The organism is Streptomyces sp. NPDC042201 (assembly GCF_055582185.1).
The window spans coordinates 554,915-782,604 of record NZ_JBVJDS010000002.1; the positions used below are offsets into that span (position 1 = coordinate 554,915).

At 70.4% G+C, this 227,690-nt stretch carries 199 protein-coding genes, 5 tRNA genes and 2 pseudogenes (1 of these 206 cut by a window edge); 138 read left to right on the forward strand and 68 right to left on the reverse strand.

The window, feature by feature from the left end; translation table 11 throughout:
* Together mnmA and ACZ6MZ_RS06400 are read left to right on the forward strand one after the other, a co-directional pair.
* A protein-coding gene (mnmA, locus tag ACZ6MZ_RS06395) for a tRNA 2-thiouridine(34) synthase MnmA (protein WP_469350162.1) crosses the window boundary here: on the forward strand, positions 1–647 show its 3' portion. It extends 481 nt beyond the left edge of the window; 647 of the gene's 1,128 nt are visible here — the last part of the coding sequence; its start codon lies off the left edge, out of view; the stop codon is at positions 645–647.
* 104 nt (positions 648–751) lie between these two features.
* Positions 752–1,675, forward strand: coding sequence for an acetamidase/formamidase family protein (locus tag ACZ6MZ_RS06400; RefSeq protein WP_389783645.1), 924 nt, complete (start codon positions 752–754; stop codon positions 1,673–1,675).
* 112 nt (positions 1,676–1,787) lie between these two features.
* Here the strand turns inward: ACZ6MZ_RS06400 and ACZ6MZ_RS06405 are convergent, their stop codons facing one another.
* On the reverse strand, positions 1,788–3,365 hold the full coding sequence (locus ACZ6MZ_RS06405) for a peptidoglycan recognition protein family protein (protein WP_469350164.1): 1,578 nt from the start codon (positions 3,363–3,365) through the stop codon (positions 1,788–1,790).
* A 364-nt stretch (positions 3,366–3,729) separates the two neighbouring features.
* Positions 3,730–4,065 (reverse strand): DUF427 domain-containing protein, encoded by a 336-nt coding sequence (locus tag ACZ6MZ_RS06410; protein ID WP_384189427.1) that lies wholly within the window; start codon positions 4,063–4,065, stop codon positions 3,730–3,732.
* Positions 4,066–4,155: 90 nt separating this feature from the next.
* Here ACZ6MZ_RS06410 and ACZ6MZ_RS06415 point away from each other — a divergent pair, with 90 nt between their 5' ends.
* The 11 genes from ACZ6MZ_RS06415 to ACZ6MZ_RS06465 all read left to right on the forward strand — a co-directional run bounded on the left by ACZ6MZ_RS06415 (position 4,156) and on the right by ACZ6MZ_RS06465 (position 16,582).
* Entirely contained in the window at positions 4,156–4,695 is a 540-nt protein-coding gene (locus tag ACZ6MZ_RS06415) for an LOG family protein (protein WP_384189350.1), read from the forward strand.
* Between the two features lie 29 nt (positions 4,696–4,724).
* Positions 4,725–5,414, forward strand: a complete 690-nt coding sequence (locus tag ACZ6MZ_RS06420) for an SDR family oxidoreductase (RefSeq protein WP_384189348.1) — start codon at positions 4,725–4,727, stop codon at positions 5,412–5,414.
* Positions 5,411–6,406 (forward strand): methionine synthase, encoded by a 996-nt coding sequence (locus tag ACZ6MZ_RS06425; protein WP_469350167.1) that lies wholly within the window; start codon positions 5,411–5,413, stop codon positions 6,404–6,406. The genes ACZ6MZ_RS06420 and ACZ6MZ_RS06425 overlap by 4 nt, the downstream gene beginning before the upstream one ends.
* 42 nt (positions 6,407–6,448) lie before the next feature.
* The gene (gene ligA, locus ACZ6MZ_RS06430) at positions 6,449–8,632 is read left to right on the forward strand and encodes an NAD-dependent DNA ligase LigA (RefSeq protein WP_469350168.1); all 2,184 of its coding nucleotides are present in this window, start codon (positions 6,449–6,451) and stop codon (positions 8,630–8,632) included.
* A gap of 236 nt (positions 8,633–8,868) precedes the next feature.
* The gene (locus ACZ6MZ_RS06435; RefSeq protein ID WP_389783633.1) at positions 8,869–10,977 is read left to right on the forward strand and encodes a putative bifunctional diguanylate cyclase/phosphodiesterase; all 2,109 of its coding nucleotides are present in this window, start codon (positions 8,869–8,871) and stop codon (positions 10,975–10,977) included.
* Between the two features lie 125 nt (positions 10,978–11,102).
* Complete coding sequence (gene gatC, locus ACZ6MZ_RS06440) at positions 11,103–11,399, forward strand: Asp-tRNA(Asn)/Glu-tRNA(Gln) amidotransferase subunit GatC (protein WP_010984178.1); 297 nt, start codon at positions 11,103–11,105, stop codon at positions 11,397–11,399.
* A 5-nt stretch (positions 11,400–11,404) separates the two neighbouring features.
* Complete coding sequence (gene gatA, locus ACZ6MZ_RS06445; RefSeq protein WP_384189340.1) at positions 11,405–12,898, forward strand: Asp-tRNA(Asn)/Glu-tRNA(Gln) amidotransferase subunit GatA; 1,494 nt, start codon at positions 11,405–11,407, stop codon at positions 12,896–12,898.
* Entirely contained in the window at positions 12,895–13,137 is a 243-nt protein-coding gene (locus tag ACZ6MZ_RS06450) for a hypothetical protein (protein WP_384189338.1), read from the forward strand. The genes gatA and ACZ6MZ_RS06450 overlap by 4 nt, the downstream gene beginning before the upstream one ends.
* A complete protein-coding gene (gatB, locus tag ACZ6MZ_RS06455) occupies positions 13,115–14,662 on the forward strand; it encodes an Asp-tRNA(Asn)/Glu-tRNA(Gln) amidotransferase subunit GatB (protein WP_469350172.1) in 1,548 nt (515 codons plus the stop codon). The genes ACZ6MZ_RS06450 and gatB overlap by 23 nt, the downstream gene beginning before the upstream one ends.
* Positions 14,663–14,791: 129 nt before the next feature.
* The gene (locus tag ACZ6MZ_RS06460) at positions 14,792–16,042 is read left to right on the forward strand and encodes an SLC13 family permease (protein WP_469350174.1); all 1,251 of its coding nucleotides are present in this window, start codon (positions 14,792–14,794) and stop codon (positions 16,040–16,042) included.
* Between the two features lie 69 nt (positions 16,043–16,111).
* Positions 16,112–16,582: a universal stress protein gene (locus tag ACZ6MZ_RS06465; RefSeq protein WP_469350175.1), complete on the forward strand. Its 471-nt coding sequence runs from the start codon at positions 16,112–16,114 to the stop codon at positions 16,580–16,582.
* Here ACZ6MZ_RS06465 and ACZ6MZ_RS06470 read toward each other — a convergent pair.
* Complete coding sequence (locus ACZ6MZ_RS06470; RefSeq protein ID WP_469350178.1) at positions 16,573–17,193, reverse strand: NAD(P)-dependent oxidoreductase; 621 nt, start codon at positions 17,191–17,193, stop codon at positions 16,573–16,575. The genes ACZ6MZ_RS06465 and ACZ6MZ_RS06470 overlap by 10 nt on opposite strands.
* On the reverse strand, positions 17,190–18,077 hold the full coding sequence (locus tag ACZ6MZ_RS06475) for an oxidoreductase (protein ID WP_469350180.1): 888 nt from the start codon (positions 18,075–18,077) through the stop codon (positions 17,190–17,192). The genes ACZ6MZ_RS06470 and ACZ6MZ_RS06475 overlap by 4 nt, the downstream gene beginning before the upstream one ends.
* 161 nt (positions 18,078–18,238) lie before the next feature.
* Between ACZ6MZ_RS06475 and ACZ6MZ_RS06480 the strand changes: the two genes are divergently transcribed.
* On the forward strand, positions 18,239–18,811 hold the full coding sequence (locus ACZ6MZ_RS06480) for a TetR/AcrR family transcriptional regulator (protein ID WP_384189327.1): 573 nt from the start codon (positions 18,239–18,241) through the stop codon (positions 18,809–18,811).
* Here ACZ6MZ_RS06480 and ACZ6MZ_RS06485 read toward each other — a convergent pair.
* Positions 18,800–19,645, reverse strand: coding sequence for a helix-turn-helix domain-containing protein (locus ACZ6MZ_RS06485; protein ID WP_389789620.1), 846 nt, complete (start codon positions 19,643–19,645; stop codon positions 18,800–18,802). The genes ACZ6MZ_RS06480 and ACZ6MZ_RS06485 overlap by 12 nt on opposite strands.
* A gap of 186 nt (positions 19,646–19,831) precedes the next feature.
* Here ACZ6MZ_RS06485 and ACZ6MZ_RS06490 point away from each other — a divergent pair, with 186 nt between their 5' ends.
* From ACZ6MZ_RS06490 to ACZ6MZ_RS06510, 5 genes are all read left to right on the forward strand, one after another.
* Positions 19,832–21,997, forward strand: a complete 2,166-nt coding sequence (locus tag ACZ6MZ_RS06490; RefSeq protein ID WP_469350182.1) for a phosphocholine-specific phospholipase C — start codon at positions 19,832–19,834, stop codon at positions 21,995–21,997.
* Between the two features lie 138 nt (positions 21,998–22,135).
* The gene (locus ACZ6MZ_RS06495) at positions 22,136–22,693 is read left to right on the forward strand and encodes a GNAT family N-acetyltransferase (protein WP_389789615.1); all 558 of its coding nucleotides are present in this window, start codon (positions 22,136–22,138) and stop codon (positions 22,691–22,693) included.
* A 99-nt stretch (positions 22,694–22,792) separates the two neighbouring features.
* A complete protein-coding gene (locus ACZ6MZ_RS06500; protein WP_469350184.1) occupies positions 22,793–23,401 on the forward strand; it encodes a hypothetical protein in 609 nt (202 codons plus the stop codon).
* A gap of 204 nt (positions 23,402–23,605) precedes the next feature.
* Positions 23,606–23,788 carry a hypothetical protein gene (locus tag ACZ6MZ_RS06505; protein ID WP_469350186.1) on the forward strand — a complete coding sequence of 61 codons (183 nt, stop codon included), beginning with the start codon at positions 23,606–23,608 and terminating at the stop codon, positions 23,786–23,788.
* A 52-nt stretch (positions 23,789–23,840) separates the two neighbouring features.
* Positions 23,841–26,903: a helix-turn-helix transcriptional regulator gene (locus ACZ6MZ_RS06510; RefSeq protein WP_469350400.1), complete on the forward strand. Its 3,063-nt coding sequence runs from the start codon at positions 23,841–23,843 to the stop codon at positions 26,901–26,903.
* Between the two features lie 44 nt (positions 26,904–26,947).
* Here ACZ6MZ_RS06510 and ACZ6MZ_RS06515 read toward each other — a convergent pair whose 3' ends face one another.
* Both ACZ6MZ_RS06515 and ACZ6MZ_RS06520 read right to left on the reverse strand, forming a co-directional pair.
* Positions 26,948–28,090, reverse strand: a complete 1,143-nt coding sequence (locus ACZ6MZ_RS06515) for a PQQ-dependent sugar dehydrogenase (protein WP_469350401.1) — start codon at positions 28,088–28,090, stop codon at positions 26,948–26,950.
* 119 nt (positions 28,091–28,209) lie between these two features.
* The gene (locus tag ACZ6MZ_RS06520) at positions 28,210–29,205 is read right to left on the reverse strand and encodes an aldo/keto reductase (protein ID WP_469350187.1); all 996 of its coding nucleotides are present in this window, start codon (positions 29,203–29,205) and stop codon (positions 28,210–28,212) included.
* 73 nt (positions 29,206–29,278) lie between these two features.
* On the opposite strand from ACZ6MZ_RS06520, the gene ACZ6MZ_RS06525 reads away from it, so the two are divergent.
* The 6 genes from ACZ6MZ_RS06525 to serA all read left to right on the forward strand — a co-directional run bounded on the left by ACZ6MZ_RS06525 (position 29,279) and on the right by serA (position 39,180).
* Positions 29,279–30,241, forward strand: a complete 963-nt coding sequence (locus ACZ6MZ_RS06525; RefSeq protein WP_469350188.1) for a 2-hydroxyacid dehydrogenase — start codon at positions 29,279–29,281, stop codon at positions 30,239–30,241.
* 316 nt (positions 30,242–30,557) lie between these two features.
* Positions 30,558–33,410 carry a putative bifunctional diguanylate cyclase/phosphodiesterase gene (locus ACZ6MZ_RS06530; protein ID WP_469350402.1) on the forward strand — a complete coding sequence of 951 codons (2,853 nt, stop codon included), beginning with the start codon at positions 30,558–30,560 and terminating at the stop codon, positions 33,408–33,410.
* Between the two features lie 204 nt (positions 33,411–33,614).
* Positions 33,615–35,471 carry an acetolactate synthase large subunit gene (locus ACZ6MZ_RS06535; RefSeq protein ID WP_389789600.1) on the forward strand — a complete coding sequence of 619 codons (1,857 nt, stop codon included), beginning with the start codon at positions 33,615–33,617 and terminating at the stop codon, positions 35,469–35,471.
* 47 nt (positions 35,472–35,518) lie between these two features.
* Positions 35,519–36,043, forward strand: a complete 525-nt coding sequence (ilvN, locus tag ACZ6MZ_RS06540; RefSeq protein WP_384193720.1) for an acetolactate synthase small subunit — start codon at positions 35,519–35,521, stop codon at positions 36,041–36,043.
* Positions 36,044–36,182: 139 nt separating this feature from the next.
* Positions 36,183–37,184 (forward strand): ketol-acid reductoisomerase, encoded by a 1,002-nt coding sequence (gene ilvC / locus ACZ6MZ_RS06545; RefSeq protein WP_386878257.1) that lies wholly within the window; start codon positions 36,183–36,185, stop codon positions 37,182–37,184.
* Positions 37,185–37,587: 403 nt separating this feature from the next.
* Positions 37,588–39,180 (forward strand): phosphoglycerate dehydrogenase, encoded by a 1,593-nt coding sequence (gene serA, locus ACZ6MZ_RS06550; RefSeq protein WP_384191607.1) that lies wholly within the window; start codon positions 37,588–37,590, stop codon positions 39,178–39,180.
* A gap of 104 nt (positions 39,181–39,284) precedes the next feature.
* On the opposite strand, the gene ACZ6MZ_RS06555 is transcribed toward serA, so the two are convergent.
* The 8 genes from ACZ6MZ_RS06555 to ACZ6MZ_RS06590 all read right to left on the reverse strand — a co-directional run bounded on the left by ACZ6MZ_RS06555 (position 39,285) and on the right by ACZ6MZ_RS06590 (position 47,429).
* Positions 39,285–39,947, reverse strand: a complete 663-nt coding sequence (locus ACZ6MZ_RS06555; RefSeq protein ID WP_469350193.1) for a GOLPH3/VPS74 family protein — start codon at positions 39,945–39,947, stop codon at positions 39,285–39,287.
* A 40-nt stretch (positions 39,948–39,987) separates the two neighbouring features.
* Positions 39,988–41,481 carry a phytoene desaturase family protein gene (locus ACZ6MZ_RS06560; RefSeq protein ID WP_469350195.1) on the reverse strand — a complete coding sequence of 498 codons (1,494 nt, stop codon included), beginning with the start codon at positions 41,479–41,481 and terminating at the stop codon, positions 39,988–39,990.
* Positions 41,478–43,250: an ABC transporter ATP-binding protein gene (locus ACZ6MZ_RS06565; protein ID WP_469350197.1), complete on the reverse strand. Its 1,773-nt coding sequence runs from the start codon at positions 43,248–43,250 to the stop codon at positions 41,478–41,480. Before ACZ6MZ_RS06565 ends, ACZ6MZ_RS06560 begins: the two co-directional genes overlap by 4 nt.
* The gene (locus ACZ6MZ_RS06570; RefSeq protein WP_384191596.1) at positions 43,247–44,008 is read right to left on the reverse strand and encodes a class I SAM-dependent methyltransferase; all 762 of its coding nucleotides are present in this window, start codon (positions 44,006–44,008) and stop codon (positions 43,247–43,249) included. The genes ACZ6MZ_RS06565 and ACZ6MZ_RS06570 overlap by 4 nt, the downstream gene beginning before the upstream one ends.
* A 111-nt stretch (positions 44,009–44,119) precedes the next feature.
* Complete coding sequence (locus tag ACZ6MZ_RS06575) at positions 44,120–44,749, reverse strand: hypothetical protein (RefSeq protein ID WP_384191594.1); 630 nt, start codon at positions 44,747–44,749, stop codon at positions 44,120–44,122.
* The gene (locus ACZ6MZ_RS06580) at positions 44,746–46,629 is read right to left on the reverse strand and encodes an alpha/beta fold hydrolase (protein WP_469350199.1); all 1,884 of its coding nucleotides are present in this window, start codon (positions 46,627–46,629) and stop codon (positions 44,746–44,748) included. The genes ACZ6MZ_RS06575 and ACZ6MZ_RS06580 overlap by 4 nt, the downstream gene beginning before the upstream one ends.
* Before the next feature lie 165 nt (positions 46,630–46,794).
* On the reverse strand, positions 46,795–46,974 hold the full coding sequence (locus ACZ6MZ_RS06585) for a hypothetical protein (protein WP_384191589.1): 180 nt from the start codon (positions 46,972–46,974) through the stop codon (positions 46,795–46,797).
* A gap of 281 nt (positions 46,975–47,255) precedes the next feature.
* Positions 47,256–47,429, reverse strand: a complete 174-nt coding sequence (locus ACZ6MZ_RS06590) for a hypothetical protein (RefSeq protein ID WP_384191586.1) — start codon at positions 47,427–47,429, stop codon at positions 47,256–47,258.
* Positions 47,430–48,011: 582 nt separating this feature from the next.
* On the opposite strand from ACZ6MZ_RS06590, the gene ACZ6MZ_RS06595 reads away from it, so the two are divergent.
* Together ACZ6MZ_RS06595 and ACZ6MZ_RS06600 are read left to right on the forward strand one after the other, a co-directional pair.
* A complete protein-coding gene (locus tag ACZ6MZ_RS06595; protein ID WP_469350202.1) occupies positions 48,012–49,175 on the forward strand; it encodes a sensor histidine kinase in 1,164 nt (387 codons plus the stop codon).
* The gene (locus ACZ6MZ_RS06600) at positions 49,172–49,777 is read left to right on the forward strand and encodes a response regulator transcription factor (RefSeq protein WP_384191583.1); all 606 of its coding nucleotides are present in this window, start codon (positions 49,172–49,174) and stop codon (positions 49,775–49,777) included. Before ACZ6MZ_RS06595 ends, ACZ6MZ_RS06600 begins: the two co-directional genes overlap by 4 nt.
* Before the next feature lie 56 nt (positions 49,778–49,833).
* Here the strand turns inward: ACZ6MZ_RS06600 and ACZ6MZ_RS06605 are convergent, their stop codons facing one another.
* On the reverse strand, positions 49,834–50,817 hold the full coding sequence (locus ACZ6MZ_RS06605; RefSeq protein WP_469350204.1) for an aldo/keto reductase: 984 nt from the start codon (positions 50,815–50,817) through the stop codon (positions 49,834–49,836).
* 35 nt (positions 50,818–50,852) lie between these two features.
* Entirely contained in the window at positions 50,853–51,776 is a 924-nt protein-coding gene (locus ACZ6MZ_RS06610) for an SMP-30/gluconolactonase/LRE family protein (protein WP_469350205.1), read from the reverse strand.
* 123 nt (positions 51,777–51,899) lie between these two features.
* On the opposite strand from ACZ6MZ_RS06610, the gene ACZ6MZ_RS06615 reads away from it, so the two are divergent.
* Positions 51,900–52,346 carry an Lrp/AsnC family transcriptional regulator gene (locus tag ACZ6MZ_RS06615; protein ID WP_469350207.1) on the forward strand — a complete coding sequence of 149 codons (447 nt, stop codon included), beginning with the start codon at positions 51,900–51,902 and terminating at the stop codon, positions 52,344–52,346.
* A gap of 41 nt (positions 52,347–52,387) precedes the next feature.
* On the opposite strand, the gene ACZ6MZ_RS06620 is transcribed toward ACZ6MZ_RS06615, so the two are convergent.
* Positions 52,388–53,557 (reverse strand): PucR family transcriptional regulator, encoded by a 1,170-nt coding sequence (locus tag ACZ6MZ_RS06620; RefSeq protein ID WP_469350209.1) that lies wholly within the window; start codon positions 53,555–53,557, stop codon positions 52,388–52,390.
* A 186-nt stretch (positions 53,558–53,743) separates the two neighbouring features.
* Between ACZ6MZ_RS06620 and ACZ6MZ_RS06625 the strand changes: the two genes are divergently transcribed.
* Positions 53,744–54,670: a proline dehydrogenase family protein gene (locus ACZ6MZ_RS06625; protein WP_389789567.1), complete on the forward strand. Its 927-nt coding sequence runs from the start codon at positions 53,744–53,746 to the stop codon at positions 54,668–54,670.
* Positions 54,671–54,725: 55 nt separating this feature from the next.
* Positions 54,726–56,357, forward strand: coding sequence for an L-glutamate gamma-semialdehyde dehydrogenase (gene pruA / locus ACZ6MZ_RS06630; protein ID WP_469350211.1), 1,632 nt, complete (start codon positions 54,726–54,728; stop codon positions 56,355–56,357).
* A 115-nt stretch (positions 56,358–56,472) separates the two neighbouring features.
* Here the strand turns inward: pruA and ACZ6MZ_RS06635 are convergent, their stop codons facing one another.
* Positions 56,473–57,312: a DUF1206 domain-containing protein gene (locus ACZ6MZ_RS06635; RefSeq protein WP_469350213.1), complete on the reverse strand. Its 840-nt coding sequence runs from the start codon at positions 57,310–57,312 to the stop codon at positions 56,473–56,475.
* Between the two features lie 126 nt (positions 57,313–57,438).
* On the opposite strand from ACZ6MZ_RS06635, the gene ACZ6MZ_RS06640 reads away from it, so the two are divergent.
* Together ACZ6MZ_RS06640 and ACZ6MZ_RS06645 are read left to right on the forward strand one after the other, a co-directional pair.
* The gene (locus tag ACZ6MZ_RS06640) at positions 57,439–57,984 is read left to right on the forward strand and encodes a GNAT family N-acetyltransferase (protein ID WP_469350214.1); all 546 of its coding nucleotides are present in this window, start codon (positions 57,439–57,441) and stop codon (positions 57,982–57,984) included.
* 295 nt (positions 57,985–58,279) lie between these two features.
* Positions 58,280–58,408 (forward strand): hypothetical protein, encoded by a 129-nt coding sequence (locus ACZ6MZ_RS06645; protein WP_093602575.1) that lies wholly within the window; start codon positions 58,280–58,282, stop codon positions 58,406–58,408.
* A 70-nt stretch (positions 58,409–58,478) separates the two neighbouring features.
* Here ACZ6MZ_RS06645 and ACZ6MZ_RS06650 read toward each other — a convergent pair whose 3' ends face one another.
* Positions 58,479–60,047 carry a purple acid phosphatase family protein gene (locus ACZ6MZ_RS06650; RefSeq protein WP_469350216.1) on the reverse strand — a complete coding sequence of 523 codons (1,569 nt, stop codon included), beginning with the start codon at positions 60,045–60,047 and terminating at the stop codon, positions 58,479–58,481.
* A 128-nt stretch (positions 60,048–60,175) separates the two neighbouring features.
* Here ACZ6MZ_RS06650 and ACZ6MZ_RS06655 point away from each other — a divergent pair, with 128 nt between their 5' ends.
* The 3 genes from ACZ6MZ_RS06655 (at position 60,176) to cimA (ending at position 64,559) form a co-directional block, all read left to right on the forward strand.
* A complete protein-coding gene (locus ACZ6MZ_RS06655; protein ID WP_469350217.1) occupies positions 60,176–61,225 on the forward strand; it encodes a 3-isopropylmalate dehydrogenase in 1,050 nt (349 codons plus the stop codon).
* Between the two features lie 226 nt (positions 61,226–61,451).
* Positions 61,452–62,540 carry a branched-chain amino acid aminotransferase gene (locus ACZ6MZ_RS06660; RefSeq protein WP_384191553.1) on the forward strand — a complete coding sequence of 363 codons (1,089 nt, stop codon included), beginning with the start codon at positions 61,452–61,454 and terminating at the stop codon, positions 62,538–62,540.
* Positions 62,541–62,951: 411 nt separating this feature from the next.
* Positions 62,952–64,559, forward strand: a complete 1,608-nt coding sequence (gene cimA, locus ACZ6MZ_RS06665) for a citramalate synthase (RefSeq protein WP_389789553.1) — start codon at positions 62,952–62,954, stop codon at positions 64,557–64,559.
* Positions 64,560–64,572: 13 nt separating this feature from the next.
* Here the strand turns inward: cimA and ACZ6MZ_RS06670 are convergent, their stop codons facing one another.
* Complete coding sequence (locus ACZ6MZ_RS06670; RefSeq protein ID WP_469350220.1) at positions 64,573–65,148, reverse strand: hypothetical protein; 576 nt, start codon at positions 65,146–65,148, stop codon at positions 64,573–64,575.
* Positions 65,149–65,226: 78 nt separating this feature from the next.
* Positions 65,227–67,110 (reverse strand): ricin-type beta-trefoil lectin domain protein, encoded by a 1,884-nt coding sequence (locus tag ACZ6MZ_RS06675; protein ID WP_469350223.1) that lies wholly within the window; start codon positions 67,108–67,110, stop codon positions 65,227–65,229.
* Between the two features lie 295 nt (positions 67,111–67,405).
* Here ACZ6MZ_RS06675 and ACZ6MZ_RS06680 point away from each other — a divergent pair, with 295 nt between their 5' ends.
* From ACZ6MZ_RS06680 to ACZ6MZ_RS06725, 10 genes are all read left to right on the forward strand, one after another.
* The gene (locus tag ACZ6MZ_RS06680) at positions 67,406–68,383 is read left to right on the forward strand and encodes a LacI family DNA-binding transcriptional regulator (RefSeq protein ID WP_384191542.1); all 978 of its coding nucleotides are present in this window, start codon (positions 67,406–67,408) and stop codon (positions 68,381–68,383) included.
* Positions 68,384–68,460: 77 nt separating this feature from the next.
* Positions 68,461–70,131, forward strand: a complete 1,671-nt coding sequence (locus tag ACZ6MZ_RS06685; protein WP_389789548.1) for an ABC transporter substrate-binding protein — start codon at positions 68,461–68,463, stop codon at positions 70,129–70,131.
* A gap of 14 nt (positions 70,132–70,145) precedes the next feature.
* On the forward strand, positions 70,146–71,243 hold the full coding sequence (locus ACZ6MZ_RS06690) for an ABC transporter ATP-binding protein (protein WP_469350225.1): 1,098 nt from the start codon (positions 70,146–70,148) through the stop codon (positions 71,241–71,243).
* Positions 71,240–72,220, forward strand: a complete 981-nt coding sequence (locus ACZ6MZ_RS06695) for an ABC transporter permease (protein ID WP_384191534.1) — start codon at positions 71,240–71,242, stop codon at positions 72,218–72,220. Before ACZ6MZ_RS06690 ends, ACZ6MZ_RS06695 begins: the two co-directional genes overlap by 4 nt.
* A gap of 3 nt (positions 72,221–72,223) precedes the next feature.
* Positions 72,224–73,243 (forward strand): ABC transporter permease, encoded by a 1,020-nt coding sequence (locus tag ACZ6MZ_RS06700; protein WP_469350227.1) that lies wholly within the window; start codon positions 72,224–72,226, stop codon positions 73,241–73,243.
* The gene (locus tag ACZ6MZ_RS06705; RefSeq protein ID WP_469350229.1) at positions 73,240–74,304 is read left to right on the forward strand and encodes an ABC transporter ATP-binding protein; all 1,065 of its coding nucleotides are present in this window, start codon (positions 73,240–73,242) and stop codon (positions 74,302–74,304) included. The genes ACZ6MZ_RS06700 and ACZ6MZ_RS06705 overlap by 4 nt, the downstream gene beginning before the upstream one ends.
* A gap of 55 nt (positions 74,305–74,359) precedes the next feature.
* Positions 74,360–75,772, forward strand: coding sequence for a GH1 family beta-glucosidase (locus ACZ6MZ_RS06710; RefSeq protein ID WP_469350231.1), 1,413 nt, complete (start codon positions 74,360–74,362; stop codon positions 75,770–75,772).
* Positions 75,773–75,827: 55 nt separating this feature from the next.
* Positions 75,828–77,708: a discoidin domain-containing protein gene (locus tag ACZ6MZ_RS06715; protein WP_384336750.1), complete on the forward strand. Its 1,881-nt coding sequence runs from the start codon at positions 75,828–75,830 to the stop codon at positions 77,706–77,708.
* A gap of 47 nt (positions 77,709–77,755) precedes the next feature.
* Positions 77,756–80,839: a glycoside hydrolase family 3 N-terminal domain-containing protein gene (locus tag ACZ6MZ_RS06720; protein WP_469350233.1), complete on the forward strand. Its 3,084-nt coding sequence runs from the start codon at positions 77,756–77,758 to the stop codon at positions 80,837–80,839.
* Positions 80,840–80,955: 116 nt separating this feature from the next.
* Positions 80,956–82,302, forward strand: a complete 1,347-nt coding sequence (locus ACZ6MZ_RS06725) for a hypothetical protein (protein ID WP_469350235.1) — start codon at positions 80,956–80,958, stop codon at positions 82,300–82,302.
* A 71-nt stretch (positions 82,303–82,373) separates the two neighbouring features.
* Here the strand turns inward: ACZ6MZ_RS06725 and ACZ6MZ_RS06730 are convergent, their stop codons facing one another.
* Positions 82,374–82,994, reverse strand: coding sequence for a YceI family protein (locus tag ACZ6MZ_RS06730; RefSeq protein ID WP_389787945.1), 621 nt, complete (start codon positions 82,992–82,994; stop codon positions 82,374–82,376).
* A gap of 199 nt (positions 82,995–83,193) precedes the next feature.
* On the opposite strand from ACZ6MZ_RS06730, the gene ACZ6MZ_RS06735 reads away from it, so the two are divergent.
* Positions 83,194–83,703 carry a hypothetical protein gene (locus ACZ6MZ_RS06735; RefSeq protein WP_384336742.1) on the forward strand — a complete coding sequence of 170 codons (510 nt, stop codon included), beginning with the start codon at positions 83,194–83,196 and terminating at the stop codon, positions 83,701–83,703.
* Positions 83,704–83,792: 89 nt separating this feature from the next.
* Here ACZ6MZ_RS06735 and ACZ6MZ_RS06740 read toward each other — a convergent pair whose 3' ends face one another.
* Complete coding sequence (locus ACZ6MZ_RS06740; protein ID WP_389787947.1) at positions 83,793–84,998, reverse strand: glycoside hydrolase family 64 protein; 1,206 nt, start codon at positions 84,996–84,998, stop codon at positions 83,793–83,795.
* Positions 84,999–85,420: 422 nt separating this feature from the next.
* On the opposite strand from ACZ6MZ_RS06740, the gene ACZ6MZ_RS06745 reads away from it, so the two are divergent.
* A complete protein-coding gene (locus ACZ6MZ_RS06745; RefSeq protein ID WP_469350238.1) occupies positions 85,421–87,004 on the forward strand; it encodes an acyl-CoA carboxylase subunit beta in 1,584 nt (527 codons plus the stop codon).
* A 47-nt stretch (positions 87,005–87,051) separates the two neighbouring features.
* A complete protein-coding gene (locus ACZ6MZ_RS06750; protein ID WP_384192701.1) occupies positions 87,052–87,255 on the forward strand; it encodes an acyl-CoA carboxylase subunit epsilon in 204 nt (67 codons plus the stop codon).
* 101 nt (positions 87,256–87,356) lie between these two features.
* Here ACZ6MZ_RS06750 and ACZ6MZ_RS06755 read toward each other — a convergent pair whose 3' ends face one another.
* The 8 genes from ACZ6MZ_RS06755 to ACZ6MZ_RS06790 form a co-directional block, all read right to left on the reverse strand.
* On the reverse strand, positions 87,357–87,938 hold the full coding sequence (locus tag ACZ6MZ_RS06755; RefSeq protein ID WP_031229389.1) for a GTP-binding protein: 582 nt from the start codon (positions 87,936–87,938) through the stop codon (positions 87,357–87,359).
* Complete coding sequence (locus ACZ6MZ_RS06760; protein WP_469350240.1) at positions 87,919–88,557, reverse strand: DUF742 domain-containing protein; 639 nt, start codon at positions 88,555–88,557, stop codon at positions 87,919–87,921. Before ACZ6MZ_RS06760 ends, ACZ6MZ_RS06755 begins: the two co-directional genes overlap by 20 nt.
* A 91-nt stretch (positions 88,558–88,648) precedes the next feature.
* On the reverse strand, positions 88,649–89,062 hold the full coding sequence (locus ACZ6MZ_RS06765) for a roadblock/LC7 domain-containing protein (RefSeq protein WP_010984131.1): 414 nt from the start codon (positions 89,060–89,062) through the stop codon (positions 88,649–88,651).
* 10 nt (positions 89,063–89,072) lie between these two features.
* The gene (locus tag ACZ6MZ_RS06770) at positions 89,073–92,279 is read right to left on the reverse strand and encodes a sensor histidine kinase (RefSeq protein ID WP_469350241.1); all 3,207 of its coding nucleotides are present in this window, start codon (positions 92,277–92,279) and stop codon (positions 89,073–89,075) included.
* A 338-nt stretch (positions 92,280–92,617) separates the two neighbouring features.
* A complete protein-coding gene (locus ACZ6MZ_RS06775) occupies positions 92,618–93,199 on the reverse strand; it encodes a GTP-binding protein (protein ID WP_189282429.1) in 582 nt (193 codons plus the stop codon).
* Complete coding sequence (locus ACZ6MZ_RS06780) at positions 93,180–93,587, reverse strand: DUF742 domain-containing protein (protein ID WP_030351795.1); 408 nt, start codon at positions 93,585–93,587, stop codon at positions 93,180–93,182. The genes ACZ6MZ_RS06775 and ACZ6MZ_RS06780 overlap by 20 nt, the downstream gene beginning before the upstream one ends.
* 110 nt (positions 93,588–93,697) lie before the next feature.
* Positions 93,698–94,111, reverse strand: coding sequence for a roadblock/LC7 domain-containing protein (locus ACZ6MZ_RS06785; protein WP_030351794.1), 414 nt, complete (start codon positions 94,109–94,111; stop codon positions 93,698–93,700).
* A gap of 9 nt (positions 94,112–94,120) precedes the next feature.
* Positions 94,121–97,858: a sensor histidine kinase gene (locus tag ACZ6MZ_RS06790; protein WP_469350244.1), complete on the reverse strand. Its 3,738-nt coding sequence runs from the start codon at positions 97,856–97,858 to the stop codon at positions 94,121–94,123.
* Positions 97,859–98,432: 574 nt separating this feature from the next.
* On the opposite strand from ACZ6MZ_RS06790, the gene ACZ6MZ_RS06795 reads away from it, so the two are divergent.
* The 8 genes from ACZ6MZ_RS06795 to ACZ6MZ_RS06830 all read left to right on the forward strand — a co-directional run bounded on the left by ACZ6MZ_RS06795 (position 98,433) and on the right by ACZ6MZ_RS06830 (position 101,690).
* A complete protein-coding gene (locus ACZ6MZ_RS06795; protein ID WP_389787958.1) occupies positions 98,433–98,609 on the forward strand; it encodes a hypothetical protein in 177 nt (58 codons plus the stop codon).
* A gap of 135 nt (positions 98,610–98,744) precedes the next feature.
* Entirely contained in the window at positions 98,745–99,530 is a 786-nt protein-coding gene (locus ACZ6MZ_RS06800; RefSeq protein ID WP_469350248.1) for a fumarylacetoacetate hydrolase family protein, read from the forward strand.
* Positions 99,523–101,013 (forward strand): glutamate--tRNA ligase, encoded by a 1,491-nt coding sequence (gltX, locus tag ACZ6MZ_RS06805; protein ID WP_469350249.1) that lies wholly within the window; start codon positions 99,523–99,525, stop codon positions 101,011–101,013. The genes ACZ6MZ_RS06800 and gltX overlap by 8 nt, the downstream gene beginning before the upstream one ends.
* Positions 101,014–101,214: 201 nt before the next feature.
* A tRNA-Gln gene (locus ACZ6MZ_RS06810) sits at positions 101,215–101,286 on the forward strand.
* A gap of 20 nt (positions 101,287–101,306) precedes the next feature.
* Positions 101,307–101,379 (forward strand) — tRNA-Glu (locus tag ACZ6MZ_RS06815).
* Between the two features lie 61 nt (positions 101,380–101,440).
* Positions 101,441–101,513, forward strand: a tRNA-Glu gene (locus ACZ6MZ_RS06820).
* Positions 101,514–101,529: 16 nt separating this feature from the next.
* Positions 101,530–101,601, forward strand: a tRNA-Gln gene (locus tag ACZ6MZ_RS06825).
* Between the two features lie 16 nt (positions 101,602–101,617).
* Positions 101,618–101,690 (forward strand) — tRNA-Glu (locus ACZ6MZ_RS06830).
* A 189-nt stretch (positions 101,691–101,879) separates the two neighbouring features.
* On the opposite strand, the gene ndgR is transcribed toward ACZ6MZ_RS06830, so the two are convergent.
* Positions 101,880–102,596, reverse strand: coding sequence for an IclR family transcriptional regulator NdgR (gene ndgR, locus ACZ6MZ_RS06835; protein WP_266495357.1), 717 nt, complete (start codon positions 102,594–102,596; stop codon positions 101,880–101,882).
* A 182-nt stretch (positions 102,597–102,778) separates the two neighbouring features.
* Between ndgR and leuC the strand changes: the two genes are divergently transcribed.
* The 4 genes from leuC to ACZ6MZ_RS06855 all read left to right on the forward strand — a co-directional run bounded on the left by leuC (position 102,779) and on the right by ACZ6MZ_RS06855 (position 105,952).
* Positions 102,779–104,215: a 3-isopropylmalate dehydratase large subunit gene (gene leuC / locus ACZ6MZ_RS06840; protein WP_469350251.1), complete on the forward strand. Its 1,437-nt coding sequence runs from the start codon at positions 102,779–102,781 to the stop codon at positions 104,213–104,215.
* A 2-nt stretch (positions 104,216–104,217) separates the two neighbouring features.
* A complete protein-coding gene (gene leuD, locus ACZ6MZ_RS06845; RefSeq protein WP_469350253.1) occupies positions 104,218–104,826 on the forward strand; it encodes a 3-isopropylmalate dehydratase small subunit in 609 nt (202 codons plus the stop codon).
* A gap of 104 nt (positions 104,827–104,930) precedes the next feature.
* Complete coding sequence (locus ACZ6MZ_RS06850) at positions 104,931–105,158, forward strand: SCO5555 family protein (RefSeq protein ID WP_389787966.1); 228 nt, start codon at positions 104,931–104,933, stop codon at positions 105,156–105,158.
* A 143-nt stretch (positions 105,159–105,301) separates the two neighbouring features.
* Positions 105,302–105,952, forward strand: coding sequence for an HU family DNA-binding protein (locus tag ACZ6MZ_RS06855; RefSeq protein ID WP_389787968.1), 651 nt, complete (start codon positions 105,302–105,304; stop codon positions 105,950–105,952).
* 158 nt (positions 105,953–106,110) lie between these two features.
* On the opposite strand, the gene ACZ6MZ_RS06860 is transcribed toward ACZ6MZ_RS06855, so the two are convergent.
* Positions 106,111–106,314, reverse strand: coding sequence for a hypothetical protein (locus ACZ6MZ_RS06860; RefSeq protein ID WP_384184550.1), 204 nt, complete (start codon positions 106,312–106,314; stop codon positions 106,111–106,113).
* Between the two features lie 30 nt (positions 106,315–106,344).
* Positions 106,345–107,034, reverse strand: a complete 690-nt coding sequence (cofC, locus tag ACZ6MZ_RS06865; protein ID WP_469350255.1) for a 2-phospho-L-lactate guanylyltransferase — start codon at positions 107,032–107,034, stop codon at positions 106,345–106,347.
* A 157-nt stretch (positions 107,035–107,191) separates the two neighbouring features.
* Between cofC and ACZ6MZ_RS06870 the strand changes: the two genes are divergently transcribed.
* The 3 genes from ACZ6MZ_RS06870 to ACZ6MZ_RS06880 are packed head-to-tail and all read left to right on the forward strand — an operon-like array spanning position 107,192 to position 110,149.
* Positions 107,192–107,944, forward strand: coding sequence for a lysophospholipid acyltransferase family protein (locus ACZ6MZ_RS06870; RefSeq protein ID WP_389787971.1), 753 nt, complete (start codon positions 107,192–107,194; stop codon positions 107,942–107,944).
* Entirely contained in the window at positions 107,941–108,942 is a 1,002-nt protein-coding gene (locus ACZ6MZ_RS06875; RefSeq protein WP_389787972.1) for an NAD(P)H-dependent glycerol-3-phosphate dehydrogenase, read from the forward strand. Before ACZ6MZ_RS06870 ends, ACZ6MZ_RS06875 begins: the two co-directional genes overlap by 4 nt.
* Before the next feature lie 34 nt (positions 108,943–108,976).
* On the forward strand, positions 108,977–110,149 hold the full coding sequence (locus tag ACZ6MZ_RS06880) for a D-alanine--D-alanine ligase family protein (RefSeq protein WP_384335489.1): 1,173 nt from the start codon (positions 108,977–108,979) through the stop codon (positions 110,147–110,149).
* Between the two features lie 42 nt (positions 110,150–110,191).
* On the opposite strand, the gene ACZ6MZ_RS06885 is transcribed toward ACZ6MZ_RS06880, so the two are convergent.
* Together ACZ6MZ_RS06885 and ACZ6MZ_RS06890 are read right to left on the reverse strand one after the other, a co-directional pair.
* Entirely contained in the window at positions 110,192–110,692 is a 501-nt protein-coding gene (locus ACZ6MZ_RS06885) for a DUF3515 domain-containing protein (protein ID WP_469350258.1), read from the reverse strand.
* 181 nt (positions 110,693–110,873) lie between these two features.
* Entirely contained in the window at positions 110,874–111,107 is a 234-nt protein-coding gene (locus ACZ6MZ_RS06890) for an Lrp/AsnC family transcriptional regulator (protein WP_384184566.1), read from the reverse strand.
* Between the two features lie 206 nt (positions 111,108–111,313).
* On the opposite strand from ACZ6MZ_RS06890, the gene ACZ6MZ_RS06895 reads away from it, so the two are divergent.
* A complete protein-coding gene (locus tag ACZ6MZ_RS06895; protein WP_384184569.1) occupies positions 111,314–112,282 on the forward strand; it encodes a thiamine-phosphate kinase in 969 nt (322 codons plus the stop codon).
* A 10-nt stretch (positions 112,283–112,292) separates the two neighbouring features.
* Positions 112,293–113,093 carry a bifunctional hydroxymethylpyrimidine kinase/phosphomethylpyrimidine kinase gene (thiD, locus tag ACZ6MZ_RS06900; protein WP_469350260.1) on the forward strand — a complete coding sequence of 267 codons (801 nt, stop codon included), beginning with the start codon at positions 112,293–112,295 and terminating at the stop codon, positions 113,091–113,093.
* 131 nt (positions 113,094–113,224) lie between these two features.
* On the opposite strand, the gene rpmB is transcribed toward thiD, so the two are convergent.
* Positions 113,225–113,410: a 50S ribosomal protein L28 gene (rpmB, locus tag ACZ6MZ_RS06905; protein ID WP_078877327.1), complete on the reverse strand. Its 186-nt coding sequence runs from the start codon at positions 113,408–113,410 to the stop codon at positions 113,225–113,227.
* A gap of 149 nt (positions 113,411–113,559) precedes the next feature.
* On the opposite strand from rpmB, the gene ACZ6MZ_RS06910 reads away from it, so the two are divergent.
* The 9 genes from ACZ6MZ_RS06910 (at position 113,560) to mutM (ending at position 122,837) form a co-directional block, all read left to right on the forward strand.
* Entirely contained in the window at positions 113,560–115,305 is a 1,746-nt protein-coding gene (locus ACZ6MZ_RS06910) for a DAK2 domain-containing protein (protein WP_469350262.1), read from the forward strand.
* Between the two features lie 83 nt (positions 115,306–115,388).
* On the forward strand, positions 115,389–117,575 hold the full coding sequence (recG, locus tag ACZ6MZ_RS06915; RefSeq protein WP_469350264.1) for an ATP-dependent DNA helicase RecG: 2,187 nt from the start codon (positions 115,389–115,391) through the stop codon (positions 117,573–117,575).
* Between the two features lie 93 nt (positions 117,576–117,668).
* Complete coding sequence (gene rsmD, locus ACZ6MZ_RS06920; protein WP_384184580.1) at positions 117,669–118,253, forward strand: 16S rRNA (guanine(966)-N(2))-methyltransferase RsmD; 585 nt, start codon at positions 117,669–117,671, stop codon at positions 118,251–118,253.
* Between the two features lie 26 nt (positions 118,254–118,279).
* On the forward strand, positions 118,280–118,759 hold the full coding sequence (gene coaD / locus ACZ6MZ_RS06925) for a pantetheine-phosphate adenylyltransferase (protein WP_384184797.1): 480 nt from the start codon (positions 118,280–118,282) through the stop codon (positions 118,757–118,759).
* Positions 118,760–118,857: 98 nt separating this feature from the next.
* Entirely contained in the window at positions 118,858–120,042 is a 1,185-nt protein-coding gene (locus ACZ6MZ_RS06930; RefSeq protein ID WP_469350266.1) for a cell division initiation protein, read from the forward strand.
* 157 nt (positions 120,043–120,199) lie between these two features.
* Positions 120,200–120,835: a YceD family protein gene (locus ACZ6MZ_RS06935; protein WP_384184799.1), complete on the forward strand. Its 636-nt coding sequence runs from the start codon at positions 120,200–120,202 to the stop codon at positions 120,833–120,835.
* 2 nt (positions 120,836–120,837) lie between these two features.
* Positions 120,838–121,011, forward strand: a complete 174-nt coding sequence (rpmF, locus tag ACZ6MZ_RS06940) for a 50S ribosomal protein L32 (RefSeq protein WP_030753522.1) — start codon at positions 120,838–120,840, stop codon at positions 121,009–121,011.
* Between the two features lie 19 nt (positions 121,012–121,030).
* Positions 121,031–121,876, forward strand: coding sequence for a ribonuclease III (gene rnc, locus ACZ6MZ_RS06945; protein WP_384184586.1), 846 nt, complete (start codon positions 121,031–121,033; stop codon positions 121,874–121,876).
* A gap of 94 nt (positions 121,877–121,970) precedes the next feature.
* Positions 121,971–122,837 (forward strand): bifunctional DNA-formamidopyrimidine glycosylase/DNA-(apurinic or apyrimidinic site) lyase, encoded by an 867-nt coding sequence (mutM, locus tag ACZ6MZ_RS06950; protein WP_469350269.1) that lies wholly within the window; start codon positions 121,971–121,973, stop codon positions 122,835–122,837.
* A gap of 40 nt (positions 122,838–122,877) precedes the next feature.
* Here the strand turns inward: mutM and ACZ6MZ_RS06955 are convergent, their stop codons facing one another.
* Positions 122,878–123,759, reverse strand: a complete 882-nt coding sequence (locus ACZ6MZ_RS06955) for a CAP domain-containing protein (protein WP_384184802.1) — start codon at positions 123,757–123,759, stop codon at positions 122,878–122,880.
* Positions 123,760–123,890: 131 nt separating this feature from the next.
* Between ACZ6MZ_RS06955 and ACZ6MZ_RS06960 the strand changes: the two genes are divergently transcribed.
* The 5 genes from ACZ6MZ_RS06960 (at position 123,891) to ftsY (ending at position 131,576) form a co-directional block, all read left to right on the forward strand.
* On the forward strand, positions 123,891–124,172 hold the full coding sequence (locus ACZ6MZ_RS06960) for an acylphosphatase (protein WP_384184592.1): 282 nt from the start codon (positions 123,891–123,893) through the stop codon (positions 124,170–124,172).
* Between the two features lie 382 nt (positions 124,173–124,554).
* Positions 124,555–124,776 (forward strand): hypothetical protein, encoded by a 222-nt coding sequence (locus ACZ6MZ_RS06965; protein WP_384184594.1) that lies wholly within the window; start codon positions 124,555–124,557, stop codon positions 124,774–124,776.
* A 199-nt stretch (positions 124,777–124,975) separates the two neighbouring features.
* Positions 124,976–128,695 (forward strand): chromosome segregation SMC family protein, encoded by a 3,720-nt coding sequence (locus ACZ6MZ_RS06970; protein WP_469350271.1) that lies wholly within the window; start codon positions 124,976–124,978, stop codon positions 128,693–128,695.
* Between the two features lie 113 nt (positions 128,696–128,808).
* A complete protein-coding gene (locus ACZ6MZ_RS06975) occupies positions 128,809–130,227 on the forward strand; it encodes a sugar porter family MFS transporter (RefSeq protein ID WP_469350273.1) in 1,419 nt (472 codons plus the stop codon).
* A 131-nt stretch (positions 130,228–130,358) separates the two neighbouring features.
* Entirely contained in the window at positions 130,359–131,576 is a 1,218-nt protein-coding gene (gene ftsY, locus ACZ6MZ_RS06980; RefSeq protein WP_389946719.1) for a signal recognition particle-docking protein FtsY, read from the forward strand.
* Between the two features lie 100 nt (positions 131,577–131,676).
* On the opposite strand, the gene ACZ6MZ_RS06985 is transcribed toward ftsY, so the two are convergent.
* Entirely contained in the window at positions 131,677–132,330 is a 654-nt protein-coding gene (locus tag ACZ6MZ_RS06985; protein ID WP_469350276.1) for a bifunctional DNA primase/polymerase, read from the reverse strand.
* 427 nt (positions 132,331–132,757) lie between these two features.
* Here ACZ6MZ_RS06985 and nsdA point away from each other — a divergent pair, with 427 nt between their 5' ends.
* The 5 genes from nsdA (at position 132,758) to ffh (ending at position 140,335) form a co-directional block, all read left to right on the forward strand.
* Positions 132,758–134,236 carry a transcriptional repressor NsdA gene (gene nsdA / locus ACZ6MZ_RS06990; protein ID WP_469350278.1) on the forward strand — a complete coding sequence of 493 codons (1,479 nt, stop codon included), beginning with the start codon at positions 132,758–132,760 and terminating at the stop codon, positions 134,234–134,236.
* A 305-nt stretch (positions 134,237–134,541) separates the two neighbouring features.
* Positions 134,542–135,822: an ammonium transporter gene (locus ACZ6MZ_RS06995; RefSeq protein WP_389787998.1), complete on the forward strand. Its 1,281-nt coding sequence runs from the start codon at positions 134,542–134,544 to the stop codon at positions 135,820–135,822.
* Complete coding sequence (locus ACZ6MZ_RS07000) at positions 135,819–136,157, forward strand: P-II family nitrogen regulator (RefSeq protein WP_384184609.1); 339 nt, start codon at positions 135,819–135,821, stop codon at positions 136,155–136,157. Before ACZ6MZ_RS06995 ends, ACZ6MZ_RS07000 begins: the two co-directional genes overlap by 4 nt.
* A 16-nt stretch (positions 136,158–136,173) precedes the next feature.
* Positions 136,174–138,621: a [protein-PII] uridylyltransferase gene (locus ACZ6MZ_RS07005; RefSeq protein ID WP_384335459.1), complete on the forward strand. Its 2,448-nt coding sequence runs from the start codon at positions 136,174–136,176 to the stop codon at positions 138,619–138,621.
* Positions 138,622–138,787: 166 nt separating this feature from the next.
* Positions 138,788–140,335 (forward strand): signal recognition particle protein, encoded by a 1,548-nt coding sequence (gene ffh, locus ACZ6MZ_RS07010; RefSeq protein ID WP_389788004.1) that lies wholly within the window; start codon positions 138,788–138,790, stop codon positions 140,333–140,335.
* 74 nt (positions 140,336–140,409) lie between these two features.
* Here the strand turns inward: ffh and ACZ6MZ_RS07015 are convergent, their stop codons facing one another.
* The 9 genes from ACZ6MZ_RS07015 to ACZ6MZ_RS07055 all read right to left on the reverse strand — a co-directional run bounded on the left by ACZ6MZ_RS07015 (position 140,410) and on the right by ACZ6MZ_RS07055 (position 149,181).
* Positions 140,410–141,621 (reverse strand): phosphopentomutase, encoded by a 1,212-nt coding sequence (locus ACZ6MZ_RS07015; protein ID WP_389788006.1) that lies wholly within the window; start codon positions 141,619–141,621, stop codon positions 140,410–140,412.
* Positions 141,622–141,633: 12 nt separating this feature from the next.
* Positions 141,634–142,794: an alanine racemase gene (locus tag ACZ6MZ_RS07020; protein ID WP_386878276.1), complete on the reverse strand. Its 1,161-nt coding sequence runs from the start codon at positions 142,792–142,794 to the stop codon at positions 141,634–141,636.
* 2 nt (positions 142,795–142,796) lie between these two features.
* Positions 142,797–143,900, reverse strand: coding sequence for an aminotransferase class V-fold PLP-dependent enzyme (locus ACZ6MZ_RS07025; RefSeq protein WP_469350282.1), 1,104 nt, complete (start codon positions 143,898–143,900; stop codon positions 142,797–142,799).
* A 1-nt stretch (position 143,901) separates the two neighbouring features.
* Positions 143,902–144,909, reverse strand: a complete 1,008-nt coding sequence (locus ACZ6MZ_RS07030; protein WP_469350284.1) for a phosphotriesterase family protein — start codon at positions 144,907–144,909, stop codon at positions 143,902–143,904.
* Positions 144,910–144,955: 46 nt separating this feature from the next.
* On the reverse strand, positions 144,956–146,320 hold the full coding sequence (locus ACZ6MZ_RS07035; protein ID WP_469350286.1) for a YhfT family protein: 1,365 nt from the start codon (positions 146,318–146,320) through the stop codon (positions 144,956–144,958).
* Between the two features lie 39 nt (positions 146,321–146,359).
* The gene (locus tag ACZ6MZ_RS07040) at positions 146,360–146,716 is read right to left on the reverse strand and encodes a DUF2620 domain-containing protein (protein WP_389788015.1); all 357 of its coding nucleotides are present in this window, start codon (positions 146,714–146,716) and stop codon (positions 146,360–146,362) included.
* A gap of 45 nt (positions 146,717–146,761) precedes the next feature.
* Positions 146,762–147,136 (reverse strand): transcriptional antiterminator, encoded by a 375-nt coding sequence (locus tag ACZ6MZ_RS07045; RefSeq protein ID WP_384184634.1) that lies wholly within the window; start codon positions 147,134–147,136, stop codon positions 146,762–146,764.
* Between the two features lie 123 nt (positions 147,137–147,259).
* Positions 147,260–148,198 carry a GntR family transcriptional regulator YhfZ gene (gene yhfZ / locus ACZ6MZ_RS07050; protein ID WP_389788016.1) on the reverse strand — a complete coding sequence of 313 codons (939 nt, stop codon included), beginning with the start codon at positions 148,196–148,198 and terminating at the stop codon, positions 147,260–147,262.
* A 101-nt stretch (positions 148,199–148,299) separates the two neighbouring features.
* The gene (locus tag ACZ6MZ_RS07055; protein ID WP_469350287.1) at positions 148,300–149,181 is read right to left on the reverse strand and encodes a class I SAM-dependent methyltransferase; all 882 of its coding nucleotides are present in this window, start codon (positions 149,179–149,181) and stop codon (positions 148,300–148,302) included.
* 211 nt (positions 149,182–149,392) lie between these two features.
* Here ACZ6MZ_RS07055 and proS point away from each other — a divergent pair, with 211 nt between their 5' ends.
* The 18 genes and pseudogenes from proS (at position 149,393) to ACZ6MZ_RS07145 (ending at position 164,014) form a co-directional block, all read left to right on the forward strand.
* On the forward strand, positions 149,393–150,808 hold the full coding sequence (gene proS, locus ACZ6MZ_RS07060; protein WP_469350288.1) for a proline--tRNA ligase: 1,416 nt from the start codon (positions 149,393–149,395) through the stop codon (positions 150,806–150,808).
* 228 nt (positions 150,809–151,036) lie between these two features.
* Complete coding sequence (locus ACZ6MZ_RS07065) at positions 151,037–151,630, forward strand: hypothetical protein (protein ID WP_384184645.1); 594 nt, start codon at positions 151,037–151,039, stop codon at positions 151,628–151,630.
* Between the two features lie 264 nt (positions 151,631–151,894).
* Complete coding sequence (gene rpsP / locus ACZ6MZ_RS07070) at positions 151,895–152,341, forward strand: 30S ribosomal protein S16 (RefSeq protein WP_384184647.1); 447 nt, start codon at positions 151,895–151,897, stop codon at positions 152,339–152,341.
* 2 nt (positions 152,342–152,343) lie between these two features.
* A complete protein-coding gene (locus ACZ6MZ_RS07075; RefSeq protein ID WP_020868149.1) occupies positions 152,344–152,583 on the forward strand; it encodes an RNA-binding protein in 240 nt (79 codons plus the stop codon).
* Between the two features lie 157 nt (positions 152,584–152,740).
* Positions 152,741–153,310 (forward strand): ribosome maturation factor RimM, encoded by a 570-nt coding sequence (gene rimM / locus ACZ6MZ_RS07080; protein WP_389788021.1) that lies wholly within the window; start codon positions 152,741–152,743, stop codon positions 153,308–153,310.
* Positions 153,310–154,131, forward strand: a complete 822-nt coding sequence (trmD, locus tag ACZ6MZ_RS07085) for a tRNA (guanosine(37)-N1)-methyltransferase TrmD (RefSeq protein WP_384184653.1) — start codon at positions 153,310–153,312, stop codon at positions 154,129–154,131. The genes rimM and trmD overlap by 1 nt, the downstream gene beginning before the upstream one ends.
* 131 nt (positions 154,132–154,262) lie before the next feature.
* Positions 154,263–154,613: a 50S ribosomal protein L19 gene (gene rplS, locus ACZ6MZ_RS07090; RefSeq protein WP_384184807.1), complete on the forward strand. Its 351-nt coding sequence runs from the start codon at positions 154,263–154,265 to the stop codon at positions 154,611–154,613.
* Positions 154,614–154,685: 72 nt separating this feature from the next.
* Positions 154,686–155,465 carry a signal peptidase I gene (gene lepB, locus ACZ6MZ_RS07095; RefSeq protein WP_469350290.1) on the forward strand — a complete coding sequence of 260 codons (780 nt, stop codon included), beginning with the start codon at positions 154,686–154,688 and terminating at the stop codon, positions 155,463–155,465.
* Positions 155,458–156,469, forward strand: a pseudogene (gene lepB / locus ACZ6MZ_RS07100) (signal peptidase I); the annotation flags it as partial. The gene lepB (ACZ6MZ_RS07095) and the pseudogene lepB (ACZ6MZ_RS07100), both read left to right, overlap by 8 nt.
* Before the next feature lie 49 nt (positions 156,470–156,518).
* The gene (lepB, locus tag ACZ6MZ_RS07105) at positions 156,519–157,352 is read left to right on the forward strand and encodes a signal peptidase I (RefSeq protein ID WP_469350405.1); all 834 of its coding nucleotides are present in this window, start codon (positions 156,519–156,521) and stop codon (positions 157,350–157,352) included.
* A 59-nt stretch (positions 157,353–157,411) separates the two neighbouring features.
* The gene (gene lepB, locus ACZ6MZ_RS07110; RefSeq protein WP_389788027.1) at positions 157,412–158,173 is read left to right on the forward strand and encodes a signal peptidase I; all 762 of its coding nucleotides are present in this window, start codon (positions 157,412–157,414) and stop codon (positions 158,171–158,173) included.
* Positions 158,163–158,657, forward strand: a complete 495-nt coding sequence (locus ACZ6MZ_RS07115; protein WP_384335429.1) for an NUDIX hydrolase — start codon at positions 158,163–158,165, stop codon at positions 158,655–158,657. Before lepB (ACZ6MZ_RS07110) ends, ACZ6MZ_RS07115 begins: the two co-directional genes overlap by 11 nt.
* A 56-nt stretch (positions 158,658–158,713) precedes the next feature.
* Positions 158,714–159,022, forward strand: a complete 309-nt coding sequence (locus ACZ6MZ_RS07120) for a DUF2469 domain-containing protein (protein WP_014675276.1) — start codon at positions 158,714–158,716, stop codon at positions 159,020–159,022.
* Positions 159,023–159,135: 113 nt separating this feature from the next.
* Entirely contained in the window at positions 159,136–159,513 is a 378-nt protein-coding gene (locus ACZ6MZ_RS07125) for a YraN family protein (RefSeq protein WP_384184664.1), read from the forward strand.
* Positions 159,513–161,153 (forward strand): YifB family Mg chelatase-like AAA ATPase, encoded by a 1,641-nt coding sequence (locus tag ACZ6MZ_RS07130; RefSeq protein ID WP_469350292.1) that lies wholly within the window; start codon positions 159,513–159,515, stop codon positions 161,151–161,153. The genes ACZ6MZ_RS07125 and ACZ6MZ_RS07130 overlap by 1 nt, the downstream gene beginning before the upstream one ends.
* Complete coding sequence (dprA, locus tag ACZ6MZ_RS07135; protein ID WP_469350294.1) at positions 161,150–162,316, forward strand: DNA-processing protein DprA; 1,167 nt, start codon at positions 161,150–161,152, stop codon at positions 162,314–162,316. The genes ACZ6MZ_RS07130 and dprA overlap by 4 nt, the downstream gene beginning before the upstream one ends.
* A gap of 242 nt (positions 162,317–162,558) precedes the next feature.
* On the forward strand, positions 162,559–163,395 hold the full coding sequence (whiG, locus tag ACZ6MZ_RS07140; RefSeq protein WP_384184673.1) for an RNA polymerase sigma factor WhiG: 837 nt from the start codon (positions 162,559–162,561) through the stop codon (positions 163,393–163,395).
* 61 nt (positions 163,396–163,456) lie between these two features.
* Complete coding sequence (locus ACZ6MZ_RS07145; protein ID WP_389791339.1) at positions 163,457–164,014, forward strand: TetR/AcrR family transcriptional regulator; 558 nt, start codon at positions 163,457–163,459, stop codon at positions 164,012–164,014.
* A 17-nt stretch (positions 164,015–164,031) separates the two neighbouring features.
* On the opposite strand, the pseudogene ACZ6MZ_RS07150 reads toward ACZ6MZ_RS07145, so the two are convergent.
* Positions 164,032–164,526, reverse strand: a pseudogene (locus ACZ6MZ_RS07150) (murein hydrolase activator EnvC family protein); the annotation flags it as partial.
* 359 nt (positions 164,527–164,885) lie between these two features.
* Between ACZ6MZ_RS07150 and rpsB the strand changes: the two are divergent.
* From rpsB to ACZ6MZ_RS07195, 9 genes are all read left to right on the forward strand, one after another.
* The gene (rpsB, locus tag ACZ6MZ_RS07155; RefSeq protein WP_389791331.1) at positions 164,886–165,851 is read left to right on the forward strand and encodes a 30S ribosomal protein S2; all 966 of its coding nucleotides are present in this window, start codon (positions 164,886–164,888) and stop codon (positions 165,849–165,851) included.
* Between the two features lie 94 nt (positions 165,852–165,945).
* Positions 165,946–166,782: a translation elongation factor Ts gene (tsf, locus tag ACZ6MZ_RS07160; protein ID WP_384184678.1), complete on the forward strand. Its 837-nt coding sequence runs from the start codon at positions 165,946–165,948 to the stop codon at positions 166,780–166,782.
* A gap of 156 nt (positions 166,783–166,938) precedes the next feature.
* Positions 166,939–167,706: a UMP kinase gene (gene pyrH / locus ACZ6MZ_RS07165; RefSeq protein WP_384184681.1), complete on the forward strand. Its 768-nt coding sequence runs from the start codon at positions 166,939–166,941 to the stop codon at positions 167,704–167,706.
* Between the two features lie 125 nt (positions 167,707–167,831).
* Positions 167,832–168,389 (forward strand): ribosome recycling factor, encoded by a 558-nt coding sequence (frr, locus tag ACZ6MZ_RS07170; protein WP_384184683.1) that lies wholly within the window; start codon positions 167,832–167,834, stop codon positions 168,387–168,389.
* Positions 168,389–169,459 (forward strand): phosphatidate cytidylyltransferase, encoded by a 1,071-nt coding sequence (locus tag ACZ6MZ_RS07175; protein ID WP_469350297.1) that lies wholly within the window; start codon positions 168,389–168,391, stop codon positions 169,457–169,459. The genes frr and ACZ6MZ_RS07175 overlap by 1 nt, the downstream gene beginning before the upstream one ends.
* 96 nt (positions 169,460–169,555) lie before the next feature.
* Positions 169,556–170,662: a dual-specificity RNA methyltransferase RlmN gene (rlmN, locus tag ACZ6MZ_RS07180; protein ID WP_469350299.1), complete on the forward strand. Its 1,107-nt coding sequence runs from the start codon at positions 169,556–169,558 to the stop codon at positions 170,660–170,662.
* A gap of 299 nt (positions 170,663–170,961) precedes the next feature.
* Complete coding sequence (locus tag ACZ6MZ_RS07185) at positions 170,962–172,071, forward strand: thiamine ABC transporter substrate-binding protein (protein ID WP_469350301.1); 1,110 nt, start codon at positions 170,962–170,964, stop codon at positions 172,069–172,071.
* A 50-nt stretch (positions 172,072–172,121) separates the two neighbouring features.
* Positions 172,122–173,735 carry an ABC transporter permease gene (locus tag ACZ6MZ_RS07190; RefSeq protein WP_389791337.1) on the forward strand — a complete coding sequence of 538 codons (1,614 nt, stop codon included), beginning with the start codon at positions 172,122–172,124 and terminating at the stop codon, positions 173,733–173,735.
* The gene (locus ACZ6MZ_RS07195; RefSeq protein ID WP_469350303.1) at positions 173,735–174,766 is read left to right on the forward strand and encodes an ABC transporter ATP-binding protein; all 1,032 of its coding nucleotides are present in this window, start codon (positions 173,735–173,737) and stop codon (positions 174,764–174,766) included. Before ACZ6MZ_RS07190 ends, ACZ6MZ_RS07195 begins: the two co-directional genes overlap by 1 nt.
* 118 nt (positions 174,767–174,884) lie before the next feature.
* On the opposite strand, the gene ACZ6MZ_RS07200 is transcribed toward ACZ6MZ_RS07195, so the two are convergent.
* The 4 genes from ACZ6MZ_RS07200 to ACZ6MZ_RS07215 all read right to left on the reverse strand — a co-directional run bounded on the left by ACZ6MZ_RS07200 (position 174,885) and on the right by ACZ6MZ_RS07215 (position 178,854).
* On the reverse strand, positions 174,885–176,033 hold the full coding sequence (locus tag ACZ6MZ_RS07200) for a hypothetical protein (RefSeq protein WP_389791320.1): 1,149 nt from the start codon (positions 176,031–176,033) through the stop codon (positions 174,885–174,887).
* Complete coding sequence (locus ACZ6MZ_RS07205; RefSeq protein ID WP_389791318.1) at positions 176,015–176,743, reverse strand: ABC transporter ATP-binding protein; 729 nt, start codon at positions 176,741–176,743, stop codon at positions 176,015–176,017. The genes ACZ6MZ_RS07200 and ACZ6MZ_RS07205 overlap by 19 nt, the downstream gene beginning before the upstream one ends.
* 255 nt (positions 176,744–176,998) lie before the next feature.
* A complete protein-coding gene (locus tag ACZ6MZ_RS07210) occupies positions 176,999–178,378 on the reverse strand; it encodes an aspartate aminotransferase family protein (RefSeq protein ID WP_384184751.1) in 1,380 nt (459 codons plus the stop codon).
* Positions 178,363–178,854 carry an Lrp/AsnC family transcriptional regulator gene (locus ACZ6MZ_RS07215; RefSeq protein WP_384184753.1) on the reverse strand — a complete coding sequence of 164 codons (492 nt, stop codon included), beginning with the start codon at positions 178,852–178,854 and terminating at the stop codon, positions 178,363–178,365. Before ACZ6MZ_RS07215 ends, ACZ6MZ_RS07210 begins: the two co-directional genes overlap by 16 nt.
* 178 nt (positions 178,855–179,032) lie before the next feature.
* Here ACZ6MZ_RS07215 and ACZ6MZ_RS07220 point away from each other — a divergent pair, with 178 nt between their 5' ends.
* On the forward strand, positions 179,033–180,472 hold the full coding sequence (locus ACZ6MZ_RS07220) for a gamma-aminobutyraldehyde dehydrogenase (protein ID WP_469350305.1): 1,440 nt from the start codon (positions 179,033–179,035) through the stop codon (positions 180,470–180,472).
* A gap of 110 nt (positions 180,473–180,582) precedes the next feature.
* On the opposite strand, the gene ACZ6MZ_RS07225 is transcribed toward ACZ6MZ_RS07220, so the two are convergent.
* Both ACZ6MZ_RS07225 and ACZ6MZ_RS07230 read right to left on the reverse strand, forming a co-directional pair.
* Positions 180,583–180,870: a hypothetical protein gene (locus ACZ6MZ_RS07225; RefSeq protein WP_469350307.1), complete on the reverse strand. Its 288-nt coding sequence runs from the start codon at positions 180,868–180,870 to the stop codon at positions 180,583–180,585.
* A complete protein-coding gene (locus ACZ6MZ_RS07230; protein WP_469350309.1) occupies positions 180,863–181,297 on the reverse strand; it encodes an ATP-binding protein in 435 nt (144 codons plus the stop codon). The genes ACZ6MZ_RS07225 and ACZ6MZ_RS07230 overlap by 8 nt, the downstream gene beginning before the upstream one ends.
* Before the next feature lie 460 nt (positions 181,298–181,757).
* Here ACZ6MZ_RS07230 and ACZ6MZ_RS07235 point away from each other — a divergent pair, with 460 nt between their 5' ends.
* Positions 181,758–183,002, forward strand: a complete 1,245-nt coding sequence (locus tag ACZ6MZ_RS07235) for an XRE family transcriptional regulator (RefSeq protein WP_469350311.1) — start codon at positions 181,758–181,760, stop codon at positions 183,000–183,002.
* 4 nt (positions 183,003–183,006) lie between these two features.
* On the opposite strand, the gene cutA is transcribed toward ACZ6MZ_RS07235, so the two are convergent.
* Genes cutA through ACZ6MZ_RS07255 form a run of 4 tightly spaced genes read right to left on the reverse strand, consistent with a single transcriptional unit; the run spans position 183,007 to position 185,549 of the window.
* Positions 183,007–183,339 carry a divalent-cation tolerance protein CutA gene (cutA, locus tag ACZ6MZ_RS07240; RefSeq protein WP_469350312.1) on the reverse strand — a complete coding sequence of 111 codons (333 nt, stop codon included), beginning with the start codon at positions 183,337–183,339 and terminating at the stop codon, positions 183,007–183,009.
* Between the two features lie 38 nt (positions 183,340–183,377).
* Positions 183,378–183,767, reverse strand: a complete 390-nt coding sequence (locus ACZ6MZ_RS07245) for a cupin domain-containing protein (RefSeq protein ID WP_469350313.1) — start codon at positions 183,765–183,767, stop codon at positions 183,378–183,380.
* Positions 183,768–183,798: 31 nt separating this feature from the next.
* On the reverse strand, positions 183,799–184,500 hold the full coding sequence (locus ACZ6MZ_RS07250; RefSeq protein ID WP_469350314.1) for a glycerophosphodiester phosphodiesterase: 702 nt from the start codon (positions 184,498–184,500) through the stop codon (positions 183,799–183,801).
* 23 nt (positions 184,501–184,523) lie between these two features.
* Positions 184,524–185,549, reverse strand: coding sequence for an adenosine deaminase (locus tag ACZ6MZ_RS07255; RefSeq protein WP_389678728.1), 1,026 nt, complete (start codon positions 185,547–185,549; stop codon positions 184,524–184,526).
* A gap of 163 nt (positions 185,550–185,712) precedes the next feature.
* Here ACZ6MZ_RS07255 and ACZ6MZ_RS07260 point away from each other — a divergent pair, with 163 nt between their 5' ends.
* Entirely contained in the window at positions 185,713–186,456 is a 744-nt protein-coding gene (locus ACZ6MZ_RS07260) for a DUF4190 domain-containing protein (RefSeq protein ID WP_469350316.1), read from the forward strand.
* Positions 186,457–186,476: 20 nt separating this feature from the next.
* Here the strand turns inward: ACZ6MZ_RS07260 and ACZ6MZ_RS07265 are convergent, their stop codons facing one another.
* Positions 186,477–187,070, reverse strand: coding sequence for an NADAR family protein (locus ACZ6MZ_RS07265; protein ID WP_469350408.1), 594 nt, complete (start codon positions 187,068–187,070; stop codon positions 186,477–186,479).
* Positions 187,071–187,333: 263 nt separating this feature from the next.
* Between ACZ6MZ_RS07265 and ACZ6MZ_RS07270 the strand changes: the two genes are divergently transcribed.
* The 7 genes from ACZ6MZ_RS07270 (at position 187,334) to ACZ6MZ_RS07300 (ending at position 196,551) form a co-directional block, all read left to right on the forward strand.
* Positions 187,334–188,851, forward strand: coding sequence for a gamma-aminobutyraldehyde dehydrogenase (locus ACZ6MZ_RS07270; RefSeq protein WP_469350318.1), 1,518 nt, complete (start codon positions 187,334–187,336; stop codon positions 188,849–188,851).
* A 43-nt stretch (positions 188,852–188,894) separates the two neighbouring features.
* A complete protein-coding gene (locus ACZ6MZ_RS07275; protein WP_386878302.1) occupies positions 188,895–190,142 on the forward strand; it encodes an ABC transporter substrate-binding protein in 1,248 nt (415 codons plus the stop codon).
* A gap of 62 nt (positions 190,143–190,204) precedes the next feature.
* Positions 190,205–191,371 carry an ABC transporter ATP-binding protein gene (locus tag ACZ6MZ_RS07280; protein WP_384184769.1) on the forward strand — a complete coding sequence of 389 codons (1,167 nt, stop codon included), beginning with the start codon at positions 190,205–190,207 and terminating at the stop codon, positions 191,369–191,371.
* Positions 191,368–192,309 carry an ABC transporter permease gene (locus ACZ6MZ_RS07285; protein WP_389791305.1) on the forward strand — a complete coding sequence of 314 codons (942 nt, stop codon included), beginning with the start codon at positions 191,368–191,370 and terminating at the stop codon, positions 192,307–192,309. The genes ACZ6MZ_RS07280 and ACZ6MZ_RS07285 overlap by 4 nt, the downstream gene beginning before the upstream one ends.
* Positions 192,309–193,115: an ABC transporter permease gene (locus ACZ6MZ_RS07290; protein WP_389791303.1), complete on the forward strand. Its 807-nt coding sequence runs from the start codon at positions 192,309–192,311 to the stop codon at positions 193,113–193,115. Before ACZ6MZ_RS07285 ends, ACZ6MZ_RS07290 begins: the two co-directional genes overlap by 1 nt.
* A gap of 25 nt (positions 193,116–193,140) precedes the next feature.
* Entirely contained in the window at positions 193,141–194,559 is a 1,419-nt protein-coding gene (locus ACZ6MZ_RS07295) for an NAD(P)/FAD-dependent oxidoreductase (protein ID WP_469350320.1), read from the forward strand.
* 165 nt (positions 194,560–194,724) lie between these two features.
* Complete coding sequence (locus tag ACZ6MZ_RS07300) at positions 194,725–196,551, forward strand: chitinase (protein ID WP_469350322.1); 1,827 nt, start codon at positions 194,725–194,727, stop codon at positions 196,549–196,551.
* A gap of 30 nt (positions 196,552–196,581) precedes the next feature.
* Here ACZ6MZ_RS07300 and ACZ6MZ_RS07305 read toward each other — a convergent pair whose 3' ends face one another.
* Positions 196,582–197,415: a phosphatase PAP2 family protein gene (locus ACZ6MZ_RS07305; RefSeq protein ID WP_469350324.1), complete on the reverse strand. Its 834-nt coding sequence runs from the start codon at positions 197,413–197,415 to the stop codon at positions 196,582–196,584.
* A 159-nt stretch (positions 197,416–197,574) separates the two neighbouring features.
* Entirely contained in the window at positions 197,575–198,909 is a 1,335-nt protein-coding gene (gene gabT / locus ACZ6MZ_RS07310; RefSeq protein WP_384184784.1) for a 4-aminobutyrate--2-oxoglutarate transaminase, read from the reverse strand.
* 273 nt (positions 198,910–199,182) lie between these two features.
* On the opposite strand from gabT, the gene ACZ6MZ_RS07315 reads away from it, so the two are divergent.
* The 4 genes from ACZ6MZ_RS07315 (at position 199,183) to ACZ6MZ_RS07330 (ending at position 207,961) form a co-directional block, all read left to right on the forward strand.
* Positions 199,183–201,327, forward strand: coding sequence for a type IV secretory system conjugative DNA transfer family protein (locus ACZ6MZ_RS07315; protein ID WP_469350327.1), 2,145 nt, complete (start codon positions 199,183–199,185; stop codon positions 201,325–201,327).
* A 209-nt stretch (positions 201,328–201,536) separates the two neighbouring features.
* Positions 201,537–203,102: a PucR family transcriptional regulator gene (locus ACZ6MZ_RS07320; RefSeq protein ID WP_469350329.1), complete on the forward strand. Its 1,566-nt coding sequence runs from the start codon at positions 201,537–201,539 to the stop codon at positions 203,100–203,102.
* Positions 203,103–204,308: 1,206 nt separating this feature from the next.
* Complete coding sequence (locus ACZ6MZ_RS07325) at positions 204,309–205,754, forward strand: aldehyde dehydrogenase family protein (protein ID WP_384184792.1); 1,446 nt, start codon at positions 204,309–204,311, stop codon at positions 205,752–205,754.
* Between the two features lie 233 nt (positions 205,755–205,987).
* The gene (locus ACZ6MZ_RS07330; RefSeq protein ID WP_389791290.1) at positions 205,988–207,961 is read left to right on the forward strand and encodes an acyl-CoA dehydrogenase family protein; all 1,974 of its coding nucleotides are present in this window, start codon (positions 205,988–205,990) and stop codon (positions 207,959–207,961) included.
* A 130-nt stretch (positions 207,962–208,091) separates the two neighbouring features.
* On the opposite strand, the gene ACZ6MZ_RS07335 is transcribed toward ACZ6MZ_RS07330, so the two are convergent.
* Entirely contained in the window at positions 208,092–209,297 is a 1,206-nt protein-coding gene (locus tag ACZ6MZ_RS07335) for a glycoside hydrolase family 64 protein (RefSeq protein WP_469350331.1), read from the reverse strand.
* A 214-nt stretch (positions 209,298–209,511) separates the two neighbouring features.
* Between ACZ6MZ_RS07335 and ACZ6MZ_RS07340 the strand changes: the two genes are divergently transcribed.
* Positions 209,512–209,979 (forward strand): DUF4429 domain-containing protein, encoded by a 468-nt coding sequence (locus ACZ6MZ_RS07340; RefSeq protein ID WP_469350333.1) that lies wholly within the window; start codon positions 209,512–209,514, stop codon positions 209,977–209,979.
* Between the two features lie 105 nt (positions 209,980–210,084).
* Here ACZ6MZ_RS07340 and ACZ6MZ_RS07345 read toward each other — a convergent pair whose 3' ends face one another.
* A complete protein-coding gene (locus tag ACZ6MZ_RS07345; RefSeq protein WP_469350335.1) occupies positions 210,085–210,558 on the reverse strand; it encodes a YxiG-like protein in 474 nt (157 codons plus the stop codon).
* On the opposite strand from ACZ6MZ_RS07345, the gene ACZ6MZ_RS07350 reads away from it, so the two are divergent.
* The 8 genes from ACZ6MZ_RS07350 (at position 210,496) to ACZ6MZ_RS07385 (ending at position 220,226) form a co-directional block, all read left to right on the forward strand.
* A complete protein-coding gene (locus ACZ6MZ_RS07350; RefSeq protein WP_469350337.1) occupies positions 210,496–211,857 on the forward strand; it encodes an MFS transporter in 1,362 nt (453 codons plus the stop codon). The genes ACZ6MZ_RS07345 and ACZ6MZ_RS07350 overlap by 63 nt on opposite strands.
* A 63-nt stretch (positions 211,858–211,920) precedes the next feature.
* Positions 211,921–212,817 (forward strand): hypothetical protein, encoded by an 897-nt coding sequence (locus tag ACZ6MZ_RS07355; protein ID WP_469350339.1) that lies wholly within the window; start codon positions 211,921–211,923, stop codon positions 212,815–212,817.
* A gap of 83 nt (positions 212,818–212,900) precedes the next feature.
* Entirely contained in the window at positions 212,901–214,175 is a 1,275-nt protein-coding gene (dxr, locus tag ACZ6MZ_RS07360) for a 1-deoxy-D-xylulose-5-phosphate reductoisomerase (protein WP_389792601.1), read from the forward strand.
* Positions 214,172–215,473, forward strand: coding sequence for a M50 family metallopeptidase (locus tag ACZ6MZ_RS07365; protein WP_469350340.1), 1,302 nt, complete (start codon positions 214,172–214,174; stop codon positions 215,471–215,473). Before dxr ends, ACZ6MZ_RS07365 begins: the two co-directional genes overlap by 4 nt.
* Positions 215,474–215,684: 211 nt before the next feature.
* Positions 215,685–216,839 carry a flavodoxin-dependent (E)-4-hydroxy-3-methylbut-2-enyl-diphosphate synthase gene (ispG, locus tag ACZ6MZ_RS07370; RefSeq protein WP_384192876.1) on the forward strand — a complete coding sequence of 385 codons (1,155 nt, stop codon included), beginning with the start codon at positions 215,685–215,687 and terminating at the stop codon, positions 216,837–216,839.
* A gap of 171 nt (positions 216,840–217,010) precedes the next feature.
* Entirely contained in the window at positions 217,011–217,856 is an 846-nt protein-coding gene (locus tag ACZ6MZ_RS07375) for a GNAT family N-acetyltransferase (protein WP_469350341.1), read from the forward strand.
* 16 nt (positions 217,857–217,872) lie between these two features.
* Positions 217,873–218,454: a GNAT family N-acetyltransferase gene (locus ACZ6MZ_RS07380; RefSeq protein WP_469350343.1), complete on the forward strand. Its 582-nt coding sequence runs from the start codon at positions 217,873–217,875 to the stop codon at positions 218,452–218,454.
* An 80-nt stretch (positions 218,455–218,534) separates the two neighbouring features.
* Positions 218,535–220,226, forward strand: a complete 1,692-nt coding sequence (locus ACZ6MZ_RS07385; protein ID WP_386878314.1) for a proline--tRNA ligase — start codon at positions 218,535–218,537, stop codon at positions 220,224–220,226.
* 88 nt (positions 220,227–220,314) lie between these two features.
* Here ACZ6MZ_RS07385 and ACZ6MZ_RS07390 read toward each other — a convergent pair whose 3' ends face one another.
* From ACZ6MZ_RS07390 to ACZ6MZ_RS07400, 3 genes are read right to left on the reverse strand one after another with little or no spacing between them, the layout of a single operon-like run.
* The gene (locus tag ACZ6MZ_RS07390; RefSeq protein ID WP_469350344.1) at positions 220,315–221,211 is read right to left on the reverse strand and encodes an aminoglycoside phosphotransferase family protein; all 897 of its coding nucleotides are present in this window, start codon (positions 221,209–221,211) and stop codon (positions 220,315–220,317) included.
* A 34-nt stretch (positions 221,212–221,245) separates the two neighbouring features.
* Entirely contained in the window at positions 221,246–221,668 is a 423-nt protein-coding gene (locus ACZ6MZ_RS07395; protein ID WP_389792615.1) for a DUF4439 domain-containing protein, read from the reverse strand.
* A complete protein-coding gene (locus ACZ6MZ_RS07400; RefSeq protein ID WP_389792617.1) occupies positions 221,665–222,159 on the reverse strand; it encodes a hypothetical protein in 495 nt (164 codons plus the stop codon). Before ACZ6MZ_RS07400 ends, ACZ6MZ_RS07395 begins: the two co-directional genes overlap by 4 nt.
* Before the next feature lie 187 nt (positions 222,160–222,346).
* Between ACZ6MZ_RS07400 and rimP the strand changes: the two genes are divergently transcribed.
* From rimP to infB, 4 genes are all read left to right on the forward strand, one after another.
* Positions 222,347–222,844 carry a ribosome maturation factor RimP gene (gene rimP, locus ACZ6MZ_RS07405; RefSeq protein ID WP_384192893.1) on the forward strand — a complete coding sequence of 166 codons (498 nt, stop codon included), beginning with the start codon at positions 222,347–222,349 and terminating at the stop codon, positions 222,842–222,844.
* Between the two features lie 2 nt (positions 222,845–222,846).
* Positions 222,847–223,923 carry a transcription termination factor NusA gene (nusA, locus tag ACZ6MZ_RS07410; RefSeq protein ID WP_469350346.1) on the forward strand — a complete coding sequence of 359 codons (1,077 nt, stop codon included), beginning with the start codon at positions 222,847–222,849 and terminating at the stop codon, positions 223,921–223,923.
* A gap of 141 nt (positions 223,924–224,064) precedes the next feature.
* Complete coding sequence (locus tag ACZ6MZ_RS07415) at positions 224,065–224,355, forward strand: YlxR family protein (protein WP_389792627.1); 291 nt, start codon at positions 224,065–224,067, stop codon at positions 224,353–224,355.
* Positions 224,356–224,504: 149 nt separating this feature from the next.
* On the forward strand, positions 224,505–227,663 hold the full coding sequence (gene infB / locus ACZ6MZ_RS07420) for a translation initiation factor IF-2 (RefSeq protein ID WP_469350347.1): 3,159 nt from the start codon (positions 224,505–224,507) through the stop codon (positions 227,661–227,663).
* Positions 227,664–227,690: the final 27 nt, after the last annotated feature.

A 227,690-nucleotide genomic window follows, 5' to 3' on the forward strand; every position in this document is an offset into this window, starting at 1 on the left:
TCCTTGGGGTCCTCGACGAGCGCCAGCTCGCGCACGCGATGTTCCCGCTCGGCGACACCCTCACCACCAAGGACGAGATCCGCGCGGAGGCCGAGCGCCGGGGCCTGGCCGTGGCGAAGAAGCCCGACAGCCACGACATCTGCTTCATCGCGGACGGCGACACCCAGGGCTTCCTGGCGAACCGTCTGGGCCGGTCCGAGGGCGACATCGTCGACGAGTCCGGTACGAAGGTCGGCAGCCATGACGGCGCGTTCGGCTTCACCATCGGCCAGCGCAAGGGCCTGCGCATCGGTCACCCGGCCGCCGACGGCAAGCCGCGCTACGTGCTGGACATCTCGCCCGTCGACAACACCGTGACGGTCGGCCCGGCCGCCGGTCTTGACGTCATGGCGCTGACCGCCATCAAGCCCCGCTGGTGCGGCACCGCGCCCACGGGGCCCGGCGGCTATACGGCGCAGCTGCGCGCCCACGGCGGCGAGACGGCCGTGACGGCGGAGCTGACCGACGGCACTCTGCACGTCAGCTTCGAGGAGCCGGTGCGCGGCGTGGCACCGGGCCAGGCGATCGTGCTGTACGACGGCACGCGCGTGGTCGGCTCGGCGACGATCGCGACGACGGAGCGGCGCACCCAGGCCCTGACCGGCTGACTCCGCTGTTCCCTGACTCCGCTGTTTCCCGGCCGGGGCGGCCGAGCCGGGCGTGAGGCCGGCCGGGTCCTCCGGTCGCCCCCGATGGAAGGAAAGCTGCCGCCTTGGCCGAATACCGACTGGATGCCGTGCCCGAAGCGGTGACCAATGTCTTCTCGCGCGAGCTGCCCGCCGTGCTGACCGTCGACCCGGGAGACACCGTCGTCGTCCACTCGCTGGACGCGTCCGGCCACCTGGAACGGCAGCGGACCCCCGGTGAGGTCCGGCCACGGATGTTCGGCGGCCGGCCGGGCCACTGCCTGGCGGGGCCGATAGCCGTCCGTGGCGCCGAACCCGGCATGGCGCTCGCGGTGCACCTGGAGTCCCTGCGTCCCGACGACTGGGGCTGGACCGTGGCAGCCGCCGCGGACACCCCGCTCAGCCGACGGCTGGGGCTCGCGGACGCCGATCCCTCCTGGCTGCTGTGGGAACTCGACGCCGACGCGGGCACCGGGACCAACCAGTACGGGCACACCGTGTCCCTCGCGCCCTTCCTCGGCGTCATCGGCATGCCGCCGGCCGAACCGGGAGAGCATTCGACGATCCCGCCCCGCGCCTTCGGCGGCGGCAACATCGACTGCCGCGAACTGGTGGCCGGCTCCACCCTCTTCCTCCCGGTCACCGTCCCGGACGCGCTGCTCTGCGTCGGCGACGGCCACGCGGCCCAGGGCGACGGCGAGGTCTCCGGCACCGCCGTCGAATGCGGCATGACCACCCGGCTGACGCTGGACCTGCGGACGGCTCCGCCGGTCCCGACGGCGCACGCGGTGACCCCGGCGGGCCGGATCACCTTCGGCTTCGACGAGGACCTCAACGAGGCGTCGGCGGAGGCGCTGTACGCCATGCTGACGTGGATGATGTCGCTCTACGGCCTGGACCGGGCCGCCGCGCTGGCACTGGCCAGCGCGGTGGTCGACCTCCGGGTGACGCAGGTGGCCAACCGCGTATGGGGCGTCCACGCGCTGCTGCCGGACGGCGCCGTGCGCTGAACCGAACGGCCCGCGCGGAACCGAACGGCCCGTTGCAGCTCCGGTGACGCCCACCGCCCCGGCCTCCCGTTGCGGGGCCGGGGCGGTGACCTCTGCGGGGGTGGCGGGAGTGTTACCGGCCGGCCTGCAGCGCGGACCAGGTCGCGCTGCCGACGATGCCGTCCGCGCCCAGGCCGCGGCCGCTCTGGTAGTCACGGACCGCCTGGGCCGTGCCGGAACCGAACTGGCCGTCGATGGACACCGTCCGGCCGAGGGCGGCCGTCAGCGCGCGCTGGAGACGTTCCACCACGGCGCCGCTGCTTCCCTCACGCACCACGGTGGTGGCCCCGGCGGAGAGCAGGGCCGTCCAGGTACGGGCGCCGACGGCGCCGTCGGCGGTCAGGCCGCGGCTCTGCTGGAAGGACTTGACCGCGTTCGCCGTCCCGGTGCCGAAGATGCCGTCAGCGGTGCCGGCGTTGTGGCCCTGCTGGGTCAGCAGCGTCTGCGCGGCCTTCACCTGGGCGCCGGTGGAGCCGTTGCTCAGGGTCGGGTACGAGGCGAAGTTCAGCTGCACGCTGCCACCGCCGCCGCCGGTGCTGCCGCCCACCAGCTGCATGTAGTAGGTCCAGTTCCAGTTCGGCCCCGGGTCGGTGTGGTCGTTGCCCGGTGCCTCGGAGTGGCCGATGACGTGCGCCCGGTCCTTGGGGATGCCGTACCGGTCGCACAGGTACTTGGTCAGGGCCGCCGAGGAGCGGTACATCGCGTCGGTGAACCAGCTCGGGTTGTCGATGAAGCCCTCGTGCTCGATGCCCAGGCTGGAGGCGTTGGCCGAGCGCGCGTGGTAGGCGGTGTCGCTGTCGCGGACCATCTGGGTGACCGCGCCGTCGGAGGAGCGGACCACGTAGTGGGAGCTCACCTGCGAGGACGCGTTCTGGAACCAGCTGATGGTCCCGGCGTACGAGCCCTGGGTGACATGCACGATCACACTGCTGATCGACGCGGTCCGGCCGGCGCTGTAGTTGGCGGCGTTGGCGGGAACCCACGCGGCGGGCGGGTAGTCGGGGCTGAGGGCGCCCCGCTCCGAGCCCGCCGCCGCGTAGCGGCCGCGCTCGGGCTCGACGGTGCGGGGCTTGACGGTGACCGTCTCGCCGCCCGCGACGTCCGCGCTGATGCCCTGCGAGAGGAACGTGTAGACGGCGTCGGCGTACAGCCGCGCCGTGCCGATGTCGGTCGCCCCGCCGTAGCGGGCGACCACCGGGTACCACTCGTCGACGCTGCGACGCTCCGCGGTGTCCAGCCCCAGACCGTCGGCGTAGGCGCGCAGCACGGCCGCGCCGCCGCGGATGTTCGCCGCCGTGTCCTCGCGGAGCTCGGTGCGACCCTCGCCGGTCAGCTCGGCGGCCTTCTCCAGGGTGTGGCTCTTCGGATTGCTCACCAGATGCATCACCCCGTAGCCGTTCGCCTGGCTGGGCTCGCCGCGGTGTCCGTCGAGGTGCGTCTCGCCGTACCCGACCGCCACCAGGACGTCCCGGGGGACGCCGAACTCCGCCGCGGCGCTGCTGAAGGCCCGGCTCATCGCGTCACGGTCCGCCGGAGCGGCGGGAACGGACGCGGCGCCGGCGGGCTGGGCCGTGGCGACGAGCACCGTGGTGATCAGGCCACCGAGCGCGGACAGCGCGGTTCTCTTCCACGGAGTCGATCGTCGGTACATGCTTCCTCCTGGTCGGCTTCGCGGTCTCCGCCTGAGCGGAACGATTGGGTCTACGCCCGTTGAATGGACCACTCCTACCGGCGAGTCATGTACATGTCAAGGATAGGCAAGTACCGCTGACCGCAACGAGGTTGGCTGATTGTCACACGTGGCGCGTCGCGAGCGAAGCTCAAGCGACTGTCCGCACCGGACCACTTCACCGATCCGTGCCTCGCGCCATGAGCCCATAAAAACAGGGCGCTTGGCGGAGCGTCAGATCTGAGGAGGCGTCAATTGACCTGCTGACGTGCCGCGTAGCGACGTGCGGCAGCGCCGGGCCGGGCAGAACCCGGCCCGGCGCACCGCTCGGCGGTGCGGATTCCCCTCAGTCGCCGACGACCTCCGTGTCGTAGAAGCAGAAGTGATCCTTGACCTGTGCGACCTCCGCCTTGGGCGTGGGATATCCCCAGACCAGATCCGGAGCGTCAGGCAGCGACCAGTACGAGGCGTCGCCCTTGAACGGGCAGTGCGTGCTGGTCTCCGAGGGGGTCAGCAACTCCGTCCGTACGTCCTCCGGCGGGAGGTAGTAGCGGACGGGACAGCCCGTCTCGCGCAGCAGCAGCGGACTGCGGCTCTCCGCCAGGACCTGTCCGTCGCGTACGACACGTACATGCTCGGTGCCCTGCTCGATGGTGATGCGGTGTCCGGTGGCCATGGTGATGTGTCCCTTCGGGGGTGCCTGTTCCCTGCGTACCTCATACCGTTCAGCACCGATCCGCGGCGCGCTCTTCCCGGCCCGTACCGTGAGCCCATGAATATCTGCGTCTTCCTCTCCGCCGCCGATCTCGACGAGCGCTACACGGGCCCCGCCCGTGACTTCGCCGAGCTGATCGGCAAGGGCCGCCACACGCTCGTGTGGGGCGGTTCCGACAGCGGGCTGATGAAAGTCGTCGCCGACGGGGTGCAGCGGGCGGGCGGCCGGCTGGTCGGCGTCTCGGTGGACTTCCTGGAGGCCGTGGCCCGGCCGGACGCGGACGAGATGGTGGTGGCCAAGGACCTCGCGGAGCGCAAGGCGCTGCTGCTCGCCAAGTCCGACGCGATCGTGATCATGGTCGGCGGTACGGGCACCCTGGACGAGGCCACCGAGATCCTGGAGCTCAAGAAGCACGCCCTGCACGCCAAGCCGGTGGTGCTGCTCAACACGGCCGGTTTCTACGACGGGCTGAAGCAGCAGTTCCGGCGGATGGACGAGGAGGGCTTCCTGCCCGTCCCCCTCACCGACCTGGTCTTCTTCGCCGAGGACGGGGTGGGAGCCCTCGCCTACCTGGAGGAGGCCGTGGGCGTGCGGTGAGCCGTGCCCGGTGATGCGACCATGACCGCATGGCTACCCATCTGATCACCGGTGCGGGCTCGGGCATCGGCGCCGCTGTCGCGCGCCGGCTGCACGAGCGCGGCGACGACCTGCTGCTGTTCGCCCGCGACGCGGGCCGCGGCAAGGAACTCACCTCCCGCTTCCCCGGCTCCCGCGCGCTCGTCGGCGACCTCGCCAACCCCGACCGGCTCTCCTGGGCGCTGGCCCACCAGTCCCTGCCCGACCGGCTCGACTCGCTCCTGCACATCGCGGGCGTCGTCGACCTCGGTCCGATCGGGGAACTGACCCCCAAGGCCTGGCACAGCCAGCTCAACGTCAACCTGATCGCCCCGGCCGAGCTGACCCGCCTCGTCCTGCCCCAACTGCGGGTCTCCCACGGCCAGGTGATCTTCATCAATTCGGGCGCCGGGCTCAGCGCCGGCGCCCAGTGGGGCGCGTACGCCGCCTCCAAGCACGGCCTGAAGGCACTCGCCGACGCGCTGCGCCAGGAGGAGAAGCCGAACGGTGTGCGGGTGACCTCCGTCTATCCGGGCCGTACGGCGAGCCCCATGCAGGTCAAGGTCCATCAGCAGGAGGGCAAGGAGTACGACGCGTCCCGCTGGATCGATCCGGAGTCGGTGGCGACGACCATCCTGGCGGCGCTCGACCTGCCGCGTGACGCACAGATCGACGATCTGACCGTACGGCCGGGCCGATGAGCGGGATCACCTGGGGAACCGCCACGGGCATCGGCTCGATGCCCGGCGGTGACGCGCGGGAGGCCGCCAGGGCGGTCACCGGCACCTTCGAGGACTTCCCGTACCTGCCGGAACTGCCCGCCCGGGGCCCCGGCGCCGACATGATCGGCCGGACGGCCGGGCTGCTCGTCGAGGTCTACGCGCGCGTGGAGCCCAGCGGCTGGCGGATCGGCGACCGGCCGGGCCGCGACACCAAGCGGGCCTGGTCCTGGCTGGGGGAGGACCTCGACGCGCTGGAGGAGTTCACCCAGGGGTACGAGGGCCCGCTCAAGATCCAGGCCGTCGGGCCGTGGACGCTCGCCGCCTCGCTGGAGCTGCGCAACGGCGAGTCGGCGCTCAGCGACCCCGGCGCCTGCCGGGATCTGACCGGGTCGCTGGTGGAGGGGCTGACCGCGCATCTCGCGGAGGTACGGCGCCGGGTGCCGGGGGCGATGCCGGTGCTCCAGCTCGACGAGCCGTCCCTCACCGCCGTACTGCGCGGACACGTCAGGACGGCCAGCGGCTACCGCACCCATCGCGCCGTGGACCGCCAGGTCGTCGAGAGCGCGCTGCGCGAGGTCACCGCGGTGAGCGAGGGGACCGCGGTCGTGCACTCCTGCGCGCCCGACGTGCCGTTCGCACTGCTGAGGCGGGCGGGCGCGGCAGCGGTCTCGTTCGATTTCGATCTACTCACCGAGCGTGACGAGGAGACCATCGGCGAGGCGGTGGAGGGCGGTACGAAACTCTTCGCCGGAATCGTGCCGGGCACTGACGGCCCATTGTCAGACCCTGCCGGTAGCGTCATGGGTATCAGGACGCTGTGGCGCAGGCTGGGGCTGAATCCGGGGACTCTCGCCGAGTCCGTGGTGCTCACCCCGTCGTGCGGGCTCGCGGGCGCTTCACCCGCGTACGCGCACGCTGCGCTCGCGCACTGTGTCAGGGCCGCGAGATCCCTCGCGGACAACCCTGAGTGACGATCCCGGGTGACGGGTCATGGTGAACGGGAGGACGAAACGGTGGCTGGCGAACAGCGGAGCACAGTGCCCTCGGAGGCGCGGGAGCAGCATGCCCAACTCGCCGAGCAGATCGAGGAGCACCGCTTCCGGTACTACGTGAAGGACCAGCCGGTCGTCAGCGACGTTGAGTTCGACACGCTGCTGCGGTCGCTGGAGGAGCTGGAGGAGCGCTATCCGGAGCTGCGCACGCCCGACTCGCCGACCCAGAAGGTCGCCGGGGCGTACGCGACGGAATTCACCGCGGTCCAGCACCGCGAGCGGATGCTGTCCCTGGACAACGCCTTCGACGACGAGGAGCTGGCCTCCTGGGCCGACCGCGTCGCCAAGGACGTCGGCACCCCCGACCACCACTTCCTGTGCGAGCTGAAGGTGGACGGCCTCGCGGTCAATCTCACCTATGAGCACGGCCGGCTGACCCGCGCGGCCACCCGCGGCGACGGCCGTACGGGCGAGGACATCACGCCCAACGTCCGTACGATCGCGGAGATCCCGCACCGCCTGGAGGGCGAGCGCATCCCCGCGCTCGTCGAGATCCGCGGCGAGGTCTACTTCCCGATGGAGGCGTTCCAGGAGCTGAACGCGCGTCTGGTGGAGGCCGGCGACAAGCCGTTCGCCAACCCGCGCAACGCGGCGGCGGGTTCACTGCGCCAGAAGGATCCCAAGATCACCGCCACCCGCCCGCTGCACATGGTGGTGCACGGCATCGGCGCACGCGAGGGCTTCGACATCGATTGCCTCTCCCACGCCTACGACCTGCTGCGCGAGTGGGGCCTGCCCACCGCCCAGCACAACAAGGTGGTCCAGGGCCTCGACGCCGTGCGGGAGTTCATCGCGTACTTCGGCGAGAACCGCCACTCGGTGGAACACGAGATCGACGGCGTCGTGGTCAAGATCGACGAGATCCCGCTCCAGGGCCGGCTCGGCTCGACCTCGCGCGCCCCGCGCTGGGCCATCGCGTGGAAGTACGCGCCGGAGGAGGTCAACACCAAGCTGGTGGACATCCGGGTCGGGGTCGGCCGCACCGGCCGCGTGACGCCGTACGCGGTGGTCGAGCCGGTCACGGTCGCCGGCTCCGAGGTCGAGTTCGCCACGCTGCACAACCAGGACGTGGTGAAGGCCAAGGGCGTGTTCATCGGGGACACCGTCGTGCTGCGCAAGGCGGGCGACGTCATCCCGGAGATCCTGGGCCCGGTGGTCGATCTGCGGGACGGCAGCGAGCGGGAGTTCGTGATGCCGTCCGCGTGCCCCGAGTGCGGTACGGCGCTGCGCCCCATGAAGGAGGGCGACATCGACCTCCGCTGCCCCAACGCACGCTCCTGCCCCGCCCAGTTGCGCGAGCGGCTGTTCTATCTCGCCGGCCGCAAATGCCTGGACATCGAGAACTTCGGCTATGTGGCCGCCGCCGCCCTGACGAAGCCGCTGGAGCCGGAGACGCCGCCGCTGCTCGACGAGGGGGATCTCTTCGACCTGACCGTCGATCAGCTGCTGCCCATCAAGGCGTATGTCCTCGACCAGGACAGCGGTCTGCCCAAGCGGGATCCGAAGACCGGCGAGGAGAAGATCGCCACGGTCTTCGCCAACCAGGAGGGCGAGCCGAAGAAGAACGCCCTGGCGATGCTGGAGCACATCGCGGCGGCGAAGCAGCGTCCGCTGGCCCGGATCATCGCCGGGCTCTCCATCCGTCACGTGGGTCCGGTCGCGGCCGAGGCACTGGCCAGGGAGTTCCGCTCGATCGACCGGATCGAGCAGGCCACGGAAGAGGAGCTGGCGGCCGTCGAGGGGGTCGGGCCGACCATCGCCGCCTCCCTCACGCAGTGGTTCGAGGTCGACTGGCACCGCGAGATCCTGCGCAAGTGGCGTGCGGCCGGGGTCCGTACGGAGGAAGAGGGCTCGGGTGAGGACGAGGGCCCGCGGCCGCTGGAGGGTCTTACGGTCGTCGTCACCGGCACCTTGGAGCGGTACACCCGGGATGGCGCGAAAGAGGCGCTCCAGAGCCGTGGCGCGAAGGTGACGGGCTCGGTATCGAAGAAGACCGCCTTCGTCGTGGTCGGTGAGAACCCCGGTTCCAAGTACGACAAGGCCATGCAGCTGAAGGTGCCGGTGCTGGACGAACAGGGCTTCACCATCCTGCTCGAACAGGGCCCTGACGCGGCCAGAGAGGCCGCGGTCACCCCCGAGGAGTAGTGCTTCGCACCGTCGGAATCGGGCCGCGAACCGCACCCGTTCGGCGCATATCAGATGGATAAGGAAGGGCAGGTCGCATTCGGGCAACAGCTGTAGAGCGCTGCCCGTTGGGGCGTTCCGCGGCCTACTGTTGGGATGTGCGCCTGTCGTGCACGGCTGCGTGGTGCGATTCCAGCCGTGGGGGCATGACGTGCCATCGCGTGGCATCGGCTCCGCCGGCTGTGAGAGGGACGGGAATGAAACCGACCGAGAGCGCCGCCCCGGTCTCACCCCCGCGCGGATTCGCGGGAATAGCGGGAATCGCGGCCAGGACGCCCGCCGTTGTGGTGGGACTCGCCACGATCGTGCTGGTGACCGGGCTCATACGGGCCGTACGGGACGGCCGTGCACTCTTCCCCGGCGGCACGACGGGCTGGGCCATGGCCGTGCTGACCGGCATCATCGTCGGCCATCTGGTCGCGCTCGGCCGCGACCGCTGGTGGGGCGGCACCGGCTCGGGCGCGGCCCTCACCCTGGCCGTCCTGCTGCTGTACGGCTGGGTGCCGGCCGTCCTGGTCAGCCTGGCCGTCGTGGTCCTGGTCGGGGTGGCCCGCAGGCACCGCTGGCGGCAGGGCTTCCTGCACGGCGCGGCGGACATGCTGGGCATCGGCGCCGCCGCGCTCGTCCTCATGGCGTTCGGCGAGTTCCCGAGCGTCGAACAGCCCTGGCAGCCGCTCCACTGGGGGATCGGCGACGGCCCGGAAATAGTGCTGGCCGCCGGGGTCCATCTCGTCGTCACCCGGCTGCTGCTGTGGTTCGCGGCGGCCCCGCACGCCGGCGGGCTGCCGACCGTCGCCCGTTCGGCCGTATACCGCCAAGCTCTGGTCGCGGTCGCCCTGCTCGGCATCGCCCCGCTGATCTGTGTCGTCGCGATGTCCCTGCCGGTGCTGCTGCCGCTCTTCGCCATCCCGCTGATCGCCCTGGACTCCACGCTGTGGATCGCCAGGGCACGCGCCGAGGAGCAGCTGCGCGACCCGCTGACCGGACTGCCCAACCGCCAGTGGCTGTTGGAGCGGGCCTGGACTGCGCTGGAGGACGCGGAGGGGATGAACGCCCGGTCCGCGCTCGTCCTGATCGACCTCGACCGCTTCCGTTCGGTCAACGACACGCTCGGCCATCTCGCGGGCGACCGGCTGCTGTTGCAGATCGCCGACCGGCTCCGGCTGGCCCTGCCGCGCGGGGCCGAGGCCGCGCGGCTCGGCGGCGACGAGTTCGCCGTGCTGCTCCCGACCTGCGACTCCACGACCAGCGCCCAGCGGGTCGCCCGCCATCTGGTGGCCGAGCTGTCCTCGCCGCTGGACCTCGACGGTCTCACGCTCGTCCTGGAGGCGAGCGCCGGTGTCGCCGTCTACCCCGAGCACGCGATGGACGCGGAGGGCCTGCTGCGCCGCGCCGATGTCGCGATGTACCAGGCGAAGCGTGACCGTACGGGCGTCGAGGTCTACGAATCCAAGCGGGACTCCAACACCCCGGACCGCCTCGGCCTGCTGGGAGACCTGCGGCGCGCGCTGGACGCCGGCGACGTGGAGCTGCACTACCAGCCCAAGGTCCGCTTCGACGGGCAGGTCGCGGGACTGGAGGCGCTGGTGCGCTGGGACCACCCGGACCGCGGCCGGGTTCCCCCGGACGAGTTCATCGCCATCGCCGAGTCCTCCGGCCTGATGCCGCATCTCACCGAGTACGTACTGGAAACGGCCCTCGCCCAGGTCGCCCGCTGGCGGTCCCAGGGCCTGATGGTGCCGGTCGCCGTCAACGTCTCGCCGCGTGACGTCCACACCCCCGGCTTCGCGGGCGCGGTCGCGGCGCGGCTGGCCCGCCACGGCGTCCCGGCCGGATCCCTTCAGCTGGAGATCACGGAGCATGTCCTGCTGGAGGACCCCCAGCGGGCCGCAGACACCCTCGCCGGCCTGACCGGGCACGGCGTGAAGATGTCCCTCGACGACTTCGGTACGGGGTACTCCTCGCTGGTGCACCTGCGGCGGCTGCCGGTGAGCGAGCTGAAGATCGACCGCTCCTTCGTGGCCCGCCTCGCCGTCGACAACGAGGACGCGGAGATCGTCCGCTGCACCGTCGACCTGGCGCACTCGCTGGGCCTGCTGGTCGTCGCCGAGGGCGTCGAGGACGACGAGACCTGGGAGCGGCTGCGGGACCTGGGCTGCGACGCCGTCCAGGGCTGGCTGGTGGCCGCCGCGATGCCGCCCCACGAGGCCACGGCCTGGCTGCTGGCCAGGGGCGAGCGGGGCTGGCAGCGGCCGGCGGAGCTGGAGGCCGCGCGGCGCGCGCAGTCGGGCCAGGCCGTCACCTGACCCGGGGCGGGAGCGGCGCCCGGCCGTCCCCGGGACCGGGCGAAGCCGAACCGTTTCGTGGGTAGGGGCCCCGGCCCCATAGGATTGGGCCAAAACCAATCACACTCACCCCTGAGGATCGCTGCATGCCTGGCATCACGCGCGAGGAGGTCGCCCACCTCGCCCGGCTGGCACGTCTGGAGCTGAAGGCCGAAGAGCTCGATCACTTCGCCGGACAGCTCGACGACATCATCGGCGCGGTCGCCCGCGTATCCGAGGTAGCCGACCAAGACGTACCGCCGACCTCCCACCCGCTGCCGCTGACGAATGTCATGCGCGCGGACGAGGTCCGTCCGTCGCTCACCCCCGAGCAGGCGCTCTCCGGCGCCCCTGCCCAGGAGCAGCAGCGTTTCAAGGTGCCGCAGATCCTGGGGGAGGACTAACAGTCATGACGGACATCATCAGGCTCACCGCCGCCGAGATCGCCGCGAAGGTCGCCTCCGGCGAACTCACGGCCGTCGAGGTCACCGAGGCCCATCTCGCCAGGATCGAGGCCGTCGACGAGAAGGTCCACGCCTTCCTGCACGTCGACCGCGACGGCGCACTGGCCCAGGCCCGCGCCGTGGACGAGAAGCGTGCGGCGGGCGAGAAGCTCGGACCGCTGGCCGGCGTCCCGCTCGCGCTCAAGGACATCTTCACCACCGAGGGCATCCCGACCACCGTCGGCTCCAAGATCCTCGAAGGCTGGATCCCGCCCTACGACGCGACCGTCACCAAGCGGCTCAAGGCCGCCGGCGTCATCATCCTCGGCAAGACCAACATGGACGAGTTCGCCATGGGGTCCTCCACGGAGAACAGCGCCTACGGCCACACCGGCAACCCGTGGGACCTGACCAGGATCCCCGGCGGCTCCGGCGGCGGCTCGTCCGCCTCCCTCGCCTCGTACCAGGCGCCCCTCGCCATCGGCACGGACACCGGCGGTTCCATCCGCCAGCCCGCGTCCGTCACCGGCACGGTCGGCGTGAAGCCGACGTATGGCGCGGTCTCCCGGTACGGCATGGTCGCCTTCTCCTCCTCTCTCGACCAGGGCGGCCCCTGCGCCCGTACGGTCCTGGACGCGGCCCTGCTGCACGAGGTGATCGCCGGGCACGACCCGCTCGACTCGACGTCCATCGACGCCCCCGTCCCGCCGGTCGTCGAGGCCGCGCGCAACGGCTCGGTCGACGGCATGCGCGTCGGCGTCGTCAAGCAGTTCCGCGGCGAGGGCTACCAGGCCGGGGTCGTCCAGCGCTTCGACGAGTCGGTGGAGCTGCTCAAGGAGCTCGGCGCCGAGATCGTCGAGCTGGACTGCCCGTCCTTCGACCTCGCCCTTGCCGCGTACTACCTGATCGCGCCGTCCGAGTGCTCCTCGAACCTCGCCCGTTTCGACGCCATGCGCTACGGCCTGCGGGTCGGCGACGACGGCACCAGGTCCGCCGAGGACGTCACCGCCCTGACCCGCGAGGCGGGCTTCGGCGACGAGGTCAAGCGCCGCATCATGCTCGGCACGTACGCGCTCAGCTCCGGCTACTACGACGCGTACTACGGCTCGGCGCAGAAGGTCCGCACCCTCATCACCCGGGACTTCGACAAGGCCTTCGAGCAGGTCGACGTGATCGTCTCCCCGACGACCCCGACCACCGCCTTCCCGATCGGCGAGCGCGCCGACGACCCGATGGCGATGTACCTCGCCGACCTGTGCACCATCCCGACCAACCTGGCCGGCAACGCCGCCATGTCGCTGCCCTGCGGCCTCTCGCCGGAGGACGGCCTGCCGGTCGGCCTGCAGATCATCGCCCCCGCCATGAAGGACGACCGGCTGTACAAGGTCGGTGCCGCGGTCGAGGCGGCCTTCGTGGAAAAGTGGGGGCACCCGCTGCTGGAGGAGGCACCGTCACTATGAGTAGTGCAATGAGCAAGGCCAAGGGCTTCAAGAAGTCCAAGGCCGGCACGTACCTGTCGATCGGGACCACCGCATTCGGCGCGATCAGCGTCATCAAGCAGGCCAGGACGGCCCGCAATGACAACGACACGCTCCGCCTCATCGACGCCGTCGTCTCCGCCGCCGCCATCGCCACCGGTGTCGCTCTGCTCCTGCGTGAGCTGAAGCGCCTGGGCGATGACGACGTCCTGCTGGGCTGAGAGGGAAAGTTTCACCGTGACCGTCACTGAACTCGTGTCGTACGAGGACGCCCTCGGGACATACGACCCCGTCATGGGCCTGGAGGTCCATGTCGAGCTCGGCACCAGGACCAAGATGTTCTGCGGCTGCTCGACCGAGCTGGGCGCCGCGCCCAACTCGCAGACCTGCCCCACCTGTCTGGGCATGCCGGGATCGCTCCCGGTCGTCAACGCGATCGGCATCGAGTCGGCCATAAAGATCGGCCTCGCGCTCAACTGCGAGATCGCCGAGTGGTGCCGCTTCGCCCGGAAGAACTACTTCTACCCGGACATGCCGAAGAACTTCCAGACCTCCCAGTACGACGAGCCGATCGCCTTCAACGGCTATCTGGACGTCCAGCTGGAGGACGGCGAGATCTTCCGCGTGCAGATCGAGCGCGCCCACATGGAGGAGGACACCGGCAAGTCGACGCACGTCGGCGGCGCCACCGGCCGTATCCACGGCGCGTCCCACTCCCTGCTCGACTACAACCGTGCCGGTATCCCGCTCATCGAGATCGTCACCAAGCCCATCGAGGGCGCCGGTGAACGGGCTCCCGAGGTCGCCAAGGCGTACGTCGCCGAGCTGCGCGAGCTGATCAAGGCGCTCGGCGTCTCCGAGGCCCGCATGGAGATGGGCCAGATGCGCTGCGACGTGAACCTCTCGCTGCGCCCGCACGGCCGGGAGAAGTTCGGTACGCGCTCCGAGACGAAGAACGTCAACTCGCTGCGCAGCGTCGAGCGCGCCGCCCGCTACGAGATCCAGCGCCACGCCGCGGTGCTGAACTCGGGCGGCACGATCATCCAGGAGACCCGTCACTTCCACGAGGAGGACGGCTCCACCACGTCGGGCCGGGTGAAGGAGGAGGCCGAGGACTACCGGTACTTCCCGGAGCCCGACCTCGTGCCGGTCGCCCCGTCCCGTGAGTGGGTCGAGGAGCTGCGCTCCGGGCTGCCCGAGCTGCCGCGCGTGCGGCGCAACCGGCTCCGCGAGGACTGGGGCGTCTCCGAGCACGACATGCAGTCGATCCTGAACGCGGGCGCGATCGAGCCGATCGTCGCCACGATCGGCGCGGGCGCCCCGGCCGACCAGGCGCGCAAGTGGTGGATGGGCGAGCTGGCCCGTAACGCCAACGAGTCCGGACGCGCGCTGGACGAGCTGCCCATCACCCCGGAGCAGGTCGCCCGGGTCGCCGCGCTCGTCGCGTCCGGCGATCTGAACGACAAGCTGGCCCGTCAGGTCATCGAAGGCGTGCTCGCGGGCGAGGGCGACCCGGACACCGTCGTCGAGAAGCGCGGTCTCAAGGTCGTCTCCGACGACGGCGCGCTCGGCGCCGCCGTGGACGAGGCCATCGCGGGCAACGCGGCCATCGCCGACAAGATCCGCGCCGGCAAGGTCGCCGCCGCGGGCGCGCTGGTCGGCGCGGTCATGAAGGCGACCCGCGGCCAGGCCGACGCGGCCCGGGTGCGGGAACTGATCCTGGAGAAGCTGGGCGCCGAGGGCTGACCTCGGCTCGTACGTACGTGACGGGGGCGGCGCACCGGCTGGTGCGCCGCCCCCGGACGTCCCCCGGACCACCGGTGGGACCAGCGGGCCGCGCCGGGGCCGCACCGTCTTCGCGAGGCCGGGACTCCTGTGAACACCATCGCCGCCGAGATCGTCTCCGTCGGCCTGCTGCTGGCTGTGCTCGCGTTCGCCGTCGTACGCCCCCGCGGCCTGCCCGAGGCGGCCGCCGCCGTGCCCGCGGCGCTGCTGGTCGTCGTGCTCGGCGCCGTCTCGCCCCACGAGGCCTGGGACCAGACGCGCACCCTGCTGCCGGTGGTCGTCTTCCTCGCGGCGGTCCTGGTGCTGGCACAGCTCTGCGACGAGGACGGGCTGTTCGCCGCCGCGGGCGATCTGGTGGCGCGGGCCTGCGGCGGCCGGCCCCGTACGCTGCTCGGCGGCGTGTTCGCCGTCGCCGCCGTCATCACCGCCGTACTCAGCCTGGACGCGACCGTCGTCCTGCTCACCCCGGTGGTGTTCGCGACCGCCGCCCGCGTCGGGGCCCGCCCCCGGCCGCATGTCTACGCCTGTACGCACCTCGCCAACTCCGCGTCCCTGCTGCTGCCGGTCTCCAACCTCACCAATCTGCTGGCCTTCACCGCCAGCGGTCTGACCTTCACCCGGTTCGCCGCGCTGATGGCGCTGCCGTGGCTGGCCGCCATCGCCGTCGAGTACGTGATCTTCCGCCGCTGGTTCGCCGCCGACCTGGCCGCCGGGGCGCACCCCCCGAAGACGGACGAGCGGCGCGAGCTGCCGGTGTTCACGCTGGTCGTGCTGGGTCTGACCCTGGCCGGGTTCGTGGTCACCTCGTTCGCCGGGATCGAACCGCTGTGGGCGGCTGTCGCCGGCGCCGTCGTCCTCGCCGCCCGCGCCCTGCGGCGCGAGCGGACGACCGTGACGGGGCTGGTCCGCGCCGCGTCACCGCTGTTCTGTCTGTTCGTCCTCGCGCTCGGTGTCGTCGTCAAGGCGGTCGTCGACAACGGTCTGGACACCGGTGTCAACCGGCTGCTGCCGGCCGGCTCCTCGCTGCCCGCGCTGCTGGCCGTCGCCGTGATCGCGGCCGTACTGGCCAACGCGATCAACAACCTCCCGGCGATCCTGGCCCTGCTGCCGCTCCTCGCGCCCGCCGGGCCCGGCCCGCTGCTCGCCGCGCTGATCGGCGTCAACCTGGGGCCGAATCTGACCTATGTCGGCTCGCTCGCCACCCTGCTGTGGCGGCGCATCCTCCATGAGCACGACACCGAGCCCCAGTTGGGCCACTTCACCCGGCTCGGCCTGCTCACGGTGCCCGCCACGCTCGTCGCCTCGACGGTCGCGCTCTGGGGCGCGCTGCGGGTGTTCTGACCGTGTGTCAGCTGGGAGTGGTGCCATCCTTCTGGGGCATACGCGCATCAGCGATCGGAGGCCGACCCCGTGACCACACCGACGACCGTCCTCGTCTGGATCACCGAATCCAGCTGGCCCGCCTGTGTCGACGCGGCACGCGAACGCGCCCCGCACGACGACGTGGTACTGCTCCATGTCAGTGACGACGAGGTCGCCGCCGCCGCGCACCACGCCTACGCGGGGCTCCTCGGCCGTGGCCACCGGCCCGACCGGGATCCCGGCGTCCGCCTCGAAGCGCTGTCGGGCACGGTGGCCGCCGACCTCCTGGAAGCGGCCGCGCACCGGCTCGGCCGCCCCTGCGAACTCCTCGACCACCACGGCCGGGTGGAGCACGAGGTCGTACGCGCGGCGGCCGGCGCCGCTCTGCTGATCTGCGCGCGCGACGGCGACCGCGACCGGCCGGGCCCGCACAGCCTCGGCCGGGCGGCCCGCTTCGTGGTCGACCACGCGGAGTGCCCCGTCCTGCTGGTGTGGCCGTACGGCGAGGCTCAGGGGTAGAGGTCCTGGCCGTACGTGGCCGGGTCGTCCAGCGCACCGGTGATCAGCGCGGCGAGGTCCGCGAAGGTGGTGCGGGGCGGGAGACCGCGACGCGGCGCGAAGGAACGCGGACGGTTGCCCCGGGCGGTCCCCTTGACCAGCACTCCCGGCCGTACGACGGTCCACTCCAGGCCGCTCGCCGCGACCACCGCGTCCTGGGCCTCGCGTTCGCGGATCAGCGGCCGGGCGGTCGCGCGGTAGACGGCGGACAGGGCGCGGGCCGCCACCGCGTCGCCGGCGTAGGGGCCGTACGCCGCCTCGGAGACGACGATCAGCCGTGGTACGTCCTGCTTCCGCATCGCGTCCACGATCAGGGCGGTGCCGCGTGAGTACAGCGGGGTGCTGCGGTTGCCCTTGAGCCCGAAGGCGACGACGGCCGCGTCCGCGCCGGCCAGCGCCTCGGCGATGGCGCTCTCGTCGAAGGCGGAGCCGCTGACCACCCGGTCGGTGGGCGCGTCCCCCAGCCGGGCCGGATCCCGCACCTGCGCGGTGGTGCGGTGCCCGGCGCGGGCGGCGGAGGTGAGGAACGCCTGTCCGGTACGGCCGGTGGCGCCGAAGACGGTGACGTTCACGCCTCGTTCGCTCCGGATCCGGGCAGCGGCGCGAAGTGCTGTGACGTGGCCGTCTCGGCGTCGTAGTCGATGGACTCGGTCAGCGTGCGCCACGTGGTGTCGGACGCGGTGCGGGCGCGGTCGGAATCCGTCACGTACCGGTAGGCGTCGCTGCCGAGCAGCAGATGCACCGGAGGCTCGTCCAGCGCGGGCAGGCCCAGGATGACCTGTGCGGCCTTCGCCGGATCGCCGGTCTGCCGGCCGTTTCCGCCCCGTACCATCTCGGCCATCGCGCCGACGGTCTGCCGGTACGGCTCGCTGATCGGCGGGATCGTCATGGACGCCCCGGCCCAGTCGGTGCGCAGACCGCCCGGTTCGATGACCGTGACCCGCACACCGAGCGGAGCGAGCTCGCGGGACAGGACTTCGGAGAAGCCGGCGACTGCCCACTTGGCGCTCTGGTAGGCGCCGAGACCGGGCGTCGACATACGGCCGCCGCTGGACGAGATCTGGATGATGTGGCCGGACCCCTGCTCGCGGAGGATCGGGACGGCGGCCTTGGTGACGTGGTAGACGCCGTAGAAGTTGGTGTCGATCTGGGCGCGGAAGTCTGCGTCCGTGACGTCCTCGATGGCGGCGATGTCGCCGTAACCGGCGTTGTTGACGACGACGTCCAGCCGGCCGAAGGCCTCGACCGCGCCCCGGACGGCCGCGCGTGCGGCGTCGGCGTCGGTCACGTCGAGCGGGACGGCGCGCAGCCGCTCGCCGTACGTACGGGCAAGGTCGTCCAGCTGGTCGGGCTTGCGCGCCGTGGCCACGACCCGGTGGCCGGCGGCGAGGGCCGCCTCGGCGATGGCGCGGCCCAGGCCGCGCGAGCTGCCGGTGATGAACCAGACCTGCGACATGATGGAGTCCCTTCGAATAAGTAACTGACTATCCAGTTACTTCAACTGTAGGACCGGCTGTACGCGGAATGCAAGGGCGAACGGGCAAGGAATAACCGGTTAGTCAATTATCGGCCGATGTTCGGCTGATCAGGCCCTCGCGCGCTGACTACCATGAGTGCGTGGCCAGAGACTCCCGAACCACCAAGACCAGCCTGCTGCGTGCGGCGACCGAAGAGTTCGCCGCGTACGGCATCGCGGGCGCGCGCGTCGACCGCATCGCCGCGACCGCCGGCTACAACAAGAACCTGATCTACGTGCACTTCGGGAACAAGGAGCAGCTCTTCAACACGGTGTACGAGACCGCCGTCGAGGAGGTCCTCGACGCCGCGCCCTTCAACGCGGACGATCTGCCCGGGTACGCGGGCGCGCTCTTCGACTTCTACGTCGCGCACCCGCATCTGATGCGACTGGCCCGCTGGCACAGTCTGGAGCGGCCGGGCGAGGTGCTGCCGGTCGCCGAGAAGGCCAACGCCGCGAAGCTCAAGGCCCTCGCCGCGGCCCAGGCGGAGGGCAAGGTCGACGCGGGACTGCCCCCGCACCTGCTGCTGGCCCTGCTCGTCGGGCTCTCCACCACATGGAGCGACGGCAGCCCCGAGCCGGTGACCGCCGCCACCGCCGCCTCCGAGATCGCGACCCGACGGCATGCGGTCGTGGTGGTGGTGGGGCGGCTCACCCGTCCGTCATTCCCCTAAGGGCTGTCCCGTACCGTCGCTGAGCAGATCGTCCAGCAGGCGCGTGCTCTGCGCCGGGCTGAGGGCCTGGGAGCGCAGCATCCCGTATTTCTGCTGGTAGACGCTGACGGCATCAGGATCACTGACCAGGAAATTGGTGATCTGGGTCTCGATATAGGCGAGCTGGTCGTGCGCCGGGGTCTCCAGCAGCATCATCGGGCCGTCGAGCCCGGCATGGATGCCACAGTCCGTCGGCATGATCTGAAGCCCCACGGAGGGGAGTTCGGCGCAGCGGCGCAGATGCCGGAGCTGTTCCCGCATGACCTCGGGCCCGCCGATCGGCCGTTGCAGGGTGGATTCCTCGATGACGAAGTTGGCCGCGGGAGGCCGGGGCGTCCGGCGCAGAATCCGCTGCCGGTCCTGTCGCGCCGAGACCCATTTCTCCGCCATCTCGTCGCTGACCGGCGGATAGACGGCGGAGAGGACCACACGGGTGTACGCCGCGGTCTGCAGCAGCGCCGGCACCATCTGCGCCTCGTACGAGAGCAGCGAGAGCGCCCGCTCCTCGTGCTCCGCGTAGTCCATGACGAACGCGGGCAGCCGCTCGTGTGCGGGCACCTCGGCGACCGCGACGGCCAACGCGCCCTTCGTGCCGAGCAGTTCGTCGAGTCTCTCGGCGAGCTGTGGCTTGAGCAGTCTCCTGCCCTGCTCGATCGCGTGGAGGGTCTCGGCCCGCAGCGAGACCGACTCCGCCAGCGCGGCCAGGGTCATCCGGGCGGCGCCGCGGAAATCCGCGAGCCGCGCGCCGATCACCTGCCAGGAGGTGACCCTCTTGGGCTTCTTCGCCGGGTGCATGGCGCCTCACTTCCTGACTGACGTGGAGTTCCACTGTAGTGACGCACGGTGACAGTGGTGGGCGGAACGGCGAATCCGGTCGACCTCCGGGCAGAGGGACGTTCACTTCGGCGTCGTCCCCGGGCCTTACGTCTGCCATCCGGTCTCACTAGCGTCCCGGCCGGACCACCTATGGGAAGGCCGGGCATGTCACTGGAGATATCGCGCAGAAGAATGCTCGCCCTCGGGTCGGGCGCCCTGGGCGCTGCGGCGGCCGGGTCGGTGCTGCCGCCGTCCCTGCGGGCCGCGCTGGCCGCCGAGCCGGCGGCCGGCGGGATGCGGGCGATCAAGCACGTGGTCATCCTGATGCAGGAGAACCGCTCGTTCGACCACTACTTCGGAACCCTGCGCGGGGTACGTGGATTCGGCGACCGCAACGCCGTCGAGCTTCCCTCAGGGAAGCCCGTCTTCGAGCAGCCGGGGCCGCTCGGCACCGTCCTGCCGTTCCCCGTACGGGACGCCGCGGAGACGCAGCGGAGGGATCTGCAGTACATCGGAGCCCTCGACCACTCCTGGGACGGCGGGGCCGCCGCCTGGAACAACGGGTGGATGGATCACTGGGTCTCCGCCAAGAGCGCCGCCACCATGGCGTACTACGACCGGCGTGACATCCCGCTGCACTACGAGCTGGCGGACACGTTCACGGTCTGCGACGCGTACCACTCCTCCGTCCATACGTCGACGAGTCCGAATCGCAACCATCTGTGGAGCGGCTGGACCGGATTCGAGGCCGACGGCCGACGGGCCGTGGGCAATGACGCGTACGAGGAGGACACCCACCCCGGATATCCGTGGCCGACCTACGCCGAGCGGCTGGAGAAGGCCGGCCGGAGCTGGCAGACGTACACGGAGTGGGAGAACTTCACCGACAACAACATCGAGTTCTTCACCACCTTCAAGGACGTCGCCCGCAAGGCGCTCACCGCGGCCCGCGCCCTGCCGGGACAGCCCGGGGCCGCCGGCTTCACCTACATGGAGGCCTTCTACGCCGCCGTGCGCGACACCGACGACGAAGCGGTGCGGGAGCGGCTGCTCACCGCGCTGGAGGAGGGCGTCGCCGCGCTGACCGAGCGCGAGCGGTCGCTGTTCGACCGTGGGCTGCGGCGGGTGGAGAGCGGCACGCTGGCCGCACGGTTCCGGGCCGACGTGGCCGCGGGGACGCTGCCCGAGGTGTCGTATCTGGTGCCCTCCGCGGTCGACTCCGAGCACCCCGGCTCCTCGTCGCCGGTCGCCAGCGCCTCCCTCGTCTACCAGGTGCTGGACGCGCTCGGCGCGCATCCCGATGTCTGGCGGCACACCGTCGTACTGATCAACTACGACGAGAACGACGGCTTCTTCGACCATGTGCCGCCGCCCGTGCCGCCCCTCGACGACCCCGACGAGCGCTGGGAGGGCCGGCCGACCGGTCTCGGTATGCGGGTGCCGCTGCTGGTCGTCTCGCCCTGGACGGTCGGCGGCCATGTCTGTTCGCAGGTCTTCGACCACACCTCGGTCATCCGCTTCCTGGAGAAGTGGACCGGAGTGGACGAGCCCAACATCACCGCGTGGCGGCGCACCGTCACGGGCGATCTGACCTCGGCCTTCGACTTCCGGCGCGGCCGGTCGCAGCCCGAGGTGGAGCAGCCGGGGGCGATTCCGCCGTTCTCCGGCCGCTGGCAGCCCCGGCCGCCGGCCGAGCAGCGGATGCCCGTACAGGAGAAGGGTGCGCGGCCGGCCAGGCCGCTGCCGTACCAGACCGACGCGTACGGTCATCTCGACGGCGACGGGCGGGCCTTCCGGGTCACGCTCAGCAACACGGGGCGTGCGAGCGCGCACTTCGCGCTCTACCCGTACGCCGGTGAGTTCGAGGTCCCGCAGCACCGCGATGTAAGGGGCACGGCGCAATGGACGGTGCCCCTTACCGGGCGGGCCGGTGACGCGTACCGCTTCACGATCACCGGGCCGAACGGCTTCCGCCGCGAGTTCGCCGGTTCCGTGGCCGGCCGGGGCGCCGAGGTCTCCTCGGCCGTCGACCACCACGACCGCGATCTCCAGCTCACCCTGCGCAACAGCGGGGACCGGCCGGTCACCTTCACGGTGCGGCCGCTCGGCTATGTCGACGAGGCCGATCTGGACGGCTGGACCCGGCAGATCACGGTGAAGCCGGGCCGCAGCCGGAGCGTCGTGCACTCCGCGGCCGACGCGCACGGCTGGTACGACATCGAGATCACCACCGAGCCGTCCACCTCCGGTGACGCGGCCGGCCAGGACGTCCGCTTCCGCCGTCGTCTCATGGGCCACATCGAGAACGGGCGGGCCAGCGTCTCCGGTTGACGTCATGCGTTCTTCGCGGGCTCTCCCGACGGGTCGTTCCCGGTGAATATCCACGAACCACAGCGCGGCGGACGTGCGAGGATCCCGGAACGGCGGTCGCACGACCGGACGACCGTATGAGCCTGACAAGGGAGCCCGATGTTCGCGATATCGCTGGGTGACGGGGCGGAACTGCGCCCCCTGGAGCCATGGCGGGCCGAGGAGTTCCTCACCCATATGGACCGCGCCCGGGACCTCGTCGACGAACACATCCGGTTCGCCCAGCTCGTCACCGACCCCGAGTCGGCGCGGGCGGTGCTCACCTCGTACGCGGAGAAGCAGGCCGCCGACAGCGGGCGGATCTACGGGATCTGGCTCGACTCCACGCTGGTCGGCGGCGTGCTCTTCCCGATGTTCGACGCGGCCAACGGGACCTGCGAGGTCGGCTGCTGGCTGGAGCCGGCCGTGACGGGACGCGGACTGGTCACGCGCGCCGCGCGGGTGCTGATCGACTGGGCGGTGGAAGAGCGCGGGATGCACCGGGTGGAGTGGCACGTGTCGTCCGCCAACACTCCGAGCGTGCGGGTCGCCCAGCGGCTCGGCATGACACGGGACGGAGTGCTGCGGGAGAGCTATCCGTACCGCGGGGTACGGCAGAACACCGAGATCTGGTCGGTCCTGGCGCCCGAGTGGCGGCAGCGGCCGGGCGCCGAGTAGCGCGCTGAGCAGCGGGGGAGTGGCGAGGGCGGCGGGGGAGGTCCACGGGCGGCCGCCGTTCTCAGAAAGTTCTCAGACGGTGCCCCTAGCGTGCGGCGTATGAATCCCACTCCCAAGACCCAGACCCCCGACCCGGACACGGCCGAGGCCCTCACGCCCGAGGTGACCTTCACCAAGGCCGAGCCCAAGGACGAGAGCAGGGCCGGGTCCGCCGAGGAGCGCGACGCGGTGCCCGCCGCCGACGAGGACACCGCCGCGGCCGACGAGCTGGACGGCGAGGACGACGACCTGGACGACGACGACCTGGACGACGACCTCCTGGCGCGGCGCCCGTCCGGGCTCGGTGCCGCGGCGGCGGCCATCGTCTCGGTCTGCCTCGGCATCGTCGCCCTCACCGGAACCTGGACCGGCCGGGTCGTCGCCGAGCGCGAGACGCTCGTCGGACAGATCACGTCCGGCCAGTCCCCCACCCCCGCCCAGCAGATCTCCGAGATGTACGGCGACGCGTGGCACGCCACCGCCGCGGTCAACGGCGTCGTGGCCCTGCTCGCGCTGCTGATCGGCGCGATCGTCCTGGCCCTGCCGCAGCGCGCGAGCTGGGTACGCCCCGTCGCCGTGGCCGGAGCCGTCCTCGGCTTCCTGGGGCTGCTGGTCTCCATCGGCATGTACTTCGATCTCTTCGTCGCCCTGCCGAGCGTCGCCGCCTGAGCCCGCTCCTCCCCACGACCCAGGCCCTGAGGCTTCGCGCCCGGGGCCTTAGGTCGTATGCGGGTCCGCGCCCTTCTTTCTAAGGTTTCTAAGGCTCCAGGGTCCGGAAAGATGCGGCACTCTCCCGATGTGGCGACTCCTCCTGGGAGACGAAGGTTGAGGCATCGCAAGACGCCAGCACACCTTCGCCTCAGGGGAGACCGGATGTTCGCCTACGAACTCCACAAGATCACCGCGGCCGAGCTCATCCGCGCGGCCGACCACCACCGCCTCGTACGGGAGGCCCGCCGGGCCCAGCGGCAGACCCGACGGGCCCGCGGAGCCGCCAAGGACGGCGGCGAGGGGCGGGTACACCAGCCGTGCGACCGGTTCGTCCGCGCGGCGTGACGCCGTGCCGTCCGCGCCGATGACGGATGCCGCGCTGTCAGGCGGCTGTGCGATGCTCGGCCCTGTGGAGACCAGGTCCGTCAGCCCGGTGTTCGTCGGCAGGACCGGCGAGCTCACCGCGCTCACCCAAGCGCTCTCCCGCGCGACCGCGGGGGAGCCGCAGGCGTTGCTCATCGGCGGCGAGGCCGGGGTCGGCAAGACCCGGCTCATCGAGGAACTGCACGCGGTGGCCTGCGCGGAGAGCGCCGTGGTCGCGGTGGGCGGATGCGTGGAGATCGGCGCGGACGGACTGCCGTTCGCGCCCTTCTCCACCGCCCTGCGCTCCCTGCGCCGCCAGTTGCCCGACGAACTGATCGCCGCCTCCGAGGGCCAGCAGAACGAACTGGCCCGGATCCTGCCCGAGCTGGGCCAGTCCGACCGGGGCGCGCTCGGTGAGGACGGCACCGCCCGGCTCTTCGAGCTCACCGCCCGGCTGCTGGAGCGGCTGGCGGCGGACCGTACGGTCGTGCTCGTCCTGGAGGATCTGCACTGGGCGGACGCCTCCACCCGCCATCTCCTCGCCTATCTCTTCCGCGCGCTGCGGCGCGGCCGGCTCGTCGTGATCGCCACCTACCGCGCCGACGACATCCACCGGCGCCATCCGCTGCGTCCGCTCCTCGCCGAGCTGGACCGGCTGCGATCGGTCCGGCGCATCGAACTCTCCCGCTTCACCCGCGCCGAGGTGCGGCGACAGCTGGCCGGCATCCTCACCGCGGAGCCGGACCCGGCCCTGCTGGACCAGATCTTCGAACGGTCCGACGGCAACGCCTTCTTCGTCGAGGAGCTGGCCTGCTCCATGGAGGCCGGCTCCCGCACCGGACTGAGCGACTCCCTGCGCGATCTGCTGCTCGTACGGGTCGAGACGCTGCCCGAGGACGCCCAGCGGGTCGCCAGGATCGTCGCCGAGGGCGGCGCCACCGTCGAGTACCCGCTGCTGCTGGCCGTCGCGCGGCTCGCGGAGGACGATCTGATCGAGGCGCTGCGGGCCGCCGTCGGCGCCAATATCCTCCTGCCCACGGCGGACGGGGACGGCTACCGCTTCCGGCACTCCCTGGTGCGCGAGGCCGTCAGCGACGATCTGCTCCCCGGCGAACGGTCCCGGCTCAACCGCCGCTACGCGCAGGTGCTGGAGGCCGAGCCCTCGCTCGTACGGGCCGACGAGCGCACCACGCGCCTGGCGGGCTACTGGTACAACGCGCACGACGCCGCGAAGGCGCTTCCCGTGGTCCTGCGCGCCTCCGTCGAGGCCCGTCGGCGGTACGCCCACTGCGAGCAGTTGCGGCTGCTCGAACGGGCGATGGAGCTGTGGGACGACGCCCCCGAGGACGTGCGCCGCACGCTGCGCACGCCGGACGACGCCGAGGCCTACCCGCCGGGCGGCGGCGACCCCGGACCCACCCCGCTGCGCTATCTGGATCTGATGGCGGAGGCGACCGTCGCCGCGCGCTTCGGCGGCGACCGCGAACGCGCCCTGGCGATCTCCAAGAAGGCCATGCGCGTCCTGGACGGGGAGAACGATCCGCTGCGCGCCGCGTGGTTCTGGACCCAGCGCTCCCGGCTGACGCAGGAGCTCATCCGGGGCGACGGCCGGCAGGAACTGGCCACCGCCGAGGAACTGGTGCGCGGGCTCCCGCCGTCCGCCGTCCACGCGGACATCCTCGTCAATATCGCCTCCTGGGGCGCCGTGCACCGGCCGGGCCCGGAGAGCCTGGCCGCCGCCGAGCGCGCCGTGCGCTACGCCCGGCTGGTCGGCGCCGAGCACATCGAACTGCACGCCCGGCTCACCCGTGGCTGGCTCGCCGCCGACGCGGGCGACGCCGAAGGGGGCATCGCCGAGATGTACGAGGTCCGCGACCGCGCCGACGAGCTGGGCGCCGTCGGGATCATGGGCCGCGCCAGTATCAATCTGCCGTCCACGCTGGAGAGCGTGGGGCGCTCCGAGGAAGCGGTGGCCGCCGCCGACCATGGCATCCTCGTCTGCCACCAGCGCGGTCTGGCCAATATGGAGGCGTGGGTCCGCGCCAACCAGGCTCAGTCCCTCTTCTCACTCGGCCGCTGGAGCGAGGCCGACACCGTCCTGGACGAGGCGGAGGGGCTCGCCCAGTCCCCCACGGCACGCGGCCTGATCGCCGTACGCCGCGCCGAACTGGCCCTGGCCCGCGGTGAACTCGACGAGGCGCAGAGCCATGTCGACCTGGCCCGCGCCTCCTTCGGCATGCACGACCCCCAGCCGCAGCACTACGTGTCTCCCGCCCGGCTGGCCATGGGCATCGCCGCGCAGCGGGGCCGAACGGCCGAGGCGCGGGCCGAGTTCGAGCGGATCAGCGCGCGCGGTTTCCCGCCGGGCACCCAGCGGTACGCGCTGCCGATGCTGTGCGCGGCGGCGGCGATGGAAGCGGACGGCCTCGGGCTGCCGGGGACGGACGCCGGACGGGCGGCCACCCTCGCCGCCGTGCGCACCCACGCCAAACGGCTGCCGACGCTTGTGCCCGTCTGGCACGCGTACGGCCTCATGCTCGAAGCGGAACTGGCCCGCGCGCAGGGCAATCCCGCCCCGGAACTCTGGGCGCGTGCCGTCGCCGCCTTCGAAGCGGTCGAGCGCCCCTATGAACTGGCGCTCGTCCGCCACCACTGGGCGGCCGCCCTGCTGGACTGCCACGCCGACCGCACCGAAGCCGCCGGGCCGCTCCTCCAGGCCCACTCCGAGGCCACCCGGCTCGGCGCGCGTTTCCTCGCCGAGCGGACCGCGCTCCTCGCCGGCCGGGCCAGGATCAGCCTCTCCCCGGCGTCCGGCGCCCCCACCGCCGCCGGCCCGGATCCCGACCCGGCCAGATCACTCGCCAGACCACTCGGCCTGACCCCGCGTGAACAGGATGTGCTCCGCCTCGTCGCGGCCGGCCGCAGCAACCGCCGAATCGCCGAGGAGCTGTACATCTCGCCCAAGACCGCGAGCGTGCATGTCTCCAACATCCTGGCCAAACTGGGTGTTTCGGGCCGCACGGAGGCGGCGGCCCTGGCGCACCGCCTCCATCTCTTTCCCGATCCGGTGGAGCCCGTCGGCCAATCCCGCGCCTGAGACGCCACCCCCGCGCTTGAGGTGCCCGCTCCGGCCCCGCGCCGCTACCTGACCTCCAGCTGGAGGATCTTGTCGTCCCCCGGCTGTGGGGTGCCCCGTCCGTCCGTGTTGCTGGTCACCAGCCACACCGTGTCGCCCCCCGCAGAAAGCACCGTGCGCAGGCGGCCGTACTCGCCCTTCAGGAACGCCTCGGGAGCGGCCGCCGCTTCCCGGCCCGCCAGCGGAATCCGCCAGAGCCGCTCGCCCCGCAGGGACGCCATCCAGAGGGAGCCCTCGGCGTAGGCGAGACCGCTCGGGGACGCCTCGCTCGGTTTCCACTGCACCACCGGATCGACATAGCCCGGCTTACCGGCCTTGCCCTCGACGATCGGCCAGCCGTAATTCTTGCCGGGCTCGATCAGATTCAGCTCGTCCCACGTGTCCTGGCCGAACTCCGACGCCCACAGCCGTTTCTCGGAGTCCCAGGCGAGGCCCTCCACATTGCGGTGGCCCGGGGAATAGACCACGGAATCCGCCTCCGGATTGCCATGCACGGGCTGGCCGTCCGGCGTCATCCGGAGGATCTTGCCCCCCAGCGACTTCATGTCCTGGGCGAGCCCCGTCTCCCCCGTCTCACCCGTGCCCGCGTAGAGCATCTTGTCCGGGCCGAAAGCGATCCGCCCGCCGTTGTGGATCGTGCCCTTCGGGATACCGCGCAGCACCGTGTCCGGCGCACCCAACTGCTGCCCGGCCGGCCTCTTCTCGTCGTAGAACATGCGGGCGATGCGGTTGTCCGACTCGGTGGTGAAGTACGCGTACACCAGATGGTCCGAGGCGAACAAAGGGGAGAGCGCGATCCCCAGCAGACCGCCCTCGCCCGCCGCGGAGACCCCCGGGACGGTCGCGACCGCGGTCTTCTTCCCGCCCTCCGCGGCGACGCGGGTGATCGTCCCCTCGTCACGCGACGAGACCAGCAGATCGCCGTCCGGCAGGGCGGCCAGGCCCCATGGCGACTTGAGCCCCTCGGTCAGGGTGGCCGCCACCTTCACCGACCCCTTCGCGGGAGCCGCCGACGGACTCGGCCGCCCGCCCTCGGACGAGGAGGCGGCCGGGCTCGACGCGGCGCCCGGGCCGCGCTCCGGACCGGCCCCGCCGGAGGAGCACGCGGTGACCACGAGAAGAGCGGCAGCGGCCCATACGGCCGTCACTGCTGTACGTTTCACGGTTCCGATCCCTTCGACGGCTGCGTTCCTACTGTTCTTACACCGCGGCCCCGTCCCAGGTTCCCCACCACAGCGGATCAATCGCCGCGCGGCTCCGCCGGAGCTCAGTCCCAGGACTCCCGCACCGGCGGCAGTGCCGCGATGTCGGCCAGGTCCACCGCCGTCAGCTCCAGCCGCGCCGCGCCCGCGTTCTCCACCGCCCACCGCTCGCGCTTCGTCCCCGGCACCGGCACCACATGGCGCCCGCGGCTCAGCACCCACGCCAGCGCCACCTGGGCCGCGGTCGCGTCGTGCCGCGCCGCCACCCGCCGCAACCCCGCCACCAGCGGCTGGTTCGCCGCCATGATCTCCGCCGTGAAGCGCGGATGCCGCGCCCGCAGATCGTCCGGCTCGAAGCCCTGCCCCGGGGTGAGCGTGCCGGTCAGAAAACCATTGCCCAGCGGCATCGCCGCCAGGAACCCGACCCCGCGCGCCTCGCACCACGGCAGCAGCCGCTCCAGCGCCTCCGGCGACCACACCGACAGCTCGGCCTCCACCGCGCTGACCGGGAACACCTGCTGCACCCGCTCGAGCTGCCGGATCGTCGACTCGTGCAGATGGCCCCCGGACCGGCGGCGGAACGCGCGCGCTCCCACCGCGCACAGCCCCAGCGCCCGCACCTTCCCCGCACCCACCAGCTCCGCCATCGCTCCCCAGGTCTCCTCGACCGGTATCTCGGGGTCGGCGCGGTGCAGTTGGTAGAGGTCGATCACATCGGTCTGCAACCGCCGCAACGAGGCGTCGCAGGCCCGCCGCACGTACCGGGGGCGGCCGTTGGCGACGATGTGCTGCTCCCCGGCGAGCAGCCCGCACTTGGTGGAGACGAAGACATCCTCGCGCCGCTGTCCGAGCACCCGCCCGAGCAGCAGCTCATTGGTGAAAGGGCCGTACATGTCGGCCGTGTCGAGCAGGCTCGTACCGGCGTCCAGTGCCGCGTGCACCGTACGGAGCGAGCGGTCGCCGCGCTGCTGCGAGCCGGTGTAGGCCCAGTTCATCGGCATACAGCCGAGTCCGATCGCGCCCACTTCGAGCGCCGCCGCACCGATTGTCCTGCGCTCCAACTGCCGTACCCCTCCTTGTGCCGCTCTCAAGCTAACCTCATCGGTCCCGCACGCTTCGCATAGCCTCCTGGCCATGACTGCAGACGTATGGCTCCCGATTCCGGCCGAGGAGATCGAAGGGCTTCCCCAAGGTCTCGACTACCACTTCTGGGACGGTGCCCAGGACTTCCCCGCCGACCCGGCCGACTGCGCCTTTTATGTCGTCCCGTACATGAAGGGCAATGAGATCGCGGTCCGGCCGCTCTCCGCGATGGCGTCGGTACGCGTCGTACAGACCCTCTCGGCGGGCACCGATCATGTGGCTTCCGGACTCGGCGCGCTGCCCGCCGGCGTCCGCCTCTGCAACGCCAAGGGCGTCCACGAGGCCAGCACCGCCGAACTCACCCTGGCCCTGATCCTCGCCTCCCTGCGGGGAATACCCGGCTTCGTCCAGGGCCAGGAGCGGGAGGAGTGGCGGTCCGGCTTCTATCCGGCGCTCGCCGACAAGTCCGTACTGATCGTCGGATACGGCTCGATCGGCGCCGCCATCGAGGACCGGCTCGCGCCCTTCGAGTGCGCGCGGGTGGCGCGCGTCGCGCGCTCCGCACGCACCACGGAGCGCGGCCGGGTCCACGCGCTCACGGATCTCCCCGCCCTGCTGCCCGAGGCCGATGTGGTGATCCTGTCGACTCCGCTCACGGACCGGACAAAGGGCCTGGCGGGAGCCGATTTCCTGGCCCGGATGAAGGATGGCGCGCTGCTCGTGAATGTCGCGCGCGGCGCCGTCGTCGACACCCAGGCGCTTCTCGCAGAGGTGGAAGGCGGAAGGATCAAGGCCGCTCTGGATGTCACCGATCCGGAACCGCTTCCGGCCGGCCATCCCCTCTGGCATGCTCCGGGTGTCCTCATCAGCCCCCACGTCGGCGGCTCCACCTCGGCCTTCCTGCCGCGCGCCAAGCGGCTGCTGGCCGGACAGCTCACCCGGTTCGCCGCCGGGGAGGAGTTGCGGAACGTCGTACTCACCACCACGGAAGCGACCGGAGGAGCGACCGGATGAGCCTTTGCGCGAGCGCCGCATAACCACGCTCCGCAGCCGTCCGACCGCCTCTGCCGCCGTCAACACCCTTGTCCGTCACGGAGAGTAGAGGAACTATGTCCCTGAGTGACGAGTCTGGTGTATCGTCCCGATCTGGGGGCTGCGTCGCGCCTGGCGCGGCGTGGGGGAGCGATCAGAATCCGAGGGGGCGACGGGTGATGTACGGCCAGTGGACCAACGATCCGACGCGGCAGGGAGACCGACGGTGGCTTCCGTACGCCCCGGCACACCGGCCGGACCCTTCGGCGGTGACGGCGACGCTCTCCAGGGTGCTCCGATGAGCGCCGAGGGCGTGCTCCTCAGCCGGCGACCGGCGGTCGGCGGCGGTACGGGGCTGATCGCCCAGCTCCTCCTGGCCCTGATCTGCGGTGGCTACGCGGCCGGAGCGGCGCTCGGCTGGGGTTCGGAGAAACTGGCCCTGATCATGGGCGACTTCGGGCTGAGTCTCGCCGCCCTCATCGCCGCCGTCTCCTGTTTCTGCTACACGCGCGGCAGCGGCAGCCGCTTCCGGCCCGCCTGGCTGCTGTTCTCGTTCTCCTCCGCGATGGCCTCCGGAGGGAACGCCGTCTGGGGCTGGTACGAGGTCGTGCTCGACCAGCCCGTGCCCAGCCCCTCCCTCGCCGATCTCTTCTTCCTGTGCTTCGCACCGCCCGCCATTGTGGGCCTGCTCGTCCTCGCCAAACGCCCGGTCAGCAGAGCCGGCTGGCTCTGCCTCGCGCTCGACTCCTGGCTGATCGGCGGCTCGCTGCTCACCCTGTCCTGGAGCCTCGCCCTCGCGCGCACCGCGCAGTTCCAGGGCGAGAGTGTCACCCAGGCCGCGCTCTCCCTCGCCTATCCGCTGCTCGACATCGTGCTCGTCAGCATGGTGCTCGCGCTGCACTTCCGGCGGGCCACGGGCAGCCGCTCCGCGGTGAACACCGCCATCGCCGCGCTCGCCCTGACGGTGCTGTGCGACGCCCTGTTCACCTCGCCCCTGCTGCGGGAGAGCTACCGCTCGGGACAGCTGCTGGACGCCGGCTGGTTCGCCGGATCGCTGCTCCTCGCCTACGCGCCCTGGGGCGTGCGACGCGCGACCGAGAGCGTTCCGTGCCCCCGCCCGGCCCCCCGCGTCAGCCGCCCGATCGCCGGCTCGCTCGCCGCGCTCACCCCGTACCTCGCCGCCGCCGTCTGCACGCTGGGGATTCTCTACAACGTCATCGAGGGCCGCCGGGTCGACCGGGTGGTGGTCCTCACCGGCTGTACGGTCGTGCTCGCCCTGGTCGTACGGCAGGGCATCATGCTCGTCGACAACATCGCGCTCACCCATGAACTGGCCCAGAAGGAGAACCACTTCCGCTCCCTGGTGCAGGGGTCGAGCGATGTCATCATGATCGCCGAGCCCTCCGGAGTGCTGCGCTACGTCAGCCCCGCCGCGGCGGGCGTCTACGGGCGCGAGGCCGAGGATCTCGTCGGCGCCGAACTCGCCTCGATCATCCACGCGGAGGATCTCGGCCGGGTCATCCACGAAGTGCGGCGCTTTCTGGCCGCTCCGCCTTCGGAGGAGCCCACGACCCGGATCGAATGCCGCTTCAAGTCCGGATCCGGCGGCTGGCTCAATGTGGAGTCCACCGTCAACCGCCACCAGGGCGGGCTGATCTTCAACAGCCGCGATGTCACCGAACGGGTCCGCCTCCAGGCGCAGTTGCAGCACAACGCCGAGCACGACCCGCTCACCGACCTGCCCAACCGCGCGCTGTTCACCGAGCGCGTCCGCCAGGCACTCTCCGGCCGCCGCACCACCGACCCCGGCACGGCCGTGCTCTTCATCGACCTCGACGGCTTCAAGGGCGTCAACGACCGGCTCGGCCATCAGGTCGGGGACGAGCTGCTGATCCAGGCCGGCCACCGGCTCCAGGACTCGGTGCGGGCCGGTGACACCGCGGCCCGGCTCGGCGGCGACGAATTCGCGGCCATCGTCCTCGGCGACGGCTGCCCCGACCGGACATCGCGCGAGCATCAGGTCCAGGAGATCGCCGACCGGCTGCGCCTCAAGCTCTCCCAGCCGTACCGGATCGACGGCAACGATGTCAGGGTCGCCGCCTCCATCGGCGTCGCCTTCGCCGAGCTCGGCATAACCCCCAGCGATCTCATGCGCAACGCCGACCTGGCCATGTACCGCGCCAAGGCGGCCGGCAAGAACCGCGTCGAGCTGTACGCGCCCCAGATGCAGGCCGAAGTCGTCCGCAGGACCGAGCTGGCCGCCCGGCGGCGCACCGCCGTGCACGACAGCGACTTCGCCCTGCTCCACCAGCCGATGGTGCATCTCACCACCGGCCGGGTGTCCGGGGTCGCCGCCCAGGCCCGCTGGCGGTCCGCCCAGGGCATCCTGTTCACCCCCGCCGAGTTCCTGCGCGTCGCCGACGACAGTGACCGCACCTGGGAGCTCAGCCGCCGGCTCCTCGAAGAGGCCGTCGAGCAGGCCGCGGAGCGCGCCAGGCTCGGCCATCCCGTGCCCGTCGCGGTACGGCTCCCGGCCCGCAAGCTGCTCGACAGATCCCTGCCGCTCGGGTCCATCGAGGCCCTGCTGATCCGCCACGGGCTGCCCTCCGGAGCCCTGATGATCGAGCTGGCCGACAGCGACCCACGGGGCTCCCTGGACGAGCTGGAGCACCGTCTCGTCGCACTGCGCCGGCTCGGCGTACGGATCGCGCTCGACGGCTTCGGCAGCGGCTACGCGGCCATCCACGCGCTGCGCCGCCTCCCCGTCGACGTACTGAAACTGGACCGCGGTCTGGTGGAGGGCGTCGTGGAGTCCGCCCGGCTGCACAAGATCACCGCCGGGCTGCTGCGGATCGCCTGCGATCTGGGCCTGCAGTCCGTGGCCGACGGGGTGGACGGCCCCGAGCAGGTGCTCGCCCTGCGCGCCATGGGATGCACCCACGGCCAGGGGATGGCCTTCTCCGGGCCGCTCGACGAGCACCGGCTGCGCCGCGCCCTGGCGCGCGGTGTGTACCCCCTGCCGGGCGAGGCCGTCCTGCCCGTCCTCAGCGGCGGCGCGCTGCCCGTACGGCACCCCCTGCCGCCGGTCGCCGACCGGATTCCCCATCCCCCGATCCGCTCAAATAATGAGACGCCCGTCCCACCCACTTGACAGCCATAGCGCGCCGGAGGGAGGGTCAATGCCATGCGCACCCGAATTCTCGTACTTGGACAGCGCGTCGGCTGAAGCAGAGTCCCGTACCGGCTCTGTAGACCGCACCGACGCGCTCCCCTCGCTTGCCTCACGGCACGAGGGGTTTTTTTGTTGCACCAGAACACCCCAAACCCTCGCAAAAACCTCAGCTTCGAGAAGAGAATGCCGATGACCGAGCAGGCCACCGGGGCCCACCATCCGCAGCCGCGGGCCCGTAACGGCGGACCGTCCTCCGCCACTGTTGAGCACGTCACGGGCGCGCAGTCCCTCATCCGGTCTCTCGAGGAAGTGGGGGCCGACACGGTATTCGGCATCCCCGGCGGCGCCATCCTCCCCGCCTACGACCCGATGATGGATTCCGTCCGGGTCCGGCACGTCCTCGTCCGCCACGAGCAGGGCGCCGGCCACGCGGCCACCGGCTACGCCCAGGCCACCGGCAAGGTCGGCGTCTGCATGGCCACCTCGGGCCCCGGCGCCACCAACCTGGTCACCCCGATCGCCGACGCGCACATGGACTCCGTGCCGCTGGTCGCGATCACCGGCCAGGTGGCGAGCAAGGCCATCGGTACGGACGCCTTCCAGGAGGCGGACATCTGCGGCATCACGATGCCGATCACCAAGCACAACTTCCTGGTCACCAAGGCCGAGGACATCCCGCGGACCATCGCGGAGGCGTTCCACATCGCCTCCACCGGACGCCCCGGCCCCGTTCTCGTCGACATCGCCAAGGACGCCCTCCAGGCGCGGACGACCTTCAGCTGGCCGCCCACCCAGGACCTGCCCGGCTACCGCCCGGTGACCAAGCCGCACGCCAAGCAGATCCGCGAGGCCGCCAAGCTGATCACCCACGCCAAGCGGCCGGTGCTGTACGTCGGCGGCGGCGTCATCAAGGCCGGCGCCACCGCCGAGCTGAAGGTCCTCGCGGAGCTGACCGGGGCCCCCGTCACCACCACCCTGATGGCGCTGGGCTCGTTCCCCGACAGTCACCCCCTGCACGTGGGAATGCCGGGCATGCACGGCGCGGTCACCGCCGTCACCGCGCTGCAGAAGGCCGACCTGATCGTCGCCCTCGGAGCCCGGTTCGACGACCGTGTCACCGGCAAGCTGGACAGCTTCGCGCCGTACGCCAAGGTCGTCCACGCCGATATCGACCCGGCCGAGATCGGCAAGAACCGTGCCGCGGACGTGCCGATCGTGGGCGACGCCCGCGAGGTCCTCGCCGATCTGGTCCAGGCCGTCCAGGCCGAGCACACCGAGGGCAACGTCGGTGACTACAGCGCCTGGTGGCGGGACCTCAACCGCTGGCGCGAGACGTACCCCCTCGGCTACACGCAGCCCGAGGACGGCAGCCTCTCGCCGCAGCAGGTCATCCAGCGCATCGGCCAGCTGGCGCCGGAAGGCACCATCTTCGCCGCGGGCGTCGGCCAGCACCAGATGTGGGCCGCGCACTTCATCAACTACGAGAAGCCGGCCACCTGGCTGAACTCCGGCGGCGCCGGGACCATGGGATACGCCGTTCCGGCCGCGATGGGCGCGAAGGCCGGGCGGCCCGACCGTACGGTCTGGGCCATCGACGGCGACGGCTGCTTCCAGATGACCAATCAGGAACTGGCCACCTGCGCGGTCAACAACATCCCCATCAAGGTCGGGATCATCAACAACGGCGCGCTCGGGATGGTCCGCCAGTGGCAGACGCTCTTCTACAACGAGCGCTACTCCAACACCGTCCTGCACTCCGGCAAGGACGCGGACGGTGACGTCTGCCGCGGCACCCGTATCCCGGACTTCGTGAAGCTGGCCGAGGCCATGGGCTGTGTCGCCATGCGCTGCGAGTCCCCGGACGAGCTGGACGCGGTGATCGCCAAGGCCAACGCCATCAACGACCGCCCCGTCGTGGTCGACTTCATCGTCCACGAGGACGCCCAGGTGTGGCCGATGGTCGCCGCCGGCACCTCCAACGACGAGGTCATGGCCGCCCTGGGCGTCCGCCCCGACTTCGGCGACAACGAAGACGACTGAGCCGAGCGCCCGAGAGTCCCAGAGAAGAGACCGAGAGAGACCGACACATGTCCAAGCACACGCTCTCCGTCCTGGTGGAGAACACCCCCGGCATCCTCGCCCGGATCGCCGCCCTGTTCTCCCGCCGTGGCTTCAACATCGACTCGCTCGCCGTCGGTGTCACCGAACACCCCGACATCTCCCGCATCACCATCGTGGTCAATGTCGAGGAACTGCCCCTGGAGCAGGTGACGAAGCAGCTCAACAAGCTGGTGAACGTCCTGAAGATCGTCGAACTCGAGCCGGGCGCTGCGATCCAGCGCGAGCTCGTGCTGGTGAAGGTCCGCGCCGACAACGAGACCCGCTCCCAGATCGTCGAGATCGTCCAGCTGTTCCGGGCCAAGACCGTGGACGTCTCGCCCGAGGCCGTCACGATCGAGGCCACCGGATCGAGTGACAAGCTCGACGCGATGCTCAAGATGCTGGAGCAGTTCGGCATCAAGGAGCTCGTGCAGTCCGGGACGATCGCCATAGGGCGTGGCGCGCGGTCCATCACGGACCGCAGCCTGCGGGCCCTCGACCGCAGCGCGTAGCCCGCCCCCCGCCCCGTCCGGTTCGTATGCCGAGACCGGGAAACCGCCTTCACCGGTCCCGCCGTACGGTGGGACGCAAGCTGCGACATTTTTCAAAGCTGTGTTTATTTCAAGCAGCGCACACCAAGGAGAAGACCCAGTGGCCGAGCTGTTCTACGACGACGATGCCGACCTGTCCATCATCCAGAACCGCAAGGTCGCGGTCATCGGTTACGGCAGCCAGGGCCACGCCCACGCGCTGTCGCTCCGTGACTCGGGTGTCGACGTCCGGGTCGGTCTGCACGAGGGCTCCAAGTCCAAGGCCAAGGCCGAGGAGCAGGGCCTGCGCGTGGTGACGCCGGCGGAGGCCGCCGCCGAGGCCGACGTCATCATGATCCTGGTGCCGGACCCGATCCAGGGCCAGGTCTACGAGGAATCCATCAAGGACAACCTGAAGGACGGCGACGCGCTGTTCTTCGGTCACGGCCTCAACATCCGCTACGGCTTCATCAAGCCGCCGGCCCATGTCGACGTCGCGATGGTCGCCCCCAAGGGCCCCGGCCACCTGGTCCGCCGCCAGTACGAGGAAGGCCGCGGCGTCCCGTGTATCGCCGCCGTCGAGCAGAACCCCACCGGCAAGGCCTTCGAGCTGGCTCTCTCGTACGCGAAGGGCATCGGCGGCACCCGCGCCGGCGTCATCAAGACGACCTTCACCGAGGAGACCGAGACCGACCTGTTCGGTGAGCAGGCCGTGCTCTGCGGCGGCACCGCCGCGCTGGTCAAGGCGGGCTTCGAGACCCTGACCGAGGCCGGCTACCAGCCGGAGATCGCGTACTTCGAGTGCCTCCACGAGCTGAAGCTGATCGTGGACCTCATGTACGAGGGCGGCCTGGAGAAGATGCGCTGGTCGATCTCCGAGACCGCGGAGTGGGGCGACTACGTCAGCGGCCCGCGCATCATCACCGACCAGACCAAGGTCGAGATGAAGAAGATCCTCGGCGAGATCCAGGACGGTACGTTCGCCAAGAACTGGATGGACGAGTACCACGGCGGTCTGAAGAAGTACAACGAGTACAAGAAGGCCGACAGCGAGCACCTGCTGGAGACCACGGGCCGTGAGCTGCGCAAGCTCATGAGCTGGGTCGACAACGACGACGCGTAACACCGCGGGCGTACGGGCCCGGCCAGGACCGGCCGGGCCCGTACGCGGCAGACGCGGACGCGTCCCCGCACGTATGGGTGATCTTGTCGCTCGGGCGGAAAACCCGCCGGTGACGGCACTACACTTCTCAACACATACGCGTCGGGCCCACAGCGTCGTGCGTCTTCCACGCGGCTAGGGCCTGTCGGCCGATCTTCGTGGATCAGCCCGCGGCGTCTGGTGCGGTACATCGCAAGGCGGAGGATCGTCCTCGTACTGGACGTACGTGGACGACTCCGACAACGCAGCGAGGTGCCGTGCCAGGCGTCGCGGGCCCACGAAGATCGACCGGACAGGGCCTAACACCCTCCACCGCATGCGGCCGTCGGGACGGCCGTCCGCAATGGGACTTGTGAGGACTCACGTGAGCTCGAAACCTGTCGTACTCATCGCTGAAGAGCTTTCGCCCGCCACCGTCGACGCGCTCGGTCCGGACTTCGAGATCCGGCACTGCAACGGCGCCGACCGCGCGGAGCTGCTGCCGGCCATCGCCGAGGTGGACGCGATTCTCGTCCGCTCCGCGACGAAGGTCGATGCCGAGGCGGTCGCTGCGGCGAAGAAGCTGAAGGTCGTCGCCCGCGCAGGGGTCGGCCTCGACAATGTCGATGTCTCCGCCGCCACCAAGGCCGGCGTAATGGTCGTCAACGCGCCGACCTCCAACATCGTGACCGCCGCCGAGCTGGCCTGCGGCCTGCTGGTCGCCACCGCGCGCAATATCCCCCAGGCCAACACCGCCCTGAAGAACGGCGAGTGGAAGCGCTCCAAGTACACCGGCGTCGAGCTGAGCGAGAAGACGCTGGGCGTCGTCGGTCTCGGCCGGATCGGTGTGCTGGTCGCTCAGCGCATGTCCGCCTTCGGTATGAAGATCGTGGCGTACGACCCCTATGTGCAGCCGGCCCGCGCCGCCCAGATGGGCGTCAAGCTGCTGACGCTCGACGAGCTGCTCGAGGTGTCGGACTTCATCACCGTGCACCTGCCCAAGACCCCCGAGACACTGGGTCTGATCGGCGACGACGCGCTGCACAAGGTCAAGCCGTCCGTGCGGATCGTCAACGCCGCGCGCGGCGGGATCGTCGACGAGGAGGCGCTCGCCTCCGCCCTCAAGGAGGGCCGCGTCGCCGGCGCCGGTCTGGACGTGTACGCGAAGGAGCCCTGCACGGACTCCCCGCTGTTCCAGTTCGACCAGGTCGTCTGCACCCCGCACCTCGGCGCCTCCACCGACGAGGCGCAGGAGAAGGCGGGCATCGCGGTCGCCAGGTCCGTACGTCTCGCGCTCGCCGGTGAGCTCGTACCGGACGCGGTCAACGTCCAGGGCGGGGTCATCGCCGAGGACGTGCGTCCGGGTCTGCCGCTCGCCGAGAAGCTCGGCCGGATCTTCACCGCGCTCGCGGGCGAGGTCGCGGCCCGCCTCGATGTCGAGGTGTACGGCGAGATCACCCAGCACGATGTGAAGGTGCTCGAACTGTCCGCGCTCAAGGGCGTGTTCGAGGATGTCGTCGCCGAGACCGTGTCGTACGTCAACGCCCCGCTGTTCGCGCAGGAGCGCGGCGTCGAGGTCCGTCTCACCACCTCCAGCGAGTCTCCGAACCACCGCAACGTGGTCACGGTGCGCGGCACGCTGTCCAGCGGTGAGGAGGTCTCGGTCTCCGGCACGCTGGCGGGTCCGAAGCATCTCCAGAAGATCGTCGCCATCGGCGAGTACGACATCGATCTGGCGCTGGCCGACCACATGGTCGTGCTGCGGTACGACGACCGTCCCGGTGTGGTCGGCACGGTCGGCCAGATCCTCGGTGAGGCCGGGCTGAACATCGCGGGGATGCAGGTCTCGCGGGCGGAGGAGGGCGGCGAGGCGCTGGTCGTGCTCACCGTCGACGACACCGTGCCGCCGGCCGTGCTCACCGAGATCGCCGAGGAGATCGGCGCGACCTCGGCCCGCTCGGTGAACCTGACCGACTGACGCGGCCGCTCGATCGTGGGACGGTCCGAGCCCGCTGAAGCAACGCCTGCATGACTGAAGGGCCCGGCATCCGCCGGGCCCTTCAGTCATGAGAGGGAGGCGGCTCAGCTGCCTCCCATCACCGACCCTGTGGCCGCCGTCATGATGATCACGGTCAGCGCCGCCTCCGCCGCCACGACGACCTGGCGTACGGCCGGCGCCGCCCACTGTCCCCGCGCGATGGCCTCCATGCGCGACTCGACCGCCCGCGCGTCGGCCCCGGGGAAGACGAGGCGGCGCAGCTTCGCCCCGTGGAGCAGGGCCACCAGACCGGCCGTGCGCTCGTCCGGGGTGTCCCCCCGCAGGACGACCGCCTCCAGCCGCTGCCGCAGCGCCGCCTCCGCGGAACCGTCCGCCTCCGGATAGCGGCGTACGGGGAAGAGCCCGAGGACCTTCTTGGTCTCTTCGCGGATCAGCCCCTTGGCGAGCAGGCCCTCACTCGCCCCGGACACCGCGTCCTTCTTCAGGTAGTACATCCAGTCCTTGACCTTGCGGGGTTTGTCCCGCGCGACGATGTCGGCGAGCGCGGCATCGAGGCCGGGCGCTCCGACGGGCGCCGGATCGAGCACGGCGACCAGCTCGTCCCGCACTTCGATCCGGCCGACCAGCGCCAGCTCCACCAGGGACGCGGCGGCAATCGCTGAGGAGACTCTCGCCGACTCCTTCTCGGCCCCCGACTCGTCGTCCAACGACAGCAGCAGCAGTTCTTCGCCCAGAGTGGTTTCCATCCTCATCCCCTCTCCGGGAGCCGTGCGGCTAAACACGCGATCAGTGCGCCGGGGCGGCCGGCGGGTTCGCTGTCCGGCGCGCGTGCGGTGCCAGCGAGGGCGGCGTACGGACACCGAACTCCCGGCGCAGCGCGGACAGCGCGGCGAGATGGCCGGACATGCCGTGCACGCTGGGTCCTGGCGGGGTGGAGGCCGAGCACAGGTAGACCCGGGGCAGCGGTGTGCGGTACGGATCCAGGCGGGGGGTAGGGCGCAGGAGGGACTGCGAGAGCGTCATGGCGCCGCTGCTGATGTCCCCGCCGACGTAGTTGGGGTTGTACGCCTCGTACTGCGTCGCGCTGATGCCGCGTTCCGCGATCACCGTGTCGGTGAAGCCGGGCGCGTAGCGTTCGATGCGGGCGCGCACCGTCGCCACCGGGTCTCTCGTGTCGCCGTTCGGGACATGGGCGTACGCCCATACCGGCCGCTTGCCGGGCCGCGCGCGCTCCGGGTCGGCCACCGTGGGGTCGACCAGCAGTACGAAGGGTTCGTCGGAGGCGATGCCCTTCGCGGTCAGTGATTCCTGGCGGAACATCTCCGCCTGTGTGCCGCCGAGATGGACGGTGCCGGCCTTGCCGACACCGGGATGGGCCCACGGGATCGGGTCCGAGACCAGGAAGTCGACCTTGGCCGCCGCCGGGCCGTAGCGGAACGCGGCCAGCCGGCGTGCGTAGCGGTCGGACAGCCGGGAGCCCGCGATCCGCGCGAACCCGTCCGGGCTGGTGTCGAGGAGCACCACCTTCGCGTCGGCGAGCTCCCGCAGGTCGACGATCTCCCGGTCCGTGTGGAGGACGCCACCGTGGGCGGTGATGTCGGCAGCCATCGCCTCGGCGATCCGGACGCTGCCGCCACGGGGGAGGGGCCATCCGGTGCCATGGGCGAGGTGGCCGAGGAGCAGGGCCACCACCCCGGACGCGAGGCTGGGCAGCTTGCCGACGGCGTGGGCCGCGACGCCGGTCAGCAGGGAGTTGGCCTCCTCGGTGGCGAACCGCCCGCGGGCGAGCGCCGTTCCATGGGCGAGCGTCCGGCCGGCCAGCAGCAACGGGGCCACGAGGTCCTTCGGAATGCCGCGCTGCCCGGACAGGATCAGATCCACGACGCCCTCGCTGTGCTCCAGCAGCGGCCGCATCAGCCGCCGCCACCGCTCGCCGTCGGGGCCGAGGAGACCGCAGGTGGTGTCGAGATCGCGGTGGGCCAGCCCGGCGCGGCCGTCGTCCAGCGGGTGCGCGTAACTGACCTCGGGATGAAGCAGCTCCACGCCGCGCGAGGACAGGTCGAACTCACGGAAGAAACGGGACGCCGCGGCCATCGGGTGCACGGCCGAGCAGATGTCGTGCACCACCTCGTCGTCGAAGAGAGGCTTGCTGCGCAGGCCGCCGCCGAGCTGGCCGGCCGCCTCGTAGAGCTCGACACGCAGCCCGGCACGGGCCATGGTCACCCCGGCGGCCAGCCCGTTGGGCCCCGTGCCCACGATCGCGACGTCGACCCGGCTCATCGGGCGTCTCCCGGCCCCACCAGCACCGGGTGCTCCTCGGACGCGGTGGCCGGCCCGCGTTCGCCCTTCAACTGCTCCGCCGCGAGCCGGCGGTACAGCTCGTCCTCCGCCGCCAGCTCCTCGTGCGTTCCGGTCGCGCGTACCGCTCCGCCTTCGAGGACGATGATGTGGTCCGCGTCGACGACGGTGGAGATGCGGTGCGCTATCGCGACCACGGCGCACTGCCGGGAGACTCCGGCGATGGTCCGGCGGAACGCCGCCTCGGCCTCGGCGTCGAGGTTCGACGTCGCTTCGTCGAGGAGGACCAGCCGCGGTCGCTGGAGCAGGGTGCGGGCGATGGCCAGGCGTTGCCGCTGGCCCCCGGAGAGTCCCGCGCCCCGCTCGCCGAGCGGTGTGTCGAGTCCTTCCGGCAGCTCCGCGATCACCTCGGTGAGGTTGGCCAGATCGATGGCGTGGGCGATCTCGGCCTCGTCGGCGGTGGGATTGGCGTAGCTGAGGTTCTCGCGGATCGTGCCCCGCAGCAGCGCGCTCTCCTGCTCGACGTAGCCGACGATGTCGCGGATCTCGCCGAGCGGCATCTCACGGACGTCCGTGCCCGACAGGCGTACGGTGCCCGCGTCCGGGTGGTAGAAGCGTTCGATGAGCTGGAACGCCGTCGTCTTGCCCGACCCGGACGGCCCCACGATCGCGGTGAGTCCGCGCGACGGGACACTGAAGGAGACATCCCGGAGCACCGGGGCCGCGCCGTAGCCGAAGGTGATGGAGTCGAACTCCACGGCGGGAGCGGTACGCGCGGGGGTCTTCGCCGCCGCGCCGCCCGGCACACCGTCGGGCTCCTCCTGCTCCAGCCTGGCGAGTTCGTCGATGCGCTGGATGGCGGCGCGGCCCTGCTGGAACTGGCCGATGGAGACGAACAGCATCACCAGCGGTGACACGAGGTAGAAGAGGTACATCACGAACGCGGTGAGGTCCGCGATGGGGATGTCACCGGTGGCCGCCCGCGCCATGCCCCAGCCCATGACCACGGTCAACGAGACCTGGGTACCGACGTTCATGGCGGGGGTGAGCATGGCGCCCAGGGCGCTCACGCGTACCCCCGACCGGCGTGCCTCTCCCGCCAGGGCGGCGATGTGGTCGGTCTCGCGCTGCTCGGCGCGCGACGCCTTGACCGTCGTCAACGCGCCCAGGACGCGCTGCAGTCCGGACCCGAAGGCACCGGTGTCCTCCCGGTTCCTGACCGCGGCGATCCGGACCTGACGGGCCAGGACCAGCGACACCGCGCTCGCCGACCCGAGACAGGCCAGGGTCAGCAGCAGGAGCCAGATGTCGATCCACGCCATCAGGGCGATCCCGCCGGCCACCATGAAGCCCGCGACCGCCATCTGCGCCAGCGACTGGGACAGCGCGATCCTGGCGAGCGAGGTGTCGGTGACCATGCGCGTGAACACATCGCCGTGCTCCAGCCGGGAGAACGCCTTCATGTCGGCGCGCAGCAGACGTCCCGTCAGGCTCCGGCGGACGTCGAGGACGATGTCCTCACCGGTCCTGCCGATCAGAAAGGCCTGCGCCGCGGAGAGTCCCGCGTCGGCGCAGAACAGCGCGGTCACCCCGAGGACGGGCCACAGCAGGGACGTGTGCGCCCCGGCCGCCTTGATCACTTCGCCGATCACCATGGGCTGGCCCAGGGACGCGGCCGCACCCAGCACCCCCAGCACGATGCTGATGGTGATCATGCGGCGATGGCGCCGGGCGATGGCCCAGACACTCATGCGGCACGCTCGTAGACCGAGACGAACATCGCCGATTCGTCGCTGTAGGGGGTGTCGCTCCAGTCGGCGTGGATGCTCACGCGGCGCAGGCCGGCCTCGGCCGCGTACGCGTCGACCTCTTCGGGCGAGGTGAGCCGGCTGAGCTCCGTACCGACCCGTGAGGTGCCGGCCTCGAACCAGATGTGCGAGCACTGCCACAGGTTCTGTTCGGGGACCAGGGTCGAGTGCGTCTGGAGGCCGGTGCCCGGCTCGGGGTAGGGGATGAAGTACGTCATCCGGCGCTGCCCCTCGTGGAAGGCCAGCACCCCGGACCTGTTGTGTGTCTCCACCACGAGCACCCCGCCCGGCGCGACCCGCTCGGCCGCGCGGCTGATGGCCCGCTGCTGGTCCGCCGGGTCGAGCACCATGGACAGGGTGGCGCACACGCAGTACACCAGCCCGTACCGCTGGTCATCGGTGTAGTCGCGGATGTCCCCGTGCACGCCCTCCACATCGGCGGTCGTGACGGCGGCGTCCTTCGCGAGCCCCGCGAGCATCTCGGGCGAGGAGTCCACGCCCACGACGCGCCCGACCTCCTGGGAGAGCGGGACGGCGATACGTCCGGTCCCCACGCCCAGCTCCAGCGTGCCGAGTCCGCCCCCGGGGTGCAGGGACGCCAGTTTCTTGGCCGTCAGTGCGGCGAGGCTGTCCTTGGGGAACAGCCGGTCGTACCACCCGTCGAACTGGCGTCCGTAGCCGATGTCTTCGATGCCACTCACAGCTGATTCTCCCCTCGCCGCACGGACGGGCCGGTCACTTCTTCATGCTCTGGTAGGCGATGAACGCGGCGATGCAGACACCGACGCCGATCACGATGTACACGGCTGAGTTCATGAAGGCTCCTGAGGGTGTGCGGAGACGGGCGTGGACTGCGGCCGGCTCGCGGCCGGCCGGCGCCGACGGGGAACGGCCTTGGCCGGATCCATCGGCGTGTACGGCGACACGAAGATCATCTCGGGTTCGCTGCTCGTGTCATATCCCGTGGCACGCGCCAGAGCGAACTGGAATCCCTTCACGCCGACTGTTTCTTCCTCCTGGATCAGGGTCCGCAGGTGCGCGGTGATGACCCGGTAGGCGGGGGTACGCACGATCGCGGTGAATCCCTTGTCGAGGATCCCCAGCATCTCGCTGCAGATGTCGAAGACAGCCTTCTCCGGCCGCCTGCTGGGAAACCACATGATCTGCCGGAACCGCCGGCCGGCGATCACATCGACCGCCTTCCACGCGGATGTCTCACCCTTCACATTCAGCGTGCGGTAGAAGAAGTGGTAGTCGTGGACGGCCGGATTCGGGGCGAAGAAGCGCCAGTTCGGCAGGAACGAGAACGTGTCCTTGAGCTGGAGCCGGTTGAACGTCGGGTTGGGGTGCTGGGAGGCGAGGGTGGCGACGAGCATCGCGGCGCCCGCGATCCGCGCCGGGGCCCCCGGGCCGGTGAACGCCTCCTTCATGAGCTGCTTCACTGTCCTGTCTCCTCCATCGCGCGCTGCACGGATTCGGTGGTGAGCTCGGTGCCGTCGAGGAACGCCAGGATGCGACGGCCGACCTCGGTGGCGAACCGGGCACTCGTCAGCAGCGAGTCATGGTCGGCGTCCTCCATGACCACGGTCTCGACGTGCCGTCCCGCACCGCGGTGGGCCTCGGCGAGCTCGTTGTGCATCAGCAGCTGCTCGGGATCCCGGTCGATGGTCTGCTGCGCGGAAATCACCAGGGCGTGCGCGTCCACGGAACCGAGATCGCCGTCGAAGGCGCGGAAGTCGGCGTCCACGGCGGCCCATTCACGGCGGCCGGCCTCCCAGAGGCGGGCGTCGGTGTACTGGGCGAGCACCTGCCGGCGGCAGGTGGCGGGCAGCGCCTCCAGCCAGTCCGGCCGGGCCATGAGGATCCCCATGCCGGACTTGAGCGACCGGACCAGCATGTTCAGTCCGTCGTTGAGCCGCTCCGCCGCCTCGCTCTGCTGCTTCGACCGGATCAGCTCGCCGGGGTGGGAGGAGTCGAGGTAGACGATGCCGTGCAGCCGGTCCCCGAGGGCGGCAGCCGCCCGGCGGGCCAGTTCACCGCCGAGCGAATGCCCGACGAGTACGACCTTGCGGTCCTCGGGGACGGCCCCCTCGATCAGATCGACCAGGTCGTCGACCGACTCGGCCAAGTCGTAGGCGGAGGTGCTCCGGTACCTGCTGCCGGCGTATCCGGCGCGGGAGTACGTGAGCACTCCGTACGCGCTCTCCTGCGCGATCTTCTCCGTGATCCACGAGAAGTGCTCCGCCGTGGAGACCATGCCGGCCGCGAACACCAGGACCGGCAGGTCCGGGTCGTCGCCGCTGGTGATCTCGTACTGGAGCTCGTTGTCATGACGGGTGGTCAGCATGCGCGACAGCGGCCAGCCCTCAAGGGTGCGCATACGCCGCTGTACGGCGACGACGCCGGCCACCGAGGCCGCGCCGGCCAGCAGCGCGGCGCCGACGGTCAGCAGCCGGTCGTCGCGGTCCGCGACGACCGGGTGCGACTTGGGGGCGGAGGTGTAGGCGACCATGGGGTGCATCGAGGTGAACGCGGTGACGAACCGTCCCAGCCCCATCAGGAGGCCGTTCGCCACATGGAAGGATCCGGCGGCCGCGATCACGGGCCGGGCGAGCTTGCCGCCCGCCAGGTAGGCGACCGGGAACAGGCACTCCAGCGCGAGCACACTGTGCGTCAGATACCTCGACGCCCGCGGGTACTTCTTCGTCAGCTTGTAGGTGGGCTCGTGGCCGTAGGTCTTGGTGCGCATCACCCCGCTCAGCGCGGTGGCGTCCTTCCAGGACTCACCCAGCAGCTTGACCCAGCCCGAGATGATGTACGAGACGTTGGCCTGCATCGCCACGTACCACATCAGGGCGTCCTGCGTCTGGGGAGACGTGGAGACGCGCGCCAGGCCGGTGGCCGTCTGCACCAGCACCGACACCTGGTCGGACCCGTCGGTGCCGTACCGGTGGCGGGGGTACAGGGCAGCGGAACTGACCCCGAGGAAGAGGCTTCCGGCGCCGCGCCAGCGGCTGTTGCCCGGCAGCAGCATCCCCGCGCTCACCGCCACCCGGGCCACGTGGAGCGCCGTGGTGGTCTTCTCGCCGCTGATCAGATCCAGCAGTTTCCGGGTGGCGGGGGTCGACCTGACCTGGACGTCGCGGGACACCGACCAGTCGTTGAGACCGCCGGCCCGCGTCTGCTTGCGCTGGGTCAGGTACTCCAGTGAGGCCGTCAGCGTGGTGACGGCCGACAGCCGCTCAGAGGCGCCGATGGCCCGAGACCGAGTTATGGGGATCGGTCCGAAAATCGCGGATGCGATTCTTTTCGGCAGCTTCACAATGGCCTCCCAAGCTTCACAGTGGCCTCCCAGAACCGCACCGGAAAGTGGTGATTTCTTTTCGAGGCTGGGGTAGAAATACGGCTCCGCCGGGCCAGAACTCTCCTGTGGCCCGGCGGAGCTTCACGCATCGAGCAGCGGGCTTACGCGTAAGCCCCTGCCGACCTAGCCGCGACCGGCCTCAAAGGCGCCGACGACCGCGGAGGAAACCGCCACGCCGCCGAGGAAGGCGGCCGGGGTCGCGAGGACCGGGGTGGCACCCGGGAAAATCTGGCCCTCAGTGGCCGAGATCTCCGTCGCTGCCAGCGCGGCAGACTCATTCACCTGCGAAAGAACTTCACTCATTATTGCCCCGTTTCATACGGAGTAGGGTCGGCTCCGCCAAATACGGAGCCGTTCGGATAAAGCCGTCCACTTTTCCGGCGATGAAGCCGGCCACCGCCGGGATGTCTCCCGGAGGAAGTGGTTGAGTCGTGCTCCACGCGCGGTCCGGAAGGTCAACGGGTCGTGCGACCCGCCGCACGGCCGACCGCGAAGGCGGTGGGGGCCATGGACCGAGGTTGACATGACGTGGTCATGTCAAACACGGATCCGCTCCGTGCGCGTGCGTTTCGACTGATTCGGATTTAGCCTACGGCGCGACCGGCGGCGTACGCACCGGTGACGAGCGCGGCGCCGCCGACAAAGGCGAAGGCCGGGGTGGCGAGGACCGGAGAGGCGTCATCGACGATGGAGCCGGTGTTCTCCTCGGACAGGCCGCCGAGGCCCTCCAGCTGTGCATTGAACTTTTCCTCGAGCATTTTGCACTCCTCCCTGCAGAAATATGTCGTGGAATACACGTCGGGCGGCCACAAAAAGGACCGAACGCTCATCCTTCCGCATACCTGTATCGTGCTTCTCAGATATGCCGTGCTCGCCGTCCGGCAGATAAAAGCACTCATCCGAGTAGCCGAGTATGACGTAGATCACACCGAAAGTGGAGTTAACAATTCCGCCGCCATGACATCCGTCAGTCGTGTCCTATGACGTTTGTCAATGGAGGTCATGGAAACCCTCAGCACGGGAGCCCCCGGTCTACGCCACTGACGTGTGGGTGAATTCACGTGCCTGTGTGACCGAGGTCACACTCCAGTGGTGGCGGTACGGCACCCGGCGGGGCGCCAGGGGGCTCCGGCGGCCTCTTGCCCCGCCCCCGGAGTGCGCCGCGCACGGTCGTCGCGGCCGCCAGGACCGGGCCGGCGCTCTCACCGTGAAGCGATGGTTCCGGTGAGAACCGGGCAGCTGAACAATCCTCACCACGGCGCCGGCCGGCGTGACACCAGAGAACGGGGCTCACAGAGATGGAACCGAACCGCACAGATCAACGGGACCACTGCGCGAGCGTGCAGCGTGTCACGCGCCGCACGCGATGGATTCTCTGTCTCATCCCATGGATCTTCCTTCTCTCGTTCGTCGAGCCGGTCACCAGCGGTCTGCGTCGCGGCTCGGTTCCCGCCGCCCTCATGGGGGTACTGGTGACCGCGTTCGTCGTGCAGACCGTGCTCGCCACCGCCGTCATGGCGTACAGCGTCGGCCACCGGAAGTGCCTCATCCGTACGAAGGCGACGATCGTCGTGCTGGCGGCCGTACAACTCGCCGCCCTCCCCGCCCTGCGCGAGCAGGGATGGCTGGCCGGGCAGCACAACGCGGCCTTCGTCTGCGCCCTGGTCATGGCGCCCCTGGCCGGCGCCCTCGCCACCACGAGTGTGCGTACCTACTCGATCGCCGCCGCGACCGCCTGCGTGCTCGCCCTCGCCGCCACCGCGGTATCGCACTCCGCTCCGGCCGGGGCCCTCATCACCACCGCCTCGACCTGGCTGCTCATCGGCCTCACCATGCGGTCCTCGGTCTGGTACCTGTCCATCCTGTGCCAGCTCGACGCCGCCCGCGAGGCCCAGGGACAGCTGGCGGTCGCCGAGGAACGTCTCCGGTTCGCCCGCGACCTGCACGACACCATGGGCCGCGATCTCGCCGTCATCGCGCTCAAGAGTGAACTCGCCGCCCGGCTGTGCGCGGCCGAGGATCCCCGCGCCGGCGACGAGATGACGCAGATACAGCTGCTCGCCCGGCAGCCGCAGAACGGGTTCCGCGAGGTCGTACGGGGGTACCGGGCCACCAACCTCGTGGGGGAACTGGCCGGCGCCCGCTCCGTACTCGAAGCCGCGGGGATCATCAGCACCATCGAGAACGAGACTCCCGCCGCCCTGACGGACGAGACCGAATCCGTGCTCGGCTGGGCCGTCCGTGAAGGCGTCACCAACATCCTGCGGCACTCGGAGGCCCGGCACTGCACCATCCGGCTGACCCAGCGCGACAGCGGACCGCGCCTCGTCATCACCAATGACCGGGCCCGCCCCTCGGACTCCGCGCCGGGCACCGGACTCACGGGGCTGTCACAGCGCTTGGCACCGGTCGGTGGAACGCTCCAACATGGCCCTGGACCGGAGAACTCCTACCGCCTTACGGTCCAGTTCTCGTCTCCCTCCGCGCAGAAAGCACACTCATGATCCGTGTCCTCCTCGCCGATGACGAACACCTCATACGTGGCGCGCTGGCGGCTCTGCTGACCCTGGAAGAGGACTTGGACATCGTGGCCCAGGCGTCCACCGGACCTGAGGCCTCGGCCATGGCCCGCAGGCACCGCCCGGACATCGCCATCCTCGATCTCCAGATGCCGGAGCGGGACGGGATCGCCGTCGCGTCCTCGCTGCGCGAGTCGCTGCCGTCCTGCAAAGCCCTGATCGTGACGAGCCACGGACTGCCCGGACATCTCAAGCGCGCGCTAGAGGCGGGGGTCAGGGGCTTTGTGCCCAAGACCGTCTCCGCGCAGGATCTCGCCCGCATCATCCGTACGGTCCACGCGGGCAGCCGCTACATCGATCCCATCCTCGCCGCCGACGCCATCAGCGCCGGTGACTCCCCCCTCACCTCGCGCGAGGCCGACCTGCTCGCCCTGGCGTCCGACGGCGCCTCCATCACCCAGATCGCGGAACGGGCCGTGCTGACCCCCGGCACGGTCCGCAACTACCTGTCGGCCGCGTCCACCAAACTCGGCGCCGACAACCGCCACGGAGCCGTCCACATCGCGCGCGAGCACGGCTGGATCTGAGAGCCTCTGGTTCCTGCGGAAACCTGCGAGGGAGGTCCGGGCCGGCTTCTCCCCGGCTACCAACGGTGGTGGATCTGCCTCCGGATGCGCCGGTCGTACAGGTCGCGCACGGCTTCCAGCGTCGCGCCCGGCAGCGGCGGCAGCGCCGCGGCCGCCGCATTCAGGCGGGCCTGCTCCCGGGTGCGGGCGCCCGGGATCACCGTGGTCACGCCCGGCTGCTGGATGATCCACCGCAGCGCGGTCTGCGCCGGGGTGGCGCCCTGGGGTGCCAGTTCCCCGAACTCCGCCGCCGCCTCGACGCCGGACTCGAAGTCGACGCCCGAGAAGGTCTCGCCGCGGTCGAAGACCTCGCCGTGCCGGTTGTAGGTACGGTGGTCGTCCTGCTGGAACACGGTGTCCTTGGTGTACTTGCCGGACAGCAGCCCGGACGCCAGCGGCACTCGGGCGATGATCCCCACTCCCGCCTCGGCGGCTGCCGGAAGCACCTCCTGCAGCGGCTTCAACCGGAAGGGGTTGAGGACGATCTGCACGCTCGCCGTACCCGGCCGGGCGATTGCCGTCAGCGCCTCCTCGCAGCTCCTCACGCTCACCGCGTACGCCGCGATCCGCTCCTCCGCGACCAGCGTGTCCAGCCCGTCGAACGCCTCGTCGGAGGAGTACACCGGCGTCGGCGGGCAGTGCAGCTGCACGAGGTCCAGCGTGTCCACGCCCAGGTTGGCCCGGGAACGGTCCGTCCAGGCGCGGAAGTTCTCCAGCGTGTAGTTGGCCGGCGACTGCGCCGACCGACGCCCCATCTTTGTCGCCACGAACACTCCGGCATCCGGACGTTCCCGCAGATAGCCGCCGATCAGTCGCTCGCTGCGGCCGTCGCCGTACTCATCCGCCGTGTCGAAGAATGTCACGCCCGCCGCGACCGCCGTGTCCAGCACGGCGAAGGCGTCCTCCTCGCGCACCCCGCCCCACCCCTCTCCCAGCTGCCACGTCCCGAGTCCGACAACGGACACCGTGCGGCCCGTCCTGCCCAATACGCGCTGCTCCATAGGGTGATCCTTTCGGGCAGAGGCGGAGGAGGGGTTCACACCGTCATCGGTGCCGCCGTAACCCCCATGACCAGCGAATAGAGCGTGTCGTTCGCCGTGATGAAGAGACGGTTCCTCTTCGGGCCGCCGAAGCGGATGTTGGAGACCGTGTTGGGCACCAGGATGCGGCCGAGCAGGGTGCCGTCCGGGGCGTAGCAGTGCACTCCGTCGTCCATGGCCGCGGCCCAGAGGTGGCCGGCGTCGTCGAAGCGGATGTTGTCGAAGCGACCGGCGCCCCCGGCCGTGATCTCCGCGAAGACCTTGCCCTCGGAGAGGGTGCCGTCCGCGCGCACCTCGAAGGCCCGGATCTGGTGGGCCCGGGTGTCGGAGACGTACAGCTCGCTCTCGTCAGCCGAGAAGACCAGGCCGTTGGGGGCGCCGAAGCCGTCGGCCACGAGCCGCACCTCGCCGGTGTCCGGTGCGATCCGGTAGACGTTGTTGGCGCCGATCTCGCTCTCGGCGCGGTGGCCCTCGTAGTCGCTGGTGATCCCGAAGTCCGGGTCCGAGAACCAGATCGAGCCGTCGGACTTCACGGCCCCGTCGTTCGGGCTGTTGAGCCGCTTGCCCCGGTAGCGGTCGGCGAGCACGGTGACCGAGCCGTCGTGCTCGGTGCGGGTGACCCGGCGGTTGCCCTGCTCACACGTGATCAGACGGCCCTCGCGGTCCAGGGTGTTGCCGTTGGAGTGGCCCGCGGGCGAGCGGAAGACGCTGACCGCGCCGGTCGTCTCATCCCAACGCAGCATCCGGTCGTTCGGGATGTCGCTCCAGATCAGCTGGCGCCAGGCCGGTATGTACAGCGGCCCCTCCGCCCAGCGGGAGCCCACGTGGAGCGTCTCCAGTTGTAGATCGCCCGCAGTGCACCTCTCCGTACGGAACCTGTCGTCGAGCACGTCGTACAGCGCGGGGCGGCCGGTGGCCATGTCCGTTCTCCTTCAGTCGTTCTGCGTGCTGAGTCCTGAACAACATCCTGCCGTCGATGAGTATTACAGGATGCCGTATGGTCAAGGCCCGTCATTGACGGATCTGGTGTGGAGGAGGGCGTCATGGATGCTGTGGACCGGAAGCTGCTGAAGCTGCTGCAGGAGGACGCCACGCAGGCGTACGCCGCCCTGGGCAGGGCCGTCGGGCTCTCCGCGGGCGCGGCCCACGAGCGGGTGCGCAAGCTGCGCGAGTCGGGGGTGATCCGCCGCACGGCGGCCGAGGTGGACCCCACCGCGGTCGGCGCCGGGGTGTTGGCCTTCGTCATGGTCGACTCGTCAGCCTGGATGGGCGACTCCGGCGAGCGCTTCGCCGCGATCCCCGAGATGCAGGAGGCCCACATCATCGCGGGCAGCGCATCGGTCCTGGTAAAGGTCAGGACCGGGACGACCGAGCAACTCCAGGACGTACTGCGGCGGTTGTACGAGATCGAGGGCGTCAGCGGCACCCGGGCGACGGTGGTCCTGGAGACATTCTTCGAGAGGCCGGTGTCGACGGGAGTCTGCTCATGATCACGCGGAATCGCTCACGGAACCGCGGAACCTTGAGCCGGTCAGAGCCGGGCCGCCTTCAGGGCCATGTGGAGCAGCAGACGGTCCTCGCCCTCGTCCAGGTCCAGGCCCGTCAGCTGTTCGATCCGGGAGAGCCGGTAGTAGAGCGTCTGGCGGTGGATGCCGAGAGCGGAGGCCGTGCGGCCCGCCTGGCCCGCGCAGTCGAGGAACACCTCGGCGGTGTGGGCCAGTTCGCGGTGGGTGGGGGTGAGGAGAGGGCGGACCGCGGGGTCGGGCCCGGCGGGGAGCGCCGTCAGCATGCGGTACGGGCCGATCGAGGGCCACTGCGCGACCGGGCCGAACCGGGGCTGGGCCACGGCCGCGCGCGCCGCCGAGACCGCCTCCTGCCAGGCCTCCGGAAGCTCGGCCAGACCGCGCCGCGGGGCCCCGGCCCCGGCGGCCGCCCCGGGGCCCGCGCCCTCGCGCAGCCGGGAGACGGCCTCGAGCGCGGGGGTGAGCGCGTCCGCAGAGCGGAGCCGTACGAGCAGGGCCAGGGCCTGCACGCCCTGCGCCGCCTGGCCGGCCGGGCCGCCCGGGCTTTCCGCCCCGTACGGCAGGGTGCACAGCGCGGCCGTTCCCGGCACCGCGCGTACCCCTGGTTCCTCGTCCCGCCACGGCGCGACGCACAGCACCATATGCGGACCGTCCGCGCTCGGCCCCAGCGCCGTGCGCAGCGCGGCCACCGCCATGTCCCGCTGCCAGCCGCGCTCCGCCGTGAGCACGGCCCGCAGCTCACGCGCCAGATCCGCGCCGGCCTTCACCTCCTCGGCGAGCAGGTCGCCGATCCGCGAGGTCACCTCCATGGCCGCCGCCAGCCGTGAACCGCTCGGCCCCGGGTCGGAGTCGTCGAGCAGCCAGACATATCCGAGCACCATGCCCCGGTGCCGTACGGGCAGACAGATGCGGCCGCGGAAGACGCCGGCGTCCGGGGCCACCGGGATACGGACCGGGCCGGTCGCCCGCGCGATGCCGAAGCCCTCGAACCACGCGCGCACCGCCGGGGTGGACTTCCTGGTCAGGATCGAGCGCGTCCTGACCGGGTCCATCGCCGTGTCGTCCTCGCTGTCGTGCGCGCCGAAGGCGATCAGCCCGAAATCCCGGTTCTCCAGCGTCGCGGGAACGCCGAGCAGCGCCGAGATCTCGTCGACCAGGTCCTGGTAATCGCCCTTCACCCGGACATTCTCGCACCGCTTTCAGACAGATGTCTGAGATCGGGGCCACGGATGCGTGACAGCTGTCGATGGCCGAGGATCGGACCGATCCCTAGGTTTCACAGTGGTTCTCCGTGCCGTACCGGAACCGACCCTCTCCGTTCCGTTCCGCTCCGGCCTTGCCCGATCTCACCGTGGAGGTGCCCTGTGCTGGGTCCTGTGATCCTTGCCGCGTCGCGCAGCGACAGAATGCGCCGTGTCGTCTCGGCCGCACCGGTCACCAAGCCCGTGGTGAACCGTTTCATCGCCGGTGAATCGGTCGAGGAGACGGCCCCCGTCATCCGGTCCATGGCCGGCCGCGGCCTGGAGGTCACGCTCGACGTCCTCGGCGAGGACATCACCGACCCGGCCGAGGCGCTGCTCGCCCGGGACGCGTATCTGCGGCTGATCGAGGCCCTCGCGCCGCTGGAGCTCGGCGACCGCGCCGAGATGTCGGTGAAGCTCTCCTCCTTCGGCCAGGCCCTGCCCGGCGGCCACGACCTCGCGCTGAAGAACGTCACCGCGGTCGTCGAGGCCGCCGCGGAGATCGGCACCACGGTCACCCTCGACATGGAGGACCACACCACCATCGACTCGACGCTGGCCATCCACGCCGAGATGCGCGAGCGCTTCCCGCAGACCGGCGCCGTCGTGCAGTCGTACCTCTTCCGCACCGAGGACGACTGCCGCGCGCTCGCCGCCGCCGGCTCGCGCGTGCGGCTGGTCAAGGGCGCCTACAAGGAGCCCGCCTCCGTCGCGTACCAGGACAAGGCCGAGGTCGACAAGGCGTACATCCGCTGCCTGCGGATCCTGATGGAGGGCGGCGGCTACCCGATGGTCGGCTCCCACGACCCGCGCATCATCGCCATCGCCCAGGATCTCGCGCACCGCGCCGGACGTAAGCTCGATGAGTACGAGTTCCAGATGCTGTACGGCATCCGCGAGGCCGAGCAGGACCGGCTGGCCGCCGAGGGACACCGGATGCGGGTCTACATCGCGTACGGCACCGACTGGTACGGATACTTCATGCGCCGCCTCGCCGAGCGCCCCGCCAACCTCGCGTTCTTCCTGCGTTCGCTGGTCAGCCGCGGCTGAGCCCCCGCAACTGAGACCGACCGTCTGACCTACTGATTAAGGAGATTCGGCACTCATGGACGCTGTGACCCAGGTTCCCACGCCGGTCAACGAGCCGGTGCGCGGCTACGCCCCGGGTTCCCCCGAGCGGGCCCGTCTGGAGGTCAAGCTCAAGGAGCTGGCCGAGAACCCCGTCGACCTTCCGATGACCATCGGCGGCGAGAAGCGGATGGGCGGCGGCGAGCGTGTCGACGTCGTACAGCCGCACAACCACAAGGCCGTCCTCGGTACGTTCGCCGGCGCCACCGAGCAGGACGCGCGGGACGCGGTCGACGCGGCCCTGGCCGCCGCCCCGGCCTGGCGCGCGATGGCCTTCGACGACCGCGCCGCGATCATCCTGCGCGCGGCCGAGCTGCTGGCGGGACCGTGGCGCGAGACGCTGGCGGCGGCGACCATGCTCGGCCAGTCGAAGACCGTCCAGCAGGCCGAGATCGACACCCCGTGCGAGCTCGTCGACTTCTGGCGCTTCAATGTCTCGTACGCCCGTGACCTGCTCGCCGAGCAGCCGCCGGCCAACTCGCCCGGCGTGTGGAACCGTCTCGACCACCGCCCGCTCGAAGGCTTCGTCTACGCGATCACGCCGTTCAACTTCACGGCCATCGCGGGCAATCTGCCGACCGCGCCCGCGCTCATGGGCAATGTCGTGGTCTGGAAGCCGTCCCCGACGCAGACCCTCGCCGCCGTGCTGCTGATGCGGGTGCTGGAGGAGGCGGGACTGCCCAAGGGCGTCATCAACCTGGTGACGGGCGACGGCATCGCCGTCTCCGAGGTGGCGCTGCACCACCCCGAGCTGGCCGGTATCCACTTCACCGGCTCGACCAAGACCTTCCAGCACCTGTGGAAGACGGTCGGCGGCAACATCGAGAAGTACCGCTCCTACCCGAGGATCGTCGGCGAGACGGGCGGCAAGGACTTCGTCGTCGCCCACCCGAGCGCCGACCGCGCGATCCTGAAGACGGCGCTGACCCGCGGCTCCTTCGAGTACCAGGGCCAGAAGTGCTCGGCGTCCTCCCGCGCGTACATCCCCGCCTCGATCTGGAACGACGGATTCAAGGAGGAGTTCGCGGCCGAGGTCGACGGCATCGCCATGGGTGATGTCACCGATCTGACGAACTTCATCGGCGCCGTCATCGACGAGCGCGCCTTCGCAAAGAACAAGGCCGCGATCGACCGCGCCGCCGCCGACCCGGCCTGCACGATCGTCGCCGGCGGTACGTACGACGACGCGGTGGGCTACTTCGTCCGGCCGACCGTCATCGTCTGCACCGACCCCGCGAGCGAGGTCTTCACGACCGAGTACTTCGGCCCGATCCTCGCGGTGCACGTCTATGACGACGCCGACTACGAGACCGTGCTGACCCAGATGGAGTCCGTCTCGGCGTACGCCCTGACCGGTTCGGTCATCGCCAACGACCGCGCCGCGGCGGCCGACGCGATGGAGAAGCTGCGCTACGCGGCGGGCAACTTCTACATCAACGACAAGTCGACCGGTGCCGTCGTCGGCCAGCAGCCCTTCGGCGGCGGCCGCGCGTCCGGCACCAACGACAAGGCGGGCGCCCCGCAGAACCTGATGCGCTGGACGCTGACCCGCGCCATCAAGGAGACGCTGGTCCCGCCGACGGACTACCGCTACCCGCACATGGGCTGACGGCTCCGCACCACGGACTCCGCCCCCGGGCCGGCCCCCACGCCGGTACGGGGGCGGTTCGCGTCCCGGGAGCGGTCCGCCGCTCAGCCGCCGGTCTCGTGCCGAGGCGCCGGGATCACACCTTGCGCCAGCGGGCCATGGCGAAGGAGAAGATCCCGAACAGCGCCAGGCCCAGCGCGACGGCCGCCAGCAGCCACGGTCCCGCCGGGGTGTCGGTGAAGGAGCGCAGGGTGTCGTCGAAACCCTTGGCCTTGTCCGGCTGGTACTCGACCGCGGCCTGGACCACGAACACGCCCACGGCCGTGAAGAGGATGCCGCGCCCCGCGCCGCCACCGACCCCCGTCACATCGGTGAACTTCCGTGCCCGGTGGGACATCTGACCGAGCTTCAGGTGCTTGTGGTACTTCCGCAGCACCGCGCGGACGCCGACCCACAGACCGGCGACCGCGATCCCCACGCCGACGATCCCCACGATCCACTGGCCGCCCGGCAGTTCCAGCGCCTTGGCCGTGACGTCCTGGGACTGCTGGTCGCTCGACCCGCCGCCGCTGCCCTTGTCACCCGCGGCGAACGCCAGGACGGAGTAGGCCACGAAGCCGTAGAAGACGAAGCGCCCCGCCGACAGCAGCCGCTTGCCCTTCTTCCCGCCGTCCGGCCCCGCCGCGCCGAACAGCGCCTCGGAGAGCCGCCAGAGCGCCATCCCGACCAGCCCGATCCCCAGCACCCAGAGCAGGACGGAGCCCATCGGCTGCTCCGCTATCTCCGCGAGCGCGCCGCCGCGGTCGGCCTGTTTGCCGCCCCCGCCGAACGCGATCTGCAGCGCGAGCACCCCGATGAGCAGGTAGATCACCCCGCGCGCGACGAAGCCCCAGCGGGCCGCCGCGTCCATGGCCGGGCTGTTCGCCGCCCGCTGCGCCGTGCCTCGCCCATTGAGTGACATCGTCCGTGTATTCATAGTTTGGCCTCCGCTCCCCGGGTGCCCGGGACTGCCCCGGGAAAACGGGTGTTCGCCCAGGCCCTGTCCGGTCGCCCGGCCCTGCGGCAGGATGTCGGCCCACGGCCCGGCGGAGGAGCGCATCGCATGACGGAACCCCTGTGCACCGCCCACACCTTCGAGCTCGGCGCCGCCGTTCTCGCGGAGATCCGCGCCCTGCTGGACCAGGTCTTCGAAGGCGGCTTCAGCGATCAGGACTGGGATCACGGGCTCGGCGGTGTCCACGCCTTCGTACGGGATCCGGACGGGTCGCTCATCGCGCACGGCAGTGTGATCCAGCGCCGGGTGCTGCACGACGGCCGGTCGTACCGGATCGGTTATGTCGAGGCGGTGGGCGTACGGGCGGACCGCCGCGGGCGGGGCGTCGGCGGCCGGGTCATGGCAGCGCTGGAGCGGGTGATCGACGGCGCGTACGACGCGGGGGCGCTGTCCGCCTCCGACGAGGGAGCGCCGCTCTACCGGGCGCGCGGCTGGCAGCTGTGGCCGGGCGGGATCGAGGCGCTGAGTCCCGGGGGAGTGGTGCGGCTGCCCGAGGAGGACGACTCCACCTATCTGCGCCCGGCCGCGGGGCGGGCCCTCCCCGGGCCCGGCGGCCCGCTGGTCTTCGACTGGCGCGACGGGGACGTGCTGTAGCGGACCCGCCGCTTCGCCGCCGCTGGCCGGTTCACGCCGTCCGGATCCGCGCGGGTCGGAACGATCACCGTCTCAGATAGTAGGAAGTCCGAGTAATCGTGGAGACAGAGCGGCGCCGCTCGCTTAGCTTGGAATGAGCCGAACGCCTCGCTCCATCCAGCGAATGGCGGTCGCGGGCACACGCCCCTAGGCAGGCAACCCCTGCGGCGTACGCCCCCCGCCCCTTCCGGCGCCTCGCAGATGCCTCATGCGGCCCCACGCCGCGTGGCTCAGCTATCTCAAGGAGTCGATCATCATGGCAGAGACGACTGTCCGCCGCGTCCGTCACACTCCTCGTACGAGCGAGTCCGACCGCAAGAACGCCGCCGCCGCGCTCCAGCGCGCTCTCGACCGCCGGGACAACGGCGGCTCGACCGGCCACTGAGCCGCACCGGCCGCGGCCGCCCGGTGCGCCGGGCGGTCAGCGCGTGACGGTGGTCAGCGCGTGGCCGTGGTTACCGGGTGACGGTGAAGTGGTCCACCCGTTCGCCCGTCTCGGCGAGCGCGGAGACCCTCAGTTCCGGGCGGTGCCCGGAGGTCACCTCCACGGCGAGGAACGAGAAGCCGGTGTAGCGCACCCGTGACCACTCCACGGTCTCGGGGGCCTTCGCGCCGTCCGTGTCCCAGTGGTACGACCTCACGCTCTCCACGTCGGCGACCCTGCCCTCGTAGCTGTCCGGCACCGGAAAGCCGTACAGCGCCTTGCCCGCGCCGCCCGCCGTGACGTACACGATGCCGTCCCGCACCGAGCTGACGGACTCACCGACCGGCACCCGGCGCCGGACCTCGCCGGCGCGCAGCGCGTCGGTGCGTTCGTACACATGGTTGTGGCCGTTGACGACCAGATCGACGCGGTGCTGGTCGAAGAGCGGCACCCACGCGTCCCGCACGCCGCCGTCGGAGGCGTGTGAGCTGGTCGTCGAGAAGGCGCAGTGGTGGAAGAACACCACGATGAAGTCGATGTCCCCGTTCGCGCGCAGCTCACCCAGCCGGCGGTCCAGCCAGCGGGTCTGGGCGCCGCCGGTGTAGCCGGTGTTGGCGCGGATCTCCTGCGAGACGTCATTGGCGTCCAGGGACACCACCCCGACATTGCCGTAGGTGAATGAGTAGACGCCCGGTGCGTCCACGGGGTCGAGGCCGCCGTCCGGCAGGGTCCAGCGCGCGTTCTGGCCGCCGTAGCCGTGCGGGGAGTACCACGCCTCCATGTCGTGGTTCCCGGTGGTGACCATCCACGGCACCTGGGAGGCCACGGTCTCGGTCTGCGCCAGGAACTGGTCCCACACCCGCGCGTCATAGAGGTCCGACGCGGACCCCTGACCGCTGCTGTCGGCGTAGCAGAGGTCACCCGCGTGCAGATGGAAGGCCGGGTTCTGGCCCAGGATCACCTGGTCGTTGGCGAGGGCGTGGTACGAGACGCCCTGGTCGCCGAAGGCGGTGAAGACGAACGGCTCGGCGCGGGCCGGAGCCGTACGGAAGGTGCTGAGGGTGGAGAAGTGGCGGGCGTCCGCCGGGTCGAAGCCGTCATGACCCACTCCGTAGTAATACGTGGTGCCGGGGCGCAGCCGCTCCAGCGCGGCGTGCAGGTAGTACTGGTCCACCGCGGGCAGCTCGGCGGAGAGCGACGGCGTGTGCAGCGGCCGTACCTCCGCCGTGATCTTCCGGCTCAGCTCCCACGGCTTCAGACCCACCCGGACGTAAGGGTTCCGCACCGCGAACGGCACCTGCCAGGAGACCGTCATCTTTGTCTTCGGGTCGGAGCCGAAGGCCAGATGCCGGCCGAAGGGGGCGACCAGCGACCCGTCGACCCTGGCCGCGGCCGACGAGGGCAGAAAGGCCGGTGCGGTGACGCCCGCGGGGGCGGCGCTGGAACCGAGCAGCCCGGCGCCGGCCACGGTGCCGGCGGCGACCGAGCCGGCCCGCAGCAGGCCGCGCCGGCCGATCGTGCCGCGCAGGTACTCGTGCTGCTCCGGCATGGTCATACGGGAGGCGAGTCGGCCGGGGATCCCGACCCGGGGAGTATCCATCCCTAGAACGTGGCACCAGTGGGTGGCGGGTGTGTGTATCGCGGGCGTCGAATCGGCGACCGAATCGCAACGTGTCCACAGAGTGGACATGCCGTGTCAGGCAGTGGGACGCGGAGTAGGGTGCCGCTATGTCTCGCAGCATCAATCTCGCAGTGATTCCCGGTGACGGCATCGGCCAGGAGGTCGTGGCCCAGGGCCTGAAAGTCCTGACTTCCGTCCTCCCGCAGGATGTGAAGCTGGAGACCAAGGAGTACGACCTCGGCGCGAGCCGATGGCACCGTACCGGGGAGACCCTCCCGGACGCGGAGCTGGCGGCCCTCAAGGGCCATGACGCGATTCTGCTCGGCGCGATCGGCGACCCGTCCGTGCCGTCCGGCGTCCTGGAGCGCGGACTGCTCCTCAAGCTGCGCTTCGCCTTCGACCACTACGTGAATCTGCGTCCGTCGAAGCTCTTCCCCAACACGGCCACCCCGCTGGCCGGCCGCCCCGACATCGACTTCGTCGTCGTCCGCGAGGGCACCGAAGGCCCGTACACCGGCAACGGGGGTTCCCTGCGCACCGGTACGCCCGCCGAGGTGGCCACGGAAGTGAGCCTCAATACGGCGTACGGCGTGGAGCGGGTCGTCCGGGACGCGTACGAGCGGGCCAACGCCCGTCCGCGCAAGAAGCTGACGCTGGTCCACAAGAACAACGTCCTCGTCTACGCGGGCCACCTGTGGAAGAACATCTTCGACCGCGTCGGCCAGGAGTACCCCGAGGTCACCACCGACTATCTGCATGTCGACGCCGCGACGATCTTCTTCGTCACCCAGCCCGAGCGCTTCGACGTGATCGTCACCGACAACCTCTTCGGTGACATCCTCACCGACCTGGCCGCCGCCGTGACCGGCGGTATCGGCCTGGCCGCGTCCGCGAACATCAACCCGGACCGCGCCTTCCCGTCCATGTTCGAGCCGGTCCACGGGTCGGCGCCGGACATCGCGGGCCAGGGGAAGGCCGACCCCACGGCCACGGTCCTCTCGGTCGCCCTGCTGCTGCGGCACCTCGGTTTCGACGCCGAGGCCGTCCGGGTCGAGGAGGCCGTCGCGGCCGATCTCGCCGAGCGCGACGGTACGGCGGCCACCGCGCGTACGACCGACCAGATCGGCGACGCGCTCGCCGTACGAGTAGCGAGCTGACCCGTCGACTCCTTACAGCCGCCGGGTCTTCGGAACCCGGCGGCTGTGCTGTGCGGCCACCGGGTGCGATCCTCAGCCATAGGCCGCATTCACCCCGCTTCCTCCACCGTCCCCGCCCGAGCGATAATCGGCGTGGGCCGCGGCATGCGGGAATGCTCGGACGTCCTAGTAGCAGTAGCGGCGTGAGCGCGGTCCGTCACACACAACCGGTGAAGGACGAGTATTCATGACCACGCCCACGATCGAACTCAAGCCCTCCTCGAACCCGCTGTCCGACGCGGAGCGTGAGGCGATCCTGACGAACCCGGGGTTCGGCCGCCACTTCACCGATCACATGGTGACGATCAAGTGGACGGAGGGGCGGGGCTGGCACGACGCGCAGTTGTCCCCGTACGCGCCGCTCTCGATCGACCCGGCCAATATGACCCTGCACTACGCGCAGGAGATCTTCGAGGGGCTCAAGGCGTACCGCCGTCCGGACGGTTCGGTCGCCACGTTCCGCCCCGAGGCCAACGCCGGCCGCTTCCAGCTCTCGGCCCGCCGGCTCGCCATGCCCGAGCTGCCGGTCGAGACCTTCATCGCCGCGTGCGACGCGCTGGTCCAGCAGGACAAGGCGTGGGTGCCCGCGCACGGCGGGGAATCCTCCCTCTATCTGCGCCCCTTCATGATCGCGACCGAGGTCGGTCTCGGCGTGAGGCCGGCGAACGAGTACCTCTTCCTGGTCATCGCCTCGCCGGCCGGCGCGTACTTCCCCGGCGGGGTGCGGCCGGTCTCGGTCTGGCTCTCGGAGAACTACGTCCGCGCGGTCCCGGGCGGCATGGGCTTCGCCAAGACGGGCGGCAACTACGCGGCGTCCCTGCTCGCCCAGGCCGAGGCGGCGGAGAAGGGCTGCGAACAGGTCGTCTACCTGGACGCCCTGGAGCACCGCTGGGTCGAGGAGATGGGTGGCATGAACCTGTACTTCGTGTACGGCGACCGCATCGTCACCCCCGAGCTGACCGGCTCCCTGCTGGCGGGCGTCACCCGCGACTCGCTGCTGAAGCTGGCGGGTGACCTCGGCTACACCTCGGAGGAGGGCCGCGTCTCCAAGGAGGACTGGCGCGCCGACACCGAGAACGGCACCCTCACCGAGGTCTTCGCCTGTGGCACGGCCGCGGTCATCACCCCGGTCGGCGTGGTCAAGTCGACGGCGGGCGAGTGGACCCAGTCGGGCGGCGAGCCGGGCGAGGTCACGATGAAGCTCCGCACGGCGCTGCTCGACATCCAGACGGGCACGACGCCGGACATCCACGGCTGGATGCACGAACTGGGCTGACGCTCACGCGATCAGCACGGAGGCCCCGAACGGAGGCCCGTACCCCGGCACCCCGGGGCGCGGGCCTCGGGTCCGATGTCCACGGAGCGGCCGGTGCGCCGGCCGGGCCGCGGCGGGTGCGTCACCGTACCCGACCGTATGGTGAGACAGGGCCTCCCGAGAACGACAGACGTGCAAAAATCGACTCGTGCTCTCGTTCGCCATGATTATCGGCAGCAAGCGCGCCGGTCCGCAGTGACCGCCTCGTACCACCATGTACGGCGCGGCCATCGTGCCTCAGACCCGCGCGCAGACCTCTCGCACCCGCGAGGGGTTTTTTCGTTTTCCGGCCCCACCCTGGCGGAAGACGAGCCGCACGCGGCGACGGGGGCAAGTGGAGCCAGACCATCCACTCGACAGGAGCAACACACCATGACCACTGAGTCCACGGAGACAGACGACAGCTTTCATGTCTTCGACACGACGCTGCGCGACGGCGCACAGCGCGAGGGCATCAATCTGACGGTCGCCGACAAGCTGGCCATCGCCCGGTACCTGGACGCCTTCGGTGTGGGCTTCATCGAGGGCGGCTGGCCCGGGGCCAACCCGCGGGACACCGAGTTCTTCGCCCGCGCCCGGCAGGAGATCGACTTCCAGCACGCCCAGCTCGTCGCCTTCGGCTCCACCCGGCGCCCGAACGCCAAGGCCTCGGAGGACCCGCAGGTCAGAGCCCTGATCGAGTCCGGCGCCCCGGTGGTCACGCTGGTCGCCAAGTCGCACGACCGCCATGTCGAGCTGGCGCTGCGCACCACGCTCGACGAGAACGTGGCGATGATCCGCGACACCGTCTCCTACCTGTGCGAACAGGGCCGCCGCGTCTTCGTCGACTGCGAGCACTTCTTCGACGGCTACCGCGCCAACCCCGAGTACGCCAAGTCCGTCGTACGGGCCGCCGCCGAGGCCGGCGCCGATGTGGTCATCCTCTGCGACACCAATGGCGGCATGCTCCCCGCCCAGATCCAGGCCGTCGTCGCCACTGTGCTCTCCGACACCGGCGCCCGGCTCGGCATCCACGCCCAGGACGACACCGGCTGCGCCGTCGCCAACACGCTCGCCGCCGTCGACGCCGGCGCCACCCATGTCCAGTGCACCGCCAACGGGTACGGCGAGCGTGTCGGCAACGCCAATCTCTTCCCGGTCGTCGCCGCCCTGGAGCTCAAGTACGACAAGCGTGTCCTGCCCGCCGGAGCGCTCGCCGAGATGACCCGGATCTCGCACGCCATCGCCGAGGTCGTCAATCTGGCCCCCTCCACCCACCAGCCGTACGTCGGCGTCTCCGCCTTCGCCCACAAGGCCGGACTCCACGCCTCCGCGATCAAGGTCGACCCCGACCTGTACCAGCACATCTCTCCCGAGCTGGTCGGCAACAGCATGCGGATGCTGGTCTCCGACATGGCGGGCCGCGCCTCCATCGAGCTCAAGGGCAAGGAGCTGGGCATCGACCTGGGCGACGACCGCGATCTGGTCGGCCGGGTCGTCGGCCGGGTCAAGGAGCGCGAGCTCAAGGGGTACACCTACGAAGCGGCCGACGCCTCCTTCGAACTCCTGCTGCGCGAGGAGGCGGAGGGCCGCCCCCGCAGCTACTTCCGTACGGAGTCCTGGCGCGCGATCGTCGAGGACCGCCCCGACGGTACGCACGCCAACGAGGCCACCGTGAAGCTGTGGGCCAAGGGCGAGCGCATCGTCGCCACCGCGGAGGGCAACGGTCCGGTCAACGCCCTGGACCGGGCCATGCGGGTCGGCCTGGAGCGGATCTACCCGCAGCTGGCCAAGCTGGAGCTGGTGGACTACAAGGTCCGCATCCTGGAGGGCCGCCACGGCACGGAGTCGACCACCCGGGTGCTGATCACCACATCGGACGGCGACGGCGACTGGGCCACGGTCGGCGTCGCGGAGAACGTGATCGCGGCCTCCTGGCAGGCGCTGGAGGACGCGTACACGTACGGACTGCTGCGGGCCGGGGTCGAGCCGGTGGAGTAGCGGCTCCCCCGGTTCAGCAGTGGTCCGCCACCAGCTCCAGGAACCCGTCCCTGCTCATGGCCCGGCTGTCCGCCCACACCTGGCCGGGCCTGAGCGTGGCGAGTTCCTCGGTTGTCACGAAGACATCGCCCCTGTACATCCCCTTGGAGAAGAAGCCGTCGTCGTCGTAGGAGCGGAACTCCAGGGCGTACGTGTACCCGGGACGCGGCGCCGCTTCCGCCGGTCCCGACCACTCGGCCTCGAAGGAAGCAGGCGGTTCGAAGAGCGGGAACGGCCGGCGGCTCAGTGGATGTCTGCTTTCCGACGTCCAGCCGGGGTGCAGGGCCCGCCACGCGGCGAGCGCGTCGGCGGAGGATGTCGGCGTCGGCGAGGGCGAGACATCAGGACGGTCAGGTTCCTCCTGCTCGGTGTCCGGCCAGCTGGCCAGACTCACTCCGGTGACAGGGTCGTCCCCGCACGGCAGCGTCAGCGCCCAGGGCCGGCCGCCGTCCAGCCAGACGGCCGCCAGCGGGAGCCTGGGCGGGCTGCACCCCGCCAGCAGTACCGCTCCGCACAGAGCCCCCGTCACCGCCGCGATCATCCGCCGCATGCGCCCACCCCCCCTGACACCACAGCGTAGGAGGGGTGGGCGCACACAAGGAATCACGGAGCCGTCACAGAGCGGTGACTACTGGAGCCGCCACTTCTGGTTGGCGGCCCCGGTGCATGTCCAGATCTGGGCGCGGGCCCCGTTCACGGGACTGTTGTCCGTCACATCGAGGCACTTGTTCGCCGCGGTGTTGACGATGTCACCGGTCGCGGAGCTGTACGTCCATTGCTGGGCGCCGCTGCCGTTGCACTGATACAGCTGGACCTTCGCCCCGTTCGCCGTCGACGCCGAGGTCACGTCCAGGCACGCGCCGAGCGCCTTGATCGTGGAGTCCGTGCCGACCGTCCAGCGCTGGGCCGTCGAGCTGTTGCAGTCGTACAGCTGGACCGCGGTGCCGTTGGCGCCGGTGCCGCCCGCCGCGTCCAGGCACTTGCCGCCGAGGCCCGTGAAGGCGCCGGTGGTGCCTGAGCCGTTGCCGGACTGGGTGCCGGCCCAGGTGAAGGTCGCCGAGGTCTTGCCGGGCAGGGAGTAGCTGAAGGTCTGCCCGCCCCAGTTGACCCGCAGCTCCCACGCCGCCGACGCGTCGTTGTAGGCGATCAGCGCCTTGGACCCGTCCGTGTTGCGCCAGGCCACATTGGGGACCGTGGTGGAGGCGGTGGAGGAGATGCGCTCCGCGCCGGGCTTCACGAACTTGGTGAGGTGGCCCATCGTGTAGTACTCGATGGTGTAGTCGACCTGGCCGTGCCGGCTGTCGCCGTTGTGGACCGTGATCAGACCGTCGCAGGTGCCGCAGCCGCCGTTGTGCGGACCGCGGTTCTGGTCCACCGCCAGGGACCACTTGGTCACCGACTTCGCCCAGTTACGGGTGTAGTCGATGATGTTCGACATGTCCTCGCGCTGCTGATTCGCGATCCAGGTACCGCCGGAGTGCTCGGTCTGGAAGGCGTTCATCTGCGGATACTGGTTGTGGACGTCCGTCTGCTTCTGGATGTTGCCGCCGTAGCCGTGCCAGGCGACCCCGCCGAAGTTGGGGTGGTTGCGGACCGCCGCGTCGTTCACGGTCTCGGCCGCGTACGCGTCGTAGGTGTCCCAGTTCCAGTCGTGCGCCAGCACCTTCGTGGGCAGCCCGGCGCCCTGGAGCTTCGGCAGCAGCTCGCTCTTGGTGAAGTACGCGAGACCCGAGCCGTTCCAGCTCATGGACGGGTAACTGTCGCAGCAGGTGGGCTCGTTCTGCGCCGAGACATAGTCGACCGGAATGCCCTGGTCCCGGTAGGCCTGGAGGTACTTGACGAAGTAGTTGGCGTACGCGCCGTAGTTCTCGGCCTTCAGCCAGCCGCCGTTGAGCTGGCCGTTGTCCTTCATCCAGGCCGGCGCCGTCCACGGCGAGGCCATCGTCGTGAGGGCCGGGTTGAGCTGCTTGGCCTGCTTGGTCAGCGGCAGCACATCCTGCAGATCGTGCGCGATCGAGAATTTCGACAGCGTGGGGTCGGTCTGGCCGGCCGGTACGTCGTCGTACGTGTAACCGAAGCGGGCCAGGTCCGAACCGCCCATCGGATTACGGACGAAGGAGAGCCCGATGCCCTCGGTGGGGGAGAAGAGCTTCTTCATCGTGTCGTCACGGGTCGCCTGGGAGAGCGCCCCGCTGCCCTTCATCAGCCAGGCCGCGGTGTCCGTGAAGGAGGCGCCGCCGCCGGTGAAGGTCTGATAGCGGGTGGACTCGTCGACGCTGATGTTCGTGCCGCTGCCGCCGCTGCCCGCCTGGAAGTTGACGGGCGCCTGCTGCTGGAGACCACGGGTGACATGGCGTCCGCCGCTGTCGTCCGTGGTGGTCAGCCAGATATTGACCTGCTCGCCGGCGGCGTGCGCCGTACCGGCCGAAATGCCGGTGAGCCCGGCGGTGGCGAGGGCGCCGGCGAGGAGAACCCTCGTCAGTCGCCGCCCGGTGCCAGTCGATCTCGACATAGATCTGCCCTTCTCGGCAGTGAGGTGGGGGGTGACGCCGTGGTGCGGTACCGCTTTGGTGCGTGCGGCGTGAGTGAACTGCCGTTGTGAACTCCCGTCAAGGGGTCGCGCATTCACACCTTGAAGGCATAACGCCCCTGACCTGCTACTGGCCTGGTACGTAACAAAGGTTCGGACCAATCTCGGCGTGAAGTATTGACGACCGTGTTGCGCGCCGGTTAACTCACCGCCCAACGCCGGTACCGGTTCCGGTACCGGTTGCGGTACCGGTTCCACCCCTCAACGTGGAGGCCCGATGCGAGTCACGATCGCCGATGTCGCCCGTGAGGCCGGCGTCAGCAAGACGACCGTGTCCCGGGTGATCAATACCAAAGGTGAAGTCGACGGCGGTACGGCCGCCCGCGTGCGCGCGGTGATCGCCCAACTCGGCTACGTACCCAGCTCGGGCGCCGTCGGACTGGCCCGCGGCAGCAGCCGTACGGTCGGCATGCTGGTGCCCTCGCTGACCTGGCCGTGGATGGGCGAGGTGCTCCAGGGAGTCGTCGACACCGTCGAGGCCGCCGGCTACGGGCTGTTGCTCTTCACCTGCAACCGCGGCGCCGAATCGGTGCGGCACTTCACCGCCCAGGTCTCGGCCCGCGCCTTCGACGGACTGGTCGTCGTCGAACCCGAGAACACCCTCGACACCATCATCGGCCTGCACCACAAGGGCCTGCCCGTCGTCCTGATCGACGACCGCGGCAGCCATCCCGAGGACTTTCCCTCCGTCGTGACCACCAATCACGAAGGGGGAGCGTCCGCGGCCCGCCATCTGCTGGCCGACGGGCGCAGCAAGCCACTGGTCATCACGGGTCCGCCGCACTTCGGCTGCGTACGCGACCGGCTCAGGGGCTTCCGTGAGGTGCTGCCCACCGACCGTGTCGTGGTGGGGGACTTCACCGAGCTGTCCGGACGTCTCGCGGTCGAGAAACTCCTCGCCCACGGGACCGACTTCGACGCCGTGTTCGCGCACAACGACATCAGCGCCGCGGGCGCGCTGCGGGCCCTGCGGGCCGCGGGGCGGACCGTCCCTGACGACATCGCCGTGGTCGGGTTCGACAACATCCCGATGTCCCGGCACACCGCGCCGCCACTGACCACCGTGCGCCAGCCCGCCCGGCAGATGGGCGAGACGGCGGCGCGGATGCTGCTCCAGCACCTCGGCGGGGCGTCCGCGCCGGACGAACCCGTCGTGCTGCCCACCGAACTCGTCGTACGGCAGTCGGCTCCGTAACCCCTCCGCAGCCGCCCACCGCACCCCGGCGCACGCCAGTTGTCCCACGACCCACGCAGTCCCTTCCAGGAGTCGCCATGTCCGCACACCGCAAGCTCAGGGCGCTGGCCGCCGCCACCGTCGTGGCGGCGCTCGCCGCCGGATGTTCCTCGGCCAACTCGGATGCCAACCGGAAGGCGGGCGGCGCCTCGGGCGTGCTCACCGTCGGCATGCCGAACGGCCCGATGACGAACAACAGCAACCCGTTCCTGGGCACCTCGGCCGGCGCCTCGCTCGGCTACCGCCGCATGATCTACGAGCCGCTGGCGATGACGAACCTCGTGCGGCCCAGCGAGAAGGCCAAGCCCTGGCTGGCGACCGACTGGACGTGGGAGTCCAACTTCACCAAGGTCACCCTCACGATCGACCCGAAGGCCAAGTGGTCCGACGGCAAGCCCCTCACCGCCGAGGACGTCGCCTTCACCTTCGACCTGATCAAGAAGTACCCCGCGCTCAACGGCAACGGCATCCAGTACGGCGGCATCGAGGCGCAGGGCGACAAGGTCGTCCTGACCTTCAAGGAATCGCAGTTCGTCAACCAGAACAAGATCCTTGACATCTTCATCGTGCCCAAGCACATCTGGGAGACCGTCAAGGACCCGGCGACCTTCCCCAACCGCACCCCGGTGGGCTCGGGGCCGTACAAGCTCAAGACGTTCACCCCGCAGACCACCACCCTCACCGCGCTGCCTTCCTACTGGAAGGGCACCACGCAGGTGAAGGAGCTCAGGTACACCTCGTACAACGACAACAGCGCCCAGACCACCGCGCTCGCGAACGGCAAGACCGAGTGGTCGTTCGTCTTCATGCCGAACTACAAGCAGCTGTACGTCAACAAGGACCCCGAGAACAACAAGCTGTGGTTCCCCTCCGGGCTCGGCATCCACGGCCTGTGGTTCAACACCACCAGGGGCCCGCTCGCCAACAAGGCGCTGCGCAAGGCCATGGCGATGGTCGTCGACCGCCGTGCCATCCATGTCCAGGCGCAGGCGACCCTCTACCCGGAGATCACCAACCCGACGGGCATACCGCTGCCCGCCGGTGAATCCTTCCTGGCACCCGAGTACAAGAGCGCCACGACGAAGCCCGATGTCGCGGGGGCGAAGAAGATCCTGGACGAAGCGGGCTTCACGCTCGCCGGCGGGGTGCTCAAGGACCCCTCGGGCAAGCCCGTGAAGCTCACGTTCACCGACCCGGCCGGCTGGAACGACTACATCACCGGGCTCTCGATCATCAAGGACAACATCAAGCAGCTCGGTATCGAGGCGAAGGTCAAGACCCAGACCGCGGAGGCCTGGACGGCGGACGTCTCCAACGGCAACTTCGACGCCACGCTGCACTGGACCAACAGCGGCCCGACGCCGTACGACATGTACCAGAACATCATGGACGGCGAGCTCATCCAGCCCATCGGCAAGAGCGCCCCGCTCGGCAACTTCGGCCGGTTCGACAGCCCCGACGCGACCAAGGCGCTCAGGGAGTACGCGAACGCCACCGAGGACGCGGCCCGCACCACGGCCATGAACACCCTCCAGAAGATCATGGTCGAGGACGTGCCCATGATCCCGACGGCGGCCGGCCCCATCGGAGCGGAGTACTCCACCAAGAACTGGGTCGGCTGGCCCACCGAGGCCGATCCGTACGGCCCGCCGCAGCCCACCCAGCCCAACGCGCTGGACATCGTGCTGCACCTCAAGCCCGCCAAGTGACGACGGGACCGGCCATGACCACCCAGGACACCCACAGCACCCGAGACCCCGCGAGTGACGACAGCGCCGTCGTGCTCGAAGCCCGCGGCGTCACCAAGCACTTCCCCGTCAAGCGCACCGGCAGCGATCTGCTCGCCCGCCGGCGCCGTACCGTCCATGCCGTCGACGATGTCTCGCTGCGGCTGCGACGCGGCAGTGTCACCGCGCTGGTGGGGGAGTCGGGCTCGGGGAAATCCACCGTCGCCCGGCTGCTGGCGCAGCTGTATCCGCTCACCGCGGGTGAGATACGGCTCGGCGGCAAGCCGGTCAAGGCCGGGCGTGGCCGGTCCTTCCGCTCGTACGTCAGACAGGTCCAGCTGATCTTCCAGGACCCGTTCGCCTCGCTCAACCCCGTGCACACCGTGCGCTACCACCTCACCCGCTCGCTGAAGATCCACGGCAAGCAGGCCACCGAGGCCGAGACGGCCGAGCTGCTGGAACGGGTCCAGCTGACCCCGCCGGGACAGTTCCTGGACAAGTTCCCGCACGAGCTCTCGGGCGGACAGCGCCAGCGCGTCGCCATCGCCCGCGCCCTGGGGGCCGATCCCCAGGTGCTGCTGGCCGACGAGCCCGTCTCGATGCTCGATGTCTCCATCCGGCTCGGCGTCCTCAATCTGCTGCGCGACCTGAAGGAGCGTCTGCACCTGGCGATCCTCTACATCACGCACGACATCGCCTCCGCACGGTATTTCGCGGACACGACGCTGGTGATGTACGCGGGCCGGATCGTCGAGGGCGGCGACAGCGAGACCGTCACCCAGCGCCCCGCCCACCCCTACACCCAGCTGCTGATCGCCTCCGCGCCCGACCCCGACCGGATCGTGGCCGGGCAGGACGAAGAGGGCGAGGAGGACGAGCGGGAGGAGGGGGACGAGCAGGGTGAGACCGGCGGCGAGCCGCCCTCCCTCATCTCCCCGCCCGACGGCTGCCGCTTCCATCCCCGCTGCCCCCGGGCCATGGAGCGCTGCCGCACCGAACTGCCGCCGCGCTTCGAGCTCGACGGCGGCCAGTGGGCGGCCTGCTGGCTGTACGAGAACGGCCCGGCCGATGCGCTGGAGGTGGCGGCCCGGTGAAGTACCTACTCCAGCGGCTCACCTTCTACGCCATCACCGCCTGGGCCGCGATCACCATCAACTTCCTCATCCCCAGGCTGATGCCGGGCGACCCGGTCCAGGCCCTGATCGCCCGCTTCCAGGGGCAGTTGGACACCCACGCGGTCAACTCCCTCCGGGCGCTCTTCGGCCTCGACAAGCAGCGCTCGCTCTGGCAGCAGTACACCGACTACTGGTCGCATCTCTTCCAGGGCGACCTCGGTCTCTCCTTCACGTTCTTCCCCACCCCGGTCAGCGAGGTGATCTCGCAGTCGCTGCCCTGGACCCTGGCCCTGGTCGGCACCACCACCCTGATCAGCTTCCTGCTCGGCACCGGTATCGGCGTCTACAGCGGCTGGCGGCGCGGCTCCTGGCTGGACGGGCTGCTGCCCGTCACCACCTTCATCTCCTCCATCCCGTACTTCTGGCTCGGGCTGATCGCCATCGCCCTGTTCGCCGTGAAGTGGCCGCTCTTCCCGGCGGCCGGCGGCTACGACAGCGCGCTGGTGCCCGCCTTCGACGTGCCGTTCCTCTCCAGCGCGCTCTACCACGCCGTACTGCCGGGCGTGACGATCGTGCTGAGCGCCGTGGCCGGCTGGATCCTCGGTATGCGGAACATGATGGTGACGGTCTCCTCCGAGGACTACGTCATGGTCGCGCAGGCCAAGGGGCTCTCGGAGCGGCGCGTGATGTTCTCGTACGCCGCCAGGAACGCGATCCTCCCCAATATCTCGGGATTCGCGCTGTCCCTCGGCTTCATCGTCGGCGGCACGCTGCTGGTGGAGATGGTCTTCTCCTATCCCGGCATCGGCTATCAGCTCTTCCAGGCCGTCGGCGCCAAGGACTATCCGCTGATGCAGGGCGTCTTCTTGATCATCACGCTCTCGGTGCTCGCCGCGAATCTGCTGGCCGACATGGTCTATCTGATGCTCGACCCGCGTACCCGAAGGGAGGCCTGAGCCATGGCCGTCACCGCTGTCGAAGCCGCCGTCCTCGACGCGGCCGAAGCCCCGGCGCCCAGCAGGCGGATCAGGCTGCGCTTCCTGCGGGGCGGGAAGACCGTCACCGGTCTCGCCATCCTCGGATTCTTCGTCCTGCTCGCGGTCATCGGCCCGTGGATCGCGCCGTACGACCCCGGCAAGATGAGCGACGCCATCCTCCAGGCGCCCTCCTCGGCGCACTGGTTCGGCACCACCCAGACCGGTCAGGACGTGCTCTCGCAGATCCTCGTCGGCACCCGGGGCGTGCTCGTCGTCGGCTTCGTCGCCGGGGTATTCGCGACGGTCCTGTCCGTGCTGATCGGCGTCAGCGCCGGCTTCCTGGGCGGGGTCGCGGACGAACTGCTCTCGGCGCTCTCCAACATCTTCCTGGTCATCCCGGCCCTGCCGCTGATCATCATCATCGCGAGCTTCGTCGCGGACGCCGGGGACATGCTGATCGCCGTCGTGATCGCCCTCACCTCCTGGGCCTGGGGCGCCCGCGTGCTGCGCGCCCAGACGCTCTCCCTGCGCCGCCGCGACTATGTGGAGGCGGCCAGAGCCACCGGCGAGCCCACCTGGCGGATCATCTGCTTCGAGATCATGCCCAACCTCACCGCCGTGATCGCGTCCGGTTTCGTGGGCACCGTCATCTTCGCCATCCTGCTGGAGATCACCCTCGCCTTCACGGGCGTCGCCGACATCTCCAACTGGAACTGGGGGACGGTCCTCTTCTGGGCCCAGTCCAACCAGGCGCTGGCGCAGGGCGCGTGGTGGTGGTTCGTACCGGCGGGGCTCTGTATCGCCCTGCTCGGCGCGGCCCTCTCGCTGATCAACTTCGGCATCGACGAGTTCATCAACCCGCGGCTGCGCACCGGCACCGGCGCCTCCCGGAAGGTCCGGATGCGGGTCGGCTTCACGCCCGTGGCCCGGACGAGCACCCCGGTGGCCCGTACCCCCGAAGGCCGTGCGGGCCGTACGCACGACAAGGAGCCGCGCCCATGACCTCTCGCCCCGTCCTCACCATCAGCGGGCTCAATGTCGACTACGGCACCGGAAGCGGCGCGGTGCGAGCCCTGCGCGACGTCGATCTGACCCTGCACCGCGGCGAGGTCCTCGGCCTCGCCGGGGAGTCGGGCTCCGGCAAGTCGACCCTCGCCTACGCCGTGACCCGGCTGCTCTCCCCGCCCGGGGTGATCACCGGGGGAGACGTCCACTACCACCCGTACGACAAGGGTCCGGTGGACCTGTTGGGGCTCACCCCGCAGCAGCTGCGGGCGTTCCGCTGGCAGGAGCTGTCGATCGTCTTCCAAGGCGCGATGAACTCCCTCAACCCCGTGCACACGGTCCACAGTCAGCTCACCGATGTGCTCAAGGCCCACCGCCCGCAGATGAGGTCCGCCGAGCGCACCGCGCGCGCCGAGGAACTGCTCTCGCTGGTCGGTATCTCCACGGACCGGCTGGTCGCCTACCCGCACCAGCTCTCCGGCGGAATGCGCCAGCGCGTGATGATCGCCATGGCGCTCGCGCTGGAGCCGGAGATCGTCATCATGGACGAACCGACCACCGCGCTCGATGTGGTGATGCAGCGTCAGATTCTGCGTCAGCTGGTCAGACTCCGCGAGGAGCTGGGCTTCTCGGTCGTCTTCATCACCCATGACATCTCGCTGCTGATCGAGTTCTCCGACCGGATCGCGATCATGTACGGCGGACGGATCGTCGAGGAGGCCGGCGCGGCCGAGATCTACCGCGACCCGCGCCATCCCTACAGCGACGGACTGCTGCACTCCTTCCCCGCGCTGCACGGCCCCCGTCGCGAGCTGACCGGAATCCCCGGCTCGCCCCCGCATCTGTCCGCGATGCCGGCCGGCTGCGCGTTCCATCCGCGCTGCGGCAAGGCGTTCGAGCCCTGCTCGGGTCAGGTCCCCGCGCTGGCCCCCGTCCCGGCCGGCACGGCCGGCGGGCCCGCCCGCTCGGTGGCCTGCTGGCTGCATCACCCGGCGCCGGACGCCGCGCCCGGCGCCGGCGAAGGCGCCGCGGACGCCGCCTCGGTTAACCCCGTCTGACCACCTCCGCCCAGCCCCGCGCACCGCCGTGTGTTCCCCCTGACCCAGGAGACCCATGAACGCCACCACCCCCCAGGCCCTCGCCCGACCCGCCGTGGCGGTCCCCGGTCTGCCCACGGGCTTCCGCTGGGGCGTCGCCACCTCCGCCTACCAGATCGAGGGCGCGGCTGCCGAAGACGGCAGGACCCCCTCGATCTGGGACACCTTCTGCCGGGTTCCGGGCGCTGTCGTGGGGGGCGAGCACGGCGATGTGGCCTGCGACCACTATCACCGGATGGCCGAGGACGTGGAGCTGATCGCCGGGCTCGGTGTCGACACGTACCGCTTCTCGCTCGCCTGGCCGCGTATCCAGCCGGGCGGCAGCGGGCCCGCCAACGCCAAGGGCCTGGACTTCTACAAGCGGCTCATCGACGAGCTGCACGGGAAGAACATCACCCCGTGGATCACGCTCTACCACTGGGATCTCCCGCAGGAGCTGGAGGACGCGGGCGGCTGGCCGGCCCGTGACACCGCGTACCGCTTCGCCGACTACGCGGCGCTCGCCTACGAGGCCCTCGGCGACCGCGTCGAGCACTGGACCACGCTCAACGAGCCTTGGTGCTCGGCCGTGCTCGGCTACGACCTCGGTGTCCACGCCCCCGGCAGGAAGAACTTCGGGGACTCCATCCACGCCGTCCACCACCTGCTCCTCGGCCACGGTCTCGCCTCCCGGCGCATCCGCGAGGCCGCCGGCGACCGCCCGCTCGAACTCGGCATCACCCTCAACCTGGGCACCGCCACCCCGGAGACCGGCAGCGAGGCGGACGCCGAGGCCTGCCGCCGCGCCGACGGCATGGGCCGGCGGCTCTACCTCGACCCGCTCGTCCACGGCCGCTACCCCGAGGACGTACTCGCCGACCTGGCGCCGCGCGACGTCGAGATCCCCGTACGCGACGGCGACCTGGAGATCATCTCCGCGCCGCTCGACATCCTCGGGGTCAACTTCTACCGGGGAGCCCTCTTCTCCGGAGTCACCGAAGAAGGCTCACCGGTGGACACCGACGGGCTGCCCGTCACCCGCGGTGTCCCGCGTGACCTCCCCCGTACCGCCATGGACTGGGAGATCACCCCGACCGAACTCACCGACCTGCTCCTGGGCCTGCAGGGCGACTACGGCGTCCCGACGGTCATCACCGAGAACGGCGCCGCCTTCGACGACAGCGTCGCCGCCGACGGCTCCGTCCCCGACGCCGACCGCACCGCCTATCTCGCCGACCACATCGCGGCCGTAGCGGAGGCACGGGCGCAAGGAGCCGATGTACGCGGCTACTTCGCCTGGTCGCTGATGGACAACTTCGAGTGGGCCTACGGCTACGACAAGCGCTTCGGCATCGTCCGTGTCGACTACGACACCCAGCTCAGGACCCTCAAGGACAGCGCCAAGTGGTACCGCGACACGATCCGCCTCACCCGCCCCGCGGCGCGGTAACACCCCCGTACGGACATCGCTCCACTTCCCCGCACTCCCCCACCCGGAGGCACCGATGCCCTCACGTACGACACTCGTAGCCACCACGGCGGCGCTGCTCGCGCTGTCGGCCCCCCTCGCCTTCAGCGCACCCCAGCAGCCCGCCAAGGCCGCCGCGGCCGCGGCGGCCGCCTGGAACACCGACCGGGCCGCGGCCGCCTACGCCGCCAACCCGGCCGCCGTCACCGCGTCCGGCAGTGAGAATGCCGACACCGGTCCCGGCGCCGCCTTCGACGGCAACGGCGGCTCCCGCTGGTCGAGCAACACCTCCGACACCGCCTGGATCCAGGTCGACCTGGGCAGCGTCATCCGCGTCAACGAGGTCAAGCTCGAATGGGAGGCCGCCTACGGCAAGCAGTACGTCCTGGAAGCCTCCAAGGACGGCACCAACTGGCAGAGCTTCTACACCGAGACCGACGGCGCCGGCGGCACCGTGGACGCGCACACCTACCCCCAGGAAGTGACCGCCCGCTACGTCCGGCTGCGCGGTGTCCAGAGAGCCACCGCCTGGGGCTACTCCCTCTTCTCCTTCCAGGTGTACGGAGGCGAGCCCGCGCCCGCCTCCACCACCCGCAGCAACCTGGCTCTGAACCACCCCACGTACGGCAACCTCTACCAGCACGCGGGCAATTCACCGGCCTATGTGACCGACGGCGGCTGGCCCGCGGACCTCAAGGCCGACCAGACCCGCTGGTCGAGCGACTGGAACGTGGACCGCTGGGTCGGTGTGGACCTGGGCGCGCAGTCCCGGATCGAGGCCGTCGACCTGTACTGGGAGGCGGCCTACGCCGTCGACTACGAACTCCAGGTCTCCGACGACAACCGCACCTGGCGCACCGTCTACCGGCCGTCCGCCGGCGAGGTCGCGGCCCGTCGCGCCGACGTCAAGTCCCCGGCCGAGGCCACAGGCCGGCGCGACACGATCAACCTCCCGACCCCGGCGACCGGCCGCTATGTGCGGATGCTGGGCAAGGAGCGCCGCTCCTTCTACAACCCGGCGCCGTCGACCGCCCAGTTCGGCTACTCGCTCTACGAGTTCCAGGTCTGGGGCACCGGCGGCAGCGCGGCGGCGGCCTACCCGGCCCTGCCGAAGAACCCGGGCGGTGCCTACCGCACGACCTTCTTCGACGACTTCACCGGTTCCGGTCTGGACCGGAACAAGTGGCGTGTGGTGCGTACGGGCGCGGAGATGGGCTCCGTCAACGGCGAGTCGCAGGCGTATGTGGACTCGCCGAACAATATCCGTACGGAGAACGGCAGCCTGGTCCTGGAGTCGAAGTACTGCAAGGGCTGCACCACCGTGCCCGGCGGCGGTACGTACGACTTCACCTCGGGCCGTATCGACACCAACACCAAGTTCGACTTCACCTACGGCAAGGTCAGCGGCCGGATGAAGCTCCCCGTCGGCGACGGCTTCTGGCCGGCGTTCTGGCTGCTCGGCAGCGATGTCGACAACCCGTCCGTCTCCTGGCCGGGCTCGGGCGAGACGGACATCATGGAGAACATCGGCTACGGGGACTGGACCAGCACCGCCCTGCACGGTCCCGGCTACTCGGCCGACGGCAACATCGGCAAGCAGCAGTACTACCCGAACGGCGGGCGCGCCGACCAGTGGCACACCTACGCCGTCGAGTGGCTGCCCGAGGGCATGCGGTTCACCGTCGACGACCAGGTGGTGCAGGAGACCTCCCGCCAGAAGCTGGAGTCCACCCGCGGCAAGTGGGTCTTCGACCACAACCAGTACGTGATCCTCAACCTCGCGCTGGGCGGGGCCTATCCGGCCGGCTGGAACAAGGTCACCCAGCCCTACTGGGGTCTTCCGCAGTCGAGCGTCGACCGGGTCGCCCAGGGCGGGATCAAGGCCGAGGTCGACTGGGTCAGGGTCGAGCAGAAGTAACCACGTTCCACAGGTTCACCGGTTCACAGGTCGCTAAAAGGAGCACCATGCACAGCACACGTGTGAGACCGCGACCCGGCACCAGGACGGCGGCGCTCCTCGCGGCCGCCGTCCTGGCGGGGCTGCTGCCTCTCGCCGGGGCCGGATCGTCCGCCGCGGCGGACGATCCGGCCCCGGTGGCCGTCGACCGCTTCGAGGGAGAGGTCCCCTTCGCGAGCCCGCCCGCGGAAGGGATCTTCACCTGGGGCGGCGACGGCGACGACCCGCCGGCCCTGGTCCTCAAGGACCGCGCCGACGCACCCGAGGGCGCCAAGGTCCTCGAAGGCAGCTACAACATCAGCGGGTACGGCGGCTTCAGCCACGACTTCGCCTTCGACAAGCCCTCCCACGACTGGTCGGCGAGCCGGGGCATCCGCTTCTGGTGGTACGGCCAGAACACCGCGCCCCTGCCGCCGGGTTCGGGCAAGAAGATCAACTTCGAGATCAAGGACGGCGGGGCCAACGGCGAGGCCTCCGAGCTGTGGACCACGTCCTTCACCGACGACTGGGAGGGCTGGCAGCTCGTCGAGATCCCCTTCGCCGACTTCCAGTACCGCACCGACTTCCAGCCGGTCGGCGGCATCGACCAGGTCCTGGGGCTGACCGAGATGTGGGGCTACGCCCTCACCCTGCCCACGGGCGAGCCCGGGCAGTTCGCCCTCGACGGGGTGGAGCTGTACGGGAAGGCCGATCCGGCCCTGAGGGCGAGCGTCGTCACGGACGCCGCCGTCCACCCGGTCGCCGAGGGCGCCACGGCCAAGGTCAAGATCTCCGTCGCGACCACCGGGACCGTCCCCCTCGACGAGCCGGTCACCGTCGACTACGCCACCGAGGGCGGCACCGCCGAGGCGGAGAAGGACTACCGGCCGATATCCGGCAGTGTCACCTTCCCGGCAGGAACCCCCTCCGGCACCTTCCGCACGGTCGACATCCCGACCCTCAAGGACAAGGCCGCCGAGAGCGCGGAGACCATTCCGCTGAAGCTCACCGTCACCGGCGCCAAGGCACCGTCCGAGACGCCGCAGGTCGTCATCGACGCGCACGGCCTGCCGTATCTCGACGCCCGGCTGCCGGTCAAGAAGCGGGTCGAGGATCTGCTCTCCCGGATGTCGCCCGCCGAGAAGGCCGGCCAGATGACCCAGGCCGAGCGCAACGCCCTCACGGCGCAGGGCGACATCGCCACGTACGACCTCGGCTCGCTGCTCTCGGGCGGCGGTTCCGTCCCCACGCCCAACACCCCTGAGTCCTGGGCGCGGATGATCGACGCGTACCAGCTCAGGGCGCAGGCCACCCGCTACCAGATCCCGCTGATCTACGGCGTGGACGGGGTGCACGGCCACAACAACGTCATCGGCGCGACGATCATGCCGCACAACATCGGTATCGGAGCGACCCGCGACCCCGCGGTCGCCGAGAAGACCGGCGTGGTGACGGCCAATGAGGTGCGCGCCACCGGTATCCCGTGGGACTTCGCTCCCTGCCTGTGCGTCGCCCGCGACGAGCGCTGGGGCCGTACGTACGAGGCCTTCGGCGAGGACCCGGCCCTGGTGACCGCGATGGAGACGGTCATCAACGGCATGCAGGGCGCCCCGTCGGGCAAGGATCTGTCCCGCAACGACAAGGTGCTGACCAGCGCCAAGCACTACGTCGGCGACGGCGGTACGGAGTACGGCTCGTCCACCACCGGCTCGTACACCATCGACCAGGGCATCACGAAGGTCACCCGCCAGGAGCTGGAAGCGATCCATCTCGCCCCGTTCGCGGAGGCGGTCAAGCGCGGCGCGGCCACGGTCATGCCCTCGTACTCCTCGCTGGACATCCTCGGCGACGACGAGGGCCCGGTGAAGATGCACGCCAACGCCGAGATGATCAACGGAGTGCTGAAGGGCCGGATGGGCTTCAAGGGCTTCGTCATCAGTGACTGGCAGGCGATCGACCAGATCCCCGGCGACTACGCGAGTGACGTCCGCGTCTCCGTCAACGCCGGTCTCGACATGATCATGGTGCCGACGAAGTACAAGGACTTCACCCGGACGCTGCAGGACGAGGTGACGGCCGGCCGGATCAGCGAGGCCCGGATCGACGACGCCGTCTCCCGCATCCTGGAGCAGAAGTTCAAGCTCGGCCTGTTCGAGAAGCCGTACACCGACACCACCAACCTGTCGAAGATCGGCTCGCCGGGCCACCGCGCGGTGGCCCGCGACGCGGCGGCCAAGTCCCAGGTGCTGCTGAAGAACGACGGCGCCGTCCTGCCGCTCAAGCCTTCCCAGAAGGTGTATGTGGCCGGGTCCAACGCCGACGATCTGGGCAACCAGATGGGCGGCTGGTCCATCAGCTGGCAGGGCGCCTCCGGGAAGACCACCACCGGGACGACCATCCTGGAGGGCCTGAAGAAGGCCGCTCCCGACGCCTCTCTCACCTACTCCAAGGACGCCTCGGCCGCCACGGCGGGGTACGACGTGGGTGTGGTCGTCGTCGGCGAGAAGCCGTACGCCGAGGGCCAGGGAGATGTCGGCAACGGCCATGACCTGGAGCTGTCCGCCGAGGACAAGAAGGCGGTCGACACGGTCTGCGCGGCCATGAAGTGCGCCGTGCTGATCGTCTCGGGCCGTCCGCAGCTCATCGGCGAGCAGCTCGGCGACATCGACGCGCTGGTGGCCTCCTGGCTGCCGGGCACCGAGGGCGACGGGGTCGCCGATGTCCTCTACGGCAAGCAGCCCTTCACCGGACAGCTGCCGCTGACCTGGCCGAAGTCGGCCGACTCGCTGCCGATCAACGTCGGCGACGCGTCGTACGACCCGCAGTTCCCGTACGGCTGGGGGCTGACGACCCTCAAGGCGCCGCCCGGCGGCGGACAGCTGACCCTCGCCGCCATCGGGCTCGCGGCGAAGGTGCTGGAGAAGGCGGGCCGCGGTGGCTCCCCGGAGGGCAGGGCCCTGATCGGCCAGGCCAGGCTGCTCGTCCAGCAGAAGATCGGACAGCACCTCACGGCGGCCTCCGCGAAGCCCTTCGCGGACGCCGACCATCTGCTGCTCACCGGTGATCTGACCGGTGCGGTGGCCAAGCTGACGGCGGCCTACCGGGCGGCCTGAGCCGTCCGGCTCGCCTCAGCGAGAAGGACCCCCATGGGTGATGCACCTGAGCCGGCGGCTCAGGTGCATCACCCTTCGCATGTCCGGTATCGCCCTGCTTCGGGTAGCGTCAATGTATGAGGACGAGGCTGTTTTCCGCACTGTTCGGGCTGCTGCTCGCCTTTCTCGCCGCCGGTTTCCTGGTGGCGCCGGGCGCACAGGCGGCCACCGGCCCCACGACCGTGGCCGAGGCCCTCAAGAAGAGCCCGGTCTATGTGGATCCCCGGGCCGCGAGTCAGCTCTCGACGAGCGACGCCGACGCCCTGGCGAAGAAGATCAAGGACGCGGACAAGCCGCTCTTCGTGGCGGTCCTGCCCCAGAGCGCGCAATTCCCGCCGGACAGCGTGCTGAACACCGTGCGCGCCGAGACCGGGGTGACGGGTCTGTACGCCATCCGCCTCGGCGACGGCTTCAACGCGGGCGCGGACCCCGCCGTGCTGTCGAACCAGGCCGTCCGCAATCTCACCGACGCGGTCAAGGCGGGCGGCGCGGTCGACGCCTCGACCGAGCTGAACAACTTCGTCGACCAGGCGCTCCCGCAGACCCGCGGCCATGCCCCGGCTTCCTGGGACTCGGGCTCGGACAGCGCCGGCAGCTCCTCCACCGGACTGATCGTGCTCGGCTCGGTCGTCGTGGTGGGCGGCGCGGGCGCCTACGCCCTGGTGCGCCGGGGCCGCAGCAGGCAGGCCGAGCGGGAGCGGGAGGCACTGGACACGCTGCGCGTCGTCGTGGACGAGGACATCACCGCCTTCGGCGAGGAACTCGACCGGCTGGACTTCCACCCCGCCGAGGCCGGCGCCGATGACGCGATGCGCTCGGACTACGAGCGCTCGCTCGACGCGTACGAGAAGGCGAAGTCCCTGATGGGCTCGGCCGCACGGCCCGACGATGTGCGCGGGGTGACCGAGGCGCTGGAGGACGGCCGGTTCTCGCTCGCCTCGCTCGACGCACGCAGAAAGGGCGCCCCGCTTCCGGAGCGCCGTTCGCCGTGCTTCTTCGACCCGCGCCACGGCCCTTCGACCACCGACGCGCAGTGGGCTCCGCCCGCCGGCGCCCGGCGGACCGTCCCGGTCTGCGCGGCCGACGCGGCCAGGCTGCGCGACGGCGAGGACCCGCTGACCCGTACGGTGCAGACCGAGCACGGCCCCCGTCCGTACTGGGAGGCCGGACCGGCGTACGGACCGTGGGCCGGCGGCTACTTCGGCGGCGGACTGCTGCCGGGGCTGCTGGTGGGCACGCTGCTGGGCTCGATGATGGCGAGCCCGGGCTACGCCGCGGACTTCGGCGGCGGTGACTCCGCCGGCTTCGGCGGCGGCGACTACTCCGGCTCGGACTACGATCCGGGCGACTTCGGCGGCGGAGGCTTCGGCGGGGGAGGGGACTTCGGAGGCGGCGGCGGGTTCGACGGCGGGGGCGGCTTCTAGGACGCCCCCTGCTTCCAGGACACGCCCCGGGGCACCCCCGCCGGTCTCGGCGCCACAGCGTTCGCCGTGGGTCAGGCGGCCTCGGGGGCCTTCTTGATCGCGGAGATGTCGAAGCCCAGCTTGACCTTGTCGCTGACCATCACGCCGCCGGTCTCCAGCGCCGCGTTCCAGGTCAGGCCCCAGTCCGAGCGCAGGATGGTGGCGCTGCCCTCGAAGCCGACGCGCTCGTTGCCGTACACATCGGTCGCGGAGCCGTGCAGCTCCAGGTCGATGGTGAGCGGCCGGGTGACGTCCTTGATGGTGAGGTCACCGGTGAGGCGGTAGGTCTCGGAGTCGATCTGCTCGGTCGCGGTCGAGCGGAAGGACATCTTCGGGAACGTCTCGGCGTCGAAGAAGTCGGCGCTGCGGAGGTGACCGTCGCGGTCGGGCATCCCGGTGTCGACACTGGCGATCGAGACATCGATCGACGCCGAGGAGTCCGCCGGGTTCGAACCGTCCAGGCTCAGCGAGCCCTCGTGCTCGGTGAAGGTGCCGCGGACATTGGTGACCATCGCGTGGCGGACCGTGAAGCTGATGGTGCTGTGGGCCGGGTCGATGGTGTATTCGCCGGTCAGCGCGGCCAGCGCCGGGTCCACCTCACGGGTGGCGGTGGCGACCTGGGCGTTGTCGTTCTTGCGGCCGAAGAGAGACATGACTACTCCTGAGGACTGATTGTTTAACCTTCAACGACCATCACTGTAGACCTGTCTCGTTCGCTTTTCAACAACGTCATCCGATCGATTGCACCGCCCCTCTGGCGGACGCGCGTAGATCTCGGGCAAGATCTCTCTGTTCCACCTGCACCGCCGCCCCATTGGCCCATACGGTCTTCAGCAGGAGAGGGATCCCCCCATGAAAATTCGTTCCGTGCTCAGCGTGCTCGCCCTTGTTCTGGGCGCGCTCTTCGCTCCCGGCTTCGGTGTCTTCAGCGCGGCCACCGATGCCGAGGCCGCCACCAAGCTCACGCATTCCGCGGCGACTTCGCGGTTCAGCTCGTCCGGGATCACCTGGTCCTCGTCCGGTGGCTGCTCCAACCGCAACAACGCGACCTGTACGTCGTTCGACCAGCTCAACCTGATGTCCGCTCAGGGCGCGCAGACCCTGAAGAGCGCCAGCGGTTGCGCTCTGAACATCACCGGCGGTACGGAGACCGGGCACGCCAGTGGCACGTACTCGCACTGGAACGGCTACAAGCTCGACTTCGGCAAGGCCACCTGTGTCACCAACTACGTGAAGAACACCTTCACTTACATCGGTGTGCGCGGCGATGGCGCCCCTCAGTGGCAGTCGGGTGCCGGCAACGTCTACGCGGACGAGGGCAACCACTGGGACGTGACGTTCTACAACTGCGGCGGCTGCTGACCCGCCCTGCTGTACGGCTAGTGCGTGACGGTGCCCCGTCCTCCCCGAACGAGCGGGAGGGCGGGGCACCGTCGCGTGCCGGGCGCGGATCAGGAGCCGACGGACACCGTCCAGCGGCGCGGATTGCCGTCATGGGCGGCGCCCGAGACATCCGGCTGGCCGTCCGGCTGTACGTCGTCGTACGGGAAGGCGTACCCGATCGGGGTGTTGGCGTGCAGCACCCGCGCGAAGTGGTTGGTGACCGGGTCCTTGTAGTAGTCCGCCGCCGTGGCCCCGTTCGGCTGGTCGGCGTGGCTCAGGACCGTCGAGCGGTTGAAGGCGGCGGCGAGCCGGGCGAGCAGCCCCTTCTTGTCGTCCGAGTCGCCCGGGTTGTTGGCGAACGGTCCGCTGTTGCAGGTGAAGATGTCCATCGAGGTCGGCTTGGCGAAGGTGTGGCCCCCGTTGAAGGTGAGCGTGTCGCCGCTGACCCGGCCGGTGAACACGCCCCGGCCGCCCTGGAGATCGATGGTCAGATCGGTGGAGCGGTACTTCTCCCAGACCTGGTCGACATAGCTGTTGAAGACATTCGCGAAGGGCGTCTGGCCGGCCAGGTTCTGCGGGGAGATCACCCGCAGCACCTTTCCGTCCGCACTGCGCAGGATCAGCTTGTCCCAGGGGTGTCCGTCGACGGCCGCCTGGGCGGTGAGCCCGTCCGCGATCTTCTCGAGGGCGCCGTCGGGCAGCGGGGCGACCGTGTGGGTGGCGTCGCCCTCCAGCGTGATGCCGATGGGCAGGGCCGTCACCAGGTCGACGTAGCTGATGTTGGAGTAGAGCTGGTCCGAGTTGAAGGTGAACTCGCAGAACGACCAGGTGCGGCCGTAGTTGGGGTCGGCCTCGGTCGAGAAGGCCGGCTCGACCAGGGCAGGACCCGGGTTGAGGAAGAAGTCCAGCTTGTCGTCGCGTACGAAGTAGACGCGGGCGCCGTACATCTGAGGCAGCGTCAGCACGACCGGCGCGCCGCCCGCGGGGCCCAGCGGGATCGCGCAGTCCACGGGCAGCGGGGTGTGCGGGGCACCGGGCGAGTCGGGGCGGTAGACGCTGCCGTCCGCGCGCAGCAGGACCCAGCCGTTGGTGGCCCCGTCGTGGCCGGTGACATAGGCGTTGACCGAGCCGGGCAGCGACTTGTTCTGCAGGGCGATCTCACAGGTGGCCGGCGCGGCCGACGCCTGCGGGCTGAGAGCGCTCCCCAGGAAGGGGTAGGTCAGGGCTGTCGCGGTGGCGGCCGTACCGGTCAGGAACAGTCTGCGGGATATCACGAATGTTCTCCTGAGATGTGGGGGTACGCAGGGATGCGCGGTGCGTGGGGGGTCGCGCCCTGCGTTGGGCCCCACTCTTGCGACGCATGAGGAAGCAGTCAAGAGTGGGGGCTGAGAGCGCTCTCAGAAGTTTCCCGGTCTTCACACCACCGGCTCGTGGAGCTTCACCACCCCGGCTCATGGCGCGGCAGCGGCGCCGCCGGTTCCCCCGAACGGCCTACCGGCCGCCCTCGGACCCCCACCCGCCGATACGAGATGGCCTCGCGCCGACATCTAGGGGAATCCCACAAGTGGTAGGGGTACCGTGCACTTCAGGAACCCCGCATCGGGCCGGGTTCTGTCCAGGCCCACCAGGAATACAGCCAGGAGACTGTGTGGAGTCGACGGCGCGTTTTCCGGGGTGCTGTTCGTAGGGTTGGTACATGACCGTAGTGGACGAGACGCCGAGCGAACCCGCCGACGCCCGGGGGCGTGTGGCCGAACTGCACGCCTTGCGTGAGCAGGCCCGCCGAGGACCCAGCGACCGTGCGACCGAGGCCCAGCGTGCCAAGGGCAAGCTGACCGCCCGTGAGCGCATCGACCTGCTGCTCGACGAGGGGTCGTTCAAGGAGGTCGAACAGCTGCGCAGGCACCGCGCGACCGGCTTCGGCCTGGAGGCCAAGAAGCCGTACACCGACGGTGTCATCACGGGCTGGGGCACCGTCGAGGGCCGTACGGTCTTCGTGTACGCCCATGACTTCCGGATCTTCGGCGGCGCCCTGGGCGAGGCCCACGCCACCAAGATCCACAAGATCATGGACATGGCCATCTCGGCCGGTGCCCCGCTGGTCTCGCTGAACGACGGCGCGGGCGCCCGTATCCAGGAGGGCGTCTCCGCGCTCGCCGGCTACGGCGGCATCTTCCAGCGCAACACCCGCGCCTCCGGCGTCATCCCGCAGATCAGCGTGATGCTCGGCCCGTGCGCGGGCGGCGCCGCCTACAGCCCGGCTCTCACGGACTTCGTGTTCATGGTCCGTGAGACCTCGCAGATGTTCATCACCGGCCCGGACGTGGTCAAGGCCGTCACCGGTGAGGAGATCACCCAGAACGGACTCGGCGGCGCCGATGTGCACGCCGGGACCTCGGGCGTCGCGCACTTCGCCTACGACGACGAGGAGACCTGCATCGCCGAGGTGCGCTACCTCCTGTCGATGCTTCCGCAGAACAACCGCGAGAATCCGCCCACGGTCCCGTCCGAGGACCCCGCGGACCGCCGCTCCGACGTTCTGCTCGATCTGGTCCCCTCGGACGGCAACCGCCCGTACGACATGCACAAGGTGATCGAGGAGCTCGTCGACGAGGGCGACTTCCTGGAGATCCACGAGCGCTGGGCCACCAATATCATCTGCGCCCTCGCCCGGCTGGACGGCCAGGTCATCGGCATCGTCGCCAACCAGCCGCAGTCCCTCGCGGGCGTCCTGGACATCGAAGCGTCCGAGAAAGCTGCGCGCTTTGTCCAGATGTGTGATGCTTTCAATATCCCCATCGTGACGCTGCTGGATGTCCCCGGCTTCCTGCCGGGCGTCGACCAGGAGCACGGGGGAATCATCAGGCACGGCGCCAAGCTCCTCTACGCTTACTGCAACGCCACCGTGCCCCGGATCTCCCTGATCCTCCGCAAGGCATACGGAGGCGCGTACATCGTCATGGACTCCCAGTCCATCGGGGCCGACCTCACCTACGCGTGGCCCACCAACGAGATCGCGGTGATGGGCGCCGAGGGTGCCGCCAATGTCATCTTCCGCAAGCAGATCGCCGAGGCCGAGGACTCCGAGGCCATGCGGGCCCGCATGGTCAAGGAATACAAGGCCGAGCTGATGCATCCCTACTACGCGGCCGAGCGCGGCCTCGTGGACGACGTCATCGACCCCGCGGAGACGCGAGAGGTGCTCGCCGGTGCGCTGGCGATGCTCCGTACCAAGCACGCCGATCTGCCGTCGCGCAAGCACGGCAACCCCCCGCAGTAATCCCGCGCCCCGCGCCCTTCTGCCGAGAAGACGGAGACACGACCTCCATGAGCGATCCCACGAACGAATCCCTGCTGCGCGTCGAGAAGGGTCACGCCGACCCGGAAGAGCTCGCCGCCCTCACCGCCATCCTGATGGCCCGCGCCGCGGCCCAGCCCGAGGCCCCGGCCCACCGCGGCCGCTCCACCGCCGGCTGGCGCCGGCTGGAGCGCACGCCCGGCTTCCGCGCCCCGCACAGCTGGCAGGGCTGAGCCTCCGGGGCGCCTTGCCCCGTAGCACCACAGCAGACAGCGGCCCCCGCACTCCTTCGAGTGCGGGGGCCGCTGTATGACCTCGTACGGTCTCCGGAGCGCTACCGGAGTCGTGCCATGAGGGCGTGTTCGACGAGGGTGATGAGTCCGCTTTTGGCGTCGGCGCGGTGGCGGGCGTCGGTGGTGATGATGGGGGTGTCGGGGCCGATCTGGAGTGCTTCGCGTACTTCGTCGGGGGTGTAGGGCTGGTGTCCGTCGAAGCCGTTGAGGGCGATGACGAAGGGGAGTCCTGAGTTTTCGAAGTAGTCGACTGCGGGGAAGCAGTCGGCGAGGCGGCGGGTGTCGACGAGGACGACGGCGCCGATGGCGCCGCGGACGAGGTCGTCCCACATGAACCAGAAGCGGTCCTGTCCGGGGGTGCCGAAGAGGTAGAGGATGAGGTCTTGGTCGAGGGTGATGCGGCCGAAGTCCATGGCCACGGTGGTGGTGGTCTTGTCTCCGGTGTGGGTGAGGTCGTCGATGCCGGCTGATGCGCTGGTCATGACGGCTTCGGTACGCAGCGGGTTGATCTCCGAGACGGCGCCGACGAACGTGGTCTTGCCCACGCCGAAGCCGCCCGCCACCACGATCTTCGCGCTGGTGGTTGAGCGGGCTGCACCGCCGCTAGAGCTTGCGAAGTCCACTGAGCACCCTTTCGAGCAGTGTCACGTCTGGTTGTCCCCCGACGGCCTCGTCGCCGCCGGGCTGATGGATGGCGACAAGCCCGGCCTCCGCCAGGTCGGCAACGAGAATCCGGGCCACGCCGAGGGGGATGGAAAGGAGCGCCGAAATCTCGGCGACCGATTTGATCTCGAAACACAGTCGGCAGATCCGCTGATGCTCGGGCAACTGCCCTTGCAGCTGGGACGGATCCGCCGTCGTACTGACCAGCGCCTCGATGGCGAGCTGGTATCGCGGCCGGGTCCGGCCGCCGGTCATGGCGTACGGGCGCACCAACGGGTTGTGCGCGCCCATGGAGTGATCGGGTTCGGGGGAGCGCCGCGGCTGCACCGGCTGGATGCGGGGCTGTCGCGGCTGGTCGTACGACTCGTCCGGCTGGTCGTACGGCTGGTGTTGCTGTTGCTGTTGCTGCTGCGGCGGTTGGTAGGGCTGCTGGGATCCGCGTCCGCCGCTCTGGTCCCCCTGATCGCCCAGACCGCTCTGTCTGCTCGGCGTGGAGGGGAAGTTGAAGCGGTTCCGGACATGCTCACCCGGGGACCGTTGGACACCGTCATAGGGATGTCCGTCTGGGGGTGTAGCCACGTTTCCTCCTCCGACTGCCGGCCGTCGGTCCATGTCCTGCGGAGCTGTGCCACCGCACCCTACGGTGCGGTGGCACGTAGCGCACTGTCTGTCAGTTGAGCAGACTTCCCTGGAGCTCGGCGCGCAGGTCCGGGGTGAGGACCGTACCGGCGCGGTCGACCAGAAGCGCCATCTCGTAGCCCACCAGGCCGATATCGGCCTCGGGGTGGGCGAGCACGGCCAGCGAGGAGCCGTCGGAGATGGACATGAGGAAGAGGAAACCGCGCTCCATCTCGACGACGGTCTGGTTCACGGCGCCGCCCTCGAAGATCCGGGACGCCCCCGCGGTCAGCGAGGTCAGACCGGACGCCACGGCCGCGAGCTGATCGGCGCGGTCACGCGGGAAACCTTCGGACATGGCCAGCAGGAGTCCGTCGGCGGAGACCACCACGGTGTGGGACACCCCAGGGGTGTTGTCCACAAAGTTGGTGATCAACCAGTTCAGATTCTGCGCCGCCTGGCTCATCGGGCTCACACTAACGCTCCTGGTGGTAGGTGCTGCCCGGGCCGTGGCCCGGTCCGTTCGTGTCCGCTCCCGCATCGCGTCCCCGCTGGACGCCGCGCCGCAGGTTGCTCAACCTGCCACGCACGTCCTCCGGGGCGCGGGAGACCTGGGGGCCGCCCTGCGGAGTCTGTTCCGCCGTTCCCTCGACCAGGTTGGCCTTGGGTACGCGGCGGGGGAGACCGGACGAGGTGACCCCGCCCGCCTTGGGCTCACGGAGCTTCTCCGCCCGCTGCCAGCGATCGTCGTTCGTCGAACGCCAGTCTTCGGAGCCGTCCGCCTCGCTCTGCCCGTTCAGCGGGGTCTGGCCACTCTGGCCGGTCTGACCACTCTGGCCGGTCTGACCATTCTGGCCGGTCTCGCCGGCCTGACCGGTCTGGCCGGCCTGTCCGGAGTCCTCACCGGCCGGCTGCCACTGCTGCGGCTGCTGGCTGCCGCCTCGGCGGGGCAGGCCCGCTTCGGTCAGCGCGTGGCTGGTGCTCGGAGACGGACCCGGACGGTCGAAGCCTACGCGGTCCGAAGCGATCTTGGGACCGGCCTGGGCAGATTCCGTTTCCTGCCGCGGACCGGATTCGTACGTGGGCTGATACGTGGACTGACCGGCCCACTCACCCTGCTGGACCGCCTCCGGATAGCTCTGCGGCTGGTCGCCCTGATATCCGTTGGACGGCTGGTACGCGTCGGGCGCGGGATAGCCCTCGTAACCGGTCTGCTGGTGCTCAGGACCGCTCTCCTGCGGCGTGTACCGGCCGTCGACCTCCTCGCGGTACTGGCCGTCGGCCTGGTCGCGGAAGACCGGCTTCTTGCTGTCCGGCGCGGCCTCCAGCGCGGCCGGCCGCTTCTCGCGCTTCCGGCCGCGGCTGACCGCGTCGAGCGGGCGGGGCGGATCCGCCGGCGGCCGGTCGTAGCGGGAGTCGTCGAAGCCCAGGTCCGCCGCGGTCAGCATGGGAGCGGTCGGGAAGACCTGCTCCTCCGCCGGCTCCGGCTGGTCCGGGATGATCTGCGAGACGGTGAAGTCGTCGGCCGCGGCCGGCTCGCCGCCGCCCCCGCCGTGGGTGATCGCGTCGGGGAGCATGACCAGCGACGTCGTACCGGCCTGCTCGCCCGAGGGGCGCAACTGGACGCGGATGCCGTGCCGGTCGGCGAGACGGCCGACCACGAAGAGCCCCATGCGCTGGGAGACGGCGGCGTCCACGGTCGGCGGGTTGGCCAGCTTGTGGTTGATGTCCGCGAAGTCCTCGGCGGTGAGGCCGATGCCCTTGTCATGGATCTCGATCATCACGCGGCCGTCGGGCAGCCGGGTCGCGGTGACCCGGACCTTCGTCTGCGGCGAGGAGAACGTGGTGGCGTTCTCCAGCAGTTCGGCGAGCAGGTGCACCAGGTCGGTCACGGACTGGCCGTGGATGTCCGTCTCGGGGACGCCGGTCAGCTCGATGCGCTCGTACGACTCGACCTCGGAGGAGGCGGCGCGGAGCACGTCCACCAGCGGCACCGGCTGGTTCCAGCGGCGGCCCGGCTCCTCGCCCGCGAGGACCAGGAGGTTCTCGCCGTTACGGCGCATCCGGGTCGCGAGGTGGTCCAGCTTGAACAGGGACGCCAGCTGGTCCGGATCGCCCTCGTTGTTCTCCAGGTCCGTGATCAGGGTCAGCTGGCCCTCGATCAGTGACTGGTTGCGGCGCGACAGATTGGTGAAGATCGCATTGACGTTGCCGCGGAGCATGGCCTGCTCGGCCGCGAGCCTGACCGCTTCACGGTGGACCTGGTCGAAGGCGCGGGCCACCTCGCCGATCTCGTCGCGCGAATCGATCGGAATCGGCTGGACGCGGGTGTCGACCCGGGCGGGTTCCGCGCGGGAGAGCTGGTCGACCAGCATCGGCAGCCGCTGCTCGGCGATGCCGAACGCGGCCGTACGCAGCGACCGCATCGAGCGGCTCATCTGCCGGGCCATCATCCCGGCCAGGATGAAGGCGGCCAGCAGGGCGATCAGCACGATGGCGCCGTTGGTGATGGCGTCGTCCCTGGCGTTGCCCGAGATCTGCGCGGCGTCGGCCACGGCCTTGTCGACCAGGTCCCGTTCGATCACCGTGTAGCCGTCGAACTTGGCGGTGGAGGCGGCCATCCACGCCTCGGGCGTGACACCGCGCCCCGCGAGCCGCTCGGGGTTGTCACCGGTGGCGATGGCCGCGACCATGCCGTCGAAGACGGAGCCCTCCAGGCTCGGCGGGGCGGTGAAGTCCTGGCCGGCGGCAGCGGCCTGCTCCTCGGCGGTGGCGAGCTTCTTGGCCCCTTCGGCCGCCTTCTCCTTCATGACGTCCTGGAGCGTGACGGTGTCCGCCGCGGTGCCGCCGGAGACGTACTCGCCGACGGCGATGTCCTCCAGATAGGCGTACGACGAGAAGGCGATCGACTGGCCGTTCCTGACGTCGTCCTTCTGGCTCGGTCTGACCAGCAGATGCATGCCGATGGAGCGCTGCAGCGACTCGGCGGCCTTGGCGAGCTGGAGCGCGTAGACGGTACGGCCGTAGCTGGTGATGTTGCCGGTGCCCAGACCCAGCTCGTTGGCGAACTCCATGAGGGAGTGCTGTACCAGCACATAGCCCTCTTCGGTCGCCACCGGACCGCCGTTGTCGCCGGTCTTGTCCGGGGTCTCGACCCCCGCGGTGTACGCGGTCTTCCTGAGCGCGTCGAGTTTGGGCTCTTCGCTTCTGAACAGGCTGAGACGGCGCTCCAGGCCCTCGGTCGCGGGCATGTCCCGCACCGCCACGTCGAACTTCTTCTTCGCCGCGTCCGTGGTCGCGCGGGCCTGGCCGACGACCGGCGCGTCACGCTTGTTGGTCAGCAGCGGCTGAGCGGTGAGATCACGCTCGTTGAGCAGTGCCTGACCGTATTCCGAGGCGGCCCGTACGACGAGCGCCGTCCGCTCGGCGTCCTGTGCTTCCTGCCAGGTGTCGATGGACCCTTTGACCTGAAAGCCGCCCATCACCAGCCCGACGAGCACGGGTATGAGGAGGATCGCGTTCAGCCGGGTCGGCACCCGCCAGTTGCGGGGGGCGAGCCGGCTGGAACTGCCGACGGACGAGGCCGTGCCGGTCGCGGCCGCAGGCGGCACCGCTGCGCGCGGCGGCGGGGTGAAATTGCCCCGCGCCTGCTGCCCCGCGGAGCTCGTCTTGCTTCGCCTCACTCGACCAACAACCTCTCGGCGTCGGCACCTACGTTGTGCCGTTTTTCGTTCAGGGCCGTACTACTCGGGAGTTCTCGAATTCCAGCACGGGGAACGGTCCCATTCCAAACAGCAGGAATCAGCCATTCCGAGCGGTCCAAGCCTCCGATAAAACGGGCATAAAGAACGAGCCCCGTCAAAAGGCGGGGCTGATGTGAGCGCAGCGGTACCAGCCGAGTGCGTCGGGTGTCCGGAGCCGGTGAATTCTCTGTCGAAATGTTATGAACACGGAGGCGGGCCGTGTCAAAAGACACAGCCCACCTCCGAGACTGTCTACGACAACTGCCGTATTGGGCCGTCTACTTGAGTCGTGCCATGAGGGCGTGTTCGACGAGGGTGATGAGTCCGCTTTTGGCGTCGGCGCGGTGGCGGGCGTCGGTGGTGATGATGGGGGTGTCGGGGCCGATCTGGAGTGCTTCGCGTACTTCGTCGGGGGTGTAGGGCTGGTGTCCGTCGAAGCCGTTGAGGGCGATGACGAAGGGGAGTCCTGAGTTTTCGAAGTAGTCGACTGCGGGGAAGCAGTCGGCGAGGCGGCGGGTGTCGACGAGGACGACGGCGCCGATGGCGCCGCGGACGAGGTCGTCCCACATGAACCAGAAGCGGTCCTGTCCGGGGGTGCCGAAGAGGTAGAGGATGAGGTCTTGGTCGAGGGTGATGCGGCCGAAGTCCATGGCCACGGTGGTGGTGGTCTTGTCTCCGGTGTGGGTGAGGTCGTCGATGCCGGCTGATGCGCTGGTCATGACGGCTTCGGTACGCAGCGGGTTGATCTCCGAGACGGCGCCGACGAACGTGGTCTTGCCCACGCCGAAGCCGCCCGCCACCACGATCTTCGCGCTGGTGGTTGAGCGGGCCGCACCGCCGCTAGAGCTTGCGAAGTCCACTGAGCACCCTTTCGAGCAGTGTCACATCCGGCGTGCCGCCGGCCTCTCCGTTACCCGGCTGATGGATGGCGACCATGCCCGCCTCCGCCAGGTCGGCCACCAGAATGCGCGCGACGCCGAGCGGCATCGTCAGCAGCGCCGACACCTCCGCCACCGACTTGACCTCACGGCACAGGTGGCAGATCCGCTGGTGCTCGGGGAGCAGGGTGGCGAGATGGGCCGGGTCTGCTGTCGTACTGACCAGCGCCTCGATGGCGAGCTGGTACCGCGGCCGGGTCCGGCCGCCGGTCATGGCGTACGGACGTACCAGCGGCTGGTCGCCTTCAGGGCCGTACGACGCGTCCACTGAGGCGCCGTACGGATCGTGAGAGGCGGGTGGCGGGGTCATGAATCCTCCGGGCGTGACAGCAGGATGTCTGCGTGCCGTCTGACTTGGCCGGTGGGGGGCCGGTTGGGCGGCCTGACGGTGATGGAGCTTGGGGGACGTGCCTGGAAGCCTCAGTGCAACAGACTTCCCTGCAGCTCGGCGCGCAGGTCCGGGGTGAGAACCGTACCGGCGCGGTCGACCAGGAGGGCCATTTCGTATCCCACCAGCCCGATGTCGCACTCGGGGTGGGCGAGCACGGCCAGAGAGGAACCGTCGGAGACGGACATGAGGAAGAGGAAGCCGCGCTCCATCTCCACCACGGTCTGGTTGACCGGGCCACCTTCGAAGATCCGGGACGCCCCCGCGGTCAGCGAGGTCAGACCGGACGCCACGGCCGCGAGCTGATCGGCGCGGTCGCGGGGGAAGCCCTCGGACATGGCCAGCAGAAGTCCGTCGGCGGAGACCACCACGGTGTGGGACACCCCAGGGGTGTTGTCCACGAAGTTGGTGATCAACCAGTTCAGATTCTGCGCAGCCTGACTCATCGGACTCAACTAACGCTCCTGCTGGTGAGAGGTGCCGAGGTTGAAGCCGCTGTTCGCCGGGCCGGTGTTGCCCGCCTGACGACCCTGCTGAATACCCCGACGGAGATTGGTCAGCCGGCCGCGTACGTCAGCAGGCGCACGCGAAACCTGCGGACCGGCCTGGTTGTTCTGTTCCTGCGCGGTGCCGGGCACCAGATTGGCGCGCGGTACCCGGCGGGGCAGACCGGAGGTGGTGATACCGCCCGCGGCGGGCTTTTTGACCCGCTCGGCCTGGCGTACCAGCTCGTCGTTGGGCGACGTGCGCCAGGAGGATGTGACGCCGGCGCCGTTGGCACCCGAGCTGTTCGCGCCCGGGCCGTTGGAGGGCTCGCGCTGCGGCATCGGTTCACGCCGCGGCATCTGCGGCGGGCCCTGCTGCTGCGGCGCTGACGGCGGCTGCGGCTGGCCGCCACCCTGCTGCTGTGTGCCGTGGAACCAGTTGGTCTCCAGGGAGTCGAACAGCGGAGTGCGGCCGTCACCGGGACCGGCCGGAGGCAGGGCCTCGGGCTGCGGCTGCGGCGGCAGGCTCGGCTGCCGGTACCCGCCCTGCGAACCGGGCGCCGGGGACGGCGCCGGGGGCCGCGGAGCGTTGAAGTCCTGCTGGGCCGAGTTGTAGTCCTGCTGCGGAGCGCTGTAGTCCGACGACGCGCGATAGCCGGACTGCGGGGTGTAGCCCTGCTGGGCGTTGTAGTCCTGGGCGTAGCCCGCCGGGGCGTTGAAATCCGGACGGGGGAACTGGGCCGTGGACGCGGGGTCGGGACGGCCGTCGTCGTACGGGGCGTTCTGGTCCGGCCGGGGCCCGTTGAAGTCCGGGCGCTGGAACTCGGAGGTGGAGCCGGGACCTTGCTGCTCGGCCGTCGGGCGGGCGTACTGGCCGGTGGAGTCGTGCTCCTCGTGGCCGCGCGGCGCGTCCAGCGAGGGGCGCTGCGACTGCTCGCTGCCCCAGCTGGTGGTCTGCGGGCGCTGCTGCTGCGGGTTGCCACCGGGCAGCTCGGCGCGCGGTCCGCCGGGCGGCGGGAGCTGCCGGCCGCGGTCGGGGGCGCCGCCCTGCTGGAAGGCGTTCTGGGCGCGGCCGCTGAAGCCGTTCTGGCCCCCCTGGCCGGACCTGACGCCCTGGCCGGCCTCGCTGTTCGGACCGGCCGGAGTGCCGGGACGGTCCGTACGGCCATGACCCGGGCCCTGGCCGCCCTGACCCTGGCCGCCCTGACCCTGGCCGCCCTGGCCCTGGGCCGGAGCGCCGAAGGCGTTCTGGCCGAAGACACTCGGCTGGCCCGAGCCCTGACGCTGCGGGTCCTGCGGTCCGCCCTGGGTGTCACGGGCCGGCAGTGCGGCGCGCGGGCTCGCACCCGCGCCGACCTGGCCGCGCGGCGCACCCGCGCCGAGCCGGCCGGGAGCCGATGAGCCGCCGGGGCCCGTGCTCAGACCGGGACGGTCGCCACCGGGCGTACCGGGACCGCCGGTCAACTGGCCGCCGGGAGCGCCGGGCGCCTGGCCCACGCCGCCCTGGCCACCGGGACCGACACCCGCGCCGGGCCTGCCGACCGGGCTCTTCTTGCCGCCGTGGGCGACATCGACCGGCAGCATGACCAGCGCGGTCGTACCGCCGGAGTCGGAGGGGCGCAGCTGGATCCGGATGCCGTGCCGCAGGGACAGCCGGCCGACCACGAACAGACCCATGCGGCGCGAGACCGAGACATCCACGGTGGGCGGCGAGGCGAGCCGCTCGTTGATCGCGGCGAGGTCCTCGGGGGAGAGGCCGATACCGGTGTCGTGGATCTCGACGAGGACGCGTCCGTCGGGCAGCGCGTGACCGGTGACGCGGACCTTCGTCTGCGGCGAGGAGAACGAGGTCGCGTTCTCCAGCAGCTCGGCGAGCAGGTGCACCAGGTCGTTGACGACGCGTCCGGCGACCTCGGTGCCGGGCACCGAGGAGAGTTCGATGCGCTCGTACTGCTCCACCTCGGAGGCGGCGGCGCGGAGCACGTCGACCAGCGGGACCGGCCGGGTCCACCGTCGGCCCGGCTCCTCACCCGCGAGGACCAGGAGGTTCTCGCCGTTACGGCGCATACGGGTCGCGAGGTGGTCGAGCTTGAAGAGCGAGGACAGCTGGTCCGGGTCGGCCTCACGGGACTCGAGCTCGGAGATCAGGGACAGCTGACGCTGGATGAGGCCCTGGCTGCGGCGCGAGAGGTTGGTGAACATCGCGTTGACGTTGCCCCGGAGGAGCGCCTGCTCCGCGGCGAGGCGGACCGCCTCACGGTGCACGTCGTCGAAGGCCGTGGCGACCTGTCCGATCTCGTCCCGGGAGTGCACACCGACCGACTCGACGGAGGTGTCGACGTCCTGCGGGTCCGACTCCGAGAGCTGCTTGACCAGTTCGGGCAGCCGTTCCTGGGCGACCTTGGTCGCCGTGTCCTGCAGCCGGCGCAGCGAGCGGATCATGGAGCGGGCGACCACGAAGGCGCCGACGAGCGAGACGCCGAGGACGACGAGGATCAGCGCACCGTTGATGAGCGCGTCGCGCTGCGACTGCTCACGCAGCTCACGGGCCTTGCCCTCCATCTCGCCCAGCAGCGTGGCCTCGATGGTCTTCATCGCGTTGATCCGGATGGTCGACTGGTCGGTCCAGTCCAGATACGAGCGGTTGGGCTGCCTCCGCAGCTCCCCGGCGGTGCCCAGCACGCGGTCCGCGTACTTCTCCGCCGCCTGGATCTCCGAGTTGCCCTGGCCGTTGAGCGGGGCCATCAGCTCTTCGGCGTCGCCGCCGATGGACTCGTACAGCCAGCTGAAGGAGGTGAGGGCGTTCTTCTCCTTGGTCGCCGCGGCCAGACCGTAGAGACGGTCGTTCTCGGTGAGCGTGCCCTTTTTCTTCGGGTCGGCCGGCAGCGAGGCGGCGATGACCGCCCGCTGGATGGAGGCGTACTCCTTGGCGGACGAGAACGCGGCCAGCGCACGGGTCCGCTTGATCATGTCCGGGTTGCTGGTCGCCTGCGCCATGTCCTGCGAGAGGCTCAGCAGCGAGTCGATCAGTCCGCTGTACGCGTCGACCGTCAGGGAGTCCGAGTCCGAGCCGGAGGTGTAGGCGCCCTGGCGGATCTCGTTGATCTTGTTGACCTGGGTGGCGATCTGGCTGACGTTGGTGCGGATGCTCTCCAGCGCCTGGTCGCCGTCGGTGTTGCCGATGTCCCGGGTGGCGTTGAGGAAGGCCTTCTTCGCCCGGTCCGTCTTCGTGCGGCGGTCCTGGACCTTGAAGTCCTTGGAGTCCCCGCCGTTGGTGAGCGGACCGGCGGAGTCGTCACGCTCCGCCTGGAGCGCGGCGGCGAGGCTGGTCGCCTCCTTGGTCATCTTCGTCAGCAGCTGCATGTGCTCCAGCTGCTGCATGTCGTTCAACGACTCGTTGATCCTGAGGCCGCCCAGCGTGGTGGCCGCGACCACCGGCAGGGTGAGCAGAGCCACCAGGCGGGTACTGATGCGCCAGTTGCGCAGGGCTATGCGTGAGCCCGCGTCCGCCGGCCCCGTGGCGTTCGGCGTGCCCGAAGGCCCGTCGCCGCCCGGCGCCGTCCCCGGGTGCCCGCCTCGGCCGCCGGTCTCGCCGGAAGGTGCCGGACCCGGGTTCTGGGTGTGCTGGGGCGAGGAGCCGCGGTCGGTTCCGCCACGGGACTCCTGCTCCGCCGCAGCGCTGCTATCCCTCTTGAAACGTCCCTGCACTAGCGTCGCAACCTCTGGACCAGGCGTCCCCCCGCAACGGCGGGACGGTGTCGGCGTCGTGGGGCGCGAAAAACGCTCCCCATGGTGGTCGTGAGTGACCGGCGCTTGCTCCCCTTCCCCGCCGCCACTCGGCGCTGCGTTGCGCCCCTGCGCGCCGGTTTGAAACCCGCGGCGGTGGGGGGAATTCCAGCACAGTGCAGGATCTCCAACAAGGGCCGAGGGCCGGGGTGTGACCTGTATGACACGGTGTGAGCGGGGAGTCACCAGCCGTAGAAAATGTTCACGGATGAAACGGGCTTTTACGGGCGAGTCACTTACGGGTGGGGGGTGTCCCAGTCCTGATGATCAGCAGCGGAATGGAACGTTCAGTAGGGCAATGTCCGTTTTCGTGACTACCCGTCGCTGTCCGTAATGGGGTAAATGCCTGTCGAGTCGTGAGCAAACTCACACGGAGATCGTCTATGGATCGCCGCGCGGGTGGGGAATCGGATGTTTAGCCTGACGCTTTACAGGGATGGCATATCCGACAACCGGCGCCCCGGCGCCCCTCATCCGACAGGGTCTGACACCACAGATGAAGACGACGATGATGTTCCGCAACACCGCCAACCCCCGGCGCACCACGCTGGCGCATCTGAAGGACGCCGAGAACCTGGTCCCCACGGAGCAGCCGGAACATGCCGTCGTCCTGCCGAACCGGACCGCCAATCCCCGCCGTACGACCCTGATGGACGCACCGGTCGCGCAGTAGGTTCCGGCCCGGCCCGGATTTTCTTGATCCACATCGTCCGCCCGCACTGTAATACGCGAGGCGGTCCCTTCACGCCGCGTTAGCCTGGAGCGTCAGTCTCCAGACCACACAGCAAGTGAGGGGCGACAGCATCCCGTGCGCATCGCCAGATTCTCCATCGACGGCAATGTCGCCTTCGGCGCGGTCGAGGGCGAAGGCAGCGGCGACCCCGCCGGCCTCGTCCTCGACGTCATCAAGGGCATTCCGTACGCCGACTTCGAGCTCTCCGGCACCAAGGTCCCGCTGAGCAAGGTCCGGCTGCTCCCGCCGGTGCTCCCCAACAAGGTCGTGGCCATCGGCCGCAACTACGCGGAGCACGCGGCGGAGATGGGCAACGAGATCCCCGAGGTGCCGGTCGCCTTCTTCAAGCCCACCACCTCGGTGATCGGCTCCGGAGACGCGATCGAGTACCCCTCCTTCTCGAACGAGGTCCACTACGAGGCGGAACTGGCCGTCGTCATCGGCCGGATGTGCCGCGAGGTCCCTCGGGAGCGCGTCAAGGACGTCATCTTCGGCTACACCTGCGCCAATGACGTCACCGCGCGCGACGCCCAGCAGCGCGAGAAGCAGTGGGCCCGCGCCAAGGGCTTCGACACCTCGTGCCCCCTCGGCCCCTGGGTGGAGACCGACCTCGACCCCGCCGACCTCACCATCCAGTGCACGGTCAACGGCGAACAGCGCCAACTCGGCCGTACGAGCGAGATGGTCCGCTCCGTCGAGGACCTCATCGTGCACATCACCGAGGCCATGACCCTGCTCCCGGGCGACGTCATCCTCACGGGCACCCCCGCCGGGGTCGGCCCCCTCAGCGTCGGCGACGAGGTCGCCGTCACCATCGAAGGCATCGGCACTCTCACCAACAGGGTGATCAAGCGTGGCTAGCGCACACAGCGGTACAGGCAAGCACGTACGCGTACGGTTCTGCCCCTCCCCGACCGGCAACCCCCATGTGGGTCTGGTCCGCACCGCCCTGTTCAACTGGGCGTTCGCCCGTCACCACGGCGGCACCATGGTCTTCCGTATCGAGGACACCGACGCGGCGCGCGACTCCGAGGAGTCGTACGGGCAGCTGCTCGACGCGATGCGCTGGCTGGGGTTCGACTGGGACGAGGGCCCCGAGATCGGCGGCCCGCACGCGCCGTACCGCCAGTCGCAGCGGATGGACATCTACCGCGACACCGCCGAGAAGCTGCTCGCCGCCGGTCACGCGTACCACTGCTACTGCACCACCGAGGAGCTGGACGCCCGCCGCGAGGCCGCCCGCGCCGCGGGCCGGCCCTCCGGCTACGACGGCCACTGCCGCGACCTGACCGCGGAGCAGAAGGCGGCGTACGAGGCCGAGGGCCGCACCTTCATCGTCCGCTTCCGGATGCCCGACGAGCCGATCACCTTCACCGACCTGGTCCGCGGCGAACTGACCTTCACCCCGGAGAACGTCCCGGACTACGGCATCGTCCGCGCCAACGGCGCCCCGCTCTACACGCTCGTCAACCCGGTCGACGACGCGCTGATGGAGATCACGCACGTCCTGCGCGGCGAGGACCTGCTCTCCTCCACCCCGCGTCAGGTCGCGCTCTACAAGGCGCTGATCGAGCTGGGCATCGCCAAGGACATCCCGGCGTTCGGGCATCTCCCGTACGTCATGGGCGAGGGCAACAAGAAGCTCTCGAAGCGCGACCCGCAGGCATCCCTCAACCTCTACCGTGAGCGCGGGTTCCTGCCCGAGGGGCTGCTCAACTACCTCTCGCTGCTCGGCTGGTCCCTCTCCGCGGACCGCGATCTCTTCTCGATGGAGGAGATGGTCGCCGCGTTCGACGTCGCGGACGTCAACGCCAATCCGGCGCGCTTCGACCTGAAGAAGGCCGAGGCGATCAACGCGGACCACATCCGGCAGCTGGACGAGAAGGCGTTCATCGACGCCTGCGGCCCCTGGCTGAAGGCCCCGCACGCGCCGTGGCCGGCGGAGTCCTTCGACGCGGCCGCCTTCGAGACGCTGGCCCCGCTGGCCCAGACCCGGCTCACCGTCCTCTCGGACATCACGGCCAACGTCGACTTCCTCTTCCTCGACGAGCCGGCCCAGGACGAGGCGTCCTGGGCCAAGGCCATGAAGCCGGGCGCGGACGCGCTGCTGGCCACCGCCCGTACGAAGATCGCCGAGGCGGAGTGGAACACCGAGGCGCTGAAGAACGCGGTCCTCGCGGCCGGTGAGGAGCACGGGCTCAAGCTGGGCAAGGCCCAGGCCCCGGTCCGGGTCGCCGTCACGGGCCGCACGGTGGGTCTGCCGCTCTTCGAGTCCCTGGAGATCCTGGGCCGCGAGCGCACGCTGTCCCGTATCGACGCGGCCCTGGCGAAGCTGACGGCCTGAGGCAGGCTCAGGGAGGGCGGGCCGCGCCGGGAAGGCCCGCCCTCCCGGGCCGCCCGCGCCGCGCCCCGACCGCGTTGATACTCGTTTTGGAGCGCTGTCCACCTTCGGGTAATGTTCTTCCTGCGCCGCCCGAGAGGGCCGAAAGGTCCGGCAAGGTAGCGCAAACCAAACAAACCCCCACGTGTGGGGGTTGAGTTTTGGTGGGCTATGGTGTAATTGGCAGCACGACGGTTTCTGGTTCCGTTAGTCTAGGTTCGAGTCCTGGTAGCCCAGCGCAGACGCTTTTCTGCAATGCCCCCGTTGTGTAGCGGCCTAGCACGCTGCCCTCTCACGGCAGTAGCGCCGGTTCGAATCCGGTCGGGGGTACAGATCCTTCTCTCCGATGCTTTCGGGTCGCACCCGGACGCGTCGATGCAGGATCGCTAGGGCCCCCGTTGTGTAGCGGCCTAGCACGCTGCCCTCTCACGGCAGTAGCGCCGGTTCGAATCCGGTCGGGGGTACGTGCAGTAATCACCATGGGCTATGGTGTAATTGGCAACACGACGGTTTCTGGTTCCGTTGTTCTAGGTTCGAGTCCTGGTAGCCCAGCTGGACTTTGGTCCATGCCCCCGTTGTGTAGCGGCCTAGCACGCTGCCCTCTCACGGCAGTAGCGCCGGTTCGAATCCGGTCGGGGGTACAGAACGAGAAGGCCCTCCGCAGCGCGGAGGGCCTTCTCGCGTTTCGTCGTCAACCGCCATTGCCGGAGCGCCTGTTGGGTCCGGCCCGGCCGCTGCGGCGTCGAAGCGGCCGGGCCGGGACACACGGAAGAGGCCGGCCGGGCGGGGTTGACCGTACGTGAACGAACGGGTGGGGTGGGTGACGGCGCTCAGCCGGTACGGCGCAGGGCCTCGCTCAGCCGTCCCGCCGCGTCGATCACGGCCTGCGCGTGCATACGGCCGGGATGCCGGGTGAGCCGCTCGATCGGCCCGGATACCGAGACCGCGGCGACCACGCGGTTCGAGGGGCCGCGCACCGGCGCGGAGACCGACGCCACGCCCGGCTCACGCTCGCCGATCGACTGGGCCCAGCCCCTGCGCCGTACGCCCGAGAGCGCCGTCGCCGTGAACCGTGCCCCCTGCAGACCGCGGTGCAGCCGCTCCGGCTCCTCCCAGGCCATCAGGATCTGGGCCGAGGAGCCGGCCTTCATGGTGAGGGTGGAGCCGACCGGGACCGTGTCCCGCAGACCCGAGAGCCGCTCCGCCGCCGCCACGCATATCCGCATGTCGCCCTGGCGGCGGTAGAGCTGGGCGCTCTCACCGGTCATGTCCCGCAGGTGGGTGAGTACGGGTCCGGCCGTGGCCAGCAGGCGGTCCTCGCCGGCCGCGGCGGCCAGCTCGGCCAGCCGCGGGCCGAGAATGAACCGGCCCTGCATGTCCCTCGCCACCATCCGGTGGTGTTCCAGAGCCACGGCCAGCCGGTGTGCCGTGGGTCGTGCGAGCCCGGTCGCCGCGACCAGCCCGGCGAGGGTGGCCGGACCGGACTCCAGGGCGCTCAGTACGAGAGCAGCCTTGTCGAGAACGCCGACGCCGCTAGAGTTGTCCATGAAACGATACTCGCGTCTCACTCTGTGAAACGCAAGTTCAATTTCCCAGGGAACTTGCCACCCTGTATGTACGGGCCCGCGGACCATCGGGTCCTCAGCCGATGTCCGGCAGGTGGGGGACGGACGTGGGCCCCCATATCTCTAGGAGCGCCGGCCGCACGAGGCCGGCCGGAGGGAACGCGATGGGTAGGACACTCGCGGAGAAGGTCTGGGACGATCATGTCGTCCGGCGCGCAGAGGGCGAGCCCGACCTCCTCTTCATCGATCTGCACCTGCTGCACGAGGTGACCAGCCCCCAGGCATTCGACGGCCTCCGTATGAGCGGACGGCAGGTCCGGCGGCTCGACCTCACCATCGCGACCGAGGACCACAACACCCCGACCCTAGACATCGACAAGCCCATCGCCGACCCGGTCTCCCGTGTCCAGTTGGAGACGCTCCGTAAGAACTGCGCCGACTTCGGCGTCCGGCTGCACCCGCTGGGCGATGTCGAGCAGGGCGTCGTCCATGTCGTGGGCCCGCAGCTGGGGCTGACCCAGCCCGGCACCACCGTGGTCTGCGGCGACAGCCACACCTCCACCCACGGCGCCTTCGGCGCGCTGGCGTTCGGCATCGGCACCAGCCAGGTCGAGCATGTCCTGGCCACCCAGACCCTGCCGCTGGCCCGCCCCAGGACCATGGCCATCACGGTCGAGGGCGAACTGCCCGACAGCGTCACCGCCAAGGACCTGATCCTGGCCATCATCGCCAGGATCGGCACCGGCGGCGGCCAGGGCTACATCCTCGAATACCGGGGCTCGGCCATCGAGAAGCTCTCGATGGAGGCCCGGATGACCATCTGCAACATGTCGATCGAGGCCGGCGCCAGGGCGGGCATGATCGCTCCGGACGAGACCACCTTCGCCTATCTGAAGGGCCGCGACCACGCCCCCGAGGGCGCGGACTGGGACGCGGCGCTCACGTACTGGCGGACGCTGCGCACCGACGACGACGCGGTCTTCGACGCCGAGGTCTTCATCGACGCCGCCGAACTGGCCCCGTTCGTCACCTGGGGCACCAACCCCGGCCAGGGCGCCCCGCTCTCCGCACACGTCCCCGACCCGGCTTCGTACGAGGACGCCTCGGAGCGCCACGCCGCCGAAAAGGCCCTGGAATACATGGGGTTGACCGCCGGGCAGGCGCTGCGTGACATCAAGGTCGACACCGTCTTCGTAGGCTCCTGCACCAACGGCCGTATCGAGGACCTGCGCTCGGCGGCCTCGATCCTGGACGGCCGCAAAGTCGCCGACGGACTGCGGATGCTGGTGGTCCCCGGCTCGGTACGGGTCGCGCTCCAGGCCGTGGCAGAGGGCCTGGACAAGGTCTTCACCGCCGCCGGAGCCGAATGGCGGCACGCGGGCTGTTCGATGTGCCTGGGCATGAACCCCGACCAACTCGCGCCCGGCGAGCGCTCCGCGTCCACCTCCAACCGCAACTTCGAGGGCAGGCAGGGCAAGGGCGGCCGCACGCATCTGGTCTCTCCCCAGGTCGCCGCCGCCACCGCCGTGCTGGGCCATCTGGCCTCGCCCGCCGATCTGTCCGACGCCGACGCCGCCCGTACGCCCGCTGGAGCGCGATAACCATGGAAGCCTTCACCACGCACACCGGCCGGGCCGTACCGCTGCGCCGCAGCAACGTCGACACCGACCAGATCATCCCGGCGCACTGGCTCAAGAAGGTCACCCGCGACGGCTTCGAGGACGGGCTCTTCGAGGCCTGGCGCAAGGACCCCGCGTTCGTCCTCAACCAGCCCGAGTACGCGGGGGCCACGGTGCTGGTCGCCGGCCCCGACTTCGGTACGGGATCCTCCCGCGAACACGCCGTCTGGGCGCTGCAGAACTACGGTTTCAAGGCCGTCATCTCCTCCCGGTTCGCCGACATCTTCCGTGGCAACTCGCTCAAGAACGGTCTGCTGACCGTGGTTCTGGAGCAGCCGGTCGTGGACGCCCTGTGGGAGATCGTGGAGAGCGACCCCACGGCCGAGATCGCCGTGGACCTGGAGCAGCGCCAGGTCCGGGCGGCCGCCGCCGACGGGGCGGAGCTGACGGCCGATTTCGAGCTGGACGAGAACGCCCGCTGGCGGTTGCTGAACGGCCTTGACGACATCAGCCTCACCCTTCAGAACGAAGCGGACATCGCCACCTACGAGGCGGCCAGGCCCTCCTTCAAACCGCGCACGATTACCGCCTGATCAGCGCTTTTCCCCTACTGCACCCCCTGCCGTCCGGCAGGGGGTGCAGTTGCTTGTTGAGACCCCGTCGGGCGACAACTCGCCCCAGATGGCACAATCGGTGCATGGAACGCGACAATCAACTCAAGCTCTACGGGTTGGTCGCCGAACAACTGAAAGAAGCGCACACACGGGTGCGTGGACTGCAAGTCCCGGAGGGCGTACGGATGGCGCTCTCCCGGAAGCTGCTGGTCATCACGGCCGCGGCGAAACACGATCTCCCGGGCGCGGCAAGGCGTCTGGAGCGCTTGATGAAGGACCTCGACGAGGGACGTTTTCCCGAAGATGACTGACCTCGGCGGAACTCCGCCAGGTCGACTTCGTTGCGGCACTAGGGTGATTAGCCCGTTTCGTGTTTGATTTGCGGTATATATCTGCCTAACGTGCGAAAAAGCTTGAACACTTTCGTTCTGGCAATGTCTCCGAAGGGGAAGACGTGAACAAGGCGCAGCTCGTAGAAGCGATTGCGGACAAGGTCGGCGGCCGCCAGCAGGCCGCGGACGCGGTCGACGCGGTACTCGACGCGCTCGTCCGCGCGGTGGTCGCGGGCGACCGGGTCTCGGTCACCGGCTTCGGTTCGTTCGAGAAGGTCGACCGTCCGGCCCGTTACGCCCGCAACCCGCAGACGGGTGAGCGCGTGCGGGTCAAGAAGACCTCGGTGCCGCGCTTCCGCGCGGGTCAGGGCTTCAAGGACCTGGTCAGCGGCTCGAAGAAGCTCCCCAAGAACGATGTGGCCGTCAAGAAGGCCCCCAAGGGAAGCCTTTCGGGCGGAGCTTCCACGCGTACGACCGCCAAGGCCGCGGCCAAGAAGGCCACCGCCAAGAAGGCCACGTCGGCGCGGAAGACCGCGGTCAAGAAGACCGCGGCTGTGAAGACCGTGGCGAAGAAGACCAGCGCCACGGCGAAGAAGACCACGGCGAAGAAGACCACGCCGGCGAAGAAGACCGCCAAGAAGGCCACCGCCACGGCCAAGAAGACCGCCGCCAAGAAGACCGCTCCGGCCAAGAAGGCCACCGCCAAGAAGGCGCCCGCGAAGAAGGCCACCGCGCGCTCCACCACCGCGAAGAAGACCATCACGAGGAACTAGTGCCCCTCCAGGAAACGTTTGCCTCGACGGGCGAACATTCCCGGTCGCGGCACTGGTAAGAGGCAGAGGGCCACACGCGCCGGGCCGGGCTCCCCGAGGGGAGCCCGGCCCGCGGCGTTGTACGGGACGCCGTGGCGCGCTCGGCGGGCCCGGCGCGCTCAGAAGGTGTAGAGCGTCACCAGCGTGATCCTGCGGGACGGGCCCTCGCCCTCGGTCTCGACGCGCACCCGCTGGCCGGGCCTGAGCAGCCGCAGCCCGCCGGCGTCGAAGGCCGCGGCGTCGAACTCCACCGGGGTGCCGTCGTCCAGCAGCACACTCCCGCTGCGGGTTTCGGATTCGTATGTGTACGCGGTCGCCTGCATGGCGGCAGCGTATCGGTCGTGCCGTCCCCCTCAGTGCCCCGGCTGCGGCGCCGGCTGCGCCCCCCGCGCCGCGTACCGCAGGGCCGTGTGCGGGCCCAGACCCAGCGCCACGGCCACCAGCAGATCGTCGCCCGTGTCGACGTCCCGCCGTACGGAATCCACCCCGGTCAGCAGAATTTCCACCGCGCCCGAGGACAAATGCCGGTCCCTGGACGGACCGCCGAAAGCCGGATTCAATTCCGCGCCCGGTGCGGCCGCCAGCAATGTCGTACCGAATCCGGCGGCGTCCGCGAGAAAAGCACGCGGAAATTCCGCCGCGGCATCCAGTACCCGGGCCAGCTCACCGGGGCGCAGCGCGGGCAGATCGGCGTTGACCGTGGCCACCGCGGCCCGCGGCCTGACCGCCCTGACCGCCCGCGCCCCATGCGCCAGCGCGGCGTTGAGACCGCCCGCCGGGGTGTCCGGCACGATGCGCGCCCCCAGCGAGGCCAGTTCCGCCGCCGCCGTCGGGTCGTCCGTGACGACCGACACATCCCGTACGACGGCGCAGGCCAGCGCCGCGGCCACGGTGTCCTGCGCGAAGGCGAGGGCCAGCCGCGGACGCAGCGCGTCCGCCGTCGTCCCGGCGAGCCTGCTCTTGGCCAGCCGCAGCGGTTTGAGCGGGACGACCAGGGACCAGCGAGCGGTCGGGTCGGTGTTCGTGGCGAACTCTCCGTCCATGTGTATCGGCCCTCTATTGTGGCCCGGCGCCGTCACGGCCCACAGCCCCGCTCCAGGGGGCGGGGCGTACGGTGTTCTCGACAGTGCAGGGGCCCGGGGCCACACTTGACCCCCGGCAGCCGGGCAGTGAGCCGGGCGCGAAGAGGAAGGTGTACGAGTGTCCCGCCGCAGAATCGGCTTCTGGTACCGCCTGGCGGCGGTCATCGCAAAACCGCCGCTGGTCATTCTGTTCAAGCGGGACTGGCAGGGTCTGGAGCACGTTCCTGCCGACGGCGGATTCATCACCGCGGTCAACCACAACTCCTATCTGGATCCTCTCTCCTACGCTCACTTCCAGTACAACACCGGACGCGTCCCGCGATTCCTGGCAAAGGCCGGGCTCTTCAAGGGTTCCTTTGTCGGCATGATGCTCCGCGGCACCGGACAGATTCCCGTCTACCGCGAGACCACCAACGCGCTGGACGCGTTCCGGGCCGCCGTCGACGCCGTCGAGCGCGGCGAATGCGTCGCCTTCTACCCGGAAGGCACCCTCACCCGCGACCCCGACATGTGGCCGATGGCCGGCAAGACCGGCGCGGCGCGCGTCGCGCTGCTCACCAAGGCCCCGGTCATTCCCGTCGCGCAGTGGGGCGCCAATCTGGCGATGCCGCCGTACGCGACGGAGCACCGCTTCCAGTTCTTCCCCCGCAAGACGCTGCGGGTGCTGGCCGGACCGCCGGTCGATCTCTCCCGGTTCGAGGGCCAGGAGCCCACCCCTGAATTGCTGCGCGAGGCGACCGAGGTGATCATGGCCGCTATCACGGAGCTGCTCTCCGAGGTACGCGGAGAGCCGGTGCCCACGGCCCCGTACGACCATCGTGATGCCAGGGCGGAACAGCGGCGCAAGGCCGCGGAAGAGGGGTCCAAGTGACGCGGGTAGCCGTATTCGGAGCGGGTTCGTGGGGAACGGCGTTCGCCATGATTCTCGCCGACGCGGGCTGCGAGGTGACGATCTGGGGCCGTCGCCGGGAAGTCGCCGAGACCATCAACACCACCCGTACCAACCCCGACTATCTGCCGGGCTTCGAACTGCCCGCCGGCGTACGGGCCACGACCGACCCGGCGGAGGCCGCCCGTGGCGCGGAGTTCACCGTGCTCACCGTGCCCTCGCAGACCCTGCGCGGCAATCTCGCCGAGTGGGCGCCCCTGCTGCCCGCCGACACCGTGCTCGTCTCGCTGATGAAGGGCGTCGAACTCGGCACCGCCAAGCTGATGAGCGAGGTGATCGAAGAGGTCGCCAAGGCACCGGCCGACCGGGTCGCCGTGATCACCGGGCCCAATCTCGCCAAGGAGATCGCCGGCCGTATGCCGGCCGCGGCCGTGGTCGCCTGCCGGGACGAGGCGGTCGCCCAGCGGCTCCAGTCCGCCTGCCACACCCCGTACTTCCGCCCGTACACCAACACCGATGTCGTCGGCTGCGAACTCGGCGGAGCGGTCAAGAACGTGATCGGTCTCGCCGTCGGGATCGCCGACGGCATGGGCCTCGGCGACAACACCAAAGCCTCCCTGATGACCCGCGGCCTCGCCGAGACCACCCGGCTCGGACTGGCCATGGGCGCCGACCCGCACACCTTCTCCGGCCTCGCCGGCATGGGCGACCTGATCGCCACCTGCTCCTCGCCGCTCTCCCGCAACCACACCTTCGGCACCAACCTCGGCCGCGGGATGACGCTCCAGGAGACCATCGCGGTCACCAAGCAGACCGCGGAGGGCGTCAAGTCCTGCGAGTCCGTTCTCGATCTGTCCCGGCGCCACGCCGTCGACATGCCGATCACGGAAACGGTCGTGGACATCGTTCACAACGGTAAGCCGCCGCTCGTCGCGCTGAAGGAGCTGATGTCCCGCAGCGCCAAGCCCGAGCGCCGCTGACTCGGGCGCTACCACCAGGTACTCTCATCGCGATATGAGCAGCGAGAACCCCTCCCAGAGCCCTGAGCAGCAGCTCCGCAAGCCGCGCGTGGCCGTCGTCTTCGGCGGCCGTAGCTCCGAGCACGCCATTTCGGTGGTCACGGCCGGCGCTGTCCTGCGGTCCATCGACCGTACGAAGTACGACGTCCTGCCCATCGGCATCACCACGGACGGCCGCTGGGCGCTGACCGCGGACGACCCGGAGCGGATGGCCATCGCCGACCGCACCCTGCCGAGCGTCGAGCAGATCGCCGAGTCCACCGACGGCGGCGTCGTCCTCTCCGTCGACCCGGGCAACCGCGAGGTCGTCTACAGCGAGCCCGGCTCCGTGCCCAAGGCGCTGGGCGAGGTCGATGTCGTCTTCCCCGTGCTGCACGGTCCCTACGGTGAGGACGGCACCCTGCAGGGCCTGCTGGAACTCTCCGGTGTCCCGTACGTCGGCGCCGGGGTCCTCGCCTCGGCCGTCGGCCAGGACAAGGAGTACATGAAGCGGGTGTTCATCTCGTTCGGGCTGCCCGTCGGCCCGTATGTGGTGATCCGGCCCCGCGAATGGGAGCAGGGCCCCGAGGGCGCCAAGGGCGCGGCCGCCCGCAAGAAGATCGTGGACTTCGCCGCCGAGCACGGCTGGCCGCTCTTCGTGAAGCCCGCCCGTGGCGGCTCCTCCATGGGCATCACCAAGGTCGACGATCTCTCGGGAATCGACGAGGCTATCGCCGAGGCGCGGCGCCACGACCCCAAGATCCTGGTGGAGTCGCTGCTGCGCGGCCGCGAGATCGAATGCGGTGTGCTGGAGTTCGAGGACGGGCCGCGGGCCAGCGTGCCCGCCGAGATCCCGCCCGTCACGGCCCACGACTTCTACGACTTCGAGGCCAAGTACATCGACTCGGCCACCGGTCTGGTGCCCGCGCCGCTCACCGAGGAGCAGACCGCCGAGGTACGCCGGCTCGCCGTCGAGGCGTTCGAGGCCGCGTCCTGCGAGGGCCTGGTCCGCGCGGACTTCTTCCTCACCGAGGACGGCGAGTTCGTCATCAACGAGATCAACACGATGCCGGGCTTCACCCCGATCTCCATGTATCCGCGGATGTGGCAGGAGACCGGCGTCAGCTACCCGGAACTGGTCGACCTGCTGATCCAGGCGGCGCTGCGCCGCCCGACCGGTCTGCGCTGACCCCCGGCCACGGGCCGGCCGCACCGGCCGGCCCGTCCCGCGCTACAGGCTCGACGGAATCGTCTTCTTGACCGGCGCTGCCAGCTGCGCGAGCGGAGTGGAGTCATGGGCGAACCGCGTGCCCAGGGTGACCTCCACATAGGTCGCGCGGTACGTGGTGGTGAAGCGGGGACCGGAGTCTCGTTCCTCCAGCATCCAGTTGACGCCGTCGGCCTCCACCGCGTCCGCCTGGGCGTCGCCCATCCTCTCGGGCCGCGGAACGCCGCAGCGCAGTACGATCGCGGCGTCACCCCACCCGGCGGTGAGTTCGGAACGCGGCTCGGGATCTTCCCGGTCGAGGTACGCGACGGTCTTCGGCAGTTCCTTGTGCAGCGCGCGGCAGAGCGCCGCTTCCCGCTCGGGGGGACGGGGAACCGCGACCGATGCCGACGCGTCCGTCGAGGAACAGCCGGCCACCGCTGCCAGCAGAATCACGGCGGGCAGGCAGACGAGCGGGCGGCCGGATAGCCTGCGCCGGGAGGGCGGGCGGCGGGACAGGGTCATCGGCCAAGCGTAGACGGGGGCTTGAACCGGCCCGCACGTGGAGGTCCGGAGAGGGGCTGGGGCGGCGGTGCGCGCGGCGCGACGCGGAGGATCGGGGCATGCCGGAGCCATGGTGAGTGACGACAGAGCGGCAAGGTGCGAGCACCGGTCCGGCGACGCCACCCCCCATGCGCCGGCCGATCTACAAGTGCACGATGGGGCAGGTCAGGGTGCGGGTGATGCCGTCCACCTGCTGGACTTTGGCGACCACCATGCGACCCAGCTCATCGACCGTGTCCGCCTGTGCGCGCACGATTACATCGTAAGGACCGGTGACGTCCTCGGCCTGGATCACTCCCGGAATCTTGGCGATGGTCTCGGCGACGGTTGTCGCCTTGCCCACCTCGGTCTGAATAAGGATGTACGCCTGTACCACGGAACCTCCAGGGCGGCCACGAGGATCATGTGGGGAGAAGAGACGCCACGGTATCGCGTCGTCGCGGGCCGCGGGGAGACCCGGGCACCCGGTGGCGCCCGCAGTGGGGCTTACGGAAGACAGAAGTTGACGTATCTCTTGACGGTAGTGACAGCAGTGACGGCCCGCGACCGCAGGCGCGGCCCGGCGATGAGAGGGGAGTCTCGGTGAAGGGAACCGTGGGCGAGTTGGGGGAGTTCGGGCTCATCAGGGAGCTCACTTCCCGGCTCACCACCACCCCGGCGGTCCGGCTCGGGCCGGGCGACGACGCCGCGGTCGTGGCCGCGCCGGACCGCAGGGTCGTGGCGAGTACGGACCTCCTGCTGGAGGGGCGGCACTTCCGCCGTGACTGGTCGACGGCGTACGACGTGGGCCGCAAGGCGGCCGCGCAGAACCTCGCCGACATCGCGGCGATGGGCGCGGTCCCCACCGCGCTGCTGCTCGGCCTGGTCGTCCCGGCCGAACTCCCGGTCACCTGGCCCACCGAGCTGATGGACGGCATCCGCGACGAGTGCCAGGTCGCGGGCGCGGCCGTGGTCGGCGGCGATGTCGTGCGCGGTGACACCATCACGATCGCCATCACGGCGCTCGGTGATCTGCGCAACCACGAGCCGGTGACCCGGTCCGGTGCCCAGCCGGGCGATGTCATCGCCTACACCGGCTGGTTGGGCTGGTCGGCCGCCGGGCACGCGGTGCTCTCGCGCGGCTTCCGCTCACCCCGCGCCTTTGTGGAGGCGCACCGCAGGCCGGAACCGCCCTACCACGCGGGCCCCGCCGCGGCCGGGCTCGGCGCCACCGCCATGACCGACGTCAGCGACGGACTCGTGGCCGACCTCGGGCACATCGCGGAGGCCAGCAAGGTCCGTATCGATCTGCGGTCCGGACTGATCGACATCCCCTCGCAGATGAACGACATCGGCCAGGCGGTCGGCATCGATCCGCTCCAGTGGGTGCTGACCGGGGGAGAGGACCACGCGATCGTCGCCACGTTCCCGGCGGACGTGAAGCTGCCGGCCCGCTGGAAGGTGATCGGCGAGGTCCTCAACCCGTCCGCGCTGCCGCAGGTGACGGTCGACGGGGCGCCCTGGACCAGCAAGGGCGGCTGGGACCACTTCGGGGACATCGAGGACGAGTAGATTCGGGTCCATGCCGACAGCCGTACGGGTGCCTGCCCGCGTCCTGACCGTCGCCGGATCGGACTCCGGTGGCGGGGCGGGCGTCCAGGCCGATCTGAAGACCATGCTGGCGTTCGGTGTGCACGGCATGAGCGTGCTCACCGCCGTCACGGCACAGAACTCCCTGGGCGTGCGGGGAGTCTGGGAACTGCCCGTGGCCGCGGTGCGGGCGCAGTACCGCAGTGTCGTCGACGACATCGGCGTCCAGGCCGTGAAGACCGGCATGCTCTCCTCCGCCGAACTGGTCTGCGCCGTCGCGGAGCTGCTCGCCGGGACCGACGCCCCCGTGGTCGTCGACCCGGTCGGTGTCTCCAAGCACGGCGATCCGCTGCTGGCCGCCGCCGCGCTGGACGGCGTACGGACGCGGCTGCTGCCGGCCGCGACCGTCGCCACCCCGAATCTGGACGAGGTGGCCCAGCTCACCGGTGTACGGGTGGAGGACGAGGCGGGCATGCGGCGCGCGGCCGGTGCCGTGCTCGAATTCGGGCCCCGCTGGGCGCTCATCAAGGGCGGGCATCTGCCGGGGGACGCGGTGGATCTGCTGACGGACGGCGCCGAGGAATACTGGCTGCGGGCCCCCCGCCACACCAACCGGCACACGCACGGGACGGGCTGCACCCTCGCGTCGGCCGTCGCCGCCGGTCTGGGAAACGGACAGGACGTGGTGGCGGCCGTGGTGGCCGCCAAGGAATATGTGACGGGCGCCATCGCCAACGGCTTCCCCCTGGGCGGCGGTATCGGCCCGGTGGACCACGCGTGGCGCTTCCGCTGACCTCTCATGACCGGTCACGGAACGGACGCGGGCACGGACCCGGGACGGACGCGGGCACGGCAAAAAGCCGGCCCACCGAGGTGGACCGGCTTTTCAAGGCAACCGCAGGGGCTGCGCTTACGACGCAGGCGTCAGCGCGAGACCTTGCCGGCCTTGATGCACGAGGTGCATACGTTGAGCCGCTTCGGCGTCCGACCGACCACGGCACGCACACGCTGGATGTTCGGGTTCCAGCGACGAGACGTACGGCGGTGCGAGTGCGAGATGCTGTTGCCGAAGCCCGGCCCCTTGCCACAGACGTCGCAGTTGGCAGCCACGGGTCACTCCAAAGACTTCAGATGCACGTACAGAGATATCCGGCGTGCCGGAATCAATGACTGATGCGGCGTTGCCGGGGGGAATGGCCCGACTTTCATCGGGCAACCGGAGCAGCATACAACCCCTGCTTCGGTACAACGAAACTACCATGGCGATTCCCGTCCCCGTCCCGCGCGGCTGTCCGCCCGCCCCCTCCGGGCCCGGGGGCTACCCTGCGTGCAGCCCGCTTCCGGGCCGCTCAAAGGAGGACCATCAGGTGCCGCAGACCCTCGACGCCGCAGCGGTGCGGAGCTGGTGCTCGCTGGCGCTGGAGGCCCTCGGCCGGGAGCGCGAGGAGATCGACGCGATCAACGTCTATCCGGTCGCGGACGGCGACACCGGCACCAATCTCTATCTGACCGTGGAGTCCGCGGTGCAGGCGGTCGAGGCGGTCTTCGCCGCGCACGAGACCGGTGCCTCCGTGCCCGCCCCCGCCGATGCCGTACGGGCCATGGCGCACGGCGCGCTGATCGGGGCCCGGGGGAACTCGGGGACGATCCTGGCGCAGCTGCTGCGCGGGATGGCCGAGGTGCTCGCGGCGCGGGCGCCCGGCGACGCGGACGCTCTCGCCCCGGCGCTGCGGCGGGCCGCCGAACTGGCCCGCGAGGCCGTCGCACATCCTGTCGAAGGAACGATCCTCACCGTGGCGGCCGCGGCGGCGGACGCGGCCCTCGCGGCGGAGCGTACGGCGGCCGGCGGAGCGGCCGTCGCACGCGCGGCGTACGCGGGCGCACGCGCCGCACTCGACGCCACCCCGGGCCAGCTGGCCGTGCTCCGGCGTGCGGGCGTCGTCGACGCGGGCGGGCGCGGGCTGCTCGCGGTCCTCGGAGCGCTGGTGCAGTCCCTCACGGGCGAGACGCCGGCCGCCTTCCCGACGGGCCACCGCCGGTACGAGGAGCCGTCGGCCGGGTCGCGCGCGACCGAGGGCGGTCCCGCGTTCGAGGTGATCTATCTGCTGGAGGCGGACGACAGCGCCGTGGCACGGCTGCGGGACCGGCTCGACGGTCTCGGCGACTCGCTGGTCGTCGTCGGCGGCGACGGGCTGTGGAACGTACACGTCCATGTGGACGACGCGGGAGCCGCCGTGGAGGCCGGTGTCGAGGCGGGGCGTCCGTACCGCATCCGGATCACCCACTTCGATGCCCCGGCCGCCGCCGCCGGTGCCTCCGCCGACGAGCGGCCACGGGAGCAGGTCCAGCGGGCCGTCGTCGCGGTGGTCCCCGGCGAAGGGCTCGCGGGACTGTGCGCCGAGGCCGGCGCGACGACCGTCCTCGCGCGCCCCGGGGAGCCGCCCGCCAGCGGCGAGCTGGTCGAGGCGATCCGGCGCGCGCACGCCCGCGAGGTGGTGCTCCTGCCGAACGACGCGACGCTGCGGCACACCGCGGCCGCCGCCGCCGAACAGGCGCGCAGCGAAGGGGTACGGGTCGCCCTCATCCCGACCCGGGCCGCCGTCCAGGGCATCGCCGCGCTCGCCGTGCACCAGCCGGACCGGCGCTTCGACGAGGACGTGGTGGCGATGACCTCCGCGGCCGGGGCCACCCGCTACGCCGAACTGGCCGTCGCCGAGCGGCAGTCCTGGACCATGGCGGGCATCTGCCAGGCCGGTGATGTGCTGGGGCTGATCGACGGGGATGTCGCGGTGATCGGCGCCGACCTCGCCGCCACCGCCGAGGCCGTGCTCGCCCGGATGCTGGCGGCCGGCGGCGAACTGGTGACGCTGGTGATCGGCGAGGATGTGCCGGACACCCTCGCCGAACGCCTGGAGATCTACGTACGGGACGGGCATCTGGCGGTCGACACCATGGTCTACCGGGGCGGCCGGCAGTCCGTGCCACTGCTCATCGGCGTCGAGTAGACGGCGCCGAGCCCCGTCCGCGGCACGGCTGCGACCTGCGAAGATCCGGGGGTGCGCGACGGGTGTCAGTGGTGTGGTGTGCAATGGATCGCGTGTCCGCGCTGGATGAACCTCTCAAGAAGACGCTCGGCCCCGCCACCGCGAAGGTGATGGCCGAACACCTCGACCTGCACACGGTCGGCGATCTGCTGCACCACTACCCGCGGCGGTACGAGGAGCGCGGCCAGCTGACCAAGCTGGCCGAACTGCCGCTGGACGAGGACGTGACCGTGGTCGCCCAGGTCGCCGACTCCCGGGTGCTGACGTTCAACCACGGCCGGGGCCAGCGCCTGGAGATCACCCTCACCGACGGCAGCGGCCGGCTCCAGCTGGTCTTCTTCGGCAGAGGAATCCACAAGCCGCACAAGGAACTGCCGCCGGGCAGCCGCGGGATGTTCGCCGGCAAGGTCTCCGTCTTCAACCGCAAGCTCCAGCTCGCGCACCCCACGTATGTGCCGCTGGGCACGGACAGCGGCGAGGACGCCGTGGACGCCTTCGCGGGCAAGCTGATCCCCATCTACCCCGCCTGCAAGGGGCTGGAGTCCTGGAAGATCACCAAGGCCGTCGACGCGGTCCTGCCCAGGGCCGCGGAAGCCGTCGACCCGCTGCCGCCCGCGCTGCGTGCGGGGCGCGGCTTCGGTTCGCTGCCCGAAGCGCTGCTCAAGGTCCACCGGCCCGAGACCAGGGCGGACATCGAGGACGCCCGGCAGCGCCTCAAGTGGGACGAGGCGTTCGTCCTCCAGGTCGCGCTCGCCCGGCGGCGGCACGCCGACGCCCAGCTTCCCGCCGTGCCACGCCGGCCGGTGGCGGGCGGGCTGCTCGACGCCTTCGACGCCAAGCTGCCGTTCACCCTCACCGACGGCCAGCAGAAGGTCACCGCCGAGATCTTCGCGGACCTCGCCACCGAACACCCCATGCACCGGCTGCTCCAGGGCGAGGTCGGCTCGGGCAAGACGCTCGTCGCGCTGCGGGCCATGCTGGCGGTCGTCGACGCGGGCGGCCAGGCCGCCATGCTGGCGCCCACCGAGGTCCTCGCCCAGCAGCACCACCGCTCGGTCACGGAGATGATGGGGGAGCTGGCCCAGGGCGGGATGCTCGGCGGCGCCGAGCACGCCACCAAGGTCGTCCTGCTCACCGGCTCCATGGGCGCGGCCGCGCGGCGGCGGGCGCTGCTCGATCTGGTCACCGGCGAGGCCGGGATCGTGATCGGCACCCATGCCCTGATCGAGGACAAGGTGCAGTTCCACGACCTCGGCCTGGTCGTCGTGGACGAGCAGCACCGCTTCGGGGTGGAGCAGCGCGACGCCCTGCGCTCCAAGGGCAAGCAGCCCCCGCATCTGCTGGTCATGACGGCCACGCCCATTCCCCGCACGGTCGCGATGACCGTCTTCGGCGACCTGGAGACCTCCGTCCTGGACCAGCTCCCCGCCGGGCGCTCGCCGATCGCCAGCCATGTGGTGCCGGCCCAGGACAAGCCCCACTTCCTCGCCCGCGCCTGGGAGCGGGTGCGCGAGGAGGTCGAGAAGGGCCATCAGGCGTATGTCGTCTGCCCGCGCATCGGGGACGACGAGGACGAGAAGGCGAAGAAGAAGCCGGCCGCGGAGGACGCCGAGAAGCGGCCGCCGCTCGCCGTCGTGGAGGTCGCCGAGCAGCTCACCGGGGGGCCGCTCCAGGGGCTGCGTATCGAGGTCCTGCACGGACGCATGCAGCCCGACGACAAGGACGCCGTGATGCGCCGCTTCGGCGCGGGCGAGGTGGATGTGCTCGTCGCGACCACGGTCATCGAAGTCGGGGTGAACGTGCCCAACGCCACCGCGATGGTGATCATGGACGCGGACCGGTTCGGCGTCTCCCAGCTGCACCAGCTGCGCGGCCGGGTCGGCCGCGGCTCCGCCCCCGGCCTCTGTCTGCTGGTCACCGACGCGCCGGAGGCGAGCCCCGCCAGGGCCAGGCTCGGCGCGGTCGCCGCCACCCTCGACGGCTTCGAGCTGTCCCGTATCGACCTCGAACAGCGCCGCGAGGGCGATGTCCTCGGCCAGGCCCAGTCCGGGGTGCGCTCCTCGCTGCGGATGCTCGCGGTCATCGAGGACGAGGAGGTCATCGCCGCCGCCCGCGAGGAGGCCGTCGCGGTCGTCGGCGAGGATCCCGGGCTCGCGGGCTACCCGGAGCTGCGGACGGCCCTGGACGCGCTGCTGGACACGGAACGCGAGCAGTACCTCGACAAGGGCTGACGCGCCCGAGGCCGCGGGGGCCCGGCCGGGGCGTACGCCATATCGTGGGTGGAGCACCCGACCCCCCGCCCACGAACCGAGGACCCGACACCCATGACCCGCGTGATCGCCGGCGCGGCCGGCGGACGCCGCCTCGCCGTCCCGCCCGGCAACGGCACCCGCCCCACCTCCGACCGCGCGCGCGAGGGCCTGTTCTCCAGCTGGGAGTCGATCCTCGGCACCCTGGACGGCATCCGGATCGCCGATCTGTACGCCGGCTCGGGCGCCGTCGGCCTGGAAGCGCTCTCCCGCGGCGCCGCGCACGCCCTGCTCGTCGAGGCCGACGCCCGCGCCGCCCGGATCGTCCGCGAGAACGTCCGGACGCTCGGTCTGCCCGGCGCCGAGGTCCGTACCGGCAAGGCGGAGCAGATCGTCACGGGTCAGGCCCCCGACACCCCGTACGACCTGGTGTTTCTCGACCCGCCGTACGCCGTAACCGATGACGATCTTCGGGAGATCCTGCTCACACTCCGCTCGCAGGGCTGGCTCAGCGGCGATGCCGTCGCCACCGTGGAACGCAGCACCAGGGGCGGCGAGTTCGGCTGGCCGGACGGCTTCGAACCACTGCGGTCCCGTCGCTACGGCGAGGGGACGCTTTGGTACGGTCGCGCCGCCTCTACGTGCGAAGACGCACCATGACCGGACCGGAGAGCGAGGGAATTCAGTTGCGCCGCGCCGTCTGTCCGGGGTCCTTCGACCCCATCACCAATGGACATCTCGACATCATCGCCCGCGCCTCCAAGCTGTACGACGTCGTACATGTCGCGGTGATGATCAATCAGTCCAAAAAGGGACTGTTCACGATCGAGGAGCGGATCGCGCTGATCCGCGAGGTCACCGCCGAATTCGGCAATGTCGAGGTCGAGTCCTTCCACGGCCTGCTCGTCGACTTCTGCAAGGAGCGCGACATCCCGGCCATCGTGAAGGGCCTGCGCGCCGTCAGCGACTTCGACTACGAGCTGCAGATGGCCCAGATGAACAACGGGCTCTCGGGCGTCGAGACCCTGTTCGTTCCCACCAACCCCACCTACAGCTTCCTCTCCTCCTCCCTGGTCAAAGAGGTCGCCACCTGGGGCGGAGACGTCTCCCACCTGCTGCCCCCGGCCGTCCACACGGCGCTCGTGGAGCGGCTCGGCGAGCGCTGAGGAACTGACTGCCCGTCATCCGGTGTCGGACGGGTTCGAACTGGCCGTACAGTCGTTGCGTCCGTCTCCAAACCAGCTGAGAGAGTGGCGAGCACACGGTGGACGTGCAGAAGAAGCTCGACGAGATCGTCGACACGGTGGGCAGCGCCCGCTCCATGCCCATGTCGGCGTCCTGCGTGGTGAACCGCGCCGAGCTGCTCGCGATGCTCGAAGAGGTACGGGAAGCGCTCCCGGGCTCGCTGGCGCAGGCCCAGGAGCTGATCGGCGGCCATCAGCAGCTGGCCGAGCAGGCCCGCCAGGAGGCGGAGCGCATCGTCCAGGCGGCGCACGCCCAGCGCTCCACGCTGACCTCCGACACCGCCATCGCCCGCCGGTCCCAGGAGGAGGCGGACCGCATCCTCGCCGAGGCCCGCAGGGACGCCGAGGAGATCCGCGCCGAGGCGGACGACTACGTCGACTCCAAGCTGGCCAACTTCGAGGTCGTCCTCACCAAGACCATCGGCTCCGTCGACCGGGGCCGCGAGAAGCTGCTCGGCCGCGGCCCGGGCCAGGACGAACAGGGATACGGCGCCGCCGAGGACGACGACGCCCCCGAGTACAGCGCCGACCCCGACACCCTGATCCGGCGGGCCGACGACTACGTCGACGCCAAGCTCGGTGCCTTCGAGGCGGTCCTCTCCAAGACGCTCGACGCGGTGGGCCGCGGCCGGCAGAAACTGCACGGCCGCACCACCTCGGACGAGCTGGGGGCGCACATGGCGGCCCAGGACGCGGCGGGCCCGCAGGGGCGCGGCAGCGACGCGGACTATCTGGCGGGCCTCGCCGAGACCCCGCGCGACGCCGCCCAGGTCCCCGTACCGGCGCAGCAGCAGCCCCAGGCGCCTCAGCCCCCGGCCACGGCGGCTCCGGCCCAGCAGCCGTACGCCGACCCCGCCTACCCGCAGAACCCGCAGCCCGCCACCGGCTACCCGGAGGCCGGGTACGCGGGTAGCGGATACCCGGATCCCGCGTACGCCGAGGCCGGCTACGCCGGATACCAGCAGCAGGACGCGTACGGCTATCAGCAGCAGGACCCGTACGCGTACCAGCAGCAGGGCTACGGGCAGGACCAGAACCAGGGCTACGCCGCGACCTACGACTGGCAGCAGCAGCCCGGGGCCCAGCCCCAGCAGCAGGCGCTGCCCCCGGCCCCCGACCCGCAGAGCGCCCTCGACGAGACCAGCCTCTTCGACACCAGCATGATCGACCTCGATCAGCTGCGCCGGTACGAGCAGGGGCGCTGACCGACACAGGCAGGCCGCCGGGGAGGACCGGATTGGGTCTATGGCGGCCGGTCCAGTACCCTGGCTCTTCGGTCGCGTGTATGTCCGCGGCCCCGGCTGCCCGCTTCGCTTCCGCGACGGTGGCGGCCCCCCTCACGATCGGAAAGCGGGAACAGCTCTGAACGCGCGCCTCGACCATCGCAACCCCCTCGTGTTCGACACGCACGAGCTGGGGCGGCGTCCCGGTGCGCTCCGGAAGCTGACCCGCTCGGCGCCCGCCCCCAAGGATTTCGGGATCGCGGACGTCATCGGAACGCCCGAGGGCGCGCCCGTGGAGCTGAACCTCCGCCTCGAATCGGTCATGGACGGAGTGCTCGTCACCGGCACCGCCCGTGCGTCGGTCGAGGGGGAGTGCGTAAGGTGTCTGGAGCCGCTGAGCCAGGAGCTGTCGGCGGATTTCCAGGAGATGTTCTCGTACCACGACGCCGATGACCGGGGCCGCCCTCGCGCGGAGCCGGCCGACGACGCCGAGGACGAGGACACGCTCTACATCGAGGACGGCCTGTTCGACCTCGAGCCCGTGCTGCGTGATGCGGTGGTGCTCGCACTGCCGATGCAGCCGGTGTGCCGGGAGACCTGTGCCGGCCTGTGTTCCGAATGCGGGATCAGGCTGGACGAGAACCCGGACCACCACCACGACGCCGTCGACATCCGTTGGGCGGCACTGCAGGGACTCGCCGAGACCGTCAAGGACGGCGAGAAGGACAACATGGGCGGCGCCGAAGCGGGCGTCGACGAGAAGCAGGAGAAGTAGCCGTGGCTGTTCCGAAGCGGAAGATGTCGCGCAGCAACACGCGCCACCGCCGGTCGCAGTGGAAGGCTGCGGTCCCCACCCTGGTTGCGTGCGAGCGCTGCCAGGAGCCGAAGCTCCAGCACATCGCGTGCCCGAGCTGCGGCACCTATAACAAGCGCCAGGTCCTCGAGGTCTGAGCGGCTGGTGAGAGGCTCGATGTCTGAACTGTCCCATGCCAAGAAGCAGACAGACAATGTCAGTACAGCCTCGTCCCACACGCTTCTGGAAGGGCGGCTCGGGTATCAGCTCGAGTCCGCCCTTCTGGTGCGTGCGCTGACCCATCGTTCGTACGCGTACGAGAACGGCGGCCTGCCCACCAACGAGCGCCTCGAATTCCTCGGGGATTCCGTGCTCGGCCTGGTGGTCACGGACACGCTGTACCGCACCCACCCCGACCTGCCTGAAGGCCAGCTGGCCAAATTGCGGGCCGCGGTGGTCAACTCGCGTGCGCTTGCGGAAGTGGGCCGCGGCCTCGAACTCGGCTCCTTCATCCGGCTCGGCCGGGGCGAAGAGGGCACGGGCGGCCGGGACAAGGCGTCCATTCTCGCCGACACCCTTGAAGCGGTGATCGGCGCTGTCTATATCGACCAGGGCCTCGACGCGGCGTCCGAGCTGGTGCACCGGCTCTTCGACCCGTTGATCGAGAAGTCCTCCAACCTCGGCGCCGGCCTGGACTGGAAGACCAGTCTCCAGGAACTCACCGCGGCGGAGACGCTCGGAGTACCCGAGTATCTCGTCACGGAGACCGGCCCCGACCACGAGAAAACCTTCACTGCTGCCGCCCGCGTCGGTGGTGTCTCGTACGGCACCGGCACCGGCCGCAGCAAGAAGGAAGCGGAGCAGCAGGCGGCGGAGTCCGCGTGGCGGGCCATCCGGGCCGCCGCGGACGAGCGGGAAGCGGCGGAGAAGTCCGCCGTCGAAACCGAAGCGGTCACCGAAGAGGTCACCGACACCCCTTCGGCCCCGTCGGATCCGGCACCCGCGGACGCGGCCAACGCCTGACCGTCCGTGCTCTCCTTCCTGGTGCGCCCCTCGCGTCGTCGTCCGGCGTGAGGGGCGTCTCCCGTTCCCCGCAGTGCTGTCCTGAGGAGTCCCCGTGCCGGAGCTGCCCGAGGTCGAAGTCGTCCGGCGTGGACTCGAACGCTGGGTCAGCGGCCGGACGGTCGCCGAGACCGAGGTGCTGCATCCGCGCGCGGTACGGCGCCATGTCGCCGGCGGCGCGGACTTCGCGGCCCAGCTCACGGGCCACACCATCGGCGCGGCCCGCCGGCGCGGCAAGTACCTCTGGCTGCCCCTCGCCGATACCGACTCCTCGATCCTCGGCCATCTCGGGATGAGCGGCCAGCTCCTGGTCCAGCCCGGGACCGCGCCCGACGAGAAGCATCTGCGGATCCGTATCCGCTTCGCGGACGACCTGGGCACCGAGCTGCGCTTCGTCGACCAGCGCACGTTCGGCGGGCTCTCACTCCACGGAAACACCCCGGACGGGCTGCCGGACGTCATCGCGCACATCGCCCGCGACCCGCTGGACCCGGAATTCGACGAGGCCGCCTTCCACACCGCGCTGCGGCTGCGACGTACCACCGTCAAACGCGCGCTGCTCGACCAGTCCCTGATCAGCGGCGTCGGCAACATATACGCGGACGAGGCGCTCTGGCGCAGCAAGCTCCACTACGAGCGTCCCACCGCGACCCTCACCCGGCCGCGCTCCGTCGAGCTGCTCGGTCATGTACGGGACGTGATGACCGCCGCCCTCGAGGTCGGCGGCACCAGCTTCGACAGCCTGTACGTCAATGTGAACGGCGAGTCGGGATACTTCGACCGGTCGCTGGACGCGTACGGACGCGAGGACCAGCCGTGCCGCCGCTGCGGAACCCCCATGCGCAGGCGGCCCTGGATGAACCGCTCCAGCTACTTCTGCCCCCGCTGCCAGCGCCCCTCGCGACTGCCGCACGTCTCGTAACGCTCCCGCTCCGGGCGGGTGCGCGAGGTCCCGAGCGCCCTCAGAAGCCGAAGTCCTGCGTCCACCAGGGGCCGCCGGAGCCGGTGTGGACACCGACGCCGAGCCGGGTGTAGTCGCAGTTCAGTATGTTCGCGCGGTGGCCCTCGCTGTTCATCCAGGAGTCCATCACCGCCTGCGCGGTGGCCTGCCCGCGGGCTATGTTCTCGCCACCCAGGCCCGTGACGCCCGCCGCGTCGGCGCGGTCCCAGGGCGTCTTTCCGTCGGGGTCGGTGTGGTCGAAGAAGCCGCGCGCCGCCATGTCGTCGCTGAAGTCCTGCGCGAGCCCGCCCAGACCGGCGTCGGCCTGCAGGGGGGCGCAGCCCACCTTCGCCCGCTCCTCGTTGACCAGCGTGAGCACCGCCGCCTCGGCGGAGCTCGGCGCGGAGGGCGTCTCGACGGCGCGCGTGGTGGTCTGCGAGGGCGCCGGAGCCTCGCTGGACCGGGTCTCGCTCCGCTGCGGCTTCGGCGCCGTCGCGGAGGTCTTCGACGGCTTCGAGGGAGTGGCGGACGCCTTCGTCGGAGTGGCTGAGGCCGACTTCTCCGGTGCCGTGGTCCGCTCGGCGCTGCGGCTCGGGGACGACGAGGTCTCCCTCGTCGGCTCGGCGGACGAGCCGCCCTGCTGCTGCAGCTCCGGTGCGCCCTCGGTGCGTACCTGGCCGCCGGGGCCGCCGCCTACCGTGTACTGGTTGCCGCCGCCGGGCAGCAGACCCGAGGCTACGGCGACAGCGCCCACCGCCATGGCCGCGGAGACCCCGAGCAGTCCGGTACGTACGGGGGCGACGACCCGTCTCTTGCGGCGCGCACCACCCCGGTGCCGGCCTGCCGTACCGTCCGCGTGATCGTCAGCGGCCGGTACCTCGGCGGATCGTCGATGGCGTCCCATCTCGGTGCCTTCCTCATGCTCGACGACAGCGTGTTTCACTCGAAAGAGTGAAGGTCATTGCGACCGGACTGTACGGCATGAGGGGTGGGGCCGCCCGGGCCTGTAAGCAATTGGCCGGTTAGCTTGCGTGCATGAAAGAAGATGTACGACTCACGGCGTGGGTGCGCGGCCGAGTGCAGGGAGTGGGCTTCCGCTGGTTCACCAGGGAAAACGTTCTGGAGATCGGCGGCCTCACCGGATTCGCCCTCAATCTGGACGACGGCAGGGTGCAGATCGTCGCCGAGGGGCCGGGTGAGAATTGCCACCGCCTGCTGGAATGGCTGCGCTCCGACGACACACCCGGGCGCGTAGACGGAGTCACTGAGATCTGGGACACCCCGCGCGGTGGATACGAGAGCTTCGCGATCCGCTGACTCGTCCGCCGTTCGAGGAGACGCCGAGGGCCGCCGGAATGCCGCGGGCACATGCGCATGCCAGCGGTGACCTGGTGGTTGCCAAGAACGGCGAGTCGTGCCAGGCTGCCCCGTTAACGATGATCTCCGCGCCCGCAGGGCCCTGTGAGAGAGACGGCGCCGCGCCCGTAGCGGCCGTGCGCCCCCGGGCCGCCCCGCCGTGCGGGCTGTGATCGTGTTGACCGTCAAACTTTTTGGTGAGACTCTGGAATCCCCGCGCACCTCAGCTGTTTGGCAGTAAGAACCGCAGTGATGAACAAGCGCTGCCAGGCACCGCGGGTGCGATTTCCCTCACGACCCACACCGCATCCGGTCGGTCACTCATTGTGGAGGACCATCCATCATGGCAAAGGCGCTTCTCGGTTATGTCGGCGGTTCCGACCCGCGACTCCTCGCCGAGATGCGACGGCTTCAGCAGCGTGTCCAGGACCTCGAATCCGAGCTCGTACGGATCCAGTCCGAGAATGACTCGCTGAACGCTGCCGTCGCACAGCACCCTCGAGAGTCGTCGCTGCTCGACAGCATCGACATTGACGTACCTCAGGCGGAGCCCGCGCTCACCTGATGACAGCCCCCGTCGGGGTCAGGTGAGAAACACTCTCGCAAGATATGCAAGGGACGCTTCGGCGTCCCTTCTTTCTTTCCATCTTCCGCTGTACGAAGCATTGTTGGCGCTACTACGCCTTTCCTAACGTCTGATGTGCCCTGCGCGTTCATGGGTGAAACCGCCGACGGCCGATGTGAGCGAGGTAGAGTCCGGCGGCGTGCACCTCAAGGCCATGACCCTGCGCGGATTCAAATCCTTCGCCTCCGCCACGACGCTGCGCTTCGAGCCCGGAATCACCTGTGTCGTGGGCCCGAACGGCTCCGGCAAGTCCAATGTGGTGGACGCGCTCTCCTGGGTCATGGGCGAACAGGGTGCCAAATCGCTGCGCGGCGGCAAGATGGAAGACGTGATCTTCGCCGGGACCACCGGGCGGCCGCCGCTCGGCCGCGCCGAGGTCTCCCTGACCATCGACAACTCCGACGGCGCGCTGCCCATCGACTACGCGGAAGTCACCATTACGCGGATCATGTTCCGCAACGGCGGCAGCGAATACCAGCTCAACGGCGACACGTGCCGGCTGCTCGATATCCAGGAGCTGCTGTCCGACTCCGGAATCGGCCGCGAGATGCACGTCATCGTCGGGCAGGGCCAGCTCGACTCCGTACTGCACGCCGATCCGATGGGGCGCAGAGCCTTCATCGAGGAGGCGGCCGGGGTTCTGAAGCACCGCAAGCGGAAAGAGAAGGCGCTGCGGAAGCTGGACGCGATGCAGGCCAATCTCGCCCGTGTCCAGGACCTGACGGATGAGCTGCGCCGCCAGCTCAAGCCGCTCGGGCGGCAGGCCGCGGTCGCCAGGCGGGCCGCCGTCATCCAGGCCGACCTGCGCGACTCCCGGCTGCGGCTGCTCGCCGACGACCTGGTGCGGCTGCGCGAGGCGCTCCGTACCGAGATCGCCGACGAGGCCGCGCTCAAGCAGCGCAAGGAGGCCGCGGAGGGCCGGCTCAAAGCGGCGCTGGCGCGGGAAGCGGAGCTGGAGGACGAGGTACGGCGGCTCGCGCCGCGGCTCCAGAGAGCCCAGCAGACCTGGTACGAGCTGTCGCAGCTGGCCGAGCGGGTACGCGGCACGATCTCGCTGGCCGACGCGCGGGTGAAGAGCGCCACCGCGGCCCCCGCGGACGAGCGGCGCGGCCGCGACCCCGAGGACATGGAACGCGAGGCCGCCCGGATCCGCGAGCAGGAAGCGGAGCTGGAGGCCGCGCTGGAAGCGGCCGAGCACGCGTTGGAGGACACCTCGGCGCACCGAGCCGAGCTGGAACGCGAGCTGGCCGCGGAGGAGCGCCGGCTGAAGGACGCCGCCCGCGCCATCGCCGACCGGCGTGAGGGCCTCGCCCGGCTGAACGGCCAGGTCAACGCGGCCCGCAGCCGGGCCGCCTCGGCCCAGGCCGAGATCGGCCGGCTGGCCGCGGCCCGGGACGAGGCGCGGGAGCGCGCGGCCGCCGCGCAGGAGGAGTACGAGCAGCTCAAGGCCGAGGTCGACGCTCTGGACGCCGACGACCACGAGCTGGGCGAGCGGTACGAGACGGCCCGGCGCGCGCTGTCCGACGCGGAGGCCGCCCTGAGCACGGCGCGCGAGGCCGCCACCACGGCGGAACGCGAACGCGCGGCTCTCGCGGCCCGCCGCGAGGCGCTCGCCCTGGGCCTGCGCCGCAAGGACGGCACGGGCGCGCTGCTCGCCGCCCGGGACCGTCTCTCCGGCCTGCTCGGCCCGGCCGCGGAACTCCTCACCGTCACCCCCGGCTACGAGATCCCGGTGGCGGCGGCGCTGGGGGCGGCCGCCGACGCGGTCGCGGTCTCCGGTCCCGCGACGGCGGCGGAGGCCCTGCGCCTGCTGCGCAAACAGGACGCGGGCCGCGCGGTCCTGCTGCTGAGCGACGGCCCGCCGGACGGCGGTGTGCCGGCGCAGGCCGGCGACGAGACCCGGGCGCCCGGCCGGGCCGAGCCCGGCCAGGCCGGCGGGGTGCCGGGCCGGGCGACGGGCCCGGTCGGCGCGGTGCCCGGCCAGGGCGGCGCGCAGCAGTCCGACGGGACGTCCACCGCCGCCGACCGGGCCGTACGCACCGCCGTCGTCGGCGGCTCCGCGCCGTATGTGATGGATCTCGTGCGGGGACCGGGCGCGCTGATGGGCGCCGTCCGGCGCCTCGTGCGGGACATGGTCGTCGTCGGGACGCTGGAGGACGCCGAGGATCTGGTTGCCGCGCGACCCACGCTCATCGCCGTGACCGTCGAGGGCGACGTACTCGGGGCGCACTTCGCGCAGGGCGGTTCTGCGGGGGCGCCGAGTCTGCTGGAGGTGCAGGCCTCCGTCGACGAGGCCGCCGCCGGCCTGGCGGAGCTCGCCGTACGGTGCGAGGAGCTGGCCGAGGCGCAGCACCGGGCCACCGGCCGGCGGGCCGAATGCGCCGCGCTCGTCGAGGAGCTGGGAGAGCGGCGCCGGGCCGCCGACCGGGAGAAGTCCGCCGTGTCGGGGCGGCTGGGGCGGCTCTCCGGGCAGGCCCGCGGCGCCGCGGGGGAGGCCGAGCGGACGGCCGCGGCCGCCGCCAAGGCCCAGGACGCGCTGGAGCGTGCCACCGCCGAGGCGGAGGAGCTGGCCGAGCGGCTGCTCGTCGCGCAGGAGGCTCCGGTGGAGGAGGAGCCGGACACCGCCGTACGCGACCGGCTCGCCGCCGACGGGGCCAATGCCCGGCAGACCGAGATGGAGGCCCGGCTCCAGGTCCGTACCCACGAGGAGCGGGTGAAGGGGCTCGCCGGACGGGCCGAGGCACTCGACCGGGCGGCGCGCGCCGAGCGCGAGGCGCGGGCCCGCGCGGAGCAGCGGCGCGCACGGCTGCGCCACGAGGCCCAGGTCGCCGGGGCCGTCGCGGCCGGCGCCCGCCAACTGCTCGCCCACGTGGAGGTGTCGGTCGTACGGGCCGAGGCCGAGCGCGTCGCGGCCGAGGCGGCCAAGGCCGAACGCGAACGGGAGCTGGTCGCCGAGCGGAACCAGGGCCGCGAGCTCAAGGGCGAGCTGGACAAGCTCACCGACTCCGTCCATCGCGGCGAGGTGCTCGGCGCCGAGAAGCGGCTGCGGATCGAGCAGCTGGAGGCGAAGGCCCTGGAGGAGCTGGGGGTGGAGCCGGCGGGACTGATCGCCGAGTACGGTCCCGACCAGCTCGTGGCGCCGTCGCCGGCCGCCGAGGGGGAGGTGCTGCCGGACGACCCGGAGCATCCGCGAAACCAGCCCAGGCCGTACGCGCGCGCCGAGCAGGAGAAGCGGCTCAAGTCGGCCGAACGGGCGTATCAGCAGCTCGGGAAGGTGAATCCGCTCGCTCTTGAGGAGTTCGCGGCGCTGGAGGAACGGCACAAGTTCCTCTCCGAACAGCTTGAGGACCTGAAGAAGACACGGGCCGATCTGCTGCTGGTGGTGAAGGAGGTCGACGAGCGGGTCGAGCAGGTGTTCACCGAGGCGTACCGGGACACGGCCCGGCAGTTCGAGGGGGTCTTCTCGCGGCTCTTCCCCGGCGGCGAGGGACGGCTGATCCTCACGGACCCCGACCACATGCTCACCACGGGCGTCGATGTCGAGGCCAGGCCGCCGGGCAAGAAGGTCAAGCGGCTGTCCCTGCTCTCCGGCGGCGAACGGTCCCTGACAGCCGTGGCGCTGCTGGTGTCGATCTTCAAGGCCAGACCGAGCCCGTTCTATGTGATGGACGAGGTCGAGGCGGCGCTCGACGACACCAACCTCCAGCGGCTGATCCGCATCATGCAGGAGCTGCAGGAGAGCTCCCAGCTGATCGTGATCACGCATCAGAAACGGACGATGGAGGTCGCGGACGCGCTGTACGGGGTCTCCATGCAGGGCGACGGGGTGTCCAAGGTCATCAGCCAGCGGCTGCGCTGACACCCCGAAGGGTGGCTGACGGCAAAAGTGGTGGCTGACGGCAAGGTATGCGGCACTTGAGGGGCTCGCCGACCCACGCCCGGCAACGCCGCCGGGCGGCCCCAGGAGTCCATGTGACCAGCACAGCGCAGGTGCCGCCGTCCGGAGGGCGGGCGGTCCAGCCGGACCATCTCGGCCATGTCGTCTTCATCACGGCGGCGGCCGCGATGGGCGGCTTCCTCTTCGGCTACGACAGTTCGGTGATCAACGGCGTTGTCCAGGCCATCAGGAGCAAGTACGACATCGGCTCGGCGGCCCTCGCGCAGGTCATCGCCATCGCGCTGATCGGCTGTGCGATCGGAGCCGCCACGGCGGGCCGGATCGCCGACCGGATCGGCCGTATCCGCTGTATGCGGATCTCCGCGGGCCTCTTCACCGTCAGCGCGGTCGGCTCCGCGCTGCCCTTCGACATCTACGACCTCGCGGTCTGGCGGATCATCGGCGGCTTCGCGATCGGCATGGCGTCGGTGATCGGTCCCGCCTATATCGCCGAGGTCTCCCCGGCCGCCTACCGCGGCCGGCTGGGCTCCTTCCAGCAGGCCGCGATCGTCATCGGTATCGCCATCTCGCAGCTGGTGAACTTCGCCATCCTCGAACTCGCGGACGGCGATCAGCGGGGCGACCTCCTGGGGCTGGAGGCCTGGCAGTGGATGCTCGGCGTGATGGTCGTTCCCGCGCTGCTGTACGGCCTGCTGACCTTCGCGATCCCCGAGTCGCCGCGCTTCCTGATCTCCGTGGGCCGCGAGGACCGCGCGAAGGAGGTGCTCGCGGAGGTCGAGAGCAAGGACGTCGACCTGGACGCCCGCGTCGCGGAGATCGAGCTCGCGATGCGCCGCGAGCACAAGTCGACCTTCAAGGACCTGCTGGGCGGCCGCTTCAGCTTCCTGCCCATCGTGTGGATCGGAATCGGCCTCTCGCTCTTCCAGCAGCTGGTCGGCATCAATGTCGCCTTCTACTACTCGGCGACGCTCTGGCAGTCGGTCGGCATCAACCCGTCCAGCTCGTTCTTCTATTCGTTCACGACGTCCATCGTCAACATCATCGGCACCGTGATCGCGATGGTCCTGGTGGACCGGGTGGGCCGCAGGCCACTGGTCCTGGTCGGTTCCACCGGAATGGCCATCGCGCTGGCCTTCGAGGCCTGGGCGTTCTCCGCGCCTCTCGTCCACGGCAAGCTGCCGAGCACCGAGGGCACGGTCGCCCTCATCGCCGCCCATGTCTTCGTGCTCTTCTTCGCACTGTCCTGGGGGGTCGTCGTCTGGGTGTTCCTCGGCGAGATGTTCCCGAACACGATCCGCGCGGCCGCGCTCGGTGTCGCGGCCGCGGCGCAGTGGATCGCCAACTGGGCCATCACCGCGAGCTTCCCGAGCCTGTCCGAGTGGAACCTCTCGGGCACGTACATCATCTACACCTGCTTCGCCGTGCTCTCGATCCCCTTCGTGCTCCTGTTCGTGAAGGAGACCAAGGGGAAGACGCTGGAGCAGATGGGCTAGCCGGCTCTGTGACGATCAGGCTCTGTGACGATCAGGCCGGCGCCCGTCGTGAGCAACAGCACGCTGCGGTTGGCGGCGACCCACGTGGGGAAGGGTGGCTGATCCCGGCCGTGGCTGATACTGGGAGCGTTATGGAAATCCTCATCCTTGTTGTAGTCATCGCCCTGGTCGCGGTCGGCGCGATCAGCGGGCTCGTGGTCGGCAGCCGCAAAAAGAAGAAGAAGCTGCCGCCCTCAGCACCGTCGAGTACGCCGACCATCACAGCTCCGCCCGCCGAGCCGCACGTCGGTGACGAGGCGGAGACGCCGCGCGACGAACCGCGCCGCACCATCGAGGAGGTCGGCCTCCCGGACGCCGCCGGGACGCCGGTGGCCGTCGAGGATCCGGTGGTGGCCGAGCCGCCCGCCCCGGCGATCGAGATCCCCGAGCCCACCGCGGGCCGGCTGATCCGGCTGCGCGCCCGGCTGGCCCGCTCGCAGAACTCCCTCGGCAAGGGGCTGCTCACCCTGCTGTCGCGCGAGCACCTCGACGAGGAGACCTGGGAGGAGATCGAGGAGACCCTCCTCGTCGCGGATGTCGGCGTCGCGCCGACCCAGGAGCTGGTCGACCGGCTGCGCGAGCGGGTACGGGTGCTCGGCACGCGTACGCCCGATGAGCTGCGCACACTGCTCAAGGAGGAGCTCGTCCAGCTCCTCGGCACGGACTTCGACCGCGCGGTGAAGACCGAGAGCGGTCTCGACACCCCGGCCGTCGTGATGGTCGTCGGGGTCAACGGCACCGGCAAGACCACGACGACCGGCAAGCTCGCGCGGGTACTCGTCGCGGACGGCCGGTCGGTCGTGCTGGGCGCGGCGGACACGTTCCGCGCGGCCGCCGCGGATCAGCTGCAGACCTGGGGCGAGCGGGTCGGCGCCCGTACGGTACGCGGCCCCGAGGGCGGTGACCCGGCGTCGATCGCCTTCGACGCCGTCAAGGAGGGCATCGCGGAGGGCGCGGACGTCGTCCTCATCGACACGGCGGGCCGGCTGCACACCAAGACCGGTCTGATGGACGAGCTGGGCAAGGTCAAGCGGGTCGTGGAGAAGCACGGTCCGCTGGACGAGGTGCTGCTCGTCCTGGACGCCACGACCGGGCAGAACGGGCTGGTGCAGGCGCGGGTGTTCGCGGAGGTCGTGGACATCACCGGCATCGTGCTGACCAAGCTGGACGGCACGGCCAAGGGCGGCATCGTGATCGCGGTCCAGCGGGAGCTGGGCGTACCGGTGAAGCTGGTGGGGCTGGGCGAGGGCCCGGACGACCTGGCGCCGTTCGAGCCCGAGGCGTTCGTGGACGCGCTGATCGGCGACTGATCCTCCGAGGGCGGGGCTGTCCGGCGTGGTGGAGTGGTGGGGCGGTGGACCGGTCCCCGCCACCCCCACCCACCCCGGGCCCCGCACCGCCACCCCGCGGCTACGGCGCGAAACGGTGGCAGATGTAGGCCAGGGTGCCGAGCAGGAGCCTGGCCTCCGGCGGGTCCGCCGCCGTGTCCAGGGACGGGGGACGGAGCCAGCGCACCGGGCCCAGGCCGCCCATCTCCGAGGGCGGGGCCGTGACATACGCGCCCCGGCCCAGGCAGCGCAGGTCCAGCCCGGCGTCGTCCCAGCCCATCCGGTAGAGCAGCTCCGGCAGTTCCGCCGCGGCGCCCGGCGCCACGAAGAAGTACGCCCGGCCGGCCGGGGTCGCCGTGACCGGGCCCAGCGGGAGCCCCATCCGTTCGAGCCGGACCAGCGCGCGCCGGCCCGCCGCTTCCGCGACGTCGATGATGTCGAAGCTGCGGCCCACCGGGAGCAGCACCGCCGCGCCGGGCACCCCCGCCCACGCCGTGGTCGCGTCGTCGAGCGTGGCGCCCGCCGGGACGGCGGGGCTGAGGTCCAGTGGATGTGCGCCCGGTGCGGCGCAGCCCGGGTCGCCGCAGGAGCACTGCCCGCCCGCCGCCCGCGCGCCGGGAACGACGTCCCAGCCCCAGAGTCCTGTGTACTCCGCCACCGCGGTGCACTCCGAGGTGCGGCCGCGCCGGCGTGAGCCGGACCGGATGTCCCTGATGCCGCCGATCGTGAAGCCCATGCCCCCTCCAACGGGTTGAACTCACCGGTGGTTACGAATCGCAGTCTTTCAGTGACACTCCGTCGCCGTCGGGGCGGCCAAGGCGGCGCGCGGAGGTGCTGGGGGTGGTGCGACCCGACTCGCGCACTCCGGCGCACAACGCTCCGCCCACTCCGGATCGTCGTGTGTCAAGTGAAGCGCGCCCGACCGTAGGCGAGTTCATTCGTAGGGGTGGCGAATGGTGGCGTTTGTGGAATCACCCTCGCCAGGGCAGTGATCGTAGGATTACTTTCAGTACACGAACCTCGGGGAAGAGCCTTCTCGTGGGTATGCCGGGGGCAACTCGGTTCCCTGTTCGAAGGGGCGCAGCCACCGGACGGGCGGCCGCAACTCACGGCATTCTGATAGCGGTTCGCGTGACAGGGCTTCGGCGGATGGGGGCGTTCCAGTGGGTGGCAGTGGCGCGGGCGGCACGAACACAGGCAAGAGCCCGAACGGGCGGCTCGACTCGTGGTTCCGGCGCAGCGGCTGGTCCAAGGGTGAGCTGGCGCGCCAGGTCAACCGCAGAGCCCGCCAGTTGGGCGCACACCACATCAGTACGGACACCTCGCGCGTGCGCCGCTGGCTCGACGGCGAGCAGCCGCGCGAACCCATCCCGCGCATCCTCTCCGAGCTGTTCTCCGAGCGCTTCGGCACCGTCGTCGTCATCGAGGATCTCGGACTGCGCTCCGCGCACCAGTCGCCGTCGGTCTCGGGGGTCGATCTGCCCTGGGCGGGCCCGCAGACCGTCGCCCTGATCAGCGAGTTCTCCCGCAGCGACCTGATGCTGGCGCGGCGCGGCTTCCTCGGGTCCTCGCTGGCGCTGGCCGCCGGGCCCGCCCTGGTCGAGCCCTTGCAGCGCTGGCTGGTCCCCGCCCCCTCGGGCGACCAGACGCGGCCCGTTCCCGTGGGCGTGGTCTCGGACCGTCCGTCCCGGCTCTCCGAGCCGGAGCTGGAACTGCTGGAGTCGACCACCGCGATGTTCCGGCAGTGGGACGCGAAGTGCGGCGGCGGACTGCGCCGCAAGGCGGTCGTCGGCCAACTCCACGAGGTGACCGACCTGCTGCAGGAGTCGCAGCCCGAGGACACCTCCCGGCGGCTCTTCCGGTGCGCCGCCGAACTGGCCGAGCTGGCCGGCTGGATGAGCTACGACGTGGGCCTCCAGCCCAATGCCCAGAAGTACTTCGTCCTCGCCCTGCACGCCGCCAAGGAGTCCGGGGACAAGCCGCTCGGCTCGTACATCCTGTCCTCCATGAGCCGCCAGATGATCCATCTGGGCCGGCCGGACGACGCACTGGAACTGGTGCATCTCGCCCAGTACGGCAGCCGGGACTGCGCCACCCCGCGGACCCAGGCCATGCTGTATGCGATGGAGGCGCGCGCCTACGCCAATATGGGCCAGCCGAGCAGGTGCAAGCGGGCCGTCCGGATGGCCGAGGACACCTTCTCCGACGCCGGACTGGACGGCGAGCCCGAACCCGACTGGATCCGCTTCTTCTCCGAGGCCGAACTCAACGCCGAGAACGCGCACTCGTACCGCGATCTGGCCTATGTCGCAGGGCGGAGCCCCACCTACGCCTCCCTCGCCGAACCCGTCATGCGACGCGCCGTCGAGCTCTTCCGCGAGGACGAGGAACACCAGCGGTCGTATGCCCTGAACCTGATCGGCATGGCCACCGTCCATCTCCTCAAGAAGGAGCCGGAGCAGTCCACGGTGCTGGCCCAGGAGGCCCTGAAGGTGGCCCGCCGGGTCCGCTCCGAGCGGGTCAACAACCGGCTCCGCAAGACCGTCGACACCGCCGCCAGGGACTTCGGCCAGGTCCCCGCCGTCGCCGAGCTCACCGATCTGCTCACCGCCCAGCTGCCCGAGTCGGCCGAGGCCGTCTGAGCGGCGGCCACCCCCCCGAGGCTCCGGCCGCGGCAGTCACCCCGTACCGCCCGACACGGCTCCCCCGCCGCCAGGTGAGCAGGGTGAAGGCCGCGGCCGGTTTACGATGCCCGCAGAGGGTGTCCGGGACCGCCGGCCGCGATCCGTCGGTTCATCGGCCCGTAACACGCCGGATGCCTTCGTCACTGCCCGGAAACATCGAGCAGCACTGGCCGAAACCGCACTGCGCCAATCTCCTCAGCAACGTCGGCCCACCTGCTAGAGCATCCGCACGGGCCGTTCCGACCCACGAGGGGACACCGGCTTTGAATGGCGCAGATACCGCATTCGTATTGATCAGTGCCGCGCTTGTCATGCTGATGACGCCCGGCCTGGCATTCTTCTACGGCGGCATGGTGCGGGTGAAGAGCGCCCTCAACATGCTCATGATGTCCCTCATCGCCCTCGGCATCGTCAGCGTGCTGTGGGTGCTCTACGGGTACTCACTGACCTTCGGTGACGACCTCGGCGCCGGCCTGCTGGGCAACTTCGACCACGTCGGCTTCCAGGGCATCACGGCCGAGACGCTGACCGGAGGCAAGGAAGGCATTCCGGTCTTCGCCTTCGCCCTCTTCCAGCTGATGTTCGCCGTCCTCACCCCCGCGCTGATGAGCGGTGCGCTCGCCGACCGGGTGAAGTTCAGCGCCTGGGCGCTGTTCATCACGCTCTGGGTCAGCGTGGTGTACTTCCCGGTCGCGCACTGGGTCTGGCAGTCCGACGGCTGGCTCTTCAAGCTCGGAGTGATCGACTTCGCCGGTGGTACGGCGGTCCATATCAACGCCGGTATCGGCGCGCTCGCCGCGGTCCTGGTCGTCGGCAAGAGGATCGGCTTCAAGAAGGACCCGATGCGGCCGCACAGCCTGCCGCTCGTCGTCCTCGGCGCCGGTCTGCTGTGGTTCGGCTGGTTCGGCTTCAACGCCGGTTCCGCGCTCGCCGCCAACGGCACCTCCGCCCTCATGGCCTTCAACACGCAGATCGCCACCGGCGCCGCGATGCTCGGCTGGCTGATATACGAGCGGATCCGGCACGGCGCGTTCACCACGCTGGGCGCCGCCTCCGGTGCCATCGCGGGCCTCGTCGCGATCACCCCCTCCGGTGCGAACGTCAACCCCTTCGGCGCCCTGCTCATCGGTGTCGTCGCCGGCGCGCTCTGCTCCTGGGCCGTCAGCCTCAAGTACAAGCTGGGTTACGACGACTCGCTCGACGTGGTCGGTGTCCACCTCGTCGGCGGTGTGATCGGCACCCTGCTCGTGGGTCTCCTGGCGATCGACGGCGTCGGCGGCATCTCGCAGCTCGGCAAGCAGGCCGTCGGTGCCTTCTCGGTGATGGCCTACTCCTTCGTGGTCTCCTGGATCCTCGCCAAGATCGTCGACAAGACGATCGGCTTCCGGGCCTCCGAGGACGACGAGACCAGCGGTGTCGACATGGCGTACCACGCGGAGTCGGCCTACGACTACAGCGCCGTGGGAGGCTCGCCGTCGGGCCGCAGCAGCGCCTCGAACCAGACCCCCGCCGCCGCGGCGAAGAACAAGAAGGTGGACGCATGAAGCTCATCACCGCAGTCGTGAAGCCACACCGCCTGGACGAGATCAAGGAGGCCCTGCAGGCCTTCGGAGTCCAGGGGCTCACGGTCACGGAGGCCAGCGGGTACGGCCGGCAGCGCGGCCACACCGAGGTCTACCGGGGTGCGGAGTACACCGTCGACCTCGTACCGAAGATCCGCATAGAGGTCCTGGTCGAGGACGCGGACGCGGAAGAGCTCATCGATGTCGTGGTGAAGGCCGCCCGCACCGGCAAGATCGGTGACGGGAAGGTATGGAGCGTGCCGGTCGACACGGCGGTCCGGGTACGGACCGGCGAGCGCGGACCTGACGCCCTCTAGAGACGGGAACAACTGGGTGACGAGCCTCGAAGAGACAACCGGACAGGCAGACTCGGGACCCAGCGGCTATGCGGCGGCCCGGCTGCGCCTCCTTCAGGAGAAGGCGCAGCCAGGGCCGCCGCGCCGTACCGCCCTGGCCCGGCTGACCGACGACTGGCTGAACGCGCTGTTCACCACCGCCGCCCAGGAGAGCGGGGTACGCGGCGCGGCCCTTGTCGCCGTCGGCGGCTACGGACGCGGAGAGCTGTCCCCGCGCAGCGACCTCGATCTGCTGCTCCTGCACGACGGCACCTCCGGCCCGGGCGCCATCGCCGCCCTCGCCGACCGGGTCTGGTACCCGGTGTGGGACCTGGGGCTCGCCCTGGACCACTCCGTCCGTACGCCCGCCGAGGCGCGGAAAACCGCGGCCGAGGACCTCAAGGTGCAGCTCGGCCTCCTCGACGCCCGGCATGTCGCCGGCGATCTGGGCCTGGTCACCGGGGTGCGTACCGCGATCCTCGCCGACTGGCGCAACACCGCGCCCAAGCGACTGCCCGAGCTCGACGAGCTGTGCCGGGAGCGGGCCGAGCGCCAGGGCGAGCTGCAGTTCCTGCTGGAGCCCGACCTCAAGGAGGCCAGGGGTGGACTGCGCGACGCCACCGCGCTGCGCGCCGTCGCCGCGTCCTGGCTCGCGGACGCGCCCCGCGAGGGGCTCGCCACCGCCCGCCGCCGGCTGCTCGACGCGCGTGACGCCCTGCATCTGACGACCGGACGCGCCACCGACCGGCTCGCCCTCCAGGAACAGGACCCCGTCGCCGCGGAACTCGGCCTGCTCGACGCCGACGCACTGCTGCGGCAGGTGTACGAGGCGGCGCGCACGGTCTCGTACGCCTCCGATGTCACCTGGCGCGAGGTGAACCGGGTGCTGCGCTCCCGGTCCGTACGCCCCCGGCTGCGGGCCATGCTCGGCAGCAAGCCCGCCCCGGAGCGCACCCCGCTCGCCGAGGGCGTGGTCGAGCAGGACGGCGAGGTCGTCCTCGCCCGCACCGCCCGCGCCGAACGCGACCCCGTCCTGCCCCTGCGCGCGGCGGCCGCCGCCGCCCAGGCCGGCCTGCCGATCTCGCTGCACGCCGTACGGCGCCTCGCCACCGCGTCGAAACCCCTTCCGGTGCCCTGGCCCGCCGAGGCCCGCGAGGAGCTCGTCACCCTGCTCGGCGCGGGCGAGTCGACCGTCGCCGTCTGGGAGGCCCTCGAAGCCGAAGGCCTGATCACCCGGCTCCTGCCCGACTGGGAGCGGGTCCGCTGCCGGCCCCAGCGCAACCCCGTGCACACCTGGACCGTCGACCGCCATCTGGTGGAGACCGCCGTCCAGGCCTCCTCGCTGACCCGTCGCGTGGGCCGCCCCGACCTGCTGCTGGTCTGCGCCCTGCTGCACGACATCGGCAAGGGCTGGCCCGGCGACCACTCCGTGGCCGGCGAGGTCATCGCCCGCGATGTCGCCGCCCGGATCGGCTTCGACCGCGACGACACGGCCGTCATCGCCACCGTCGTACGCCACCATCTGCTGCTCGTCGACACCGCGACCCGGCGCGACCTGGACGACCCGGCGACCGTCAGCTCGGTCGCCGCCCGGGTCGGCTCGCTGGCCACGCTGGAACTGCTGCACGCCCTCACCGAGGCCGACGCCCTCGCCACCGGCCCCGCCGCCTGGTCCTCCTGGCGGGCCTCGCTCGTCGACGACCTCGTGGCGCGGGTCGCCGCCGTCCTCACCGGTGACGATTTCGCGGACCCCGAACCCACCGCGCCCAGCGCCGAGCAGGAACGGCTGGCCGTCGAGGCGCTGCGCACCGGCGGACCGGTGCTCGCGCTGCGCGCCCAGGCCGAGACCCCGCAGGAGGACGGCGAACCGGAACCCGTCGGCGTCGAACTGCTGATCGCGCTCCCCGACCGGCCGGGCGTGCTGCCCGCCGCCGCCGGGGTGCTCGCCCTGCACCGGCTCACCGTACGGGCGGCCGATCTGCGCGCCATCGAACTGCCCACCGAACTCGGCAAGACGTCCGACGTCCTGCTGCTGAGCTGGCGGGTGGCCGCCGAATACGGCTCGCTGCCGCAGGCCACCCGGCTCCGCGCCGATCTCGTACGGGCCCTGGACGGCTCGCTCGACATCCCGTCCAGGCTGGCAGAACGGGAGGCCGCGTATCCGCGCCGCCGCGGCGTGAAAGCCCCGCCACCGCGGGTGACCGTCGCGCCGACCGCCTCCCAGCTCGCGACGGTGATCGAAGTCCGCGCCCAGGACGCGCCGGGCCTGCTGCACCGCATCGGCCATGCCTTGGAACAGGCGGCCGTACGGGTGCGCAGCGCCCATGTGTCCACGCTCGGAGCGAACGCGGTCGACACGGTCTACGTCACACGGGGGGACGGCTCCCCACTCCCCGAGGCGGACGCGGTGGCGCTGGCGAAGGCGCTGGAGGCCGCCCTGCAATGAGGACCGGGTGACCGGTCCCGCGGCGGGCCGGTCCCTCCCCCGTACGGCCGAGCCACCCGCAGGGCAGACCACACCGCGCGCGGCCGGATACCCTGGGGGACGGTCTGTCCTTCACCGCGCGGGACAGCCCCCTCACCCGCTCCCGACCTGAGGATCCGCGACCGCCGTGTTCGACACTCTCTCCGACCGCCTCGCAGCCACATTCAAGAGCCTCCGGGGCAAAGGGCGCCTCAGCCCGGAGGACATCGACGCCACGGCCCGCGAGATCCGTATCGCCCTGCTCGAGGCGGACGTCGCGCTGCCCGTCGTCCGCGCCTTCATCGCCAAGGTCAAGGAGCGCGCGGCAGGCGTCGAGGTCTCCCAGGCGCTGAACCCCGCCCAGCAGGTCATCAAGATCGTCAACGAGGAGCTCATCGGCATCCTCGGCGGCGAGACCAGGCGCCTGCGCTTCGCCAAGCAGCCGCCGACCGTGATCATGCTCGCGGGTCTCCAGGGTGCCGGTAAGACCACCCTGGCGGGAAAGCTGGGCCTCTGGCTGAAGGGCCAGGGCCACTCCCCGCTGCTCGTCGCCTGTGACCTCCAGCGCCCCAACGCCGTCACCCAGCTCTCCGTCGTCGCCGAGCGCGCGGGCGTCGCGGTGTACGCCCCCGAGCCGGGCAACGGCGTCGGCGACCCGGTCAAGGTCGCCAAGGACTCCATCGAGCACGCCCGCGCCAAGCAGTACGACGTGGTCGTCGTCGACACCGCGGGCCGCCTCGGTATCGACCAGGAGCTGATGAAGCAGGCCGCGGACATCCGCGACGCGGTCAACCCCGACGAAGTCCTCTTCGTCGTCGACGCGATGATCGGCCAGGACGCGGTCAACACCGCGGAGGCATTCCGTGACGGCGTCGGCTTCGACGGCGTGGTGCTCTCCAAGCTCGACGGTGACGCCCGCGGTGGCGCGGCCCTCTCCATCGCGCACGTCACCGGCAAGCAGATCATGTTCGCCTCCAACGGCGAGAAGCTCGACGAGTTCGACGCGTTCCACCCGGACCGGATGGCGTCCCGCATCCTCGACATGGGTGACCTGCTCACCCTCATCGAGCAGGCGGAGAAGACGTTCAGCCAGGCCGAGGCCGAGAAGATGGCCTCCAAGCTGGCGAGCAGCAAGGGCAAGGACTTCACGCTCGACGACTTCCTGGCCCAGATGGAGCAGGTCCGGAAGATGGGCAGCATCAGCAAGCTGCTCGGCATGCTGCCCGGCATGGGGCAGATCAAGGACCAGATCAACAACATCGACGAGCGGGACGTGGACCGTACCGCCGCGATCATCAAGTCGATGACCCCGGGTGAGCGTCACGACCCGACCGTCATCAACGGCTCGCGCCGGGCCAGGATCGCCCGGGGTTCGGGTGTCGAGGTCAGCGCGGTGAAGAACCTGGTGGAGCGGTTCTTCGAGGCCCGCAAGATGATGTCCAAGATGGCGCAGGGCGGCGGGATGCCGGGGATGCCGGGCGTTCCCGGCATGGGCGGCGGTCCGGGCCGTGCGAAGAAGAAGCAGAAGCAGGCCAAGGGCAAGCAGCGGTCCGGCAACCCGATGAAGCGGAAGGCCGACGAGCAGGCCGCGGCGGCGCGTCGCGAGGAAACGGCGCACTCGGGCGGCGCGTTCGGACTGCCTGCCGAGGACAAGAACTTCGAGTTGCCGGACGAGTTCAAGAAGTTCATGGGCTGACGGTCCGCCGTCCGCCGGAGGTGGGGGTGCCCGTGGGACGGGGCCCCCACCCGTGGGACGGGCCCCACCCGCGCCTATCGCACCGAACCGCTCGCCAGGGCGCCCGCGTCCAGGCCGAGCGACGCCGCCGCGCTCGCCCCCACGTCCGCCAGCGTCCGCGCGTCCGGCAGCAGTTCGACCCCCGTCGCCCCCGCCCGGTACGTCAGCACCGGCACGTACTCCCGGGTGTGATACGCGTGCCCGATCGTCGGATCGTTGCCATGGTCGCCCGTCACGATCAGCCGGTCGTCCGCCCCGTCCAGCAGCCCGAGCAGCGCCGCCAGCCCGGCGTCCGTCCGTTCCAGGATCCGTCCGTACCGCTCGGTGTCCTGCTGGTGCCCTGCGAGGTCCGTCTCCTGGACATTGGCGACGACGAGCCCGTCGCCGGGTGCGCGCACCGCCTCCAGCGTGTACGCGAGGACCTCCGCCGTCGCGACCGCCGGCCGCCGCAGCGCCGCCTCGCACGCCAGGATGTCCGCCGCCTTGCCGACGAGCGTGACCGGGATACCGGCGCGCGCCGCGAGGTCCGGCAGCTGCCGGGTGTGGTCGAGGTCCGCGCCCAGATGCCGCACCGCGAGGCCGCCGTTGCGGTAGAAGCCGCTCGCCGGGGTGTCCAGCCCGACCGTGCCGCCGTCCCCGTCGCGTACGTACGCGCCGAGCGGTCCGTCCGCGTGGCCGCCGACCGCGATCACCCGCGCGACGGGCGCCACGGCCCTGACCGTACGGGCGATGGCCAGGATCCGGTCGAAGGGCAGGTCGTCCAGGCGCCCCGAGGCGTTCCAGTTGATGCCCGGGTCGGCCTCCAGATTGTCGTGGACGAGTACGGCCCCGTCGACGAGCAGCAGCGGCCGCCCGTCGAGTGGTTCGACCTCGTGCCCCGCCGCCTTCAGCGCGGAGGTCACCTCGTCGAGATGGTCCGCGAGCCGGGCCACCGTCACCCGGCTGAAGTCCGCGCCCATCATGGTCTGGTGCCCGGCGAACGTGTCCGCGCCCGGATAGCCGAGGGCGGCCCGCCCCACGGCCACCGGCAGCGCCGTACGCCGGGCCAGATCCCGGTGCGGACGGACCAGGCCGAGCCCCAGGGCGCCGAGGGCCGGCAGCCGCAGCGGCCGCCCCAGCAGCGACCGGCAGTGGTCCAGGACATGCCCACAGGTGTCGGCCGCGAGATCGCCGGGCCGCAGCGTGCCCGCGTCCGGCATCGCGCCGATCCCGAATCCGTCGATGACGACGATGACGGTCTTGCTCATGGCGGTGGCTCCTTACACGGTCCGGCCCTGTGCGTCGTACAGGCCGGTCAGCCGGGGCTTCCCGGTGGACAGCCCGGCGACGACCGCGACGGTCGAGCGGGTGACGAAGATCTGGGTACGGAAGGCGAGTACGGCGGTGTCCCCGGCCCGCACAGCGCCGGACGGCGGCGCGTCCAGCAGCCGGTAGTAGTCGATGTTCTCGGCGGGGGCGCCCTGCACGGGCAGGCGCAGGCCGGTGCGCGGCAGCAGCGCGTCGCGGATGCCGGCACGGGCGTAGAAACCGCCGCCGTAGAGCGCGGGCCGGCCGTCCGCGAGAGTGTGGGCGACCTCGCTGACGTACACATAGGCGGGCTGCTCCGGCTGGTGCGGGTCGACCGCGTGCAGCGGGGTGGTGCCGGTCAGGGAGTGGCCGGGCTCGCCATGGGTGGCGCCCAGCTCGGCCAGCAGCGGCAGGGTCGCCATGGAGGTGGCGCTGGGCGCGCTGAGCCCCAGCCCGTGGTGGCCGCGCGCGGTCAGCAGCTCCCTTGCCTTGAGGGCGAGTTCGAAATTGGCGGTCGGTGCCGGCCGGCCGGTCAGCGGGTCGCACAGCACACAGGGGAACGCGGTGACGCCCGCGATGCGCAGGGACGGCAGCTGTTCGGCCGCGGCCGCGAAGTCGTCCAGCGCGTCCAGTGGTACGCCGCCTTCCTGGCCCGGGTAGACCGAGCCGGCGGCGCCTTCGAGCCGTACGAACACGTCCTGGACGAAGCCGAGTTCACCCGCCGCGTCCGAGACGGCGCGCGCGTTGGCGAGATCGAAGACGGTCACCGCCTCCGGCCGCCAGCCGAGCATCTCGGGCAGGGCGCGGTGCGGGATCTGCACCAGATGGCCGAGGTTGCCGGCCCGCGCGCCCGCCGCGTGCAGGGTGCGCGCCTCGGACGGGTCGATCGCGGCGAACCGGGGGATGTGCCGGGCGACCGCCCGGATCAGCGCGGGGTTGCGGCCGAACTGTTTGACGACGAACCACAGGGAGAGCCCGAGCCGCTCCGCCTCGGCCGCCAGCAGCGCCGCGTTGGCTTCGACGGCGTCGGCGTCCATGACATAGGTGTCGGGCGGGACGGCGCCCGACCGGTGCAGCGCGGTCGCCGTGTCGACAAGCGCCGGGTTGCGGGTGAGGACGGTGTCGAGGAACACGATCAGCCCTCCAGGTCGTGCAGCGCACGGCGGAGGATCTCGATCACGAGATCGGCGCCGGCCCGCATGGGGTTGATCCGTACGGTCCAGTCGGCGAGTTCCGGCGCGTCGTCGAGTGACGAGCTGGACATCCGGTACACGAGCGGGGCGATCTCGTAACGCGAGTTGGAGCCCACGGGATAGGGAGCCGCGCCGTGCCGCGCGGCGGCGGCGGGCAGTTCACGGGCCACCGGACGGTCGAGCCGTACCAGCAGGCACCGGTCCTGGGCGTTGGCGATCCGTACCTCGGCGACGCCCGGCACCTCACCGGCCGAGAGCCGGGCCGCGACCTCCGCGCCCACCTGGGACTGGAGGGCCCACATGACGGGGACATGGGTGAGGGCGCGCAGCGCGTCGAGCGCCTGGTGGCCCTGGACCTGGCCGCCGCCCGAGTAGTTGTCGCCGCGGACGTGCGCGACGAGATCACGGGCGCCGACGACCGCGCCGACCCCCTCGGGGCCGTGCAGCTTGAAGAGGGAGAAGCAGGAGGCGTCCGCGCCCAGTTCCACCCCGGAGGCGGGCACGCGCAGCACCGCGTAGTTGTCGTCGACGACCGTGCGGACCCCGGCGGCGCGGCAGGCCGCGAGCACCTCGCCCGGATCGTAGGAGTCGGCGAGCCGCTGCCGGCTGTGCTGGACGTACGCCCAGGCGAACGCGCCGGATTCCAGGGCCTCCTGGAGCGCCGTACGGTCGTTGAAGTCCACCTCGGTGGTACGGACTCCGAGTCCGCGCAGGGTGACGGCCGTCGTCCGGTAGACCGGGGCCCGGTGGATCAGCAGCGGGTCGCCGGGGGAGACGGCGCCCTGCAGCGCGGCCCGGATCGCGCCTGTGCCCGCGCCCTGGACGAGCGCCGCGTCCTCGGCGCCGAAGAAGTCCGCGAGGACGGCCTCGACGCGCGCGGTCGTACGGGGTCGGCCGAGCCCCGGCACGACACCGGTGTCCGCCTCGAAGAGCTGTGGTCCCTCGAAGTGGGCGGCGGTGTGTTCGAGCAGCCGGAACTGGCGCCGGACCGCGTCCTCCAGGGCGATCGTCGCCAGCGGGAAGGTCCGCGGAAGCTGTACGGACATCTCAGATCTCCTCGGCATAGGCGCCGGCATCGGCGCCGGCATCGGCGCCGGTCAGGAAGCGCAGCGGGTTGCGGCGTGTCATCAGGTCGATCAGGTCCTCGTCCACGCCCGCCGCGCGGGCCTTGGGCAGGAAGGACCGGAAGAGGTGCCCGTACCCCTGACCGCCCTCCGACTCCAGATAGCCGTGGCGCGAGATGTCGCAGCTGAGCAGGACACGGTCCGCGTGCCCGGCCGCCAGCAGCGCCAGCAGCAGCCGCAGCCGGGTGTCGTCGCTCTGGTAGCTCTCCTTGCCGACGGTGTCGAAGGCGACATACGCGCCGCTCGCCGCCAGTTCGCGGTGCGTGGCGGGGTCGTCCAGCAGATCCTGGTGGCCGAGGGAGATCCGGTGCGGTGCCAGGCCCGTACCGGTGAGCAGCTCCAGCTGGGCGAGTCCGCCGCGTCCGAGCTGGGCGTGGGTGGCGACCGACAGGCCGGTGGCGAGGGCCGCGTGGGCCGAGGCGAGGAGCGAACGGGTCTCGGACTCGCTCGGCCGGTCGCCGTGGCTGCCGATCTCACCGAGCACGCCCGGTCTGATGCCGGTGGCGCCGAGGCCGTCGTTGATCTCCCGGATCAGTGTCCCGGCGAGCTGTTCGACGCTCGCGCCGCCGATCTCGCGCGGGTGGAACGGTTCGTAGTACCAGCCGGTGGCCGCGACGACCGCGACCCCGGACTCCTCGGCGATCCGGGCCAGGGCGAGCGGGTCGCGGCCCATGCCCCGGCAGGTCAGCTCGATGACCAGGCCGAGCCCGAACTCGGCGCGCAGGGCGGCCAGCTCCGCGGTGACGGCGGCCCGGTGGCGCTCGGCGTCGAGGACGGCGGCGCCGTCGCCCGTACGGTCGAGATCCAGCACCAGATGTTCGTGGGCCAGCGCCGGGCCGCGCACGGCGGAGACGGGCAGCGGCCCGGCGACGGTATGCAGAGAGTGACGGGTGTGGGGGGCCGGGGAGTGGTCCCCGGGGTGGTGCCGCATGGTGCGGGTGCCTTCCCGGTGTGCCTGGATCAGCCCGTGAGAGGGGTCAGCCCTTGACGGGGGTGAACAGGTCAAGCCAGTAGAGGAGGTTGAGGAGGACGCCGCCGACGATCACCGCGGCGGGGGCCGCCGCCATCCGTACCACGGGCCGGCCCATCGCCTCGTTGAGGAGGTAGAGCCCGCCCACGATGAGGATCGCGACACCGCCGCCCATGACATTGGCCGCGAGCAGTGAGCCGAAGAGGATCGCCAGCCCCAGCGTTTCGGTGATCGCGGCGCGCAGATGCTCGGAGGAGTCACGCACGCTCGGCAGCTTGCCGAGGACCTTGCCGATGGAGGAGAGGGCCAGGACTTCGAGGGCGAAGACCACGGCGCCGACGACGGCCGCGAGGAACGGGTTCGGCATCAGATAGCCGAGGGGGTAGACGAGCGTGAAGCCGGCGATGCCGTACGCACCGGAGGCGAGCGCGGTCGTCGCGATCAGCGGGATGAAGCCGAAGACCCGGTAGAAGTCGACCTGGGCGGCCTCGCTGTAGTGCCCCTTGGCGATCAGGAAGCTGGTGGCCTCGCCGCCGCCGAATATGTGCATCTGCGCCAGCACACAGACTCCGGCGCCCAGCACCATGAACAGCGGCAGAAAGCGGCGCAGCCGCAGGGCGCTGGAGCTGAAGAGAGAGGCCATCGGGTCGTCCCCGGCCGCCTCCGGCTGCCCCGTGCCCGAGGTCTGTTCGCCGGCGGCCGCCGCTTCGGCCCGGTCGGCCGTGCGCTGGAGCAGGTCCTTCCTGACGGCGAAGCCGATGAGCAGCAGTACACCGGCCGCCATCGCCAGCGAGCCGGCGAAGACATTGGGCCAGATCTTCATGGTCATGATCACGAGCGCCAGTTCGAGCACCGCCGCGATGCCACCGCGCAGCCGTCCGAACTGCTTGGTGATGGCGAGCACCGGGAAGAGCGTGAACAGGAACAGGATCGGCGTCGACATCTGCTGCATCGCCGTCAGGAAGTCGACGGGCAGATCGTGCGCCACCTCATTGGCCCCGCTGAGGCCGAAGACGACCACCGCGCCCCACGCGCCGCCCAGCAGCGGCGCCAGCCACTTCTTGGGCGAGAGGATGCCCAGGATGTCGGTGGGCAGGAAGAGCAGCCACGGGTTGAGGACCCCGCTGGAGAGGGCCATCGGTGCCCCGAGGCCGAAGATGAAGCCCGCGGAGAGCCCGAAGGACACCGCCGTGGTGGCGGAGCGGGTGGTGCGCCCCTGGATGAAGTCGAGCATGAAGGGGCGTACGCCGTCGTTGAATACGGCCAGTGCCATGTGCGCGATGAAGGCGGTCAGCGCGCACAGGGCTATGACGAACAGTTTCTGCGTCAGCGAGAAGTCCAGACCGGTACTCGCTGCAAGGACGGTGGTCACGGGGGTGTCTCCTCTGGGCCCTGGCAGGTCTTCGGCGGGTCAGCCGCGCGCGGTGAGCGCGCGGGCCATGATCGGGGCGATCACGTCGATCTGGTCGATGGCGAAGCCGAAGACCTTCTTGCCGTCCGCCAGCAGGGCGCCGACCTCGTCCTCGGTGGGGACGGAACGGCCGAACGTGTGGCAGAGGGGCGAGCCCAGCAGGCCGACGAGGACGCCGAGCGAGGCGCCGGCGCCGGTGTGGCACGTACCGAGGTAGTAGTCGGCCTGGCCGCCGCGGAGCTTCATCGCCGCGTCCATGTCGTTGGAGACCGTGATCTCCAGGCCGTCGAGTCCGAGCGCGCCGATGGTCTGCGCGACCTCGGACTTGCCGACGCCACCGGTGAGGATCTTCGTCATGGCTGATTCCTTCGTCTCGTGGTTGCCGCGTACCGCGGAGCCGGGTCAGGCGGGGGAGTTCTGGGCGAGCACGGCGAGGTGCAGACCCAGGAAGTTGATCTCGGACTCGGGGAGCGGGGCGCCCAGGGCCTTCGCTGCCCGTACGGACACGGCGCGGGCCCGGGCCACGGCCTCGGGGTGGCCGGCGAGCTCTGCCGCCACCTGCTCGTCGGTCCGGAACTCCTCGATCGGCTCGCCGTCGAGGAGCCGGTTGAGCGCCATCATCAGATGGCTGGTGAGCATGCCCGCCGTGCCCTCGGTGACGGTACGGCCCTCGGCGGCCAGGGCGTCCAGCTCGTCCGCGACGAACGCGGCGACCTCGGGCCTGACCTGGCCGCTCTCGCGGAACAGCTGGATGCGGAGGGCGAGCTGGTCGTCCATGGTGCTCCTTTCCTTTCTTTCGAGGCTGATTAAACAGTCGCCAGGATTTTGTATATTGAGCTGATGCCTCGGTCCTGGGATGTCCTTTCTTGGGGTCCGGCGAAGCCGATGAGGCCGGTGAGGTCAGTACGAGGGCATGCGCTCACCGCGCAGTACCTCGGTCTGGACGGTGGTGATGACCGACAGGTCGAGCGAGTCGCGCACGGCGCCGAGCGCCTTCGCCCCCTCGGTCCTGCCGATGATCGCCGCGCTGGAGTTGCGCAGCGACAGATCGCGGGTGACCTCGTCGCCCAGTGGCCGTACGTCCACGCCTGGGCCGAGCCGGCCCTGTACCTCATCGAGGTTCCAGACGGTGGCGTCGGCCCGGTCCTGCTCCAGCAGCTCGGGCAGCTGCATGTACGAGGCCTCGACCCACTCGATGTCGCCGCGTCCGGCGAACACGCGCTCGGCGAGCATCCGCTGATCCTCGGAGGCGTGGTCGACGGCGACCCGCAGCCCCGGGGTGTCCAGGTCCGCGCCGTGCCGCAGCAGCAGCCCGTGCGCCCCGACGTAGGTGGCCGGGCCGAGATCCGCGACCAGCTCGACGGGGTGTTCCCCGACCAGCCGGTCGGCGGCGAAGCGGGAGAGCACCACGAGATCGACCTTGCCCTCGATCAGGGCGGTGGTGCGGGCGCCGGCGCCTCGCATGAAGGTGATCGCGAAGGGGGCGCCGGCCTCCTCGAAGGCGGAGCGCAGCCCGGTGGCCAGACCTTCGTAGCGGCGGGAGTACGGGAGCGGCATCGCGGCGAGCAGGGTGCCGAGCCCGGAGAGCCGCCAGAGTATCGAGCGGTCGGAGCGGACGAGGAAGGTGCCGAGATGGCCACGGGCCGTCGTCTCGATGGCCTCGGCCTTCTCCAGCAGCTGGAGCGCCGCCTGGACGGTGCCGTTCCCGACGCCCAGCTCCATGGCGAAGTCGCGCACCCGTGGCAGCCGGGTGTCCGGCTCGTGGTTCAGCAGGAGAACCGCCAGCTGCCGGGCCGCGAGGCCGTTGCGGGTCAGGAAACGCTCGTCAAAGCCTGTCACGGAAGAGACAGTAAACAGGATTCTGGATACTGACAAGGGTCCTGGGCCGGTCCGTTCCCGGCCAGGAAACGGACCGGCCGGTCGGGCTGCGTCCGCCCAGGTCAGGGCGTGCGGGCGATCAGATAACGGAAGACGTTCTCCATCCACACCGTGCCGTCGGGCCGCAGATGCGGACGGAGCGCCTCGCTGATCTCCTTCTCCACCTGCCGCCGGTCCGTGGCCCCGATCGCCCCGTCGAACACCCCGGTCGACAGCAGCCCGCGCACCGCGCTCTCCGTGTCCGCGTAGCCGAAGGGGCAGGCCACCCGGCCCGAGCCGTCCGGCTCCAGACCGGCCCGCGCGGCCACCTCCTCCAGGTCGTCCCGGTGCGCCGGGGACCGGCCGCCGGTGCCCGGCCCGCCGGTCAGCCGGCCCGCGACCCGCAGCACCGCGTCCGTGGCGCAGCGCTCCGGCGGCCCCCAGCCGGCCAGCACCACCGGGGTGCCGTGCTCGGCCAGCGGTATCGCCGTGCCGAGGGCGGGCGCGAGCTCCTCCCCGTCGTCCGCCGTGGAGCCGATCGGCTGGAAAGCGGTGATCAGGTCGTACGGGGAACTGTCCGGCGCGGCGGCCGCCTCGGCCATCCGGTCCACCGGCAGCAGCGTGCTGGTGGCCGCCGGCTCGGCGGAGCGGTCGTCCCGCTTCCCCTCAACGACCAGCCGTTCGCGGGCCAGCGCGAGCCGCTCCTCGTCCGCGTCGACGCCGGTCACCCGCGCGCCCCGCGAGGCGGCGAGCAGCAGGGCGAGCCCCGAGCCGCAGCCGAGGCCGAGCACCCGGGTGCCGGTGTGGACCTCCAGGCGTTCGTACACCGCTTCGTAGAGCGGCACCAGCATCCGTTCCTGGATCTCGGCCCAGTCGCGGGCGCGCGCACCCGCGCCCGCGAGAAGCGCCGGAGCCGAGGCCGCGTTCGGAGGCTGCTCGTGGTGCTGGGCGAGCGTAGGTGTCATGGATAGCGCCCCAATCCGCCGAGAGGTCGTCAGTGTCCTGATGGACAGCCCCCCGTGTAGATGCGCGCACACATCCCCCGTATGTCAGGGAACTCCGCATCCGTGCCCGCGTCCAGTGGGCGATGGGCAAAGCGTTGGGTGAACCGGGCGTACGCCCCGGCGCGCGCGGCTGATCCATTTTTCCGGACATGGCCGCCGTACGATTCCCGCCATGGCGAAGGCACCTGTTCTCACGCCCCAGGCGGACGACTTCCCCCGCTGGTACCAGGACCTGATCAACAAGGCCGAGCTGGCCGACAACGGACCGGTGCGCGGCACGATGGTGATCAGGCCGTACGGCTACGGCCTGTGGGAGCGGATGCAGCAGGAGCTGGACGCCCGTATCAAGGAGGCGGGCGCCGCGAACGCGTACTTCCCGCTTCTCATCCCGCAGTCGTATCTGACGAGAGAAGCCGAACACGTCGAGGGCTTCGCACCCGAGCTGGCCGTCGTCACGCACGGCGGCGGCAAGGAGCTGGACGAGCCGGCCGTCGTCCGTCCCACCTCCGAGACGATCGTCAACGAGTACTTCTCCAAGTGGGTGCGGAGCTACCGCGATCTGCCGCTCCTCATCAACCAGTGGGCCAATGTCGTCCGCTGGGAGATGCGCCCCCGGATCTTCCTGCGCACGACCGAATTCCTCTGGCAGGAGGGCCACACCGCCCACGCCACCGAGGAGGAGGCCAGGCGGTACGCGGCGCACATCCACCGGCACGTCTACGCGGACTTCATGATCAATGTCCTCGGCATCGATGTCGTCCTGGGCCGCAAGACCGCGAGCGAGCGCTTCGCGGGAGCCATCAACACCCTGACCCTCGAAGGCATGATGGGCGACGGCAAGGCCCTCCAGCTGGGCACGAGCCATGAACTGGGCCAGAACTTCGCCAGGGCCTTCCACATCCGGTATCTGTCGAAGGACGACACCCAGGAGCTGGTCTGGCAGACCTCCTGGGGCGCCTCGACCCGGATGGTCGGCGGACTGATCATGTCCCACGGCGACGACAACGGGCTGCGCGTGCCGCCCCGGCTCGCCCCCGTCCAGGCCGTCGTCCTCGCCATCAAGGACGACGAGGCCGTCCTCGCGGCCGTCCATGAGATCGCCGGCCGCCTCGGGGCGGCCGGCCTGCGCGTCCAGGTCGACGACCGTACCGACACCCCCTTCGGCCGCCGCGCCGTCGACTGGGAGCTGAAGGGCGTGCCCGTACGGATCGAGATCGGCCCGCGCGACCTGGAGAGCGGCACCGCGATGCTCGCCCGCCGGATCCCGGGCGGCAAGGAGCCCGTCTCCGTGGACGCCCTGGCCGGGCTGCTGCCCACGGTCCTCGAAGAGGACCAGGCGCTGCTGCTGCGGCAGTCCCGGGAGCGCCGCGCGTCCCGTACCACCGATGTCTCCACCGTCGAGGAGGCCGCCGAGGCCGCCGGCGCGGGTGGCTGGGCGCGTATCGCGTGGGCGGCGCTGGGCCCCGGGGGAGAGGCCGCCCTCGCCCGGCACGGCGTGTCCGTACGGTGTCTGGTCGCCGAGGACGGGTCGGTGCCGGAATCGGATGATGCGCCGGGTAACCTCGCCCTTGTGGCGCGCGCCTACTGAGCTCCCTCTTGCTGAGCTCCGGTCGAAGAGTGCCGGTGTACGTAGATCAGCTACGCGCCGATGCGTACGCGGCGCTACGTACCACCTTGAGATGAGCTGCGAGGCTTCTCCGCAGATCGACGCACCCGCCCTCGTCAGGACGCATCAATGGCAACTGACGGGTACGTGCAAATTATTTGGGATGCCCCGTAATGGAACCCGAGAGCGTTCCGGCTCGTTGTTCACGACGTGAGCACGACACCACCTGTTCTCGCCGCAGAGCTGGCACAGGCGTGGGCCGATATTCAGCGGTCCCACCCCGAGCTGCCGGATCTTGCCGCGCCAGAGTCCCTGATCGGAGAATCGTCGTCCGCCTGCGGCGCCGAGCTCTCCTTCGAACGACTGCTTCACGAAGCGGTCCACGGCATCGCCGCCGCCAGAGGTGTCCGAGACACCTCGCGTGCGGGCCGTTATCACAACCGCCGATTCCTGGCGATCGCCGAGGAGATGGGCCTTGACCACCCCGAGGAGCCGCATCCCAGCAGCGGCTTCTCGCTGGTCTCGCTCAGCCCCGAGGCGAAACGGCGGTATCGCCCCACCATGGAGCGGCTCCAGCGCGCTCTGAAGGCGCATACGGTCGCGACGGCTGCGGACACCAAGCGCAGCTTCCGCGGCCCGGCCGCCCGGCACGGCTCCTCCGGCGGCGGAGTCCGCGTCAAAGCGGTCTGCGACTGCGGCCGGAACGTACGCGTCGTTCCGTCGGTCCTCGCCCAGGCGCCGATCGTCTGCGGCGGCTGCGGCAAGCCCTTCCGTATCCCGGAAGTGGTCGGCGCGGCGAGCTGAGCCCAGGACCTGGGGGGTCTCCTACGGATCAGGCGAACCGGCCGGGATCCGTACGACACTCCCCAGGCCCACCGCGGCGGGGGCCCGGCCCCGGCCGGGTCATGCCCTGTCGCAGGTATGTGGCACAATGACCAGCTGTACTCGACAGTCGCACAGGACCCCTCTCTCCTCCGGCTGACGCGTCCATCGGGCGGATCGGGTACCGCAACCCCACGCGGCGTCCCGTTGCGCTCAACCACGTCAAGACCAGGAGACACCACTCCAGTGGCAGTCAAGATCAAGCTGAAGCGTCTGGGCAAGATCCGTTCGCCTCACTACCGCATCATCGTCGCCGACTCCCGTACCCGCCGTGACGGCCGGGCCATCGAGGAGATCGGTCTGTACCACCCGGTGCAGAACCCCTCGCGTATCGAGGTCGACTCGGACCGCGCGCGTTACTGGCTGTCCGTCGGCGCCCAGCCGACCGAGCCGGTTCTCGCGATCCTCAAGCTCACCGGTGACTGGCAGGCGCACAAGGGCCTTCCGGCCCCCGCGCCGCTGCTGCAGCCGGAGCCGAAGGCCGACAAGCGCGCCCTCTTCGAGGCCGCCACGAAGGACGCCGGCGACGAGCCCAAGGGTGAGGCGATCACTCAGAAGGCCAAGAAGTCCGACAAGAAGGCCGACGAAGCCGGGACCGAGTCCTCGGCCACCGCCGAGTCGACCGAGGCCTGAGCATGCTCGAGGAGGCTCTCGAGCACCTCGTGAAGGGCATCGTCGACAACCCGGACGAAGTGCAGGTGGCCTCGCGCAACCTGCGCCGCGGCCGTGTGCTGGAGGTCCGGGTCCACCCCGACGACCTCGGCAAGGTGATCGGCCGTAACGGCCGCACCGCACGTGCTCTGCGGACTGTCGTGGGCGCCATCGGCGGCCGTGGCATCCGCGTCGACCTCGTCGACGTGGATCAGGTGCGCTGACACAGTTGAACACCGGCCCGGGCCGGAGAAGGCCACCGCCTTCTCCGGCCCGTGCTGTTTTTCGCGGTGACGGCAATCATCCATCGGGGAACCACAGTGGTGAGCGGCCCCGTCCGCGTAAGCGGCGGCGGTGCGGCGGCACAAGAAGGGTATGCACGTGCAGTTGGTAGTCGGGCGGATCGGCCGCGCCCACGGCATCAAGGGTGAGGTCACCGTCGAGGTGCGTACGGACGAGCCCGAGCAGCGGCTCGGGCCCGGCGCCGTACTCGCCACGGAACCGGCCTCGACCGGACCGCTGACGATCGAGACGGGCCGGGTGCACAGCGGCAGGCTGCTGCTGCGGTTCGAGGGCGTACGCGACCGTACGGGCGCCGAGGCCCTGCGCAACGTCCTGCTCATCGCCGAGATCGACCCGGCGGAACTCCCCCAGGACCCGGAGGAGTTCTACGACCATCAGCTGATGGACCTGGATGTCGTCCTGGCGGACGGTACGGAGATCGGCCGGATCACCGAGATCTCCCATCTGCCCTCGCAGGACCTGTTCATCGTGGAACGGCCGGACGGCAGCGAGGTGATGATCCCCTTCGTGGAGGAGATCGTCACCGAGATCGATCTGGAGGAGCAGCGGGCCGTCATCGACCCGCCGCCGGGTCTCATCGACGACGGTCCCGCCGCCGGCGACGAAGCAGCCGATGACCGCGCCGCGGCGGACGGGGACGACGGCTGATGCGACTCGATGTCGTCACGATCTTCCCGGAGTATCTGGAGCCCCTGAACGTCTCGCTGGTCGGCAAGGCCCGCGCGCGCGGCCGGCTCGACGTACACGTGCACGATCTGAGGGAGTGGACGTACGACCGGCACAACACGGTCGACGACACCCCCTACGGCGGCGGTCCCGGCATGGTCATGAAGACCGGGCCCTGGGGCGACGCGCTCGACGACGCCTTGGCGAGCGGCTACGAGTCGGGCGCCGGCGGCCCGGCCCTGATCGTCCCCACCCCGAGCGGCCGCCCCTTCACGCAGGAGCTGGCCGTCGAGCTTTCCGAGCGGCCCTGGCTGCTCTTCGCACCCGCCCGCTACGAGGGCATCGACCGCCGGGTCATCGACGAGTACGCGACCCGGATACCGGTCTACGAGGTGTCCATCGGTGACTATGTGCTGGCCGGCGGCGAGGCCGCCGTACTGGTCATCACCGAGGCCGTGGCCCGGCTGCTGCCCGGCGTCCTCGGCAACGCGGAGTCGCACCGCGACGACTCCTTCGCCCCCGGCGCGATGGCCGATCTGCTGGAGGGCCCCGTCTACACCAAGCCGCCCGAGTGGCGCGGGCGCGGGATTCCGGACGTCCTGCTCAGCGGCCACCACGGCAGGATCGCGCGCTGGCGGCGGGACGAGGCGTTCCGTCGTACGGCCCTCAACCGGCCCGATCTGATCGAGCGTTGCGACCCCGCGGCCTTCGACAAGAAGGACCGCGAGATGCTCTCCATCCTGGGCTGGGCGCCCGAGCCCGGCGGCCGATTTTGGCGCAGGCCCGAGGCCATGGAAGAATAAGCCCCTGCTGTACGTCCGGTGTGCGCCCCTGCCACAGGGGGAACGACGCCCGCCCGACGCGAACGGCACCCAGACTCTCATTTCGATATCCGCTGATGACCTGTGGCATCAGCGAGGAAGCAGACCACACCATGTCCAGCCTGCTCGACTCTGTCGACGTCGCGTCGCTCCGCAGCGACCTCCCCGCCTTCCGCCCCGGTGACACCGTCAACGTCCACGTGCGGGTCATCGAAGGCAACCGCTCCCGTATCCAGCAGTTCAAGGGCGTCGTCATCCGCCGCCAGGGCTCGGGCGTCCGCGAGACCTTCACGGTCCGCAAGGTCTCCTTCTCCGTCGGTGTCGAGCGCACCTTCCCGGTCCACAGCCCGATCTTCGAGAAGATCGAGCTCGTGAGCCGCGGTGACGTTCGTCGCGCGAAGCTGTACTACCTCCGTGAGCTGCGCGGCAAGGCCGCGAAGATCAAGGAGAAGCGCGACAGGTAGTCACGCCACGACCGGGCTGCGGATCGAACTCGCGCCCGGGTCCACAGGGCCGCCGGATAAGCTCTGGCCCCGATGGACACCGAAGCACAGCACACGGAGCGCGACCGCTCTTCCGCATCCCCCACCGGGACGGAAGACCGGTCGCGTTCCGCGCGTTTTCGCGGCTCAGCGGCTCTGCGGGGCTCAGGCCCTTCCTGGCGCCGGGCGGGACTGCTCGGTCTCGTCTGCGCGGTCTTCATACTCCTGGTCAGCACCTTTGTGATGCAGCCGTTCCTGATCCCCAGCGGCTCGATGGAGCCCACCCTCCGGGTCGGGGACCGGGTGATGGTCAACAAGGTGGCGTACCGTTTCGGTGACGCGCCGGAGCGTGGTGATGTGGTGGTCTTCGACGGCACCGGATCCTTCGTCCAGGAGCCGGTGACGGAGAACCCCGTCACCGGGCTGCTGCATGGGGCGGCCGCGGCCCTGGGGCTCGCCGAGCCCGCCGAGACCGACTTCGTGAAGCGCGTGGTCGGTGTGGGGGGCGACCGTGTCGTCTGCTGCGACAAGGGGGGCAGGGTCGAGGTGAACGGCCGTGCGGTGGACGAGCGCTATCTGTACTTCGGCGACGCGCCCTCCCGCGTCCCCTTCGACATCGTCGTACCCCCGGGCACCCTCTGGGTCATGGGCGATCACCGCAGCAATTCACGCGACTCCCGGGACCATCTCGGTGAGCCGGGCGGCGGCATGGTGCCCGTGGACCGGGTCGTCGGACGGGCGGACTGGATCGGCTGGCCGCTGGACCGCTGGTCCTCGCTGGAGCCGACCGGTGCCTTTTCGGACGTACGGAGTCCCGGCGGCGTCCATGGGTAAGCGCGGACGACCCCCGGGCCAGGTCTCCGACAGCGGACTGCCGACCGGCACCCGGCCCACGAGCGAGCGGCAGCTGCCGGGGCGCGCGGACCGGCGCAAGCTCGCCCGTAAGGTCAAGCGGCGCCGGCGCCGGTCCGCCGTGGCGGAGATACCTGTCCTCATCACCGTGGCGCTGCTGATCGCGCTCGTACTCAAGACCTTCCTGGTGCAGGCGTTCGTCATCCCGTCGGGATCGATGGAGCAGACGATCAAGATCAGCGACCGGGTGCTGGTGGACAAGCTGACGCCGTGGTTCGGCTCGAAGCCGGCCCGCGGCGATGTCGTGGTCTTCAAGGACCCCGGCGGCTGGCTCCAGGACGAGGAGCCCCCGCCGGACAACTCCCCGGTGGTCGTCAAGCAGGTCAAACAGGTGCTGACCTTCATCGGGCTGCTGCCGTCCGCCGACGAGCAGGATCTGATCAAGCGGGTGGTCGCGGTCGGCGGTGACACCGTCAAGTGCTGCGACCGGGGCGGGAAGGTCACCGTCAACGGCACCCCCCTCAACGAGCCGTATCTGCACCCGGGCAACGTTCCCTCGCAGCTTCCCTTCGAGGTGGAGGTGCCCGCCGGGCGGATCTTCGTCATGGGGGACCACCGGTCGAACTCGGCCGATTCCCGCTTCCATCTCGGCGAGAAGTACCGTGGCACGGTCTCCGAGAACGAGGTGGTGGGCCGCGCGGTCGTCATCGCCTGGCCTTTCGGCCACTGGCGCAGGCTGGAGGAGCCGGAGACCTACGCCTCGGTCCCTGACGCGCGTGCGGCACCGACGACGGCACTGGGGCCGTCGAATAGGCTGTCCCCCCAGGATCTGAACGGATTGACCAGGCTCCCGAGCCCTGCGGAACTCCCGCTCGTTATGGGAGTGGTGGGCGTGTCCCTTTTCCGGGACAGGCAAGCGCACGGAGTATTCGCACGGAGTAAGGAGTGGATGTGGGGGACGTGGCGGTCGGCGCACGATCCGGACATGACGGTCCCGAGGAGGGACACGAGCAGCTCGCCGAGTCGCCCTCCGTCGTGACGGACGATTCGACGGAACGCGAGAGCGAGACCTTGGACAGTGGCGGATCCGGGGCGAGGAAGCCGCGCTCCTTCTGGAAGGAGCTGCCTCTCCTGATCGGAATCGCGCTGTTGCTCGCGCTTCTGATCAAGACCTTCCTGGTACAGGCGTTCTCCATCCCCTCGGACTCGATGCAGGACACCCTGCAGCGGGGCGACCGGGTACTGGTGGACAAGCTCACGCCGTGGTTCGGCGCCGAACCGGAGCGCGGTGAGGTCGTGGTCTTCCATGACCCGGGCGGCTGGCTCGACGACGCCCAGACACCCGCTCCGAACGTGGCGCAGAAGTTCCTCAGCTTCATCGGGCTGATGCCGTCCGCCGAGGAGAAGGACCTGATCAAGCGGGTCATCGCGGTCGGCGGCGACACGGTGGAGTGCAAGAAGGGCGGCAAGGTCGAGGTCAACGGCCACCCGCTGAACGAGACGGCGTACATCTACCCCGGCAACACTCCCTGTGACGACCAGCCGTTCGGGCCGATCAAGGTGGACGAAGGCCGGATCTGGGTGATGGGCGACCACCGGCAGAATTCGCTGGACTCCCGCTACCACCAGGAGCTGCCCGGTCACGGCACGGTCTCCACGGACGAGGTCGTCGGCCGCGCGGTCGTCGTCGCCTGGCCGGTCAACCGCTGGTCCACGCTCCCGGTGCCCGACACCTTCGACCAGCCCGGGCTGAGCACCGCGGCCGCGGCGGTTTCGGCAGCGGCTCCCGGGGCCCTCGGTGTCGCCGGCGCGCTGCCGGTCGTGCTGTGGCGCAGGCGGAGGCTGACCCGCGAGCGTACCGCCGGGTAGGGTGCCGTCCCAGATCGTCGACCTCCGGCGGTCCTGCTCCGGAGCGGGGGAGTGCTGGGATGAGCGTGACTGGACGTAGGAACGGCGGCCGCGGCCGCCTCGGCGAAGTGCTGTCGGGGCTGGCCGTGGCCGTCGGCTGTGTGCTCTTCCTGGGCGGATTCGGCTGGGCGGCCTTCGAGTACCAGCCGTACACCGTGCCGACCCGATCGATGGACCCGACCGTGAAGGCCGGGGACCGGGTGCTGGCCCAGCGGATATCGGGCGGTGAGGTACGGCGGGGGGACGTGGTGGTCTTCACCGACGCGCAGTGGGGCAATATGCCGATGGTGAAGCGGGTGGTGGGGGTCGGCGGCGACAAGATCGCCTGCTGTGACGCGAAGGGCCGGCTCACCGTCAACGGCACGGCGGTCGAGGAACCGTATGTGCGGGGGATGCTCGGCGGGCGGGCCTCCACGAGCGACTTCGACGCGACCGTACCGGCGGGACAGCTGTTCCTGCTCGGCGACGAGCGCAGTGGCTCGCTGGACTCCCGTGTCCATCTGCAGGACCCGGACCAGGGCTCGGTGCCGCGCTCGGCCGTGAACGCGCGCGTGGACGCCGTGGCCTGGCCCTTGGGCAGCCTGATCGGCCGGCCGGCGGGCTTCGCGGCGCTGCCGGGCGGAGTGTCGGCGCCGGGGCCGCTGAATCTGATGGTCGGGGCGGTGCTGGCCGGGGCGCTGCTGATCCTGGGCGGGGCCGCGTACGGGCCGCTCGCGCGGCAGCTGTCGAAGCGGCGCGGGGCCCGTCGGCCGCGGGAGGAGGTGTCCGCCGGTGCCGGCTGAGGGGGCGCTGCGGAAGGTCGCCCGGGTGGTGCTGCTGGATCCCGAGGACCGCATTCTGCTGCTGAACGGATACGAGCCCGACGATCCGGGCGACCGCTGGTGGTTCACGCCCGGTGGCGGCCTGGAGGGCGACGAGACCCGCGAGGAGGCCGCGCTGCGCGAACTGGCCGAGGAGACGGGGATCACACAGGTGGAACTGGGGCCCGTGCTGTGGCGCCGCGTCTGCTCCTTCCCGTTCGACGGACGGCGCTGGGACCAGGACGAGTGGTACTTCCTGGCACGTACGGCCCAGACCGCGACCTCCTCCTCCGGGCTGACCGAGCTGGAGCGGCGCAGTGTCGCGGGGTTGAGGTGGTGGACCTCCGCCGAACTGTCGGCGGCGCGTGAGACGGTGTATCCGACCAGGCTCGCCGAGCTGCTGCGTACGCTGCTCGACGAGGGTCCTCCGGAAGAGCCGGTGGTCCTCGCCCCCGAAAGCGTCTAGGGGCCGAGGGGCGCCGGAGCACAATGGGGGGACGTACGGCTGAAGGGGAACATGCCATGAGCGCCGAGGACCTCGAGAAGTACGAGACCGAGATGGAGCTGAAGCTCTACCGGGAGTACCGCGATGTCGTCGGTCTGTTCAAATACGTGATCGAGACCGAGCGTCGCTTCTATCTCACCAATGATTACGAGATGCAGGTGCACTCGGTGCAGGGTGAGGTCTTCTTCGAGGTCACGATGGCGGACGCGTGGGTCTGGGACATGTACAGGCCCGCCAGGTTCGTCAAGCAGGTCCGGGTTCTCACGTTCAAGGACGTGAATATCGAGGAGCTGAACAAGAGCGATCTCGAACTTCCCGGCGGCTGAAGTGTGTGACGGTCCGGGAGAGTGAGCGAGTTGTCCACAACCGGTGAGTTGTCCACCAAGATCCACTAGTTGCGGGCGGTCGCGTCAGAGTCGGTACCGGAGGTGGTGCCGAGATGAACGCGACGGGGGCACTGGGGCGGTACGGCGAGAATCTGGCGGCGCGGCGGCTGGCCGCGGCGGGGATGACCGTGCTCGCCCGCAACTGGCGGTGCGGCAGGACCGGTGAGATCGACATCGTGGCCCGGGACAGAGACACCCGGGGCGGCGAGGTGCTGGTCGTCTGCGAGGTGAAGACCCGCAGAGCCGGTTCGTTCGAACATCCGATGGCCGCGGTCACACCGGCCAAGGCGGACCGGCTGAGACGCCTCGCGGCCTGCTGGCTGGAGCGCTGCGGCGGTCCGCCGCCCGGCGGAGTGCGGATCGATCTGATCGGGGTGCTGCTGCCCACGCGCGGTGGCCCCGTGATCGAGCACGCCCGGGGGGTGGCGTGATGGCGTTCGCCCGTGCGTGCTCGGTGGCGCTGGTGGGTGTCGAGGGCGTCGTGGTCGAGGTCCAGGCGGACCTGGAGCCGGGCGTGGCCGCCTTCACCCTGGTGGGGCTGCCGGACAAGAGCCTCGTGGAGAGCCGGGACCGGGTCAGGGCCGCGGTGGTCAATTCCGGCGCGGAGTGGCCGCAGAAGAAACTCACGGTGGGGCTGAGCCCCGCCTCCGTGCCGAAGAGCGGCAGCGGTTTCGATTTAGCGGTGGCCTGCGCGGTGCTCGGAGCGGCGGAGCGCATCGACGCCGGGGCCATCGCCGATCTGGTGCTGATCGGGGAGCTGGGACTCGACGGGCGGGTCCGGCCGGTGCGCGGGGTGCTGCCGGCGGTGCTCGCGGCGGCCGAGGCCGGATACCGGCAGGTCGTGGTCCCGGAGCAGACCGCGGGCGAAGCGTCCCTGGTGCCCGGGGTGTCGGTCCTCGGGGTACGGAGCCTGCGGCAGCTGATCGCCGTACTGACCGACGAGCCGGTGCCCGACGAGCCGCGGGAACCCGCGCTGGGCCGTCCCGACCCGATGCTGGCGGGACTGATGGTGCCCGGCGCGGGAGTGGGCACCGGTCTGGCCACCGGCGTCGGCGCCGGTGCGGGGGAGGGCGACGGGCACCGGCCCGACCTGGCGGACGTGGCCGGTCAGGCGGCGGCCCGTACGGCCCTGGAGGTGGCCGCCGCGGGCGGGCACCATCTGCTGCTGCAAGGCCCGCCGGGTGCGGGCAAGACGATGCTGGCGGAACGGCTGCCGGCGCTCCTGCCGCCCCTGACCCAACAGGAATCCCTGGAGGTCACCGCCGTGCACTCGGTGGCGGGCATGCTCCCGCCGGGCCAGCCTCTCGTCCGCACACCGCCGTACTGCGCGCCGCACCACTCGGCGACCATGCAGTCGCTGGTCGGCGGCGGCAACGGACTGCCGAGGCCGGGCGCGGTGTCGCTCGCACACCGGGGGGTGCTCTTTCTGGACGAGGCCCCGGAGTTCTCGGGGCGGGCGCTGGACGCCCTGCGCCAGCCACTGGAGTCGGGGCATGTGGTGGTGGCGCGCAGCGCGGGCGTGGTGCGGCTGCCCGCTCGCTTCCTGATGACTCTCGCCGCCAACCCCTGCCCCTGCGGACGGCACACCCTGCACGGCGCGGGGTGCGAATGCCCGCCCTCGGCGATCCGCCGCTACCGGTCGCGGCTGTCGGGGCCGCTGCTCGACCGGGTCGATCTGCGGGTCGAGGTGCGGCCCGTCGACCGCGCCGACCTAATGGGACAGGGGGGCAGGGGCGAGTCCACGGCGGCGGTCGCCGCGCGGGTGCGGGACGCCAGGAAGCGCTCGGCGGCCCGGCTGGACGGCACACCGTGGTCGGTCAACAGCGAGGTGCCGGGCCATGAGCTGCGCACGCGCTGGCTGGTCGCGCCCGGAGCGCTCGCCGCGGCCGAACGGGATCTGGACCGGGGGCTGCTCACCGCCCGCGGTCTCGACCGGGTGCTCCGGGTGGCGTGGACGGTCGCGGATCTGGCCGGGCGCGAGCGGCCCGAGGCGCGCGACGTGGCCCTAGCGCTGGAGCTGCGTACCGGCGTCGCGCGGGGCACGGCGGCAGCGGCCGCGGGTGCGTCATGACCTCCGGCGTCCGCCCGGCCGAGCGGCTGGCGCGGGCCGCGCTGACCCGCGTGTTCGAGCCGGGGGACGAGCGGGGCGGACAGTGGCTGCGGCAGTTCGGCGCCGTCGGACTGCTGGCGCGGATCACCTCGCAGGACGCCGGCCGGGAGCTGCTCAGCGGGGCCGGTGAGCAGCGGCTCGGCGGCTATCGGACCCGGGCGGCGGCGGCCGTCCCCGAGCGCGATCTGTCGGCGGTGACCGCGCTCGGCGGCCGGTTCATCTGCCCCGGCGATCAGGAGTGGCCCAGCCAGCTCGACGACCTGGGGGCGGCCGGCCCCATCGGCCTCTGGGTGCGGGGCCGGCCGGATCTGCGGATCTGGTCACTGCGCTCCGTCGCCGTGGTCGGCGCCCGTGCGTGTACCCCGTATGGGGCACATATGGCGGCGGCTCTCGGCTCGGGACTCGCCGAGCGCGGCTGGGTGGTGACGTCCGGCGCCGCGTTCGGGGTCGACGGCGCCGCGCACCGGGGCGCCCTGGCGGCCGGCGGGGCCACCGTCGCCGTGCTCGCCTGCGGCGTCGACGTCGCCTATCCCCGGGGGCACGCCGAGTTGATCGGACGCATCGCCGAACAGGGCCTGGTCATCGGTGAACTGCCGCCGGGCGACCATCCCACCCGCAGCAGATTCGTCCTCCGCAACCGCGTGATCGCCGCGCTCACCCGGGGAACCGTCGTCGTGGAGGCCGAATACCGCAGTGGCTCGCTGGTCACGGCGCGCGGCGCCCAGCGGCTCGGCCGCTTCACCATGGGGGTGCCGGGCCCGGCCACCAGCGGCCTCTCGGCCGGTGTGCACGAACTGCTGCGCGGCGAGGGAGTGCTGGTCACCGACGCCGCCGAAGTGGCCGAGCTGGTCGGTGACATCGGTGACCTCGCTCCCCTCCGGCGGGGTCCGGTCGTCCCCAGGGATCTGCTCGATCCCGTCAGCGCACGGGTGCTGGAAGCACTGCCCGCCCGGGGCGCCGCCGACGGGCGGGAGATCGCCCGAGGAGCCGGTACGACTGCGGACGAGGCGCTCGGCAGGCTGTATGAACTCCACTCGTTGGGGTTTGTCGAACGGCGCGGAGACGGCTGGCAGTTGGCCACGCCCGCGACACCGGTGGCAGCGGCGCGGCGAGGCGGTACTTGACCTGGAGCATTCGGGTGAAAAGGTGTGAGCGATGGCCCTCGTACTTCTATCGGTGAGACCCCGGGGGCCGGCGCGAGCGGCGTCGGCCCCGGATCGAAGGTGTGGCCGACGGCGTCCAGCCGGGCAGACGCGGCCAGCCTGTTCTTCGCTTACCGCGACTCCACAGTCACGCTACGCTCACCTGGATTCCGGACCAGACAGACGTCCCCCGCACTTCACAGCAGAACGGCTCAAGGCAACGCATGCCACAGCACACCTCCGGGTCTGACCGCGCGGCAGCGCCCCCCGCTGCCCGGGGCGCCGTGCGGCCCCCCGGGCCCTCGTCGCTCGACGAGTTGTGGCGTTCGTACAAGACCACGGGCGACGAGCGGCTGCGTGAGCAGTTGATCCTCCACTACTCACCGCTGGTGAAGTACGTCGCAGGCCGGGTGAGTGTGGGACTGCCGTCCAATGTCGAGCAGGCGGACTTCGTCTCCTCCGGGGTCTTCGGGCTGATCGACGCGATCGAGAAATTCGACATCGAGCGGTCGATCAAGTTCGAGACATACGCGATCACCCGGATCCGCGGCGCGATGATCGACGAACTCAGGGCCCTGGACTGGATCCCGCGCTCCGTGCGGCAGAAGGCCAGAGCCGTCGAGCGTGCCTACGCCACGCTGGAGGCGCAACTGCGGCGTACCCCCTCGGAGAGCGAGGTCGCCGCGGAGATGGGCATCGCACTGGAGGAACTGCACGCGGTTTTCAGCCAGTTGTCACTGGCGAACGTCGTGGCGCTGGAGGAGCTGCTGCATGTCGGCGGCGAGGGCGGCGACCGGCTCAGCCTCATGGACACGCTGGAGGACACCGCCGCCGACAATCCGGTCGAGGTGGCCGAGGGCCGGGAGCTGCGCCGGTTGCTGGCGCGCGCGATCAACACCCTCCCCGACCGTGAGAAGACCGTGGTCACGCTGTACTACTACGAGGGCCTCACCCTCGCCGAGATCGGCCATGTGCTCGGGGTGACCGAGAGCAGGGTCAGTCAGATCCACACAAAGTCCGTGCTGCAGCTGCGTGCCAAGCTGGCCGACGTCGGACGCTGACGCTGTGTCGCCCCCGCCTCATCCGTAGAGTGGTGGCGTGCCAAGGATTCGAGCGGCCTCCGTGGCCGAGCACCGGACCATGCAGCGCGGCGCCCTGCTGGACGCCGCACGCTCCCTTCTGTCGGAAGGCGGTACGGAAGGGCTGACCTTCCCCGCCCTCGCCGAGCGCACGGGCCTCGCCAGGTCCTCGGTCTACGAATACTTCCGCTCGCGCGCCGCAGTCGTCGAGGAGCTGTGCGCCGTCGACTTCCCGGTGTGGGCCGCGGAGGTCGAGGCGGCCATGGCCGGGGCCGATACGCCGGAGGCCAAGGTCGCCGCGTATGTACGACAGCAGCTCGCACTGGTCGGGGACCAGCGGCACCGCGCGGTCGTCGCCATCTCCGCGAGCGAGCTGGACGCCGGCGCCCGCGAGAAGATCCGCGCCGCGCACGGCGGACTGATCGCCATGATCGTGGAGGCCCTCGTCGAGCTGGGCCACGAACAGCCCCGGCTCGCCGCGATGCTGCTCCAGGGCGTCGTGGACGCGGCGGTCCGCCGTATCGAACTGGGCGCGGCGGAGGATCCGGCGGAGATCGCCGACGCCGCGGTGTCCATGGCGCTGCGCGGCGTAGGGGGCTGAGCCCCGGCGGCCGTGGCCGGCTCCGGGACGCCGAAGACCGGGAGCAGCCGGGACGGACCCCGGCGCAGCAGCTCCGGCGGCAGTAGCGACAGCGGGTCGAGGTATGTGTCGCCGCGCAGCAGGCCCCAGTGCAGGCAGCTCGCCGGGCAGTGGGACGAGGCGCCCGTCAGTGTGGCCACCACCTGGCCGGCGGTCACCACGTCGCCTTCCGTGACCAGCGGCTCCACCGGTTCGTACGTCGTGCGCAGCGGCGGGTCGCCCGTACCGAACAGGGCGATCGAGACCACCCCGCGCCCCGCCACCCGGCCCGCGAAGGAGACCCGGCCCGCGGCCGCCGCCCGTACCGGTGCGCCCGGGGCCGCCGCGAGATCGACACCGCGGTGGCCCCTGCCGTACGGGGAGACCGGCGGCTCCCAGCCCCGCAGCACCGCCGGCCGGGAGCCCACCGGCCAGGACCGGCCACCTCCGTCCCCCGGCTCCCCGGCGGCCGCGGTGATGGATGCGAAAAACAGCGCCGGCACGAGCAGGGCCACGCGGACGCGAGCGGCGAACGTTCCGGTGCGCCGCCGGAACAGCGAACGAACAGTGATCATGCCGCCCACCGTCCCCCGGAACGACGCGGCCGCGCTGATCATGCTCCGGTTCTGTGGAGTACCGACCGGTTGTGGACAGCGTCGTCACCCGGAGGTGCGAAGGTCCCGTACACTTCTTGTGGCGATCCGGGTCACCGGGTCGACTTCGCACGCCCCGCCATCGGCCTCTCCGTGCCGGTGTAAGCGCTACTCGGTCCTCCGTGGCACAGCGCATCGGGGCGTCAGGCGCGACCGCCGTCCGGCGGACGCGACAACCGAGTACCTCGAGGAGTACGGCCATGGCCGTCGTCACGATGCGGGAGCTGCTGGAAAGCGGCGTCCACTTCGGTCACCAGACCCGCCGTTGGAACCCGAAGATGAAGCGCTTCATCTTCACCGAGCGCAACGGCATCTACATCATCGACCTGCTCCAGTCGCTGTCGTACATCGACCGCGCCTACGAGTTCGTCAAGGAGACCGTCGCCCACGGCGGCTCCATCATGTTCGTCGGTACGAAGAAGCAGGCGCAGGAAGCCATCGCCGAGCAGGCGACACGCGTGGGGATGCCCTACGTCAACCAGCGCTGGCTGGGTGGCATGCTCACCAACTTCTCCACCGTCTACAAGCGCCTTCAGCGTCTGAAGGAGCTCGAGCAGATCGACTTCGAGGACGTGGCCGCCTCCGGCCTCACCAAGAAGGAGCTCCTGGTCCTCTCCCGCGAGAAGGCCAAGCTGGAGAAGACCCTCGGTGGTATCCGCGAGATGCAGAAGGTGCCGAGCGCCGTCTGGATCGTCGACACCAAGAAGGAGCACATCGCCGTCGGTGAGGCGCGCAAGCTCCACATCCCGGTCGTCGCGATCCTCGACACCAACTGCGACCCCGACGAGGTCGACTACAAGATTCCGGGCAACGACGACGCGATCCGCTCCGTCACGCTGCTCACCCGCGTGATCGCCGACGCCGTCGCCGAGGGCCTCATCTCCCGTTCCGGTGTCGCCACCGGTGACTCGAAGCCGGGCGAGAAGGCCGCCGGCGAGCCCCTCGCCGAGTGGGAGCGCGACCTCCTCGAGGGCGACAAGAAGGACGACGCCGAGAAGCCCGCCGAGGCTGCTGCGGCCGAGGACGTCCAGACCTCCGCCGAGACGGAGAAGGTCGCCGACGCCGAGCAGGCCGAGGCTCCGGCTGAGGCTGCCGCCCCCGCTGAGGCCGCTGCCCCCGCTGAGGCCGAGGCCGCTGCCCCGGCCGCGGACACCGAGCAGGCCTGACCTTCACAGGTTCGGTAGTTGACGGCGGGGGCCTCACCGGCCCCCGCCGTTCACCCGTAGATCCTTCAGACCTTCGAGAGAGAATTACAAGATCATGGCGAACTACACCGCCGCGGAAGTCAAGAAGCTCCGCGAGCTCACCGGCGCCGGGATGATGGACTGCAAGAAGGCCCTGGACGAGGCCGACGGCAACGTCGACAAGGCCGTCGAGCTGCTCCGCGTCAAGGGTCAGAAGGGCGTCGCCAAGCGCGAAGGCCGTTCGGCCGAGAACGGCGCCGTCGTCTCCCTCATCTCCGAGGACAAGACCTCCGGCGTTCTGCTCGAGCTGAAGTGCGAGACGGACTTCGTCGCCAAGGGTGACAAGTTCCAGACCGTCGCCAACACGCTCGCCGCGCACGTCGCCGCGACCTCCCCGGCCGACCTCCCGGCGCTGCTCGCGTCGGAGATCGAGGCCGGCAAGACCGTCCAGGCGTACGTCGACGAGGCGAACGCCAACCTGGGCGAGAAGATCGTCCTGGACCGCTTCGAGCAGTTCACCGGCGGTTACGTGGCTGCCTACATGCACCGCACCATGCCCGACCTCCCGCCGCAGGTCGGCGTCCTGGTCGAGCTGGACAAGGAAGACGCCGAGGTCGCCAAGGACGTCGCGCAGCACATCGCCGCCTTCGCCCCGAAGTACCTCAACCGCGACGAGGTCCCGGCCGAGACGGTCGAGAACGAGCGCCGCGTCGCCGAGGCGACCTCCCGCGAGGAGGGCAAGCCCGAGGCCGCCCTTCCGAAGATCGTCGAGGGTCGCGTCAACGGCTTCTTCAAGGACGTCGTCGTCCTGGAGCAGGCGTTCGCCAAGGACAACAAGAAGTCCGTCCAGAAGGTTCTGGACGGGGCCGGTGTCTCCCTGAAGCGCTTCGCTCGCATCAAGGTCGGCGTCTGAGTCCGTACGCGATCAACCAAAGACCCCGATAGGGTCTGACGCAGTCGCCCGCGTACGCGCCGGGCGGCCGCAGATCTGACGAGGAGGCCATTGCCGCACAGGGAACCGCAAGGACCCCGGCAATGGCCTTCTTCGTATGTGCACGAGGAGATCTCCATGGAACAGGCCGACAAAAGCGACGACGGCAATAAGCACGGCACGAAGCACGGCCGCTTCATGCTGAAGCTGTCCGGTGAGGCGTTCGCCGGCAGGGGAGCGCTCGGCGTCGACCCCGACGTCGTACACGCCATCGCCCGCGAGATCGCCGCCGTCGTCCGGGACGGCGCCCAGATCGCGGTCGTCATCGGTGGCGGCAACTTCTTCCGCGGCGCCGAGCTCCAGCAGCGCGGCATGGACCGGGCCCGCTCCGACTACATGGGCATGCTCGGTACGGTCATGAACTGCCTCGCCCTCCAGGACTTCCTGGAGAAGGAAGGCATCGACTCCCGCGTCCAGACCGCCATCACCATGGGCCAGGTCGCGGAGCCGTACATCCCCCTGCGGGCCGTGCGCCATCTGGAGAAGGGCCGCGTGGTCATCTTCGGTGCCGGTATGGGCATGCCGTACTTCTCCACCGACACCACCGCCGCCCAGCGGGCCCTGGAGATCGACGCCGAGGCCCTGCTGATGGGGAAGAACGGTGTGGACGGGGTGTACGACTCCGACCCCAAGACCAACCCCGACGCGGTGAAGTTCGACGCGCTGGAGTACAGCGAGGTGATCGCCGGCGATCTGCGCGTCGCCGACATGACCGCCATCACGCTGTGCCAGGACAACAAGCTGCCGATCCTGGTCTTCGAATTGCTGACCGAGGGCAATATCGCGCGCGCGGTCAAGGGTGAGAAGATCGGCACGCTCGTGAGCGACCAGGGCACCCGGGACTGATCCTGGGCCGCCCCGCACGGGATGGACAAAGGCCTGCCGGTCGGACACCGTGCAGGAGAGACGCGACGCAGGTTCCGCCGGACCGGTGGTACACCGGGCCCACTCAAGACACGCAGGAGCAAGTGGTGATCGAAGAGACCCTCCTCGAGGCCGAGGAGAAGATGGAGAAGGCCGTCCTGGTCGCCAAAGACGACTTCGCCGCGATCCGCACCGGGCGGGCGCACCCGGCGATGTTCAACAAGATCGTGGCGGACTACTACGGTGCCCTGACCCCGATCAACCAGCTCGCCTCGTTCGCCGTGCCCGAGGCGCGGATGGCCGTGGTGACCCCGTTCGACAAGAGCGCGCTGCGCAACATCGAGCAGGCGATCCGTGACTCCGACCTCGGCGTCAATCCGAGCAACGACGGCAATATCATCCGGGTGGTGTTCCCCGAGCTGACGCAGGACCGCCGCAAGGAGTTCATCAAGGTCGCCAAGACCAAGGCCGAGGACTCGAAGATCTCGATCCGCGCCGTCCGCCGCAAGGCCAAGGAGACCATCGACAAGATGATCAAGGACGGCGACGTCGGCGAGGACGAGGGCCGCCGCGCGGAGAAGGAGCTCGACGACACCACCGCGAAGTATGTCGCGCAGGTGGACGAGCTGCTCAAGCACAAGGAAGCCGAGCTGCTCGAGGTCTGATGAACGACTCTTCCTGGGGGGCCGCCCCGCCGGCCACCGGTCACTGGGGACCTCCCGAGCAGGGGGCTGCCCCGGCGGGTCCTGCGTACGATGAGCATCCCGCACAGCAGACTCGGCCCATGCCCATCGTGCCCGACGGACCCGCGAACGGCGGGGACCAGGACGACGACCGGGAGGCTGCTCGGCCGGGCGGCCCCCCGCACCGTCACAAGCCTCCGCAGGAGCCCATGGCCACCCCTCCGCCGCCCCCGCAGAAGAAGCGGGCAGGCCGTGACCTGCGTGCGGCCATAGGAGTCGGCCTCGGACTCGGCGCGGTGGTCGTGGCGTCGCTCTTCGTCGTCAAGGCCGTTTTCATCGGAGTCATAACGGTGGCCGTGGTCGTCGGGCTCTGGGAGCTGACGTCCCGGCTCAACGAGAAGAAGGGCATCAAGGCCCCGCTCGTACCGCTGGCCGTCGGCGGCGCCGCGATGATCGTCGCCGGCTATCTGCGCGGCCCCGAGGGTGCCTGGATCGCGATGGCCCTCACCGCGCTCGCGGTGCTGGTCTGGCGGATGACGCAACCGCCCGAGGGGTATCTGCGGGACGTCACCGCGGGGATCTTCGCCGCGTTCTACGTACCGTTCCTGGCCACCTTCGTCGCGCTGATGCTCACAGCGCCCGACGGGTCGCGGCGGGTGCTGCTGTTCCTGGTGCTGACCGTCGTCAGCGACACGGGCGCGTACGCGGTCGGCTGGCGCTTCGGCACTCACAAGCTCGCACCGCGCATCAGCCCCGGCAAGACCTGGGAGGGGCTGTTCGGTGCCGTCGTCTTCGCCATGACGGCCGGCGCGCTCTGTATGCAGTTCATCATCGACGACGGGATCTGGTGGCAGGGACTGCTGCTGGGTCTGGCCGTCGCGGCCACCGCCACTCTCGGGGACCTCGGCGAGTCCATGATCAAGCGGGATCTCGGCATCAAGGACATGGGCACGCTGCTGCCGGGCCACGGCGGCATCATGGACCGGCTCGACTCCCTGCTGCCCACGGCCCCGGTGGTCTGGCTCCTGCTGGTGATCTTCGTAGGCTCCTGATCGCCGTACGCTCCTGACCAGGCCGGATACGCCAGGGGGCCCGTTGTCCACAGGGCAGCGGGCCCCCTGCCGTACGTCTGCGACACTGGTACGACCATGCCTGTACCCGGAGAACTCACTTTCGTCGCGCCCCGCGGAGCCAAGAAGCCGCCGCGGCATCTCGCCGACCTCACCCCCGCGGAGCGCCGCGAGGCCGTCGCCGCGATCGGCGAGAAGCCGTTCCGCGCCAAGCAGCTGTCGCAGCACTACTTCGCGCGGTTCGCACACGACCCCGAGCAGTGGACCGACATCCCGGCCACCGCGCGCCAGAAGCTGGCGACGGAGCTGCTGCCCGACCTGATGTCGGTCGTACGGCACATCTCCTGCGACGACGACACCACCCGTAAGACGCTCTGGCGGCTGCACGACGGCACGTTGGTCGAGTCCGTGCTGATGCGCTATCCGGACCGGGTCACCATGTGTATCTCGTCGCAGGCGGGCTGCGGGATGAACTGCCCGTTCTGCGCGACCGGGCAGGCCGGCCTGGACCGCAATCTGTCCACCGCCGAGATCGTGCACCAGATCGTCGACGGCATGCGCGCCCTGCGCGACGGTGAGGTCCCCGGCGGTCCTTCCCGGCTGTCCAACATCGTCTTCATGGGCATGGGCGAGCCGCTCGCCAACTACAACCGGGTGGTCGGCGCCATCCGCCGGCTGACCGACCCCGAGCCGGACGGTCTGGGCCTCTCGCAGCGCGGGATCACCGTCTCGACGGTCGGTTTGGTGCCCGCGATGCTGCGCTTCGCCGACGAGGGCTTCAAATGCCGGCTCGCGGTCTCCCTGCACGCGCCGGACGACGAGCTGCGCGACACCCTCGTCCCCGTCAACACGCGCTGGAAGGTCCGGGAGGTGCTCGACGCCGCCTGGGAGTACGCGGAGAAGTCCGGCCGCCGGGTCTCCATCGAGTACGCCCTGATCCGTGACATCAACGACCAGGCGTGGCGCGGCGACCGGCTGGGCCGGCTGCTCAAGGGCAAGCGGGTGCACGTCAATCTGATCCCGCTCAACCCGACCCCCGGCTCGAAGTGGACGGCGTCGCGCCCCGAGGACGAGAAGGCCTTCGTCGAGGCAATCGCCGCTCACGGCGTGCCGGTGACCGTGCGGGACACCCGTGGCCAGGAGATCGACGGAGCCTGCGGACAGCTCGCGGCTCAGGAGCGCTAGGTCCTGTCGGGGGGCGGGGCCCAGGCGCCGTAGGACAGCGCCCGGGGCACCGGAAAACGTCCCATGTACCCTGGGCGCGCACGCATTACATATTTCCGACAGGGGAGCGCCACAGCGCTGAGAGTGCGGCACATGTCCGTGAGAACGGGCAGCGGCCGCAGACCCTCTGAACCTTGCCCAGGTCATTCTGGGTAGGAAGTTCGGTCATCACTCAAGCTGTTGCGCCCTGCCCGGAGTCCGGTCCGACCGGACCCCGGGCAGGGCCGCGTCTTCTCCTGGACATCCCAGGAGGAAAACCAGTGAGCACCACTAGGAAGATGACGGTCGCCGCGATCACCGCCGCGCTCGGTGTCTCGGCCCTCGCCGCCTGTGGCGGGTCCGGCGGCTCCGCGTCGTCCGGTGACGGCGACGGCAAGGGCGGTTCACCGTCCAAGACCGTCACGCTCGTCAGCCATGACTCGTTCGCCGCCTCCGCGTCCGTGCTGAAGCAGTTCACCCGGGAGACCGGCTACACCGTCAAGGTGCTGAAGAGCGGCGACGCCGGCGAGGCCCTCAACAAGGAGATCCTGACGAAGGGTTCGCCACAGGGCGATGTCTTCTTCGGCGTCGACAACACGCTGCTCTCCCGCGCCCTCGACAACGGCCTGTTCACGCCGTACAAGGCGAAGGGCCTCGACCAGGTCGACGCCGGCGCCCAGCTCGACAAGGACAAGAACCGGGTCACCCCGATCGACACCGGCGACATCTGCGTCAACTACGACAAGAAGTATTTCGCGGACAAGAAGCTCGCGCCGCCGCGGTCCTTCGACGATCTGATCAAGCCCCAGTACAAGAACCTGCTGGTCACGGAGAACGCCGCGACGTCCTCGCCGGGCCTTGGCTTCCTCCTCGGCACCGCCGCGCGATACGGCGACGACGGCTGGCAGGACTACTGGAAGAAGCTGAAGGCCAACGGCGTCCAGGTCGTCGACAGCTGGGATCAGGCCTACAACGGAACCTTCTCGGGCTCCGCGGGCGGCAAGCAGGCCAAGGGGGACCGGCCGCTCGTCGTCTCGTACGCCTCCAGCCCCCCGGCCGAGGTGCTGTACGCCGAGCCGCGGCCGAAGGAGGCCCCGACCGGAGTCTCCACCGGCACCTGCTTCCGGCAGACCGAGTTCGCCGGGCTGCTGGGCGGCGCGAAGAACGAGGCGGGCGGCAAGGCTCTGCTGGACTTCCTGATCAGCAAGCCGTTCCAGGCGGACATGCCGCTGAACATGTTCGTGAACCCGGTGGTCAAGGACATCGAACTGCCCGAGCTGTTCACGGAGTTCGGCGCGACCGTCGGCACGCCGGAGACCATGGCTCCTGACAAGATCGCCGCCCACCGTGAGCAGTGGATCCAGTCGTGGTCCTCACTCGTAGTGAAGTAACCCCGGCGCCGGCGCGAGCCGGGCGCGGGAACGCGGTGCGGCTCGGCCTGATGGCCGTGCCCGCCGCGTTCTTCGCGGTCTTCTTCGCCTATCCCGTCGCCGCGATCGTCGGCCGCGGGCTGAAGGCCGACGGCGGCTGGCAGTTCGGCCGGATCGGCGACGTACTGCGCCGCCCCGACATTCTCGACGTCCTGTGGTTCACCACCTGGCAGGCGCTCGCCTCCACCGCGCTCACCCTGCTGATCGCCCTGCCCGGCGCGTATGTCTTCGCGCGCCTCGACTTCCCCGGCAAGCAGCTGCTGCGCGCGGTGGTCACCGTGCCGTTCGTGCTGCCGACCGTCGTCGTCGGCACGGCCTTCCTGGCGCTGCTCGGCCGCGGCGGACTGCTCGACGAGCTGTGGGGCGTACGGCTCGACACCACGGTCTGGGCGATCCTCCTCGCGCATGTCTTCTTCAACTACGCGGTGGTCGTGCGGACCGTGGGCGGCCTGTGGTCCCAGCTCGACCCGCGCCAGGAGGAGGCAGCGCGGGTGCTCGGCGCGGGACGGCTCGCGGCCTGGTGGCGGGTGACGCTGCCCGCCCTCGGCCCCGCCGTCGCGGCCGCCGCCCTGATGGTCTTCCTCTTCACCTTCACCTCCTTCGGCGTCGTACAGATCCTCGGCGGCCCCGCCTACTCCACCCTGGAGGTGGAGATCTACCGGCAGACCGCGCAGCTGCTCGACCTGCCCACCGCCGCCGTACTGACGCTGGTGCAGTTCGCGGCGGTCGGCGGGATCCTCGCGGTGCACGCGTGGACCGTACGGAGACGGGAGTCCGCGCTGAGGCTGGTCGACCCCGCGCAGACCGCGAGCCGGCCGCGCGGAGCCGGCCAGTGGGCGCTGCTCGGCGGGGTCCTCGCCGTGGTGCTGCTGCTGATCCTGCTGCCGCTCGGGGTGCTCGTCGAGCGGTCGCTCGACGGTCCCGGCGGGTACGGCTTCGGCTACTTCCGGGCCCTCGGATCGGTGGAGGCGGGCGGCGGCACCTTCCTCGTACCGCCGCTGGAAGCGGTGTGGAACTCGCTGCGGTACGCCCTGGTCGCGACGGCCGTCGCACTGGCGGTGGGCGGTCTGGCCGCCGCCGCGCTCACCAGGCGCGCGGGCCGGCTCGTGCGCGGCTTCGACGCGCTGCTGATGCTGCCGCTCGGGGTCTCGGCCGTGACCGTCGGCTTCGGCTTCCTGATCACGCTCGACAAGCCGCCGCTGGATCTGCGGGCCTCCTGGATTCTGGTGCCGCTCGCCCAGGCGCTGGTCGGGGTGCCCTTCGTCGTACGGACGATGCTGCCGGTGCTCCGGGCGGTGGACGGACGGCTGCGCGAGGCGGCCGCGGTCCTCGGGGCGTCACCGCTGCGCGCCTGGCGTGAGGTCGATCTGCCGCTCGTACGGCGGGCGTTGCTGGTCGCGGCCGGTTTCGCCTTCGCCGTCTCGCTCGGCGAGTTCGGCGCGACGGTCTTCATCGCGCGCCCGGACCGGCCGACCCTGCCGGTCGCCGTGGCACGGCTGCTGGGGCGGCCCGGCGAGCTCAACTACGGCCAGGCGATGGCCCTGTCCACGGTCCTGATGGTGGTGTGCGCGGTGTCGCTGCTGGCGCTCGAACGTATCCGTACCGACCGTTCCGGAGAGTTCTGATGGCCCTGCTGACCTTGTCGGACGTGACCGTACGGTTCGGTGGACGTACCGCCCTCGACGCGGTGGACCTGGAGATCGCCGAGCACGAGATCGTCTGTGTGCTGGGGCCGAGCGGCAGCGGCAAGTCGACGCTGCTGAGGGTGGTGGCCGGGCTGCGGTCCCCGGACGGCGGGCGGGTGCTGCTCGACGGCGCCGACCAGTCGGGGGTGCCGGTGCACCGGCGCGGGGTCGGGCTGATGTTCCAGGACCATCAGCTCTTTCCGCAGCGTGATGTGGGCGGCAATGTCGCCTTCGGGCTGCGGATGCGTGGCGTGTCGCGTGACGAACAGGCCCGCCGGGTCGAGGAGTTGCTCGACCTCGTCGGTCTGCCGGGGGCGGGACGGCGGGCCGTCGCCGCGCTGTCCGGCGGTGAGCAGCAGCGGGTCGCCCTGGCGCGGGCGCTCGCCCCGCGGCCACGGCTGCTGATGCTGGACGAGCCGCTCGGCCAGCTCGACCGCAGTCTGCGGGAGCGGCTCGTCGTCGAACTGCGCGGACTCTTCGGACAGCTGGGTACGACGGTGCTCGCCGTCACCCACGACCAGGGCGAGGCCTTCGCGCTGGCCGACCGTGTGGTGGTGATGCGGGACGGGCGCGTCGCGCAGACCGGCACACCGCTGGAGGTCTGGCAGCGGCCGGCCTCCGCCTTCGTGGCCCGGTTCCTCGGCTTCGACAATGTGGTGGACGCGACGGTGAGCGGCGAGGCCGCCGACACGGTGTGGGGCAAGATCCCGGTGCCCGGCGGTTCCCCGCAGGGCGAGCGGACGGTGCTGGTGCGGCCGGCCGGGGTGCGTCTCGTCGACCCCGCCGAGGGGCTGCGCTGCACGGTCGAGGCACGTACGTTCCGTGGCAGCCGGGCCGCCGTGCTGCTGCGGCCCGGCGACGCTCCGGTGCTTGAGGCGGAGTGCGCCCTGCGGGACGCGCCGGGGGAGGGGGCGACGGTGGGTGTCGCCTTCGCGGCCGAGGATGTGGTGGTACTGCCGGGGCGGGGCTGACCCGCTCCCGCACCCGCTCCCGCACCCGGTCTCGCGCCGGGCGTTAATGCGGCCCCTGTCGTCCGGGCCCGCGGTGCGCGGGCTCGGACGACAGGGGCCGAACCCCGGTGGCTGGTGCTCAGGCGGCCAGCGGGACCGCTGCCAGGGCCGCTACCGCCCAGGTCAGCGGGGCGAAGACCGCGAGGACCGTGGTCGCCCGCACCGCCGCCGCTGTACGGAGGAGGCCGACGGGTGCGCCCTGGCGCTGGAGGGACTCCGTGGTGGAGGCGCGAGCCTGTTTGGCTTCCAGGGTCGCGGTCAGGAGGGTCGCCGCCGTACAGCCGATGACCAGCGCCGCACCGAGGCCGGTGAGAGCGCCGAAGGGCCGCTCGTCACCCGTGCCGTACAGCGACGCCGCGGCGAAGGCGCCCGAGACCACCGCGCACAGGACGCCCAGCGACGGACCGATACGGCGGGCCTCGGCCATCAGGGTGCGGCCCGCGAGCAGGCGGATCGCGCCGGGCCGCAGCGTCTGCAGCAGCCAGCCGCAGAGATGGGTGATGCCGGGGCCGGCCAGCGCGAGACCGACCGCGGTCAGGGCCCAGCCGGCCAGGACGCCCGCCGGGCTGCCGTCGAAGCGGCCCGGCAGCGGCAGCGCGGAGCCTCCGCTCCGGCTCGCGTACGTCTCGATCGCGAGGCCCGCCGCGGTGAGGGCGACGCCCCACGGCAGTCCGGCCGGCGCGGGCGCGGCGGCCGGTGCCGGCTCGTCGTCCGCCGGGTGCGTACGGGCGCGCGGGCGCAGCGCGAGCGCCGTCGCCGCCGTCGCCAGTACGGGCACCACCGCCAGCAGCGTCAGCACCGCCGCCAGCGGCAGCGGCTGGTTCGCGGCGAGCAGGTCCGACGCCTCGCCGGCGAACGGCATCCCGGCCAGATCGCCGCGCAGCACAAGGAAGACGAGCAGCGCCATCGCGCTCCCCAGCGTGCAGGACACCGCCGCCGACGCGGCGGCCAGCGCCGTGAGCCGGGCCGGGCCGAGGCCGACCGCGGACAGTCCGGTGCGTGGCCGGGTGCCCGGATCCGTACGGGCCACCGCGACCGTGAGCTGCACCGTCGCCGCGATCGGGATCAGACACCAGAGCAGCCGCGGCAGCGATCCTGCCGGGTGGCCCATCGCCCAGCCCAGCGTGCACAACAGCAGAAAGCCGATCCCGGCGGAGGCGGCCACGACCAGCAGCCGGCGCAGCAGGACCAGGGGGTGGGTACCACGGCCTAGACGGAGAGCGAGCACGCGGCCTGGCCTTCCGCCTCGGACGGCTCCAACGAGTTGGTGCGACGGCCGTCGAGCAGCGAGACCGCGCGGTCGGCGAGCGTCGCGACCTCCGCGTCCAGGGTGGCCATGACGACGGTGATGCTGTGCGAGCGGGCCGCGGTGGTCAGCGTACGCAGCACCTGAGCGCGGTCCGACCGGTGCAGCGGCGCCGTCGGCTCATCGGCGAAGAGCACCGACGGCGTGGTGACGAGGGCGCGCGCGACGGCGATCCGCTGCCGCTCGGACTGGAGCAGGGCGTGCGGGCGCTTGCGGGCGCACGCGCCGATGTCGAGCCGCTCCAGCCACTCCATCGCGACGGTCTTGGCGGCGCGGTGGGACGCGCCGCGCATCAGCAGCGGCAGGGCCGCGTTCTCCCAGGCGTTGAGCTCGGGAACGAGCGAGGGCTCGGCGTCGATCCAGCTGAAGCGGTCGCGGCGCAGCCGTTCGCGCAGCAGCGGGCTCATGGTGTGGACCGGCGTGCTGTTGAACCACACCTCGCCCTGTTGCGGGACCAGCTGCCCCGACAGGCAGCGCAGCAGGGTCGTCTTGCCGCTGCCGCGTGGGCCGCTCACGGCGAGGATCTCGCCCTCGCGCACGCCGAGCGAGACGTCGTCGAGCGCGGGCGAGCCGTTGTGGGAGTAGTTCAGGGAACGCGCCCAGAGCACGTCGTTGTCCGGCGGGGCCACCATGGCGTACACCTCGGTTCTGATCAGACTTACCGTCCCCCGTCCGGGGGAACGAACGCGGCGACGATCGGTCACTGGGCACGGTAGGTATTCGGAACCGGGTGTGCGGACAGCACACGGCCCGGGTGCCCCCCTTCTCACTCGTTTGGGGGGCACCCGGGCCGTCATGCGGGTGGTGCGGTCGTGCGGTGGTGCGGTCGTGCGGTGACGCGGGTCGTGCGGTTGTGCGGTGACGCGCGTACGGAACCGCTCAGCGGATCAGAACTTGGTCCATGCCTCCGTCAGCACCGACCGCAGGATCCCTTCGATCTCGTCGAACGTCGACTGGTCGGAGATCAGCGGTGGCGCCAGCTGCACGACCGGGTCTCCCCGGTCGTCGGCGCGGCAGTACAGCCCGTTGTCGTACAGCGCCTTGGAGAGGAACCCGTACAGGACGCGCTCGGTCTCCTCGTCGGTGAACGTCTCCTTGGTGGCCTTGTCCTTCACCAGCTCGATGCCGTAGAAGAACCCGTTGCCACGGATGTCACCGACGATCGGCAGGTCGTGCAGCTTCTTCAGCGTGTCGAAGAACGCGCCCTCCTGGTCGAGGACATGCTGGTTGAGACCCTCGCGCTCGAAGATGTCGAGGTTGGCGAGACCGACCGCCGCGGAGACCGGGTGGCCACCGAAGGTATAGCCGTGCAGGAAGGTGTTGTCGCCCTCGTAGAACGGCTGGGCGAGCCGGTCGGAGATGATGCAGGCGCCGATCGGGGAGTAGCCCGACGTCATGCCCTTGGCGCAGGTGATCATGTCCGGTACGTAGTCGAACTTGTCGCACGCGAACATCGTGCCGAGCCGGCCGAACGCGCAGATGACCTCGTCGGAGACGAGCAGCACGTCGTACTGGTCGCAGATCTCACGGACCCGCTGAAAGTACCCGGGCGGCGGCGGGAAGCAGCCGCCGGCGTTCTGCACCGGCTCCAGGAAGACCGCCGCGACCGTCTCGGGCCCCTCGAAGAGGATCTCCTGCTCGATCTGGTCGGCGGCCCAGCGGCCGAAGGCCTCGGGGTCGTCGCCGAAGAGCGGCGCGCGGTAGATGTTGGTGTTCGGGACCTTGCGCGCGCCCGGGACCAGCGGCTCGAACGGCGCCTTCAGGGCCGGCAGACCGGTGATGGACAGGGCACCCTGCGGCGTGCCGTGGTAGGCGACGGCGCGTGAGATGACCTTGTACTTGGTCGGCTTGCCGGTCAGCTTGAAGTACTGCTTGGCGAGCTTCCACGCGGTCTCGACGGCTTCGCCGCCACCGGTGGTGAAGAAGACCTTGTTGAGGTCGCCGGGCGCGTAGTGGGCGAGCCGCTCCGCCAGCTCGACGGCCTTCGGGTGGGCGTAGGACCACACCGGGAAGAAGGCCAGCTCCTGGCCCTGCTTGTAGGCGGCCTCGGCCAGCTCGTGGCGGCCGTGACCGGCGTTGACCACGAACAGGCCGGAGAGGCCGTCGAGGTAGCGCTTGCCCTTGTCGTCGAAGATGTAGGTGCCCTCACCACGCACGATGGTGGGCACGGGTGCGTTCTCGTACGACGACATGCGGGTGAAGTGCATCCACAGGTGGTCGTACGCGGTTTTGGAGAGGTCCTTGCTCACGGCTATCGGGTTCCCCACATATAGGTCTGCTTCTTCAACTTGAGGTAGACGAAGCTCTCGGTGGAGCGCACGCCGGGGAGCGCGCGAATCCTTTTGTTGATCACTTCCAGCAGGTGGTCGTCGTCCTCGCAGACGATCTCCACCATCAGGTCGAAGGAGCCCGCGGTCATCACCACGTACTCGCATTCGTCCATGGCTGTCAGCGCGTCGGCGACCACTTCCAGATCGCCCTCGACGTTGATGCCGACCATCGCCTGCCGCCGGAAGCCGACGGTGAGCGGGTCGGTGACGGCGACGATCTGCATCACGCCCTGATCGAGCAGCTTCTGGACGCGCTGGCGCACGGCCGCCTCGGAGAGGCCGACGGCCTTGCCGATCGCGGCGTACGGGCGCCGCCCGTCCTCCTGGAGCTGTTCGATGATGGCGAGGGATACGGCATCGATCGACGGTGACGATCCGTTCCCGGTCCTGGAGTCTGCGCTACGACTGGCCACGCGGTTCACTGTGCACTGCGACTCATCCGTCTGGCAACCCTGCATCGATGAAATTCGTTGTTGGGCGACCTGAATCTCACTGAATCCGAAGTTCCCGAGGGTCGGGCCTGTCGAAAGCGTCGACCGACCGATTAGGGTGGGAGTCTCACCCATCGGACATCTGACAGGAGGGGTGGCAGTGACCACCGAGCTGCGCCGTCTGCGTAACTACATCAATGGGGAGTTCCGGGACGCCGCCGACGGGCGGACCATCGAGGTGGTCAACCCGGCCACGGGCGAGGTGTACGCCACGTCCCCGCTCTCCGGGGCGGCCGACGTCGACGCCGCCATGGAGGCCGCCGCGGCCGCGTTCCCGGCCTGGCGCGACGCCACCCCGGCCGAGCGCCAGAAGGTTCTGCTCAAGATCGCGGACGCCTTCGAGGAGCGCGCGGAGGACCTGATCGCCGCCGAGTCCGAGAACACCGGCAAGCCGATCGAGCTGACCCGTACCGAAGAGCTCCCGCCGATGGTGGACCAGATCCGCTTCTTCGCGGGCGCCGCCCGGATGCTCGAAGGCCGCGCGGCCGGTGAGTACATGGAGGGCCTCACCTCCATCGTCCGGCGCGAGCCGGTCGGTGTCTGCGCCCAGGTCGCGCCGTGGAACTACCCGATGATGATGGCCGTGTGGAAGTTCGCGCCGGCCCTCGCCGCGGGCAACACCGTGGTGCTGAAGCCGTCGGACACCACCCCGGCCTCGACCCTGCTGATGGCCGAGATCATCGGCGCGATCGTCCCGAAGGGCGTCTTCAACGTCATCTGCGGCGACCGCGACAGCGGCCGCGCGATGGTCGAGCACCCGACGCCGGCGATGGCGTCCATCACCGGTTCCGTACGGGCCGGCATCCAGGTCGCCGAGTCCGCCGCCAAGGACGTCAAGCGGGTCCACCTGGAGCTGGGCGGCAAGGCCCCGGTCGTCGTCTTCGAGGACGTCGACATCGCGAAGGCCGTCGAGGACATCGCGGTGGCGGGCTACTTCAACGCGGGCCAGGACTGTACGGCCGCCACCCGCGTCATCGTCCACGAGTCGATCCACGACGAGTTCGTGACGGCCCTCGCGAAGGCCGCCGCCGACACGAAGACCGGCCAGCCGGACGACGAGGACGTGCTGTACGGCCCGCTCAACAACGCCAACCAGCTGAAGCAGGTCTCCGGCTTCATCGAGCGGCTGCCGGCCCACGCCAAGGTCGAGGCGGGCGGCCACCAGGTCGGCGACAAGGGCTACTTCTACGCCCCGACCGTGGTCTCGGGCCTCAAGCAGGACGACGAGATCATCCAGAACGAGGTCTTCGGCCCGGTCATCACCGTCCAGTCCTTCACGGACGAGGCGCAGGCCCTGGAGTACGCGAACGGCGTCGAGTTCGCCCTCGCCTCCTCGGTGTGGACCAAGGACCACGGGCGCGCGATGCGGATGTCGAAGTCGCTCGACTTCGGCTGTGTCTGGATCAACACCCATATCCCGCTGGTCGCGGAGATGCCGCACGGCGGCTTCAAGAAGTCCGGCTACGGCAAGGACCTCTCGGCATACGGCTTCGACGACTACACGCGCATCAAGCACGTAATGACCTCACTCGACAGCTGACACCCCCCCCGACGGGGCGAGCACGGGGACACCGCGCCCTTGCCCGCCCCGTCCGCGTCACGGAGTCGCTTCCCAGCCAGTAGCTCGCGGTGCACGTAGTGCGGTCCATTTCACGGGTGGGCGGAACCGCCTGCCGTGTTCTCGTTGAGCGACCAGCCCGCAACGCGCACGACCGATCCTTGATCCGTCGCGCGGATCGTGTTAACCGGGACAACTGTCAGCTCCGAAGCGGCAGGCAGGCGCAGGGGAGGTCCCGTCTCAAAGATGAGCACCATCGCCAGGCCACCGGTCGCGTACCGACCCGTGCGTGCGTCTCTGATCTCACGCCAGCGGCCCGCGACGATCACCCGGTCTCCGCGCTGCAACCGCATCGCGCACAGGCGAAGTTCATCAACCATGGCGTAGTCCGCCGTCCGCGCCCAGTGCCGGCGACAGTTCCGCCCATACCATCTTCCCGACCCCACCCCGCTCGCTGACACCCCACCGGTCCGCGAGGGCGGCCACGAGCGTCAGCCCCCGCCCGTCGCACGCGTCCAGGTCCGGCGTCTGCCGCACCGGCTGGTCGGTCGATGCGTCGTGCACCTCGATGCGCAGGCAGTCGCGCGCCCGGAAATACCGGGTCTCGATCTCTCGTCCCGGTGACACATGGGCGTGGCGCCCGGCATTGGTCAGCAACTCTGAGAGGACCAGCACCGCCGAGTCTTCCAGCATCACCAGCCCCCAACCCGCCAGCGCCTTGCGCAGTTCCGTACGCGCCAACCCGACACAGCGGGGATGGCGACTCCACCGCAGTACCACTACGCTGCCGCCCTGGCTGTGATCCATCAGGCCACCTCCACGCCGTGGATCACACGAGGCGGTACGTTGACGCCATGCACCACCGGCCATAGAGGCTGCCACCGTTCTCGCCGCAACCGCCGATCTTCGTGCTCCCCACGCGCATACGTGGCCCGAACCGAGTCCACTGCCCCCGGTAGTTCGAAGACACGGGCGATAAAGTGCAGCATGTCGACGCTCCTTCAAAGCGTTGGCCACGCCCCCGGACCGTTGCTGCGGTCGCGGGGGTCTGTTGCGCCCAACTCTTCGCATCGGAATCGCCGCTGACTTCCCGTCCGTGGGTATACCCATCATGGGTAGGCTGACAGATGGGCCAATGCGGCACACTGTTACCAGCAGGCGCGACGGGAACCTTATGACTGACTATCAACCGCCGACAGCGCTACCGCGCGGCCTTCTGGGTCACCCAGAGATGAGAGCCGCAATTGCGGCACACGACTTTGGCACAGTGTTCCTTCTGGCTCGCGCTGAGGCCGGGATTAGCTATTCGAAGATTGCTGCAGAATGTGACATCAAGCCAGAGCGGGTTGGTACGCTCGCACGCGGTCAGGGCAGCGTCACTTCCTTCGACAAGATCACGAAGATTTCCGATGCGCTCCGTATCCCCGGGATACTCCTCGGCCTTACACCCCGACCGTGGGAGGCAAGTCGACCCGCCGCCCGTCCTTCCGCCCCTTTAACACACATCACGACGACGCCCCGAAATGGAGGTGCCTCAGTGCGTCGCAGGGAATTCTTTAAAGCATCAGCCGGCGCGGGCTTGGCGGTTGGCCTTCCTGAACTTGCTCCACTCGAAGCGGGGCCACGGATCGGACGAGATCTGCCCGTTCAACTGAGGATGCGTACGGAGCGCCTGCGCCGACTTGACGACATCCTGGGTGGAGGCGATACCTACCGCGTCTACCTCGGAGAATATCAAGCTACCAAGGCTGTTCTCCGCGACGGTAGTTACACAGACGAGACGGGACGCTCCCTGCTGTCCGTATTGGCCGAGCAGGCCCAACAAGCTGGATGGGCTGCGTTCGACGCGGGCAAAAGCAGTGACGCGAGGAGTCTCTACGAGGCAAGCCATCTCGCTGCAACTGACGCTGGAGATCGCGTGCTTGCTGGGAATGCCTTGGCGTTTCTCGCCTACCAGCAGACGAGCGTCAACCCCCAGGCAGGCATTGACATGGCGATTGAGTCATGTCGAACCGCAGGTGCCGAAGCCCCATCCGGGGTTCGGGCATTGCTGCATGAGCGCCTCGCCTGGGCTTACGCCGTTGCCGGACTCGCTAGTCAGACTGAGCAGGCACTCAGGTCAGCCGAAGACGCGCTCAGCGAAAACGACGGGCTGCCGCAACCGGATTGGGCTGCCTGGGTGGACAGCCGTGAACTTCAGATCATGACCGGACGATGCTGGACCGAACTGCGGCGGCCGATCCGTGCCGTGCCTGTTCTTGAAAGTGCACTTGCTCGATTTGACGACGCTCACGCGCGGGACAAGAGCTTGTACCTGTCATGTTTGGCAACCTCTTGCCTGGCTGCTGGGGAGATTGAGCAAGCTGCCACGATCACGACCCAGGTACTTGAGCTCTCGGCCGGAGTGGCGTCGGTGCGCCCACGTCAGCGCATTGGACCAGTCCTTCAAGAGCTCAGCGCCCATCGTGCTGTACCGGCCGTAGCCGAAGCCATGGACATGGCGGGGGTTTGACGCGTCACGCCCCGGATGGTGGTTCGGTGGTCGCCTCGACCCATCGCAGGTAGTCAGCGGATCCCGCGACGACCGGTACGGCCACGACTTCCGGCTTGTCCCACGGGTGATGGCGCAACAGGTGCGCTTCCAGTTCCGGGTAACGATCAGCCCGCGTCTTGAGCAGGAGTTGCCACTCCTCGCCCGTTCCGAACTGGCCCTGATGCCAGAACACGGAGATCACCGGGCCCACGATCTGTGCCCCGGCCGCGAGCCGAGCCATCACCACCGACTCCGCGAGCGCTACCGCTTCCTCACGGGTCTCCGTCGCGGTGGACACCTGCCAGACATCAGCCATGTGGAGCATGGTAGCGACGGCCGCCAGGGCCTCCGCGGTCAGCGCGGCGGCCGGGTCTGCTCTTTCTGTGTGGCTGCGTAGCCGGGCACGGACGGCCACCGGACCGTCAGGACCACCGAGTCCTGCTCCGCGAGCCAGGAGTGGTCGACGCCGCGACCCCACAGGACGTAATCCCCCTGGCGTGCCAGCAGAACACTGCGGCCGGGGAGTTCGACGCGGAAGCGACCACTGATGAGCACCAGGAGAGCCGTTCTTTCCTCGCCTGTCACCCACTGCGTTCGCTCGTCGCCGCGCGGGTGGATACCCCATTTGATCTCCACGGCCTCGCTGTGGCGAGGATCGCCGGGGTCCTTGAAGTGCCCGAGCAGCCACCCCCGGTCGAGCACCGCGTCCTCGCTCGCGTTGCCTACGTACACGCTGTCGTTCATATGGACGGCCGCTGCCGTTGTGTCCAGCGGTTCAAGGGCGGCTGGTGGAGCGGGAGTTGGTCAGGAGGCTGGTCAGGGTGTCGATGCGGTTGGTGGTGATCGAGTCGACGCCTCGCGCGATCAGGCGGCGCATGGAGCGGCGGGTGTCCGGGGTCCAGGCGGAGACCAGCAGGCCGTCGCGGTGGTTGCGGTCGGTCAGGTCGCGGGTGATCAGTCCGAAGCGGTAGTTGAGCCAGCGCGGGCGCACGGCCGCGACCAGGGACGGCAGCGGCGGGGCCACGGACGTCCAGGTCATCGCGATCTCGGCGGTCGCGTCGGCGGCCCGGACGGCGAGCATGGTGCTCGGGCCCGCGCAGTAGGACACACGCTCGGCGGCCCCGCATTCGCGCACGGTGGCGATGACCGTACGGACCGACTCCTCGGAGGCGCCGGGGAGATCGATCATCAGCCCCGCCCCGCCCGTCGCGAGCAGCGTGTCCCGCAGGGTCGGGACTCCGCCCCGGGTCAGCTCGCGCACCTCCTCGTGGGTCAGCTCCGCGAGGCGGAGGTCATGGCCCCAGAGCCGCTCCAGCGAGGAGTCGTGCAGGAGCAGCGGGACACCGTCCCGGGTCAGCCGGACATCGACCTCGACCGTGTCCGCTCCCCGCTCCAGCGCGGAGCGGACCGACGGAAGGGTGTTCTCGCGGACCCGGTAGGGATCGCCACGGTGGGCTACGGCAACGACGGTACGCATGAGGTCATTGTCGTCGGCCGGCGCTACCGCGCGAGCCACTTGGCGGTGTACGTGTCGATCTCCGTGGCGAGCCGCCTCTTGCTGTCCGCGTCGAGGAAGGCCGCCTCGACACCGTTCTTCGCGAGGTCGGCGAGGCCCCGCTCGTCCAGCCCGAGCAGCCGGGCCGCGACCCCGTACTCCTGGTTGAGGTCCGTGCCGAACATCGGCGGGTCGTCGCTGTTGACCGTCACCAGCACACCGGCCGAGACCATCGCCTTGATCGGGTGCTCGTCGAGATCGGCGACGGCGCGGGTGGCGATGTTGGAGGTGGGGCACACCTCCAGCGGGATGCGGTGCCGCGCGAGGTGCGCCAGCAGCTCCGGGTCCTGGACGGCGCTGGTGCCATGACCGATGCGCTCCGCGCGCAGGTCGTTGAGCGCGTCCCAGATCGTCCCGGGTCCTGTCGTCTCGCCGGCGTGCGGCACGGAGTGCAGACCCGCCGCGATGGCCCGGTCGAAGTACGGCTTGAACTGCGGCCGGGGCACCCCGATCTCGGGGCCGCCCAGACCGAAGGCGATGAGGCCCTCGGGGCGCAGGTCCACTGCGAGCCGGGTGGTCTCCTCGGCCGCCCGCAGACCGGCCTCGCCGGGGATGTCGAAGCACCAGCGCAGGACGACTCCCAGCTCGGCCTCCGCGGCCTTCCTGGCGTCCTCGATCGCCTCCATGAAGCCCTGCTCGGGAATGCCTCGGCTGGTCGAGCTGAACGGGGTGACGGTCAGCTCGGCGTAGCGGATGTTCTGCCGGGCCATGTCACGGGCGACCTCGAAGGTCAGCAGCCGGACGTCCTCAGGGGTACGGATCAGATCGACGACGGAGAGATAGACGTCGATGAAATGCGCGAAGTCGGTGAAGGTGAAGAAGTCGACGAGCGCCTCGGGATCGGTGGGCACCTTGGAGTCCGGGTGCCGGGCGGCCAGCTCGGCCACGATGCGCGGCGAGGCGGAGCCGACATGATGCACATGCAGCTCTGCCTTGGGCAGCCCCGCGATGAAGGGGTGCAGATCGGTCATCGGATCCTCCGGGTGCTGGGGCGGGCGCCGGAAGTACGGCGTCGGCGAGGCAGAGCGTCCGGCCCCTGCCCGGGGCCGCTGGGGTCAGGGATCATCGTAGGCCGGGCCGGTTCCGCACCGGATGGAGGCCGTAGCATGACGGCATCACGATGGGGGAGGGCCCATGTCAGACAAGAGCGAGCAGCCGTCGGGCGGCTACGAGCCGAGTGATCCCTGGGCACCGCCGGAGCACAAGGTGCCGCTGGACAAGCCGGCGCAGCAGCAGCAGCCGCACCAGCCGCCGCCCGGATCCGTACACGATCAGCCCACGGTCATCGGGATGCCCGGTGGCGGGCCCGAGTCCGGCGCCGTACCACCGCCGCCGATCGCCCCCGGGGGACCGGCTCAGCCCACCCCGGGCGCTTACGGCTTCCCGAGCGCCGGGCCCGCGCCGAGCGACCAGCAGTCCGCCGCCCCGTACGGCGCCGGCACGGGGTACGGCTATCCCGGCCCCGGCTACACCGACCCCAGCAATCCCGCAGCCGGCTACCCCGCGGCCGGATATCCCGCCGCCGGATATCCGGGATACGGGCAGACCGGCTGGCAGCAGGCCCCGGCGAACGGCATGGGGATCACCGCGATGGTGCTCGGCATCATCTCCGTGGTGATCTTCTGTATCTGGGGCATCGGCATCATCCTCGGTGTCCTCGCGCTGATCTTCGGGATCATCGGCCGCCGCCGTGCCCGGCGGGGCGAGGCGACGAACGGCGGGATGGCGCTGGCGGGCATCATCCTCGGCGCCATCGGTGCCGTGGTCAGCGCCGCGTTCCTCAGCTTCCTGATCTGGCTGATCGCCAACGGCGAGGAGCTGGACACGACGAACGACGACCCCTTCGCCACCTCGCTCGTGGTCGACGTCAGCCGCTGAACCCCGTCACCTGAACCCGGTCAGCCGCCGGCCCCTGCCCCAGCCGGGGCCGCGGCCGGGTCCGGACCCGCCCGGAGCCGCTCACGCGCCTCCATCAGCGCGAAGCCCAGCAGATTCAGCCCGCGCCAGCGCGCGGGATCCTGGGCGCGCTCGTCGCCCGCGGCCAGTCCGATGCCCCAGATCCGGTCCCTCGGGCTGGCCTCGACGAGTATCCGGTCGCCCGTGGCCAGCAGAAATCCGCGCAGCCCGGCATCCTGGCCGAATTTGTGGACGCTTCCCTCCACCACGATGCCGTGGCGCTCGCGCTCCCACACGATCTCGTCGAAATCGCGCACCAGCCGCCCCGCCTTCTTGGCGAGGGCGGGATTCGCCGCTTCCACGGCGGCACGCTCGGCCGCCTCGTCCCGGAAGAGCCGGGCCTTGGCCGCCATCATCCAGTGCTCGGCCGTCGCGTACTCAACGCCGTCGACCGTGAAAGGCGACGGCCACCACTGGCTGAGACAGGACGGCCCGACCGCGCCGTCCCGCCGCGGTGTGTGCCCCCAGAAGTGCAGATACGTGACCGTCTCGCCGCGCTCGGCCCGTTCGACCAGCTCAGCCGCCGTGCGGACCATGCTCCCCGTGTTCTTCCCCATGCATGTGAGTCTGGCAGCCACCACTGACATTCCGTACGCCGATCGGGAAGCCGACGCGACACATGGTCGACCGATTCCGTCGCGTAACCAAAAGGCAACAACGGAATCCCTTGTTGAGGTGGATGTGCTCTGTCAGGATCGGCACTCAATTGAAGCCGGAACTACAGCCTGAGTAACAGCCGGCACAGCCGAGGGAACACCAGCCGACGGAACACCTGTCGATGGAACTACGGAGAGCACGCATGGGCAACCGCTTCCAGGTGCGGGACCGCTTCGCGGACGGTGCGCAGTTCATCGGCGGGACGCTGCGGCCCGGCACCTCGGGACGTACGCACGCCGTCGTGAACCCGGCCACCGGCGAAGAGATCTACGTGTACGAACTGGCCGGCCCCGCCGATGTCGACGCGGCCGTCGCCGCCGCGCGCGCGGCCTTCCCCGGCTGGGCGGGCACCACCCCCGGCGAGCGCTCCGACGCCCTGCACCGCTTCGCGGCCGTCCTCGCCGGACAGGCCGCCGACTTCGCGTACGCCGAATCGCTCCAGTGCGGCAAACCGATCAAGCTGTCCACCGAGTTCGATGTGCCGGGCACCGTCGACAACACCGCCTTCTTCGCGGGCGCGGCCCGCCATCTCGAAGGTGTCTCGGCCGGCGAGTACAGCGGCGACCACACCTCCTACGTACGCCGCGAGCCGCTCGGCGTCATCGGCTCCATCGCGCCCTGGAACTACCCCCTCCAGATGGCCGCGTGGAAGATCCTCCCGGCCATCGCCGCGGGCAACACGATCGTGCTGAAGCCCGCCGAGATCACCCCCTTCACCTCGCTGATGTTCGCCCAGGCCGCGCAGCTGGCCGGACTCCCCGACGGTGTGATCAACATCGTCACCGGCGCGGGCCCCGACGCCGGCGAACACCTCGTCGGCCACCCCGATGTCGTGATGACCTCCTTCACCGGCTCCACCCCCGTCGGCAAGCGCGTCGCCGAGATCGCCACCGCCACCGTCAAGCGCCTCCACCTCGAACTCGGCGGCAAGGCCCCCTTCCTGGTCTTCGACGACGCCGACCTGGAGGCCGCGGTCCACGGCGCGGTCGCGGGATCGCTCATCAACAGTGGCCAGGACTGCACGGCCGCCACCCGCGCCTATGTCCAACGGCCGCTGTACGACGCCTTCGTGAGCGCGGTCGCCGCGCTGATGGAGACCGTGCGCCTCGGCGACCCCTTCGACCCGGCCACCGATCTCGGCCCGCTCATCTCGCACACCCACCGCGACCGGGTCGCCGGCTTCGTCGACCGGGCCCGCGGCTACGCCCGGGTCGTCACCGGCGGTGAGGCGCCCGGGGGCGGCCTGAAGGACGGCGCGTACTACCGGCCCACGCTGGTCGCGGACGCCCCGCAGGACAGCGAGATCGTCCAGTCGGAGATCTTCGGCCCGGTCCTGGTCGTGCTCCCCTTCGACTCCGACGACGAAGGCATCCGGCTCGCCAACGACACCCCGTACGGCCTCGCCGCCTCCGCCTGGAGCCGCGACGTCTACCGCACCGGCCGCGCGACCCGCGAGCTCCGGGCGGGCTGTGTCTGGATCAACGACCATATTCCGATCATCAGCGAGATGCCGCACGGCGGCTACCGGGCCAGTGGGTTCGGAAAGGACATGTCGATGTACTCCTTCGAGGAGTACACGCAGGTCAAGCATGTGATGTACGACAACACCGCGGTGGCGAGGAAGGACTGGCACCGCACGATCTTCGGCGACCGTCCCTAGAGCGCCGGCCGGCATCGACCACCCTCCCGAAAGGGCACAGCGCATGGAGCAGTACGAGCCCGACCGTCTCTCCGCGGCCCAACTGGCCGCGATGCGGCGCAGCATGACCAGCGGCAGGGGAGCCCTCACCCGCCGCTCGATGCTGCGTGCCACCGGCGTCGGCGCGCTCACGATCGGCGGTCTCGCCGGACTGAGCGCCTGCGGCATCCCGCCCGCGAAGCGGGAGGCCAACGGCCCCGCGTCCACCGACCACTCGGCCGAGGAGAAGCGGGTCGTCTTCTCCAACTGGACCGAGTACATGGACGTCAGCGAGGACGAGAAGCAGTACCCGACCCTGGAGGCGTTCACCAAGCGCACCGGGATCCAGGTCAAGTACACGGCGGACATCAACGACAACGTCGAGTTCTTCGGCAAGATCCAGCCGCAGCTGGCGGCCGGGCAGGACACCGGACGCGACCTCATATGCGTCACCGACTGGCTCGCCGCCCGCATCATCAGGCTCGGCTGGGCGCAGAAGCTCGACCCGTCCAACCTGCCGCACGCCTTCGCGAACCTCTCGGAGCAGTTCCGCTCGCCCGACTGGGATCCGGGCCGCGCCCACAGCTACCCCTGGACCGGCATCCCCACCGTCATCGCCTACAACGCCAAGGCGACCGGCGGCCGCACCATCGACTCCGTCTCCCAGCTGCTGGACGACCCGAAGCTCAAGGGGCGCGTCGCCTTCCTCTCCGAGATGCGCGACAGCATCGGGATGACCCTCCTCGACCAGGGCAAGGACCCGGGGTCGTTCACCGACGACGACTTCGACGCCGCCATCGCCCGGCTCCAGAAGGCAGTCGACAAGAACCAGATCCGCCGCTTCACCGGCAACGACTACACCGCGGACCTCGACAAGGGCGACATCGCGGCCTGTGTCGCCTGGGCCGGTGACATCGTCCAGCTCCAGAGCGACAACCCGGACATCAAGTTCGCCATCCCCGAAACCGGCTACATCATCTCCAGCGACAATCTCCTGGTCCCGGCCAAGGCACGGCACAAGACCAACGCCGAGAAGCTCATCGACCACTACTACCAGCCGCCGGTCGCCGCCCAGCTCGCCGCGTACATCAACTACGTCTGCCCGGTCGACGGGGTACGCGCCGAACTCACGAAGATCGACAAGTCGATGGCCGACAACACGCTGATCCTCCCGGACGCGGCGATGGCCTCCTCCTCGCACGCCTTCCGCTCCCTCAGCAGCAAGGAAGAGACCGCGTACGAGGAGAAGTTCGCCCAGCTCATCGGTGCCTAGGGGCGTGTCCCGCTAGCCGCCCACGCCCGCCCACCTCCCTCAAGCCCCCGGGACCGTTACCCATGACAGAGACTGCATCCACCAGCCGGGGCGGCGACGACGTCCGCCTCACCGGGATCAGCAAGACGTACGGCTCCTTCCAGGCCGTACACCCGCTCGATCTCACCGTGCCGCAGGGCTCCTTCTTCGCTCTCCTCGGCGCGTCGGGCTGCGGCAAGACCACCACCCTGCGGATGATCGCCGGCCTGGAGGACCCGACCACCGGCACGGTCTTCCTCGGCGACAAGGACGTCACCGACCTGCCCTCGTACAAGCGCCCGGTCAACACCGTCTTCCAGAGCTACGCGCTCTTCCCGCACCTCGACATCTACGAGAACGTCGCCTTCGGCCTGCGCCGCCGCGGCATCAAGTCCATACGCAAGCAGGTCGGCGACATGCTCGACCTCGTCCAGCTCGGCGACTTCGCCAAGCGCAAGCCGCACCAGCTCTCCGGCGGCCAGCAGCAGCGTGTCGCCGTCGCCCGCGCGCTGATCAACCACCCGAAGGTGCTGCTGCTCGACGAGCCTCTCGGCGCCCTCGACCTCAAGCTGCGCCGCCAGATGCAGCTGGAGCTCAAGCGGATCCAGACCGAGGTCGGCATCACGTTCATCCACGTCACCCACGACCAGGAGGAGGCCATGACGATGGCCGACACCGTCGCGGTGATGAACGCGGGCCGGGTCGAGCAGCTGGGCAGCCCCGCCGATCTCTACGAGAACCCGGGCACCACCTTTGTCGCCAACTTCCTCGGCACCTCCAACCTCATCGAGGCCGAGGTCGCCGAGATCCACGGCGGCGACGTCGTGGTGACCGCGGGCGGCGCCAAGCTGCGGCTCCCCGCGGACCGCTGCTCCGCGCCGACGACGAGCGGCGGCAAGCTGCTCGTCGGCGTACGCCCGGAGAAGATCTCCCTGGCGCACGCGGACGACGCGGGCACGATCCCCGACGGCCGTAACCGCGTCACCGGCCGGATCGTCGACTCCAGCTTCATCGGCGTCTCGACGCAGTACGTGATCGACAGCCCGGTCTGTCCCGAGCTGGAGGTGTACGCGCAGAACATCGAGCGCGACGGACGCCTCGGCCCCGGCGCCGAGGTCGTGCTGCACTGGAACCCGGCGCACACCTTCGGCCTGGACGCCTCCCAGGACATCGACGCGGGCATCGAGACGGTGGACGAGGAGGCCTCGTGACCACCACGGAAGCTCCCCCCGCCGCTCCCACGCCGCCCGCCGCCGGGCCGGAACCCACCCTGCGCAAGCCCGCCACGCGCAAGCGGCTCGTCCCGTACTGGCTGCTGTTGCCCGGCATCCTCTGGCTGCTGGTCTTCTTCGCGCTGCCGATGGTCTACCAGGCCTCGACCTCCGTACAGACCGGCTCCCTGGAAGAGGGCTTCCAGGTCACCTGGCACTTCCAGACCTACTGGGACGCGCTCCAGGACTACTACCCGCAGTTCGTGCGCTCCCTGCTGTACGCGGGCACCGCCACGATCCTGTGTCTGCTCCTCGGCTACCCGCTCGCCTATCTCATCGCCTTCAAGGCCGGCCGCTGGCGCAATCTGCTGCTGGTCCTGGTCATCGCGCCGTTCTTCACCAGCTTCCTGATCCGTACGCTCGCCTGGAAGACGATCCTGGCGGACGGCGGCACGGTCGTCGGCGTACTGGACACCCTGCATGTCCTCGATGTGACCAGCTGGCTCGGCTGGACCGAGGGCAGCCGCGTCCTGGCCACCCCGATGGCGGTGGTCTGCGGTCTGACGTACAACTTCCTGCCCTTCATGATCCTGCCGCTCTACACCTCGCTGGAGCGCATCGACGGCCGGCTCCACGAGGCCGCCGGCGATCTCTACGCCCGGCCGTTCACCACCTTCCGCAAGGTGACCTTCCCGCTCTCCATGCCGGGGGTCGTCTCCGGCACGCTGCTCACCTTCATCCCGGCGAGCGGCGACTACGTCAACGCCGAACTGCTCGGCTCCACCGACACCAAGATGGTCGGCAGCGTCATCCAGACGCAGTTCCTGCGGGTCCTCGACTATCCGACGGCGGCCGCGCTCTCCTTCATCCTCATGGCGGTCGTCCTGTTCATGGTCACCGTCTATATCCGCCGAGCAGGGACGGAGGACCTGGTCTGATGGGCGTGACGCGTTGGATCCGGCGCAACCTGGTGGTCATCGCGGGCGTACTGACGCTCGGCTACATGATCGTGCCCAACCTCGTGGTGATGGTCTTCTCCTTCAACAAGCCGCAGGGCCGCTTCAACTACTCCTGGCAGCGCTTCTCACTGGACGCCTGGAAGGACCCCTGCGGAGTCGCCGACCTGTGCGGCTCGCTGACCCTCTCGCTCCAGATCGCCGCCTGGGCGACCCTCGGCTCCACCGTCCTCGGCACGATGATCGCGTTCGCGCTGGTCCGCTACCGCTTCCGGGCGCGCGGCGCGATCAACTCGCTGATCTTCCTGCCGATGGCGATGCCCGAGGTCGTGATGGCCGCCTCGCTGCTCACGCTCTTCCTCAACATGGGCGCGCAGCTGGGCTTCTGGACCGTCCTGATCGCCCACATCATGTTCTGCCTCAGCTTCGTGGTGACAGCCGTCAAGGCCCGGGTCATGTCCATGGACCCCCGGCTCGAAGAAGCGGCGCGTGATCTCTACGCCGGGCCCGTGCAGACGTTCGTACGGGTCACCCTGCCGATCGCCGCCCCCGGCATCGCGGCGGGCGCGCTGCTCGCCTTCGCGCTCTCGTTCGACGACTTCATCATCACCAATTTCAACGCCGGCTCGACCGTGACCTTCCCCATGTTCGTCTGGGGCTCCGCACAGCGCGGCACGCCGGTGCAGATCAATGTCATCGGCACCGCGATGTTCGTCGTCGCCGTGCTGCTGGTGGTCGCGGGCCAACTGGTCGGCAACCGGCGGAAGAAGACCGCCGCCACCCCCTGAGCAGGTCCCGAAGGAGTTGGAAGACATGGCCCCAGGTGCCATGCGAAGTACGGCCACGACATCACTCTCCGACGCACAGCCGGTCCCGTACTGGCTGGACGACCCCGGCAAACCCGGGGCGCTGCCCGCCCTCACCGGCGACGAACACTGCGACCTCCTCGTCGTCGGCGGCGGCTACAGCGGGCTGTGGACGGCGCTCCTCGCCAAGGAACGCGATCCGGAGCGGGATGTCGTCCTGATCGAGGGCCACGAGGTGGGCTGGGCCGCCTCGGGCCGGAACGGCGGCTTCTGCGCCGCCTCCCTCACCCACGGCTTCAGCAACGGCCTCGCCCGCTGGCCGGGTGAGCTGCGGACCCTGGAGGAGCTCGGCGAGCGCAATCTCGACGCCATCGAGGCGACGGTCGCCCGCTACGCGATCGACTGCGCCTTCGAGCGCACCGGCGAGATCGATGTCGCCACGGAGCCGTACCAGCTCGACGACCTCCAGGAGGCGTACGAGGAGGCGACGAGGCTCGGCTTCACCGGTCTGGAGCTGCTCGACCGGGACGCGGTCCGCGCCGAGGTCGACTCGCCCACGTTCCTGGGCGGGCTGTGGGACCGGCGCGGGGTCGCCATGCTGCATCCGGCCAAGCTCGCGTGGGGGCTCAAGCAGGCCTGCGCGGACCTCGGCGTACGCATCTACGAGAACACCCGCGGCCTGGAACTGACCAGGTCAGGCGCCGGGATGGCGGTACGCACCCCGTACGGCCGGGTCTTCGCCCGGCGGGTCGCGCTCGGCACCAATGTCTTCCCGTCCCTGGTCAGACGGGTGCGTCCGTACACCGTCCCGGTCTACGACTACGCGCTGATGACCGAGCCGCTGACGGCGGAGCAGCTGGGCGCGATCGGCTGGAAGAACCGTCAGGGTCTCGGGGACAGCGCCAATCAGTTCCACTACTTCCGGATCACCCCCGACCACCGCGTCCTGTGGGGCGGGTACGACGCGATCTACCCGTACGGCGGCCGGCTCAGCGCCGCTCTGGAGCACCGCCCGGAGACGTATCTCAAGCTCGCCTCCCACTTCTTCCGCTGCTTCCCGCAGCTGGAGGGCGTGCGCTTCAGTCATGCCTGGGGCGGTGCGATCGACACCTGTACCCGCTTCTCGGCCTTCTTCGGTACGGCGTACGCGGGCCGGGTCGCGTACGCCGCCGGGTACACCGGCCTCGGCGTCGGCGCGACCCGCTTCGGCGGGGACGTGATGCTCGACCTGCTGGCGGGGGAGCGGACCGCTCGTACGGAGCTGGAGATGGTCCGCAGCAAGCCGCTGCCGTTCCCGCCGGAGCCGGCCGCCTGGGCCGGGATCGGCCTCACCAAATGGTCGCTGGCCCGCGCCGATGCCCGGGGCGGAAGGCGCAACGCGTGGCTGCGGACCATGGACCGGCTGGGGCTCGGCTTCGACAGCTGACCGGGCGCCGGTACGGCCGTTCCGGGGCCGGGACAGGGAGCCGGACGGGGCCGGGGCGGGGAGCGGAACAGGCGCGGTGCCGCCAGAGGTATTGACCACACCAATTGGTCTGGACCATGCTGTGCGCGCCCCGCCCCGTCATCTTCCCCATGCCCGGAGGCAGTTGTGGAACGCTCCAGACGTCCTGCTCTGTACCCAAGACTGATCGCCACCCTCGCGGCCGCCGTACTCACCGCGGCCGGACTGGTCGTCTCCGCGCAGACGGCGCGGGCCGCCGACGCGGACATCGCCCGTAACGGAAACTTCGAGTCCGGCCTCAGCGGCTGGAGCTGTACGGCCGGCAGCGGCGCCCTCGTCAGCACGCCCGTGCACGGCGGCAGCGGCGCGCTCAAGGGAACCCCCGCAGGCAACGACAACGCCAAGTGCTCGCAGGCCGTCACGGTCGCGCCGAACTCCGCGTACACCCTGAGCGCCTGGGTCCGGGGCAGCTACGTCTACCTCGGCGCGTCCGGGACCGGCACCACCGACGTCTCGACCTGGACCCAGTCCGCGCCCGACTGGCAGAAGCTGACCACCAGCTTCCGCACCGGGCCGAGCACCACGTCCGTGACCGTGTACACCAACGGCTGGTACGGCACCCCGGCCTACTACGCCGACGATCTGACCCTCGTCGGCCCCGGCGGCGCGCCCGCACAGCCCCCGGCCGTCCCCTCCGGCCTCAAGGCGGGACAGGTCACCTCCTCCTCCGTCGGCCTTTCCTGGTCACCCGTCACGGGCGCCACCGGCTACACCGTCTACCGCGGCGGCAGCAAGGCCCTCGACGTCAGCGGCACCTCGGCGACCGTCTCCGGGCTCAGCCCCGCCACCGCCTACAGCTTCCAGGTCGCCGCGACCAACGCCGCAGGAGCGTCCGCCCTCTCACCCGCCGTCAACGCCACCACCTCCGCCTCGGGCGGCGGCGGCAGCGGAGGCGCGAACCTGCCCGCGCACGCCCTGGTCGGCTATCTGCACTCCAGCTTCGCCAACGGCTCCGGCTACACACGGATGGCGGACGTGCCCGCCTCGTGGGACGTCATCAACCTCGCCTTCGGCGAGCCCACGTCCGTCACCTCCGGCGACATCCGCTTCAGCCTCTGCCCGGCCGCCGAATGCCCGAACGTCGAATCCGCCGCCGAGTTCAAGGCGGCCATCAAGGCCAAGCAGGCCGCGGGCAAGAAGGTCCTGATCTCCATCGGCGGCGCGAACGGTCAGGTCCAGCTGGCCACCACCGCGGCCCGTGACACCTTCGTCTCCTCGGTCTCCAAGATCATCGACGAGTACGGTCTGAACGGCCTGGACATCGACTTCGAGGGCCACTCGCTGTCGCTGAACACCGGCGACACCGACTTCCGCAGCCCCACGACCCCGGTCATCGTCAACCTGATCTCCGCGATCAAGACTCTCAAGGCCAAGTACGGCGCGGACTTCGTCCTCACCATGGCCCCCGAGACCTTCTTCGTGCAGCTCGGCTACCAGTACTACGGCTCCGGCCCCTGGGGCGGCCAGGACCCGCGCGCCGGGGCGTACCTCCCGGTCATCCACGCCCTGCGCGACGACCTCACCCTGCTGCACGTCCAGGACTACAACTCGGGCTCGATCATGGGTCTGGACAACCAGTACCACTCGATGGGCGGCGCCGACTTCCACATTGCCATGACCGACATGCTGCTCACCGGCTTCCCGGTGGCCGGCGACACCACGAAGGTCTTCCCGGCGCTGCGGCCCGAGCAGGTCGCGATCGGCCTGCCGGCCTCCACGCAGGCGGGCAACGGCCACACCTCACCGGCCGAGGTCACCAAGGCGCTGAACTGCCTGACCAAGAAGACCGACTGCGGCTCCTACCAGACCCACGGCACCTGGCCCGCCCTGCGCGGACTGATGACCTGGTCGATTAACTGGGACCGCTTCAACCAGTGGGAGTTCCAGAAGAATTTCGACGCGTACTTCGGCTGAGACCGTCTGGTGCGGGTCCGCGCGAGCCGGTCAGTGTGGGGTGGGTCCGCGTGAGCCGGGTCCGCGTGAGCCGAGACCGGCGAGGACCCGCCCCAGGAGAATCAGCAGCATCCCGCACAGCAGCACACTGCCGAGGACGTCCAGCGGCCAGTGGTAGCCACGCAGCATGAGACCGGTGCCCGTCGCCAGGGTGAGCAGGACGGCGACGGGCACCGTCCTGCTCCGGCCCGCGTACGGGGCGAGGAGCAGGGCCGCGCCGCCGTACGCGACCATCGCCGTCGCCGTATGGCCGGACGGGTAGTAGCCGGTGGCGTCGGTGAGCGGGCCCGGCCTGGCGATCCACAGCTTGAGCGGCATGACCAGGGCGGGGACCGCGGCCATCGTGACCGCGACCGCCAGGGCCTGAGCGCGCCGCCCGCGCCGGAGCGCGTAGCCGATCGCGACAGCCAGCACGGGCAGGGCGACCGGCATACCGCCGAGGTCGGCGAGGACTTCCGTCAGCGGCCGGGGGCCCTGGCCGGCGAGCGCGAGACCGAGACGTTCATCGGCGGCGCGCAGCGGTCCGCCGGCGGCGGCCTGCCAGGTGACGAGCCCGAAGAGGAGCGCGCACAGCGCGAAGAGTCCGGAGAGTCCGGAGCGGAAAAAAGCCGGCCGCCCGGGAACAGGGGGGGTAGTTCCAGGGCGGCCGTCAGGACCGGTGTGCCGCACGCCCCGGGGGGTTTGGGGCGGGCGGCCGTCCGATCCGTGAGGAGTTCCAGAGCCTGAAGCTCCAGTGGTGTGCGCGAAGGCACGGCCAAAGCGGCGCTGGGGACGCTCCGCTCCGGCGTCGCTCGCAGTCCCCTGCGAGCGGGGTGTTTCTCTCATCTGCCGAAACCGTACGTCAGGGCCGCGAGGACCGACAGCCGGAATCCGATCCCGCCATCGGCCCCCCACAGCTTCTTCACAGGCCCCGACCGCTGATCCGGCGGATGGCCAGGTCGGAGCGGCTGTCCGGCCGCTCAGGCAACCGTTCGAGAGGGCTGTTCAGAGGGTGGCGAACGCCTGCTCGATGATGTCCAGGCCCTCGTTCAGCAGGTCCTCGCCGATCACCAGCGGCGGCAGGAAGCGCAGCACATTGCCGTACGTACCGGTGGTGAGGACGAGCAGCCCCTCCGTGTGGCAGGCCTTGGCGAGCGCGGCGGTCGCCTCCGGGTTCGGCTCCTTGGTGTCCCGGTCCTTGACCAGCTCGATGGCGATCATCGCGCCGCGGCCGCGGACGTCGCCGACGATGTCGTACTTCTCCTGCAGCGCGGCGAGCCGGCCCTTCATGACCTCCTCGATGCGCCTGGCCTTCGAGACGAGGTCCAGCTCCTTCATCGTCTCGATGGCGCCCAGCGCGGCGGCGCAGGCCACCGGGTTGCCGCCGTACGTACCGCCGAGGCCGCCCGAGTGCGCGGCGTCCATGATCTCGGCGCGGCCGGTCACGGCGGCGAGCGGCAGGCCGCCCGCGATGCCCTTCGCGGTGGTGATCAGGTCGGGGACGACCCCCTCGTCCTCGCAGGCGAACCACTGGCCGGTGCGGCAGAAGCCGGACTGGATCTCGTCGGCGACGAAGACGATCCCGTTGTCCTTGGCGAACTTCGCGAGCGCCGGGAGGAAGCCCTTGGCCGGCTCGATGAAGCCGCCCTCGCCGAGCAGCGGCTCGATGATGATCGCGGCGACGTTGTCCGCGCCGATCTGCTTGTTGATCTGGTCGATGGCCTGGGCGGACGCCTCGGGGCCGCAGTTCTCGGGACCGGTCGGCCAGCGGTAGCCGTAGGCGACCGGCACCCGGTAGATCTCCGGGGCGAACGGTCCGAAGCCGTTCTTGTACGGCATGTTCTTCGAGGTCAGCGCCATGGTGAGGTTCGTACGGCCGTGATAGCCGTGGTCGAACACGACGACCGCCTGGCGCTTGGTGTACGACCGCGCGATCTTCACGGCGTTCTCGACGGCCTCGGCGCCCGAGTTGAACAGCGCGGACTTCTTGGCGTGGTCGCCGGGGGTCAGCTCGGCGAGCCGCTCACAGACCTCGACGTACCCCTCGTACGGCGTGACCATGAAACAGGTGTGGGTGAAGTCCGCGAGCTGGGCGGAGGCACGGCGTACGACGGCCTCGGCGCTGTTGCCGACCGAGGTCACGGCGATTCCGGAACCGAAGTCGATCAGCCGGTTGCCGTCCACGTCCTCCAGCACGCCGCCGCCGGCGCGGGCCGCGAAGACAGGCATTACGGACCCCACGCCACCGGCGACCGCGGCGGTACGGCGGGCCTGCAACTCCTGCGACTTCGGACCGGGGATGGCGGTGACGAGGCGGCGCTCCTGCGGGATAGCGGTCATGAGGGGCTCCTGGGGGTGTTTCCGGGTCTTTCTTCGCAGGCTAGGGGTGGGGAAGGGGAGCGGGCATGCGCCGTTCGGGAGTAGTGGGGGTGTGTCGTTGTCCGTGGCGGCCATACGGGGGGCGGTCGTGGGCCGCCCGGTGCGCCGGGAGGGGTGGGCAACGCCCCTGCCCGCGCGGGACGGTGAACTGCCCGCCAATGTATGGCCGTGGCAATACATTGGCGTGAGACAGGACGGCTTGCGCAGGACGGCTTGCACAGGGGGCAGAGGTTCATGGACACCGGCGGCACACACGACTCGCGGGGAACACGCGCCAACCCTGTGCCGCGCCCGGCGGGCCCGCCGCCGCCCATGCCGACCTCGGCGCCGCCGTTGCCGTCCTCGGCGCCACCGTCCGGACCGGGCGGTCTGCCGCCCGCGCCCGGGCACGCGCCCTCCACCGGACCGACGCTGCGGGACTGGCTGCGGGTGCCGCGGCTCGCCGACGCGCCCGGGATCTGGGCGTACGGGCACACGGCGCGGCCCCCGGAGGAACCGGAGCGCACCCCGGTGCGGCAGCTGGTCAGCGGGGCGCTGATCTCGCTCCTCGCCGGCCTGCTGCTCTGGTCGCTGCTGTGGAACGGCTATCTCGGCGGCTTCTGGCTCTGGCCGCTCTACATGTTCACGCCCGACTCCTGGCGCGGGACGATGGCCTCCGTCGTCGCGTCCTATGTGTGGTACGCGATGGTCGTGGGCGGGCTGCTGGTCGTCTTCGGACGGCTGGGCCGCTGGGCCGAGCTCGCCGGGCGGATGGTGAACCACCGGCCCGGAGGCGTACCGAAGGGGACGGTCCCGGGGCCCCCGGAGCCCGAGGACGATCTCGCCGAGTGGCCCGAGCTGCGGGCGGCGGGACAGGGCGAGATCGCGGCGCGGCTCGCTTCCGAGGTGCGGGACGGGCGGATGACCGACGTCGACTACGCCCGGATCCGCCGCGCCTGGCACTCCGTACGGGCCGATCCCTCGCGGCTGACGGCGTTCGCCGAGGCCGTGCGGGGAGGCGGCGCCGCGGCATGTCTGCACCCGTCGGGCAAGCGTGACCTGCCGGTCCGCGCGGCCCGGCACGACCTGCTCGTACGCCAGGTCAGGCTCGGCACGGTCCAGGACGGCGAGCGGAACCCGTACCCCCGGCGGGGCACCGGGCTCGCCCTCGATCCGGTCCTGCTGGGGACCTCGCTGCTGGCCGTGGGCCCGCCGGGGGCGGGCAAGACCCATGCCCTCGTACGGCCGGTCGTCGAGTCGCTCGCGCTCCAGGCGCTCGCCGGCCAGGCCGCCGTCATCGTCGTCTGCGCCACCGGCACCCAGCTGGGCCCCGACGACGCCTATGACGTCGTCGTCAGGATCGGCGATCCGGCATCGGTCTACGACCTCGATCTGTACGGGGGTACGAACGACCCGGACGAGGCCGCCGCCGTACTCGCCGAGGGCCTCGTCGGAGATCTCACGGACACCGACAGCAGGCGGGCCACCACCGCGCTCGCCCAGCTGCTCGGCCCGTTCCGCGCCGCGCACGGCAGGCTGCCCGGCGTACCGGAGCTGCGCGAGCTTCTCGACTCGGAGCCCACCGCGCTGGCCGCGCTGAGGGAGGCGCTCGACTCCGAAGGGCACCACGCCATGCGGCGTGAACTCGACGCCCGCGAACGCCAGTCGGGTGCGCCCGGCGACCCGGGCCGCGCCCTCGCCGACCGGGTCGCGCTGCTCGACCGGCCCGCCTTCGCGAGCTTCTTCGACACCAGCGGCAGGACCCGGCCGTTCTCGCCGCGCGCCCTGGAACACCCGCTGCGGGTCCGTATCGATCTGCCGGAGCGCGGGCATGCCGAGGCCTCGCGGCTGCTGGCCCGACTCGTCCTCGCCCAGTTCACGGCGAACGCGGCGGTGCGCGCGGACCGCTCGCTCTTCGCCTGCCTCGTGCTGGACGACGCGACCCGCACCCTGACCGCGGAGACCCTGCGCGGGGTGCAGCGGCTGCGGTCGGTCAACGCGGGCGCGGTGCTCACGCTCCGTACGCTCGACGACGTACCGGAGGCGCTGCACACCGCGCTGCTCGGGGCGGTCGGCTGCCGGATGGCCTTCTCCGGGATCACGACCTGGGACGGCAAGCGTTTCGCGGAGGCGTGGGGCACGGAGTGGGTGGAGACCCGGGATGTCACCCAGCGCACGGTCTTCGCCGACCAGCCGCTGACCCGGGCCATTCACGCGTTCCGGAAGCTGGTCACCGGCAAGGCCGTGACGACGGACGCGGTGACCGTACGGAAGGTCGAGCGCGAGCGCTGGTCGGCGTCCGAGCTGGCGCACTCGGTGCCGGCCGGGCACGCGGTGCTGTCCCTGCGGACGGTGGGCGGCGAGCACGCGCCGCCGCTGCTGGTGGATCTGCGGAACTGAGGGGGCCGTTCGACCGCTCGGACCGCTCGCCCGGTCCTACAAGCTTGCGGACGCGCTCGCCCGGTCGTACAAGTCGGCAGGCGCTCGACCCCTCGCTCGGTCGTACAAGATGGCAGAATCGAGGGACGCCGTTCATACGGGATGGCGTACTTCTCCGCGATGCGGCCCGCCGCACCGCCCGCCCTCTGCCGAAGGCCCTACGGTTCACCATGCCGCCCACCCTCGCCTCGCTCATCCAGCACTCGGCGCTCAACCTCACTGTGCGTGCGGGTGAGGACCGGCTCCAGACCCCTGTCCGCTGGGTGCACGCGAGCGAGCTCGCCGACCCCGTGCCGTACATGGAGGGGGGCGAGCTGCTCCTCGTCACCGCGACGACGCTGGACGCCGAGGATCCCGAGGCGATGGCGGGCTATGTGCGGCGGCTGGTGGGCGCCGGGGTGGTCGGGCTCGGGTTCGCCGTCGGGGTCAACTACGAGGACGTCCCCGAGGCGCTCGTCGAGGCCGCGCGGTCGGCGGGGCTGCCGCTGCTGGCCGTGCCCCGGCGCACGCCGTTTATCGCCATCAGCAAGGCCGTCTCGGCGGCCATCGCGGCCGACCAGTACCGGGCGGTGACCGCGGGCTTCGAGGCCCAGCGGGAACTGACCAGGGCCGCGCTCGCCGACGGTCCCGCGGCGCTGCTGGCCCGGCTCGCCGCGCATGTGGACGGCTGGGCGGCGCTCTACGACGCGACCGGCACCGTCGTCGCCGCCGCGCCCGAGTGGGCCGCGCGGCGGGCGGCCCGGCTGACCGCCGACGTGGAGCGGCTGCGGGAGCGGCCCGCGCCCGCGAGCGCGGTGGTCGGAGACGCGGACGACCGGGTGGAGCTCCAGTCCCTCGGCACGGGGAGACGCGTGCGGGGCGCGCTGGCCGTCGGGACGGCGGCGCCGCTCGGCACGGTGGAGCGGTACGCGGTGCACTCGGCCATCGCCCTGCTGACGCTGACGACGGAGCGCTCGCGGGCCCTTCAGGCGGCGGAACAGCGGCTGGGCGCGGCGGTGCTGCGGATGCTGCTGTCCGGGCAGCCGGACCATGCGCGGGCGGTGGCGGGTGATCTGTACGGGGGCCTGCTGGACGCGCCGTTCCGGCTGATGATCGGCGAGTCGGCGGAGTCCGCGCAGTCCGCGCCTGACGCGGGGGCCGATCATCCGCTCCAGGTGCTGGCCGAGGCGCTGGAGGCGGCGGCCGCAAGGGCGGGCGAAGCGGTACTGGCGGTCCCGGACGGCGAGGGGCGGCTCGCGGTGCTTGCGGTGGACGGCGGGGCGGTGGTCACGGCGGCCGAGGGATACGCCCAACGGGAGGCGGAGGAAGCCGGCGTGGTCGTCGGGCTCTCCGCGCCGACGGGGCCGATCGCGGCGGCGGGCGCGTACAAACAGGCCGAACAGGCACTGTCGGTGGCGCGCCGGCGCGGCCGGGCACTCGTCGAGCACGAGGAACTGGCGACCGGATCGATCCTTCCGCTGCTGGCGGACGACGCGGTACGGGCCTTCGCGGACGGCATGCTGCGCGCACTGTACGAACACGACGCGAAGGGCCGCGGGGACCTGGTGGCCTCCCTCCGGGCATGGCTGTCCCGCCACGGCCAATGGGACGCGGCAGCAGCCGACCTGGGCGTCCACCGCCACACCCTGCGCTACCGCATGCGCCGAGTAGAAGAAATCCTGGGCCGCTCCCTGGACGACCCGGACGCCCGAATGGAACTGTGGCTGGCCCTAAAAACAACCAAGCCCTCGCAGTAGCACCCCCACCCGCCGCCGCTGCCCGCAGGGGGGCCTGGGCGCGGGGCGGGGCTCGCGGGGCCCCGCGAGGCGGAACGAGACCCGGGACGGCTGCGCGCCGTGACGCGCCTCGCACCGCGAAGCCGGCGGCCGGTGGCGTGGGCGCAAGCACCCACGGCCCTTTCCCCACGCGGCTCCGCCGAGAGTCCGGCGCACGCCCGGGGTGGGCGTGAGCCCCGACCCTGCCCCGCCGCCGGGCGGGCTCGCGGGGCCCGGCCCGGAACGGCTACGCACCGTCGCGCGACCCGCGCCGCGAAGCCGACGCACGCCCTGACGCGTGCCCTGCCTTGCGTGCCGCAACTGGACCGATCGCGGCGCGGAACAGGCTGCGCGCGGTGTGGGGTGCGGGGCTGTGAGCGCCCCGCGGTTCTTTCGTTTCGCGGCTTCGCCGCGGCCCTGTCCTGCCGCCGGGCGGGGCTTGCGGGGGCCCGCCCGGGCCGCGCGCCGTGGCGCGACTCGCGCCGCGAAGCCGGCGCACGCCCTGACGCGTGCCCCGCCTTGCCCGCGTGCGGTCGGGCTTGCACGCCGTAACCGGGTGGATCTCGGCGCCGAACGGGCTGCGCTGTGTGGGGGCGCGGGGACGTAATTGCCCTGCGGCTCTTTCGTTCTGCGGCTCCGCCGCGAAGCCGGCGCCACAAGCCGGGGCGTGTGGGCGTGAGCCGCCCGGCCTGTCCTGCCGCCGGCGGCCTTGGGCGCCGCGATTGGGCTGATCGTGGCCCGGGACGGGCTGCGGGCCGTGGCGCTCTCGCGCCGCGAAGCCGGCGTGCGGCCCGGGCCGTGGGCACGGGCCCCGCCGCTGCTGTCCTGCCGCCGGCGGCCGGGCCGATCGCGGACCAGGAAGGGCTGCCGCGCCGGGGCGGGTCTCGCCGCCGCGAAGCTGGTGGCCGTGGGGGTGCGTGGGCGTGACCGCCCTGAGGCCCGGGGCGTGGGCGTGATCCCGCCGGGCAGGGCTCGCGTCGCGAAATCGGTGGGCGTGGGGGCCGGGGGCTTGTCTCCGGTTTCGGGGAGGGGCGGGGTGGGGGAGACACCGCGCCGCGCACGACAAAGCGGCGCAACCGACCGTCCCCACCACTCCACCCCGGACAAACGACCCCCCGCCCCCGCACCCCTACCGTGGGACGCAGACACGCAGACACCCCCGACTACTCGGAAGGGCCGGAACTCGCAATGACTTCCACCCACGCCTTCTGGCTCGCCGGCCGCCAGGCCACCGGCGAGGACACCCTCGACGTCACCTCCCCCTGGGACGGCCGGCTCGTCGGCACCGTCTCCGTTCCGACCGAGGATCAGGTCGAGGAGGCCGTCGCCGCCGCGCACGCCGTGCTGGACGAGTTCGCCGCGACCCCCGCGCATGTACGGGCCGCCGCCCTCGACCACGTCTCGCGCAGGCTCGTCGAGCGCACCGAGGAGATCGCCCAGCTGATCTCCGCCGAGAACGGCAAGCCCCTCAAGTGGGCACGGGGCGAAGTCGGCCGCGCCGTCTCCGTGTTCCGCTTCGCCGCCGAGGAAGCCCGCCGCTTCAACAGCGGCGACGCCCAGCGCCTCGACACCGACGCCGGCGGCGCCGGCCGCCTCGCCCTGACCCGCCGCTTTCCCCGCGGCGCCGTCCTCGGCATCGCGCCGTTCAACTTCCCGCTCAACCTGTGCGCCCACAAGATCGCCCCCGCCATCGCCGTCGGCGCCCCGATCATCCTCAAGCCCGCCCCCGCGACCCCGCTCTCCGGCCTGCTCCTCGGTGAGCTGCTGGCCGAGACCGATCTGCCGGCCGGCGCCTGGTCCGTCCTGCCCGTGCCGAACGACCGGATGCCCGCCCTCGTCCAGGACGAGCGGCTGCCGGTGATCTCCTTCACCGGCTCCGACAAGGTCGGCTTCGCGATCATGGACTCCGTCCCGCGCAAGCACTGCACGCTCGAACTCGGAGGCAACGGCGCCGCCGTCGTCCTCGCCGACTACGCGAGCGAGAAGGACCTCGACTGGGCGGCGACCCGGATCGCCACGTTCTCGAACTACCAGGGCGGCCAGTCCTGCATCTCCGTGCAGCGCGTGATCGCCGACGCCTCGGTGTACGAACGCCTCGTACCCAAGATCGTCGCCGCCGTCGAGACCCAGGTCACCGGCGACCCCGCCACGGACACCACCGACGTGGGACCGCTCGTCAGCGAGGACGCGGCCAAGCGGGTCGAGTCGTGGGTCGACGAGGCCGTACGGGCCGGCGCCCAGCTGCTCACCGGCGGCAAGCGGGACGGCGCGACCTACGCGCCCACCGTGCTCTCCGAGGTCCCCGAGGACGTCACGATCTCCTGCGAAGAGGTCTTCGGCCCGGTCCTCACGCTGCGCCGGATCGAGAGCGAGGCCGAGGCCTTCGCCGCGGTCAACGACTCCAAGTACGGTCTCCAGGCAGGCGTGTTCACCCACGACCTGCAGGCCGCGTTCCGCGCCCACCGCGCCCTTGAGGTGGGCGGCGTGATCGTCGGCGACGTCCCGTCGTACCGCGCGGACCAGATGCCGTACGGCGGCGCCAAGCAGTCCGGCGTCGGCCGCGAGGGCGTGCGCTTCGCGATGGACGACTACACGTACGAGCGCGTCATGGTGCTGACGGGCCTGGCCCTCTAGGCGCCAAGCCCGCCCCCGCACCACCAGGAACGGCCGGAGCCCGCGCAAACGCGAGCGGCTCCGGCCGTTCCCGTACGTCAACGTCAACGTCAACGTCAACGTCAACGCCAGCGGCAACGGCAACCGCTCCGCCCACAACTGGTGCAGGCGGCAGGAATCGGGTAGATACGGACGAGTAGAACCGGCCGGTAAAACCATCATTGGACCCGACTCCGCGGCGAGGTGAGTTCCTCATGTCCGCCCCATCCGCCCCATCCGAAGCATCCGCACCGCAGGAACCGCAGGGCAAGCCCAAGGTCACCGAGCGAGAAGCACGCCAGGTCGCCGAGGCCGCCCGTGAGCAGGGCTGGCGCAAGCCCAGCTTCGCCAAGGAGATGTTCCTCGGCCGCTTCCGGCTCGACCTCATCCATCCGCACCCGATGCCCGCCTCCGAGGACGTCAGGCGCGGTGAGGAGTTCCTCGCGAAGCTGCGCGCCTTCTGCGAGACGAAGATCGACGGCGCCCTGATCGAGCGCGAGGCCAAGATCCCCGACGAGGTGGTCAACGGCCTCAAGGAACTGGGCGCGCTCGGTATGAAGATCGACACGAAGTACGGCGGGCTCGGCCTCACCCAGGTGTACTACAACAAGGCCCTGGCTCTCGTCGGATCCGCCAGTCCCGCGATCGGCGCGCTGCTCTCCGCCCATCAGTCGATCGGCGTACCGCAGCCGCTCAAAATCTTCGGCACCCAGGAGCAGAAGGACACCTTCCTGCCGCGCCTGGCCCGTACCGACATCTCGGCCTTCCTGCTCACCGAGCCCGATGTGGGCTCCGACCCCGCCCGGCTGGCGACGACGGCCGTCCTGGACGGCGATACGTACGTCCTCGACGGCGTGAAGCTGTGGACGACCAACGGTGTCGTCGCCGACCTGCTCGTGGTGATGGCCCGGGTTCCCAAGTCCGAGGGCCGCAAGGGCGGCATCACGGCGTTCGTCGTCGAGGCGGACTCCCCGGGCGTCACCGTCGAGAACCGCAACGCCTTCATGGGCCTGCGCGGCCTGGAGAACGGCGTGACCCGCTTCCACCAGGTCCGCGTCCCCGCCGCGAACCGGATCGGCCCCGAGGGCGCCGGCCTCAAGATCGCCCTCACCACCCTCAACACCGGCCGTCTCTCGCTGCCCGCGATGTGTGTGGGCGCGGGCAAGTGGTGCCTGAAGATCGCCCGCGAATGGTCCGCCGCACGCGAGCAGTGGGGCAAGCCCGTCGCCCAGCACGAGGCCGTGGGCGAGAAGATCTCCTTCATCGCCGCGACCACGTTCGCGCTGGAGGCGGTGGTCGACCTGTCCTCCCAGATGGCCGACGAGGACCGCAACGACATCCGTATCGAAGCGGCCCTCGCGAAGCTGTACGGCTCCGAGATGGGCTGGCTGATGGCCGACGAACTGGTCCAGATCCGCGGCGGCCGCGGCTTCGAGACGGCCGACTCCCTGGCGGCCCGCGGCGAACGCGCCGTACCCGCCGAGCAGATGCTCCGCGACATGCGCATCAACCGTATCTTCGAGGGTTCCACGGAGATCATGCATCTGCTGATCGCCCGCGAGGCGGTCGATGCCCATCTCGCGGTCGCAGGCGACATCATCGATCCGGACAAGTCGCTGTCCGACAAGGCGAAAGCCGGTGCGCAGGCGGGCAAGTTCTACGCGCGCTGGCTGCCGAAGCTGGTCGCGGGACCGGGCCAGCTGCCGCGCTCGTACGCCGAGTTCCACCCCGCCGGCTTTCCGGACCTGTCAACGCATCTGCGCTACGTCGAACGCAACTCCCGCAAGCTCGCACGCTCCACCTTCTACGCCATGTCGCGCTGGCAGGGCCGGATGGAGACCAAGCAGGGCTTCCTCGGCCGGATCGTCGACATCGGCGCGGAGCTGTTCGCGATGAGCGCGGCCTGCGTACGGGCCGAACTGCTGCGTACGAGCGGGGAACACGGCCGCGAGGCGTATCAACTGGCCGATGTCTTCTGCCGGCAGTCCCGTATCCGCGTCGAGGAGCTCTTCAACCGGCTCTGGTCCAACACGGACGAACTGGACCGCAAGGTCGTGAGCGGCGTCCTCTCCGGCACGTACGCCTGGCTGGAGGAGGGCATCATCGACCCGAGCGGCGAGGGCCCCTGGATCGCGGACGCGACGCCGGGCCCGTCCGCACGGGACAACGTCCACCGGCCGGTCCGGTGAGACCGGCCGGTCCGGTGAGACCGGCCGATCAGGTGAGCCCCGCCGAGCCGCTCGGCCGTTGAACCGCTGAGGTCCCGGCCGGGTCACGTCCGTACGGCGGACGTGACCCGGCCGTCTCGCGTCAGATCGGTCAGTTGAACGGGTCCAGCGTGATGTACGCCTGCTGCGGGTTGCTGTCGTTCACCAGCGACTCGTAGTTGCCGACATCGTCGAAGGCGAAGGCGTACGCCTTGCCGTCAGCCATCTGCGCGTGGATCTTCCGGGCGTAGTGGTTGGTCACCGTGTCCAGATAGAAGTTCGCCGAACTCGTGTCGGGCTGGTTGGGGTTGACCAGCAGAGTGGACCGGTTGAAGCCCGCGCACAGCGTGCGCGAGATCGGGCCGCGTACGAGATCGTTGGGCGCGTCCAGCAGCTTGTAGCAGCCGAAGATGCTGTCGGCGTCCGGCTTCTGGAACGAGGTGACGACCGCTCCGGAGCTGTTCGTGAAGTTCATGACGTTGCCGGAGACCCGGCCGAAGTACTTGGTGTTCGGCTGGTCGCCGAACGGCGTCACCGTCAGTGTCGAGGTGGCGTACTTGGCCCACACCCGGTTGATGTAGTCGTCCATCACACCGGCCGGCAGAGCGCCCGACTCGACGCCGTGACCGGGCGCGAGGGCACGCAGGACGGTGCCGTCGGAGCGGGTCTGGATCAGATTGGCCCAGCCGCCCGGCTGACCCCTGAGGGAGTTGAAGAAGCCGTTGTAGCCGCCGGCCTTGAGGTGGCCGGTGGTCTTGGTGGTGCCATTGGGAATCTTGACCCCGACGGCGTACGGCGCCGAGAACATGTCGACCTGTGTGCTGTTGATCCACAGTCCGGCGTCATTGAGCGTGTACTCGGTCCAGTTGAACAGAATGTTCCGGTTCGGATCGGCCGGGTTCTGCACCGCGGGCTGCACGAGACCGCCGGTGGTCAGCCTGAACACGAGCTTCTGACCGTACGAGAAGTAGACCCGGCCGGAGAACTTCGGCATCCGGATCGTCGTGGACTGCCCGTTGGCCGGCCCGGCGATCGACGCGTCGGGCGCCGGTGTGGGCGGATTGCCCCCGGCGGGCCAGGCGTGGAACGTCCCGTTCGCGTCGGCCCAGCCCTGCTGGCCCGTCGTGAGCAGCGTCCCGAGGTTGTAGATGTAGACCGGGTCCGTGCGCCCGGAGTTGTTGGTGATGGTGAGCGGAATGGTCGTGGGAACCGCCGCTTCGGCAGCGACCGCGGGTCCGGCGGACGTGACGCCGGTGAACCCGGCGGCATAGATCACCGCGGCGGCCAGGGACGCCAGCAACTGTCTGGTACGGAACACGCTCTACCTCCTGCAGTGTGGGGTTGAGAGCGCTCTCAGAATCGGCCCACGGCTGAGACCTGTCAATGAAGCGGTCCCAACTTGCCTAATTCCCAACGACGTTGACCTGGCGGAGAGCTTCACGCCGGCCGGCCACGAAGCGCGGGGCCGAGGTCACGTCCAGCGCATCGAACCGCCCTGTGTCACGATGCCCCCACCAACAAGGGGGGCACGCATGAGCGAAGCACTAGGCGTCGGCGGACACGTCGCCTTCGACGGCCAGTACGTCACCATCACCCGCAAGGGATTCCTCGCCCGCGCCACCGTCGGCAAAGGCGAAAAGCGCCTGCACGTTTCGCAGATCAGCGCCATTCAATGGAAGCCGGCCGGCCCCATCATGAACGGCTTCATCCAGTTCACCCTCCCCGGAGGGAACGAGCGCCTCAGTCACTTCGGCAGCCAGACGTCCAGCGCCGGTAAGGACGAGAACAGTGTCGTCTTCGACAAGAAGCGTCAGCCCGAGTTCGAGGCCCTTCGCTCAGATGTCGAAGCGGCTATCGTCCAGCATCACGCCCCGAAACCTTCCGGAGCCCCGGCCGCTGAATCGCTGGCCGACGAGCTGACCAAACTGGCCGCGCTCCGCGACCGGGGTGTCCTGAGCCCGCAGGAGTTCGAGCAGCAGAAGGCGCGTCTTCTCGGCTGACCGCCCGACCTCACCGACCGACCCGGCCGCTTCCCCGGTGCGGCTGGGCTTTCGCACACCCGGTGGGCGGCCCATGTCCCCGCCGAAGCGGGTGGAGTCCGACCCCTAGTCCGTGACGAAAGGGGCGTACCCCGTCGGAACCACGCTCACCTGCAGGTCGGAGAAGAGCAGGGTGAGGTGGTGCGCGTTGGTCTCGATGCGCACCTCGTGAAATTCGACCCCGACGGCTCGCGCCCAGCGACGGGTCAACTCCGACTCGGGGAGGACCTTCGCGCCCGGGCACAGACTGTGCCACTTCACGCCCCAGACGTAACCTTCCAGGTCCACGCCGGTCGCGTGGTCGATAAGGCGATCGTCCAGGGATACCCGCCAGGCCTCGGCCGGCACTGACGTCTCACATCGGGCCTCTACGCAGTACCGGAAGAGATACCGCTCGTAGGCGGGCTCGACGCCGGTACGGGGATCCGCCGTCGCATAAACGATGACCTCGTAGTCGCGCATGTAGTTGGTGTAGCCGTGGTGCACGAGGGCCTGGTCGAAGGTCTCGTCCAGCATCTGCTGAAGTGTCGCGGCGTCCATGCCGCCGTTCTATCTCACCGGGCAACGCCCTCCGGGCCTTCGCTTATTGCGTTGCGACCACGTTCAGTGAGGGTCGATGATCCACGGGTGAGCCGTGGCCCGGACGACCTGACTCGTGGCCCGGACATCGTTCTTGTCTTTCTGCGATGGACGCGGATACGGGCACTGCTACACAACGGCTGGTGGCTGATTGCCAGCGTGTATCTGGTCGTCGACGCCCATCTCACCGCGGCTCAGCTTGTGCTCGTCGGAGCAGCTCAGGGGATCACCGCGCTCGTGTTCGAGGTTCCGGCCGGGGTGCTTGCCGATACCGTGAGCCGGAAGTGGTCTCTTGTCGTCTCCCACGGTCTGATGGGGACGGCGATGATGGCCACCGCGCTGGTGACCGACTTCTGGGCTGTGGTCGCCACGCAGATGCTGTGGGGTCTGTCATGGACTTTCGCCAGCGGCGCCGACGTGGCGTGGGTGACCGACGAACTGGCGCAGCCGGAGAACATCTCCGCCGTGCTGGTGAGGTCCGGCCGGGCTCAACTGACCGGCGCCGCGGTCGGCATGGTCGGGTTCGGGGTACTCGCCTCATTCACCGAGCGCGGCACGGCGATGGTGCTGGCCGGCGCCGCCATGCTTCTTCTCGGCCTGTACGTCGTGTTCCGTTTCCGCGAGGAGCACTTTGTGCCGGCTCGCACGAGACGGTGGTCGGCGTCCTGGTCGATTCTCGTGCGAGGGTCCGCGCTCGTGCGTCGTAGCAGGGCGATCCTGCTGGTGTTCGCGGCCACGTTCTCGGTCAACGGCGCTGCCGACGCCTTCGCCCGGCTGTACCCCCAGCGCCTGTTCGACGTCGGATTCCCTCCGGACCCCCTCCTCTGGTTCACCTCGCTCAGCATCGTCACGCTGCTGGTCGGTGCGCTCGCGCTGCGGACGATGGAGGCGCGCATGAACGACGTGCGGGCCGCTCAGCGCGGATATTCCTTGGCGTGCGTGGCCGGGGCGGTCGGCCTTGTCGGGCTGGCCGTCGCACCCGAGGACGTCAGCGGCAGCGCGGCCGTTCTGCTGGTGGCGGGGATCGCGCTGCCGCTGACGCGGACCATCGGCACCATCTGGGTGAACCAGCGGACCACCGCCGACGTCAGGGCAACCGTGCATTCCTTTCTCGCCCAGGCCGAGTACGCCGGTGAAATCGTCTGTGGCGCGACCGTCGCCGTGGTCGCTGGTGCGGCTGGGCTGCCCTACGCGCTCGTCGGTTGCGGGGTGCTGTTCGCCGTCACGATCTATCTGATCCGGCAGCTCGGTACCTCGTGACCTCGCGCCCGTCATGCCGCACAATCGAGCGTCGAGCGCGATCAACTCATCACGGGGGCAGGGATGTTCGGGACAGGGACGAAGCAGCGGCGGCGGGGGCTCGTGGCCGTGGTGGTGGGGGGCGTGCTGGTCGGGGCGGGTGCGTGCGGTGGCGGTGACGACGGCAAGGCTGGGAAGAGCGGCGCCACGTCTTCCGCCGTACCCTCCGCGCCGGCCGGTGGACGCGCGCCGCTCACCGAGAAGCAGCTGACCGCCGTCTCCTTCACGGACGGCGAGAAGATCGGCGCGTACACCGCCTCCGACTACTCCCTCGGCACGCCCCTCGGTGAGGACTACACCGCCGAGCCCGCCGTCTGCCAGCCGCTGGTCAGCCTCGCCAAGGGCGCCACCGCGTTCGGCCCCGCCGCCGAGGTCCACCGCAAGGTCGACATCCCCGACGAGATGCTCGGCCTCACCGTGGGCGTACAACTGCGGTCGTACGCGGCGCAGGACGCGACCGGCGTCATGAAAGCCCTGGAGACCGCGGGCCGGCAGTGCGCCGGCGGCTTCACCGAGGTCCGGGCGATGGTGCGGGCGACCTACCTGAAGGTGGAGCCCGCCAAGGCGCCGGACCTGGGGGACGAGGCGGCGGCGTACCGCTTCACGATCCTCGACGTGAAGGGGAAGCTGAAGCTGTACGAGTACCTGACCGTCATACGGTCCGGCTCCACCACGCTCGCCTTCCGCGCGGAGATCACCGGCACCAAGGACGTCGGGGGAGTGCCCGAGGAGATCGTCCGGGCCCAGTGGCAGAAGTTCCGGTCCGCCGCACCAGCCCCAGGCGCCACGAAGACCAAACGCACCGCGAAGACCCAAGGCACCGCGAAGACCAAAGACCCCGAGAAGAATCAAGACAGCGCAAAGACCCGGGCCCCGGGCGAGGCCGGAAAAGCCGGGAAGAAGGGAAAGAAGGGCTCATAGCCCCGCGCACAAGCACCGCACGAGCACCGCACAGGCGCATTCACAGGGGCGCGCTGTCTTCCCGTAGCGCGTATGAGGCAAGAATGGGGGGCATGAGCGACAGCCCAGCCCCTCTCGCCGATCCACATATCGCCTTCGGGCCGACCGAAGGCCGCCGGGACCTCGTCGTCCTCGGCTCCACCGGATCCATCGGCACCCAGGCCATCGACCTGGTCCTGCGCAACCCCGACCGCTTCCGTGTCACCGCGCTCTCCGCCGCGGGCGGACGCGTGACGCTGCTCGCCGAGCAGGCGCGGCGGCTGCGGGTCCGTACCGTCGCGGTCGCGCGCGAGGAGGTGGTGCCCGCGCTCCGGGAGGCGCTGCGGGCGGAGTACGGGACGGGCGAGCCGATCCCCGAGATCCTCGCGGGACCGGACGCGGCCACCGAGCTGGCGGCGTCGGACTGCCACACCGTGCTCAACGGCATCACCGGGTCCATCGGACTCGCCCCCACACTCGCCGCTCTCACGGCGGGCCGGACGCTCGCTCTCGCCAACAAGGAATCGCTGATCGTCGGCGGCCCGCTGGTCAAGGCACTGGCGAGGCCCGGCCAGATCATTCCCGTCGACTCCGAGCACGCCGCGCTCTTCCAGGCGCTGGCCGCCGGCACCCGCGCCGATGTGCGCAAGCTCGTGGTGACGGCGTCCGGCGGGCCCTTCCGGGGCCGTACGAAGGCCGAGCTGGCGGACGTCACCCCCAAGGACGCCCTCGCGCACCCCACCTGGGCCATGGGCCCGGTGATCACGGTGAACTCCGCGACCCTCGTCAACAAGGGTCTCGAAGTCATCGAGGCGCATCTGCTGTACGACATTCCCTTCGAACGCATTGAGGTGGTCGTCCACCCTCAGTCGTATGTCCATTCGATGGTGGAATTCAGCGACGGCTCGACCCTGGCCCAGGCGACCCCGCCCGATATGCGCGGGCCGATCGCCGTCGGTCTCGGCTGGCCGCTACGGGTGCCGGACGCGGCCCCCGCCTTCGACTGGACCAAGGCCTCGACCTGGGAATTCTTCCCGCTCGACGGGGACGCCTTCCCGTCCGTGGGACTCGCCAGGCAGGTCGGAACGCTGGGCGGCACGGCCCCGGCGGTGTTCAATGCCGCGAACGAGGAGTGCGTGGACGCGTTCCTGTCGGGCCGGCTGCCGTTCAACGGCATCATGGATACGGTCACCGAGGTCGTCGCGGAGCACGGTCACCCTCGTACGGGAACCTCGCTCACCGTGGCGGACGTCCTTGAGGCGGAGACCTGGGCCCGCGCCCGGGCCCGTGACATGGCAGAGAAATTCAGCGAAGAACGGCCAGCGGAGGCTCGCGCATGACGATCCTGTTGACGGTCCTCGGCATTGTGCTGTTCGCCGTGGGACTGCTCTTCTCCATCGCCTGGCACGAACTGGGCCATCTGTCGACGGCCAAGCTGTTCGGCATCCGGGTGCCCCAGTACATGGTCGGCTTCGGGCCGACCATCTGGTCGCGGAAGAAGGGCGATACGGAGTACGGGCTCAAGGCGATCCCGCTCGGCGGCTACATCCGCATGATCGGGATGTTCCCGCCAGGACCCGACGGCCGGATCGAGGCCCGCTCCACCTCACCCTGGCGCGGCATGATCGAGGACGCCCGCTCGGCGGCTTTCGAGGAGCTGCAGCCCGGCGACGACACCCGCCTCTTCTACACGCGCAAGCCGTGGAAGCGCGTGATCGTGATGTTCGCGGGTCCGTTCATGAACCTCATCCTCGCGGTCGTCATCTTCATCGGCGTCGCGATGAGCTTCGGTTTCCAGACCCAGACCACCGAGGTCGCCGGCGTCCAGCAGTGCGTCATCTCGCAGAGCGACAAGCGGGACACCTGTGAGAAGGGCGACAAGGTCTCGCCCGCCCGCGCCGCCGGACTCAAGGAGGGCGACAAGATCGTCGCCTTCAACGGGCAGCGCGTCGAGGACTGGTCCACGCTGTCGAACCTGATCCGCAAGACGATCGGCCCGGCCACCATCACCGTCGACCGTGACGGCACGGAGAAGGTCCTGCACGCCACGCTCGCCAAGAACGTGGTCGCCGAGAAGGACTCCGACGGAGAGATCGTCCCGGACAAGTACGTCCCCGCCGGCTATCTCGGCTTCGCCGCCTCCACCGAGATCGTCCCGCTCTCCTTCCCCCAGTCCGTGGACCGCATGGGGACCATGATCGGAGACGGCGTCCAGTCGATCGTCGCCCTTCCCTCCAAGATCCCCGACCTCTGGAGCGCGGCCTTCGGGGACGGTCCGCGCAAGGACGACTCACCGGTCGGCGTGGTCGGCGCGGCACGCATCGGCGGCGAGGTGATGACGCTGAACGTCCCGGCGCAGAACCAGATCGCGATGATGCTGTTCCTGCTCGCGGGCTTCAACCTCTCCCTCTTCCTCTTCAACATGCTGCCGCTGCTCCCGCTCGACGGCGGCCATATCGCGGGCGCGCTGTGGGAGTCGCTGCGGCGCAAGCTCGCGCGGGTCTTCAGGCGGCCCGACCCGGGCCCGTTCGACGTGGCGAAGCTGATGCCCGTCGCCTATGTCGTGGCGGGGATCTTCATCTGCTTCACCCTGCTCGTCCTGGTCGCCGACGTCGTCAACCCCGTCAAGATTTCCTAGCGGCGCTACCCACCGGACAGAATCTGGTTCTGCACCGTTTCGCGGCGGCCGGGCACCTTTCGTGTCCGGCCGCTCACGACCTGGTGCGAGTCGTTCCCTTTGGGCCGACTTTTCGTGGGGATGTGCTCCGGCGGCGCGCGGTGGCGTAATCTCGGGGGCTGGAGCCCGCCGATCTCGGGACCTTGATCCACACCTTGGGGTTGCACAGCAGATGACTGCAATTTCGCTCGGAATGCCGTCCGTTCCGACCAAGCTCGCCGACCGAAGGGTCAGCCGGAAGATCCAGGTCGGGTCGGTCGCGGTCGGTGGGGACGCACCGGTGTCGGTGCAGTCGATGACGACGACGCGTACGTCCGACATAGGGGCGACGCTGCAGCAGATCGCCGAGTTGACGGCGTCGGGCTGTCAGATCGTGCGCGTGGCGTGTCCGACGCAGGACGACGCGGACGCGTTGGCGACGATCGCGCGGAAGTCACAGATTCCGGTGATCGCGGATATTCATTTCCAGCCGAAGTACGTGTTCGCGGCGATCGACGCGGGCTGTGCGGCGGTACGGGTCAACCCCGGGAACATCAAGCAGTTCGACGACAAGGTGAAAGAGATCGCGAAAGCGGCTCTGGCATCGCGGACGCCGATCCGGATCGGGGTCAACGCCGGTTCGCTGGACGCGCGTCTGCTGAAGAAGTACGGCAAGGCGACTCCCGAGGCGCTGGTGGAGTCGGCGCTGTGGGAGGCGTCGCTGTTCGAGGAGCACGGCTTCCAGGACATCAAAATCTCCGTCAAGCACAACGACCCGGTCGTGATGGTCAACGCCTACCGGCAGTTGGCGGCTCAGTGCGACTACCCGCTGCACCTGGGTGTGACGGAGGCCGGTCCGGCGTTCCAGGGCACCATCAAGTCCGCGGTGGCTTTCGGCGCGCTGCTGGCCGAGGGCATCGGCGACACGATCCGGGTCTCCCTGTCGGCGCCGCCGGTCGAGGAGGTCAAGGTCGGCCTTCAGATCCTGGAGTCGCTGAATCTGAAGCCGCGCCGGCTGGAGATCGTCTCGTGCCCGTCCTGCGGCCGGGCCCAGGTCGACGTGTACAAGCTGGCGGACGAGGTGACGGCCGGTCTCGAAGGCATGGAGGTCCCGCTGCGCGTGGCCGTCATGGGCTGTGTGGTGAACGGTCCCGGTGAGGCCCGTGAGGCCGATCTCGGCGTCGCGTCCGGCAACGGCAAGGGCCAGATCTTCGTCAAGGGTGAAGTCATCAAGACCGTGCCGGAGTCGAAGATCGTGGAGACCCTGATCGAAGAGGCCATGAAGATCGCCGAGCAGATGGAGCGGGACGGAATCCCCTCCGGAGAGCCCGAAGTCTCCATCAGCTGACGCCTCTCGGCCGGCGCCGGCCCCCTCGGCCGACCGCCGCCACGTTCCGTAACGGGTTCCCCAGCCGCCGCCCCCGGGCATTGGCTGGGGAACCCTCTGTTGTGAGCGGCACGCCGGGAAACCGGCGGGTACAGTGCGGAGAATCAGCAGACCGTATGGTGAGGCCCCCTCGTGTTGACGCAGACCACCACCCGGGTCCTCGAGCCCGGCGAACTCGGCGCCGCGCTCGCCATCCTGGAGAGCGAGCCCGTCGACAACGCCTTTGTGACATCCCGCGTACAGGCAGCGGGACTTGACCCCTGGCGCCTCGGCGGCGAGATGTGGGGCTGGTACGCGGACGGACGGCTCCGCTCACTCTGCTACTCCGGCGCCAATCTCGTCCCCATCTGCGCCACCCCCGAGGCCGTGCGCGCCTTCGCCGAACGCGCCCGCAGAAGCGGCCGCCGCTGCTCCTCGATCGTTGGTCCCGCCGAGCCCACCACCCAGCTGTGGCAGCTGCTGGAGCCCAGCTGGGGCCCCGCCCGTGAGGTCCGCTCCCACCAGCCGCTGATGGTCACCGAGCAGCTCTCCGCGACGGTCGCGCCCGACCCCCTCGTACGCCGGATCCGTAAGGACGAGCTGGAAGTGATCATGCCGGCCTGCGTGGCGATGTTCACCGAGGAGGTCGGCATCTCGCCGCTCGCGGGCGACGGCGGGCTGCTCTATCAGGCGCGCGTGGCCGAACTGGTCGGCTCCGGAAGGGCGTTCGCCCGGATAGACGACGGCCGGGTCGTCTTCAAGGCCGAGATCGGCGCGGCCACCCCGCAGGCCTGCCAGATCCAGGGCGTCTGGGTCGACCCCGCGTACCGCGGCCGGGGCCTGTCCGAGTCGGGCATGGCGGCGGTCGTACGGTACGCGCTCGCCGATGTGGCACCCGTGGTGAGCCTGTACGTGAACGACTACAACACCCCGGCCCGCGCCTCGTACCGCCGCGTCGGTTTCCGTGAAGTGGGCGCCTTCATGAGCGTGCTCTTCTGAAAGTAGGGTTCGGCTCATGCTGAGCATTCCCGGGAACAACCCCCGGACCCCCGACGTACAGGTAGGGCCGGTCGATCTCGCCGCGCGCGTCGACGAGGCGCTCGCCGTGCAGGCCCTCGCCTTCGGGCTCAGCGACGACGAGATCGGGGTACGCCGCCATATCGTGCTCCGGCATCTGCTCTACCCCGGCTGCCGCGCCCTCGGCGCGACCACCGCGTCCGGCCGGCTCGTCGGGTTCGTGTACGGCCTGCCGAACGACCGCGCCCACTGGTGGTCCACGATCGTCGAGCCGTATCTGCGCACCACCGGCTCCGACGGCTGGCTCGACGACTCCTTCGTGATCACCGAGCTGCACGTCCACCCGGAGTTCCAGGCGCGGGGCATCGGCCGCGCCCTGATCACCACCCTCGCGAACGGCGCCGCGCAGCCGCGGTCGATCCTGTCCGCGATCGACACGGAGAGCCCGGCCCGGCGGCTGTACCGCACCCTCGGTTACGAGGACCTCGCCCGCCAGGTCCTCTTCCCCAGCGCCCCCAAGCCGTACGCCGTGATGGGAGCCCCGCTCCCGCTGCCCGGAGCCGCTGCCCGGACCCGGTGAGCGCCGTATCTGATTTCCGCCTGCCGGTGCGCCCCGGCTAACCTCCTGGCATCAGCCGACAGAACGCAGGAGTGCTCCCCATGTCCCAGGTCCAGCGCATGTCCCGTTTGATGGTCAAGACATTGCGCGACGACCCGGCGGACGCCGAGACCCTCAGCCACAAGCTGCTCGTCCGCGCCGGATACGTCCGCCGCACGTCCGCCGGCATCTGGAGCTGGCTGCCGCTGGGCAAGAGGGTCCTCGACAACATCTCACGCGTGGTCCGCGAGGAGATGGACGCGATCGGCGCGCAGGAGGTGCTGCTGCCCGCGCTGCTGCCCAGGGAGCCGTACGAGGCCAGCGGGCGCTGGGAGGAGTACGGCGATCTGCTGTTCCGCCTCAAGGACCGCAAGGGTGGGGACTACCTGCTGGGCCCGACGCACGAAGAGATCTTCACGCAGGTCGTCAAGGACCAGTGCACGTCCTACAAGGACCTGCCGGTGATGCTCTACCAGATCCAGACGAAGTACCGCGACGAGGCCAGGCCGCGCTCCGGCGTGCTGCGCGGCCGTGAGTTCCAGATGAAGGACTCGTACTCCTTCGACTCCACGGACGAGGGCCTGGCCGAGTCCTACGCGCTGCACCGCGCGGCGTACCAGAAGATCTTCGCCCGTCTCGGCCTCGACTACCGGATCGTCTCCGCGGTCTCCGGCGCGATGGGCGGCTCGGCTTCGGAAGAGTTCCTGGCCCCGGCCGCGGCGGGTGAGGACACGTTCGTGGACTGCCCGGCGTGCGACTACGCCGCCAACACGGAGGCGGTCACGTTCGCCGCCCCGGCGGCCGACGGCGCCGGGCACGGCCCGGTCGAGGAGCTGGACACCCCGGACACCCCGACCATCGAGACGCTGGCCGCGCACCTCGGCGTGCCGGCCTCGGCGACGCTCAAGAACCTGCTCGTCAAGGTCGACGGCGAGATCACCGCGGTCGGCGTCCCCGGCGACCGCGAGGTGGACCTCGGCAAGCTCGGCGAGCACCTCGCGCCCGCGGTGGTGGAGCTGGTGACGGCCGAGGACTTCGAGGACCGTCCCGATCTCGTACGGGGCTATGTCGGACCGCAGGGCCTCAAGATCCGCTACATCGCGGACCCGCGCGTCGCGCCCGGCACCGCCTGGGTCACCGGCGCCAACAAGCCCGACACACACGCCCGCAACGTGGTGAGCGGACGAGACTTCGAGGTCGACGACTACCTCGACGTGGTCGTCGTCGAGGAGGGCGACCCCTGCCCGGCGTGCGGTACGGGCCTCAAGCTCGACCGCGCGATCGAGATCGGCCACATCTTCCAGCTCGGCCGCAAGTACGCCGACACCTTCCAGCTGGACGTGCTGGGCCAGCAGGGCAAGCCGGTCCGCGTGACCATGGGCTCGTACGGCATCGGCGTCTCGCGCGCCGTGGCGGCCCTGGCCGAGCAGACGGCCGACGAGCAGGGTCTGTGCTGGCCCCAGGAGATCGCCCCGGCGGACGTGCATGTCGTCGCGGCGGGCAAGGCGCTCCAGACGGAGCTGGCGCTCGACGTCTCCGAGCAGCTCGCGGCGGCCGGCCTGCGCGTGCTGGTGGACGAGCGCCCCGGGGTCTCCCCGGGCGTGAAGTTCACCGACGCCGAACTGATCGGTGTCCCGCACATCCTGGTGGCGGGCCGCCGCTCCGCCGAGGGCGTCGTGGAACTGAAGGACCGCCGCACGGGCGAGCGCGAGGAGCTGACGGTCGCGGACGCCATCGCCCGCCTCACGGCCTGATCGCCTGCGCTTCCCACGGCCGGCCGCCCACGGGCCGTCGGCCGTGGGAAGCGAGAGGGCTCAAGACCTAGCCTTCGGACTGACTCGTCTAGAGCCAGCCCGCGAACTCCAGCAGCAGTTCCGCGGTCTGGCGGCGGCCGGTGCGCAACGCCCGGACGCCTGACTCCACCGCGCGGAAAAGCGTCCAGCCGCGCAGCCGCTCGTGGTCCAGGTCCAGGGAGTCGGCGAGCTTGTTGACGCGGCGGCGGGCCGACGAGGCGCCGGACGAGGCCGCCACCAGGTCTTCCACGCGGTCGCGCACCAGCCGGGCCAGGTCGTAGGCGCACTCGCCGACCAGCGGCTCCGGGCCGACCGCGAGCCAGGGGGCGCGGTCGCCCGCGAGGACCTTGCCCTGGCGGAAGGCGCCGTGCAGGAGCCGCACCTCGGTGGAGGGGGCGGCGCAGAGCTCGTCGCGCGCCGTCAGGGCCGCGGAGACGAGGGACGTGAGGGTCTCGTCGCTCGTCGCCCGCAACGCCGACGCCTGACGTGCGGTCCGCTCGGTGACCGTCTCGAAGCCGTGGTCCACGGGCGGGTCGACCCACAGCCGGCGTACCGTACCCGCCGCTTCGAGCAGCGCCTTCGCCTCGGGCAGGGACCGCAACGACATCTCGGGGTGCAGGCGCTCCAGGAGTAGCGCGCCGTCAGCGGCGTCGAGCAGTTCTACCGCCCCCCAGCCCTTCCAGTGCGCCAGCGCCGCCCGCTCCAGCGAGGGAGCCGCGAACGGCGGGGCGATCTTGAGCGTGGCGGGGGAGCCGTCGGGCTGCCGTACGAGCATCACCAGGCTGCTCCTGCCGCCCGGCGCCATCACCCGCTCGACGTCCAGCTTCCGCCGGGCGACCTCCTCGTCGGCGAGGGCGGGCAGCTGCCCGAGCCAGTCGGCGGCGGCCGCGTTCCCATACGTCTCGCCGAGCGTGCGCACCAGACGCTGCGGCGGTTCGAAACCCATACGTGCGTTGTTCCCTTTCAGAGCCCGAAGAGGCTCACGCGCGCTCGGCGAGCCCAGGAAAGGCTACGCCGCTCCCGCGCCAGCGCACCGCGCGTACCGCCGCCTCGCGTAACGCCCCTGCGGCCTCCCGGCGCAGGGGCCCTTCCGCGGCCCGTACGAGATCGGAGTAGACGCCCGCGATCCGGTCCTCCAGACCGGCGGCGAGCCGTACGGCGGCGGCGGAGTCGGGGACCGCGAACGGCAGGGCGTACGCGGCCGCCGCCACGGCCGGTTCGCCGCCGAGGTCGCGCACGGTCCGCGCGAGGGAGTCACGCCGGGCCCGGTGCGCGGCGTACGCGGCGGTGGCCTCGGCGCGGCGGTCCTCGCCGACCCGGCCGCCGACGACTCCGTACCCGTACACGGCGGCATGCTCCGCGGCGAGTGCGGCCTGCGCGGCTGTCAGCGCACCGGTGCTCACGAGCGGGATCCTTCCGTCAGCAGATAGGCGTGCGCGGCGCTCGCCGCCGCGAGGGAGGCCAGCAGCCGGGCCAGCTCCGGAGGCGCCTCCATGAGCGCGGAGGTGTGCGCGGCGGCGGTACGGCGCTCGGCCGCGGCGAGCGCCTTGAGCGCGTCCGCCGGTTCGTCCGCGACGACCGCCGAGCCGGGGGCCGCGCTCTTGGACGGGGTGGCGGAGGCGGACGGCTTCGCGGACCCGGGCGCCTTCGGTGCCAGCGCGCTCACATGCCGCGCGACAGCGGCCCGCAGCGGAGCCAGCTGCTCGCTCTCCCCCGGATGCAGCTCCAGCACGGCGTCGTACTGTCCCAGCAACGCGCGGCTGGTGCCGAAGGAGCGGAGCCGCAGCGCGCTCTCGGCCCGGGCGGCGCCCGCCGGCCCCCCGGCCCCGCCGTCGGCGGGATCCGTCGAGGAACAGGCGGTCAGCAGACCCGCCGCCGAGGCGCTCGCGGCCATGAGCGCATGCCTCCGTGTCGTCCCCGTGCGCCCCACGCGTCTCTCCTCGGGCATCGCGATGATCATGGCAGGCGAGCGTACCCGCGGGTCATCCACAGGTGGACGGCAACACCCCTTGGGACCGGATACCCTTTGGTCTGACACACGACGATCCCACAACAGCAGACGCGGCCGAGGAGTCACCCGGATGAGCACCACCCAGAGCGAAAGGCTGCGCGGACTGCTGGAACCGCTCGTCAGCGCGAAGGAACTCGATCTGGAAGAGGTCGAGGTGTCCCGGGCAGGCAGGCGTCGTGTGCTGAGAGTCGTGGTGGATTCCGACGAGGGCGTGGACCTCGACGAGTGCGCCGAGCTGAGCCGCACCATCTCCGAGAAGCTCGACGAGACGGATGCGATGGGCGAGGACGAGTACCAGCTCGAAGTGACCTCGCCGGGAGCGGAGCGCCCGCTGACCGAACACCGCCACTATCTGCGTGCCGTCGGCCGGCTGGCCAAGTTCCAGCTGAACGAGGACGGCGAGCTGGTGGCCCGCATCCTCACCGTGGACGACGAGGGACTCGACCTCGAAGTGCCGGGCGTGAAGGGGCGCAAGCCGACCGCCCGCCGTATCGAGTTCACGCAGATCGCCAAGGCGCGCGTGGAGATCGAGTTCAACCGCAAGGACAAGAAGGAAGAGGAGGCGTAGCCGTGGACATCGATGTGAAGCTCCTGAAGGGCTTGGCACAAGAGAAGGAGATCCCCTTCGATCTGCTGGTCGAGGCGATCGAATCGGCCCTCCTCATCGCCTACCACCGCACGGAGGGCAGCCACCGGCGGGCCCGTGTCGTGCTCAGCCGGGACAACGGCCATGTCACGGTGTGGGCCAAGGAGGACCCGGCCGATCTGGAGGAGGGGCAGGAGCCCAAGGAGTTCGACGACACCCCGTCGGACTTCGGCAGGATCGCCGCCACCACCGCCCGCCAGGTCATCCAGCAGCGGCTGCGGGACGCCGAGAACGACGTCACCTTCGGCGAGTACGCGCGCCGGGAGGGCGATATCGTCGCCGGCCTGGTCCAGCAGGGCAAGGACCCGAAGAACGTCCTCGTCAAGCTGGACGACAAGCTGGAGGCCATCCTTCCGGTGCAGGAGCAGGTGCCGGGCGAGGAGTACACGCACGGTCTGCGGCTGCGTACGTACGTGGTCCGCGTGGCCAGGGGGGTACGCGGACCTTCGGTGACGCTGTCCCGTACGCACCCCAATCTGGTGAAGAAGCTCTTCGCGCTGGAGGTTCCGGAGATCGCGGACGGCTCGGTCGAGATCGAGGCGATTGCCCGCGAGGCCGGCCACCGCACCAAGATCGCGGTCCGGTCGACACGATCCGGTCTCAATGCCAAGGGCGCCTGCATCGGCCCGATGGGCGCGCGCGTCCGCAATGTCATGGCCGAACTGCTCGGCGAGAAGATCGACATCGTCGACTGGTCGGACGACCCGGCCGAGATGGTGGCGAACGCGCTGTCGCCGGCCAGGGTCAGCAAGGTCGAGGTCGTCGACCTCGGTGCCCGCTCCGCGCGGGTGACCGTGCCGGACTACCAGCTGTCGCTGGCGATCGGCAAGGAAGGCCAGAACGCCCGGCTCGCCGCCCGGCTCACCGGCTGGCGCATCGACATCCGCCCGGACACGGAGCAGACGGACGACGACGCCGACCGGGACCGCGGCGGTGACCGGGACCGGGGCGCCGACCGTGACCGCGGTGGCGACCGTGACCGGGGCCGCGACCGCGGCTGATACCCGCGCAGCATGACCCGCGGAGAGATCCTGTCGCGCCGCGGCAGGATCTCTCCGGTCATCGACGCGATCTTTTTGGCCAGCAAGTGTTCGAATCTTGCCCCGAACGGGTGAGGTCGGTGCGGGGAGGTAGACTTGAGCGTGTCTGGCCGGACGAGCGACCGAGCCTGCCCTGAGCGAACCTGCGTGGGGTGCCGGGAGCGAGCGGCCAAGAGCGATCTGCTGCGCATCGTGGTGATCGAAGAACAATGTGTTCCCGATCAACGCGGTAGGCTGCCCGGCCGGGGTGCGTATATGCACCCCGCCTTGGGTTGTTTCGATCTGGCGGTCCGCCGCCGTGCGTTCCCCCGGGCCTTCCGGGTCCAGGGACCGCTCGACAGCGCGGAGCTGCGCCGGACCGTTCACGCAATCACAGCGCAGGCAGCACCGTAAGAAGAAGTACGGCACGGAGCCCCGTGCGGTTCAAGTACCTCGCGAGTTGGAAGTAGGTCGAGATTGCGATGAGCACTCGATGAGTACGCGATGAGTACGCCCATGAAGTAGCGACGGTCCGGCGGTAACCCGGACCTAAAAGGAGCGAAGTGGCTAAGGTCCGGGTATACGAACTCGCCAAGGAGTTCGGCGTAGAGAGCAAGGTCGTCATGGCCAAGCTCCAAGAACTCGGTGAATTCGTCCGTTCGGCGTCGTCGACGATCGAGGCGCCGGTTGTACGCAAATTGACTGATGCCCTGCAGGGGCCCGGTGGCAACGGCGGCAAGACCGCCGCGAAGCCCGGTGCGCCCCGCAAGGCGACCCCCGCCAGGCCCGCCGCGCCCTCTCCGGCGCAGGCGGCACGTCCCGCTGCCCCCAAGCCCGGTGTCCCGGCCCCCAAGCCGGCCGCCGCCGAGGTTCCCAAGAGCAGCACCCCCTCCACCGCGCCGAGCCCCGGACCGCGTCCGGCCCCGGCCGCCCCGCGTCCCGCCGCGGCCGCGCCGAAGCCGGCGCCCGCCGCTCCGGCCGTCCCGGAGTTCACCGCGCCCCCGTCGGCCCCGGCCGCCGGTCCCCGGCCCGGTGCGACCCCCGGCCCGCGTCCTTCCACCCGTCCGACGGGTGGCCAGGGCGGCGAGCGTCAGGGCGGCGACCAGCGTCAGGGTGGTGACCAGCGCCAGGGAGACCAGCGCCAGGGCGACCAGCGTCAGGGCGGCCGCTCCGGCGGAGCGCGCCCCGGTGGTCAGGCCCCGCGTCCCGGTGCCCGCCCCGCGGGCCCGCGTCCGGGCAACAACCCCTTCACATCAGGTGGTTCCACCGGCATGGCGCGCCCGCAGGCGCCCCGTCCCGGCGGTGCCCCGCGTCCCGGTGGCCCCGGTGCCCCCGGTGGCGCCCGTCCGCAGGGCGCCGGTCAGGGCGGTCCCCGTCCGCAGGCCGGTCCCGGTGGACAGAGCGGCCGGCCCACCCCCGGTGGTATGCCGCGTCCGCAGGCTCCCCGTTCCGCGGGCGGCCCCGGCGGTGGCCCCGGTGGTAACCGTCCGAACCCGGGCATGATGCCGCAGCGTCCCGCGGCCGGTCCGCGTCCCGGCGGCGGCCCCGGTGGTGGCCGTGGTCCCGGTGGCGCAGGTCGTCCCGGTGGCGGCGGCGGTGGCGGCGGTCGTCCCGGTGGTGGTGGCGGCTTCGCGGGTCGTCCCGGTGGCGGTGGCGGCGGTGGCTTCGCCGGTCGTCCCGGTGGCGGTGGCGGCGGCGGCGCTCCGGGTCGTCCCGGTGGCGGCGGCGGTTTCGGTGGCGGCGGTGGCCGTCCCGGTTTCGGCGGACGTCCGGGTGGTCCCGGCGGCCGTGGTGGCACACAGGGCGCGTTCGGCCGTCCCGGCGGGCCCGCCCGTCGTGGCCGTAAGTCGAAGCGGCAGAGGCGCCAGGAGTACGAGGCCATGCAGGCCCCGTCCGTCGGCGGTGTGATGCTGCCTCGCGGCCAGGGCCAGACGGTCCGGCTGTCGCGCGGTGCGTCGCTCACCGACTTCGCGGAGAAGATCAACGCCAACCCGGCGTCGCTCGTCGCCGTGATGATGAACCTCGGCGAGATGGTCACTGCCACGCAGTCCGTCTCCGACGAGACCCTCCAGATGCTCGCCGGCGAGATGAACTACGTCGTCGAGATCGTCAGCCCGGAGGAGGAGGACCGCGAGCTGCTCGAGTCCTTCGACATCGAGTTCGGCGAGGACGAGGGCGGCGAGGAGTTCCTCGTGTCCCGTCCGCCGGTCGTGACCGTCATGGGTCACGTCGACCACGGTAAGACCAGGCTGCTGGACGCGATCCGCAAGACGAATGTCGTCGCGGGCGAGGCCGGCGGTATCACGCAGCACATCGGTGCGTACCAGGTCGCCACGGACGTCAACGGTGAAGAGCGCAAGATCACCTTCATCGACACCCCGGGTCACGAGGCGTTCACCGCCATGCGTGCCCGTGGTGCGAAGTCCACCGACATCGCGATCCTGGTGGTCGCGGCCAACGACGGTGTGATGCCTCAGACGATCGAGGCGCTCAACCACGCCAAGGCCGCAGATGTCCCGATCGTGGTCGCGGTCAACAAGATCGACGTCGAGGGCGCGGACCCGACCAAGGTGCGCGGCCAGCTGACCGAGTTCGGTCTCGTGGCCGAGGAGTACGGCGGCGACACCATGTTCGTCGACATCTCCGCCAAGCAGGGTCTGAACATCGACAGCCTGCTGGAGGCCGTGGTCCTCACCGCGGACGCCTCGCTCGACCTCCGGGCCAACCCGGAGCAGGACGCGCAGGGTATCGCCATCGAGGCGCACCTCGACCGTGGTCGCGGCGCCGTCGCCACCGTGCTCGTCCAGCGCGGCACGCTGCGCGTCGGCGACACGATGGTCGCCGGTGACGCGTACGGCCGTGTCCGGGCGATGCTCGACGACAACGGCAACAACGTCGAGGAAGCGGCGCCTTCGACGCCGGTCCTGGTCCTGGGTCTCACCAACGTCCCCGGCGCCGGCGACAACTTCCTGGTCGTCGACGAGGACCGCACCGCCCGGCAGATCGCCGAGAAGCGTGCCGCTCGTGAGCGGAACGCGGCCTTCGCCCGCAGGGGTGTCCGGTTCTCCCTGGAGAACCTGGACGAGGCCCTCAAGGCCGGCCTGGTGCAGGAACTCAACCTCATCATCAAGGGCGACGCGTCCGGTTCGGTGGAGGCTCTCGAGTCCTCGCTGCTCCAGCTCGACGTCGGCGACGAGGTCGACATCCGGGTCCTGCACCGCGGTGTGGGTGCGGTCACCGAGTCGGACATCGACCTGGCCATGGGCTCCGACGCCATCGTGATCGGCTTCAACGTGCGCGCCGCTGGGCGTGCCGCGCAGATGGCCGAGCGCGAAGGTGTGGACGTCCGCTACTACTCGGTCATCTACCAGGCGATCGAGGAGATCGAGTCTGCCCTCAAGGGCATGCTCAAGCCGGAGTACGAAGAGGTCGAGCTCGGTACGGCGGAGATCCGCGAGGTCTTCCGCTCGTCCAAGCTGGGCAACATCGCGGGTGTTCTCATCCGCTCCGGCGAGGTCAAGCGGAACACCAAGGCCCGGCTCGTCCGCGATGGCAAGGTCATCGCGGAGGACCTCAACATCCAGGGTCTGCGCCGCTTCAAGGACGATGTCACCGAGATCCGCGAAGGCTTCGAGGGCGGTATCAACCTCGGAAACTTCAACGACATCAAGATCGACGACGTCATCGCGACGTACGAGATGCGCGAGAAGCCGCGCGGCTGACACACAGCAACCGCTCCGGGGCCGGTC

What these genes read in the sequence shown, in the direction of transcription:
- ACZ6MZ_RS06490 (WP_469350182.1), top strand. Translation starts at nt 19,832, where the DNA reads ATGTCACTGGAGATATCGCGCAGAAGAATGCTCGCCCTCGGGTCGGGC.
- ACZ6MZ_RS06425 (WP_469350167.1), top strand. Translation starts at nt 5,411, where the DNA reads ATGAGCGGGATCACCTGGGGAACCGCCACGGGCATCGGCTCGATGCCC.
- rlmN (WP_469350299.1), top strand. Translation starts at nt 169,556, where the DNA reads ATGCCTGTACCCGGAGAACTCACTTTCGTCGCGCCCCGCGGAGCCAAG.
- ACZ6MZ_RS06525 (WP_469350188.1), top strand. Translation starts at nt 29,279, where the DNA reads ATGACTGCAGACGTATGGCTCCCGATTCCGGCCGAGGAGATCGAAGGG.
- ACZ6MZ_RS06910 (WP_469350262.1), top strand. Translation starts at nt 113,560, where the DNA reads ATGGCGATTCCCGTCCCCGTCCCGCGCGGCTGTCCGCCCGCCCCCTCC.
- ACZ6MZ_RS07255 (WP_389678728.1), bottom strand. Translation starts at nt 185,549, where the DNA reads ATGACCGATCTGCACCCCTTCATCGCGGGGCTGCCCAAGGCAGAGCTG.
- ACZ6MZ_RS06475 (WP_469350180.1), bottom strand. Translation starts at nt 18,077, where the DNA reads ATGTCGCAGGTCTGGTTCATCACCGGCAGCTCGCGCGGCCTGGGCCGC.
- ACZ6MZ_RS07250 (WP_469350314.1), bottom strand. Translation starts at nt 184,500, where the DNA reads ATGCGTACCGTCGTTGCCGTAGCCCACCGTGGCGATCCCTACCGGGTC.
- ACZ6MZ_RS07265 (WP_469350408.1), bottom strand. Translation starts at nt 187,070, where the DNA reads ATGGTCCGCACGGCGGCTGAGCTGGTCGAACGGGCCGAGCGCGGCGAG.
- ACZ6MZ_RS07055 (WP_469350287.1), bottom strand. Translation starts at nt 149,181, where the DNA reads ATGACACCTACGCTCGCCCAGCACCACGAGCAGCCTCCGAACGCGGCC.
- rimP (WP_384192893.1), top strand. Translation starts at nt 222,347, where the DNA reads ATGAGCACCACCCAGAGCGAAAGGCTGCGCGGACTGCTGGAACCGCTC.
- ACZ6MZ_RS06565 (WP_469350197.1), bottom strand. Translation starts at nt 43,250, where the DNA reads ATGAGTGTCTGGGCCATCGCCCGGCGCCATCGCCGCATGATCACCATC.
- ACZ6MZ_RS07075 (WP_020868149.1), top strand. Translation starts at nt 152,344, where the DNA reads ATGCTCGAGGAGGCTCTCGAGCACCTCGTGAAGGGCATCGTCGACAAC.
- ACZ6MZ_RS06450 (WP_384189338.1), top strand. Translation starts at nt 12,895, where the DNA reads ATGAGTAGTGCAATGAGCAAGGCCAAGGGCTTCAAGAAGTCCAAGGCC.
- ispG (WP_384192876.1), top strand. Translation starts at nt 215,685, where the DNA reads ATGACTGCAATTTCGCTCGGAATGCCGTCCGTTCCGACCAAGCTCGCC.
- ACZ6MZ_RS06405 (WP_469350164.1), bottom strand. Translation starts at nt 3,365, where the DNA reads ATGTACCGACGATCGACTCCGTGGAAGAGAACCGCGCTGTCCGCGCTC.
- gatB (WP_469350172.1), top strand. Translation starts at nt 13,115, where the DNA reads ATGACGACGTCCTGCTGGGCTGAGAGGGAAAGTTTCACCGTGACCGTC.
- ACZ6MZ_RS06700 (WP_469350227.1), top strand. Translation starts at nt 72,224, where the DNA reads ATGGCCGTCACCGCTGTCGAAGCCGCCGTCCTCGACGCGGCCGAAGCC.
- gabT (WP_384184784.1), bottom strand. Translation starts at nt 198,909, where the DNA reads ATGACCGCTATCCCGCAGGAGCGCCGCCTCGTCACCGCCATCCCCGGT.
- ACZ6MZ_RS06705 (WP_469350229.1), top strand. Translation starts at nt 73,240, where the DNA reads ATGACCTCTCGCCCCGTCCTCACCATCAGCGGGCTCAATGTCGACTAC.
- ACZ6MZ_RS07195 (WP_469350303.1), top strand. Translation starts at nt 173,735, where the DNA reads ATGGCCCTGCTGACCTTGTCGGACGTGACCGTACGGTTCGGTGGACGT.
- ACZ6MZ_RS07190 (WP_389791337.1), top strand. Translation starts at nt 172,122, where the DNA reads ATGGCCGTGCCCGCCGCGTTCTTCGCGGTCTTCTTCGCCTATCCCGTC.
- ACZ6MZ_RS07345 (WP_469350335.1), bottom strand. Translation starts at nt 210,558, where the DNA reads ATGGACGCCGCGACACTTCAGCAGATGCTGGACGAGACCTTCGACCAG.
- ACZ6MZ_RS07365 (WP_469350340.1), top strand. Translation starts at nt 214,172, where the DNA reads ATGACGATCCTGTTGACGGTCCTCGGCATTGTGCTGTTCGCCGTGGGA.
- ACZ6MZ_RS06685 (WP_389789548.1), top strand. Translation starts at nt 68,461, where the DNA reads ATGTCCGCACACCGCAAGCTCAGGGCGCTGGCCGCCGCCACCGTCGTG.
- ACZ6MZ_RS06510 (WP_469350400.1), top strand. Translation starts at nt 23,841, where the DNA reads ATGCTCGGCCCTGTGGAGACCAGGTCCGTCAGCCCGGTGTTCGTCGGC.
- ACZ6MZ_RS07225 (WP_469350307.1), bottom strand. Translation starts at nt 180,870, where the DNA reads ATGGTTGATGAACTTCGCCTGTGCGCGATGCGGTTGCAGCGCGGAGAC.
- ACZ6MZ_RS07175 (WP_469350297.1), top strand. Translation starts at nt 168,389, where the DNA reads ATGAACGACTCTTCCTGGGGGGCCGCCCCGCCGGCCACCGGTCACTGG.
- ACZ6MZ_RS06730 (WP_389787945.1), bottom strand. Translation starts at nt 82,994, where the DNA reads ATGTCTCTCTTCGGCCGCAAGAACGACAACGCCCAGGTCGCCACCGCC.
- ACZ6MZ_RS07380 (WP_469350343.1), top strand. Translation starts at nt 217,873, where the DNA reads ATGCTGAGCATTCCCGGGAACAACCCCCGGACCCCCGACGTACAGGTA.
- ACZ6MZ_RS06650 (WP_469350216.1), bottom strand. Translation starts at nt 60,047, where the DNA reads ATGGATACTCCCCGGGTCGGGATCCCCGGCCGACTCGCCTCCCGTATG.
- dxr (WP_389792601.1), top strand. Translation starts at nt 212,901, where the DNA reads ATGGGGGGCATGAGCGACAGCCCAGCCCCTCTCGCCGATCCACATATC.
- ACZ6MZ_RS07040 (WP_389788015.1), bottom strand. Translation starts at nt 146,716, where the DNA reads ATGACGAAGATCCTCACCGGTGGCGTCGGCAAGTCCGAGGTCGCGCAG.
- ACZ6MZ_RS07000 (WP_384184609.1), top strand. Translation starts at nt 135,819, where the DNA reads ATGAAGCTCATCACCGCAGTCGTGAAGCCACACCGCCTGGACGAGATC.
- ACZ6MZ_RS07355 (WP_469350339.1), top strand. Translation starts at nt 211,921, where the DNA reads ATGTTCGGGACAGGGACGAAGCAGCGGCGGCGGGGGCTCGTGGCCGTG.
- ACZ6MZ_RS06985 (WP_469350276.1), bottom strand. Translation starts at nt 132,330, where the DNA reads ATGGGCTTCACGATCGGCGGCATCAGGGACATCCGGTCCGGCTCACGC.
- ACZ6MZ_RS07130 (WP_469350292.1), top strand. Translation starts at nt 159,513, where the DNA reads ATGGCGTTCGCCCGTGCGTGCTCGGTGGCGCTGGTGGGTGTCGAGGGC.
- ACZ6MZ_RS06785 (WP_030351794.1), bottom strand. Translation starts at nt 94,111, where the DNA reads ATGAGTCAGGCTGCGCAGAATCTGAACTGGTTGATCACCAACTTCGTG.
- ACZ6MZ_RS06675 (WP_469350223.1), bottom strand. Translation starts at nt 67,110, where the DNA reads ATGTCGAGATCGACTGGCACCGGGCGGCGACTGACGAGGGTTCTCCTC.
- ndgR (WP_266495357.1), bottom strand. Translation starts at nt 102,596, where the DNA reads ATGGACAACTCTAGCGGCGTCGGCGTTCTCGACAAGGCTGCTCTCGTA.
- ACZ6MZ_RS07120 (WP_014675276.1), top strand. Translation starts at nt 158,714, where the DNA reads ATGAGCGCCGAGGACCTCGAGAAGTACGAGACCGAGATGGAGCTGAAG.
- recG (WP_469350264.1), top strand. Translation starts at nt 115,389, where the DNA reads ATGGATCGCGTGTCCGCGCTGGATGAACCTCTCAAGAAGACGCTCGGC.
- trmD (WP_384184653.1), top strand. Translation starts at nt 153,310, where the DNA reads ATGCGACTCGATGTCGTCACGATCTTCCCGGAGTATCTGGAGCCCCTG.
- ACZ6MZ_RS07340 (WP_469350333.1), top strand. Translation starts at nt 209,512, where the DNA reads ATGAGCGAAGCACTAGGCGTCGGCGGACACGTCGCCTTCGACGGCCAG.
- ACZ6MZ_RS06725 (WP_469350235.1), top strand. Translation starts at nt 80,956, where the DNA reads ATGAGGACGAGGCTGTTTTCCGCACTGTTCGGGCTGCTGCTCGCCTTT.
- ACZ6MZ_RS07385 (WP_386878314.1), top strand. Translation starts at nt 218,535, where the DNA reads ATGTCCCAGGTCCAGCGCATGTCCCGTTTGATGGTCAAGACATTGCGC.
- ACZ6MZ_RS06535 (WP_389789600.1), top strand. Translation starts at nt 33,615, where the DNA reads ATGCCGATGACCGAGCAGGCCACCGGGGCCCACCATCCGCAGCCGCGG.
- lepB (WP_389788027.1), top strand. Translation starts at nt 157,412, where the DNA reads ATGAGCGTGACTGGACGTAGGAACGGCGGCCGCGGCCGCCTCGGCGAA.
- ACZ6MZ_RS06485 (WP_389789620.1), bottom strand. Translation starts at nt 19,645, where the DNA reads ATGCACCCGGCGAAGAAGCCCAAGAGGGTCACCTCCTGGCAGGTGATC.
- ACZ6MZ_RS06495 (WP_389789615.1), top strand. Translation starts at nt 22,136, where the DNA reads ATGTTCGCGATATCGCTGGGTGACGGGGCGGAACTGCGCCCCCTGGAG.
- ACZ6MZ_RS06745 (WP_469350238.1), top strand. Translation starts at nt 85,421, where the DNA reads ATGACCGTAGTGGACGAGACGCCGAGCGAACCCGCCGACGCCCGGGGG.
- ACZ6MZ_RS06645 (WP_093602575.1), top strand. Translation starts at nt 58,280, where the DNA reads ATGGCAGAGACGACTGTCCGCCGCGTCCGTCACACTCCTCGTACGAGC.
- ACZ6MZ_RS06765 (WP_010984131.1), bottom strand. Translation starts at nt 89,062, where the DNA reads ATGAGCCAGGCGGCGCAGAATCTGAACTGGTTGATCACCAACTTTGTG.
- ACZ6MZ_RS07230 (WP_469350309.1), bottom strand. Translation starts at nt 181,297, where the DNA reads ATGGATCACAGCCAGGGCGGCAGCGTAGTGGTACTGCGGTGGAGTCGC.
- pruA (WP_469350211.1), top strand. Translation starts at nt 54,726, where the DNA reads ATGGACGCTGTGACCCAGGTTCCCACGCCGGTCAACGAGCCGGTGCGC.
- ACZ6MZ_RS07390 (WP_469350344.1), bottom strand. Translation starts at nt 221,211, where the DNA reads ATGGGTTTCGAACCGCCGCAGCGTCTGGTGCGCACGCTCGGCGAGACG.
- ACZ6MZ_RS07045 (WP_384184634.1), bottom strand. Translation starts at nt 147,136, where the DNA reads ATGGACGACCAGCTCGCCCTCCGCATCCAGCTGTTCCGCGAGAGCGGC.
- ACZ6MZ_RS06610 (WP_469350205.1), bottom strand. Translation starts at nt 51,776, where the DNA reads ATGGCCACCGGCCGCCCCGCGCTGTACGACGTGCTCGACGACAGGTTC.
- rpsB (WP_389791331.1), top strand. Translation starts at nt 164,886, where the DNA reads ATGGCCGTCGTCACGATGCGGGAGCTGCTGGAAAGCGGCGTCCACTTC.
- cimA (WP_389789553.1), top strand. Translation starts at nt 62,952, where the DNA reads ATGACCACTGAGTCCACGGAGACAGACGACAGCTTTCATGTCTTCGAC.
- dprA (WP_469350294.1), top strand. Translation starts at nt 161,150, where the DNA reads ATGACCTCCGGCGTCCGCCCGGCCGAGCGGCTGGCGCGGGCCGCGCTG.
- rnc (WP_384184586.1), top strand. Translation starts at nt 121,031, where the DNA reads ATGTCTGAACTGTCCCATGCCAAGAAGCAGACAGACAATGTCAGTACA.
- ACZ6MZ_RS06560 (WP_469350195.1), bottom strand. Translation starts at nt 41,481, where the DNA reads ATGAGCCGGGTCGACGTCGCGATCGTGGGCACGGGGCCCAACGGGCTG.
- ACZ6MZ_RS06880 (WP_384335489.1), top strand. Translation starts at nt 108,977, where the DNA reads ATGAGCAGCGAGAACCCCTCCCAGAGCCCTGAGCAGCAGCTCCGCAAG.
- ACZ6MZ_RS06635 (WP_469350213.1), bottom strand. Translation starts at nt 57,312, where the DNA reads ATGAATACACGGACGATGTCACTCAATGGGCGAGGCACGGCGCAGCGG.
- ACZ6MZ_RS06780 (WP_030351795.1), bottom strand. Translation starts at nt 93,587, where the DNA reads ATGACCCCGCCACCCGCCTCTCACGATCCGTACGGCGCCTCAGTGGAC.
- lepB (WP_469350290.1), top strand. Translation starts at nt 154,686, where the DNA reads ATGGACACCGAAGCACAGCACACGGAGCGCGACCGCTCTTCCGCATCC.
- ACZ6MZ_RS06690 (WP_469350225.1), top strand. Translation starts at nt 70,146, where the DNA reads ATGACCACCCAGGACACCCACAGCACCCGAGACCCCGCGAGTGACGAC.
- ACZ6MZ_RS07245 (WP_469350313.1), bottom strand. Translation starts at nt 183,767, where the DNA reads ATGAACGACAGCGTGTACGTAGGCAACGCGAGCGAGGACGCGGTGCTC.
- whiG (WP_384184673.1), top strand. Translation starts at nt 162,559, where the DNA reads ATGCCACAGCACACCTCCGGGTCTGACCGCGCGGCAGCGCCCCCCGCT.
- ACZ6MZ_RS07125 (WP_384184664.1), top strand. Translation starts at nt 159,136, where the DNA reads ATGAACGCGACGGGGGCACTGGGGCGGTACGGCGAGAATCTGGCGGCG.
- ACZ6MZ_RS07275 (WP_386878302.1), top strand. Translation starts at nt 188,895, where the DNA reads ATGGAGCAGTACGAGCCCGACCGTCTCTCCGCGGCCCAACTGGCCGCG.
- ACZ6MZ_RS06860 (WP_384184550.1), bottom strand. Translation starts at nt 106,314, where the DNA reads ATGCAGGCGACCGCGTACACATACGAATCCGAAACCCGCAGCGGGAGT.
- ACZ6MZ_RS07260 (WP_469350316.1), top strand. Translation starts at nt 185,713, where the DNA reads ATGTCAGACAAGAGCGAGCAGCCGTCGGGCGGCTACGAGCCGAGTGAT.
- ACZ6MZ_RS06850 (WP_389787966.1), top strand. Translation starts at nt 104,931, where the DNA reads ATGGAACGCGACAATCAACTCAAGCTCTACGGGTTGGTCGCCGAACAA.
- ACZ6MZ_RS06505 (WP_469350186.1), top strand. Translation starts at nt 23,606, where the DNA reads ATGTTCGCCTACGAACTCCACAAGATCACCGCGGCCGAGCTCATCCGC.
- thiD (WP_469350260.1), top strand. Translation starts at nt 112,293, where the DNA reads ATGCCGACAGCCGTACGGGTGCCTGCCCGCGTCCTGACCGTCGCCGGA.
- ACZ6MZ_RS07330 (WP_389791290.1), top strand. Translation starts at nt 205,988, where the DNA reads ATGTCCGCCCCATCCGCCCCATCCGAAGCATCCGCACCGCAGGAACCG.
- leuD (WP_469350253.1), top strand. Translation starts at nt 104,218, where the DNA reads ATGGAAGCCTTCACCACGCACACCGGCCGGGCCGTACCGCTGCGCCGC.
- rplS (WP_384184807.1), top strand. Translation starts at nt 154,263, where the DNA reads ATGTCCAGCCTGCTCGACTCTGTCGACGTCGCGTCGCTCCGCAGCGAC.
- ACZ6MZ_RS07325 (WP_384184792.1), top strand. Translation starts at nt 204,309, where the DNA reads ATGACTTCCACCCACGCCTTCTGGCTCGCCGGCCGCCAGGCCACCGGC.
- ACZ6MZ_RS07320 (WP_469350329.1), top strand. Translation starts at nt 201,537, where the DNA reads ATGCCGCCCACCCTCGCCTCGCTCATCCAGCACTCGGCGCTCAACCTC.
- ACZ6MZ_RS07025 (WP_469350282.1), bottom strand. Translation starts at nt 143,900, where the DNA reads ATGTCCGTACAGCTTCCGCGGACCTTCCCGCTGGCGACGATCGCCCTG.
- ACZ6MZ_RS06735 (WP_384336742.1), top strand. Translation starts at nt 83,194, where the DNA reads ATGAAAATTCGTTCCGTGCTCAGCGTGCTCGCCCTTGTTCTGGGCGCG.
- ACZ6MZ_RS07290 (WP_389791303.1), top strand. Translation starts at nt 192,309, where the DNA reads ATGGGCGTGACGCGTTGGATCCGGCGCAACCTGGTGGTCATCGCGGGC.
- ACZ6MZ_RS06655 (WP_469350217.1), top strand. Translation starts at nt 60,176, where the DNA reads ATGTCTCGCAGCATCAATCTCGCAGTGATTCCCGGTGACGGCATCGGC.
- ACZ6MZ_RS06955 (WP_384184802.1), bottom strand. Translation starts at nt 123,759, where the DNA reads ATGGGACGCCATCGACGATCCGCCGAGGTACCGGCCGCTGACGATCAC.
- ACZ6MZ_RS06750 (WP_384192701.1), top strand. Translation starts at nt 87,052, where the DNA reads ATGAGCGATCCCACGAACGAATCCCTGCTGCGCGTCGAGAAGGGTCAC.
- ACZ6MZ_RS06710 (WP_469350231.1), top strand. Translation starts at nt 74,360, where the DNA reads ATGAACGCCACCACCCCCCAGGCCCTCGCCCGACCCGCCGTGGCGGTC.
- gatC (WP_010984178.1), top strand. Translation starts at nt 11,103, where the DNA reads ATGCCTGGCATCACGCGCGAGGAGGTCGCCCACCTCGCCCGGCTGGCA.
- ACZ6MZ_RS06435 (WP_389783633.1), top strand. Translation starts at nt 8,869, where the DNA reads ATGAAACCGACCGAGAGCGCCGCCCCGGTCTCACCCCCGCGCGGATTC.
- ACZ6MZ_RS06640 (WP_469350214.1), top strand. Translation starts at nt 57,439, where the DNA reads ATGACGGAACCCCTGTGCACCGCCCACACCTTCGAGCTCGGCGCCGCC.
- ilvN (WP_384193720.1), top strand. Translation starts at nt 35,519, where the DNA reads ATGTCCAAGCACACGCTCTCCGTCCTGGTGGAGAACACCCCCGGCATC.
- cutA (WP_469350312.1), bottom strand. Translation starts at nt 183,339, where the DNA reads ATGGCTGATGTCTGGCAGGTGTCCACCGCGACGGAGACCCGTGAGGAA.
- ACZ6MZ_RS07315 (WP_469350327.1), top strand. Translation starts at nt 199,183, where the DNA reads ATGGACACCGGCGGCACACACGACTCGCGGGGAACACGCGCCAACCCT.
- rsmD (WP_384184580.1), top strand. Translation starts at nt 117,669, where the DNA reads ATGACCCGCGTGATCGCCGGCGCGGCCGGCGGACGCCGCCTCGCCGTC.
- ACZ6MZ_RS06420 (WP_384189348.1), top strand. Translation starts at nt 4,725, where the DNA reads ATGGCTACCCATCTGATCACCGGTGCGGGCTCGGGCATCGGCGCCGCT.
- ACZ6MZ_RS06600 (WP_384191583.1), top strand. Translation starts at nt 49,172, where the DNA reads ATGATCCGTGTCCTCCTCGCCGATGACGAACACCTCATACGTGGCGCG.
- ACZ6MZ_RS06960 (WP_384184592.1), top strand. Translation starts at nt 123,891, where the DNA reads ATGAAAGAAGATGTACGACTCACGGCGTGGGTGCGCGGCCGAGTGCAG.
- ACZ6MZ_RS06530 (WP_469350402.1), top strand. Translation starts at nt 30,558, where the DNA reads ATGAGCGCCGAGGGCGTGCTCCTCAGCCGGCGACCGGCGGTCGGCGGC.
- ACZ6MZ_RS06590 (WP_384191586.1), bottom strand. Translation starts at nt 47,429, where the DNA reads ATGCTCGAGGAAAAGTTCAATGCACAGCTGGAGGGCCTCGGCGGCCTG.
- ACZ6MZ_RS06660 (WP_384191553.1), top strand. Translation starts at nt 61,452, where the DNA reads ATGACCACGCCCACGATCGAACTCAAGCCCTCCTCGAACCCGCTGTCC.
- ACZ6MZ_RS06715 (WP_384336750.1), top strand. Translation starts at nt 75,828, where the DNA reads ATGCCCTCACGTACGACACTCGTAGCCACCACGGCGGCGCTGCTCGCG.
- ACZ6MZ_RS07270 (WP_469350318.1), top strand. Translation starts at nt 187,334, where the DNA reads ATGGGCAACCGCTTCCAGGTGCGGGACCGCTTCGCGGACGGTGCGCAG.
- ACZ6MZ_RS06415 (WP_384189350.1), top strand. Translation starts at nt 4,156, where the DNA reads ATGAATATCTGCGTCTTCCTCTCCGCCGCCGATCTCGACGAGCGCTAC.
- ACZ6MZ_RS06605 (WP_469350204.1), bottom strand. Translation starts at nt 50,817, where the DNA reads ATGGAGCAGCGCGTATTGGGCAGGACGGGCCGCACGGTGTCCGTTGTC.
- ACZ6MZ_RS07400 (WP_389792617.1), bottom strand. Translation starts at nt 222,159, where the DNA reads ATGGCCGCGAGCGCCTCGGCGGCGGGTCTGCTGACCGCCTGTTCCTCG.
- ACZ6MZ_RS06720 (WP_469350233.1), top strand. Translation starts at nt 77,756, where the DNA reads ATGCACAGCACACGTGTGAGACCGCGACCCGGCACCAGGACGGCGGCG.
- ACZ6MZ_RS06585 (WP_384191589.1), bottom strand. Translation starts at nt 46,974, where the DNA reads ATGAGTGAAGTTCTTTCGCAGGTGAATGAGTCTGCCGCGCTGGCAGCG.
- ACZ6MZ_RS06555 (WP_469350193.1), bottom strand. Translation starts at nt 39,947, where the DNA reads ATGGAAACCACTCTGGGCGAAGAACTGCTGCTGCTGTCGTTGGACGAC.
- leuC (WP_469350251.1), top strand. Translation starts at nt 102,779, where the DNA reads ATGGGTAGGACACTCGCGGAGAAGGTCTGGGACGATCATGTCGTCCGG.
- ACZ6MZ_RS06615 (WP_469350207.1), top strand. Translation starts at nt 51,900, where the DNA reads ATGGATGCTGTGGACCGGAAGCTGCTGAAGCTGCTGCAGGAGGACGCC.
- cofC (WP_469350255.1), bottom strand. Translation starts at nt 107,034, where the DNA reads ATGGACGGAGAGTTCGCCACGAACACCGACCCGACCGCTCGCTGGTCC.
- ACZ6MZ_RS07030 (WP_469350284.1), bottom strand. Translation starts at nt 144,909, where the DNA reads ATGCGGCACCACCCCGGGGACCACTCCCCGGCCCCCCACACCCGTCAC.
- ACZ6MZ_RS06885 (WP_469350258.1), bottom strand. Translation starts at nt 110,692, where the DNA reads ATGACCCTGTCCCGCCGCCCGCCCTCCCGGCGCAGGCTATCCGGCCGC.
- ACZ6MZ_RS07205 (WP_389791318.1), bottom strand. Translation starts at nt 176,743, where the DNA reads ATGGTGGCCCCGCCGGACAACGACGTGCTCTGGGCGCGTTCCCTGAAC.
- tsf (WP_384184678.1), top strand. Translation starts at nt 165,946, where the DNA reads ATGGCGAACTACACCGCCGCGGAAGTCAAGAAGCTCCGCGAGCTCACC.
- gatA (WP_384189340.1), top strand. Translation starts at nt 11,405, where the DNA reads ATGACGGACATCATCAGGCTCACCGCCGCCGAGATCGCCGCGAAGGTC.
- ACZ6MZ_RS06965 (WP_384184594.1), top strand. Translation starts at nt 124,555, where the DNA reads ATGGCAAAGGCGCTTCTCGGTTATGTCGGCGGTTCCGACCCGCGACTC.
- ACZ6MZ_RS07305 (WP_469350324.1), bottom strand. Translation starts at nt 197,415, where the DNA reads ATGAGAGAAACACCCCGCTCGCAGGGGACTGCGAGCGACGCCGGAGCG.
- ACZ6MZ_RS07295 (WP_469350320.1), top strand. Translation starts at nt 193,141, where the DNA reads ATGGCCCCAGGTGCCATGCGAAGTACGGCCACGACATCACTCTCCGAC.
- proS (WP_469350288.1), top strand. Translation starts at nt 149,393, where the DNA reads ATGGCGAAGGCACCTGTTCTCACGCCCCAGGCGGACGACTTCCCCCGC.
- ACZ6MZ_RS06795 (WP_389787958.1), top strand. Translation starts at nt 98,433, where the DNA reads ATGAAGACGACGATGATGTTCCGCAACACCGCCAACCCCCGGCGCACC.
- ACZ6MZ_RS06670 (WP_469350220.1), bottom strand. Translation starts at nt 65,148, where the DNA reads ATGCGGCGGATGATCGCGGCGGTGACGGGGGCTCTGTGCGGAGCGGTA.
- ACZ6MZ_RS07015 (WP_389788006.1), bottom strand. Translation starts at nt 141,621, where the DNA reads ATGAGCAAGACCGTCATCGTCGTCATCGACGGATTCGGGATCGGCGCG.
- ACZ6MZ_RS06500 (WP_469350184.1), top strand. Translation starts at nt 22,793, where the DNA reads ATGAATCCCACTCCCAAGACCCAGACCCCCGACCCGGACACGGCCGAG.
- ftsY (WP_389946719.1), top strand. Translation starts at nt 130,359, where the DNA reads ATGGAAATCCTCATCCTTGTTGTAGTCATCGCCCTGGTCGCGGTCGGC.
- ACZ6MZ_RS07280 (WP_384184769.1), top strand. Translation starts at nt 190,205, where the DNA reads ATGACAGAGACTGCATCCACCAGCCGGGGCGGCGACGACGTCCGCCTC.
- ACZ6MZ_RS06680 (WP_384191542.1), top strand. Translation starts at nt 67,406, where the DNA reads ATGCGAGTCACGATCGCCGATGTCGCCCGTGAGGCCGGCGTCAGCAAG.
- pyrH (WP_384184681.1), top strand. Translation starts at nt 166,939, where the DNA reads ATGGAACAGGCCGACAAAAGCGACGACGGCAATAAGCACGGCACGAAG.